Annotated in this window: 214 protein-coding genes and 4 tRNA genes (1 of these 218 only partly in view); 125 read left to right on the top strand and 93 right to left on the bottom strand. The window is 69.3% G+C overall.

Annotated elements, in window-relative coordinates:
• The 6 genes in view from ACFPOE_RS01095 to ACFPOE_RS01070 are tightly spaced (at most 40 nt apart) and all read right to left on the bottom strand, a layout consistent with a single transcriptional unit that may run on beyond the window.
• Nucleotides 1-858, bottom strand: partial view of a 2Fe-2S iron-sulfur cluster-binding protein gene (locus ACFPOE_RS01095; protein WP_376848148.1) — the 5' portion only. 615 nt of this gene lie to the left of the window's left edge; only the first 858 of its 1473 coding nucleotides appear in the window; the start codon lies at nt 856-858; the stop codon falls past the left edge of the window.
• Entirely contained in the window at nt 843-1751 is a 909-nt protein-coding gene (locus ACFPOE_RS01090) for a TauD/TfdA family dioxygenase (RefSeq protein ID WP_376848147.1), read from the bottom strand. Before ACFPOE_RS01090 ends, ACFPOE_RS01095 begins: the two co-directional genes overlap by 16 nt.
• Nucleotide 1752: 1 nt before the next feature.
• The gene (locus ACFPOE_RS01085) at nt 1753-2403 is read right to left on the bottom strand and encodes a hypothetical protein (protein WP_376848146.1); all 651 of its coding nucleotides are present in this window, start codon (nt 2401-2403) and stop codon (nt 1753-1755) included.
• A 10-nt stretch (nt 2404-2413) separates the two neighbouring features.
• Nucleotides 2414-2743: a TusE/DsrC/DsvC family sulfur relay protein gene (locus ACFPOE_RS01080; protein ID WP_376848145.1), complete on the bottom strand. Its 330-nt coding sequence runs from the start codon at nt 2741-2743 to the stop codon at nt 2414-2416.
• Between the two features lie 40 nt (nt 2744-2783).
• Nucleotides 2784-3395, bottom strand: coding sequence for a type I-MYXAN CRISPR-associated protein Cas6/Cmx6 (gene cas6 / locus ACFPOE_RS01075; RefSeq protein WP_376848144.1), 612 nt, complete (start codon nt 3393-3395; stop codon nt 2784-2786).
• 5 nt (nt 3396-3400) lie between these two features.
• Nucleotides 3401-3616, bottom strand: a complete 216-nt coding sequence (locus ACFPOE_RS01070; RefSeq protein WP_376848143.1) for a DUF6967 family protein — start codon at nt 3614-3616, stop codon at nt 3401-3403.
• Nucleotides 3617-3834: 218 nt separating this feature from the next.
• On the opposite strand from ACFPOE_RS01070, the gene dsrA reads away from it, so the two are divergent.
• From dsrA to ACFPOE_RS00985, 17 genes are all read left to right on the top strand, one after another.
• Nucleotides 3835-5127, top strand: a complete 1293-nt coding sequence (dsrA, locus tag ACFPOE_RS01065) for a dissimilatory-type sulfite reductase subunit alpha (RefSeq protein ID WP_376848142.1) — start codon at nt 3835-3837, stop codon at nt 5125-5127.
• Between the two features lies 1 nt (nt 5128).
• Nucleotides 5129-6202: a dissimilatory-type sulfite reductase subunit beta gene (gene dsrB, locus ACFPOE_RS01060; protein ID WP_376848141.1), complete on the top strand. Its 1074-nt coding sequence runs from the start codon at nt 5129-5131 to the stop codon at nt 6200-6202.
• 2 nt (nt 6203-6204) lie between these two features.
• Nucleotides 6205-6564 carry a sulfurtransferase complex subunit TusD gene (gene tusD, locus ACFPOE_RS01055; protein ID WP_376848140.1) on the top strand — a complete coding sequence of 120 codons (360 nt, stop codon included), beginning with the start codon at nt 6205-6207 and terminating at the stop codon, nt 6562-6564.
• 81 nt (nt 6565-6645) lie between these two features.
• A complete protein-coding gene (tusC, locus tag ACFPOE_RS01050) occupies nt 6646-7002 on the top strand; it encodes a sulfurtransferase complex subunit TusC (protein WP_376848139.1) in 357 nt (118 codons plus the stop codon).
• 7 nt (nt 7003-7009) lie between these two features.
• Nucleotides 7010-7312, top strand: a complete 303-nt coding sequence (gene tusB, locus ACFPOE_RS01045; protein ID WP_376848138.1) for a sulfurtransferase complex subunit TusB — start codon at nt 7010-7012, stop codon at nt 7310-7312.
• A 22-nt stretch (nt 7313-7334) separates the two neighbouring features.
• Nucleotides 7335-7667 carry a TusE/DsrC/DsvC family sulfur relay protein gene (locus tag ACFPOE_RS01040; protein WP_376848137.1) on the top strand — a complete coding sequence of 111 codons (333 nt, stop codon included), beginning with the start codon at nt 7335-7337 and terminating at the stop codon, nt 7665-7667.
• A gap of 31 nt (nt 7668-7698) precedes the next feature.
• Nucleotides 7699-8430, top strand: a complete 732-nt coding sequence (locus tag ACFPOE_RS01035) for a respiratory nitrate reductase subunit gamma (protein WP_376848136.1) — start codon at nt 7699-7701, stop codon at nt 8428-8430.
• 13 nt (nt 8431-8443) lie between these two features.
• On the top strand, nt 8444-9940 hold the full coding sequence (gene dsrK / locus ACFPOE_RS01030; RefSeq protein WP_376848135.1) for a sulfate reduction electron transfer complex DsrMKJOP subunit DsrK: 1497 nt from the start codon (nt 8444-8446) through the stop codon (nt 9938-9940).
• Between the two features lie 23 nt (nt 9941-9963).
• Nucleotides 9964-11922: an NAD(P)-binding protein gene (locus ACFPOE_RS01025; RefSeq protein ID WP_376848134.1), complete on the top strand. Its 1959-nt coding sequence runs from the start codon at nt 9964-9966 to the stop codon at nt 11920-11922.
• Between the two features lie 3 nt (nt 11923-11925).
• Nucleotides 11926-12387: a hypothetical protein gene (locus tag ACFPOE_RS01020; protein WP_376848133.1), complete on the top strand. Its 462-nt coding sequence runs from the start codon at nt 11926-11928 to the stop codon at nt 12385-12387.
• A complete protein-coding gene (dsrO, locus tag ACFPOE_RS01015; RefSeq protein ID WP_376848132.1) occupies nt 12384-13160 on the top strand; it encodes a sulfate reduction electron transfer complex DsrMKJOP subunit DsrO in 777 nt (258 codons plus the stop codon). The genes ACFPOE_RS01020 and dsrO overlap by 4 nt, the downstream gene beginning before the upstream one ends.
• A gap of 2 nt (nt 13161-13162) precedes the next feature.
• The gene (gene nrfD, locus ACFPOE_RS01010; RefSeq protein ID WP_376848131.1) at nt 13163-14350 is read left to right on the top strand and encodes an NrfD/PsrC family molybdoenzyme membrane anchor subunit; all 1188 of its coding nucleotides are present in this window, start codon (nt 13163-13165) and stop codon (nt 14348-14350) included.
• A complete protein-coding gene (locus ACFPOE_RS01005; protein ID WP_376848130.1) occupies nt 14350-15768 on the top strand; it encodes a cobyrinate a,c-diamide synthase in 1419 nt (472 codons plus the stop codon). Before nrfD ends, ACFPOE_RS01005 begins: the two co-directional genes overlap by 1 nt.
• A 10-nt stretch (nt 15769-15778) precedes the next feature.
• The gene (locus tag ACFPOE_RS01000) at nt 15779-16132 is read left to right on the top strand and encodes a TusE/DsrC/DsvC family sulfur relay protein (RefSeq protein ID WP_376848129.1); all 354 of its coding nucleotides are present in this window, start codon (nt 15779-15781) and stop codon (nt 16130-16132) included.
• 11 nt (nt 16133-16143) lie between these two features.
• Entirely contained in the window at nt 16144-16503 is a 360-nt protein-coding gene (locus tag ACFPOE_RS00995) for a hypothetical protein (protein WP_376848128.1), read from the top strand.
• A 27-nt stretch (nt 16504-16530) separates the two neighbouring features.
• A complete protein-coding gene (gene cobA / locus ACFPOE_RS00990) occupies nt 16531-17370 on the top strand; it encodes a uroporphyrinogen-III C-methyltransferase (RefSeq protein ID WP_376848127.1) in 840 nt (279 codons plus the stop codon).
• A 2-nt stretch (nt 17371-17372) separates the two neighbouring features.
• On the top strand, nt 17373-17885 hold the full coding sequence (locus ACFPOE_RS00985) for an SCP2 sterol-binding domain-containing protein (RefSeq protein ID WP_376848126.1): 513 nt from the start codon (nt 17373-17375) through the stop codon (nt 17883-17885).
• Between the two features lie 6 nt (nt 17886-17891).
• Here the strand turns inward: ACFPOE_RS00985 and ACFPOE_RS00980 are convergent, their stop codons facing one another.
• Nucleotides 17892-18551, bottom strand: a complete 660-nt coding sequence (locus ACFPOE_RS00980) for a response regulator (RefSeq protein ID WP_376848125.1) — start codon at nt 18549-18551, stop codon at nt 17892-17894.
• Entirely contained in the window at nt 18548-19702 is a 1155-nt protein-coding gene (locus tag ACFPOE_RS00975) for a GAF domain-containing sensor histidine kinase (protein WP_376848124.1), read from the bottom strand. The genes ACFPOE_RS00980 and ACFPOE_RS00975 overlap by 4 nt, the downstream gene beginning before the upstream one ends.
• A 250-nt stretch (nt 19703-19952) precedes the next feature.
• Between ACFPOE_RS00975 and ACFPOE_RS00970 the strand changes: the two genes are divergently transcribed.
• The 5 genes from ACFPOE_RS00970 to ACFPOE_RS00950 are packed head-to-tail and all read left to right on the top strand — an operon-like array spanning nt 19953 to nt 26450.
• On the top strand, nt 19953-20579 hold the full coding sequence (locus ACFPOE_RS00970; protein ID WP_376848123.1) for a Rieske 2Fe-2S domain-containing protein: 627 nt from the start codon (nt 19953-19955) through the stop codon (nt 20577-20579).
• Nucleotides 20580-20619: 40 nt separating this feature from the next.
• Complete coding sequence (locus ACFPOE_RS00965; RefSeq protein WP_376848122.1) at nt 20620-21915, top strand: OmpP1/FadL family transporter; 1296 nt, start codon at nt 20620-20622, stop codon at nt 21913-21915.
• Nucleotides 21916-21922: 7 nt separating this feature from the next.
• Nucleotides 21923-24832, top strand: a complete 2910-nt coding sequence (locus ACFPOE_RS00960) for a molybdopterin oxidoreductase family protein (protein ID WP_376848121.1) — start codon at nt 21923-21925, stop codon at nt 24830-24832.
• Nucleotides 24829-25515, top strand: coding sequence for a 4Fe-4S dicluster domain-containing protein (locus tag ACFPOE_RS00955; RefSeq protein ID WP_376848120.1), 687 nt, complete (start codon nt 24829-24831; stop codon nt 25513-25515). The genes ACFPOE_RS00960 and ACFPOE_RS00955 overlap by 4 nt, the downstream gene beginning before the upstream one ends.
• Complete coding sequence (locus ACFPOE_RS00950; protein ID WP_376848119.1) at nt 25512-26450, top strand: dimethyl sulfoxide reductase anchor subunit family protein; 939 nt, start codon at nt 25512-25514, stop codon at nt 26448-26450. The genes ACFPOE_RS00955 and ACFPOE_RS00950 overlap by 4 nt, the downstream gene beginning before the upstream one ends.
• Nucleotides 26451-26457: 7 nt before the next feature.
• On the opposite strand, the gene ACFPOE_RS00945 is transcribed toward ACFPOE_RS00950, so the two are convergent.
• Entirely contained in the window at nt 26458-26934 is a 477-nt protein-coding gene (locus tag ACFPOE_RS00945; protein ID WP_376848118.1) for a YqaA family protein, read from the bottom strand.
• Nucleotides 26935-27059: 125 nt separating this feature from the next.
• Here ACFPOE_RS00945 and dusB point away from each other — a divergent pair, with 125 nt between their 5' ends.
• The 3 genes from dusB to purH are packed head-to-tail and all read left to right on the top strand — an operon-like array spanning nt 27060 to nt 29960.
• On the top strand, nt 27060-28109 hold the full coding sequence (gene dusB / locus ACFPOE_RS00940) for a tRNA dihydrouridine synthase DusB (protein WP_376848117.1): 1050 nt from the start codon (nt 27060-27062) through the stop codon (nt 28107-28109).
• Nucleotides 28106-28345, top strand: coding sequence for a Fis family transcriptional regulator (locus ACFPOE_RS00935; RefSeq protein ID WP_376848116.1), 240 nt, complete (start codon nt 28106-28108; stop codon nt 28343-28345). The genes dusB and ACFPOE_RS00935 overlap by 4 nt, the downstream gene beginning before the upstream one ends.
• A gap of 43 nt (nt 28346-28388) precedes the next feature.
• Complete coding sequence (gene purH / locus ACFPOE_RS00930) at nt 28389-29960, top strand: bifunctional phosphoribosylaminoimidazolecarboxamide formyltransferase/IMP cyclohydrolase (RefSeq protein WP_376848115.1); 1572 nt, start codon at nt 28389-28391, stop codon at nt 29958-29960.
• On the opposite strand, the gene hemL is transcribed toward purH, so the two are convergent.
• Nucleotides 29957-31285 (bottom strand): glutamate-1-semialdehyde 2,1-aminomutase, encoded by a 1329-nt coding sequence (gene hemL, locus ACFPOE_RS00925; protein WP_376848114.1) that lies wholly within the window; start codon nt 31283-31285, stop codon nt 29957-29959. The genes purH and hemL overlap by 4 nt on opposite strands.
• The gene (gene thiD / locus ACFPOE_RS00920) at nt 31269-32207 is read right to left on the bottom strand and encodes a bifunctional hydroxymethylpyrimidine kinase/phosphomethylpyrimidine kinase (protein WP_376848113.1); all 939 of its coding nucleotides are present in this window, start codon (nt 32205-32207) and stop codon (nt 31269-31271) included. Before thiD ends, hemL begins: the two co-directional genes overlap by 17 nt.
• Before the next feature lie 95 nt (nt 32208-32302).
• Between thiD and ACFPOE_RS00915 the strand changes: the two genes are divergently transcribed.
• The 6 genes from ACFPOE_RS00915 to ACFPOE_RS00890 all read left to right on the top strand — a co-directional run bounded on the left by ACFPOE_RS00915 (nt 32303) and on the right by ACFPOE_RS00890 (nt 42159).
• Nucleotides 32303-32476 (top strand): rubredoxin, encoded by a 174-nt coding sequence (locus tag ACFPOE_RS00915; RefSeq protein ID WP_376848112.1) that lies wholly within the window; start codon nt 32303-32305, stop codon nt 32474-32476.
• Between the two features lie 75 nt (nt 32477-32551).
• Nucleotides 32552-32950, top strand: coding sequence for a response regulator (locus ACFPOE_RS00910; protein ID WP_376848111.1), 399 nt, complete (start codon nt 32552-32554; stop codon nt 32948-32950).
• The gene (locus tag ACFPOE_RS00905) at nt 32950-33315 is read left to right on the top strand and encodes a response regulator transcription factor (RefSeq protein ID WP_376848110.1); all 366 of its coding nucleotides are present in this window, start codon (nt 32950-32952) and stop codon (nt 33313-33315) included. The genes ACFPOE_RS00910 and ACFPOE_RS00905 overlap by 1 nt, the downstream gene beginning before the upstream one ends.
• A gap of 24 nt (nt 33316-33339) precedes the next feature.
• Entirely contained in the window at nt 33340-33870 is a 531-nt protein-coding gene (locus ACFPOE_RS00900) for a chemotaxis protein CheW (RefSeq protein ID WP_376848109.1), read from the top strand.
• A gap of 23 nt (nt 33871-33893) precedes the next feature.
• Nucleotides 33894-36167, top strand: a complete 2274-nt coding sequence (locus ACFPOE_RS00895; RefSeq protein ID WP_376848108.1) for a methyl-accepting chemotaxis protein — start codon at nt 33894-33896, stop codon at nt 36165-36167.
• A 52-nt stretch (nt 36168-36219) separates the two neighbouring features.
• Nucleotides 36220-42159 carry an Hpt domain-containing protein gene (locus ACFPOE_RS00890; protein ID WP_376848107.1) on the top strand — a complete coding sequence of 1980 codons (5940 nt, stop codon included), beginning with the start codon at nt 36220-36222 and terminating at the stop codon, nt 42157-42159.
• A 31-nt stretch (nt 42160-42190) separates the two neighbouring features.
• On the opposite strand, the gene ACFPOE_RS00885 is transcribed toward ACFPOE_RS00890, so the two are convergent.
• Entirely contained in the window at nt 42191-43678 is a 1488-nt protein-coding gene (locus ACFPOE_RS00885; protein ID WP_376848106.1) for a cryptochrome/photolyase family protein, read from the bottom strand.
• Nucleotides 43679-43699: 21 nt separating this feature from the next.
• Here ACFPOE_RS00885 and ACFPOE_RS00880 point away from each other — a divergent pair, with 21 nt between their 5' ends.
• From ACFPOE_RS00880 to ACFPOE_RS00855, 6 genes are read left to right on the top strand one after another with little or no spacing between them, the layout of a single operon-like run.
• Nucleotides 43700-44299 carry a YqgE/AlgH family protein gene (locus ACFPOE_RS00880; RefSeq protein ID WP_376848105.1) on the top strand — a complete coding sequence of 200 codons (600 nt, stop codon included), beginning with the start codon at nt 43700-43702 and terminating at the stop codon, nt 44297-44299.
• Nucleotides 44296-44712 (top strand): Holliday junction resolvase RuvX, encoded by a 417-nt coding sequence (gene ruvX, locus ACFPOE_RS00875; protein ID WP_376848104.1) that lies wholly within the window; start codon nt 44296-44298, stop codon nt 44710-44712. The genes ACFPOE_RS00880 and ruvX overlap by 4 nt, the downstream gene beginning before the upstream one ends.
• A gap of 32 nt (nt 44713-44744) precedes the next feature.
• Nucleotides 44745-45233 carry a bifunctional pyr operon transcriptional regulator/uracil phosphoribosyltransferase PyrR gene (gene pyrR / locus ACFPOE_RS00870; RefSeq protein ID WP_376848781.1) on the top strand — a complete coding sequence of 163 codons (489 nt, stop codon included), beginning with the start codon at nt 44745-44747 and terminating at the stop codon, nt 45231-45233.
• 2 nt (nt 45234-45235) lie between these two features.
• Nucleotides 45236-46198: an aspartate carbamoyltransferase catalytic subunit gene (locus tag ACFPOE_RS00865; RefSeq protein ID WP_376848103.1), complete on the top strand. Its 963-nt coding sequence runs from the start codon at nt 45236-45238 to the stop codon at nt 46196-46198.
• Nucleotides 46195-47499: a dihydroorotase gene (locus ACFPOE_RS00860; RefSeq protein WP_376848102.1), complete on the top strand. Its 1305-nt coding sequence runs from the start codon at nt 46195-46197 to the stop codon at nt 47497-47499. Before ACFPOE_RS00865 ends, ACFPOE_RS00860 begins: the two co-directional genes overlap by 4 nt.
• A 4-nt stretch (nt 47500-47503) precedes the next feature.
• Entirely contained in the window at nt 47504-48241 is a 738-nt protein-coding gene (locus tag ACFPOE_RS00855) for a lysophospholipid acyltransferase family protein (RefSeq protein ID WP_376848101.1), read from the top strand.
• A gap of 12 nt (nt 48242-48253) precedes the next feature.
• Here the strand turns inward: ACFPOE_RS00855 and ACFPOE_RS00850 are convergent, their stop codons facing one another.
• From ACFPOE_RS00850 to ACFPOE_RS00815, 8 genes are all read right to left on the bottom strand, one after another.
• Nucleotides 48254-48487, bottom strand: coding sequence for a hypothetical protein (locus ACFPOE_RS00850; protein ID WP_376848100.1), 234 nt, complete (start codon nt 48485-48487; stop codon nt 48254-48256).
• 138 nt (nt 48488-48625) lie between these two features.
• Nucleotides 48626-49384: an iron-containing redox enzyme family protein gene (locus ACFPOE_RS00845; protein WP_376848099.1), complete on the bottom strand. Its 759-nt coding sequence runs from the start codon at nt 49382-49384 to the stop codon at nt 48626-48628.
• Nucleotides 49385-49402: 18 nt separating this feature from the next.
• Nucleotides 49403-50173, bottom strand: coding sequence for an N-acyl amino acid synthase FeeM domain-containing protein (locus ACFPOE_RS00840; RefSeq protein ID WP_376848098.1), 771 nt, complete (start codon nt 50171-50173; stop codon nt 49403-49405).
• Nucleotides 50174-50364: 191 nt separating this feature from the next.
• Nucleotides 50365-50439: transfer RNA gene (locus tag ACFPOE_RS00835), tRNA-Arg, on the bottom strand.
• A 33-nt stretch (nt 50440-50472) separates the two neighbouring features.
• On the bottom strand, nt 50473-51666 hold the full coding sequence (locus ACFPOE_RS00830) for a vWA domain-containing protein (RefSeq protein WP_376848097.1): 1194 nt from the start codon (nt 51664-51666) through the stop codon (nt 50473-50475).
• 15 nt (nt 51667-51681) lie between these two features.
• On the bottom strand, nt 51682-52287 hold the full coding sequence (locus ACFPOE_RS00825; protein ID WP_376848096.1) for a GNAT family N-acetyltransferase: 606 nt from the start codon (nt 52285-52287) through the stop codon (nt 51682-51684).
• Nucleotides 52288-52289: 2 nt separating this feature from the next.
• Nucleotides 52290-52502, bottom strand: coding sequence for a hypothetical protein (locus ACFPOE_RS00820; protein ID WP_376848095.1), 213 nt, complete (start codon nt 52500-52502; stop codon nt 52290-52292).
• Nucleotides 52503-52524: 22 nt separating this feature from the next.
• Entirely contained in the window at nt 52525-53379 is an 855-nt protein-coding gene (locus ACFPOE_RS00815) for an AAA family ATPase (RefSeq protein WP_376848094.1), read from the bottom strand.
• 267 nt (nt 53380-53646) lie between these two features.
• Here ACFPOE_RS00815 and ACFPOE_RS00810 point away from each other — a divergent pair, with 267 nt between their 5' ends.
• Nucleotides 53647-54243: a c-type cytochrome gene (locus tag ACFPOE_RS00810; protein ID WP_376848780.1), complete on the top strand. Its 597-nt coding sequence runs from the start codon at nt 53647-53649 to the stop codon at nt 54241-54243.
• Between the two features lie 60 nt (nt 54244-54303).
• Here the strand turns inward: ACFPOE_RS00810 and ACFPOE_RS00805 are convergent, their stop codons facing one another.
• Nucleotides 54304-54735 carry a DUF1841 family protein gene (locus ACFPOE_RS00805; protein WP_376848093.1) on the bottom strand — a complete coding sequence of 144 codons (432 nt, stop codon included), beginning with the start codon at nt 54733-54735 and terminating at the stop codon, nt 54304-54306.
• A gap of 96 nt (nt 54736-54831) precedes the next feature.
• Between ACFPOE_RS00805 and ACFPOE_RS00800 the strand changes: the two genes are divergently transcribed.
• The 9 genes from ACFPOE_RS00800 to ACFPOE_RS00760 all read left to right on the top strand — a co-directional run bounded on the left by ACFPOE_RS00800 (nt 54832) and on the right by ACFPOE_RS00760 (nt 63091).
• Complete coding sequence (locus ACFPOE_RS00800) at nt 54832-55053, top strand: hypothetical protein (RefSeq protein ID WP_376848092.1); 222 nt, start codon at nt 54832-54834, stop codon at nt 55051-55053.
• A gap of 96 nt (nt 55054-55149) precedes the next feature.
• Nucleotides 55150-55845: a 3-oxoacid CoA-transferase subunit A gene (locus tag ACFPOE_RS00795; protein WP_376848091.1), complete on the top strand. Its 696-nt coding sequence runs from the start codon at nt 55150-55152 to the stop codon at nt 55843-55845.
• Nucleotides 55842-56501 (top strand): 3-oxoacid CoA-transferase subunit B, encoded by a 660-nt coding sequence (locus tag ACFPOE_RS00790; protein WP_376848090.1) that lies wholly within the window; start codon nt 55842-55844, stop codon nt 56499-56501. Before ACFPOE_RS00795 ends, ACFPOE_RS00790 begins: the two co-directional genes overlap by 4 nt.
• A complete protein-coding gene (gene pcaF, locus ACFPOE_RS00785; protein WP_376848089.1) occupies nt 56498-57703 on the top strand; it encodes a 3-oxoadipyl-CoA thiolase in 1206 nt (401 codons plus the stop codon). The genes ACFPOE_RS00790 and pcaF overlap by 4 nt, the downstream gene beginning before the upstream one ends.
• A 119-nt stretch (nt 57704-57822) precedes the next feature.
• Nucleotides 57823-58752, top strand: coding sequence for an NAD(P)-dependent oxidoreductase (locus ACFPOE_RS00780; RefSeq protein ID WP_376848088.1), 930 nt, complete (start codon nt 57823-57825; stop codon nt 58750-58752).
• Nucleotides 58753-58822: 70 nt separating this feature from the next.
• Nucleotides 58823-60187, top strand: a complete 1365-nt coding sequence (locus ACFPOE_RS00775; RefSeq protein ID WP_376848087.1) for an amidohydrolase family protein — start codon at nt 58823-58825, stop codon at nt 60185-60187.
• Nucleotides 60184-61152, top strand: a complete 969-nt coding sequence (locus tag ACFPOE_RS00770; protein ID WP_376848086.1) for a Bug family tripartite tricarboxylate transporter substrate binding protein — start codon at nt 60184-60186, stop codon at nt 61150-61152. The genes ACFPOE_RS00775 and ACFPOE_RS00770 overlap by 4 nt, the downstream gene beginning before the upstream one ends.
• On the top strand, nt 61149-62030 hold the full coding sequence (locus ACFPOE_RS00765) for an NAD(P)-dependent oxidoreductase (protein ID WP_376848085.1): 882 nt from the start codon (nt 61149-61151) through the stop codon (nt 62028-62030). Before ACFPOE_RS00770 ends, ACFPOE_RS00765 begins: the two co-directional genes overlap by 4 nt.
• Nucleotides 62027-63091 carry a maleylacetate reductase gene (locus tag ACFPOE_RS00760; protein WP_376848084.1) on the top strand — a complete coding sequence of 355 codons (1065 nt, stop codon included), beginning with the start codon at nt 62027-62029 and terminating at the stop codon, nt 63089-63091. Before ACFPOE_RS00765 ends, ACFPOE_RS00760 begins: the two co-directional genes overlap by 4 nt.
• A gap of 154 nt (nt 63092-63245) precedes the next feature.
• On the opposite strand, the gene ACFPOE_RS00755 is transcribed toward ACFPOE_RS00760, so the two are convergent.
• Genes ACFPOE_RS00755 through ACFPOE_RS00745 form a run of 3 tightly spaced genes read right to left on the bottom strand, consistent with a single transcriptional unit; the run spans nt 63246 to nt 67135 of the window.
• Nucleotides 63246-64208, bottom strand: a complete 963-nt coding sequence (locus ACFPOE_RS00755) for a tripartite tricarboxylate transporter substrate binding protein (protein ID WP_376848083.1) — start codon at nt 64206-64208, stop codon at nt 63246-63248.
• Nucleotides 64209-64220: 12 nt separating this feature from the next.
• Nucleotides 64221-65417 carry a M20 aminoacylase family protein gene (locus tag ACFPOE_RS00750; protein ID WP_376848082.1) on the bottom strand — a complete coding sequence of 399 codons (1197 nt, stop codon included), beginning with the start codon at nt 65415-65417 and terminating at the stop codon, nt 64221-64223.
• Nucleotides 65414-67135 carry a tannase/feruloyl esterase family alpha/beta hydrolase gene (locus ACFPOE_RS00745; RefSeq protein WP_376848081.1) on the bottom strand — a complete coding sequence of 574 codons (1722 nt, stop codon included), beginning with the start codon at nt 67133-67135 and terminating at the stop codon, nt 65414-65416. The genes ACFPOE_RS00750 and ACFPOE_RS00745 overlap by 4 nt, the downstream gene beginning before the upstream one ends.
• Before the next feature lie 86 nt (nt 67136-67221).
• Between ACFPOE_RS00745 and ACFPOE_RS00740 the strand changes: the two genes are divergently transcribed.
• Entirely contained in the window at nt 67222-68100 is an 879-nt protein-coding gene (locus ACFPOE_RS00740) for a fumarylacetoacetate hydrolase family protein (protein WP_376848080.1), read from the top strand.
• A 43-nt stretch (nt 68101-68143) separates the two neighbouring features.
• Here the strand turns inward: ACFPOE_RS00740 and cls are convergent, their stop codons facing one another.
• Nucleotides 68144-69427, bottom strand: a complete 1284-nt coding sequence (cls, locus tag ACFPOE_RS00735; protein WP_376848079.1) for a cardiolipin synthase — start codon at nt 69425-69427, stop codon at nt 68144-68146.
• Nucleotides 69428-69524: 97 nt separating this feature from the next.
• Complete coding sequence (locus ACFPOE_RS00730) at nt 69525-70454, bottom strand: LysR family transcriptional regulator (protein ID WP_376848078.1); 930 nt, start codon at nt 70452-70454, stop codon at nt 69525-69527.
• A 147-nt stretch (nt 70455-70601) separates the two neighbouring features.
• Here ACFPOE_RS00730 and ACFPOE_RS00725 point away from each other — a divergent pair, with 147 nt between their 5' ends.
• Genes ACFPOE_RS00725 through ACFPOE_RS00700 form a run of 6 tightly spaced genes read left to right on the top strand, consistent with a single transcriptional unit; the run spans nt 70602 to nt 74246 of the window.
• Nucleotides 70602-71444 (top strand): intradiol ring-cleavage dioxygenase, encoded by an 843-nt coding sequence (locus ACFPOE_RS00725; RefSeq protein ID WP_376848077.1) that lies wholly within the window; start codon nt 70602-70604, stop codon nt 71442-71444.
• Nucleotides 71441-71740 carry a YciI family protein gene (locus tag ACFPOE_RS00720; RefSeq protein WP_376848076.1) on the top strand — a complete coding sequence of 100 codons (300 nt, stop codon included), beginning with the start codon at nt 71441-71443 and terminating at the stop codon, nt 71738-71740. Before ACFPOE_RS00725 ends, ACFPOE_RS00720 begins: the two co-directional genes overlap by 4 nt.
• Complete coding sequence (locus ACFPOE_RS00715; RefSeq protein ID WP_376848075.1) at nt 71737-72051, top strand: Dabb family protein; 315 nt, start codon at nt 71737-71739, stop codon at nt 72049-72051. The genes ACFPOE_RS00720 and ACFPOE_RS00715 overlap by 4 nt, the downstream gene beginning before the upstream one ends.
• Nucleotides 72048-72653 carry a nuclear transport factor 2 family protein gene (locus ACFPOE_RS00710; RefSeq protein ID WP_376848074.1) on the top strand — a complete coding sequence of 202 codons (606 nt, stop codon included), beginning with the start codon at nt 72048-72050 and terminating at the stop codon, nt 72651-72653. The genes ACFPOE_RS00715 and ACFPOE_RS00710 overlap by 4 nt, the downstream gene beginning before the upstream one ends.
• A gap of 3 nt (nt 72654-72656) precedes the next feature.
• Complete coding sequence (locus tag ACFPOE_RS00705) at nt 72657-73631, top strand: Bug family tripartite tricarboxylate transporter substrate binding protein (protein WP_376848073.1); 975 nt, start codon at nt 72657-72659, stop codon at nt 73629-73631.
• A gap of 30 nt (nt 73632-73661) precedes the next feature.
• A complete protein-coding gene (locus ACFPOE_RS00700; protein WP_376848072.1) occupies nt 73662-74246 on the top strand; it encodes a malonic semialdehyde reductase in 585 nt (194 codons plus the stop codon).
• A 169-nt stretch (nt 74247-74415) separates the two neighbouring features.
• Here ACFPOE_RS00700 and ACFPOE_RS00695 read toward each other — a convergent pair whose 3' ends face one another.
• On the bottom strand, nt 74416-75300 hold the full coding sequence (locus tag ACFPOE_RS00695; protein ID WP_376848071.1) for a LysR substrate-binding domain-containing protein: 885 nt from the start codon (nt 75298-75300) through the stop codon (nt 74416-74418).
• Nucleotides 75301-75449: 149 nt separating this feature from the next.
• On the opposite strand from ACFPOE_RS00695, the gene ACFPOE_RS00690 reads away from it, so the two are divergent.
• Genes ACFPOE_RS00690 through ACFPOE_RS00655 form a run of 8 tightly spaced genes read left to right on the top strand, consistent with a single transcriptional unit; the run spans nt 75450 to nt 83776 of the window.
• Complete coding sequence (locus ACFPOE_RS00690) at nt 75450-76346, top strand: dioxygenase family protein (protein WP_376848070.1); 897 nt, start codon at nt 75450-75452, stop codon at nt 76344-76346.
• A 7-nt stretch (nt 76347-76353) separates the two neighbouring features.
• A complete protein-coding gene (locus tag ACFPOE_RS00685; RefSeq protein WP_376848069.1) occupies nt 76354-77514 on the top strand; it encodes a CaiB/BaiF CoA transferase family protein in 1161 nt (386 codons plus the stop codon).
• Nucleotides 77511-78467 carry a Bug family tripartite tricarboxylate transporter substrate binding protein gene (locus ACFPOE_RS00680; RefSeq protein WP_376848068.1) on the top strand — a complete coding sequence of 319 codons (957 nt, stop codon included), beginning with the start codon at nt 77511-77513 and terminating at the stop codon, nt 78465-78467. The genes ACFPOE_RS00685 and ACFPOE_RS00680 overlap by 4 nt, the downstream gene beginning before the upstream one ends.
• Nucleotides 78468-78519: 52 nt before the next feature.
• Nucleotides 78520-79728 carry an amino acid ABC transporter substrate-binding protein gene (locus ACFPOE_RS00675; RefSeq protein WP_376848067.1) on the top strand — a complete coding sequence of 403 codons (1209 nt, stop codon included), beginning with the start codon at nt 78520-78522 and terminating at the stop codon, nt 79726-79728.
• 3 nt (nt 79729-79731) lie between these two features.
• Nucleotides 79732-80589, top strand: a complete 858-nt coding sequence (locus ACFPOE_RS00670) for a branched-chain amino acid ABC transporter permease (protein ID WP_376848066.1) — start codon at nt 79732-79734, stop codon at nt 80587-80589.
• Nucleotides 80590-80593: 4 nt separating this feature from the next.
• Nucleotides 80594-82321 (top strand): branched-chain amino acid ABC transporter ATP-binding protein/permease, encoded by a 1728-nt coding sequence (locus ACFPOE_RS00665; protein WP_376848065.1) that lies wholly within the window; start codon nt 80594-80596, stop codon nt 82319-82321.
• Nucleotides 82314-83018, top strand: coding sequence for an ABC transporter ATP-binding protein (locus ACFPOE_RS00660; RefSeq protein WP_376848064.1), 705 nt, complete (start codon nt 82314-82316; stop codon nt 83016-83018). The genes ACFPOE_RS00665 and ACFPOE_RS00660 overlap by 8 nt, the downstream gene beginning before the upstream one ends.
• Complete coding sequence (locus tag ACFPOE_RS00655) at nt 83015-83776, top strand: sulfite exporter TauE/SafE family protein (protein WP_376848063.1); 762 nt, start codon at nt 83015-83017, stop codon at nt 83774-83776. The genes ACFPOE_RS00660 and ACFPOE_RS00655 overlap by 4 nt, the downstream gene beginning before the upstream one ends.
• A gap of 61 nt (nt 83777-83837) precedes the next feature.
• Here the strand turns inward: ACFPOE_RS00655 and kefC are convergent, their stop codons facing one another.
• Together kefC and kefF are read right to left on the bottom strand one after the other, a co-directional pair.
• Nucleotides 83838-85775: a glutathione-regulated potassium-efflux system protein KefC gene (kefC, locus tag ACFPOE_RS00650; RefSeq protein ID WP_376848062.1), complete on the bottom strand. Its 1938-nt coding sequence runs from the start codon at nt 85773-85775 to the stop codon at nt 83838-83840.
• A 2-nt stretch (nt 85776-85777) separates the two neighbouring features.
• Complete coding sequence (kefF, locus tag ACFPOE_RS00645) at nt 85778-86410, bottom strand: glutathione-regulated potassium-efflux system oxidoreductase KefF (protein WP_376848061.1); 633 nt, start codon at nt 86408-86410, stop codon at nt 85778-85780.
• A gap of 62 nt (nt 86411-86472) precedes the next feature.
• Here kefF and ACFPOE_RS00640 point away from each other — a divergent pair, with 62 nt between their 5' ends.
• Both ACFPOE_RS00640 and ACFPOE_RS00635 read left to right on the top strand, forming a co-directional pair.
• On the top strand, nt 86473-87090 hold the full coding sequence (locus ACFPOE_RS00640; RefSeq protein ID WP_376848060.1) for a nucleotide-binding protein: 618 nt from the start codon (nt 86473-86475) through the stop codon (nt 87088-87090).
• Between the two features lie 53 nt (nt 87091-87143).
• On the top strand, nt 87144-87599 hold the full coding sequence (locus ACFPOE_RS00635; protein WP_376848059.1) for a MaoC family dehydratase: 456 nt from the start codon (nt 87144-87146) through the stop codon (nt 87597-87599).
• 91 nt (nt 87600-87690) lie between these two features.
• Here ACFPOE_RS00635 and ACFPOE_RS00630 read toward each other — a convergent pair whose 3' ends face one another.
• Nucleotides 87691-87990 (bottom strand): DUF4148 domain-containing protein, encoded by a 300-nt coding sequence (locus tag ACFPOE_RS00630; protein WP_376848058.1) that lies wholly within the window; start codon nt 87988-87990, stop codon nt 87691-87693.
• Between the two features lie 208 nt (nt 87991-88198).
• Here ACFPOE_RS00630 and ACFPOE_RS00625 point away from each other — a divergent pair, with 208 nt between their 5' ends.
• Entirely contained in the window at nt 88199-89143 is a 945-nt protein-coding gene (locus ACFPOE_RS00625; protein ID WP_376848057.1) for a LysR family transcriptional regulator, read from the top strand.
• A 1-nt stretch (nt 89144) separates the two neighbouring features.
• Here the strand turns inward: ACFPOE_RS00625 and trmL are convergent, their stop codons facing one another.
• Together trmL and ACFPOE_RS00615 are read right to left on the bottom strand one after the other, a co-directional pair.
• Nucleotides 89145-89618 carry a tRNA (uridine(34)/cytosine(34)/5-carboxymethylaminomethyluridine(34)-2'-O)-methyltransferase TrmL gene (gene trmL / locus ACFPOE_RS00620; protein WP_376848056.1) on the bottom strand — a complete coding sequence of 158 codons (474 nt, stop codon included), beginning with the start codon at nt 89616-89618 and terminating at the stop codon, nt 89145-89147.
• 6 nt (nt 89619-89624) lie between these two features.
• Nucleotides 89625-90347 carry a ComF family protein gene (locus ACFPOE_RS00615; RefSeq protein WP_376848055.1) on the bottom strand — a complete coding sequence of 241 codons (723 nt, stop codon included), beginning with the start codon at nt 90345-90347 and terminating at the stop codon, nt 89625-89627.
• 63 nt (nt 90348-90410) lie between these two features.
• Between ACFPOE_RS00615 and ACFPOE_RS00610 the strand changes: the two genes are divergently transcribed.
• The 8 genes from ACFPOE_RS00610 (at nt 90411) to ACFPOE_RS00575 (ending at nt 96696) form a co-directional block, all read left to right on the top strand.
• Nucleotides 90411-91322, top strand: a complete 912-nt coding sequence (locus ACFPOE_RS00610) for a methyltransferase domain-containing protein (RefSeq protein ID WP_376848054.1) — start codon at nt 90411-90413, stop codon at nt 91320-91322.
• Nucleotides 91323-91374: 52 nt separating this feature from the next.
• Complete coding sequence (locus ACFPOE_RS00605; RefSeq protein WP_376848053.1) at nt 91375-91854, top strand: DUF2244 domain-containing protein; 480 nt, start codon at nt 91375-91377, stop codon at nt 91852-91854.
• A gap of 67 nt (nt 91855-91921) precedes the next feature.
• Nucleotides 91922-93094, top strand: a complete 1173-nt coding sequence (gene coxB / locus ACFPOE_RS00600; protein WP_376848052.1) for a cytochrome c oxidase subunit II — start codon at nt 91922-91924, stop codon at nt 93092-93094.
• Nucleotides 93095-93121: 27 nt separating this feature from the next.
• The gene (gene ctaD, locus ACFPOE_RS00595) at nt 93122-94834 is read left to right on the top strand and encodes a cytochrome c oxidase subunit I (protein ID WP_376848051.1); all 1713 of its coding nucleotides are present in this window, start codon (nt 93122-93124) and stop codon (nt 94832-94834) included.
• An 11-nt stretch (nt 94835-94845) separates the two neighbouring features.
• Nucleotides 94846-94959 (top strand): cytochrome oxidase small assembly protein, encoded by a 114-nt coding sequence (locus ACFPOE_RS00590; RefSeq protein WP_376848050.1) that lies wholly within the window; start codon nt 94846-94848, stop codon nt 94957-94959.
• Between the two features lie 10 nt (nt 94960-94969).
• Nucleotides 94970-95596 (top strand): cytochrome c oxidase assembly protein, encoded by a 627-nt coding sequence (locus ACFPOE_RS00585; RefSeq protein ID WP_376848049.1) that lies wholly within the window; start codon nt 94970-94972, stop codon nt 95594-95596.
• Complete coding sequence (locus ACFPOE_RS00580; protein ID WP_376848048.1) at nt 95593-95772, top strand: DUF2970 domain-containing protein; 180 nt, start codon at nt 95593-95595, stop codon at nt 95770-95772. The genes ACFPOE_RS00585 and ACFPOE_RS00580 overlap by 4 nt, the downstream gene beginning before the upstream one ends.
• 42 nt (nt 95773-95814) lie before the next feature.
• On the top strand, nt 95815-96696 hold the full coding sequence (locus ACFPOE_RS00575) for a cytochrome c oxidase subunit 3 (RefSeq protein ID WP_376848047.1): 882 nt from the start codon (nt 95815-95817) through the stop codon (nt 96694-96696).
• Between the two features lie 61 nt (nt 96697-96757).
• Here ACFPOE_RS00575 and ACFPOE_RS00570 read toward each other — a convergent pair whose 3' ends face one another.
• Nucleotides 96758-96979, bottom strand: coding sequence for a twin transmembrane helix small protein (locus ACFPOE_RS00570; protein ID WP_376848046.1), 222 nt, complete (start codon nt 96977-96979; stop codon nt 96758-96760).
• 15 nt (nt 96980-96994) lie between these two features.
• Here ACFPOE_RS00570 and ACFPOE_RS00565 point away from each other — a divergent pair, with 15 nt between their 5' ends.
• Genes ACFPOE_RS00565 through ACFPOE_RS00540 form a run of 6 tightly spaced genes read left to right on the top strand, consistent with a single transcriptional unit; the run spans nt 96995 to nt 101853 of the window.
• A complete protein-coding gene (locus ACFPOE_RS00565) occupies nt 96995-97726 on the top strand; it encodes an SURF1 family protein (protein ID WP_376848045.1) in 732 nt (243 codons plus the stop codon).
• The gene (locus ACFPOE_RS00560) at nt 97719-98405 is read left to right on the top strand and encodes a hypothetical protein (RefSeq protein ID WP_376848044.1); all 687 of its coding nucleotides are present in this window, start codon (nt 97719-97721) and stop codon (nt 98403-98405) included. Before ACFPOE_RS00565 ends, ACFPOE_RS00560 begins: the two co-directional genes overlap by 8 nt.
• Nucleotides 98402-99553, top strand: coding sequence for a COX15/CtaA family protein (locus ACFPOE_RS00555; RefSeq protein ID WP_376848043.1), 1152 nt, complete (start codon nt 98402-98404; stop codon nt 99551-99553). The genes ACFPOE_RS00560 and ACFPOE_RS00555 overlap by 4 nt, the downstream gene beginning before the upstream one ends.
• Nucleotides 99550-100434, top strand: coding sequence for a heme o synthase (gene cyoE / locus ACFPOE_RS00550; protein WP_376848042.1), 885 nt, complete (start codon nt 99550-99552; stop codon nt 100432-100434). Before ACFPOE_RS00555 ends, cyoE begins: the two co-directional genes overlap by 4 nt.
• Nucleotides 100435-100436: 2 nt before the next feature.
• Complete coding sequence (locus tag ACFPOE_RS00545) at nt 100437-101018, top strand: SCO family protein (protein ID WP_376848041.1); 582 nt, start codon at nt 100437-100439, stop codon at nt 101016-101018.
• Nucleotides 101019-101037: 19 nt separating this feature from the next.
• Nucleotides 101038-101853, top strand: a complete 816-nt coding sequence (locus ACFPOE_RS00540; RefSeq protein WP_376848040.1) for a DNA alkylation repair protein — start codon at nt 101038-101040, stop codon at nt 101851-101853.
• 138 nt (nt 101854-101991) lie between these two features.
• Here ACFPOE_RS00540 and ACFPOE_RS00535 read toward each other — a convergent pair whose 3' ends face one another.
• From ACFPOE_RS00535 to ACFPOE_RS00520, 4 genes are all read right to left on the bottom strand, one after another.
• Nucleotides 101992-103002: a Bug family tripartite tricarboxylate transporter substrate binding protein gene (locus ACFPOE_RS00535; protein ID WP_376848039.1), complete on the bottom strand. Its 1011-nt coding sequence runs from the start codon at nt 103000-103002 to the stop codon at nt 101992-101994.
• Nucleotides 103003-103068: 66 nt separating this feature from the next.
• Complete coding sequence (locus ACFPOE_RS00530) at nt 103069-104781, bottom strand: 7TM diverse intracellular signaling domain-containing protein (protein WP_376848038.1); 1713 nt, start codon at nt 104779-104781, stop codon at nt 103069-103071.
• 78 nt (nt 104782-104859) lie between these two features.
• The gene (gene rpoH / locus ACFPOE_RS00525) at nt 104860-105792 is read right to left on the bottom strand and encodes an RNA polymerase sigma factor RpoH (protein WP_376848037.1); all 933 of its coding nucleotides are present in this window, start codon (nt 105790-105792) and stop codon (nt 104860-104862) included.
• A gap of 196 nt (nt 105793-105988) precedes the next feature.
• Nucleotides 105989-106447, bottom strand: a complete 459-nt coding sequence (locus tag ACFPOE_RS00520) for an Mpo1 family 2-hydroxy fatty acid dioxygenase (RefSeq protein WP_376848036.1) — start codon at nt 106445-106447, stop codon at nt 105989-105991.
• 55 nt (nt 106448-106502) lie between these two features.
• Here ACFPOE_RS00520 and cutA point away from each other — a divergent pair, with 55 nt between their 5' ends.
• A complete protein-coding gene (gene cutA / locus ACFPOE_RS00515) occupies nt 106503-106838 on the top strand; it encodes a divalent-cation tolerance protein CutA (protein ID WP_376848035.1) in 336 nt (111 codons plus the stop codon).
• Here the strand turns inward: cutA and selD are convergent.
• On the bottom strand, nt 106824-107903 hold the full coding sequence (gene selD, locus ACFPOE_RS00510) for a selenide, water dikinase SelD (RefSeq protein ID WP_376848034.1): 1080 nt from the start codon (nt 107901-107903) through the stop codon (nt 106824-106826). The two genes, cutA and selD, sit on opposite strands and share 15 nt — an antisense overlap.
• Nucleotides 107900-108889 carry a selenoneine biosynthesis selenosugar synthase SenB gene (senB, locus tag ACFPOE_RS00505; RefSeq protein WP_376848033.1) on the bottom strand — a complete coding sequence of 330 codons (990 nt, stop codon included), beginning with the start codon at nt 108887-108889 and terminating at the stop codon, nt 107900-107902. The genes selD and senB overlap by 4 nt, the downstream gene beginning before the upstream one ends.
• On the opposite strand from senB, the gene ACFPOE_RS00500 reads away from it, so the two are divergent.
• Nucleotides 108877-110007: an SUMF1/EgtB/PvdO family nonheme iron enzyme gene (locus ACFPOE_RS00500; protein WP_376848032.1), complete on the top strand. Its 1131-nt coding sequence runs from the start codon at nt 108877-108879 to the stop codon at nt 110005-110007. The genes senB and ACFPOE_RS00500 overlap by 13 nt on opposite strands.
• Nucleotides 110008-110010: 3 nt before the next feature.
• Here ACFPOE_RS00500 and ftsY read toward each other — a convergent pair whose 3' ends face one another.
• A complete protein-coding gene (gene ftsY, locus ACFPOE_RS00495) occupies nt 110011-111078 on the bottom strand; it encodes a signal recognition particle-docking protein FtsY (protein WP_376848031.1) in 1068 nt (355 codons plus the stop codon).
• A gap of 29 nt (nt 111079-111107) precedes the next feature.
• On the opposite strand from ftsY, the gene ACFPOE_RS00490 reads away from it, so the two are divergent.
• From ACFPOE_RS00490 to coaD, 4 genes are all read left to right on the top strand, one after another.
• Complete coding sequence (locus ACFPOE_RS00490) at nt 111108-112529, top strand: M16 family metallopeptidase (RefSeq protein WP_376848030.1); 1422 nt, start codon at nt 111108-111110, stop codon at nt 112527-112529.
• Between the two features lie 3 nt (nt 112530-112532).
• Entirely contained in the window at nt 112533-113897 is a 1365-nt protein-coding gene (locus ACFPOE_RS00485) for a M16 family metallopeptidase (protein ID WP_376848029.1), read from the top strand.
• 237 nt (nt 113898-114134) lie between these two features.
• Nucleotides 114135-114722, top strand: a complete 588-nt coding sequence (gene rsmD, locus ACFPOE_RS00480) for a 16S rRNA (guanine(966)-N(2))-methyltransferase RsmD (protein ID WP_376848028.1) — start codon at nt 114135-114137, stop codon at nt 114720-114722.
• 52 nt (nt 114723-114774) lie between these two features.
• A complete protein-coding gene (gene coaD, locus ACFPOE_RS00475; protein WP_376848027.1) occupies nt 114775-115275 on the top strand; it encodes a pantetheine-phosphate adenylyltransferase in 501 nt (166 codons plus the stop codon).
• Between the two features lie 34 nt (nt 115276-115309).
• On the opposite strand, the gene ACFPOE_RS00470 is transcribed toward coaD, so the two are convergent.
• The 8 genes from ACFPOE_RS00470 to ACFPOE_RS00435 all read right to left on the bottom strand — a co-directional run bounded on the left by ACFPOE_RS00470 (nt 115310) and on the right by ACFPOE_RS00435 (nt 124034).
• Nucleotides 115310-116011, bottom strand: coding sequence for an alpha/beta fold hydrolase (locus ACFPOE_RS00470; protein WP_376848026.1), 702 nt, complete (start codon nt 116009-116011; stop codon nt 115310-115312).
• Complete coding sequence (locus ACFPOE_RS00465) at nt 116008-117345, bottom strand: tetratricopeptide repeat protein (protein WP_376848025.1); 1338 nt, start codon at nt 117343-117345, stop codon at nt 116008-116010. The genes ACFPOE_RS00470 and ACFPOE_RS00465 overlap by 4 nt, the downstream gene beginning before the upstream one ends.
• Nucleotides 117335-118789, bottom strand: coding sequence for an amidase (locus ACFPOE_RS00460; RefSeq protein ID WP_376848024.1), 1455 nt, complete (start codon nt 118787-118789; stop codon nt 117335-117337). Before ACFPOE_RS00460 ends, ACFPOE_RS00465 begins: the two co-directional genes overlap by 11 nt.
• A 12-nt stretch (nt 118790-118801) precedes the next feature.
• Nucleotides 118802-120295 carry an ABC transporter substrate-binding protein gene (locus ACFPOE_RS00455; RefSeq protein WP_376848023.1) on the bottom strand — a complete coding sequence of 498 codons (1494 nt, stop codon included), beginning with the start codon at nt 120293-120295 and terminating at the stop codon, nt 118802-118804.
• A 70-nt stretch (nt 120296-120365) separates the two neighbouring features.
• Complete coding sequence (locus tag ACFPOE_RS00450) at nt 120366-121220, bottom strand: ATP-binding cassette domain-containing protein (RefSeq protein ID WP_376848022.1); 855 nt, start codon at nt 121218-121220, stop codon at nt 120366-120368.
• Nucleotides 121217-122215, bottom strand: a complete 999-nt coding sequence (locus ACFPOE_RS00445) for an ABC transporter ATP-binding protein (RefSeq protein ID WP_376848021.1) — start codon at nt 122213-122215, stop codon at nt 121217-121219. Before ACFPOE_RS00445 ends, ACFPOE_RS00450 begins: the two co-directional genes overlap by 4 nt.
• Nucleotides 122212-123087 carry an ABC transporter permease gene (locus ACFPOE_RS00440; protein ID WP_376848020.1) on the bottom strand — a complete coding sequence of 292 codons (876 nt, stop codon included), beginning with the start codon at nt 123085-123087 and terminating at the stop codon, nt 122212-122214. The genes ACFPOE_RS00445 and ACFPOE_RS00440 overlap by 4 nt, the downstream gene beginning before the upstream one ends.
• A complete protein-coding gene (locus tag ACFPOE_RS00435) occupies nt 123084-124034 on the bottom strand; it encodes an ABC transporter permease (RefSeq protein ID WP_376848019.1) in 951 nt (316 codons plus the stop codon). Before ACFPOE_RS00435 ends, ACFPOE_RS00440 begins: the two co-directional genes overlap by 4 nt.
• A gap of 44 nt (nt 124035-124078) precedes the next feature.
• Here ACFPOE_RS00435 and ACFPOE_RS00430 point away from each other — a divergent pair, with 44 nt between their 5' ends.
• Nucleotides 124079-124357 carry a YfhL family 4Fe-4S dicluster ferredoxin gene (locus ACFPOE_RS00430; RefSeq protein WP_376848018.1) on the top strand — a complete coding sequence of 93 codons (279 nt, stop codon included), beginning with the start codon at nt 124079-124081 and terminating at the stop codon, nt 124355-124357.
• Here the strand turns inward: ACFPOE_RS00430 and ACFPOE_RS00425 are convergent.
• The 8 genes from ACFPOE_RS00425 to ACFPOE_RS00390 form a co-directional block, all read right to left on the bottom strand.
• Entirely contained in the window at nt 124354-124776 is a 423-nt protein-coding gene (locus ACFPOE_RS00425; RefSeq protein WP_376848017.1) for a hypothetical protein, read from the bottom strand. The two genes, ACFPOE_RS00430 and ACFPOE_RS00425, sit on opposite strands and share 4 nt — an antisense overlap.
• Complete coding sequence (gene pth, locus ACFPOE_RS00420; protein WP_376848016.1) at nt 124773-125393, bottom strand: aminoacyl-tRNA hydrolase; 621 nt, start codon at nt 125391-125393, stop codon at nt 124773-124775. The genes ACFPOE_RS00425 and pth overlap by 4 nt, the downstream gene beginning before the upstream one ends.
• Before the next feature lie 72 nt (nt 125394-125465).
• Nucleotides 125466-126209 carry a 50S ribosomal protein L25/general stress protein Ctc gene (locus tag ACFPOE_RS00415; protein ID WP_376848015.1) on the bottom strand — a complete coding sequence of 248 codons (744 nt, stop codon included), beginning with the start codon at nt 126207-126209 and terminating at the stop codon, nt 125466-125468.
• A gap of 95 nt (nt 126210-126304) precedes the next feature.
• Complete coding sequence (locus ACFPOE_RS00410; RefSeq protein ID WP_376848014.1) at nt 126305-127282, bottom strand: ribose-phosphate pyrophosphokinase; 978 nt, start codon at nt 127280-127282, stop codon at nt 126305-126307.
• 45 nt (nt 127283-127327) lie between these two features.
• Nucleotides 127328-127404, bottom strand: a tRNA-Gln gene (locus ACFPOE_RS00405).
• A 26-nt stretch (nt 127405-127430) separates the two neighbouring features.
• On the bottom strand, nt 127431-128312 hold the full coding sequence (ispE, locus tag ACFPOE_RS00400; RefSeq protein ID WP_376848013.1) for a 4-(cytidine 5'-diphospho)-2-C-methyl-D-erythritol kinase: 882 nt from the start codon (nt 128310-128312) through the stop codon (nt 127431-127433).
• Between the two features lie 5 nt (nt 128313-128317).
• Nucleotides 128318-128821: a lipoprotein insertase outer membrane protein LolB gene (locus ACFPOE_RS00395; protein ID WP_376848012.1), complete on the bottom strand. Its 504-nt coding sequence runs from the start codon at nt 128819-128821 to the stop codon at nt 128318-128320.
• Nucleotides 128818-130536 (bottom strand): tetratricopeptide repeat protein, encoded by a 1719-nt coding sequence (locus tag ACFPOE_RS00390; protein WP_376848011.1) that lies wholly within the window; start codon nt 130534-130536, stop codon nt 128818-128820. Before ACFPOE_RS00390 ends, ACFPOE_RS00395 begins: the two co-directional genes overlap by 4 nt.
• A gap of 31 nt (nt 130537-130567) precedes the next feature.
• On the opposite strand from ACFPOE_RS00390, the gene mutM reads away from it, so the two are divergent.
• The 3 genes from mutM to mutY are packed head-to-tail and all read left to right on the top strand — an operon-like array spanning nt 130568 to nt 134437.
• Complete coding sequence (mutM, locus tag ACFPOE_RS00385; protein WP_376848010.1) at nt 130568-131383, top strand: bifunctional DNA-formamidopyrimidine glycosylase/DNA-(apurinic or apyrimidinic site) lyase; 816 nt, start codon at nt 130568-130570, stop codon at nt 131381-131383.
• A gap of 49 nt (nt 131384-131432) precedes the next feature.
• On the top strand, nt 131433-133400 hold the full coding sequence (locus ACFPOE_RS00380; protein WP_376848009.1) for a dynamin family protein: 1968 nt from the start codon (nt 131433-131435) through the stop codon (nt 133398-133400).
• Nucleotides 133397-134437, top strand: a complete 1041-nt coding sequence (gene mutY, locus ACFPOE_RS00375) for an A/G-specific adenine glycosylase (protein WP_376848008.1) — start codon at nt 133397-133399, stop codon at nt 134435-134437. The genes ACFPOE_RS00380 and mutY overlap by 4 nt, the downstream gene beginning before the upstream one ends.
• A 40-nt stretch (nt 134438-134477) precedes the next feature.
• Here mutY and ACFPOE_RS00370 read toward each other — a convergent pair whose 3' ends face one another.
• The 4 genes from ACFPOE_RS00370 to ACFPOE_RS00355 form a co-directional block, all read right to left on the bottom strand.
• On the bottom strand, nt 134478-135071 hold the full coding sequence (locus ACFPOE_RS00370; protein WP_376848007.1) for a hypothetical protein: 594 nt from the start codon (nt 135069-135071) through the stop codon (nt 134478-134480).
• Nucleotides 135072-135200: 129 nt separating this feature from the next.
• Complete coding sequence (gene rapZ, locus ACFPOE_RS00365) at nt 135201-136088, bottom strand: RNase adapter RapZ (RefSeq protein WP_376848006.1); 888 nt, start codon at nt 136086-136088, stop codon at nt 135201-135203.
• On the bottom strand, nt 136085-137746 hold the full coding sequence (gene recN / locus ACFPOE_RS00360) for a DNA repair protein RecN (protein WP_376848005.1): 1662 nt from the start codon (nt 137744-137746) through the stop codon (nt 136085-136087). The genes rapZ and recN overlap by 4 nt, the downstream gene beginning before the upstream one ends.
• A gap of 3 nt (nt 137747-137749) precedes the next feature.
• A complete protein-coding gene (locus tag ACFPOE_RS00355; protein WP_376848004.1) occupies nt 137750-138643 on the bottom strand; it encodes an NAD kinase in 894 nt (297 codons plus the stop codon).
• Between the two features lie 41 nt (nt 138644-138684).
• Between ACFPOE_RS00355 and hrcA the strand changes: the two genes are divergently transcribed.
• The 14 genes from hrcA to ACFPOE_RS00285 all read left to right on the top strand — a co-directional run bounded on the left by hrcA (nt 138685) and on the right by ACFPOE_RS00285 (nt 158242).
• Nucleotides 138685-139686: a heat-inducible transcriptional repressor HrcA gene (gene hrcA / locus ACFPOE_RS00350; RefSeq protein ID WP_376848003.1), complete on the top strand. Its 1002-nt coding sequence runs from the start codon at nt 138685-138687 to the stop codon at nt 139684-139686.
• A 22-nt stretch (nt 139687-139708) separates the two neighbouring features.
• Nucleotides 139709-139785 (top strand) — tRNA-Ile (locus tag ACFPOE_RS00345).
• Between the two features lie 414 nt (nt 139786-140199).
• A complete protein-coding gene (locus tag ACFPOE_RS00340) occupies nt 140200-141000 on the top strand; it encodes a MipA/OmpV family protein (protein WP_376848002.1) in 801 nt (266 codons plus the stop codon).
• Nucleotides 141001-141058: 58 nt separating this feature from the next.
• Nucleotides 141059-141135, top strand: a tRNA-Arg gene (locus ACFPOE_RS00335).
• A gap of 98 nt (nt 141136-141233) precedes the next feature.
• Nucleotides 141234-142820, top strand: coding sequence for a tetratricopeptide repeat protein (locus tag ACFPOE_RS00330; protein ID WP_376848001.1), 1587 nt, complete (start codon nt 141234-141236; stop codon nt 142818-142820).
• 458 nt (nt 142821-143278) lie between these two features.
• Entirely contained in the window at nt 143279-144397 is a 1119-nt protein-coding gene (gene wecB, locus ACFPOE_RS00325; RefSeq protein WP_376848000.1) for a non-hydrolyzing UDP-N-acetylglucosamine 2-epimerase, read from the top strand.
• A 32-nt stretch (nt 144398-144429) separates the two neighbouring features.
• Nucleotides 144430-144717 (top strand): hypothetical protein, encoded by a 288-nt coding sequence (locus ACFPOE_RS00320; protein WP_376847999.1) that lies wholly within the window; start codon nt 144430-144432, stop codon nt 144715-144717.
• Nucleotides 144717-146357, top strand: a complete 1641-nt coding sequence (locus ACFPOE_RS00315) for a DUF2334 domain-containing protein (RefSeq protein WP_376847998.1) — start codon at nt 144717-144719, stop codon at nt 146355-146357. The genes ACFPOE_RS00320 and ACFPOE_RS00315 overlap by 1 nt, the downstream gene beginning before the upstream one ends.
• Before the next feature lie 146 nt (nt 146358-146503).
• Nucleotides 146504-148699 carry a cellulose synthase gene (locus ACFPOE_RS00310; RefSeq protein ID WP_376847997.1) on the top strand — a complete coding sequence of 732 codons (2196 nt, stop codon included), beginning with the start codon at nt 146504-146506 and terminating at the stop codon, nt 148697-148699.
• Nucleotides 148700-148724: 25 nt separating this feature from the next.
• The gene (locus ACFPOE_RS00305; RefSeq protein WP_376847996.1) at nt 148725-150839 is read left to right on the top strand and encodes a glycosyl transferase family protein; all 2115 of its coding nucleotides are present in this window, start codon (nt 148725-148727) and stop codon (nt 150837-150839) included.
• Nucleotides 150836-153406 (top strand): NfrA family protein, encoded by a 2571-nt coding sequence (locus ACFPOE_RS00300; protein WP_376847995.1) that lies wholly within the window; start codon nt 150836-150838, stop codon nt 153404-153406. Before ACFPOE_RS00305 ends, ACFPOE_RS00300 begins: the two co-directional genes overlap by 4 nt.
• Before the next feature lie 16 nt (nt 153407-153422).
• Complete coding sequence (locus tag ACFPOE_RS00295) at nt 153423-154262, top strand: alpha-amylase family protein (protein ID WP_376847994.1); 840 nt, start codon at nt 153423-153425, stop codon at nt 154260-154262.
• Nucleotides 154263-154407: 145 nt separating this feature from the next.
• Nucleotides 154408-156417 (top strand): hypothetical protein, encoded by a 2010-nt coding sequence (locus ACFPOE_RS00290; RefSeq protein ID WP_376847993.1) that lies wholly within the window; start codon nt 154408-154410, stop codon nt 156415-156417.
• A 49-nt stretch (nt 156418-156466) separates the two neighbouring features.
• On the top strand, nt 156467-158242 hold the full coding sequence (locus tag ACFPOE_RS00285; RefSeq protein WP_376847992.1) for a putative bifunctional diguanylate cyclase/phosphodiesterase: 1776 nt from the start codon (nt 156467-156469) through the stop codon (nt 158240-158242).
• Nucleotides 158243-158272: 30 nt separating this feature from the next.
• Here the strand turns inward: ACFPOE_RS00285 and ACFPOE_RS00280 are convergent, their stop codons facing one another.
• Nucleotides 158273-159553, bottom strand: a complete 1281-nt coding sequence (locus ACFPOE_RS00280) for a histidine kinase (RefSeq protein WP_376847991.1) — start codon at nt 159551-159553, stop codon at nt 158273-158275.
• Nucleotides 159550-159948 (bottom strand): response regulator, encoded by a 399-nt coding sequence (locus ACFPOE_RS00275; protein ID WP_376847990.1) that lies wholly within the window; start codon nt 159946-159948, stop codon nt 159550-159552. The genes ACFPOE_RS00280 and ACFPOE_RS00275 overlap by 4 nt, the downstream gene beginning before the upstream one ends.
• Before the next feature lie 185 nt (nt 159949-160133).
• Here ACFPOE_RS00275 and ACFPOE_RS00270 point away from each other — a divergent pair, with 185 nt between their 5' ends.
• Nucleotides 160134-162572 carry a sensor domain-containing protein gene (locus ACFPOE_RS00270; RefSeq protein ID WP_376847989.1) on the top strand — a complete coding sequence of 813 codons (2439 nt, stop codon included), beginning with the start codon at nt 160134-160136 and terminating at the stop codon, nt 162570-162572.
• A 55-nt stretch (nt 162573-162627) separates the two neighbouring features.
• Here the strand turns inward: ACFPOE_RS00270 and ACFPOE_RS00265 are convergent, their stop codons facing one another.
• On the bottom strand, nt 162628-163332 hold the full coding sequence (locus ACFPOE_RS00265) for a hypothetical protein (protein ID WP_376847988.1): 705 nt from the start codon (nt 163330-163332) through the stop codon (nt 162628-162630).
• Between the two features lie 332 nt (nt 163333-163664).
• On the opposite strand from ACFPOE_RS00265, the gene greB reads away from it, so the two are divergent.
• Nucleotides 163665-164219, top strand: a complete 555-nt coding sequence (gene greB / locus ACFPOE_RS00260) for a transcription elongation factor GreB (RefSeq protein WP_376847987.1) — start codon at nt 163665-163667, stop codon at nt 164217-164219.
• 134 nt (nt 164220-164353) lie between these two features.
• Here the strand turns inward: greB and ACFPOE_RS00255 are convergent, their stop codons facing one another.
• The 4 genes from ACFPOE_RS00255 to ACFPOE_RS00240 all read right to left on the bottom strand — a co-directional run bounded on the left by ACFPOE_RS00255 (nt 164354) and on the right by ACFPOE_RS00240 (nt 168543).
• On the bottom strand, nt 164354-166624 hold the full coding sequence (locus ACFPOE_RS00255; protein ID WP_376847986.1) for a RelA/SpoT family protein: 2271 nt from the start codon (nt 166622-166624) through the stop codon (nt 164354-164356).
• A 92-nt stretch (nt 166625-166716) separates the two neighbouring features.
• A complete protein-coding gene (gene rpoZ, locus ACFPOE_RS00250) occupies nt 166717-166920 on the bottom strand; it encodes a DNA-directed RNA polymerase subunit omega (RefSeq protein WP_077592946.1) in 204 nt (67 codons plus the stop codon).
• Between the two features lie 47 nt (nt 166921-166967).
• Nucleotides 166968-167588, bottom strand: a complete 621-nt coding sequence (gene gmk / locus ACFPOE_RS00245; protein ID WP_376847985.1) for a guanylate kinase — start codon at nt 167586-167588, stop codon at nt 166968-166970.
• 13 nt (nt 167589-167601) lie between these two features.
• A complete protein-coding gene (locus ACFPOE_RS00240; protein ID WP_376847984.1) occupies nt 167602-168543 on the bottom strand; it encodes a YicC/YloC family endoribonuclease in 942 nt (313 codons plus the stop codon).
• 78 nt (nt 168544-168621) lie between these two features.
• On the opposite strand from ACFPOE_RS00240, the gene ACFPOE_RS00235 reads away from it, so the two are divergent.
• The 9 genes from ACFPOE_RS00235 to ACFPOE_RS00195 all read left to right on the top strand — a co-directional run bounded on the left by ACFPOE_RS00235 (nt 168622) and on the right by ACFPOE_RS00195 (nt 180779).
• A complete protein-coding gene (locus ACFPOE_RS00235) occupies nt 168622-169632 on the top strand; it encodes a serine/threonine protein kinase (protein ID WP_376847983.1) in 1011 nt (336 codons plus the stop codon).
• 13 nt (nt 169633-169645) lie between these two features.
• Complete coding sequence (locus tag ACFPOE_RS00230) at nt 169646-170548, top strand: PP2C family protein-serine/threonine phosphatase (RefSeq protein WP_376847982.1); 903 nt, start codon at nt 169646-169648, stop codon at nt 170546-170548.
• 31 nt (nt 170549-170579) lie between these two features.
• Nucleotides 170580-171308: a ribonuclease PH gene (gene rph / locus ACFPOE_RS00225; RefSeq protein ID WP_376847981.1), complete on the top strand. Its 729-nt coding sequence runs from the start codon at nt 170580-170582 to the stop codon at nt 171306-171308.
• A gap of 1 nt (nt 171309) precedes the next feature.
• Nucleotides 171310-171912: an RdgB/HAM1 family non-canonical purine NTP pyrophosphatase gene (rdgB, locus tag ACFPOE_RS00220; protein ID WP_376847980.1), complete on the top strand. Its 603-nt coding sequence runs from the start codon at nt 171310-171312 to the stop codon at nt 171910-171912.
• Between the two features lie 56 nt (nt 171913-171968).
• Complete coding sequence (hemW, locus tag ACFPOE_RS00215; protein WP_376848779.1) at nt 171969-173132, top strand: radical SAM family heme chaperone HemW; 1164 nt, start codon at nt 171969-171971, stop codon at nt 173130-173132.
• Between the two features lie 23 nt (nt 173133-173155).
• Nucleotides 173156-175390 carry a hypothetical protein gene (locus tag ACFPOE_RS00210; protein WP_376847979.1) on the top strand — a complete coding sequence of 745 codons (2235 nt, stop codon included), beginning with the start codon at nt 173156-173158 and terminating at the stop codon, nt 175388-175390.
• A 293-nt stretch (nt 175391-175683) separates the two neighbouring features.
• Entirely contained in the window at nt 175684-176910 is a 1227-nt protein-coding gene (locus ACFPOE_RS00205) for a YncE family protein (RefSeq protein WP_376847978.1), read from the top strand.
• Nucleotides 176911-177181: 271 nt separating this feature from the next.
• Nucleotides 177182-179434 (top strand): hypothetical protein, encoded by a 2253-nt coding sequence (locus tag ACFPOE_RS00200; RefSeq protein ID WP_376847977.1) that lies wholly within the window; start codon nt 177182-177184, stop codon nt 179432-179434.
• A gap of 22 nt (nt 179435-179456) precedes the next feature.
• Nucleotides 179457-180779 carry a hypothetical protein gene (locus ACFPOE_RS00195; protein WP_376847976.1) on the top strand — a complete coding sequence of 441 codons (1323 nt, stop codon included), beginning with the start codon at nt 179457-179459 and terminating at the stop codon, nt 180777-180779.
• Here ACFPOE_RS00195 and ACFPOE_RS00190 read toward each other — a convergent pair.
• Genes ACFPOE_RS00190 through ACFPOE_RS00145 form a run of 10 tightly spaced genes read right to left on the bottom strand, consistent with a single transcriptional unit; the run spans nt 180760 to nt 191405 of the window.
• On the bottom strand, nt 180760-181635 hold the full coding sequence (locus ACFPOE_RS00190; protein WP_376847975.1) for a TauD/TfdA dioxygenase family protein: 876 nt from the start codon (nt 181633-181635) through the stop codon (nt 180760-180762). The genes ACFPOE_RS00195 and ACFPOE_RS00190 overlap by 20 nt on opposite strands.
• Before the next feature lie 25 nt (nt 181636-181660).
• Nucleotides 181661-182638: a tripartite tricarboxylate transporter substrate binding protein gene (locus tag ACFPOE_RS00185; RefSeq protein WP_376847974.1), complete on the bottom strand. Its 978-nt coding sequence runs from the start codon at nt 182636-182638 to the stop codon at nt 181661-181663.
• Nucleotides 182639-182671: 33 nt separating this feature from the next.
• Entirely contained in the window at nt 182672-183556 is an 885-nt protein-coding gene (locus ACFPOE_RS00180) for a TauD/TfdA dioxygenase family protein (protein WP_376847973.1), read from the bottom strand.
• 5 nt (nt 183557-183561) lie between these two features.
• Complete coding sequence (locus ACFPOE_RS00175) at nt 183562-184527, bottom strand: Bug family tripartite tricarboxylate transporter substrate binding protein (protein WP_376847972.1); 966 nt, start codon at nt 184525-184527, stop codon at nt 183562-183564.
• A gap of 11 nt (nt 184528-184538) precedes the next feature.
• Complete coding sequence (locus ACFPOE_RS00170) at nt 184539-185675, bottom strand: porin (protein WP_376847971.1); 1137 nt, start codon at nt 185673-185675, stop codon at nt 184539-184541.
• Between the two features lie 29 nt (nt 185676-185704).
• A complete protein-coding gene (gene ilvD / locus ACFPOE_RS00165; protein ID WP_376847970.1) occupies nt 185705-187390 on the bottom strand; it encodes a dihydroxy-acid dehydratase in 1686 nt (561 codons plus the stop codon).
• Nucleotides 187387-187830 carry an aconitase X swivel domain-containing protein gene (locus tag ACFPOE_RS00160; RefSeq protein WP_376847969.1) on the bottom strand — a complete coding sequence of 148 codons (444 nt, stop codon included), beginning with the start codon at nt 187828-187830 and terminating at the stop codon, nt 187387-187389. Before ACFPOE_RS00160 ends, ilvD begins: the two co-directional genes overlap by 4 nt.
• The gene (locus ACFPOE_RS00155; protein WP_376847968.1) at nt 187827-189119 is read right to left on the bottom strand and encodes an aconitase X; all 1293 of its coding nucleotides are present in this window, start codon (nt 189117-189119) and stop codon (nt 187827-187829) included. Before ACFPOE_RS00155 ends, ACFPOE_RS00160 begins: the two co-directional genes overlap by 4 nt.
• A 14-nt stretch (nt 189120-189133) precedes the next feature.
• On the bottom strand, nt 189134-189970 hold the full coding sequence (locus ACFPOE_RS00150; protein WP_376847967.1) for an IclR family transcriptional regulator: 837 nt from the start codon (nt 189968-189970) through the stop codon (nt 189134-189136).
• Nucleotides 189951-191405, bottom strand: a complete 1455-nt coding sequence (locus ACFPOE_RS00145; RefSeq protein ID WP_376847966.1) for an FAD-dependent oxidoreductase — start codon at nt 191403-191405, stop codon at nt 189951-189953. The genes ACFPOE_RS00150 and ACFPOE_RS00145 overlap by 20 nt, the downstream gene beginning before the upstream one ends.
• A gap of 148 nt (nt 191406-191553) precedes the next feature.
• On the opposite strand from ACFPOE_RS00145, the gene ACFPOE_RS00140 reads away from it, so the two are divergent.
• A complete protein-coding gene (locus tag ACFPOE_RS00140; RefSeq protein ID WP_376847965.1) occupies nt 191554-192555 on the top strand; it encodes a Bug family tripartite tricarboxylate transporter substrate binding protein in 1002 nt (333 codons plus the stop codon).
• On the opposite strand, the gene ACFPOE_RS00135 is transcribed toward ACFPOE_RS00140, so the two are convergent.
• The 5 genes from ACFPOE_RS00135 to ACFPOE_RS00115 all read right to left on the bottom strand — a co-directional run bounded on the left by ACFPOE_RS00135 (nt 192556) and on the right by ACFPOE_RS00115 (nt 198033).
• Nucleotides 192556-194523: a serine protease gene (locus ACFPOE_RS00135; protein WP_376847964.1), complete on the bottom strand. Its 1968-nt coding sequence runs from the start codon at nt 194521-194523 to the stop codon at nt 192556-192558.
• A 147-nt stretch (nt 194524-194670) separates the two neighbouring features.
• Nucleotides 194671-195090 carry a hypothetical protein gene (locus ACFPOE_RS00130; protein WP_376847963.1) on the bottom strand — a complete coding sequence of 140 codons (420 nt, stop codon included), beginning with the start codon at nt 195088-195090 and terminating at the stop codon, nt 194671-194673.
• A gap of 81 nt (nt 195091-195171) precedes the next feature.
• Nucleotides 195172-197049, bottom strand: a complete 1878-nt coding sequence (locus ACFPOE_RS00125) for a sensor histidine kinase (protein ID WP_376847962.1) — start codon at nt 197047-197049, stop codon at nt 195172-195174.
• Nucleotides 197046-197693 (bottom strand): response regulator, encoded by a 648-nt coding sequence (locus ACFPOE_RS00120; protein WP_376847961.1) that lies wholly within the window; start codon nt 197691-197693, stop codon nt 197046-197048. Before ACFPOE_RS00120 ends, ACFPOE_RS00125 begins: the two co-directional genes overlap by 4 nt.
• Nucleotides 197694-197727: 34 nt before the next feature.
• The gene (locus ACFPOE_RS00115) at nt 197728-198033 is read right to left on the bottom strand and encodes a hypothetical protein (protein WP_376847960.1); all 306 of its coding nucleotides are present in this window, start codon (nt 198031-198033) and stop codon (nt 197728-197730) included.
• Nucleotides 198034-198082: 49 nt separating this feature from the next.
• Here ACFPOE_RS00115 and ACFPOE_RS00110 point away from each other — a divergent pair, with 49 nt between their 5' ends.
• From ACFPOE_RS00110 to ACFPOE_RS00080, 7 genes are read left to right on the top strand one after another with little or no spacing between them, the layout of a single operon-like run.
• Entirely contained in the window at nt 198083-198520 is a 438-nt protein-coding gene (locus ACFPOE_RS00110) for a type IV pilin protein (RefSeq protein ID WP_376847959.1), read from the top strand.
• Nucleotides 198514-199032, top strand: a complete 519-nt coding sequence (locus ACFPOE_RS00105) for a GspH/FimT family pseudopilin (protein ID WP_376847958.1) — start codon at nt 198514-198516, stop codon at nt 199030-199032. The genes ACFPOE_RS00110 and ACFPOE_RS00105 overlap by 7 nt, the downstream gene beginning before the upstream one ends.
• Before the next feature lie 16 nt (nt 199033-199048).
• Nucleotides 199049-199504 carry a type IV pilus modification PilV family protein gene (locus ACFPOE_RS00100; protein ID WP_376847957.1) on the top strand — a complete coding sequence of 152 codons (456 nt, stop codon included), beginning with the start codon at nt 199049-199051 and terminating at the stop codon, nt 199502-199504.
• Between the two features lie 11 nt (nt 199505-199515).
• On the top strand, nt 199516-200649 hold the full coding sequence (locus tag ACFPOE_RS00095) for a PilW family protein (RefSeq protein WP_376847956.1): 1134 nt from the start codon (nt 199516-199518) through the stop codon (nt 200647-200649).
• A complete protein-coding gene (locus tag ACFPOE_RS00090) occupies nt 200646-201236 on the top strand; it encodes a pilus assembly PilX family protein (protein WP_376847955.1) in 591 nt (196 codons plus the stop codon). The genes ACFPOE_RS00095 and ACFPOE_RS00090 overlap by 4 nt, the downstream gene beginning before the upstream one ends.
• Nucleotides 201237-201257: 21 nt before the next feature.
• Nucleotides 201258-204638, top strand: a complete 3381-nt coding sequence (locus ACFPOE_RS00085; RefSeq protein ID WP_376847954.1) for a pilus assembly protein — start codon at nt 201258-201260, stop codon at nt 204636-204638.
• A gap of 34 nt (nt 204639-204672) precedes the next feature.
• The gene (locus ACFPOE_RS00080) at nt 204673-205047 is read left to right on the top strand and encodes a hypothetical protein (RefSeq protein ID WP_376847953.1); all 375 of its coding nucleotides are present in this window, start codon (nt 204673-204675) and stop codon (nt 205045-205047) included.
• A gap of 20 nt (nt 205048-205067) precedes the next feature.
• On the opposite strand, the gene ACFPOE_RS00075 is transcribed toward ACFPOE_RS00080, so the two are convergent.
• The 3 genes from ACFPOE_RS00075 to ACFPOE_RS00065 all read right to left on the bottom strand — a co-directional run bounded on the left by ACFPOE_RS00075 (nt 205068) and on the right by ACFPOE_RS00065 (nt 206357).
• On the bottom strand, nt 205068-205298 hold the full coding sequence (locus ACFPOE_RS00075) for a hypothetical protein (RefSeq protein ID WP_376847952.1): 231 nt from the start codon (nt 205296-205298) through the stop codon (nt 205068-205070).
• Between the two features lie 100 nt (nt 205299-205398).
• A complete protein-coding gene (locus ACFPOE_RS00070) occupies nt 205399-206163 on the bottom strand; it encodes an HAD family hydrolase (protein WP_376847951.1) in 765 nt (254 codons plus the stop codon).
• 17 nt (nt 206164-206180) lie between these two features.
• Nucleotides 206181-206357, bottom strand: a complete 177-nt coding sequence (locus ACFPOE_RS00065) for a hypothetical protein (RefSeq protein WP_376847950.1) — start codon at nt 206355-206357, stop codon at nt 206181-206183.
• Nucleotides 206358-206509: 152 nt separating this feature from the next.
• On the opposite strand from ACFPOE_RS00065, the gene ACFPOE_RS00060 reads away from it, so the two are divergent.
• On the top strand, nt 206510-206737 hold the full coding sequence (locus ACFPOE_RS00060; RefSeq protein ID WP_376847949.1) for a hypothetical protein: 228 nt from the start codon (nt 206510-206512) through the stop codon (nt 206735-206737).
• Nucleotides 206738-206762: 25 nt separating this feature from the next.
• On the opposite strand, the gene ACFPOE_RS00055 is transcribed toward ACFPOE_RS00060, so the two are convergent.
• From ACFPOE_RS00055 to dsbD, 5 genes are all read right to left on the bottom strand, one after another.
• Nucleotides 206763-207656 (bottom strand): c-type cytochrome, encoded by an 894-nt coding sequence (locus ACFPOE_RS00055; protein WP_376848778.1) that lies wholly within the window; start codon nt 207654-207656, stop codon nt 206763-206765.
• A gap of 137 nt (nt 207657-207793) precedes the next feature.
• Nucleotides 207794-208486, bottom strand: a complete 693-nt coding sequence (locus tag ACFPOE_RS00050) for a c-type cytochrome (RefSeq protein WP_376847948.1) — start codon at nt 208484-208486, stop codon at nt 207794-207796.
• Nucleotides 208487-208588: 102 nt separating this feature from the next.
• Nucleotides 208589-209410 (bottom strand): thiol:disulfide interchange protein DsbG, encoded by an 822-nt coding sequence (gene dsbG / locus ACFPOE_RS00045; protein ID WP_376847947.1) that lies wholly within the window; start codon nt 209408-209410, stop codon nt 208589-208591.
• Nucleotides 209411-209420: 10 nt separating this feature from the next.
• Nucleotides 209421-210245, bottom strand: coding sequence for a prolipoprotein diacylglyceryl transferase family protein (locus tag ACFPOE_RS00040; RefSeq protein ID WP_376847946.1), 825 nt, complete (start codon nt 210243-210245; stop codon nt 209421-209423).
• The gene (gene dsbD, locus ACFPOE_RS00035) at nt 210242-212023 is read right to left on the bottom strand and encodes a protein-disulfide reductase DsbD (RefSeq protein WP_376847945.1); all 1782 of its coding nucleotides are present in this window, start codon (nt 212021-212023) and stop codon (nt 210242-210244) included. The genes ACFPOE_RS00040 and dsbD overlap by 4 nt, the downstream gene beginning before the upstream one ends.
• 113 nt (nt 212024-212136) lie before the next feature.
• Between dsbD and ACFPOE_RS00030 the strand changes: the two genes are divergently transcribed.
• Together ACFPOE_RS00030 and ACFPOE_RS00025 are read left to right on the top strand one after the other, a co-directional pair.
• Nucleotides 212137-212799, top strand: coding sequence for a response regulator (locus ACFPOE_RS00030; RefSeq protein WP_376847944.1), 663 nt, complete (start codon nt 212137-212139; stop codon nt 212797-212799).
• Nucleotides 212796-214151 (top strand): ATP-binding protein, encoded by a 1356-nt coding sequence (locus ACFPOE_RS00025; RefSeq protein ID WP_376847943.1) that lies wholly within the window; start codon nt 212796-212798, stop codon nt 214149-214151. The genes ACFPOE_RS00030 and ACFPOE_RS00025 overlap by 4 nt, the downstream gene beginning before the upstream one ends.
• Nucleotides 214152-214260: 109 nt before the next feature.
• On the opposite strand, the gene ACFPOE_RS00020 is transcribed toward ACFPOE_RS00025, so the two are convergent.
• The 3 genes from ACFPOE_RS00020 to ACFPOE_RS00010 all read right to left on the bottom strand — a co-directional run bounded on the left by ACFPOE_RS00020 (nt 214261) and on the right by ACFPOE_RS00010 (nt 220470).
• A complete protein-coding gene (locus ACFPOE_RS00020) occupies nt 214261-215724 on the bottom strand; it encodes a TRAP transporter large permease subunit (protein ID WP_376847942.1) in 1464 nt (487 codons plus the stop codon).
• Nucleotides 215721-216167 carry a C4-dicarboxylate ABC transporter substrate-binding protein gene (locus ACFPOE_RS00015; RefSeq protein ID WP_376847941.1) on the bottom strand — a complete coding sequence of 149 codons (447 nt, stop codon included), beginning with the start codon at nt 216165-216167 and terminating at the stop codon, nt 215721-215723. The genes ACFPOE_RS00020 and ACFPOE_RS00015 overlap by 4 nt, the downstream gene beginning before the upstream one ends.
• Before the next feature lie 124 nt (nt 216168-216291).
• Entirely contained in the window at nt 216292-220470 is a 4179-nt protein-coding gene (locus tag ACFPOE_RS00010; protein ID WP_376847940.1) for a PAS domain S-box protein, read from the bottom strand.
• Nucleotides 220471-220566: the final 96 nt, after the last annotated feature.

Raw genomic sequence — 220566 nt, 5'->3', positions numbered from 1 at the left:
CGGCGTCTGCAGGTGCAGCTGCATCGTGTCAGGTGCCAGCAGCTGCAGCGCGCGCACCGTCGCCACCAGCTCCTGCTGCGGGATGTCGGCCGGCCCGCCGGCCTCCAGCGTCTCCAGCGTGAGCTCGCTGCTGGCCGGCGTGTGGGCGCAGGCCAGCACATAGCCCTGCGCCTTCTCCGCCTCCGACAGCGGGTAGTCGGCGTGCTGGGTGCGCAGCACCTCGCCCGAGATCACGCGCACCTTGCACATGCCGCAGCTGCCGTTGCCGCAGCCGTAATTGAGGTGCAGGCCGGCGCGCAAGCCGGCCTGCAGCAGCGTGTCGCGTCCCTCCACGGTGAAGCGGTGGCCGCTCGGCCGGAGCGTCACTTCGGCGGACACCACCTTGAGCATGTCGTCCATCACGTCGAGCACGTCCACCGGCGCGGTGGCCAGCACCCGCGCCAGCCCGCTGCCAAGCTGCCGCTCCAGGTCCTGCAGGCGCGCGTCACCGGGCGCCTCCTCGAGCAGCGCCCGCAGCCGGGTGCGCAAGTCGATCACCAGCGCGTGGTAGTGCTGCAGGTGGCGCTGCACGTCGGCCAGCTCCTGGCTCTGGTGGAACAGCCGCTGCGCCAGCACCTCCTGGCTGGGCAGCAGCCGTTCGCGCACCCGCCGCCCGAAGGCCTCGTCGCGGATCTGGCCGACCCGGTCGGCCATGCCGGCGGACTCGAACTGCGCCTGCGGATAGAGCGCCAGCAGGTCCTGGGTGGCGACCAGCCCGTCGCTCAGCCCGATCTCGCCGGCCCGCACCCGCTGCTGCAGCTGCGAACGCGGCACGCCGACCAGCTGCGCCGCCCGCCAGATCGTCACCCATTGCGCCACGCAGCCTCCGCCGGCAGCTCCACCCGGTCCCGGAAGCGCGCGCGCAGCAGCAGCCGCGGGCGCGCCGGATCGTCCTCGAACGCGCTGCGGTCGTGCAGCACGTTGTGGCCGATCATGCCCATGCCGGCCTGCAGCCGCACGCGCCGGATCCACGGCGAGCGCTCCAGCAGCCGGCGCAGCGCCTGCACCGCGGCCCCGGTCTGCGGATCGTCCCGCCATTCGATCGAACGGGTGCGGGCGGTGTAGCGCAGGTGCAGGCAGCCGTCCTCGTCGAGCGAGAACACCGGCCCGGCCTGCGCCGGCCGGGCCACGCCGCCGGCGTCGTCACGCGCCGGGATGGTCATCGCATCGGGCCGCATCAAGGCCTTCACATGGGCGGGCGATTCGTCGCGCAGCGCGATGTAGGCCAGCTCCGGATCGAGCAGCGCGTTCTCGCCGCCGGCCCGGGCCGGGCGCACGCAATGCAGCACCATGCCGCGGATGCGCCGCTGCTGCGGGTGGTAGTAGCCGTCGGTGTGCCAGCCGATCGCGCGGTCGGTGTAGGGGATGAAGCCGCCGGCGCCGTCTTGCGCCGACGACACCGCGATCCGCGAAATCCCGTCCTCCTCGGCCAGCCAGTTGGCGTCCAGCCGGCGCAGCCCGAGCTGCGCGCCCAGCAGCTTGGGCAGCGCCGGATCTTCCGGCAGCACCGGCGAGCGGTAGACGGCGACGCCGTCGCGGGCGATGCGCGCCAGCAGCGCCGCGCGCTCGGCCGGCGCCAGCGCGCGCGGGTCCTGCAGTTCCACCACCGATGGCGCGGGCTCGGGCGCGGCCAGCCGCGCGAGCTTCCAGGCGCGCCAGTGCCGGTAGGCCGCTTGCTGGTCCGGGTCGAACGGGTTGGCCACGTCCGCCATCTCAGTCTCCGCTCACGCCGGCGCGGCGCGCCGTGCGGGGCGCCGGGTCGAACAGGTCGCGCAGCGCCCGCTGCATCAGCGTGACGGCGTCCGGCGCCTCGGCCGCCATCACCTGCTCCAGCACCCAGCGGTGGTCCTTGGCCGGCAGCACCGGTTCCAGCCGGCAGCCCAGGTAGCGCACGAAGGCGAAGCCGGGATGGAAGCCGGCGTCGTCGGCCGCAACCGTGGGGTCGGGCCCGAAGTCGGCGTAATGCGCGCTCAGCTCGTTGACCAGGTCGATGAAGCTGTCGGCGTGCGACGGCTGGCCGGCGGGCGGCAGGCCCAGCAGGTCGTCCTCGCTGTCTTGCAGGATGCGCGCCAGGTGCCGCGCCATGGCCACGGTGAAGGCCTCGCGTTGCGCCGGCGCGAGGCGCGCATGGGCGATGCGGTCGGCCAGCACCACCAGGAAGCCCAGCACCTCGCGCAGGAAGGCGAAGTAGGGCGGCCCGATGTCGATGTCGAAGCCGGCATGCCGCATCCGGTCCAGCATGTGGCGCGCCAGCCGCCAGGCCGTGAAGGCGGCGGCGCTGGCCTGCTGCTGCGCGCTCTGGCCCTGGCCGGGCTTGAACCAGTGGCTCTTGATCCGGGGGGTGGGCGGACTGCGCACTGCCATCGCCGCGCCTTCAGTAGCCGCCCTTGCCCAGCGGCTGCGGCAGGCCGGCGACCTTGGCCCCCTGCTTGGCGGGGCCGGCCGGGTACAGGTCGTACAGCGACTTGCTGTCGCAGCCCGGAAGCAGCTGCGACAGTTCCTTGAGCATGGTGCGGAAGTTCGGCGTGTGGCCGTGCTCGCGGTACTGGTCGCGCAGGTAGCGCACCACCGTCCAGTGCGCGTCGGTCAGCGCGATGCCTTCGGCGGCGGCGATCGCCGTCACCGCGCCGTCGCGGTAATCCGGCTCCAGCAGGAAGCCCTGTTCATCGGTCTCGACGCTGTCGCCGTCGATCAGGTAGGCCATGGGTCCAGTCTCCTTCGATGTGTCTGCTCGGTCGCGGGCTTCAGGCGCCGCCCACCGGGGCGGCCGAGCGGTGCGGCACGAACAGGCCGCAACCGAGCCGGCGGTGCCCGCCCAGTCCGCGTTCCATCACCCGCAGCGCGTGCTCGGGGCTCAGGCCGTCGAGCATCAGGCTGCAGCCGGTCACGACCGGCGCCTGGGCCGGCCGCCAGCGGCCGCAGATCGGCCGGCAGCGCACCTCGAGCGCCGCCAGTTCGGCCCCCACCTGCTGCAGGAATGCCGCCTCGTCGGCCGCCCCGGTCGCGACCAGGTGCGCGTACAAGGTGCCGTGCGGCAGCAGCTCGCGCCGGCGCGCCGGCCCCAGGTGCAGCCGGTGGCCGCCGACGTCCAGGTCGGTGCCCGCGAGCATGCTGGCCGCCTCCGCGCGTTCGCGCGGCAGGCGCAGCCCCAGCCGGGTGCGCGGCGACACGATGTCCGTGTCGCCGTTGCCGGCGACCAGGTTGAGCCGGTGGATGCCCGCGCGCTCTTCGTCCTGCAGCCAGGGCAGCCGCGCCGCCAGCGCCGCGGCCAGCGCATTGCGGTGCTCGCGCGGCAGGGTGCCGCCCGCCAGCGTGAACGTGACGTCGACCATGCCGGCCCGCTGCTCACCTGCCATCGCCGTCATTCCTGCGGCTGGGAGTCGGCCCACTGCAGCAGCGCCTCGCCCCACTGGCGAGCGGTCAGGGGATCGATGTCGAACACGGTGAAGCGGCTGCGCTCGCGGATGCGCGTGCGCAGCAGGCTCATGCCGCCGCCCGGGAAATCGATCTGCTGCAGTTCCACCTCCTGGCCGCCCAGGGGCACGCGCAGCTTGGCGAGGGAAAGGAGGCTGGACATGAGGGCGGTTCCGAAGCCGCATTGAGCGCGAGCCGGCGCGGCCCGTCCATCCCCGGGAGGGAGGAGCCGCGGATACGCCATCCGGGTAGTGCCGTACTTCCCCTTGCGTCCTATCGTGAGTACTCAACGAGGGTGATAGCCGGCCGGCTGCAGCGCGGCCAATATCCGACCCCACAGCGACGCTTGCCTTCCGACACGGCGCACCAAGGAGACCACAGATGGCCAAGAAGATGCACGAGACCCCGATGCTCGACGAACTCGAGAGCGGACCGTGGCCCAGTTTTGTGACCGGCCTGAAACGGCTGGCCCAGGACAAGGACTACATGGTCGACCTGATGGGCCAGCTCGAGACCTCGTACCGCACCAAGAAGGGCTACTGGAAGGGCGGCACGGTCGGCGTGTTCGGCTACGGCGGCGGCGTGATCCCGCGCTTCACCGAGCTCAAGGACGAACACGAGAAGCCGGTGTTCCCGGACGCGGCGGAGTTCCACACGCTGCGGGTGCAGCCGCCGCCGGGCATGCACTACACCAGCGACGTGCTGCGCAAGATGTGCGACATCTGGGAGCGCCACGGCTCCGGCCTGATCGCCTTCCACGGCCAGTCGGGCGACATCATGTTCCAGGGCGCCAAGAGCGACAAGGTGCAGGACGCCTTCGACGAGCTGAACGAACTGGGCTTCGACCTGGGCGGCGCCGGGCCGGCGGTGCGCACGTCCATGAGCTGCGTCGGCGCCGCGCGCTGCGAGCAGAGCTGCTACGACGAGGCCAAGGCCCACCGCACCGTGATCAACACCTTCGTCGACGACATCCACCGGCCGGCGCTGCCCTACAAGTTCAAGTTCAAGTTCTCGGGCTGCCCCAACGACTGCATGAACTCGATCCAGCGCGCCGACATGGCCGTCATCGGCACCTGGCGCGACAACATGCGCACCGACGAGGCGCTGGCGCGCAAGTGGTTCGACAAGCACGGCATGAACGAACTGGTCAACGACGTCGTCACGCGCTGCCCGACCAAGGCGATCATGCTCAAGGAGATCAAGGACGTCCGCCAGGGCCCGAAGATCACCAGCGTCGCCGTCAACGACACGCACGCGCTGGAGATCGACAACGGCGACTGCGTGCGCTGCATGCACTGCATCAACGTCATGACCGGCGCGCTGGCGCGCGGCACCGACACCGGCGCCACCATCCTGATCGGCGGCAAGCGCACGCTCAAGATCGGCGACCTGATGGGGACCGTGGTCGTTCCCTTCCTGCCGCTCAAGACCGAAGAGGACTACGCCGCGCTGGTCGACCTGGGCCAGCGGGTGATCGACTTCTTCGCCGAGAACGCGCTGGAGCACGAGCGCACCGGCGAGATGATCGAGCGCATCGGGCTGGTCAATTTCCTGGAAGGCGTCGGCATCGACGTCGACCCCCACATGGTCTCGGCGCCGCGCACCAATCCCTATGTCCGCACCGACGGCTGGGACGACGAAGTGGCCCGCATCAACGCAAGGAAGGCGGCCTGACATGGCGCAAGCGCATCGCACCCCGATCGAAAGCGGCTGCCCGGACAACCGGCAGTACATGCACCCGGCGCTGCTGAAGAACTACGGCAACTGGCGCTACCACGACCGGCCGCGGCCCGGCGTGCTGCACCACGTCTCGCACAGCGGCGACGAGGTGTGGACGGTGCGGGCCGGCACCCAGCGCCAGATGGACGTCTACACCATCCGCAAGCTGTGCGACATCGCCGACACCTACGCCGACGGCCACGTGCGCTTCACCATCCGCTCCAACATCGAATACATGGTCAGCGACCCGGCCAAGGTCGCGCCGCTGGTGGAGGCGCTCAGCAGCAGCGGCTTCCCGGTCGGCGGCACCGGCAACTCGGTCTCGATGATCGCCCACACCCAGGGCTGGCTGCACTGCGACATCCCGGGCACCGACGCCTCGGGCGCGGTGAAGGCGCTGATGGACGACCTGTACAGCGAGTTCATCCGCGAGGACATGCCCAACCGGGTCCACCTGTCCACCTCCTGCTGCGAGATCAACTGCGGCGGCCAGGCCGACATCGCGATCATCGTACAGCACACCAAGCCGCCCAAGATCAACCACGACCTGGTGGCCAACGTCTGCGAGCGCCCGGCCGTGGTGGCCCGCTGCCCGGTGGCGGCGATCCGGCCGGCGCTGGTCAACGGCAAGCCCTCGCTGGAGATCGACGAGAAGAAATGCATGTGCTGCGGCGCCTGCTACCCGCCGTGCCCGCCGATGCAGATCAACGACCCGGAGCACACCAAGCTGGCCATCTGGGTCGGCGGCAAGAACTCCAATGCGCGCGGCAAGCCGACCTTCATGAAGATGGTGGCGTCGGGCCTGCCGAACAACCCGCCGCGCTGGCCCGAGGTGTCGGAGATCGTCAAGAAGATCCTCTACACCTACAAGGAAGACGCCCGCCCGTGGGAGCGGGTGGCCGACTGGGTTGAGCGCATCGGCTGGCCGCGCTTCTTCGAGAAGTGCGACCTGCCCTTCACCAAGTACCTGATCGACGACTGGCGCGGCTCGCGCGCCAACTTGAACGCTTCGGCGCACATCCGCTTCTAGCCATGAAGTTCGCATTGATGGTCAGCGAAGGACCGTACACCCACCAGGCCGCGGACACGGCCTGGCAGTTCGCCACCGCGGCGATCGCCCGGGGCCACGAGGTCTGGCGCGTGTTCTTCTATCACGACGGCGTCTACAACGCGAGCCGGCTGACGGAGCCGCCGCAGGACGACCGCCACATCGTCAACCGCTGGTCGGCGCTGGCGGCGCAGCACAAGGTGGACCTGGTGGTCTGCGTCGCGGCGGCGCTGCGGCGCGGCATCAAGGACGAGGTGCTGGCGCCGGGCTTTCGCATCTCGGGCCTGGGCCAGCTGGTGGACGCCGGCCTCAAGACCGACCGCCTCGTCACCTTCGGAGACTGAAATGAGGCCCCCACGTTCACTTCGTTCTCTGCCCCCCGAGGGGGCGCGTGCCTGCCTTGGGGCGGCCCGGCGGGAGGCCCGATGAAACGATTCATGTTCGTCAACCGCAAGGCGCCGTACGGAACCATCTACGCGCTGGAAAGCCTGGAGGTGGTGCTGATCGCGGCCACCTTCGACCAGGACTGCAGCCTGGTGTTCCTGGACGACGGCGTCTACCAGCTGGCTAAGGGCCAGGACAGCAAGGCCACCGGCATCAAGAATTTCTCGCCGACCTACCGGGCGCTGGACGACTACGACATCAACAAGCTGTACGTCGAGAGCGAGTCGATGCAGGCCCGCGGCCTGGGCGAGGACGACCTGATGGTTCCGGTGACCGTGCTGTCGCGCGCCGAGCTGGGCGAGCTGATGGCCAGCCAGGACGTGGTCCTTTCCTTCTGAGGCCGCCATGCTGCACATCGTCAACAAATCCCCGGCCGCGACCAGCGCGCTGCAAAGCTGCCTGCGCACCGCCCGCGATGGCCACTCAGTCCTGCTGATCGAGGACGCGGTCTACGCCGCGACCGCAGTCGCAGCCGCGGCGGACTGCGGACTGCAGCAGGCGCTCGGCCGGCTGAAGGTCTACGCGCTGCTGCCGGACCTGGAGGCGCGCGGGATGGCCCGGCGCTGCCTCCCCGGCATCGAAACGGTCGACTACGGCGGCTTCGTCGACCTGGTCGCCTCCCACCCCAATTGCCAGACCTGGCTTTGAACCGAATCACTGGAGAACTTCTATGGCAATCGAAATCAACGGCACCAGCTACGAGACCGACGAGGAGGGCTACCTCGTCAACCTGTCGGAATGGAACGAGGCGGTCGCCGATGCGATCGCGCAGCTCGAGAACGTGGCGATGAGCCCCAGCCACTGGGAGGTCGTGAACTTCCTGCGCGACTACTACAACGAGTACCAGATCGCGCCGGCCGTGCGCGTGCTGACCAAGGCGATCGGCAAGCAGCTCGGCCCGGACAAGGGCAACAGCAAGTACCTGTACGAGCTGTTCCCCTACGGCCCGGCCAAGCAGGCCTGCAAGATCGCCGGCCTGCCCAAGCCGACCGGCTGCGTCTGACGCGCGCGCGCCGAGTTCCGAGGCCCGACCCATGCCGGCACTGGCTGTCGCCTACGCGGTCCTGCTGTACGCCGCGGCGGCCGCGCTGGTGGTCGGCGTCGCGCTGCGCGTGCGCCTGTACCTGCGCACGCCGGCGCCGCTGAAGATCCCCACCACGCCGGCGCCGACCACGCAGCGCGGCGTGGCGCTGCTGCTGGCGCGCGAGGTGGTGTTCTTCGAAAGCCTGTTCCGCTCCAGCAAGTGGACCTGGATCTTCGGCTGGACCTTCCATGCCGCGCTGCTGCTGGTGCTGCTGCGCCACCTGCGCTACTTCCAGCAGCCGGTCTGGCAACCGGTGGTGCTGGTGCAGGCCGTCGGCGCCTACGCCGGCATCGCCATGGTCGCGGGCCTGGCCGGCCTGTGGGCCCGGCGCTGGCTGGTGGACCGGGTGCGCTACATCTCCACGCCGTCGGACCACCTGCACCTGGTGCTGCTGCTGGCGATCGGCCTGAGCGGGCTGGCGATGCGCTTCGTCCGCCACACCGACATCGTGGCGCTGAAGGCCTTCACGCTGGGCCTGCTGCGGCTGGACCTGCAGCCGCTGCCGGCCGACCCGCTGCTGCTGCTGCACCTGGCGCTGGTGGCGCTGCTGATGGCAATCTTCCCGATCAGCAAGCTGCTGCACGCGCCCGGCCTGTTCTTCAGCCCGACCCGCAACCAGGCCGACAACCCGCGCGAACAGCGGCACCTGACGCCCTGGGCGGCCGGGCCGGGCCGCAACTGACAGGAGCCGCAACTTGGCCACCGCCGCCTTCGAGACGCCCAAGCTCAAGCCCTACCCGGTGATCCCGCTGGTGGCGGTCGGCGCCATGGCGCACAGCAAGCCGTTCGTGGCCTCCCCCGCGATCCAGGGCGCGATCGGGTTCCCCAAGGAGCTGGAAGCCGGCTGGGAGCAGCGCGCGATCGCCAAGATGGGCGAGCTGCTGGGCAAGTACCGCTCGCTGCGGGTCTACATGGACACCTGCGTCCATTGCGGCGCCTGCTCCGACAAGTGCCACTACTTCCTGGGCACGGGCGATCCGAAGAACATGCCGGTGGCCCGGCAGGACCTGATGCGCGCGGTCTACCGCCGCTACTTCACCTTCGCCGGCAAGTATTTCCCCAGGCTGGTGGGCGCCGTCGACATGACCAGGGACGTGCTTGACCAGTGGTGGAGCTACTACAACCAGTGCTCGGAATGCCGGCGCTGCTCGGTGTTCTGCCCCTACGGCATCGACACGGCGGAAGTCACCATGGCGGCGCGCGAGATCATGGACTCGGTCGGCCTGGGCCAGAAGTACGCCAACGAGATCATCGGCAAGGTGCACCGCATCGGCAACAACCTGGGCATCCCCGAGCCGGCGCTGGCCGACACGCTGGCCGGGCTGGAGGAGGACACCAAGGAAGAGACCGGCCTGGACGTGCGCTTCCCGCTGGACGAGGCGGGCGCCGAGGTGCTGCTGGTCACGCCCTCGGCCGACTTCTTCTCCGAGCCGCACGTGGAAAGCCTGATCGGCTACGCCAAGGTGTTCCACGCCGCCGGCATCCGCTGGACGCTCAGCTCCAAGGCCAGCGAGGCGGGCAACTTCGGCCTGTTCATCGGCAACTACGAGCAGATGCGCACCATCTCGCTGCGGGTGAAGGAGGCGGCGCAGGAACTGGGCGTGCGGCGGATCGTGGTCGGCGAATGCGGCCACGCCTGGCGCGTCGCCTACAGCTTCTGGAACACGCTGATGGGCCCCTTCGACTGGCTGGACCAGCGCTATCCGGTGCCGCAGCACATCTGCGAGATGACCTACGACCTGATCCGGCGCGGCGCGCTGAAGTTCGACAAGGACAAGAACGACGACCGCATCATCACCTTCCACGACTCGTGCAACGTCGCGCGCGGCTCGCGGATGGGCGACATGCCGGGCGGCCAGTTCGTGATCCCGCGCGAGATCATCAAGGCGGTCGCCAACAACTTCCACGACATGGCGCCGGAAACCATCCACGCCTCCACCTTCTGCTGCGGCGGCGGCGGCGGCCTGCTGACCGACGACCTGCTGGAACTGCGGGTCAAGGGAGCGCTGCCGCGGATGGAAGCGCTCAAGCACGTGGTCGACGCCAACGGCGTGAACTTCATGGCCACCATCTGCGCCATCTGCAAGGCCCAGTTCAGCAAGGTGCTGCCGTACTACGGCTTCGACATGAGCATGGTCGGCGGCGTGCACCAGCTGGTGAGCCGCTCGATCCGCCTCGGCGAGCCGCACTGACAACCGTTTCCAGGAGACCCCCGATGTCACTTGCCAATCCCTCCGTGCCGGCCAAGCCGCTGACCTTCCGCCGCTTCAAGGACGGGGACAGCAAGCCGCTGGCCTGGCAGCAGGAAATTTTCGACGCCGACCACTCGCACAAGTGCCCGACCTACGTGCAGAGCACGCCGCCGTGCCAGGGCAGCTGCCCCTCGGGCGAGGACATCCGCGGCTACCTGAACATCGTGCGCGGCATCGAGAAGCCGCCGGCCGGCATGGCCTGGCAGGAATACGCCTGGCGCCGGCTGACCGATGCCAATCCGCTGCCGGCGGTGATGGGCCGGGTCTGCCCCGCGCCCTGCGAGTCGGGCTGCAACCGCAACGAGGTCGAGGATTTCGTCGGCATCAACTCGGTCGAGCACTTCCTGGGCGAGTGGGCGATCGAGCACAAGCTGGGATTCGCGGCGCCGGCCGAGCGCACCGGCAAGAAGGTGGCGGTGATCGGCGGCGGCCCGGCCGGCCTGTCGGCGGCCTACCAGCTGGCGCGCAAGGGCCACTGGGTCACCATCTTCGACGAGCGCGCCGAGCTGGGCGGGATGATGCGCTACGGCATTCCGGGCTTCCGCACGCCGCGCGCCGTGCTCGATGCCGAGATCCAGCGCATCCTCGACCTGGGGGTCGAGAAGCACATGAACTGCCGCATCGGCACGGACGTCACGCTGGAGCAGTTGCGCAGCGAGTTCGACGCGCTGTTCCTGGGGCTGGGCGCGCAGGCCGGGCGGCCGCTGCCGGTGGAGGGCGCCGAGGCCGCCAACTGCGTGACGGCCACGGCCTTCCTCAAGGCCTTCAACGACGGCCGCATGCGCCACGTCGGCAAGCGGGTGGTGGTGGTGGGCGGCGGCGACACCTCGATCGACGTCGCCACCGTCGCGCGCCGGCTCGGCCACATCGAGCACGTGCACGAGAGCGACCTGCCCGAGCGGGTGATCGCCGGCCACGCGGCGCACGACGCGGCCTCCATCTCGGCCCGCCAGGGCGCGGAGGTGACGCTGACCTCGGTGTTCGCCATCGACAAGATGCAGGCCAACAAGCACGAGATCGAGCAGGCGCAGGCCGAGGGCATCGCGATCCGCGGCGGGCTGGTGCCGGTGGCGGTGCTGCGCGACGGCAACGGCCGCGCCACGGCGCTGCGGGTGGCGCGCTGCGAGGCCAAGCTGGTGGCCGGCCGGCTGGAGGTCAAGCCGATCGAAGGCACCGAGGAAGACATCGAGGCCGACCTGATCGTCTCGGCCATCGGCCAGGCGGTGGACTTCTCCGGCCTGGAGAGCCTGGACAACGGCAAGGGCGGCATCAACGCCGACCGCAACTACCAGGTGCAGGGCCAGCCGGGCCTGTTCGTGGGCGGCGACGTGGTGCGCCCGCACCTGCTGACCACCGCCATCGGCCATGGCGCCATCGCCGCCGACGGCATCGACCGCCACCTGCGCAGCGAGCCGCTGGACAAGCGGCCGAAGATCGACGTGCACGCCTTCGACCTGATGCGCAAGATGGCGGAAAAGGGCTTGCCCAGCGGCAAGGTCGAGGCGCCGCTGCGCGGCACCGACCAGAGCCCGGGCGCCATCCACAACTACGAGAACCGCTCGGACCGCTACGTCATCCCGTCGACCGAGCTGTTCCTGGGCCACTTCCAGTACACGCCGCGCAACACGCGCCGGGTCATGACCCTGAGCAAGGAGCAGGCGCTGGACAACTTCGAGGAGCGCATGCTGCCGCTGCTGGAGTCGCAGGCGCAGGCCGAGGCCAAGCGCTGCATGAGTTGCGGCCAGTGCTTCGAGTGCGACAACTGCGTCGTCTACTGCCCGCAGACGGCGGTGTTCAAGGTGCCCAAGTCGAAGTCGACCACCGGCCGCTACGTGGACACCGACTACAGCAAGTGCATCGGCTGCCACATCTGCAAGGATGTCTGCCCCACGGGCTACATCCAGATGGGGCTGGGGGAATAGGCGATGCGCGCCGTGGCGGCGGTCCTGCTGGCGCTGGCGGCCACCCTGGCCGGCGGCGAGGTGGCCACGCGCACGCCGCGTCCGGTGATCGAGCCGGCGGCCAGGGGCGGCCAGTGCGTGGCGGACCCGGCGTTCATGCGGCGCAACCACATGGACCTGCTCCGGCACCAGCGCGACGACACCGTCCGCGCCGGCGTGCGCGGCGGCCAGTTCAGCCTCAACGCCTGCATCGGCTGCCATGCCAGCGTCCAGACCGGCAGCGTGGCCAAGGCCGAGACCAACTTCTGCGTCAGCTGCCACAGCTACGCCGCCGTCAAGATCGACTGCTTCGAATGCCACGCGTCGACGCCGGCGCCGGGGCGCACCGCGTTCCATCCGCTGGTGCCCGCCGGCCCCGCCGCCGCCGGGGCGCTGCAGCTGGCGGCGCAGGTGCGCGCGCAGGGCCGGCCGGGGGAATCCAGATGAACGCCGAGCCGCGCAGCGCTGCCGATGACGGCCAGGCCGGCCTGAGCCGGCGCGGCTGGCTGGGCGTGGCCGCGGCCGGCATGGCCGGGGTGCTGCTGGCGCCGGGCATCCGGCTGATGGAGATCGCCCAGGCCGCGCCGGCCGCAAGCCCGGCGGCCGGCGCCAGCCCCGCTGTGCGCTGGGGCATGCTGATCGACACCAACCGCTGCGCGCCCGGCTGCGACGACTGCGTCACCGCCTGCCGGACCGAGAACGGCGTGGCCGCGCCCAGCCGGCGCACCGACCCCCAGTGGATCCGCAAGATCGAGATCAAGGAAGTGCGCACCGGCCGCACGGCGTCGGCGCCGGTGATGTGCCAGCACTGCGCCGAGCCGCCCTGCGTCGACGTCTGCCCCACCGGCGCCTCGTTCAAGCGCGCCGACGGCATCGTGCTGGTGGACCGCCACGCCTGCATCGGCTGCCGCTACTGCGTGATGGCCTGCCCGTACAAGGCGCGCTCCTTCGTGCACGAGGAGCTGGCCGACCAGAAGCCGGAGGTGCCGCGCGGCAAGGGCTGCGTGGAAGGCTGCACCCTGTGCGTGCACCGGCTCGACCGCGGCCAGACAATCACGGCCTGCGCCGAGGCCTGCGCCAGGGCCGGCCACAACGCCATCCTGTTCGGCGACCTGAACGACCCGGACAGCGAGATCGCGCGCCGCGTGCGCGAAGTCAGCGCCACCCAGTTGCGGGCCGACCTGAAGCTCGACACCGGCGTGCGCTACCTGGGCCTCTAGCCATGCAAACGCCAGCTTCCACCCGCAACTTCTGGCTGCTGGCCGGCCTCGGCGCCATCGTCGCCGGCGCCGGCCTGGCCGCGGCCCACACGATGGAGCTGCACGGCCACGTCATCACCGGCATGGGCAACGAGGTGGTGTGGGGGCTGCCGCACGTGTTCGCGATCTTCATGATCGTCGCCGCCTCCGGCGTGCTGAACGTGGCCTCGGTCGGCTCGGTGTTCGGCCAGGCGGCCTACAAGCCGCGGGCCCGGCTGTCGGGGCTGCTGTGCCTGGCGCTGCTGGCCGGCGGCCTGATGGTGCTGATGCTGGACCTGGGCCGGCCGGACCGGATCGTGGTGGCGATGACCCACTACAACCTGCGCTCGGTGTTCGCCTGGAACGTGGTGCTGTATTCCGGCATGGCGGCCATCGTGCTGGTCTACCTGTGGACGCTGTTCGAACCGGCGCTGGCGCGCTGGACCCGCGCCGCCGGCATCGCCGCCCTGGTCTGGCGCTTCGTGCTGACCACCGGCACCGGCTCGATCTTCGGCTTCCTGGTGGCGCGCCAGGCCTACCAGTCGGCGCTGCTGGCGCCGCTGTTCATCCTGCTGTCGCTGGCCTGGGGGCTGGCGCTGTTCCTGCTGGCGCAGGCGGCACTGTTGCACGGCGCGGGGCGCCGGATGCCGGATGCGGTGCGCCAGCGGCTCGCGCGCCTGCTGGGCATCTTCGTCGCCGCCTCGCTCTACCTGGTGGCCGTGCAGCACATGACGGCGCTGTATGAGGCGCGGCGCGGCGCCTTCGAGGCCTTCATCCTGTTCGGGCAGGGCGGCGGCGGCCGCTATGCGCTGCTGTTCTGGGCCGGCTACGTGCTGGCCGGCTCGCTGCTGCCGCTGCTGCTGGTGTTCCTGCCGCGGCTGGCCGGTGAGCGCAGCCTGCTGGCCGCGGCGCTGCTGGTGATCCTGGGCGCCTTCGCCTGGCTGTACGTGTTCATCGTCGGCGGCCAGGCCTTCCCGCTGGAGATCTTCCCCGGCCACGCGGTGCGCAGCAGCTTCGGCGACGGCGCGGTGGCCTCGTACTTCCCGAGCCTGCCCGAACTGCTGCTGGGTGTCGGCGGGCTGGGCGCGGCCTTTCTCATCGCCCTGGTCGGGACGCGGCTGTTCGACATGCTGCCGCGCGACGAGCTGGCGGCCAAGGGGCAGGGCGCCTGATGGACCGCCTGCTGGTCTCCGCCCCCCACAAGTCGTCGGGCAAGACGACGGTCACGCTGGGCCTGTGCGCCGCCTTCGCCGCCGCCGGCGTGCGGGTGCAGCCGTTCAAGAAGGGGCCGGACTACATCGACCCGATGTGGCTGGCGCACGCGGCCGGCCGGCCCTGCCTCAACCTGGATTCCTACCTGATGGACGATGCAGCGCTGGTGCGCTGCTTCGCCGGCGGCCTGCGCAGCGCCGAGCTGGCGCTGGTGGAAGGCAACAAGGGGCTGCACGACGGCATGGCGCTGGACGGCCGCAACAGCAACGCCGCGCTGGCGCGCCGGCTCGACCTGCCGGTGCTGCTGGTGGTGGACAGCCGCGGCATGACGCGCGGCATCGCGCCGCTGCTGCTCGGCTTCCAGGCCTTCGAGCGCGACATCCGCATCGGCGGCGTGATCCTGAACCGGGTCGGTGGCGCCCGCCACGAGGGCAAGCTGCGCGCCGCCATCGAGCACTACACCGACATCCCGGTGCTGGGCGCGGTGGCCGAGGACGCCCGGCTGGCCATGACCGAGCGCCACCTCGGGCTGGTGACCTGCGGCGAAGTGGACGACGCGGGGATGCGGGTGCGGGCGATGGGCCGCATCATCGGCCAGCAGGTGGACCTGGACGCCGTCCGCGCCGTCGCCGCTGTGGCCGGACCCGGCATCGCTGCGGCCGCGCACGGCCCGGCCCGCCGGGCCGACGTGCGCATCGCTATCGCCCGCGACCGCGCCTTCGCCTTCTACTATCCGGACGACCTGGCGGCACTGGAGGCGGCGGGCGCGCAGCTGGTGCCCTTCGACAGCCTGCGCGACACGCGGCTGCCGCGTGCCGACGGCCTGTTCATCGGCGGCGGCTTTCCAGAGACCTGCATGGCCGAACTGGAGGCCAATGTCTCGCTGCGCTCGGCCGTGCGCGAGGCGATCGAGGCCGGGCTGCCGGCCTATGCCGAGTGCGGCGGGCTGATGTACATGGCGCGCAGCGTCCACTGGCGCGGCTACACCGCGCGCATGGCCGGCGTCATTCCGGGCGACGCCGTCATGCAGCAGCGGCCGGTCGGCCGTGGCTACGTCCACCTGCAGGAGACGGCGGCGATGCCCTGGCCGGCCGTGCCTGGAGCGGCGGCGACGCCGCGCGTGGTGATGGGGCACGAGTTCCACCATTCCAGCCTGGAGAACCTGGCGCCGGGCGTCGCGTTCGCCTACCGGGTGACGCGCGGCCACGGGGTCGACGGCCGCCACGACGGCGTGCGGGTGCACAACCTGCTGGCCTCTTACACCCACCTGCGGCAGGGCGCCGGCTCGCAGTGGGCCACGCGTTTCGTCGCGTACGTGCGGGCCTGCCGCGCCGCCCGCGCGCAACGGCCGCAGGCCGACCTGGTCCCCAGCGAATGAGGAGCCTCGCATGAACGCCGTCATCCAGCGCACCGTCACGGTCGGCAACGCGCAGATCCCCACCGATCCGGAGGGCTACCTGCGCAACCGGCAGGACTGGTCCGAGGACTTCGCGCGGGCGCTGGCGCGCGAGGAAGGCCTGGCGTTGACGCCGGCCCACTGGGAGGTGATCCGCTTCCTGCGCGATTACGAGCAGGAGCACGGCGTGCAGGCCCAGGTGCGCGTGATGATCCGCCACTTCTCGCAGGCCTGGGATCCGGAGCGCGGCAGCAACCACGCGTTGCACGAGATGTTTCCGGCCGGCGGCCCGCAAAAGCAGGGCAACCGGCTGGCCGGCCTGCTGCGGACCAAGGGCGAACACTGAAAGGACGACCAATGGCATTCCAGGTCACTTCTTCCGCCGCGCGCGAGATCGTCGCCGCCGCTGCGCGCAGCGACGCCGCCGGCATGGCGCTGCGGGTCGCGGCGCGGCCGACGCCGGACGGCCTGAGGTACGGCATGGGCTTCGATGCGCCGGCGCCGGACGACCAGGTGCTGGTGTTCGGCGAGCTCACGGTGCTGCTCGGCGCGGCCAGCCGGGAGTGGCTGGCGGGCACGGTGCTCGATTACGTCGAGATCGATCCCGGCCGCGCCGACTTCATCTTTGCCGAGCAGGAGCTTGCGCGGCCGGCCGCCGGCGGCTGCCCGCCCACCCCCTGCGGCGGCGGCGGCGGTTGCTCCCGCTGCGGCAGCTGACCCCCCAACCACGCTGGAAGGACAAGCATGAATTCCTTTGTCGACATGCCGGCGCTGCTGGCCGCGTACCGCTCCGCGCGCGGCACCGTCTACCTGGTGGGCGCCGGGCCGGGCGACCCCGAGCTGCTGACGCTGAAGGCGGCCCGCTTGCTGGCCGAGGCCGACGTGGTGGTGTACGACCACCTGGTCGGCCCGGAGGTGCTGGCGCTGGTGGGGCCGCAGGCGCGCCGCATCTATGTCGGCAAGGAGCGCAGCCGCCACACGCTGGCGCAGCCGGACATCAACGCGCTGCTGGTGCGGCTGGCGCGCGAGGCGCGCTGCGTGGTGCGGCTCAAGGGCGGCGATCCCTTCGTCTTCGGCCGCGGCGGCGAGGAGCTGCAGGTGCTGGCGGCGCAGGGTGTGCGCTTCGAGGTGGTGCCCGGCATCACGGCGGCCTGCGGCGTGGCGGCCTATGCGGGCATCCCGCTGACCCATCGCGACCACGCGCACAGCTGCACCTTCGTCACCGGCCACCTCAAGGACGGCAGCTGCGACCTCGACTGGCCGGCGCTGGCCCGGCCCGGCCAGACCGTCGTGATCTACATGGGCCTGGCCGGCCTGCCCGCGATCTGCGAGCGGCTGATCGCCCACGGCCTGCCGCCCGACTGGCCGGCCGCGGTGGTGGAACAGGGCACGCTGGCCGGCCAGCGGGTGGTCAGCGCCACCCTGGCGACGCTGGCCGATGCTGTCGCCGCCGCCGGGCTGGAATCGCCCTGCCTGACGATCGTCGGCGAAGTCGTGCGGCTGCGCGACGAGCTGGCCTGGTTCGAGCCGCGCACCGAGAGCGCAGGCATCGCCGCATCCCAACCCCTCACCGCCGGAGCCTGAGCATGCATCCTGTCCGAATTGCCGTGCTGCTGGCCGGCCTGCTGGCCGCGCTGCCATCCTGGAGCCAGCAGGCAGCCATGTCGCCGGCCTGGGCCGCGGCCATGTGCAGCGCCTGGAATGCCGACGCCACCCTGACCGGCAAGCTGGCCGAGTCGGGCTGGATCAGGAACGATGCCGGGCGCGGCTTCAAGCTGATGCAGATCCGCCGCTCCGACTGCGGCAGCAGCGTCCCGATCGAGATGCGGATCGCGCTGAAGGACGACAAGGCGCAATGCGTCTACGGCGGCGCCGCCTCCGGCACGCCGCTGGAGCGCGGCGCCGACTACCAGATGCTGGCCGAGACGGCGCGCTGGCGCGAGATGGGGGCCGGCGAGTACGGCCCGATGCGCGCCATGATGCTGGGCCGGCTGGGCTTCGACGGGCCGCGGCTGGAGGCGATGGGCAATATGGGCCCGTTCGGGAATTTCCTGCTGCTGGTCGGCAAGGTGCCGGGCGACTGGGCCGGCTGCCCGTGACGGCGTTCAGCGGGTGGCGGCGGCGCGGGCCTCGACGGCGAACACGGCCGCTTCGACCCGCGAGCTGAGATTGAGCTTGGCCAGGATATGGCGCACATGCAGCTTGACCGTGTCGTGGCTGATGTCGAGGGCGCGGGCGATGGTCTTGTTGCTCTCGCCGCGCGCCAGGTGCTGCAGGATCTCGCGCTCGCGCTCGGTCAGCGAGGCCAGCAGGTCGGGGCGCTCGGCCTCGGGGCGGCCGGTCTGCAGCATCTGCGCCAGCTTGAGCATCAGCGACGGCGCCACCACCAGCTCGCCGCGGGCGGCGCGGCCGATGGCGGCGATCACGTCCTCGGGGTCCATGTCCTTGAGCAGGTAGCCCTTCACCCCCAGCCGCAGCGCCGCCGCCAGGTCTTCCTGCGCATCGCTCATGGTCAGGATCAGCGCCGGCGTCTCGATGCCGGCGCCGCGCAGCCGCCGCAGCAGCGTCAGCCCGTCCACCGTCGGCATGCGCAGGTCCAGCACCACCAGGTCGGGCTGGTGTTCCTGCAGCAGCGCGGCGACCTTGTCCGGATCGCCGGTCGCCGCGGCCACCTGCATCCGGCCGCGCTGCTGCAGCAGGTCGGTCAGGCCGTTGCGGCACAGCGCGTGGTCCTCGACCAGCACGATCTTCAGCGGCGCGTTCATGCCGGCGCTCCCGCGCCCTGCGGCAATGGCAGCACGCAGCGCACCACGGTGCCGCCGCCGGCACGCGGCCCGATGCTCAGCTCGGCGCCCAGGCGCTGGGCCCGCTCGCGCATGATGGCCTGGCCGTGGTGGCCCGGCCCGCCGGCAGTGCCCCCGGCGCCGGCCGGGCCGACGCCGTCGTCCTCCACCCGGATCTCCAGCCCGGCGAGCGTCGGCTCCACGTTCAGCCAGCTGTGGCGGGCGCCCGAGTGCCGCTCGATGTTGGCCAGGGCCTCGTGCACGATCTGGAACAGCTCGGCCTCGGCCGCTTCCGGCAGCTCAAGGTGCGGCATGCGGTTGGCGACGTGCAGGTCGATCCCGGTGCGCACGCAGAACCGCGCCGTCAGCACGTCGAGCGCGCGGGCCAGCCCGCGCGGGTCGATGCGCGCGCGAAAATGGGTGACGATCTCGCGCAGGCTGCCATGGGCCTGGCCGAGGGTCTCCCGCACGTCTTCCAGATAGGCCAGGGCGGACTCCCGTTGGTTGCCTTCGATAGCGTCGCGCAGCAGCGGCAGCCGCATCTTGATGAATGTCAGGTCCTGCGCAACTGCGTCGTGGATTTCGGCGGCCATGGCCTGCCGTTCGTGCGCCAGGCCGGCGCGCAGGTTCTCCGCCTCCAGCCGCAGGTTGTCCAGCGCCAGTCCCAGCAGTTCGCCGATCGAGCGCAGCACGCCGAGCACGGCCGGCGAGGGCTCGCGGCCGTGCGCAAAGAACAGGTTGTAGATGCCCAGCACCCGGTCCCGGTGCTGCAGCGGCACGGCCAGCGCGCCCTGGCATTCGTGGCCGAAGAAGTCGCCGTGGGTGCGGGCTGCGCAGCCGTCGAGGTCGGTGGACCAGACGACCTGCTGCCGGCCGGCGCCCTGGCCGCACAAGCCGCAGTCGTGCCCGACATGGCGCTCGGCCTGCGCCACCGCCGGCGGCAGGCCGATGCTGCTGACCAGTTCCAGGTGCTCGCCGTCCAGCGAGAGCATCCGCACCGCGCCGGCCTGGGCGTCGGCCAGCCGCACGATCGGCTCCAGGAAACGGTCCAGCAGCTCGCGCAGGTCGCTGCCGGCGGCCAGGCTGGACGCGATCTCGCCAAGGATCGCTGGAGCGGCGGAAGGTGGCAACACTGCTTGGATCTCGTAGAAGGAATTGGGAATCGCCCCATTGAAGCGAGTTCTGGAGGCATCGCCATGCGGGCAATCCCGTAAGGTCATGGCCCATCCCCCAGAAGGGTTACGCGGACATCCCCCCATCCCGGTTATAGACGCCTTCGCGCTGCCTTGCGCCTAATGCCGTGATGAAGCGCGCCCGCCTGTTGTTGCTGTTGTGCCCGTTGCCGCCGGCGAGCGACCCCGGCCAGGCGCCGGGGTGGGCGCGATGAGCGACGCGCTGGCCTACCTGGCCAAGGCCCGGCCCGAGGCGATGGGCCACTATTTTTCCTTCCTCAAGGATTGCGGCAGCCGGCTGGACCCCAAGACCCGCAACCTGATCTCGGTGATCACCAAGGTCCACGCGCAGACCGAGCGCGGGCTGCGCCAGTACCTGCGGCGCGCCCTGCGCGAGGGCTGCAGCCGCGAGGAAGTGCTGGACGCGCTGCTGATGGCCTTTCCGGCGCTGGGCCTGGCCAAGATCGTCTGGGCCGTCGACGTGATGCTGGCGATGGACCCGCCGCCGGCCGAAGCGCCGGCCCAAGCGCCGGCCGCGCCGGCCTGGCACGACCTGATGGCGGCGGACCTGCCGCCGGGACAGACCCGGCGCATCGAGTGCGCCGGCCGCGCCGTCTTCGTGCACCGCGCGGCCGACGGCTGGCGGGTGTTCGACAGCCGCTGTCCGCACCAGGCCACCGACATCACGGAACTCGGGCTGGCCGGCGACACGCTGACCTGTCCGCGCCACGGCTGGCAGTTCGAGCTGGCCGGCGGCCGCTGCACCGCCGAAGGCGACCGCCCGCTGCGGCAGTGGGACAGCCGCGTCGTCGAAGGCCGGTTGCAGGCGCACTGGTAGCCTGCCCAGACATTTTTCAGAAACCAAAGGAGACAACCGCATGACCACCACCTTCCCGCTCAAGCGCCTGGCGCCCCTGGCATTGGCCGTCCTCGCCTGGCCGGCGCTGGCGACCAACGGCTATTTCCCCCATGGCTACGGCCTCAAGGCCAAGGGCATGGGCGGCACCGCCACCGCGCTGGCGCAGGACGCGATGGGCGGGGCCAACAACCCGGCCAGCATGGTCTGGGCCGGCTCGCGGCTGGACATCGGCGCCGACGTGTTCAGCCCGCGCCGCGACGCCGAGCGCAGCGGCGCCGGCTTCCCCACGCTCAACGGCGGCGTCGACAGCGGCCGGAACTACTTCCTGGTGCCGGAGGTGGGCTACAACCGCATGATCAGCAACGACCTGTCGCTGGGCGTCACCGTCTACGGCAACGGCGGCATGAACACCAGCTATCCCGCCGGCAACTTCAATTGCGGCGGCGGTGCGGCGAACATGCTGTGCGGCGCGGGCAGCCTGGGCATCGACATGATGCAGCTGATCGTGGCGCCGACGGTGGCGTGGAAGTTCCATCCCCGGCATTCGGTCGGCGCATCCCTGCTGCTCGGCTACCAGCGCTTCAAGGCCAACGGGTTGCAGGCCTTCGACAACGCGCCGGGCTTCCCGCCGTTCACCCAGGCGCCGGGCCACGTCACCAACAACGGCACCGACAGTTCGACCGGCGTCGGCGTGCGGGTGGGCTACTTCGGCCAGATCACCGACCAGGTCAGCATCGGCGCCTCCTATTCGCCCAAGATGAACATGGGCCGCTTCGACAAGTACAGCGGCCTGTTCGCCGGCGCCGGCGACTTCGACATTCCCGAGAACTACGGCGCCGGGATCGCGTTCCGGCCGCTGCCGGCCTGGCTGCTGGCGATGGACTACCAGCGCATCAACTATTCGGGCGTGCCGTCGGTCGGCAATTCGAGCGCGGCGCAGGCGCCGCTGGGCGCGGCCAACGGTCCGGGCTTCGGCTGGCGCGACACCAACGTCCTCAAGTTCGGCGTGGCCTGGGAGATGAACAGCAAGCTCACCCTGCGGGCCGGCATCAATCGCGGCGACAACCCGATCACGCCGGCCGACGTGACCTTCAACATCCTCGCGCCCGGGGTGATGCGGACCCACTACACGCTGGGCGCCACCTACGCGATGAGCAGCGACAGCGAGCTGACTGCCGCCTTCATGATGGCGCCGCGCACCAGCGTCACGGGCGCTTCGCTGTTCAACGGCGTCCTGGGCGCCGGCGCCGCCGGCAACGAGACGATCGGCATGCGCCAGTACTCGCTGGGCATCGCCTGGGCCCGCAAGTTCTGAAGCTGCGATGCCGCACCTGCACGATCCCCTGGCGCGCCCGGACCCGGACGCCGACACCGAGGTGCGGACCACCACCTGCTACATGTGCGCCTGCCGCTGCGGCATCCGGGTGCACCTGCGCGGCGGCGAAGTGCGCTACATCGACGGCAATCCGGCGCACCCGATCAACCAGGGTGTGATCTGCGCCAAGGGCTCGTCCGGGATCATGAAGCAGCGCTCGCCGGCGCGCCTGACGCAGCCGCTGCTGCGCAAGGCCGGCAGCGAGCGCGGCGCCGGCGAGTTCGAGCCGATCTCGTGGGAGCAGGCGTTCGCGCTGCTGGAGCAGCGGCTGTCGAAGATCCGGGCCACCGACCCGAAGAAGTTCGCGCTGTTCACCGGACGCGACCAGATGCAGGCCCTCACCGGGCTGTTCGCGCGCCAGTTCGGCACGCCCAACTACGCGGCGCACGGCGGCTTCTGCTCGGTCAACATGGCGGCCGGCATGATCTACACGATCGGGGGCAGCTTCTGGGAATTCGGCGGCCCCGACCTGGAGCACGCCAAGCTGTTCGTGATGCTGGGCACGGCCGAAGACCACCACAGCAACCCGATGAAGATCGCGCTGTCCCGCTTCAAGCGGGCCGGCGGCCGCTTCATTTCCATCAACCCGGTGCGCAGCGGCTATTCGGCGATCGCCGACGAATGGATCCCGATCAAGCCGGGCACCGACGGCGCGCTGCTGATGGCGCTGCTGCACGAACTGGTGCGCACCGGGCTGGTGGACCGGCCGTTCCTCAAGCGCTTCACCAATGCGCCGCAGCTGGTGGTGCTGGACGAGGGCGAACGCGAGGGCCTGTTCGCCTTCGATCCGGCGGCCGGCCCGCCCGGCGACGGTCGCAACCCGCACAACAAGCTGGTCTGGGACCTGGCCGGCCGCCGCGTGCTCGCCGCCTATCCGGAAGGCGTCGCGGACGGCGTCGATGCCGCGCTGGAAGGCACCTACACGCTGGCGGACGGCACGCGGGTCGCGCCGGCGTTCCAGCTGCTGGCCGACCGCGTGCAAAGCTGCACTCCCGAATGGGCCGCCGCCATCACGGGCATTCCCGCCGGCCGCATCCGCAAGCTGGCGCAGGAGATCGGCCAGACCGCGCTGTACCAGGCCTTCGAGCTGCCGATCGCCTGGACCGACGCCTGGGGCAAGCGCCACGAAAGCACCCAGGCCCGGCCGGTCGCCTTCCATGCGATGCGCGGGCTGGCCGCGCATTCCAACGGCTTCCAGACGGTGCGCTCGCTGGCCGTTCTCATGAGCCTGCTGGGCACGATCGACGCGCCCGGCGGCTTTCGCCACAAGGCGCCTTATCCGCGCCACATCGTGCCCAACTACCGCGCCTTCAACGCGCCGGAGCAGATCCGGCCGAACACGCCGCTGAACGCGGCGCCGCTGGGCTTTCCGGCCAGCCCGCAGGAACTGGCGATCCTGCCGGACGGCTCGCCGATGCGGATCGACCACGCCTTCTCCTGGGAGTACCCGCTGGCCGCGCACGGGATGATGCACAACGTGATCGCCAACGCCGCGCGCGGCGATCCCTACCGCATCGACACGCTGCTGCTGTTCATGGCCAACATGGCGTGGAACTCCAGCATGGACCCGCTGGCGACGCGCGCCATGCTGACGCGCAAGGACGACGCCGGCGAGTACATGATCCCGTTCCTGGCGGTGTGCGACACCTTCCAGAGCGAGACCGTGGCCTTCGCCGACCTGGTGCTGCCGGACACCACCTACCTCGAACGGCATGACGTGATGAGCATGCTGGACCGGCCGATCTCCGAGTTCGACGGCCCGGTGGATTCGGTGCGGGTGCCGGTGCTGGATCCGCCGCCCGGCTGCAAGCCGTTCCAGGAGGTGCTGGTGGAACTGGCGTCGCGGCTGAAGCTGCCGGCGTTCACCACGCCCGAGGGCGGGCGCAAGTTCAGCGGCTACCCCGACTTCGTCGTCAACTTCCAGCCGCAGCCCGGTGTGGGTTTCCTGATGGGATGGCGCGGCGCCGACGGCTCCGAGCACCTGCGCGGCGCGCCCAACCCGAAGCAGTGGGAGATGTACGCCGCCAACAACTGCGTGTTCCAGTACCACATGCCCGCGGACATGCAGTACATGCGCAACTGGAACCGCGGCTACCTGGACTTCGCGATGGCCAAGGGCTGGCGCCAGAAGAACGACCCGATCCAGCTGGCGATCTACTCGGACTGCCTGCAGAGTTTCCGGCTGGCGGCCCAGGGCAAGAGCGCAGGCCGGCAGCCGCCCGCGCACCTGCGCGAGCGCATCGCCACCTACTTCGACCCGCTGCCGTTCTGGTATCCGCCGCTGGAGGAAACCGCGACCGACCTGGCCGCCTTCCCGCTGAACGCCGTGACCCAGCGGCCGATGGCGATGTACCACTCGTGGGACTCGCAGAATGCCTGGCTGCGCCAGATCCACAGCCACAACTACCTGCACGTCAATCCGCTCACCGCACGCGCCGCCGCCATCGAGGACGGCGGCTGGTGCTGGGTCGAGAGCCAGTGGGGCAGGCTGCGCTGCATGCTGCGCTACAGCGAGGCGGTGGAGCCGGGCACGGTGTGGACCTGGAATGCGATCGGCAAGGGCAGCGGCGCCTGGCGGCTCGATCCCGGGGCCGACGAGGCGCGCAAGGGATTCCTGCTGAACCACCTGATCTCCAGCGAGCTGCCGGCGCCGGGCGCGCCGGGTTCGCGCATGAGCAACTCCGATCCGGTCACCGGCCAGGCCGGCTGGTACGACGTGCGGGTGCGGATCCGGCCGGCCGACGCCAACGAGGCAGCCGAAACCTTTCCGCAGGTCGCGGCCGTGCCGCCGGCGCCGGGCACCGGCAGCTGGCGGCAGGGCCTGAGCGCGTACTTCGCCGGCCGGAGCGCGCGATGAGCGTGGCCGACGCCCTGGAGCCGACGCTGGCGCGCCAGCTCGCGCTGGTCATCGACCTCGATGTCTGCGTCGGCTGCCACGCCTGCGTGACCTCGTGCAAGCAGTGGAACACCTCGGGCGCGGCCGGGCCGCTGGCCGACCAGTCCGCCTATGGGCCCGATCCCACCGGCACCTTCTTCAACCGGGTGCAGACCTACGAGGCCGGCACCTTCCCCGCCACCGACACGATCCACTTTCCCAAGAGCTGCGTGCACTGCCAGGACCCGCCCTGCGTGCCGGTGTGCCCGACCGGCGCCAGCTACAAGCGCAAGGAAGACGGCATCGTGCTGGTGGACTACGACAAGTGCATCGGCTGCAAGTACTGCTCCTGGGCCTGCCCCTACGGCGCGCGCGAGTTCGACGAGCAGCGCAAGGTGATGACCAAGTGCACGCTGTGCGTCGACCGCATCTACGACCAGGCCCTGCCGGAGGCGGACCGCAAGCCCGCCTGCGTCAAGGCCTGCCCGACCGGCGCGCGCCTGTTCGGCGACGTCAACGATCCCGCCTCCGCCGTGTCGGCGGCGATCCGCGAGCGCGGAGGCTACGAGCTGATGCCCGAGTGGCAGACCCGGCCGGCCAACCGCTACCTGCCGCGCCGATCCAGCAGCGCACCGGCCCTCGATGGTGAAGGCGACATCCGATGAACCCGGCACTGTCGGTCGTCTTCTTCACGGTGCTGGCCGGCCTGGGCCAGGGGCTGGCCGTCAGCCTGGCGCTGGGCGTGCTGGCCGGCCTGCTGGCGCCGTCCGGGGCCTTCCTGGGCTGGGGCCTGGCGGCGGCGATCGCGCTGCTGGTGGCGGGCCTGGTGGCCTCCTTCCTGCACCTGGGCCGGCCCGAGCGGGCCTGGCGCGCGGCGGCCATGTGGCGCACCTCCTGGCTGTCGCGCGAGGTGATCGTGCTGCCCGCGTTCATCGGCCTGCTGGTGCTGTGGTGGCTGGCGCGGCGGGCCGGCGACTGGCCGGCCGCGCTCAGTGCCTGGCTGGCCCTGGCCACGATCGCGCTGGCGCTGCTGCTGTGGCTGTGCACCGCGATGATCTACGCCTGCATCCGCTTCATCCAGGAGTGGGCCCATCCGCTGACGGTCTTCAACTACACGCTGATCGGCCTGGCGTCGGGCCTGGTGCTGGCGTGCAGCCTGGCCGCGGCGCTGGGCGAAGGCCGGCTGCTGGCCGCGCTGGGGCCGTTCGCGCTGGCGGCCACGCTGGCGGCCGGCGCGGTCCGCCTCGCCAGCTTCGAACGCAACGCCCGGTTGCGGCCGGCCTCCACGCTGCAGTCGGCCACCGGCATCCGGGCCCGCAAGCTCACGCAGCTGGCGATGGGCATGTCGGCCGGCAGCTTCAACACGCGCGAGTTCTTCCATGGGGTGGCGGCGGCGAGCGTGCGCCACATCCGGCTGACGGCAATGCTGTGCGCGTTCGTGCTGCCGGCGCTGCTGATGGCGTGGGGCCTGCTGGCAGCGTCGCCGCTGCCGTGGATCGCGGCGGTGGGGGTGCAGCTGCCGGGCCTGCTGACCGAGCGCTGGGTCTTCTTCGCCCAGGCCCGCCATCCGCAGAACCTCTATTACCAGCGCGTCGCCTGAGCGGGCGCTACAGCTTGCCGGGAAACACGTAGAGCAGCGCCGCCGTCATCGTGACATAGCGCAGGAACTTGCCGACCGCCATGTAGAGGACGCAGGGCCAGAACGACAGCTTGAGCCAGCCGGCCACCGCGCACAGCGGGTCGCCCACCACCGGCAGCCAGGACAACAGGCAGGCCTTGGGGCCGAGTCGCTCGAGCCACTCCAGCGCCTTCACGTGCGACTTCGAATGGCGGTACTTGTCGACCACCTGGTGGGCGCCGTATCCCATCCACCAATCGAGCATCCCGCCGAGCGTGTTGCCGGCGGTCGCCACGACCACGGCGCTCCAGAACAGGTCGGGGTTGAGCTTGAGCAGGCCGAACAGGACCGGTTCGGACCCCAGCGGCAGCAGGGTCGCGGAGATGAACGACACCAGGAACAGCGTACTCAGGCCGTACTGCGGCAGCGCCAAGAGCGCAAGGACGGAGTCGAGCCAGTGTTGCATGCGCTGCAGAGTATAGGCAGCGGCGCCGCCGGGCCCTGTAGGCGCATACGCACTTATTCTTTCTGCCCCCTTTGGCGTAAGCATACAATCGTGCCTCATTTTTCAGCAGCAGCGCAACCCGTCCCATGAACATCGGCCCCCACCTCCTGGCGAACAACCTGTTCGTGGCGCCGATGGCGGGGGTCACCGACCGGCCGTTCCGCCAGCTGTGCCGCCAGCTCGGGGCCGGCTACGCGGTCAGCGAGATGGTCACCTCGCGCCGCGAGCTGTGGAACACGCTCAAGACCTCGCGCCGCGCCAACCACGATGGCGAGCCGGGCCCGATCGCGGTGCAGATCGCCGGCACCGACGCGGCCATGATGTCCGAGGCCGCGGTCTACAACATCGAGCGCGGCGCGCAGATCATCGACATCAACATGGGCTGTCCGGCCAAGAAGGTCTGCAACAAGTGGGCCGGCTCGGCGCTGATGCAGGACGAAGCGCTGGCGGTCGAGATCGCGCGGGCCGTGGTGGACGCCTGCGCGCCGCACGGCGTGCCGGTGACGCTCAAGATGCGCACCGGCTGGTGCCAGCAGCACAAGAACGCCGTGGTGCTGGCCACGCGCTTCGAGGACGCCGGCGTGCAGATGCTTGCGGTGCACGGCCGCACGCGCGAACAGGGCTACGGCGGCCACGCCGAGTACGAGACGGTGGCGGCGGTGAAGGCGGCGGTGCGCATTCCGGTGGTCGCCAACGGCGACATCACGACGCCCGAACGGGCGCGCGAGGTGCTGGCCCTGACCGGCGCCGATGCCATCATGGTCGGCCGGGCGGCGCAGGGCCGGCCCTGGATCTTCCGCGAGATCGCGCATTTCCTGGCCACCGGCAGCCATCTGGCGCCGCCCCTGGTGGCGGAAGTGCGACGCCTGCTGCTGGATCACCTGCAGGACCACTACGCGCTGTACGGCGAATTCACCGGCGTGCGCAGCGCGCGCAAGCACATCGGCTGGTACGTGAAGGCGCTGGACGGCGGCGCCGCCTTCCGCGGGCGCATGAACCAGATCGACAGTTGCGAGGAGCAACTGGCCGCGGTGGCGGAATTCTTCGAGCAGCTGGCGGCACAATCGGACCGGATCGCGACGTCGATCGCGGACGGCGAAAACAACGAGAACCAGGCAGCAGAAGCAGGCGCATGAGCAAGAAACATATCGAGGAGTGCGTTCGCACCAGCCTGGAAGGCTACTTCCGCGACCTGCGGGGGATCGAGCCGGACGGCATGTACGAGATGCTGGTCAAGGCGGTGGAGAAGCCGCTGCTGGAGGTGGTCATGGCCAAGGCCGACCAGAACCAGTCCAAGGCGGCCGAGTGGCTGGGCCTGAACCGCAACACGCTGCGCAAGAAGCTGCTCGAGCACAAGCTCCTCAAATCCTAACCAGTCGGGGACCGGGCCGAAGGCCGGTCCCGCAAGCTCACCTATGAACGCACTCATCTCCGTCTCCGACAAGACCGGCATCGTCGAATTTGCCCGGGCCCTGCACGCGCTCGGCGTCAAGCTGATTTCCACCGGCGGCACGGCCAAGCTGCTGGCGGACCAGGGCCTGCCGGTGACCGAAGTGGCGGAGCTCACCGCCTTCCCCGAAATGCTGGACGGCCGCGTCAAGACCCTGCATCCCAAGGTGCACGGCGGGCTGCTGGCCAGGCGCGACCTGCCCGAGCACATGGCGGCCCTGCGGCGCCACAACATCGCGACCATCGACCTGCTGGTGGTCAACCTCTATCCGTTCGAGGCCACCGTCGCCAAGCCCGGCTGCACGCTGGAAGACGCGATCGAGAACATCGACATCGGCGGCCCGGCGATGGTGCGCAGCGGCGCCAAGAACTGGAAGGACGTCGGCGTGGTCACCGATGCATCGCAGTACCCGCTGGTGCTGTCGCAGCTCAAGGCCGGCGGCGCGCTGACCGACGAGACCAAGTTCGCGCTGGCCGTCGCGGCCTTCAACCGCATCAGCAACTACGACGCCGCGATCAGCGACCACCTCTCCGCCATCGGGCCGGACGGCGCCCGCAGCCTGTTTCCCGCCCAGGCCAACGGCCGTTTCGTCAAGCTGCAGGACCTGCGCTACGGCGAGAACCCGCACCAGCAGGCCGCGTTCTACCGCGACCTGCAACCGGCGCCGGGCTCGCTGGTGACCGCCAGGCAGCTGCAGGGCAAGGAGCTCTCGTACAACAACATCGCCGACGCCGACGCCGCCTGGGAATGCGTCAAGAGCTTCAGCGAGCCGGCCTGCGTGATCGTCAAGCACGCCAATCCCTGCGGCGTGGCGGTGGCCGCGGATCCGCTGCAGGCTTACGGCAAGGCCTTCCAGACCGATCCGACCTCGGCCTTCGGCGGCATCATCGCCTTCAACCGCACGCTGGACGCGGACGCCGCCAAGGAAGTGGCCAAGCAGTTCGTCGAGGTGCTGATGGCGCCTGACTTCACGCCCGAGGCGCTGGAAGTGTTCAAGGGCAAGGCCAACGTCCGCGTCCTGCAGATCGCGCTGCCGCCGGGCGGCGCCACCGACTGGGACAACGGCCGCAATGCGATGGACGTCAAGCGGGTCGGCTCCGGCCTGCTGATGCAGACGGCCGACAACCGCGCGCTGGCGCTGGCCGACCTGCGCGTGGTGAGCAAGGTGCAGCCGACGCCGCAGCAGCTGCAGGACATGCTGTTCGCCTGGAAGGTCGCCAAGTACGTCAAGTCCAACGCCATCGTGTTCTGCAAGGACGGCATGACGATGGGCGTCGGCGCCGGCCAGATGAGCCGGCTGGACTCGGCCCGCATCGCCGGCATCAAGGCGCAGCACGCCGGCCTGTCGCTGGCCGGCACGGTGGTGGCCAGCGACGCCTTCTTCCCGTTCCGCGACGGACTGGATGTGGTGGTCGATGCCGGCGCGACCGGCGTGATCCAGCCCGGTGGCAGCATGCGCGACCCCGAAGTGATCGCGGCGGCCGACGAACGCGGCGTCGCGATGGTCTTCACCGGCGTGCGGCACTTCCGGCACTAGCCGGCGCGGAACACCTCGCTGGCGGCGGCGACCGTGTCGGCGATGTCCTGGGCGCTGTGCGCGGAGCTGACGAAGCCCGCCTCGTACAGCGCCGGCGCGATGTAGACGCCGCGATCGAGCAGGCCGTGGAACAGCTTGTTGAAGCGCGGGCCGTCGGTCTTCATCACCTGGCCGTAGTTCTGCGGCAGCGCGTCCAGCAGGAAGAAGCCGAACATGCCGCCCTCGCTGTCGGCGCTGAACGCAACGCCGGCTTCGCGGGCCGCTCCGGCCAGGCCGTCGACCAGCGAGCGCGTGCGCGCCGCCAGCGCGTCGAAGAAACCCGGCTTGCCGATCTCGCGCAGGGTCGCCAGGCCGCAGGCGGTGGCCACCGGGTTGCCCGAGAGGGTGCCGGCCTGGTAGACCGGACCGAGCGGGGCGAGCTGCTCCATGATCGAACGCGGGCCGCCGAAGGCCGCCAGCGGCATGCCGCCGCCGATCACCTTGCCCAGCACCGAGATGTCCGGCGCGAAGCCGGGGATGGCCCTGGCATAGATGCTCTGGGCGCCACCGAGCGCGACGCGGAAGCCGCTCATGACCTCGTCGAACACCAGCAGCGCGCCGTGCCTGGTGCAAAGTTCACGACAGCGTTGCATGAACGGGACCGAGGCCCGGACGAAATTCATGTTGCCGGCGATCGGCTCGATCATCAGGCAGGCCAGCTCGTCGCCGTGCAGCGCGAACGCCTCTTCCAGCTGCTGGATGTTGTTGTATTCGAGCACCAGGGTGTGCTGCACCACCTCCGGCGGCACGCCGGCGCTGGTGGGGTTGCCGAAGGTGGCCAGGCCGGAGCCGGCCTTGACCAGCAGCGCGTCGGCGTGGCCGTGGTAGCAGCCCTCGAACTTGATCAGCTTGCTGCGGCCGGTGGCGCCGCGCGCCAGCCGGATGGCGCTCATCGCTGCCTCGGTGCCGGAACTCACCAGCCGCACCATCTGCATCGAGGGCACCAGCCGCAGGATTTCCTCGGCCAGCTCGATCTCGCGCTCGGTCGGCGCGCCGAAGGAGAAGCCCTCCAGCACCGCCTTCTGCACCGCTTCCACCACGGCCGGATGGCCGTGGCCCAGGATCATCGGGCCCCAGGAGCCGATGTAGTCGATGTGGCGCTTGCCGTTGGCGTCCCAGAAGTAGGCGCCCTGCGCGCGCTGCACGAAGCGGGGCGTGCCGCCGACGGCGCGGAAGGCGCGCACCGGCGAATTCACGCCGCCGGGGATCACCTGGCGGGCGCGGTCGAACAGCTGCTGGTTGCGGTCAACGGCGGCGGCGCCGCTCTTTTCAGTGTTTTGTGTCATGTGCTGGCATGTCGAAGACCTGCAGGGCCTGCGCTTCTTCTTCGGTGAGCGGTTCGGTTTCGCCTTCCGGCTGGGCCCAGAACAGCCGGTCCGGGATGACGTTGCCCATGCCGGGGCGAAAGCCGCCGTCCAGGCAGCGATCCAGGTAGCCCAGCGCCTCGGTGGCGGCCGCGGCCAGGTCGCTGCCGCTGGCCACCAGGGCGGCGAGGGCGGCCGACAGGGTGTCGCCGGCGCCGGAGAACACGGCTTCGAAGCGCTCGAACTTCTCGCTGCAAAGCACCGCCTGCGGCGTGGCGAGCACGTTGTCCAGGAACTGGTCCGGCAGCGGGATGCCGGTGACAAGCGTGTACGGCACGCCCATCTCGGCGGCCGCCTTGGCGATGTCGCGCGCGGTGGGGCTCTTGTCGTTGCTCCACTCCGGCAACAGCCAGCGCCACAGGGTGCTGTGGTTTCCTACCAACACGGTTGTCTGCGGTAACAATAATTCGCGGAAGGCATCCAGATACAGGTCGATCTGGCCTTCCTCCCACCACGATAGGTTCGGCATGTAAGCCACCAGTGGGACATCTGCGTAATCCGCTGCGATCTCCGCGATGGTGCTGAGGTTCTCCGGGCTGCCGACGAAACCGACCTTGATCACCTGCACCGGCACGTCTTCCAGGATGGCGCGGGCCTGTTCGGCGACCGTCTCCTCGTCGAACGCGAAATGGTCGAAGATCTCCGCGGTATCCCTCGCGTAGGCGCCGGTCACCACCGCCAGCGCATGCGCGCCGACCGAGGCGATGGCGGTGACGTCGGCGGCAATGCCGCCGGCGCCGCTCGGATCGTTTGCGTTGAAGACGATCACGCAGGCCGGACTCGCGTCGGCGTCCGTGTCGGCGTCCGCCGCTGCGACGGGAATGGGGGGGGAGGGGTTGGTCATGGGCCTGGATCCGGCCGGTTGCCGCTCGCTGCGCTCTCAGTGGGCAACACGGCCTCGATACAATCGTTGCATTCTATTCGAAGGCCCTTTAAGCTGTGACTGAAGCAAAAACCTGGATGTGTCTGATTTGCGGGTGGATCTACGACGAGGCCGCCGGTGCCCCCGAACACGGCATCGCCCCGGGCACCCCGTGGTCCGACGTTCCAATGAACTGGACCTGCCCCGAATGCGGCGCCCGCAAGGAAGATTTCGAGATGGTGCAGATATAAAAAAAGGGACGAGCAATTTTCCATTCTGGACGATGCCGCAGCCCAACGCAGTAACAGATTGAGGAGCAGCGTCAAGTGAGCACACCTGGATCCGGGTTCAAAGTCCTGGTGATCGATGACAGCAACACCATCCGGCGCAGCGCGGAGATCTTCCTGAAGCAGGGCGGCCACGAGGTCATGCTCGCCGAGGACGGTTTCGATGCCCTGGCCAAGGTCAACGACTACCAGCCCAACCTGATTTTCTGCGACATCCTGATGCCCCGTCTGGATGGCTACCAGACCTGCGCCATCATCAAGCGCAACGCGAAGTTCGCGTCTGTCCCCGTGGTCATGCTGTCGTCCAAGGACGGCGTCTTCGACAAAGCCCGCGGCCGGATGGTCGGCTCGCAGGACTATCTGACCAAGCCGTTTACAAAGGACCAGCTGCTGCAGACGGTCCAGCAGTTCGGCGCTGCAAAACAAGGAGTGATGTGATGTCGATCAAAAAAGTCCTCGTCGTGGACGATTCCAAGACCGAACTGATGTTCATGACGGACTTGCTGCAGAAGAACGGCTTCGCGGTGAAGACCGCCGAGAACGCCGAAGACGCCTTCCGCCGCCTGGCCGAGGAAAAGCCGGACCTGATCCTGATGGACGTGGTGATGCCGGGCCAGAACGGCTTCCAGCTGACGCGTGCGATCACGCGCGACCCGCTGTATGCCGACGTGCCGATCATCATGTGCACCAGCAAGAACCAGGAAACCGACCGGGTGTGGGGCATGCGCCAGGGCGCACGCGACTACATCACCAAGCCGGTCAACGCCGACGAGCTGATGGCCAAGATCAAGGCCCTGAGCTGATCGCGCGGCCCGATGCCCTGACCCATGGCTAACCGCGAAGCACTTCGAGAACTCCAGAGCCGGCTCGCAACCCGTCTGCAGGCAGCGCGCACCGAGGGCGTTTCGGCCTCGTGGCTGGCGGTGGAGTCGGCCGGCGCAAAGTACCTGTTCCCGCTGGCCCAGTCGGGCGAGATCTTTCCGTTCGCCAGCGCCCAGCACGTTCCCTACACCCACCCGTGGTTCCTCGGGGTCGCCAACCTGCGCGGCGGCCTCTACGGGGTGGTGGACCTGGCCAGTTTCGTGGTGGGCCGCGCACCGGGGGTGCGCTCCGACGCCACCCGCGCCGAGTCCCGCCTCGTGGCCCTCAATTCGGCGCTGGAAGTCAACTGCGCCCTGTTGATCGACCGGCTGGCCGGCTTGCGCAACATCGAGGCTTTCACTTCGTCGAGCGGGCCGGCCGAAGGCTCGCCCGGCTATTTCGGCAGCGGCTACACCGACGCCAACGGCGCGTTCTGGCAGGAAATCAACCTGCAGGCGCTGTCGCAGCAACCCCAGTTCCTGAGCATCAGTGCTTAAAAAAGTACCCGGAAGGCAGCACCATGTCCGTCGTTGACCAATTCAAGAACATCTTTTCGAAAAAATCGCACGAGGTCTCGGTCGGACCCAGCGGTGCGCTGAGCCTGGGAATGCCGGCCTCGCGCGATCCGCACCGGGACCAGCGGGCCTCGCTGGGGATGGGCATCGGCGAAACCGAAGACAGCGTGGACGGCGAGGACAGCATCGAGCCGGCGGTTGCGGACCGCGCCGAGCTGGTCACGCTGCCGCTGCTGGGCCGCCGCACCGCCGGCGCCCACCAGCGCATCCTGGTCGTGCTGCTGGCCATCTCGGTGGTGGTCGTCTTCACGGTGGCGGCCCTGGCCGTGAGCAAGTCGGACCGCGCCGCCCAGCAGGTGGCCGGAACCGGTCAGTCGCTGATGGAGTCGCAGCGGCTGGCCAAGTCGGTGTCGCAGGCGCTGGTGGGCAGTGCCCAGGCCTTCCCGGACGTGAAGGAAAGCGCCTCGGTGCTGGCGCGCACCGTGCGCGCCCTCAAGAACGGCGATTCCGGCCTGAACATCCCCGCCGTCGGCCCCGAGTACCAGCCCGAGGTGGAGAAGATCTCGCCGCTGATGGAGCGGGCCGAGAAGAACGCCGCCGTCGTGATGGGCCAGCAGAAGATCCTGACCCAGGTGGGCACCGCTCTGCGCACCATCAACCGCCAGTCCTCCGACCTGCTGGAAATCGCCGAGACGGTGTCCTCGCTCAAGCTGCAGCAGAACGCGCCGTCCGCGGAAATCTCCGCCGCCGGCCAGCTGGTGATGCTGACGCAGCGCATCGGCAAGTCGGCCAACGAATTCCTGACCATGGAAGGCGTCAGCCCGGAGGCAGTGTTCCTGCTGGGCAAGGACCTGAACTCGTTCAAGGAAATCGCCACCGGCCTGCTCGATGGCAGCGCCGAACTGCGGCTGGCCGGCTCCAAGGATCCGCAGACGCGCGAGCGCCTGGAGGCCCTGATGAAGCTGTACGAACAGACCCGCGCGCAGGCCGGGGCCATCCTGGGCAACCTGCAGGGCCTGGTCTCCGCGCGTGAGGCGCAGTCCGCCATCGTCGCGGACAGCGAGCCGCTGCGCCGCTCGCTGCAGGACCTGCAGGGCAAGCTGTCGTCGCAGACCGGCCTGGGCGCCGGTTCCTGGCTGGCGCTGGCGCTGTCCTCGATCTTCGCGGTCGCCTGCGCCTGGGGCCTGGCCTACGTGCAGCTGCAGGACAGCCGCAAGCGCCAGACGGTGGCCGAGCAGCAGCGGCTGGAAGCCGAGCAGCAGGAGCAGGAGGCCAAGCGCGTCAACGACGCCAACCAGGCCGCCATTTTGCGGCTGATGAACGAACTGCAGACGGTGGCCGAGGGCGACCTGACGCAGGAAGCAACCGTGACCGAGGACATCACCGGCGCCATCGCCGACTCGGTGAACTACACGGTGGAAGAACTGCGCCAGCTGGTGGGCAACGTGCAGAACACGGCCACCCGGGTTGCGCAGACCACCGCGCAGGTGGAAAGCACGTCGACCGAACTGCTCGCCGCCTCCACCGAGCAGCTGCGCGAGATCCGCGAAACCGGCCAGTCGGTGCTCGACATGGCCGGCCGAATCAACCAGGTGTCCGGCCAGGCGCAGGAATCGGCCCAGGTGGCGCGCCAGTCGCTGATGGCGGCGGAGTCCGGCCTGCAGGCCGTGCAGAACGCGATCGGCGGCATGAACTCGATCCGCGACCAGATCCAGGAAACGTCCAAGCGGATCAAGCGGCTGGGCGAATCGTCCCAGGAGATCGGCGAAATCACCGAGCTGATTTCCGACATCACCGAACAGACCAACGTGCTGGCGCTGAACGCCGCCATCCAGGCGGCCTCCGCCGGCGAGGCGGGCCGGGGCTTCTCGGTGGTGGCCGAAGAAGTGCAGCGGCTGGCCGAGCGGTCGGCCGACGCGACGCGCCAGATCTCGGCGCTGGTGAAGGCCATTCAGACCGACACCCAGGATGCCGTGGCCGCCATGGAACGCTCCACGCAGGGTGTGGTGGAGGGTGCCAAGCTGTCCGACAACGCCGGCACCGCACTGACCGAGATCGACCAGGTGTCGCGCCGGCTGGCCGACCTGATCGAACAGATCTCCGCCTCCGCCTCCAAGGAAGCCGAATCCGCCAACGTGGTGGCCGGCAACATCCAGCACATTTTTGCAGTGACGGAACAGACCGGCGAAGGCACGCGCTCCACCGCACAGCAGGTGCGCGAGCTGTCGCGCATGGCCGAGGAACTGCGGCAGTCGGTATCACGGTTCAAGATCGCCTGAGCGGCGGACCCGGCTTCCTGTTCACCCGGCACTCGTCACTTCCAGAGGCCCCATGCAAGTCAACGAAAACGACCTGGACCTGGCAGCGAACGACCTAGGGCCGCTGGCATGGGTGCTGGACGAACTGCGCAAGTCGCTGGACACCGCATCCGCCGCCCTGCGCCGCTTCGTGCGCGACGCCAACCTCGCGCGCGGCTCCGACATGGCATCGGTCGACGACGGCCAGCTGCGGATTGCGCGCCAGCAACTGCACCAGGCCGTCGGCGCGCTGGAGATGGTGGGGATGGGTGCGCCCGCCCACATGCTGCGCGGCATGGAAGCGGCGGTGCAGAAATTCGTCGAGCGTCCCGAGCTGTGCAGCGAGGCCGCATCCGCCAAGCTGGAGCGGGCCGGGTTCGCGCTGACCGAATACCTCGAGGGCCTGTTGCTGGGCAAGCCGATTTCGGCCGTGGCCCTGTTTCCGCAATACCGCGACGTGCAGGAGCTGGCCGGTTCGGACCGGATCCATCCGGCCGACCTGTGGTCGCTGGACTTCCGCTGGACCGAGCCGCAGACGCCGGCCGTCGAACAGACGCTGGTCTACGACCCGGCCGTGCGCAAACGCATGGACCACGGCGTGCTGTCGCTGGTCAAGACCGGCGACGGCAAGGCCGCGCGCGACCTCGTCACGCTCAGCCTCGGCCTGGCCGCATCGCAGACCGTGCGCCAGCCCAAGGTGTTCTGGAAGATCGCGGCCGGCTATTTCGAGGCGCTGGCCCAGGGCCTGCTGCCGATGGACATCTACGTGAAGCGGGCGGCGTCGCGCATCCTGATGCAGTACGCCACCCTGGCCAAGGGGGACACCACGGTCTCGGACCGGCTGGCGCAGGACCTGGTGTTCTTCTGCTCGCAGGCCGTGCCGGCCCGCGCCGCCGATGCGCCGGCGCTGACGGCGGTGCGGCTGGCGTGGTCGCTGGCGCGCTTCAAGCCGGTGGACTACCAGACCAGCCAGTTCGGCCGCTTCGATCCGATGCTGCTGGCGCAGGCGCGCAAGCGCATCGCCACCGCCAAGGAGACGTGGTCGGGCCTGTCCGGCGGCGACGTCAACAAGCTCAAGAACGTCGCCGAGCAGTTCCACCTGGTGACGGATTCGCTGGTCAAGCTGCATCCGCCGAGCGAACCGCTGGCCAAGGCGCTCAACGCCGCGGTCGATGGCGTCGCCCGAGCGGCGCGCCCGCCGGGCGCCGAACTGGCGATGGAAGTCGCCACCGCCATCCTCTATCTCGAGGCGGCTTTCGAAGACCTGGACCCGACCGACTCGCAGCTGGCCGCGCGCACCGCGCACCTGGCGATGCGCCTGGACGGCGTGCGCCAGGGCGGGCAGGCGCAGCCGCTCGAAGCCTGGATGGAGGAGCTGTACCGCCGGGTGAGCGACCGCCAGACCATGGGCAGCGTGGTCGGCGAATTGCGCACCACCCTTGGCGAGCTCGAGAAACTGCTGGACAACTTCTTCCGCAACCCGCAGGACAAGGCGGGGCTGCGCGACGCGCCCACCCACCTGTCGCAGATGCGCGGCGTGCTGTCGGTGCTGGGCCTGGACCAGGCCTCGCAGGCCGTGCTGCGCATGCGCGAAGCGGTGGAGCAGATCCTGGTGGACGAAGTCGACGAGGAAAAGACCCGCGCTGCCGGCACCTTCGACAAGCTGGGCAACAACCTGGGCGCGCTCGGTTTCCTGATCGACATGCTCAATTACCAGCCGGCCCTGGCCAAGAAGCTGTTCGTCTACGACGACAGCACCGGCGAGCTGCGGCCGCTGATGGGCCGCGCCGCCCACAGCCTGGGCGAGGCGGATGCCGGCGTGTCGGTGAGCGACGACCTGCTGTCGCAGGAAGTGGCAGCCGTGGTCGGCGAGGCCGCTCCCGCGACCCCGGCCGAACTCAGCGCCAAGCTGGACACGCTGGCCGGCCACGCCGCGCTGGCCGGCCACACCGGCATGGCCAGCAGCGCGCGCGAGGCGTCCGCGGCGGTCACGGCGCAGGATTCGGGTGCCGCCACCGCGGCGCTCAGCGAGCTGGCCAAGACCGTCACCATGCAGGCCATTGCAGCCCCCGCCCCGGCCACCGCGGATGACGACTTCGAGGAAGAAGACCTGCAGGACATCTTCCTGGAGGAAGCGCGCGAGGTGGTGCAGAACGGGCTGGCCGCGCTCAAGACGCTGGAGGCCGATCCCTCGGACCTCAACGAGCTGACCACGCTGCGCCGCGCGTTCCACACGCTCAAGGGCAGTTCGCGGATGGTCGGCCTGACCGAGTTCGGCGAGGCCGGCTGGTCGATGGAACAGGTGCTCAATGCCTGGCTGGCGGAACAGAAGCCCGCCACCGAAGACATGCGCACCCTGGCCGCCGAAGCGATGCGGGGCTTCGGGCTCTGGGTGGAAGACATTGCCAAGGGCACGGACAGCCTGTGGAAGGCCAGCCACTTCCGCGTGGCGGCGGATGCGATGCGCACCGAGCAGCGGCTGGTGCCGCTGGTATTCCCCGGCAGCGCGCCGGCTGCCGCACCGGTGCCGGCGGTCGAGGCCGTCGAGGCGATGGAGATCCCGGCCGAGACCGCCGCCGCAGCCCAAGCTGTGGAAGCGGAGCTGCCGACCATCGAGCTGCCGCCGCCCCCGGCCGCCATCCCGGAGCCGGCCCCGCCGCCGGCGGTGGAAATCGAATTGCCGGAATTCAGTTTCGACGTCGCCCCGGAGCCTGCGCCAGCCGAACCGGTGGAGCAGGAGATGTCGGCCGACCTCGCGGCCGAATTCGCCTTCGACCTGGGCGAGCCTGCGATCGAAGCGCAACCGGCGGCGCAGCCGCCCGCCGAGATCGAGGCCATCGACCTGTCCGACCTGGCCGAGGCCTGGGAGGGTGCGCAGCGCGCCGAGCCGCCCCGCGACCTGGACCTGCCGCGCAACGATTTCTCGCTGTCCGGCCTGATGCCGGAACTGAGCGCCCTGCCAGAGGCCGCCGTCCCGATGGAAGAGACCGAGGCTGGGCTGGAGGACGAGCAGGTCAAGGTGATCGGCACGCTGCGCATCGGCATCCCGCTGTACAACGTCTATCTCAACGAGGCCGACGAATGGTCGCGCCGGCTCGAGACCGAAGTGTCCGAATGGGCACTGGAGCTCAACTCGCGCGTGCCCGATTCGACCGTGGGCCTGGCCCATGCGCTGGCCGGCAGTTCCGCCACCGTCGGTTTCGATGCCCTGTCGGACGTGGCCCGCGCCCTCGAGGACGCGCTGGGCAAGACCCAGTTGCTGGCCTACGGGACGCCCCAGCACGGCAAGGCGTTCACCGCCGCCGCCGAGGAAATCCGCCGCCTGCTGCACCAGTTCGCCGCCGGGTTCCTCAAGGAGCCGGAAGCAGGCGTGACCGAAGCGCTGCGCCGGCTGGAAGACCTGGACATTCCCAAGCGCGCCGAGATGCCCGACGAGGAGATCGTCCTGAGCGGCTTCGGCGACGTCGAGCCGGAAGCCCCCGCACCGGCGGCGCAAGCCCCCGCGCCGACACCGGCGCCGGCTCCGGCCGTCCCGCAGGAGCCGATCGCGCCGGCCGCCACCATGGTGCTGCCGCAGGTGGCCGCCGGGCCGATGCGCAACCTGGAAGACGAACACGACGCGATCGACGTCGCCGACGCCATCGACCCGGACCTGTTCCCGATCTTCGACGAAGAGGCGGGGGAGTTGCTGCCGCAGCTGGGCGGCGCGTTGCGCCAGTGGGTGGCACGCCCGGACAACCGGGGTGCGCGCGACGAAGTGCTGCGCGCCCTGCACACGCTCAAGGGCAGCGCACGGCTGGCCGGGGCGCTGCGGCTGGGCGAAATGTCGCACCGCATGGAGTCCGAGATCGAGGAGTTCGGCCTCGAGGGCGTGCAGCCCTCGGACCTGGAATCGCTGCTGCAGCGGCTCGACGCCCTGCAGGCCAACCTCGACCACCTGCGCGCCACCGGCGGTGCGCCGGCCGAGGCGCCCGAGGCGGCGCCGCTGGAAAGCGCGCCGGCTGCTGCAGCCGCCATGCCGGCCCAGGCCGAAGCGGCGCAGCCGGCGCCGGCCGCGGCTGCCCGCAACGTGATCGCCCTGCCCGCCGTGTCCACGCTGGCGCCGATCCGGCAGGCGGCCAACCAGCAGGTGCGGGTGCGCTCGCAACTGCTGGACCGGCTGGTCAACCAGGCCGGCGAGGTGATGATCACCCGCTCGCGGCTGGAGGCTGAACTCAAGCAGCTGCGCTCCTCGCTCACCGACCTGTCGGGCAACCTGGATCGCCTGCGCGCCCAGCTGCGCGACATCGAACTGCAGGCGGAATCGCAGATGCAGTCGCGGCTGGCGCAGGCCAAGGATTCGGCCGGCTTCGACCCGCTCGAATTCGACCGCTTCACCCGGGTGCAGGAACTGACGCGGATGATGGCGGAGTCGGTCAACGACGTGGCCACCGTGCAGCGCAACCTGCAGCGCACGGTGGAAGCGACGGAAGACGACCTGATCGCCCAGGCCCGCCAGACCCGCGAGCTGCAGCGCGACCTGCTGCGCACCCGCATGGTGGAGTTCGAGGGCATTTCGGACCGCCTCTACCGGGTGGTGCGCCAGGCCTCCAAGGAAACGGGCAAGCAGGTCAAGCTGGACATCACCGGCGGCTCGATCGAGATGGACCGCGGCGTGCTCGATCGCATGACGCCCGCCTTCGAGCACTTGCTGCGCAACTGCGTGGCGCACGGCATCGAAGACCCCGAGGTGCGCACCAAGGCCGGCAAGGAAGCGGCGGGCACGATCGTGATCGGCCTGAGCCATGAAGGCAACGACGTGTCGGTGCAGTTCGACGACGACGGCGCCGGCCTGAACATCGCCCGCATCCGCGAGAAGGCGATGCAGCAGGGAATGATCGCCCCCGGCCAGGAGATCAGCGACCAGGACGCCGCCAACCTGATCTTCATGCCCGGCTTCTCGACCGCCGCGCAGGTGACGGAGCTGTCCGGCCGCGGCATCGGCATGGACGTGGTGCGGTCCGAGGTCAATGCGCTGGGCGGGCGGATCGAAACCCGCACCCAGGCCGGCAAGGGCACCAGCTTCAAGCTGGTGCTGCCGCTGACCACGGCGGTGACGCAGGTGGTGATGATCCGCAGCGGCACCCTGTCGATCGGCGTTCCGGCCAACCTGGTGGAGCTGGTCAAGCGCGGCCCGGCCAAGGAGGTCCAGCAGGCCTACAACAGCGGCAGCTACGAATTCAACGGCGAGATGCTGCCGTTCTACTGGTCCGGCGCGCTGCTGCAGGCATCGCAGCGCAGCAACGAGCCGCAGGGCAAGACGCTGCCGGTGGTGATCTTCCGCAGCGCCGCCCAGCGCATCGCCGTCCACGTGGACGAAGTGCTGGGCAACCAGGAAGTGGTGGTCAAGAACCTCGGCCCGCAACTGGCGCGCCTGCCCGGCCTGGCCGGCATGACGGTGCTGGCCTCGGGCGCGGTGGTCCTGATCTACAACCCGGTGGCACTGAGCACGGTGTACGGCGAGCTGGCCCGCCAGCTCAGCGCCGACAATGCGCAACCGGAAGTGCTGGAGCAGGCCGGCCTGAGGCTGCCGGCCATGGCGCAAGCCGCGCCGCAGATTCCGCTGGTGCTGGTGGTGGACGATTCGATCACGGTGCGGCGGGTCACGCAGCGGCTGCTGGCGCGCGAAGGCTACCGGGTGGCGCTGGCGGCCGACGGCATCCAGGCGCTGGCCAAGCTGGCGGAAGAACGGCCGGCGGTGGTCCTGTCCGACATCGAGATGCCGCGCATGGACGGCTTCGACCTGGCCCGCAACATCCGCGGCGACGCCCGGCTGGCCAAGCTGCCGATCATCATGATCACCTCGCGCATCGCCGAAAAGCACCGCGAACACGCGCGCGAGCTCGGCGTCGACCACTACCTGGGCAAGCCCTACTCCGAAGAGGAGCTGCTCAGCCTGGTCAAGCATTACTGCAGCACGGTGGTGCCGGCCTGAGGCCGGCAGCCTCCGCACCGAAAGCGCCGCGTCAAGCGGCGTTTTTTTTCACCACCGAATAGCGCTGCAGGGTGCGCTCCCGCGCTTCGTCGTGCGCGACGATGGGCGCCGGATAGGTCTGGTCGAGCGTCACGCCGGCCGCCGCCAGTTCCACCGGGTTGGCGGTCCAGGGCGCATGCAGCACGTCCACCGGCAGGCCGGCCAGCTGCGGCAGGTACTTCAGGATGAAGCGGCCTTCCGGGTCGAACTTGCGGCTCTGGCTGACCGGGTTGAAGATCCGGAACCAGGGCTGGGCGTCGCAGCCGGTGGAGCTGGCCCATTGCCAGCCGCCGTTGTTGGACGCCAGCTCGTAGTCGTTCAGGTGCTCGGCGAAATAGCGCTCGCCGCGGCGCCAGTCCAGTCCCAGGTCCTTGGTCAGGAAGCTGGCGACCACCATCCGCAGCCGGTTGTGCATGTAGCCGCTCTGGTTGATCTGCGCCATGGCGGCGTCCACCAGCGGATAGCCGGTGCGGCCCTCGCACCACGCGGCAAACAGGGCGTCGGCCTGCTTGCCGTGGTCCCACTTGATGGCGTCGTAATCGCGCTTGAAGCTGTGGCTGCGGCCCTGCTCGTCGGCCACGTGCGGAAAGTTCGCCAGTACCTGGAAATAGAAGTCGCGCCAGATCAGCTCGCTGAGCCAGACCGCCGCGCCCGCGCTGCCGGCGGCCGCAAGCCGGTGCGCCGTGCCCGCCAGTTCGCGGATCGAGGCGGTGCCGAAGCGAAGGTGCACGCCCAGATAGCTCGGCCCCTTGACGGCGGGGTAGTCGCGGGTGTCCGCGTAGCGGTCGATCCGCTCCAGGAATTCGGCCAGCAGCTCGCGGGCGCCGCTGGCGCCGGTGGGCAGCTTCAGTTCTGCGAGGTTGGTCGGCTCGAAGCCGAGCGCCGGCAGGGAAGGCACCTCGGCCCGCAGCGCCGGCGGCCGCGCCGCCAGCGCGTCGGCGTAGGCCGGCACGGGATAGGGCTTGAAGTAGAACGCGTCGGCCTTGGCCAGCCAGGCGTTCTTGTACGGCGTGAACACGGCGTAGGGCTTGCCGGACTGCGTCAGCAGCTCGTGCCGTTCGAAGATCGCCTGGTCCTTGAAGGTGTGGAAGGCGATGCCGGCGTCCGCGAGCTCGCCGCGCACGTGCGCGTCGCGCGCCATCGCCTGCGGCTCGTAGTCGTGGTTGGCAAAGACCGACTGCACCTGCAGCTCGCGCGCCAGCCGCGGAATGTCCTGCAGGGCGGCGGCGTGGGCCACGATCAGGCCGGCGCCGTCGGCCCGCGCCAGCTGCCGCAGCGCCGCGTCCAGCTCCACCAGCGATTCGCGGATGAACTCCACCCGCCGGTCCCGGCGCGGCAGGCCGTCCAGGATGGCGCGGTCGAACACGAACGCGCAATGCAGCTGGCGGCACGACTTGAGCGCGTGGAACAGGGCGGCGTTGTCGGTCGTGCGCAGGTCGCGCCGAAACCACATCAAGCCAGCGGGATAGGTCTTTTCCATGGGCTCTAGTAAAATCAGATCATGCCTGCCGATGAGACCACCATCAACCTGACTCATCACTTCCTGATCGCCATGCCGGGGCTGGAGGACGAGGCATTCGCCAAGAGCGTGGTCTACCTGTGCGAGCACAGCGCCCGCGGCGCCCTCGGCCTGGTGATCAACAAACCCAGCGACATCGACCTCAAGGGCCTGTTCGACAAGGTGGAACTGCCGCTGCGGCGCCAGGACCTGGTGGGCATTCCGGTGTTCCACGGCGGCCCGGTGCAGACCGAGCGCGGCTTCGTGCTGCACGAGGCGGTGTTCGCCGGCGACGCGGCTCCCAGCGAGCCGGTCTATGCATCCACCATGACGATTCCCGGCGGGCTGGAGATGACCACCTCCAAGGACGTGCTGGAGGCGATGTCCACCGGCTCGGGGCCGCGCAAGGTCCTGGTCTCGCTGGGCTACTCGGCCTGGGGCGAGGGCCAGCTCGAATCGGAACTGGCGGAGAACAGCTGGCTCACCGTCGGCGCGGACCTGGCGGTGATCTTCGACACGCCGGTCGAACAGCGCTACGCCAAGGCGCTGTCGCTGCTGGGCCTCGAGGCCTGGATGCTGTCGCCGGATGCGGGGCACGCATGAGCCTTGCGGCCATGCCCGACGTCCCCGACCATCTCCAATCCTTTCTCGCATTTGATTTCGGGCTGAAGCGCACCGGCGTTGCCGTGGGCAACCGGATGCTGCGCACGGCCACCCCGCAGCCCACCATCCGGGCCGACGGCGACGCCCGGCTGGCACAGGTGGAGGCGCGCGTGCGCGAATGGCAGCCCGACGCGCTGGTGGTCGGCGTGCCGTTCCATCCCGACGGCGCCAGCCACGACAATACGGCGCGGGCGCAGAAATTCGCCCGCCAGCTGCGCGGCCGCACCCGGCTGCCGGTGTACGAGGTGGACGAGCGCTACAGCACCACCGAAGCGCTGGCCGACGGCGCCGCCGACCCCGATGCCGGCGCCGCCTGCATCATCCTGGAGCAATTCTTGAGGAGCCTGCCGTGAGTCCCCCCAGCCAACAGTCCAGCGGCGCCCTGATGCTGGACGCCGAAGCGCTGTACCGCGAACTCAAGCGCGGCGTGCAGCAGTTGCAGACGCCGCAGACGCGGCTGGTCGGCATCACCTCCGGCGGCGCCTGGCTGGCCGAACGGCTGCACAAGGACATGGGCCTGGCCGGCGCGGCCGGCGTGATCTCGTCGGCGATGCACCGCGACGACTTCGCCAAGCGCGGCCTGGCGGGCGCCGGCCAGCAGACGCAGCTGGCGTTCGACGTCAACGACGCCCACATCGTGCTGCTGGACGACGTGCTCTACACCGGCCGCACCATCCGCGCCGTGCTCAACGAGCTGTTCGACTACGGCCGCCCGGCCCAGGTGCAGCTGGCCGTGCTGGTCGACCGGGGCGGGCGCGAGCTGCCGGTGCAGGCCGACTTCGCCGCCGCCCGCGTGACGCTGCCGGCCTCGCAATCGCTGGAGCTGGCGCGCGACGACGCCGGCAAGTTCAGCTTCAAGGTCCAGAGTCAGTAGCAATGCTCTACAAGCGCAATCCCCAACTGAACAAGAATGGCGAGCTGATCCACCTGCTGTCGGTGGAAGGGCTGCCGCGCGACATCGTCACCCACATCCTGGACACCGCCTCCAGCTTCGCCAGCGTCAGCGACCGCGAGGTGAAGAAGGTGCCGCTGCTGCGCGGCAAGAGCGTGTTCAACCTGTTCTTCGAGAACTCCACCCGCACCCGCACCACCTTCGAGATAGCGGCGACGCGGCTGTCGGCCGACGTCATCAACCTGGACATCGCGCGCTCCTCGGCGTCCAAGGGCGAATCGCTGCTGGACACCATCGCCAACCTGTCGGCGATGGCAGCCGACCTGTTCGTGGTGCGCCACAGCGAATCGGGCGCGCCCTACCTGATCGCCCAGCACGTGGCGCCCCACGTGCACGTGATCAACGCCGGCGACGGCCGCCATGCGCATCCGACGCAGGGGCTGCTGGACATGTACACGATCCGCCACTACAAGAAGGACTTCTCCAACCTGACGGTGGCGATCGTCGGCGACGTGCTGCATTCGCGCGTGGCCCGCTCCGACATCCACGCGCTCACCATCCTGGGCTGCGCCGAAGTGCGCGTGGTCGGGCCCAAGACGCTGGTGCCCGCCGACATGGCGCAGATGGGCGTGCGGGTGTGCCACACGCTGGAGGAGGGCATCAAGGGCTGCGACGTGGTGATCATGCTCAGGCTGCAGAACGAGCGCATGAGCGGCGCGCTGCTGCCGTCGTCCCAGGAGTTCTTCAAGAATTTCGGCCTGACCGAGGAAAAGCTGCGGCTGGCCAAGCCGGACGCGATCGTGATGCACCCGGGGCCGATCAACCGCGGCGTCGAGATCGACTCCGCCGTGGTCGACGGCAAGCAGAGCGTCATCCTGCCGCAGGTGACCTTCGGCATCGCGGTGCGGATGGCGGTGATGAGCATCGTGGCGGGCAACGAAGCATGAAAATCCTGATCAAGAACGGCCGGGTGATCGATCCGGCCTCGGGCCTGGACGAGGTGTGCGACGTGGCGATCGCCGCCGGCCGCATCATCTCCCTCAAGCACATCGCCCCCGGCTTTTCCGCCAACCGGACGCTCGACGCCAGCGGCTGCATCGTCGCGCCCGGCCTGGTGGACCTGGCGGCGCGGCTGCGCGAACCGGGCCACGAGCACGAGGGCATGCTGGAAAGCGAGATGGCCGCGGCCGTCGCCGGCGGCGTCACCGCGCTGGTCTGCCCGCCGGACACCGATCCCGTGCTGGACGAGCCGGGGCTGGTGGAGATGCTCAAGATGCGCGCCGAGAAGCTGCACCAGGCCCGCGTGTTTCCGCTCGGCGCGCTGACCCGCAGCCTGGAGGGCGAGGTGCTGACCGAGATGGCGGAACTGACGGAAGCCGGCTGCGTCGGCTTCAGCCAGGCCGAGGTCCCGCTGGCCAACACGCAGGTGATGCAGCGGGCGCTGCTCTACGCCGCCACCTACGGCTACACCGTCTGGCTGCGCCCGCAGGAGCTGTACCTGGGCAAGGGCGTGGCCGCCAGCGGGGCGCTGGCGACGCGCCTGGGCCTGGCGGGCGTGCCGGTGGCGGCCGAGACGATCGCGCTGCACACCATCTTCGAGCTGATGAAGGCCACCGGCGCGCGCGTGCACCTGTGCCGCATCAGCAGCGCCGCCGGCGTCGACCTGGTGCGCCAGGCAAAGGTGGCCGGCCTGCCGGTGACGTGCGACGTCAGCATCAACTCGCTGCTGCTGACCGACAACGACATCGGCTTCTTCGACAGCCGCATGCGCCTGAACCCGCCGCTGCGCCAGCAGCGCGACCGCGACGTGCTGCAGCAGGGGCTGGCCGACGGCGCCATCGACGCGCTGGTGTCCGACCACACGCCGGTGGACGAAGACGCCAAGACGCTGCCGTTCGCCGAAGCGGAGCCGGGCGCCACCGGCCTGGAGCTGCTGCTGTCGCTGGCGCTGAAGTGGGGCCACGACAGCGGCGCCGGCATCCGGCGCGCATTGTCGGTGGTCACCAGCGACCCGGCACGGGTGCTGGGAAGCGCCCTGGGCACGCTGCAGGCCAGCGCCGGCCGGCTGGCCGACGGCGGCGTCGCCGACCTGTGCGTGTTCGACCCGCAGGCGATGTGGACGGTCGCGCCGGCCACCTTGCGCAGCCAGGGCAAGCACACGCCGTTCTCCGGCTACGAGCTTCCCGGCCGCGTGCGCTTCACGATCGCCGCCGGCCAGCTGGCGTTCGAAGCCCGGGACCGGACTTGACGCAATGAATTCCCTGCGGGCCGGCTGGCGGCTCGTCCGCGCGTTGCTGCACGCACTGGCCGGGTGGTGCACGATCGTCCTGCGTTTTCCCCGCATGAACGAGCCGCAGCGCGAAGCGGCGGTGCAGGCCTGGGCCCAGCGCATGCTGCAGGTGCTGGGCGTCGGGCTGCAGGTGCGCGGCACGGCGCCGGCGCGCGGCCCGCTGATGCTGGTGGCCAACCACATTTCCTGGCTGGACATCCTGGTGATGCACGCGGCCCGCCATTGCCGCTTCGTCGCCAAGAGCGACGTGCGGCACTGGCCGCTGATCGGCCGGCTGGCCACCGGCGGTGGCACCGTCTACATCGAGCGTGGATCGCGGCGCGATGCGATGCGGGTGGTGCACCGCATGGCGGACAGCCTGCGGGCCGGCGAGATCCTGGCGGTGTTCCCGGAGGGCACCACCAGCGACGGCGTCGCGCTGCTGCCCTTCCATGCCAACCTGGTGCAGGCGGCCATTTCCGCCGACGCCCCGGTGCTGCCGGTGGGCCTGAGCTTCGTCGACGCAGCGACCGGCCGGACCAGCCTGACGCCGTGCTACATCGGCGACGACACGCTGGTCGGCTCGCTCTGGCGCACGCTCAGCGGGCCGCCGCTGGCCGCGGTGGTGAGCTACGGAACGCCGCAGCGCTCGCAGGGCCGCGACCGCAGGGCGTGGGCGCGCGACCTGCGCGCTGCCGTCGAGGAATTGCGCCAGGATTGAGCGCCGGCCGCCTCAGGGTTCTTCGCTGGCGGCGTCCATGCGGATGAAGGGCGCCTTGCGATAGACCACTTCTCCGGTGGGAACGTGCACCACGCGGATTTCCTCGCCGTCGGCGCGGTTGAAGCTCTTGGCCGCCAGGGCCACTGCCAGCGCGCGGTCCTTGACCAGGTATTGCTCGCTCGCCGCCGCCGGCAGGAATCGGCTTCTCAGGGGTTGGCTGCTCTCGATACGGTAGTCGGCGGACATGGTTCACCTCTGTGCTTCGGTCTCGGGGTCGAGAACAAATAGTAGGCGGCGCCTAAGTCAACTCGGTGACGCGATGTGGCTTCCGCCGGTCACAGCGGTAACAAGCTGCAATGGTGCGGTGCGCAGCGCGCCGCGCGCTCAATCCGGGGAGTCGAGTTGCCCCATGTCGAATTCGTCGATGTCGCGACATTGAGTCGACGACAGCTCCGGGGCGCCGAGGTCGGCGATTGCGGACAGGTCGCTCTCGTCCACCGCCCACCGGGCCATGCGCAGGTACAAAACGGTCCCTTGCCGCGCGCCGAGGAACAGGTCGCCCAGTTCGGCGTCGGTGAGGGTTTCGGCGCCGAGCGCCTGCAGGATCTGCTCGCCGTGCGGATTGGTCTCGTGCTGGTGCAGCACCAGGAACTTGGTGTTCTCCCGCGTCATGAACGGCGCCGACAGCGCCCGGCGGGCCGGTTCGCGCGCCACGCCGGCGGACAGGTTTTCCAGGATCGCAGCCGCGCCCAGCCGCAGGAACGGCCGGCTGCCGACCACGCCCCTGAAGTAGCTGTGCCACAGCGTGACGTCGAACGGTTCCGGCAGCGGGCGGCGGCCGAACGCCAGCAGGTCGTTGGCTGCAACCAGGTAGTGCAGTTCCTCCTCGTTGGCGAATTCCGACAGGAAGCGGCGCAGCTTGCGCCGCTTGGCCAGCGCCGAATTGGCGGCGGCGGCGAAGAAGTAGGCCTGCACGTCCTTGGTCAGGTGGTATTGCATCGAGAGGTACCTGACGTACTGCTCGATGCTCACCGGCCCGGCGCGCAGGGCGGATTCCAGCAGCTGCGCGAACAGCGCCTGCGCCGCTGCGATCTGGGTCCGCAGGGGAGCGAGCTGGCCGCCCGCTTCGTTCGGCGTGGTCATTGGTGCGCCCGCAAGCCGTCACGCAAGCGTGATGCCGCTCCTGGAGTTCTGGAAGCCCGGCACGGAGGCGTGGATCGCCTTGCGCAGGGTGGCCAGTGCCGGGACGGGGGCCGGGCGGTGGTCGCGGAACGCCCGCTTCAGCACGAAGTAGTCGTGGAAGCTGGCTGCCTCGAGGCCCTCATGCGCGGGCAGGGTCTGCGCGATCGCGGCGATCGGCGAGCCGCACTGGCTGAAGTGGTCGACGTCGCGGAAGATCGCCACCATCGGCGTCTGCTGGCCGACGTAGGCATCCATGAAGGGGGAGCCGAACGGCCTGAACCCCATCCTCGTGTACAGCGGCACCAGTTCCGACGAGCAATGGAAGACCGCGCCCTCGGCTTGCTCGAAGCGCTCGCACCCGTACTGGATCATGCTCATGATCAGCCGGACGGCGTTGGTGCGGCCGCGCAGCGACTTGTCCACCATCAGCTTGGAGATGAATCCCAGCACCTTGGGCGAATGGCGCACCAGGTCGCCCAGCTCGAGGTGGGCGATGGCGGAACTCGGGATCGCCTCCGCGTAATGCATCCTGGCGTAGCCGACCAGCTTCCTGGCGCTGTTGCGCATGCAGAAATGAAAGGCGGCGTGGTCGTCGGCGTCGGGCAGGCGCTTCGCTTCGTGGTCGGCTGCCGGCAGCGGCTTGTGCTGCTCCGCAACATAGATCGAATAGCGGAAGCGCTCGATTTCCTCGATCTGCGCCAGGCCGTGGACGACTTCGAGCGAGTCGGGCTGCCAGATCGGCAAGCGCATGGCCCGGTCCGTTGCGGGGCGGACAGGGAAACGGCGGGCCGGCGAAGGGTGATTTGGGGCCATGTGACAGTTTGTACAGCCTGTAACATAAGGTGTCAACTCTGCACACTTGTAACCGAATGACTCGAAGGGTCAAGCTGTGGCATATGCACGGCGGCGCGGCGAGGATACGGGTTTACCCGTAGACGGGGTGGTCCCCTCGACAGGAATCGAACCTGTATCTGGCGCTTAGGAGGCACCCGTTCTATCCATTGAACTACGAGGAGAGTCGGGGATTGTAGTTGCCGCCCCGCCGGCGGCTACTTGCTCAGCAGCCGCATCGCGTCTTCCAGCCCCTTGAGCGTCAGCGGATACATGCGGTGGTTCACCAGTTGCTGGATCACGCTGATGCTCTGGCGGTATTGCCAGACGCCCTGGGGCTCCGGGTTGATCCAGGCGAACTTGGGAAAGGCATTGGTCAGGCGCTGCAGCCATTCGGCGCCCGCTTCCTCGTTGTTGTATTCCACGCTGCCGCCCGGCTGCAGGATCTCATAGGGGCTCATCGTGGCGTCGCCGACGAAGATCAGCTTGTAGTCCTTGTTGTACTTCCTGATGATGTCCCAGGTGGCGAACTTCTCGGAGAAGCGGCGCCGGTTGTTCTTCCACATGAAGTCGTAGACGCAGTTGTGGAAGTAATAGAACTCCAGGTGCTTGAATTCCGCCTTGGCCGCCGAGAACATCTCTTCCACCCGGTGGATGTGCTCGTCCATGGTGCCGCCGACGTCCATCAGCAGCAGCACCTTCACCTTGTTGTGCCGCTCCGGCACCATCTTGATGTCCAGGTAGCCGGCATTGGCGGCGGTCGACCTGATCGTGTCGTCCAGGTCCAGCTCGTCGGCCGCGCCCTCGCGCGCGAAGCGGCGCAGCCGGCGCATCGCCACCTTGATGTTGCGCGTGCCCAGCTCCTGGGTGTCGTCGTAATCCTTGTAGGCGCGCTGGTCCCAGACCTTCACCGCGCTCTTGTTGCGGCTCTTGTCCTGGCCGATGCGGATGCCCTGCGGGTTGACGCCGTAGGCGCCGAACGGGCTGGTGCCGCCGGTGCCGATCATCTTGCTGCCGCCCTCGTGCCGCTCCTTCTGCTCCTCGAAGCGCTTCTTGAGCGTCTCCATCAGCTCGTCCCAGCCCATCTTCTCGATCTTGGCCTTCTCCTCGGGCGACAGCTCCAGCTCGAGGTTCTTGCGCAGCCACTCCAGCGGGATGTCCTTGGTGAAGTCGGCGATCGTCTCCACGCCCTTGAAATAGGCGGCGAAGGCGCGGTCGAACTTGTCGTAATGCTTCTCGTCCTTCACCAGCGCGGTGCGGCTGAGGTAATAGAAGTCGTCGACGCCCCAGCCGTCGTCGTCGCCCATCGGGCCGACCACCCCCTCCTTGAGCGCCTCGATCAGCGTCAGGTATTCCTTGACCGAAACCGGCAGCTTGGCGCTGCGCAGGGTGTAGAAAAAGTCGATCAGCATGGCGTGATCTCCCGTTCAGCGCGGATCCGGGCGCGGCTTGGCCAGCAGGTACTGCAACTGGGCACGGCTCTCCGGCCATTCGCCGGCGGCCAGGCTGTACATCACCGTGTCGCGCACCGTGCCGTCGCGGCGCGGCGCGTGGTGGCGCAGCACGCCGTCCTTGCGCGCGCCCAGCCGCTCGATCGCCTGCTGGCTGGCGAAGTTGAAATTGTCGGTGCGCCATCCCACCAGCCGGGCGCCCAGCGTCTCGAAGGCATGGGTCAGCAGCAGCAGCTTGCAGCAGGTGTTGACGTGGCTGCGCTGCCAGCTCTTGCCGTACCAGGTGTAGCCGATCTCCAGCCGCTCGATCGCCGGCACGATGTCGTGATACCGGGTGCTGCCGATGATGGCGCCGCTGGCGATGTCGCGCACCACGAAGGGCAGCATGTGGCCCTGCTCGTAGCCCTTGAGCGCGGCGGCAACGTAGGCTGGCGCTTCGCCCGGCGCGGGCACCGAGGTGATCCGCAGTTTCCACAACTCGCCGTCGCGCGCCGCCGCCTCCAGCGCGGGAGCATGGTCGGCCGCCATCGGCTCCAGCCGCACCAGCGGCATCTGCAGCGTCACGGGCTCGGGCTTGCGCATCGCTATTTCCCCTTGCGCGAAGCGCGCCAGCGGCGCGCCAGCTGCACGCCGGCGCCGCCGCCCAGGCCCGCCAGCACGATGCCGCCGATGGCGCTGTCGCCGTAGCCGGCGGCCAGCGGGTCGAAGCCGAGCAGGCGCCCGACCACCCAGGCCACCAGCACGCCGGCGACGAAGCCGGCGGCGTCGGTCAGTCCTTCGATCAACAGGGGGTTCACGGCTCGCTCCTGCCCGCGGGCGTCAGCGGTTATGGCGCTGCATGAACACGAGCTTCTCGAACAGGGTCACGTCCTGTTCGTTCTTCAGCAGGGCGCCCACCAGCGGCGGCACGGCGACCTTGTCGTCCTTGCTCTGCAGGGCTTCCAGCGGAATGTCCTCGGCCACCAGCAGTTTGAGCCAGTCCAGCAGCTCCGAGGTGGAGGGCTTCTTCTTCAACCCGGGCAGGTTGCGCACGTCGTAGAAGGTCTTCATCGCGGCCGTGAGCAGGTCCTTCTTCAGGCCGGGGAAGTGCACGTCGACGATCAGCTTCATCGTCTCCGCGTCCGGGAACTTGATGTAGTGGAAGAAGCAGCGGCGCAGGAACGCGTCCGGCAGTTCCTTCTCGTTGTTCGAGGTGATGAACACCAGCGGCCGGTGCCTGGCCTTGATCAGCTCGCGCGTCTCGTAGACATAGAACTCCATGCGGTCGATCTCGCGCAGCAGGTCGTTCGGGAATTCGATGTCGGCCTTGTCGATCTCGTCGATCAGCAGCGCCACCGGCTGGTCGGCCGTGAAGGCTTGCCACAGCACGCCCTTGACGATGTAGTTGTGGATGTCCTTGACCCGCTGGCCGCCGTCGACGTCGGCCAGCTGCGAGTCGCGCAGCCGGCTGACGGCGTCGTATTCGTACAGGCCCTGCTGCGCCTTGGTGGTCGACTTGATGTGCCATTGCAGCAACGGCATGTCCAGCGCCTGCGCCACTTCTTCGGCCAGCATCGTCTTGCCGGTGCCGGGTTCGCCCTTGACCAGCAGCGGGCGCTTGAGGGTGATGGCGGCATTGACCGCCAGCATCAGGTCCTGCGTGGCGACGTAGTTCTGGGAACCTTGGAACTTCATGGGAGGATTCGAGGAAATGAGTCGAATGAGGGTGGCGCCGGACGCGCTGGATATAATCGAAGGTTGATTTTGACTTCTGAACCTTCACTGGATTGTGCTCGCAAAATGAACAAGTTGTTGACCACGCTTTTCGCCCTGGGTGTCGCTTGCGGGACCGGGTTGGCGCAAGCCCAGGCGCCGGCCGCCGCGCCGGCATCGGCCCAGGCTTCGGCGCCCGCAGCCGCCTCGGCGCCGGCAGCAGCACCGGCCGCGCCGGCCGCTCCCGCCATGGCAACGCCGGCCGGCGCCAAGTCGGTGGAAGCCAAGGTCGCGATGTGCGTCGGCTGCCACGGCATCAAGGGCTACCAGGCCAGCTTCCCCGAGGTGTACCGGGTGCCGATGATCTCGGGCCAGAGCGCCAAGTACATCGTCTCCGCGCTCACGGCCTACAAGCAGGGGGATCGCAAGCATCCCACCATGCGGGCCATCGCCGGTTCGCTGACCGAGCAGGACATCAACGACGTCGCCAATTTCTACGCCGCCAACGGGGTGGAAGCCGGCCAGCAGCTGCCCGAGAAACTGAGCAAGGAGCCGGACGCCCAGGTCGCCGCACTGATGAACAAGGCCCAGTGCGTGTCCTGCCACGGCGCCAACTTCTCCAAGCCGATCGACGTCTATCCCAAGATCGCCGGCCAGCACAAGGACTACCTGTTCGCCGCCCTGCGTGCCTACAAGTCGGAGAACAACCCGATCATGGGCCGCAACAACGCGGTGATGGGCGCGGTGGCCAAGCAGTTCTCGAACGCCGAACTGAAGGAACTGGCCGCCTACGTCAGCTCGCTGGACAGCGAACTCAAGACGGTCCCCGAGCGCCGCTTCCGCTGAGGCGCCTGGCGCCCCGTTCCACCAAAGCCCCGCGTCGCGGGGCTTTTTCGTTGCGGCTTCCTATGTCGTCGCGCGCCGCTGCACGCATTCCACATAGGCCTGGCCGTCCGGCGGGCGGCCGGCGCGCTGGCTTTCCCACAGCATCTGGCCCAGGCACTCCATCGCCTCATGGTGGGCCTCGTGCAGGGAACTGCGCCGGGCCGCCAGCAGTTCCACCGCCTGCCGGATGCCGCGCGGCTGGTCGATCGAGCACTGCTCGCTGATCGACAGGTGCATCGACAGGTGCAGGAAGGGATTGGTCTTGCCGTCGTCGCCCTGGTAGACCTTCGCCACGGCGGCGTCGCTGTCGGCCAGGTCGGGGTGGTACTCCGGATGCTCCTGCAGCCACTGGCCGGCCAGCGTCTCCAGGGCGTCCATCGGCTGCCCGGCCGCATCCTTGGCGTGGACCGAGCAGAAGAAGCGCCGCACATCGGCCTGGGATGGATTGAACATGGGAATTTGAGCGTAGCACGCGATGCCCTACAGTCGACACGCTGGGGCGCGGCCGGGGCCCAGCGATTTCGGGCAGGCCCGGCCAAGGAGCTCACCATGAACGCCATGAAGATCAGCGGCATTGTCCTCATCGTCCTGGGCCTCGCGGGATTTTTCACCGGGGGCTTCAGCTTCATGCAGGAGACCACCAAGGCGCAGATCGGGCCGATCCAGCTCAATGTCAAGGAGAAGAAGGACGTCGGCATCCCCGAGTGGCTCAGCATCGGCGCGGTGGTGCTGGGCGGCGTGCTGCTGGTGATGGGCTTTCGCAAGGCCTGAGGACTTGGGGGACAGACCTTTGGCTCTGTCCCCAACTGGTTCAAGCTGCTGCGGCGGCCGCGCGATAATCGGCGCGACTTGGCAAGGACCTGATTCATGATCGACAAAATCGCCGCCTCGGTGGCCGACGCGCTCGCCGGCGTCCGGGACGGCTCCACGGTGCTGATCGGCGGCTTCGGCACCGCCGGCATTCCCAACGAACTGATCGAGGGCCTGATCGCGCAGGGCGCGAAGGACCTGACGGTGGTCAACAACAACGCCGGCAACGGCGACACCGGGCTGGCGGCGCTGCTCAAGACCGGGCGGGTGCGCAAGATCGTCTGCAGCTTTCCGCGCCAGGCCGACAGCCACGTGTTCGACGGCCTGTACCGCAGCGGGAAGATCGAGCTGGAGCTGGTGCCCCAGGGCAACCTGGCGGAGCGCATCCGCGCCGCCGGCGCCGGCATCGGCGCCTTCTTCACGCCCACCGGCTACGGCACCGAGCTGGCCAAGGGCAAGGAAACGCGCGAGATCAACGGCCGCCAGTACGTGCTGGAACACCCGATCCACGGCGACGTCGCCCTGATCAAGGCCGAGCGCGGCGACCGCTGGGGCAACCTGATGTTCCGCAAGGCGGCACGCAACTTCGGCCCGGTGATGGCGATGGGCGCGAAGATGACCATCGCCTCGGTCCACGAGATCGCCGACCTCGGCCAGCTGGAGCCGGAGGCGGTGGTCACGCCAGGCATCTTCGTCAGCAGGATCGTGAAGATCGAACGGGTTGCCACCCAAGGTGGAGGCTTCAAGGCATGACTTACACCAGACGCAGCAAAGAGCAGTTGGCCCAGCGCGTGGCCCGCGACATCCACGACGGCGCCTATGTGAACCTGGGGATCGGCATGCCCACCCTGGTGGCCAACCACCTGCCGCAGGGCATCGAGGTGGTGCTGCACAGCGAGAACGGCATCCTGGGCATGGGACCGGCGCCGGCCCAGGGCCAGGAAGACTACGACCTGATCAACGCCGGCAAGCAGCCGGTCACGCTGCTGCCGGGCGGCAGCTACTTCCACCACGCCGACAGCTTCGCCATGATGCGCGGCGGCCACCTGGACATCTGCGTGCTGGGCGCGTTCCAGGTCTCCGCCAGCGGCGACCTGGCCAACTGGCACACCGGAGAAAAGGACGCCATCCCCGCCGTCGGCGGCGCGATGGACCTGGCCATCGGCGCCAAGCAGACCTGGGTGATGATGGACCTGCTGACCAAGCAGGGCCAGAGCAAGGTGGTGGAACGCTGCACCTATCCGCTGACCGGCATCGCCTGCGTCAAGCGCATCTACTCGGACCTGGCCACCCTCGAATGCACGCCGCGCGGCCTGAAGCTGATCGACATGGTCGACGGCCTGGCCCACGCCGAACTGGAACAACTCGTCGGCCTGCCGATCGCGGCCGCAACCGGAGACAGGACATGACCCGCCAGGCCTTCATCTGCGACGCCATCCGCACCCCCTTCGGCCGCTACGGCGGCGCGCTGTCGTCGATCCGCACCGACGACCTGGGCGCGATCCCGATCGCCGCGCTGATGGCGCGCAATCCCAAGGTCGACTGGCAGGCCGTCACCGACGTCCTGTTCGGTTGCGCCAACCAGGCCGGCGAGGACAACCGCAACGTCGCCCACATGGCATCGCTGCTGGCCGGCCTGCCGATCGACGTGCCCGGTGCCACCATCAACCGGCTGTGCGGCTCGGGCCTGGACGCGGTGGGCAGCGCCGCGCGCGCCATCAAGGCCGGCGAGGCGACGCTGATGATCGCCGGCGGGGTGGAGAGCATGAGCCGCGCGCCCTTCGTGATGCCCAAGGCGGAGAGCGCCTTCTCGCGCGCCAACGCCGTCTACGACACCACCATCGGCTGGCGCTTCGTCAACAAGAAGATGAAGGAGCTGTACGGCGTGGACTCGATGCCGGAGACGGCCGAGAACGTCGCCGCCGAGCACAAGATCGGCCGCGAGGCGCAGGACAAGATGGCGCTGGCCTCGCAGCTCAAGGCGGTGGCGGCGCAGAAGGCGGGCTTCTTCGATGGCGAGATCACCCCGGTCACCATCGCGCAGAAGAAGGGCGATGCCATCGTCGTCGGCAAGGACGAGCATCCGCGCGAAACCACGATGGAGTCGCTGGCCAAGCTCAAGGGCGTGGTCAAGCCTGACGGCAGCGTGACCGCCGGCAATGCCAGCGGCGTCAACGACGGCGCCTGCGCCCTGCTGCTGGCCGACGAGGCGACGGCGGCGAAGAACGGCCTGACGCCGCGGGCCCGCATCGTCGGCATGGCCACGGCCGGCGTGGCGCCCCGCGTGATGGGCATCGGCCCGGCGCCGGCGACGCAGAAGGTGCTGGCGCTGACCGGCCTGACGCTGGCCCAGATGGACGTGATCGAGCTCAACGAAGCGTTCGCGGCCCAGGGCCTGGCGGTGCTGCGCCTGCTGGGGCTGCAGGACGACGACCCGCGGGTCAACCCGAACGGCGGCGCGATCGCGCTGGGCCACCCGCTGGGCGCCTCGGGCGCGCGGCTGGCGACCACGGCCGTCAACCAGCTGCACCGAAGCGGCGGCCGCTACGCGCTGTGCACCATGTGCATCGGCGTCGGCCAGGGCATCGCGGTGGTGCTCGAACGGGTCTGAGCGGCCGCTTGTTCCAGCCCACGGAAAACTGATTTTCTGGGGCGGCGCTTGCCAGCGCCGGGCGCGCGTTTCACACTGCGGCAACGTCGCAGAGATTTACCGCACAGGACCCGAACAAGATGGCAAACAGCATTGGATGGATCGGCCTCGGCCGCATGGGCGAGGCCATGGTCAAGCGCCTGACGAAGGCCGGCCATGGCGTCAGCGTCTGGAACCGCACCCGCAGCAAGGCCGAGCCGCTGGCCGAATACGGCGCCACCATCGCCGCCAGCAAGCAGGACCTGGCCGGACTGGACATGGTCTTCACCATGGTCTCGACCACCGACGACCTCAAGCAGGTGCTGTTCGACGAGGGCGGCCTGGTGGCCGGCAGCAGGAAGCCGAAAGTCGTCATCGACAGCTCGTCGATCTCGCAGGAAGGCTCCGCCGAGATCCGCCAGCGGCTGGAGGCGATGGGCGTGGGCTACCTGTGCACGCCGGTGTCGGGCAACGCCAAGGTGGCCAAGGCCGGCAAGCTGCTGATGGTGTCCTCCGGCCCGAAGGCGCTGTATGACCAGGCGCAGCCCTACCTGCAGGCGATGGCGCGCAAGGTGATGTGGGTGGGCGAGGGCGAGCTGGCCCGGGTCTGGAAGATCGCGCACAACACCATGTTCGGCGTGGTCATCCAGAACCTGTGCGAGATCACGGTGCTGGCCGAGAAGGCCGGCATCCCGCGCCACGTGTTTCTCGAGAGCATCAACGATTCGGTGCTCGGCTCGATGTACACCAGGTACAAGACGCCGATGCTGTCCAACCTCACTTTCGACCAGGTCACCTTCACGCCCAAGCTGCTGCTCAAGGACATGGACCTGGGGCTGGGCGCCGCCAAGGCGCACGGCGTGGCGATGCCGGTGGCGGCGGCGACCCGCGAATCGGTGGCGCGCATGGTGGGCCGCGGCTACGACGACATCGACTTCGCCGTGCTGCTGGTGGAGACGGCGAAGGACGCCGGGCTGGAGCTCAAGCCCGACAACGTGAAGATAAGCGACGGGTTGGAAGACAAGCAATGAAACCGTTCGCCCTGAGCTTGTCGAAGGGCTCGCGTGGCTTCGACAAGCTCAGCCCGAACGGCATACACATATGACCAGAACCCTGATCCGCGGCGCGACGGTCCTGACGATGGACGCGCAGGGCGACCTGCCGCGCGCCGACATCCTCGTCACCGACGACCGCATCACCGAGATCGCGCCGTCGCTGCAGGTGGACGGCGCGCAGGTGGTGGACGCCTCGGGCAGCATCGTCATCCCCGGCCTGGTCAACGCCCACATGCACACCTGGCAGACGGCGCTGCGCGGCGTCGCCGCCAACTGGACGCTGCTCGAATACTTCAAGAACATGCACGCGGGGCTGGCGACGGTGTTCCAGCCGCAGGATCTGCACATCGCGACGCTGATGGGGTCGCTCAACCAGCTCAATTGCGGCACCACGACGCTGGCCGACTGGTGCCACAACAACCCGACGCCGGAGCACAACGACGCGGCGATCCAGGGCCTGCTGGAGTCGGGCATCCGCGCCGCCTTCTTCCACGGCACGCCCAAGCCGGATCCCAAGCCGGGCCAGACCCCGTTCTGGGAAGTGCCGCATCCGCGCGCCGAGGTCGAGCGGCTGCTCAGGAAGCACCAGGGCAACCCGCTGCTCAGCGTGCAGGCGGCGGTGCTCGGCCCGCATTACTCCACGCTGGAGGTGGCGCTGGCCGACTTCCGGATGGCGCGCGAGCTGGGCCTGATCGCCTCGCTGCACCAGGGCGGCGGGGCGGCGCGCACGCCCGACGGCTGGGAACGGCTGGAGGCCGCCGGCCTGCTGGGCGACAACATCAACATCGTGCATGGCCACGCGCTGAGCGACGAGCAGCTGGAGCGCTTCTGCGGGCTGGGCATGAGCTTTTCCGCCGCGGCGGAAAGCGAGATGTCGCAGGGCCACGGCCACCCGATCACCGGCCGGCTGCGCCGCTTCGGCCGCGCGCCCTCGCTCGGCGTGGACCTGGAAAGCGTGCTGAGCGGCGACATGCTGACGCAGGCACGGATCGCGCTGGGCATCCAGCGCAGCCTGGACAACGTCGCCTACCGGGAAGCCCACGGGACCATCCCGTCGACCTCCACCATCACCACGCGCGAAGCGCTGGCGTGGGTGACGATCGAGGGCGCGCGCATGCTCAAGCAGGAACACCGCATCGGCTCGCTGGCCGCCGGCAAGCAGGCCGACCTGGTGGTGATCCGCGCCAGCGACCTCAACATGCAGCCGGTGCACGACCCGGTGAGCACGGTGGTGATGCAGACCTCGCTGGCCAACATCGACAGCGTGATGGTCGCCGGCCGCTGGAAGAAGCGCGACGGCCGACTGGTCGGCGTGGACCTGGCACCGGGCCTGGAGGCATTGCGCGCCTCCGGCCGCAAGATCACCGAGGCGCTCGGACTTTCCAAACCAACAATGCAGGAGACAGCATGAACAGACTGATGTCGACAATCGCCCTGGTCGCCACGCTGGTGGCATCGTCCGCCGCGTTCGGGCAGGGGACCTATCCCAACAAGCCGATCCGTTTCATCGTGCCCTTCACCGCCGGCAGCGGGACGGACACCATCGCCCGGGTGGTCGCCGACGTCATGAGCAAGGGCCTGGGACAGCCCATCGTGATCGAGAACAAGCCCGGCGCCGGCGGCACCATCGCTGCGGCACAGGTCGCCAAGGGCGATGCCGACGGCTACACGGTGCTGATTCATTCGTCCGGCCATGCGCTGAACCCGGCGATCTATCCCAACCTCAGCTACGACACGCTGCGCGACCTGACCGGGGTGACACCGCTGGCCTCGCTGCCCAACGTGATGGTGGTCTCGCCGGCGCGCGGCTGGAAGACGGTGGCCGACGTGGTCGCCGCCGCCAAGGCCCGGCCCGGCGCGCTCAACTATGCATCGGCCGGCGTCGGCAGCGCCACCCACATGAACGCCGAGAAGTTCAAGCTCCAGGCCGGCATCGACGCCGTCCACGTGCCGTTCAAGGGCACGCCGGAAGCGCTGACCGACGTGATCGGCGGGCGCGACGACTGGTTCTTCGCGCCGCTCACCGCCGCATTGCCGCTGGTGAAGGACGGCAAGCTGCTGGCGCTGGCCGTCAGCACGCCGCAGCGCTCGCCGGCGCTGCCGCAGGTGCCCACGACGGTGGAGGCCGGCGTGCCGGACTCGGATTACACCTTCTGGGTCGGCATGATCGTCGCCAGCGCCACGCCGGCGCCGGTGGTCAAGCGCTTGCACGACGAAGCGGTCAAGGCGCTGGCCAGCCCCGAGGTGAAGGAGCGCATGAAGATGCTGGGCGCCGATCCGATGCCGATGGAACAGGCGCAGTTCAATGCCTTCATCAAGACCGAGATGGAGACGGCCGCGCGCATCGCCAAGGCCGCCAACCTGAAGGCGCAGTGAGGATCCATTTCATTGGCGTCGGCAAGATGGGCCTGCCCATGGCGGCCCATCTGCGCGCGGCCGGCCACCGGCTGACGGTGCAGGACGTCGATGGGCAGCGCGTCGCGCTGGCGCAGGCGCAGGGACTGCAAGCGGCGGGCGAAGCCGGCATCGGCGATGCGCAGGCCGTGTTCTCCTCGCTGCCGCATGACGGCGCACTGCTTGCCGTGGCGCGCCTGGTCGCTGCACAGGGCCGGCGCGAAATGACGTACGTCGATACCAGCACCGTGTCGCCGCAGGCTTCGGCCGAAGCGGCGGCGCTGCTGGAGGCGGCCGGCGTGCAGCACCTGCGCTGCACCGTGTCGGGCAACAACAAGATGGCGGAGGCGGCGCAGCTGACGATGATGGCGTCCGGGCCGCGCGCCGCGTACGACCGGATGCTGCCGCTGCTGTCCACGTTCGGTCCGAACCGTTTCTACCTGGGCGAGGGCGAGCAGGCGCGGCTGATGAAGCTGGTGGTCAACCTGATGATCGCGCAGACCAGCGCCATGCTGTCGGAGGCGCTGACGCTGGGCCGCAAGGGCGGGCTGGACTGGCAGGACATGTGGCAGGTGCTGGGCGCCAGCGCGGTGGCCTCGCCCATCCTCAAGGCCAAGGGCGTGCAGCTGGCGCAGCGCGATTTCACGCCCACCTTCACCGTGGAGCAGATGCTCAAGGACATCGGCCTGATCCTGGAGGCCGGCGCGGCCAGCGCGGTGCCGCTGCCGCAGACCGCCCTGACGCAGCAGCTCATGCGCTCCGCGGTGGCGCAGGGCGACGGCCTGCAGGACTACGCCGCCATCATCAAGACGGCCGAACGCAGCGCCGGCCTGGCGCCGCTGCCGCAGGGCAAGCCATGAACAGCTTCGTCTACATCGGGCGGCCGGCCCGCGTGATCTTCGGCGCCGGCAGCCTGGCGCAACTGGGCGCCGAGATCGAGGCGCTGGGCGCACGCAAGGCACTGATCCTGTCGACGCCGGAGCAGCGGGCCTCGGCCGAACGGGTGGCGGACCTGCTGGGCGCGCGCGCGGCCGGCGTGTTCGACCGCGCCGTGATGCACGTGCCGATCGAGACCGCACGCGAGGCGCGCGAGCTCGCCGCCAGGCTGGGCGCTGACTGCGCCGTCGCCATCGGCGGCGGTTCCACCGTCGGCCTGGGCAAGGCGATCGCACTGGACTCGGGGCTGCCGATCGTGGCGATCCCGACCACTTACGCCGGCTCGGAGATGACCACCATCTTCGGCATCACCGAAGGCGGCATGAAGAAGACCGGCCGCGACGAGCGGGTGCTGCCGCGCACCGTGATCTACGACCCGGAACTGACGCTGACGCTGCCGGTGAAGATGAGCGTCACCAGCGGCATGAACGCCATCGCCCACGCGGCCGAGGGTTTCTATTCGGTCAACGTCAATCCGATCGTCGCGCTGATGGCGCAGGAAGGCATTGCCGCCCTGGGCCGCGCGCTGCCGGCGATCCGCAGGTCGCCGCAGGACGCGCAGGGCCGCAGCGACGCGCTCTACGGCGCATGGCTGTGCGGCACGGTGCTGGCCAGCGTCGACATGGCGCTGCACCACAAGCTGTGCCACACGCTGGGCGGCAGCTTCAACCTGCCGCACGCGGAGACGCACACCATTGTGCTGCCGCACGCGCTGGCCTACAACGCAGCGGCGGCGCCCGAGGCGGTGCAGCGCGTGGCCACCGCGCTGGGGCAGCGCAGCAGCGGCGCGCAGGCGGTGTACGACCTGGCGAAGGATAACGGCGCCCCGGTGGCGCTGCGCGAGATCGGCATGCAGGAGGCGGATCTGGACAAGGCCTGCGAGATCGCGATGAGCAACCAGTATCCCAACCCGCGGCCGCTGGAGCGCACTGCGCTGCGGCAGTTGCTGCAGGATGCTTTCGAGGGCGTCCGGCCGGTAAGCTGATTTGTCGTCCGGGGCCCGACCCGGGACCCAGACGCTGGAATGCCAACAGCCGTCGATCAGGAAGAAGGCCAGCCGTTCTTGTTGAACAGCAAGAAGCCGGGCCAGCCGTTCTCCCTGATCGACCGGAATTCCTTGTTCAGGGCCGGGGCGCCAATCACTCCACCTTCGCGCCGGACTCCCGCACAATGACGCCTGCCGCATCCCAGTCGGCGCGCAGCAGCTTCTGGAACTCGCCGGGGCTCATGGCGCCGGGCTCGACGCCGAGGTTGGCGAAGCGCTGCTGCACGGCCGGGTCGGCCATCACCTTCTGCATCGCCGCGTTCAGGCGCTCCACTTCGGCCCTGGGCGTCGCAGCCGGGGCCAGCAGGCCGATCCAGGAATCGAACTTGTAGCCGGGCACGCCGGCCTCCGCCACCGTCGGCAGCTCGGGCAGGAAGCGCGAGCGGGTGGCGCCGGTGTAGGCCAGCAGCTTGATGCGCGGGTCCTGCTTGAAGCCGACCACGCCGATCACCGCCGGCACCACGCCCTGCACCCGGCCGGCCAGCGTCTCGTTGACCGCATCGCCGGTGGACTTCATCGGGATGTGCTGCATCTGTGCGCCGGCCTTTACCAGGAACGAGGCCATGCCCAGGTGGGTGGCGCTGCCGTTGCCTGCCGATGCGTAGTTGAACTGGCCCGGCTTGGACTTGATCAGCTTGACGTACTCCGCCAGGTTGCTGACCGGCAGGTTGCCGGGCACGGCGATCACGTAGCCGATGTTGCCCAGGTAGGTGACGCCGACGAAATCCTTGATCGGGTCATAGGGCAGCTTGCTGTACATGTGGCCGGCCAGCGTGTGGCTGGCCGCAGCCAGCACCAGCGTGTTGCCGTCGGGCGCGGCCTTCGCGACCGCAGCGGTGCCGATGGTGCCGCCGGCGCCGGCGCGGTTTTCCACCAGCACGGTGGCGTTCAGTTGTTGGCCCAGCTCGTTGCTGAAGGTGCGCGCGATCGTGTCCTGCACCGCGCCCGGGCCGAAGGGCACGACGATGTGGATCACCCGCTGGGCCAGCGCCGGGCCGCTCGCCAGCAGGGCCAGTGCAAGCGCCAGGCCGAGGCTGCGCCACTGTTTCGATGTCATCAGGGATCTCCTTCAGGGTTGGTCCAGCCAGCGCTGGGCGAGGCGGACGAAATAGCTCGCACCGACGGGGATGATTTCGTCGTTGAAATCGAACGAGGTGTTGTGGATGATGCAAGGACCGGGCCCGTGGTCGGGCAGGCGGTGGCCGCCGTCGCCGTTGCCGATGAAGCCGTAGCAGCCGGGCTTGACGCGCAGCATGTGGGCGAAGTCTTCCGCCGCCATCACGGCCGTGAAGTTCTCGTCGACGCGACCGGCGCCCACCACTTCGCGCATCACGTCGGCCGCGAAGCGCGCTTCCTGCTCGTGGTTGACCACCGGCGGCGAGGCGCGCCGGAAGCTCACCTGCGCGCTGCAGCCATGGGCCTGCGCGGTGTGCGCCGCCAGCTGGCGCAGGCCGGCCTCGATGCGGTCCAGCGCGTCCACCGAGAAGGTGCGCACCGTGCCGCCGACCCAGGCCTTGTCGGGAATCACGTTGGGCGCGTCCGAGCCCTGGATCTGCGTGACGGCCAGCAGCGCGCGTTCGCGCGAATCGACCACCCGCGCCACCAGCGACTGCAGCTGCTGGCCCAGGTTGATGGTGGCAGCGACCGGATCGATGCCGGTGTGCGGCATCGACGCGTGGGTGCCGCGGCCGCTGATCTCCACCCGCCAGGTATTGCTGGAGGCCATCATCGCGCCGTGGTTCAGCGCGAAGCTGCCCACCGCCTCGATCGCGAAGTTGTGCAGCGCGAACACCGCGTCGCACGGAAAGCGCTCGAACAGCCCGTCCTGGATCATCTTGAGGGCGCCGGCCTTGCCCATCTCCTCGGCCGGCTGGAAGATGAAGTTCACCGTGCCGGCGAAGTCGCGGTGCTGTGCCAGGTGCCAGGCTGCGGCCAGCAGCATCGTCGTGTGGCCGTCGTGGCCGCAGGCGTGCATCCGGCCGTCGTGCTGCGAGCGGTGCTCGAAGCGGTTTTGCTCCTGCAGCGGCAGCGCGTCCAGGTCGGCGCGCAGGCCGATCGCGCGCGGACCCGGCCGGTTGCCGCGCAGCACGCCGACCACGCCGGTGCCGGCGACGCCGGTGTGCACCTCCACTCCCCATTCGCGCAGCAGGTCGGCCACGATCTTGGAGGTGCGATGCTCCTCGAAGCCCAGTTCCGGGTGGGCGTGGATGTCGCGCCGCAGGCGCACGAAGCGGGAAATGTCGGCAAAGCCGTCGACCAGGTTCATCGCGGGGCGCTCCTGACGCATTGGTAGCTGCTGGCGCGCTGCGGCTCGCCGTGGCCGCGGTAGCGCAGGGTGGCCGGCCAGCGGCACATCGGCCGCGACTGCAGCACGGGGAAGGGCGGCACCGGGTCCAGGCTCACCTGCACCAGGTCCAGCGGCGCCCGGCCCGACTCGACCCAGGTCACCAGCGTGTCCAGCATGTCGACGCCCACCGGCGCGCCGGTTCCCACGTGGTCGGCGCCGGGCGTGGTGTACAGGCGCATGAACTCGTCGACCGGGTCCTGGCCCATCTTCTCCACCACCGAGCGGTAGTACGCGATGCCGGCATACGGGCTCTGCGCGTAGTCGGCCATGTGCTCGCTGATCACCAGCTTGCCGCCGTGCGCCCGGAAGGCCGACAGGTCGGGATCGGTCGCATCCATCAGGCGCGAGATCTCGCCGACCCGCTGCGCATGGTCCTCGGGCTTGTAGTTGCTCAGGTCCGCCGTGCCGTCGCGCAGCACGAAGTACTGGATCGCTCCGCTGCCGTAGAGCCAGCCGCGGCTGCTGGTGCTGCTCACCGGATGGGCCGCGGGCGCGGTGCCGGTCTGCCAGCTGACATAGCCGCCGACCGGGCCGGTGCCGCCGGCGCCTTCGCCGCCCCAGGCCCAGCCCGGATAGCTGCGTACGCCATTGGCCAGCGGGAAGCTGAATTCGTACGGCGCGTGCAGCGTGCGCAGCGTCTCCACCTGGGCAGCGTTCAGGCAGGCCGGGGTCTTGCCTTCGCGGCACAGCAGGCTGGCCGGATCGAACTGGGCGCCGCACAGCTGCGGGTTGCCGACGATGCCGTCCACCCGCCAGTCGAGCGCGTCGCAGGCGCTGAGCACCGCCTTGTGCACCAGCATCACGTCGGCCGGCGACAGCCAGCCCTCGCCCCGCTGGGCCAGGCCCAGGCGGACGTCGGCCGTGTGCAGCCCGACCCAGTTGATCACCGGCGCCCGCGCGAAGATGCCGTCGAAGTCCTGCGGATAGCGCTGCGCCATCGCCAGGCCCTCGCGCCCGCCTTCGGAGCTGCCCATGAAGTACATCCGCTCCGGCCCCTGGCCGTAGCGCCGCTTCATCAGCTCCACCGACAGGTCGCGCACCTTCTTGTAGGCGGCGTGGGCAAAGTTTTCCAGCGCCTCGTCGTTGAGCGCGAAGGCCTGCAGCGGCTCGACCCGCAGGTCCTGGTGGCCCGAGTCGGTGCCCACGGTGACGAAGCCGCGCGCCAGCGGCGAGGGCTGGTCGATGCGCGCGGACGGCGGCAGGCCGGTGGCCGTCACCAGCACGCCGTTGAAGCCGCCGCCGCCCAGTTGCAGCGAGCGCCCGTTCCAGCGGCTGGGCAGGTTGACCTGGAAGCGGATCGAAGGCGCCTTCGGGTCGACCGGCTGGATCGCCCCGACCACCTTGCAGTAGGGCGGCGTCGCCGGCTGCACCACCGCTTCCGGCGGCGGCGGGATGAAGGGCAGCGGATTGGTCAGGGTGAGCGCGTTGCCTGGCAGCAGCGTCGCCGACTCGATCACGGCGCCGCCGCTGGGCAGGCCGATCGCCGAGGCCGGCACCGGTGCCATCAGCGCGCTGCAGGCGGCCTCGGCATCGACGCCGCCGCGCTGCCAGGGCGTGGCGGAGCAGCCGCCCAGCAGCGCCAGTGCGGCCAGTGACAACAGTGCGGCGCGGGGCGCCGCGGCGAGGGAGGCTTTCATGGGGAGACTTTCCAGGACGCGCGGGCCGGCGCGGGAGCCAGATCATATCGGCCGGGCCCGACGATAATCGAACAAAAGGAGACGCGATGAGGTTAGCAACTTTCAACCACAAGGGCCGGCGCCAGGTCGGCCTGGTCGCCGCCGACGGCCGCACCGTCACGGCGCTCGACCTGAAGTCGGCCGATCCGGCGCGCGGCATGCTGGCGGTGATCCACCAGCTGGCCGGCGGCGGCGCGATGCCCGCCACCACCGGGGCGCCGATCCCGCTGGCCGAGGTCAAGCTGGAGGCGCCGATCCCGGTGCCGCGGCGCAACGTCTGGTGCGTGGGCCGCAATTACCACGCCCATGCCAAGGAACTGCAGGCGTCGGTGTTCAAGAACAATGCCGCCGACCCGACGTCCTGGCCGATCTTCTTCACCAAGGCCCCGGAAACGGTGGTCGGCCCCGGCGATCCGGTGGTGATGCCGGGCGACCGGGTCTCCAGCCAGATCGACTACGAAGCCGAACTGACCATCGTGATCGGCAAGGGCGGCAAGAACATTCCGCGCGACAAGGCGATGGAGCACGTGTTCGGCTACACCATCGTCAACGACGTGACGGCGCGCGACGTCCAGATTCGCCACCAGCAGTGGGATCTGGGCAAGTCGTTCGACACCTTCTGCCCGATGGGGCCGTGGATCGTCACCGCCGACGAACTGGACGGCAGCAACACCCGCGTGCGCCTGTGGGTCAACGGCGAGCTGCGGCAGGACGCGCAGACCACCGACCTGATCTTCGACCTGCCCAGCCTGATCGAGACCTGCTCGCGCGGCATCACGCTGTACCCGGGCGACCTGATCGCCACCGGCACGCCCTCGGGCGTCGGCATGGGCATGTCGCCGCCGAGCTGGCTCAAGGCCGGCGACAGCGTGAAGATCGCGATCGACGGGCTCGGCGAACTCGAGAACCGCTTCGTGGCGGGTTGAAGAAGACGGGGGCAGGACGCAGACGCGTCCGGCTGTCCGATCTTCAGAGCTGCGGCGCCAGCAGGTTGGCCGCGCGCTCCTTCAGTCGCTCCCACGCCGGCCGCGCATGCCAGTCGGCGGCGGTGAATTCGCGGCTCTTGGCCAAGTCGTCCTCGAAGGTGCGGGTCTGCTCGCGGGCGAAGGCTTCGTCATAGACGTTCAGGTTGGCCTCGTCGTTGAGGCTGAACGAGCGCTGGTCGAAGTTGGTCGACCCCACCGAGGTCATGCGGCCGTCCAGGATCAGCACCTTGCAGTGGTACATGGTGGGCTGGTACTCGTAGATCTTCGCGCCCGCGTCCAGCAGTTCGTCCCAGTTGGCCTTGGATGCGTCGCTCACCGTGTCGGCGTCGGTGAAGGGGCCCGGCACGATCACGCGGATCTTCACGCCGCGCTTGAGCGCCCGCACCATCGCGTTGCGGGTCAGCTGGTTGGGCACGAAGTAGGCGCTGGCCAGGTCGATGCTGTGGTCGGCCGCGGTGATCGCCATCAGGTACATCAGCTGCATGCTCTCGGCGCCGCCCGAGGGCGAGCTGGAGAACATGTGGGCCCGCTGGTCGCCGATCCGGGACAGCGGCGGATAGTAGGCCGATCCGTGCAGCACCGCGCCCGACGCCTTGGTCCAGTTGTCGGCGAACACCGACTGCATCTGCGCCACCACCGGGCCCTCGATGCGGAAGTGGGTGTCGCGCCAGTGCTCGCTGTCCTGGCCGTGGCCCTCCCACTGGGGCGCGATGCCGACGCCGCCGGTGAAGCCGAGCCGGCCGTCGATCACCAGCAGCTTGCGGTGGGTGCGGTTGTTGATCCGCCCCAGCGCAAACCACCTGGGCTCGTGGAAGCGCTGCAGCTGCACGCCGGCGACCTTCATCTCGTCGAGCAGGGCGGGATCGACCTTCTGGCTGCCGGCCCAGTCCAGCAGCACGTGGACCTTCACGCCGTTGCGGGCGCGCTCGCTCAGGGCGTCGGCGAACTTCTTGCCGATGTCGCCGGCCCAGTAGATGTAGCTCTCGAAGGTGATGGTGCGGCGCGCCGAGCCGATCGCCTGCAGCATCGACGGGAAGATCTGGTCGCCGTTGAGCAGCGGCTGCGTGCGGTTGCCGTCGATGATGGGCGGCCCCAGCAGCGTGCCCATCTCGTACTGGAACTGGGAGTCGGACGAGCCGAACAGGCGGGCCAGCTGGCGCTCGATCTTCTTCTCGCCCAGCGAGAGGTTCAGGACGATGAGGGTGAGCACCAGGGCCGTTGCGAGGCCGGCGATGAACCAGAGGACCACTTTTTTCGTGACTTTCATGCGGTGGGGCGGAATGGAAGCCCATCGTATGAAGCGGGCCCGCCCCGCCCTGTAGGACGGTCGCCCGACAGCGCCGCGGCGCCGCGCGCGACGTCAACTAGTACACGCCGAAGCGGCCGGTCCACTTGCGCTGGTAGTCCATCCGGGCGAAGTGTTCGGCGATGAAGTCGATGAAGGTCCGCACCTTGGCCGACAGGTGCTTGCGGCTCGGGTAGGCCAGGTTGATCATCAGCCGCGGCAGGTCCCACTCGTCCAGCACCGGCACCAGCCGGCCGGCGACGATGTCGTCGTAGACGATGTAGGTGGGCTGCACCAGGATGCCCATGCCGTCGAGCGCTGCCGCCCGCAGCACCTGGCCGTCGTTGGATTCGAGCAGGCCGTGCACCGCCACCGTGGTCGCCTGGCCGTCGCGCGTGAAGCGCAGCTCGTTGGGGTTGTTGGCGTGCACGTAGACCAGCAGCTTGTGGCGCTGCAGGTCGTCCAGGCTGGCCGGCCGGCCGTACTGCGCCAGGTAGCGCGGCGCGGCCACCAGGATCCGGCGGGTCTCGGCCAGCCGGCGGATCGTGATGTTGGAATCGGGCTCGTACTCGCGGGTGCGGATGGCGACGTCGATGTTGTTGTCGATGATGTCCAGGTAGCGGTTGGCCGCCTCGATGTGGACCTGGACGTTGGGGTAGCGCTGCGTGTAGTCGCGCAGCAGCGGCGCCACGTGGTGCATCGAGAACGACAGCGAGGCCGTGATGCGCAGCATGCCGGTTGGGTTGAGCGCCGTGGCATTGACGGCCGACTCGGCGTCCTTGAGGTCGGCCAGGATGGCGCGGGCGCGCGCATAGAACTCGGTGCCGGTGTCCGTCAGGTACAGGCGCCGGGTGTTGCGCTCCACCAGCCGGGCGCCCAGGCGGTCCTCCAGCGCCGACAGGTGCCGGCTGGCGGCGGCGTTCGACAGCTCCAGCGCTTCCGCAGCGCGGCTCAGGCTGCCGGTTTCGGCCACCTGCACGAACAGCTCGATCTCGGTCCAGCGATCCAAAAGTGTCTCCTCGTTGCCGGGATTGTGACCGGGGCGGCGGCCAGTGTTCCGCTGCGCGAAAAAGTCATTTGCGCCCCGCCCCTTTCCCCCGCGGGCCGGCTCTCCTAAATTCGACCCGTGCCGGTCCCACGCCGCGCCGGAGGCATTTTGCGCAATCTCACCCAGGACAACATCACGCAGGCGGTCATCGCCCGGCTGGCCCGCACGCCGGACCCGCGGCTGCGCGAGGTGATGACCAGCCTGGTGCAGCACCTGCATGCCTTCGCCCGCGACGTCAAGCTGACCGAGCAGGAGTGGTTCGAGGGCATCCAGTTCCTGACCGAGGTCGGCCACAAGTGCGACGACCAGCGGCAGGAGTTCATCCTGCTGTCGGACACGCTGGGCCTGTCGATGCTGACGGTGGCGATGAACAACGACAAGCCGCCGGGCGCCACCGAGGCCACCGTGTTCGGCCCCTTCCACGTGGAGAACGCGCCGCACTACGAGAACGGCGCCGACATCGCCAATGGCGCCAAGGGCGAGCCCTGCCTGGTGCGCGGCCGGGTGCTCGGCCTCGGCGGCGAGCCGGTGGCCGGCGCCACCATCGACGTCTGGCAGGCGGACGCCGAGGGCAAGTACGACGTGCAGCACGAGGGGATCGACCACCACCAGGCGCGCGGCGTGCTGCGCTCCGGGCCGGACGGCCGCTTCGAGTTCCGCAGCGTGCTGGCCGAGTCCTATCCGATTCCCGACGACGGCCCGGTCGGCCGCCTGCTGCGCGCCACCGGGCGCCACCCCTGGCGGCCGGCGCACCTGCACTTCATGGTGGTTGCCGACGGCTACGAGCGGCTGGTGACGCACGTGTTCCGCAGCGGCGACCAGTACCTGGACTCGGACGCGGTGTTCGGCGTGCGCCAGTCGCTGGTGGCGGACTGGCCGCGCCAGGACGACGGCAGCTACCTGCTGGAATACGACTTCGTGCTCAATCCCCTCGCCAGGCAGGCTCCATGATCTACACCTTCATCCTGATGGACAAACCGGGCGGCGCCGAGCTGCGCCAGCGCGTGCGGCCCGAGCACAAGGCCTACCTGGCGGCGGTGGCGGACCGGATCGCCTTTGCCGGCCCCTTCACCACCGACGACGGCCAGCAGATGCTGGGCAGCCTGCTGGCGATCGACTTCCCGTCGCGCGAGGCGGCGCAGGCCTGGCTGGCGGCCGAGCCCTTCACCCGCGCCGGGCTGTATGCCAGCAGCAGCGTCCACGCCTTCAGCAACCTGTGGCCGCAGAAGGCGGGCTTTCCGCCGTGATCAAGCACATCGTGATGTGGAACCTGCGCGGCGACACGCCGGCCGCCAAGGCCCGCGCCATCGCGCAGCTGCAATGCAGCTTCGCCAGCCTGCGCGGGCGCATCCCGGGCCTGCTGCACCTGGAGGTGGGCGTGGACAGCAGCGGCGCCGACTACGCCTGCGACGTCGTGCTGTATTCCGAATTCGAGAGCCAGGCCGCGCTCGACGCCTACGCCACCCACCCCGAGCACCTGCGGGTCAAGCAGGAACTGGGCGACCTGCGCATCGCGCGCTACCAGGTGGATTTCGAACCGACCAGGAGAACCGCGTGAACGACACACTGACCGAAGAATTGCTGGTCCGCCGGATGGTGGAGCGCTGGGCCGTGTGGCGCGACGCCGGCGACTGGGAGCGCTTCGCCAGCGTCTGGCATCCCGACGGCGTGATGATGGCCACCTGGTTCCAGGGCCCGTTCGCGGACTTCATCCGCGTCACGCAGGAGGGCTGGGCCAAGGGCGTGAGCATCCTGCACTTCCTGGGCGGCTCGGCCGTGGAGGTGGCGGGCGAGCGCGCCGTCGCCCAGACCAAGATGACGATCTCGCAGCGCGGCCTGGTCGAAGGCGTGCTGTGCGACGTGGTCTGCACCGGCCGCTTCTACGACTTCGTGGTCAAGCACGAGGGCGAATGGAAGCTGCTGCACCGCCAGCCGATCTACGAGAAGGACCGGATCGACCCGGTCGACCCCGGCGCGACGCTGGAGCTGGACGCGCAGGCGCTGGCGAAATTCCCCGAGGGCTACCGCCACCTGGCCTACATCCAGACCCGGATCGGCTACACGGTGAAGATGGACATGCCGATGCTCAAGGGCCCGGTGGTGCAGGAGCTGTACCAGCGCGGCGCCCGCTGGCTGGCCGGCGGCCCGCTGGAGCGCTGAACCATGCACAAGCTCCTTCTTGCAGTGGTGCTGCTGGCCGCAGCGGTTTTCGGTGCGGTGCCCGCGGGCGCCCAGGGCACCTATCCCTCGCATCCGGTCAAGGTGGTGGTGCCGCAGCCGCCCGGCGGCGGCTTCGACTTCGTCGCCCGGCTGCTGGCCGACCGCATGGGCCGGCAGATGGGCCAGAGCTTCGTGGTGGAGAACAAGCCGGGCTCGGGCACGCTGGTCGGCACGGACTTCGTGGCCAAGGCGGCGCCGGACGGCTACACCCTGCTCACCGGCTCGGTCTCCAACCTCGCGCTCAACCCGGGGCTGTACCGCAACCTGCCCTACGACAGCCTGCGCGACTTCGAGCCGCTGGGCATCGCCGTGAGCTACAGCTACACGCTGATGGCCCGCAAGGACCTGCCGCTGAATTCGCTCAAGGAGGTGGTGGCCTATGCCAAGGCCAACCCGCGCAAGCTCACCTATGCCTCGGCCGGCGCCGGCTCCGGCCAGCACGTGCTGGCGGCGGCGCTGTGGCACCTGGCGGGTGTGGAGCTGGTGCACGTGCCGTACCGCGGCGCGCAGGCGGCCTACCAGGACCTGATCGGCGGCCGGGTGGACCTGTTCTTCGACCTGGCGCCGACCGCGCGCGGCCAGATCGATGCCGGCACCGTCAAGGCGCTGGCCGTCTCCGGCAGCGCGCGCAACCCCATGCATCCGGACCTGCCCACCATCACCGAGAGCGGCGTCGCCCAGCTCGACCTCGAGTCCTGGTTCGGCTGGTTCGCGCCGGCCAAGACGCCGCCCGAGGTGCTGGAGAAGCTGCGCGCCGGGCTGGCCAAGGTGATGGCCGCGCCGGACGTGGCGGAGGCCTTCCGCAAGGCCGGCGGCAAGCCGGTCGCGCTGGGCGCCGCCGAGACCCGGGCGCTGGTGCAGGGCGACGTGCAGCGCTGGACCCGGCTGATCCGGGAAGCCGACATCCGCGCCGACTGATTTCTTCTTCCGACCGACAAAGAGAGTTCCATGAAAGTTTCCGACGAGTGCATCGACCGGCTGTTCCGCCAGGCCCGCACGGCCAACGGCTTCCTCGACAAGCCGGTGCCGCTGGAGCTGCTGCAGCAGGCCTACGACATCGCCAAGATGGGTGCCACCTCGATGAACACCCAGCCCACCCGCTATGTGTTCCTGCAGTCGAAGCAGGCGCGGGCCCGTCTGCTGCCGGCGCTCAGCCCGGGCAACCTCGACAAGACGCGCGACGCGCCGGTGACGGTGATCGTGGCCAACGACACCAAGTTCTACGAGCACATGCCGCAGGTCTGGCACAAGCCGGGCGCCAAGGAGAACTTCGAGGGCAATGCGGCGCTGGCGCAGGCCACGGCGGTGCGCAACGGCACGCTGGGCGGCGCCTATTTCATGATCGCCTGCCGCGCCGTCGGCCTGGACTGCGGGCCCATGAGCGGCGTCGACCTGGCCCGGGTGAATGCGGAGTTCTTCCCGGACGGCCGGCTGCAGGCGAACTTCCTGATCAACATCGGCTACGGCGACGACAGCAAGCTGTTCGACCGCAATCCGCGGCTGTCGTTCGAGCAGGCCTGCTCCATTCTTTGACATGAACAAGACTGTCATCCCGGGCCCGACCCGGGATCCAGACGCAGCGACCACCAAGACCGTCGGTCAAGGAGACGCGGCGCTTCCCTTGGAGACGTCGTATCCGGATGGCGTGCGTGCGCCTGGCTGCCGGATCAGGTCCGGCATGACCGCCGCGGAACGCCGGGTTTCAGGTCGACTGCCCGGCGGCGCGCCGGATGATGTCGGCGAAGTGCTTGATCGAGGGCGAGCGGGTCGCGCCCTTGTGCCAGAGCATGCCCGGCGTGCGGATCGGCGTCGGGTCTTCCAGCGGGATGACGCGCAGGTCCGCGGCCGGCGTGACGGCGGTCTCGGCGATGATCGCCGCCAGTTCGGTCTGGCGCACCAGTTCGATCATCGGCGCGATCGAATTGAGCTGCGCCGCCACCAGCGGCTCGGCGCCCGCGGCCTCGAAGCAGTCGTCCAGCAGCTTGCGGGTCTGGAACTGCGCCGGCAGCAGCACCATCCGCACATGGTGCAGTTCCACCATCCGCACCCGGCGGCGCCTGGCCAGCGGATGCGAGGCCGCCACCACCAGCTTGAGCTCCTCGTTGTACAGCGGCTCGAACCACAGGTCGCCGCCGTCCGTGGGGCGATAGGAGACGGCCAGGTCCAGGTGGCCCGCCGCCAGCCGCCGGGCGATCATGCCGGCCGCCAGTTCTTCCACCGTCACCTGGATGCCGGGGTAGTGGTGCATGTAGGTCGCCACGCAGGAGGGCACCATGCGGGTGTTGAAGCTGGGCGTCGTGCCCAGCCGCAGCCTTCCGGTGAGCGGCTCGCCCTCGCCGCGCAGCGCCTGGACGCCGCGGTCGATCTGCTCCAGCGCCGGCGTCATGTAGCTGCGCAGGATCTCGCCGGCCTCGGTCATGCGCACCTTCTTGCCGCTGCGGTCGAACAGCACCGAACCCAGCTCGTCCTCCATCTGCCGGATCTGGTGCGACAGGGTGGACTGCGTCACGTGCAGGCGCTCGGCGGCGCGGGTGAAGTTGAGCGTCTCGGCAACGGCGTCGAAGTAGCGCAGATGGCGCAATTCCATTGGTGATTTCCCTTGCATGGTCATCGATGGTGTCGATCATATCGGTGGAAAATAATCACTTCCCGGTCCGCGGGGCCGGCCCTAGACTGATCCTGAAACCCAGGGGACAGACCTTCAGCTCCGTCCCCGACTGATTGAGAGGACTAGACATGGCACAGCTCGAAGCGCAAGACATGGCGCAAGCCGTCATCGACCGGATGGCCGATTGCAAGGACCCGCGGTTCAAGGAAGTGATGAGCGCGCTGGTGCGGCACGCACATGCCTTCGCGCGCGAGGTGCAGCTCACGCCCGATGAATGGATGGCGGGGATCCAGTTCCTCACCGCCACCGGCAAGATGTGCGACGAGAAGCGGCAGGAGTTCATCCTGTTGTCGGACACGCTCGGCATCTCGATGCTGGTGGTGGCGATCGATCAGGCCAGGGGCGCGGCCGCGCTCAAGGACGCGCCGCCGGACCAGCGCCCCACCGAGGCGACGGTGCAGGGGCCGTTCTTCTGGCCCGGCGCGCCGCAGCTGGAGCTGGGCGCCGACATCGGCGCAGGCAATCCGGGCGAGCCGGCCTACTACTACGGCCGCGTGACCGACACTGCCGGCAGGCCGATCGGCAACGCCGTGATGGACGTCTGGTCGGGCGATGGCGAGGGCCTGTACGACATGCAGAAGGGCCCGGACGCCGGCATGGCGCTGCGCGCGCAGTTCCGCACCGACAAGGACGGCAACTACCGCTTCTGGTCGATCAAGCCGTCGTATTACCCGGTGCCGGACGACGGCCCGGTGGGCGGCATGCTGCACCGCATGGGCCGGCATCCGAACCGGCCCGGCCACATGCACATGATGCTCAACGCTCCTGGGCACGAGCGGCTGATCACCCACATCTTCGTCTCCGACAGCCCGTACCTCGATTCCGACGCCGTGTTCGGCGTGCGCGACAGCCTGGTGGTGCAGTTCGCCGACCATCCGCCGGGCAAGGCGCCGGACGGCCGCGTGATGAGCAAGCCCTTCTCCACCGCCAAGTACGATTTCAAGCTCGTGCCTTCGGCCGCCTGAGCCCCGCATGGCCCAGGTCCTCAACGGCGTGCGCGTGGTCGAACACGGCACCTTCATCACCGGTCCGGCGGCGTCGATGCTGCTGGCCGACCTGGGCGCGGACGTGGTCAAGGTGGAGTTGCCCGGCAGCGGCGACCCGTTCCGCTCCTTCAAGGGCGGGCTGTACAGCCCGCACTACCAGACCTACAACCGCAACAAGCGCAGCGTCACGCTGGACACCCGGCAGGCGGCGGACCTGGAGCAGTTCGACGAGATGATCAGCGAGGCGGACGTCTACATCCAGAACTTCCGCCCCGGCTTCGCCGAGCAGATCGGCACCGGCGAGGAGCGGCTGCGCAAGCTCAATCCGCGGCTGGTCTATTGCGCCATCAGCGGCTTCGGCCCCACCGGCCCGGCGGCCGCCCGCCCGGCCTACGACACGGTGGCGCAGGCGGCCAGCGGCTTCCTGGGGCTGCTGATCAACCCGGCCAATCCGCGGGTGCTCGGTCCGGCGCTGGCCGATTCGCTCACCGGCTTCTACGCGGCCTACGGCATCCTCGGCGCGCTGTACGAGCGCCATGCCACCGGCACCGGCCGCAAGGTGGAGGTGTCGATGTTCGAGGCGATGACGCACTTCAACCTGGACGCCTTCCAGCACCTGTTCTCGGCCAACGAGGTGATGGGCCCGTTCAGCCGGCCCAGCGTCTCGCAGTCCTACGTGCTCAAGTGCGCGGACGGCAAGTGGGTCGCGCTGCACATGTCCTCGCCGGAAAAGTTCTGGCAGGGGCTGGCGGCGGCGATGGAGCGGCCGGACATCTTCGATGACGCCCGCTTCGCCACCCGCGAGGCGCGGATCGCCAACCAGGAAGCGATGATCGACACGCTGGGACCGATCTTCGCCGGCCGCGACCGCGCCGAATGGTGCCGCCGGCTGGAGGCCCGCGACGTGCCGCACGCGCCGATGTACACCACGGCGGAAGTGCCGGACGACCCGCAGGCCCGGCACCTGCAGCTGTTCGTGGAGACCGAGCACCCGGAAACGGGCCGGTTCCGCAGCGTCCGTTCGCCGGTCTCGTTCGACGGCGAGCGCGCGCTGCAGATCACCGCGCCGCCGCTGCTGGGCGAACACAACGCCGACCTCGGCAAGGGCTGGCCGCAGCGGCAGCCCGCCGTCGGAAAAGCCGCATGAAGGCCCGCCTGCTGGCCGCCGCGCTGGCCTTCGCATCGCTCGCTGCCCTCGGGCAGGACTTCCCGTCGCGGCCGGTGAAGCTGGTGGTGCCCTTCGGTCCCGGCACCACCACCGACATCATCGGCCGGGTGATCGCCGACGGCCTGGCCAGGACGCTGGGGCAGGCGGTGGTGGTGGAAAACCGCGCCGGCGCCGGCGGCAACATCGGCTCTGACCTGGTGGCGAAGGCCGCGCCCGACGGCTACACCATCCTGATGGGCACGGTGGGCACCCACGCCATCAATCCCGGCCTGTACCGCAAGATGCCCTACGACGCGGCCAAGGACTTCGCGCCGCTGGCCTTTGCCGGCTCGACGCCGACACTGCTGGTGGTGGCCGCCAATTCGCCGCTGCGCAACCTCAAGGACCTGCAGGCGCAGGCGGCCCGGCCCGGCGGCCTGAGCTTCGCCTCTGCCGGCAACGGCACCTCCGGCCACCTGGCCGGCGAGCTGCTGAAGGCCCGGCTGGGCGGCGAGATGGTGCACGTCCCGTACAAGGAGGGCGGCCTGGCGATGTCGGACGTGATCTCCGGCAATGCGCAGTTCATGTTCTATCACCCGGCGGCGGTGATGCCGCACATCCGCGCCGGCAAGCTGCGGGCGCTGGGCGTCTCCAGCAGCAGGCGCACGCCGGCGGCGCCGGACGTGCCCACCATCACCGAGCAGGGCTACGGCGAGTTCGACCTGGTGCCCTGGTTCATGCTGTACGCGCCGGCCGCCACCCCGGCGCCGGTGCTGGCGCGCCTGCGCGAGGCAGCCGCCCAGGCCATCGCCAGCCCGGAGACCGCCGCCAGGCTGACGGCGCAGGGCCTGGAGCTGCGCAGCCTGCGGGCCGACGAACTGGCCGCCTTCGGCCGCGCCGAAATGATCAAGTGGTCCGAACTGGTGCGGCGCTCCGGCGCGCAGATCGATTGACCCGCCCCGTGTTGCCCCGCGATTCCGTCCAACTATTCCAAGGAGACAAGCCATGAAGATCCAACGTCGACGCATCCTCTCCGCCGCGGCTGCCGCCGGCGCCACGGCCCTGTTTTCCTCGGGGGCGTCGGCCCAGGGCGGACCGCCGCTGCGCATCGGCAGCACGCTGGCCCTGACCGGCCCGCTGTCGACCACCGCCATGACCCACAAGCTGGTGGGCGAGATCTACGTGGAGCAGCTCAACCAGCGCGGCGGCCTGCTCGGGCGCAAGGTGGAGTGGATCGTCAAGGACGACCAGTCCAAGCCGGAACTGGCCCGCACGCTGTACGAACAGCTGATCACGTCCGACAAGGTGGACCTGCTGATGGGCCCGTACGCCACCGGCGCCATCCTGTCGGCGATGGGCGTCGCCCAGCGCTACAACAAGGTGCTGGTGCACCACACCTTCGGCATCCCGTCGCTGGCCAAGTACGACATGCAGTTCCCGGCCTGGTCGCTCGGCGCCGAGCCGCAGACCACGGTGCCGAACACGCTGTTCGACATGCTGGCCGCCTCGCCCAAGCCGCCCAAGACCATCGCCATCGTCACCAGCAAGTTCCCGTCGGTCCACTTCATGTCGCTGGGCGGGCGCGAGGTGGCGAAGAAGCGCGGGCTGCAGGAGGTTCTCTTTCTCGAATGGGACTTCGGCAACCGAGACTTCGGCCCGATCGCCGCCCGCGTCAAGGATGCCAAACCGGACCTGCTGTGGATCGGCGACATCGGGCTGGAAGGCAACATGCTGCTGGAGGCGATGAAGAAGATCGACTACGTGCCGCCGCTGCATTTCCACCTGTACCCGGCGCCCGGCCCGATGACCAAGAGCCCGGATGGCGCCAACGCCCTGGCCGTCACCATCTTCGAGGAGCACCCGCCCTTCACCAACAACCCGGTGGCCGCCACCTTCGTCAAGCTGTTCAACGAGCGCGCCGCCAAGGCCGGCCTGCCCGATACCTCGGTTGAAGTGCAGGCAGCGGCCTCCTATTCGGCCTGGCAGATCCTGGAAGCCGGGGTGCGCGGCGCCAACAGCTTCGACGACAAGGCGATCGCCGCCTACCTGCGCAAGAACAAGGTGGACACCATCCAGGGCAAGCTGCGCTTCGACGGCCCCGGCAACTACGGCGACGACCTGATGAAGATCAAGCAGGTGCAGGACGGCCACTGGAAGGTCATCTACCCGCCGCAATTCGCTGCGCCTGGCGCGACCCTGCGGCTGGCGAAGTAGGGGATGGCGCTGCCGAGCTTCAACCTGCTGGCGCAGTCCATCCTGTCGGGCATCTTCATCGGCGCGCTGTACGGGATGATCGGCCTGGGGCTGGGGCTGACCTGGGGCCTGCTGCGCCAGATCAACCTGTCGCACTTCGGGCTGGTGTTCCTGGGCGGCTACCTGAGCTACCACATGGCCACCGTGTGGCAGGTGGACCCGCTGCTGACGCTGGCCATCATCCCGCCGCTGTTCTTCTGCATCGGCGTGGCGATGCAGTGGGTGCTGGCCAAGTTCGAGATCTCGCCCTTCAACTCGCTGCTGGTCACCTTCGGCATCACGGTGATGATCGAAAGCGGCATCCAGGGCGTCTGGAGCGCGGACTACCGGCGGCTGGAGACGCACTACGGCAGCATGAAGTTCATGGTCGGCTCGCTCTACGTGCCGGTGCCGGAACTGCTGACGCTGGTGCTGTCGGTGTCGCTGTCGATGGCCATCTGGGCGGCGATGCGCTACACCGACCTGGGCAAGGCGCTGCGCGCGATGGAGCAGGACGGGCCGATCGCGGCCGCCTTCGGCATCAACCAGAAGGGCATGTCGCTGATGCTGGCCGGCATCTGCGCCGCGCTGGCCGGCGTGGCCGGCATCTGCCTGGCCCTGACCTTCACGCTGACCCCTTCGCAGATCTTCGCGTGGGTCGGCGTGGTGTTCGCCGCCGTCATGCTGGGCGGACTGGGCAGCGCGCTCGGCCCGCTGGTGGCCGGCATCATCATCGGCGTCAGCGAGGCGATCACGATGGCGGTGGCCGCGCCGTCGTGGGCGCCGATCGTCTCCTTCTCGCTGCTGATCGCGATGCTGCTGTTTCGCCCCGGAAAAGCATAGAACAATGAACAAAACGGTGATCGGCATCGTCGCCGCCGGCGCGATGCTTGCAAGCATTCCCTGGCTGGGCCTGCCTTCCTTCTACGAATCCTTCCTGTACCTGGTGTGCCACTGGATGATCCTGGCGCTGTCCTGGAACATCCTGTCGGGCTACTCCGGCTATTTCTCGTTCGGCCACGGCGCCTTCTTCGGCATCGGCATGTACACCACGGCCGGCCTCGCGGCCAACCTGGACGTGCCGTTCCTGTGGACGCTGCCGGCGGCCGCGGCGATGGCGGCGCTGCTGGGCGTGGCGCTGGGCGCGGTGGTGTTTCGCGTCAAGGCGGTGCGCGGCGAACTGTTCGCGCTGCTGACGCTGGCCGTCACCTTCGTGGTCGGCACCGTGGTGCTGAACACCCGCATCGACGGCGGACCGGGCGTCTACCTCAACTCGGTGGCGATCCCGATGATCGGCCCGACCGCGTCGTCGTCGATCTACCTGATGGCGCTGGCCGGGGCGGTCGCCACGCTGATCATTTCCTACAAGGTGCAGCGCTCCAAGCTCGGCATCGGGCTGTTCGCCATCCACGACGACGAGGACGTGGCGGAAGTGATGGGCGTGCCGACCTTCCGCTACAAGCTGGCTGCCTTCGCGCTGTCGTGCGCGCTGGCGGGGCTGGCCGGCGGCATCCACGCGCTGTTCGTGTCGTACGTGACGGCTGGGGAAACCTTCAATATCACGGTGCCGCTGACGGTGGTGCTGATGAGCGTGCTCGGGGGCACGCGCCACTGGGCCGGGCCGGCCGTGGGCGCGGCGGCGATCACCGGGCTGATCTATCTCTTCACCGCCGGCGACCACGCGGTGGCCGGCAAGGCGGCGGTCGGCGCCATCCTGGTGGTGGTGATCCTGTTCCTGCCCAATGGCATCCTGGGCGCCTTGCTCAAGCGCCGTGCCGGGCGAAAATCGGTGCCGCCGGCGCCCGCCACCGAACCCGAGGCGCCGATCGTCCGCGCCCCGGCCGGCGGCCGTCCGCTGCTGGAAGTGCGCGACCTGTCCAAGGCCTTCAAGGGCGTGCAGGCGCTGGACGGCGTCAGCCTGGAGGTGCGCGAAGGCGAGATCCTGGGCCTGCTGGGGCCCAACGGCTCGGGCAAGTCCACCTTCATCAACGTCGTCAGCGGCCACTATCCGGTCAGCGGCGGGGAGATCATCTTCGGGGGCCGGCCGCTGCAGGGCCTGCCGGCGCACCGGATCGCGCAGGCCGGCATCGCGCGCACCTACCAGATCCCGCGGCCGTTCGGCCACATGAGCGTGCTGCAGAACGTCTCGATGGTCGCGATGTTCGGCAGCGCGGCGCTGGGACCGGAGCAGGCGACGCGTGAAGCGTGGAAGTGGCTGGAGTTCACCGGCCTGCAGGACCGCGCCGACGCGCTGCCCGACGACCTCAACCTGCACCAGCGCAAGTTCCTGGAGCTGGCGCGGGCGCTGGCGGCGCGGCCGCGGCTGGTGCTGCTGGACGAAGTGCTGTCCGGCCTGACGCCGGGCGAGATCAACGACGCCATCGACCTGATCCGCAAGATCCGCGAGCGCGGCTCCACCATCGTTTTCGTCGAGCACGTGATGCGCGCCGTGATGGCGCTGACCGACCGCATCGCGGTGCTCAATCACGGCAAGCTGATCGCGCAGGGCCCGGCGGCCGAGGTGATGGCCAACGCCGACGTGGTCAGCGCCTACCTGGGGACCGGCCATGCTTGAAGTGGCCGACATCAAGGTGAATTACGGCGCGGCGCCGGCGCTGTGGGGCGTGTCGCTCAAGGTCGAGCCCGGCGAGCTGGTCTGCGTGGTCGGCCCCAACGGCGCCGGCAAGACCACGCTGATCAACGCCATCGCGGGCATCCACCGGGTGCGCGAAGGCCAGCTGCGCTTCAACGGCCGCGACATCACGCAACTCGCCAGCCACAAGTTCTGCCAGGCCGGGATCGCGATCGTCCCGGAGGGGCGGCGGCTGTTCACCGGCATGAGCGTGGCCGACAACCTGGAGCTGGGCAGCTTCATCGCCAGCGCCAAGGCCCATCGCAAGGAAACGCTGGCAACGGTGCTGGAGCTGTTCCCGGCGCTCAAGGCCAAGCTGCAGAGCCCGGCCGGCTCGCTGTCGGGCGGGCAGCAGCAGATGGTGGCGATCGGCCGCGCGCTGATGGCGCGCCCGCAACTGCTGCTGCTGGACGAACCGTCGCTGGGGCTGGCGCCGCTGATCGTGGTGGACATGTTCCGCGCCATCCGCAAGATCAATGCGCAGGGCACCTCGGTGCTGCTGGTGGAGCAGAATGTGGCGATGGCCATGCAGATCGCCCACCGCGCTTACGTCGTCGAGGAAGGGCGCATCGTCGCCGACGGCCTCGCGTCCGAACTGCTGGACCGCCCCGAGATCCGCCAGGCCTATCTCGGGCTGTGAGCCTCCCGCTCCTCACCGACCCCTTCTTCTATGCCGTCGCGATCCCGGCGGTGCTGCTGCTGGGGATCAGCAAGAGCGGCTTCGGCGCCGGCTTCGGCTCGCTGGCGGTGCCGCTGATGGCGCTGGCCGTCACCGTGCCGCAAGCCGCGGCGATGCTGATGCCGGTGCTGTTCGTGACCGACATGCTGGGGCTGGCGGCGTTCCGCAAGCACTTCGATCGCAAGCTGCTCCGCTTCCTGGTGCCCTGGGGCCTGGTCGGAACGCTGGCCGGCACCTTCTCGTTCAAGCTGCTGGATCCCCGGCTGGTGTCGGGCGTGGTCGGCATCTTCACGCTGGTGTTCCTGGCGCAGCGCCTGCTGTTCCCGCCCAAGCCGGACAGCCCGCATCCGCCGACCTGGCTGGGCGCGATCCTCACCACCATGTCGGGCTTCACCAGCTTCATCGCCCATGCCGGCGGCCCGCCGGTCAGCGCCTATGTGATCCCGATGCGGCTGCCGCCGCTGGTGTTCGCGGCGACGATGTCGGTGTACTTCACCGTGATGAACCTGAGCAAGTGGGTCCCCTACGCCTGGCTCGGCCTGCTGGACGTGCGCAACATGGCGACCTCGCTGGCGCTGCTGCCGTTCGCCTTCATCGGCGTGTGGACCGGCGTGCGGATGGCGCACCGCATCAAGCCGGTGTTGTTCTACCGGCTGGTCTACTGCGGCATGCTGCTCACGGGCCTGAAGCTGGTGTGGGACGGATTCGCGCCGCGGTGAACAGCGGCTGTCATGCCGGACGCGATCCGGCATCCAGACTTCCGCTGACCGATACCGTCGATCAAGAAGAAGAGGCCTGGCTTCTTTCTTGATCGACAGGCGCCGCTTTCGCCATGTCCGGATCCCGGCTCGCGGCCGGGATGGCAGGGGCGGGCGCATCGCCTGGCTCCCAGCCGGGCGGCCGGCGGCTGGCGCGCAGCTGCTCCTCGTGCTCGGCGCGTTCGCGCGCCATTTGTTCCTCCAGCTGCGCCCGGCCCTGCTTGACCACCGCGATGATCTTGGCGCGGTCCTTGTGGTGCGGGTACATCTTCTCGAACAGCGCGACGTTGTGGCGCCGGAAACGCATCGCCTGGCGCCGCGCCTCGTGCGGCGGATAGCCCAGCACCTCCAGCACGGTGCGGCCGCTGCGCAGGCTGGACTCGAACAGCTCGCGCTCCACCCGCAGCACGCCCAGGTCGCGCAGTTCGTTCCAGTGCGTCACGTCGCGCGCCCGCGCCACGATCTCCAGCTGCGGAAAGTGCTCCTGCGCCAGCCGGACGATGGCCAGCGATTGCCGGATGTCGTCCACCGCCACCACCAGGATGCGCGCCGTCGCCGCGCCGGCGGTGCGCAGCAGGTCCAGCCGGCTGGCGTCGCCGTAGAACACCTGGTAGCCGAACGAGCGCGCCGCCTCGATCATGTCGGCGTCGTGGTCCAGCACGGTGGAGGCCAGGCCCTGCGCGCTGAGCAGCCGGCCGATGATCTGGCCGTAACGGCCGAAGCCGGCGATGATGATCGGCGCATCCTGCGGTTCCGACAGTTCCTCCAGCACCCGGGCATGGCCGGCCATGAAGTGCGGCATCAGCAGCCGGTCGATCGCCACCAGCAGCAGCGGGCTGACCAGCATCGAGATCGCCACCGCGCCGATCAGCAGCGATGCCGTCTCCGGCGTCAGCACCCGCGAACCGGCGGCGGCCTGGAACACCACGAAGGCGAATTCGCCGCCCTGCGCCAGCAGCAGCGTGAACACCGGCCGGTCCTGCACCGGCAGCCCCATCAGCCGCGCCACGGCGTAGATCACGATGGCCTTGAGCACCAGCAGCGCCACCACGATGGCCGCCATCAGGCCGGGCGATTTGAGGATCACTCCGAAGTCGATGCTCATTCCGACGGCGATGAAGAACAGGCCCAGCAGCAGGCCCTTGAACGGCTCGATGTCGGTTTCCAGTTCCCGCCGGTATTCGCTCTCGGCCAGCAGCACGCCGGCCAGGAAGGCGCCCAGCGCCATCGACAGGCCCACCAGCTGCATCAGCGCCGCGATGGCGACCACCAGCAGCAGCGAGGCGGCGGTGAAGATCTCCGGCGTCTTGCTCTTGGCGATCCAGCGCAGCAGCGGCCGCAGCACCAGACGGCCGCCCAGCACGATGCCGGCAATCACGCCGACGATCCGGGCCCCGTCCATCAGCCAGTTGGCGTCGCCGGCGCCGTTGGTCTCGGGCGCGCCGGCCAGCAGCGGCAGCAGCGCCAGGATCGGGATCGCCGCCACGTCCTGGAACAGCAGGATCGAAAAGCCGGCCTGGCCGGCCGACGTGGGCAGCAGGTTGCGCTCGCCCATCACCTGCAGCGCGATCGCGGTCGACGACAGCGCCAGGCCCAGTGCGGCGACCAGGCCGACCCGCCAGGAGGCGCCGGCCAGCAGCGCCGCGGCGAACAGCAGCGCGGCGCAGCCCAGCACCTGGGCCGAGCCCCAGCCGAAGATCGGCCGGCGCAGGCTCCACAGGCGGCGCGGCTCCAGCTCGAGCCCGACCAGGAACAGCATCAGCACCACGCCGAACTCGGCGAAGTGCAGGATGTCTTCCACGTTGGTCACCAGGCCCAGGCCCCAGGGCCCGATCGCGATGCCGGCGGCCAGGTAGCCGATGATCGATCCCAGCCCCAGCGCGCGCGACAGCGGCACCACGATCACCGCGGCGCTCAGGTAGATCAGGCTGTTGGTCAGCCAGGCCGGGGCGTGTTCCATGGTCAGGCGCCGCGCCCCAGCGGCCGGTCGAAGGCCGGCACCTCGCAGGTCGGGCAATCGGCCAGTTCGTCCATCTCCGGCCAGTGCGGATAGCTGGCCAGCCGCTCGCGGAACACCGCCACGTGGCCGGCGATGTCCTGCTCGCTGGCGCGGTGGGCCCCGAACAGCACCATCGGCGGCAGGAAGCGCAGGCCGCACAGGGCCGCGGTCTGCTCGTAGGGCGGCAGGAAGGCGTCGAAGAAATAGCGGTTGTAGTCCTGCGGGTGGTACGACGCTTCCGAGCCGCCGGTGCTGGCCACCAGCCACAGGTCCTTGCCGCGCAGCGCCGTGCCGCTGCCATAGGCCCAGCCGAAGGTCAGCACCTCGTCGAACCACAGCTTCATCAGCGCCGGCATCGAATACCACTGGATGGGGTGCAGCAGCACCAGCAGCTGCGCCGCCTCGCAGCGGGCCTGTTCGCGCGGGACGTCGAACTCGTAGTCGGCGCTGCTGGTGTACAGGTCGTTGAGGTCGACCCCGGGCAGGCTGCGCGCCGCCTCCTGCAGCCGGCGGTTGACCCGCGACTCGCGCAGGTTGGGGTGCGCGGCCAGCACGTAGACCGGGGTGGGCGGCGTGGGTTGGGAGGGCTCATCCATACCGGTAACATAGCGCAACTGCGCCGCTCGCCGCAGCCCGTCCCAGAACCAAGGAGTTGCTCATGCCGGTCGTGGTTGTAGCCAATCCAAAAGGCGGTGTCGGAAAGTCCACCATGGCGACCAACATCGCCGGCTATTTTGCCAGCCAGGGGCATGCCGTGATGCTCGGCGATGCGGACCGGCAGCAGTCGTCGCGGCTGTGGCTGGGGCTGCGGCCGCCGGGCGCGCGCCCGATCGCAACCTGGGAGGTGGGGCAGGAACACGTCGCCAAGCCGCCCAAGGGCACCACCCACGTGGTGCTGGACACGCCGGCGGGCATGCACGGGGCGCTGGCGCGCGAGGTGCTGCGGCTGGCCGACAAGGTCGTCGTGCCGCTGCAGCCCAGCGTGTTCGACATCTTCGCCACCCGCAGCTTCCTGGACGAGATGGCCGAGCACGCCAAGGCCTCGAAGCTGCAGGTGGGCATCGTCGGCATGCGGGTCGACGAGCGCACCATCGCCGCCGACAAGCTGCACGAGTTCGTCGACAGCCTGGGCCTGCCGGTGCTGGGCTACCTGCGCCAGACCCAGAACTACATCCAGCTGGCCGCCCGCGGCCTGACGCTGTTCGACGTCGCGCCCGGCCGGGTCGAGCGCGACCTGGAGCAGTGGAAGAACATCTGCAAGTGGCTGGACCGCTAGCGCTGTCCCGCACCGGTCAGCGCGCGCCCGCACCCGGGCGCTAAAGTGCGGGCATGAAAACCTTCGAACATCTGTCCGAGCTGGCGGCCCTGGTCGGCCAGGAAGTCGCCGTCAGCGACTGGATCGCGGTCACGCAGGAACAGGTCAACCTGTTCGCCGAGGCCACCGGCGACCACCAGTGGATCCACGTCGACGTCGAGCGCGCCACCGCCGGGCCGTTCGGCGCGCCGATCGCCCACGGCTTCCTCACGCTGTCGATGCTGCCGAAATTCTTCGAGAACGCGATGGAGATCCGCAACACCCGCATGGGCGTGAACTACGGCCTGAACAAGGTGCGCTTCACCTCGCCGGTGCCGGTGGGCAGCCGGCTGCGCGGCCGCCTGAAGCTGCTGGCCTGCGAGCCGGTCGACAACAACGGCATGCAGCTGACCTGGCAGGTGACCGTCGAGCGCGAAGGCTCGGACAAGCCGGCCTGCGTCGCCGAATCGGTGGCGCGCCGCTACGTCTAGCGCCACGGCGCGCCTGCGGCGACGAAAAAACCCGCCGGGATCGCTCCCGGCGGGTTTTTTTCTGCGCGTCCGGTTGCGGGACGCGGGGGCCTTACATGGCGCCGGCTTCGCCAGAGGAGATCTGGCCCAGGCGCAGGGCCTTGGCGGCTTGGGCGCGCACTTCGGCGCGGGTGGTCGTCGAGTGCACGGCCACGTTGCCCAGGGCGGCCAGGTCCTGGCTGCGGTCGCCGGTGGCGGCAACCGCCTCGGCCTTCACTTCGGCGCGGGTGCGCTGGCCGGTGGCCTGGCCGGCGTACTGCGAGCCGTCTGCCTCGTCGGCATGGGCTGCCACGTTGGCGAAGGCGGCCAGCAGGGCGAAGGTGGAGACGGCGGCGAATTTCGATGCGTTCATGATGGTTCCTGTCGATTGGAGAGTGGATGAATTTCCGGGCATGGGGGGCTCATTGGGGTCCCTCTTGTCCAGCTCGGTGAGTCGTCTTGCTTGACATCGGCTCATCGATGCAGTGAATGTATTCTTATCATTCGCATCAAAAAACAGCACTGGCGGCAATTGGCTGTTGCTGGATCGGCAATAATCGCGTCACTTCAAGGGGGCTTCGATGGACCGGTTGCAGTCGATGCGGGTGTTCCAGGCGGTGGTGGACGAGGGCGGCTTCGCGGCGGCGGCGCGCAAGCTGGACCTGGCGCCGGCGGTGGTGACCCGGCTGGTGACGGACCTGGAGCAGCACCTGGGCGTGCGGCTGCTGCAGCGCACGACACGGCGGTTGTCGCTGACCGACGCCGGCCAGGCCTACCTGGCGCGGCTGCGGTCGATCCTGGGCGACATCGACGAGGCGCACGGCGCGGCCCAGTCCCACACCCACCAGATGGCCGGGACGCTGCGCATCCTGGCGCCGCCGGTGGCCGCGGCCCACATGGTGGCGCCGCTGGTGGCGGGGTTCCGGCGGCTGCACCCGGGCGTGACCTTCGACATCGACGTCGACGACAGCCCGCACCCGGCGGTGCACGAGTACGACCTGGCGGTGCTCAGCGGCGCGGTGCAGGTGGACGCCGACGTGATCGTGCGCACCATCATCCTGAGCCAGGCGGTGTTCTGCGCATCGCCCGCCTACCTGCGCCGCAACGGCACGCCCAAGCAGCCGCAGGACCTGCTGCAGCACCAGTGCCTGCGGCTGCGCACGCGCGGGGCGCGGCTGCGGCCGATGACGCTGATCGACCCCAGCCGCGACGACCTGGCCATCGAGCTGGACCTGCCGGCGGTGATGACGGCCAACCACACGGACACGCTGCTGCGCGCCGCGCTGGACGGCGCCGGCATCAGCAGCCAGCCGGTGGATCTGCTGGCGCCCCTGCTCAAGACCGGGCAGCTGCGGCGGGTGCTGGCGCCGTGGATCACCAACCGGCTGAGCATGGTGGCGGCGCTTCCCAGCCGCAAGTTCATGCCGCTGCGCACCCGCGCCTTCGTCGACTACCTGGTGGAGCAGACCCGGCTGGCGGTGGCGGGGCTGGGCCGCAATGCGCCGCCGGCGCCGGGCGGCGAGTGAGCTAGGGCTGCGGCGTGGCGAAGCCGTGCTGCCGCCAGGCCTCGAACACGGTGACCGCCACGGCGTTGGAAAGGTTCAGGCTGCGCTGGCCGGCGCGCATCGGCAGCCGCAGCCGCTGCTGCGGCGCGAACGATTCGCGCAGCGCCGGCGCCAGTCCGCGCGTCTCCGAGCCGAACACCAGCCAGTCGCCGGCGGCGAACGCCACGTCGTGCACGGCGCGCGTGCCATGCGTCGTCAGCGCGAACATCCGCTCGCGCGCGGGCCGGCAGCCGGCGACGAAGGCGTCCCAGCCGGCGTGGCGCAGCACGTCGGCGTACTCGTGGTAGTCGAGCCCGGCCCGGCGCATGTAGCGGTCCTCCATCGAGAATCCCAGCGGCTCCACCAGGTGCAGCGTGCAGCCGGTGTTGGCCGCCAGCCGGATCACGTTGCCGGTGTTGGGCGGGATCTCGGGCTCGACCAGGACGATGTTGAACATGGGCGGCTATTGTGGCGCCGCCGGGTCTGCCGGTTCGTCGGTGCGCGCCAGCACGATCGCGGTGATGTGCGCGGCGCCGGCCTGGCGCAACGCGCCGGCCGCCGCGAACAGCGAGGCGCCGCTGGTCATCACGTCGTCCACCAGCACGACACGGCGGCCTTCGACCTGGGCGACGGCCAGCGGCTCGACCGCAAAGGCACCCTTGACGTTGCGCAGCCGCTCCCCGAGCCCCAGTTCGGCCTGCGACGCCGTGTTGCGCACGCGCAGCAGCAGGTCGGCGCGGGTCTTGGCCGGCGCCAGCGCGCGCGCCAGTTCCAGCGCCTGGTTGAAGCCGCGCTCGGCCAGGCGCTCGCGCGCCAGCGGCAGCGGCAGCACCAGGTCGGCCTCCTCCAGCGCAGGCTCGATCCATGGGGCGCTGCGCAGCAGGCTCGCCAGCGGCCGGGCCCAGCCGGGCTGGCCATGGAACTTGAATTGCGCGATCAGCCCCGACCACGGGTAGCCGTAGCTCACGGCCGCCAGGCAGCGGTCCAGCGGCGGCGGCTCGCGCAGGCAGCGGCCGCAGCGCTCGATACCGGCCGGCACCGGCAGGGCGCATCCCAGGCAGCGCGGTTGCGGCTGGCCGAAGCGCACGACGCAGGCCTCGCAGACCGGCTGGGCCGGCCAGGAGCGGCACACGGCGCACTGGCCCGGCGTGGCCGCTTTCAGCCCTTCGATCCAGTCGCGCAGCATCGGCTCAATATACTCGTCGCATCCGCCCGTCTGCCGCTGGCCTGATCCGAAGAAGTTCGCCGCATGGCCACCGACCGCCCACCCACCATCGACCCCGTCGCCGCCGCCCACTGGGAGCAGGTGGCGCCCCGCCGCTCGCCATGGCTGCACGAGGAAGTGGGGCGCCGCATGGAAGACCGGCTGCAGTGGATCAAGCTGCAGCCGGCGGCCTGGGCCGACTGGGAGCCGGTGCGTGGCGGGCTGCAGGCGCACGCGCTGGTGGCGGCGCGCTACCGCGACGCCGAGTGCTTCGTCGCCGCGGCCCGGCCGGAGGTGGCGGCCGCGGCGCTCAAGGCGATCGCGCTGCCCTGGTGGCGCCGGATCGGCGTGCCGGCGCCGCGCATCGGGCCCTTGCCCGACGGCCAGGCCCGGATGCTGTGGGCCAACATGGCGCTGCACCTGTCGGCCGATCCGCAGGCGCTGATCGCGCAGTGGCAGCGCGCGCTTGCGGTCGACGGCTTCCTGATGTTCTCCTGCCTGGGGCCCGACAGCCTGCGCGAGCTGCGCAAGGTCTATGTCGCCATGGGCTGGCCGCCGCCGGCGCACGAGTTCACCGACATGCACGACTGGGGCGACATGCTGGTGGCGGCGGGTTTTGCTGAGCCTGTGATGGACATGGAGCGCATCACGCTGACCTGGGATTCGCCGGTCAAGCTGCTGGCGGAACTGGCCGACCTGGGCAGCAACCTGCATCCGCAGCGCTTTGCGGCGCTGCGCGGGCGGCGCTGGCGGGCCGAACTGGAGCAGGCGCTGGTGGCGGAGCTGGGCGGCGTCGACGGCCGGCTGGCGCTGACCTTCGAAATCATCTACGGCCATGCCCTGAAGCCGGCGCCGCGGGTGCGGCTCAGCGGCGAGAGCGCGGTCTCCCTCCAAGACATGCGCACGCTGCTGCAGGCGGACAAAGGCCGGCGCGGCCAGCCGCCGGGGCCCGGCTGAGGCCGGGGTAACCCGAGCTACAATCCGCGGTTGATTCTTAGAGCGTTCACCTGTGTCGAACCCGGTTTTTCGCTTCGCCACTGTCCAGGGCCAGAACATCCACTGGTTTTTGCAGCGCAACTGCTCGGTCACGCCGGCTCAACTGGCGTGGCTGTACGTGTCGCTGTGCGCGGTGTCGCTCGGGATCGGGGTTGTTTTCTGGTGGCATGGGGCGACGCTGGTGCTTCCTTTCGCCTGGATCGAGCTGGTCGCCGTCGGCGCCGCGTTCGTCGTGTACGCGCGGCACGCGGCGGACGGCGAGCGGATCTCCCTGCAGGGCCGCCAGCTGGTGGTGGAGCTGGAGAACGCCGGGCGGCTGGAGCGGGCCGAGTTCGACCGCGAATGGGTCCGCGTGGAGCCCAGCGCGGCTGACCGCTCGCTGATCGAGGTATCGGGCCGGGGCCGCTCGGTGAACGTGGGGCGCTACGTGCGGCCGGAGTTGCGGCCGGCGCTGGCGCAGGAAATTCGAAGGGCCCTGCGCGATGGCGCGTGAGGGCGTCCGGCGTGCCGCGAGGCCGACGGGGATTGGTTCATTAGAGGCTTAAGGCACAGTCAAGACTATGAAGAGCATTTCCAACAAGCTGGCTTCGCTGACGCTCCTGGCGGGCACGTTCAACGCAGCCGCCTGGGCGACGGGAGACCTGCCGGGAGGCCCGGCAGTGCGCCAGCTGAATCTGCACCCGCCGGTCACCCGGATCGCCGTGGAGCAGCAGTGGCTGCACTGGTTCATGATGATCACCTGCCTGGTGATCTTCCTGGCGGTGTTCAGCGTGATGTTCTATTCGATCTGGAAGCACCGCAAGTCCAAGGGCCACAAGCCGGCCAACTTCCACGAGTCGGTGACGGTGGAAGTGATCTGGACCATCATCCCCTTCATCATCGTGATCCTGATGGCGCTGCCCGCCACCAAGGTGCTGGTCGCCTCCAAGGACACCACCAATTCCGACCTGACCATCAAGGCCACCGGCTACCAGTGGAAATGGGGCTACGACTACATCACCGGCGAAGGCCAGGGCGTGTCGTTCCTGTCCACGCTGGACCCGACCCATCGCGAGATGTCCAACGAAGGCGCCAAGGGCGACATCCCGGACAACTACCTGCTCAAGGTCGACAACCCGCTGGTGGTGCCGGTCAACAAGAAGGTCCGCATCATCACCACCGCCAACGACGTGATCCACTCGTGGGGCGTGCCGGCCTTCGGCGTCAAGCAGGACGCCATCCCCGGCTTCGTGCGCGACACCTGGTTCCGCGCCGAGACGCCGGGCGACTATTACGGCCAGTGCTACGAGCTGTGCGGCAAGGAGCACGCCTACATGCCGATCCACGTGAAGGTGCTGTCGGCGCAGGACTATACGGCCTGGGTCGGCGGCGAGATGAAGAAGATGGCAGCCAAGCTGGACGACCCGGCAAAGGTCTGGGACCTGCCGTCCATCATCGCGCGCGGCGAGAAGGTCTATGCGGCCAACTGCGCCGCCTGCCACCAGCCCAACGGCAAGGGCGCCGGCCCGATCCTGCCGCTGGACGGCTCGCCGATCGTCAACGATCCCGACAAGACCAAGCAGATCCACGTGGTGCTGAACGGCCGCATCTCGGCGACCGGCCAGATGCCGTCGTGGAAGCAGCTGTCTGACACCGACATCGCCGCCGTGATCAGCTATACCAAGAACAACTGGTCCAACAAGACCGGGCAGCTGGTGCAGCCGGCCGAAGTCCTGGCCCAGCGTGGCAAGTAAGCCGCAAAGTATCGACAAGGAAATCCGATGAGCGCAGTCCTCGACCACCACGACCACGACGCCCACGACGAGCACCATGCCCACCCGCACGGCTGGCGGCGCTGGGTGTTCGCCACCAACCACAAGGACATCGGGACGCTGTACCTGCTGTTCTCGTTCACCATGCTGATGATCGGCGGGGCCCTGGCCATGCTGATCCGCGCCGAGCTGTTCCAGCCCGGGCTGCAGTTCGTCAATCCGGAGCTGTTCAACCAGCTGACCACGATGCACGGCCTGATCATGGTGTTCGGCGCGATCATGCCGGCCTTCGTCGGCTTCGCCAACTGGATGGTGCCGCTGCAGATCGGCGCCGCCGACATGGCCTTCGCGCGGATGAACAACTTCAGCTTCTGGCTGCTGATCCCGGCGGCGCTGATGCTGGTGGGCTCGTTCTTCATGCCCGGCGGCGCGCCGGCGGCCGGCTGGACGCTCTATGCGCCGCTGACGCTGCAGATGGGCCCGTCGATGGACGCCGGCATCTTCGCGATGCACATCATGGGCGCCTCCTCGATCATGGGCTCGATCAACATCATCGTCACCATCCTGAACATGCGCGCCCCCGGCATGACGCTGATGAAGATGCCGATGTTCTGCTGGACCTGGCTGATCACCGCCTACCTGCTGATCGCCGTGATGCCGGTGCTGGCCGGTGCCATCACGATGACGCTGACGGACCGCCACTTCGGCACCACCTTCTTCAACCCCGGCGGCGGCGGCGACCCGGTGATGTACCAGCACATCTTCTGGTTCTTCGGCCACCCCGAGGTGTACATCATGATCCTGCCGGCCTTCGGCATCATCAGCCAGGTGGTCCCGGCCTTCGCCCGCAAGCGCCTGTTCGGCTACGCCTCGATGGTGTACGCCACCTCGTCGATCGCCATCCTGTCGTTCATCGTCTGGGCGCACCACATGTTCACCACCGGCATGCCGGTGACCGGGCAGCTGTTCTTCATGTACACCACGATGCTGATCGCGGTGCCGACGGCGGTGAAGATCTTCAACTGGATCGCGACGATGTGGCAGGGCTCGATGACCTTCGAGTCGCCGATGCTGTTCGCGGTCGGCTTCATCTTCGTGTTCACCATCGGCGGCTTCACCGGCCTGATCCTGGCGATGGCGCCGATCGACCTGCAGCTGCAGGACACCTATTACGTGGTGGCCCACTTCCATTACGTGCTGGTGGCGGGCTCGCTGTTCGCGATGTTCGCCGGCTTCTACTACTGGTCGCCCAAGTGGACCGGCGTCATGTACAACGAGACGCGCGGCAAGATCCACTTCTGGGCTTCGCTGATCACGTTCAACGTCACCTTCTTCCCGATGCACTTCCTGGGGCTGGCCGGCATGCCGCGCCGCTATGCGGACTACCCGATGCAGTTCGCGGACTTCAACGCGATCGCCTCGATCGGCGCCTTCGGCTTCGGCCTGTCGCAGGTGTATTTCTTCGTGTTCGTCGTGCTGCCGGTCATGCGCGGCCAGGGCGCCAAGGCGCCGCAGCGGCCGTGGAACGACCCGGACGGCAAGGGCGCCGAGGGCCTGGAATGGGAAGTGCCGTCGCCGGCGCCGTTCCACACCTTCGAGACGCCGCCGCGGCTGGATGCCACCGCAACCCGCGTGCTGGATGCGCGCGTGCAGCCCGAGCGGCTCGCGCCCGCCGTCCACATGCCGCCCCCGCAGGTCCAGCCTGACGGCGGCCGCGCCTGAGGACGACCGCGATGCCGACCCCCGAGCAGAAGAAGCGCAACCTGCGCATGGCGCTGGTGCTGGCGTCGATCGCCGTGGTGTTCTTCCTCGGCTTCTTCGCCAAGATGACCCTGCTGTCGCACTGAACCCCGGCGTATGTCGATCCGCGCGGAAAACATCAAGATGGTGGGCAAGCTGGCCGTGGTCGCGGCCGGCATGTTCGGCTTCGGCTATGCGCTGATCCCGATCTACAAGCACATCTGCGAGCTGACCGGCATCAACATCCTGTCGCGCACCGAGCTGGACCTGCCAGGCGGCGCTGCCGGCGGCAGCGGCGTGCGGGTGCCGGCCAATTCGCAGATCGACCTCACGCGCACCATCACCGTGGAGTTCGACGCCAATTCGCGCGGGCCCTGGATCTTCAAGCCCGCCCTGGCCAGCCTCAAGGTCCATCCGGGCCAGCTGGCCACGGTGATGTACGAATTCCAGAACGTGCAGAACCGCCGCATGTCGGCGCAGGCCATCCCCAGCTATGCGCCGGCCCAGGCCGCGGCCCACTTCAACAAGGTGGAATGTTTCTGCTTCCAGCAGTACACGCTGGAGCCGGGCGAGAAGAAGCAGTGGCCGGTGGCCTTCGTGATCGATCCGAAGCTGTCCAAGGACGTCGGGACGATCACGCTGTCTTACACATTCTTCGAGGTCGGCGGCAAGACGCCGGCGGCGCCGGAAAGCAGCGTCCGGGCCGAGCCGGTCGAAGCCGTGAAGCTGAAGGCCGGCACATGAACCTGCTGCACACCGCCAAGGCCGTGGCCTGGTCGTTCATCGGCATCCGCAAGAACAGCGCCTACCAGGACGACCTGGCCCGGCTCAACCCGCTGCATGTCGTGCTGGTCGCGCTGGTGGCCGTGGTGCTGCTGGTGGTCGGGATGGTCGCGCTGGTGCACTGGGTGGTGCGCTGAGCGCAACGAGACAACACAAGATATCGGGAATCAGGAGTCGAAATGAGTTCAAGCACCACGGGCGCCACGCCTTATTACTTCGTGCCCCAGCCCTCGCGCCACCCCGCGATGGCCGCTTTCGGGCTGTTATGCATCATCTTCGGCGCCGCCCAGTGGATCAACGGCGTGCACTGGGGCATGTACCTGAACTTCTTCGGCCTGCTGTGGCTGTTCGTCGTGCTGTTCCAGTGGTTCCGCCAGGCGATCGGCGAGAGCGAAGGCGGCATGTACAGCCACAAGATCGACATCTCGTTCCGCTGGAGCATGAGCTGGTTCATCTTCTCGGAGGTGATGTTCTTCGGCGCCTTCTTCACCGCCCTGTGGTGGATGCGGGCCCACTCGGTGCCGGCGCTGGGCGGCATCGACAACGCGCTGCTGTGGCCCGACTTCAAGGCCGTGTGGCCGTCGGTTGCGCCGGGCACCACCGCCTCGCCGGCCGGCATCATCGAGCCGTTCCAGACCATGACGCCGTTCTGGCTGCCGACGATCAACACCGCGCTGCTGCTGTCCTCCGGCGTCACGCTGACCATCGCCCACCACGCGCTGCGCGAAAACCACCGCGGCCGCACGTTGGCCTTCATGTGGGTCACGGTGCTGCTGGGCGCCACCTTCGTCGGCGTGCAGGCCTACGAGTATTTCCATGCCTATACCGAGCTGAACCTCACGCTGCGCTCGGGCGCCTATGGCTCCACCTTCTTCATGCTGACCGGCTTCCACGGCTTCCACGTGATCGTCGGCATGCTGATGCTGTTCTTCATCACGCTGCGGCTGCACAAGGGCCACTTCACGCCCGACCATCACTTCGGCTTCGAAGGCGCCGCCTGGTACTGGCACTTCGTGGACGTGGTCTGGCTGGGCCTTTACACCCTGGTCTACTGGCTGTAACGGCGCCAGCGCCAGTGAAAATCGACAAGGGCCGCTCCAGCGGCCCTTGTCCTTGCTGGAATCAGTTGGACAGCGGAATTCCGGTCGGCTGGATGTATCCCAGTTTCCATGCCGCCAGGATGCAGACGAACAACAGGACCGACAGGCCCACGCGCACGGCCAGGGCGCGCACCATGTTGCTGGACTTGGGCTTGCCGTCGCGGCCGTCCTTCATCATGAAGAACAGGGCCGAGGCCAGGCTGCCGATGATGGCCACGAAAGCGAGCAGGACGAGGTACTTCATGCGGGGAATTATCCTTTGACGCCGCAGCCGCCGGGCCGCTTCTGGCGCGTGGCCATCGCCGCCGTCCTGGGGATCGCGGCCGGACTGGCCCTGGGCGGCTGGCAGCTGTCGCGCGCCGCGCAGAAGAACGCCATGCACGCGGCGATGGAGCAGCACAGGAACCTGCCGGCGCTGGACGGCCGCGAGCTGGCCGGCGCCGCCGATCCGCAGGCCGTGGTGTGGCGCCCGGTGCGCCTGCAGGGCCGCTGGCTGCCCGAGCACACGGTGTACCTGGACAACCGGCAGATGCAGGCCAAGCCGGGTTTCGACGTGCTGACGCCGCTGCGCATCGACGGCACCGACAAGGTGGTGGTGGTGCAGCGCGGCTGGGTGCAGCGCAATTTCCTGGACCGGACGCGGCTGCCGGCGATCGAGACGCCGGCCGGCGTGGTGGAGGTCAGCGGCCTGATTGCCCCGCCGCCGCCCAAGCTCTATGCCTTCAGCACCGCCGAGTCCGGCCCGATCCGGCAGAATCTGGACCTGGGAGAACTGCGTGCCCGCACCGGGCTGCCGCTGCTGACGACGCTTTCGGTGCAGCAGGTGGGCCCCGCGTCGGGCGGCCTGCTGCGCGAGTGGACCCCGCCGGGCAGCGGCGTCGAAAAACATTATGGCTACGCATTCCAGTGGTTCGCCCTCAGCGCCCTTATCGCCGTCCTCTATGTCTGGTTCCAGTTCATCGCCCCCCGCCGCAAGGCCCCGCATGCTTGACGAGCCGCTCGGCCTGACCGTGCATTCCCTGCCCTCGCCGGCGCAGGCCGAGGACGACGTCCAGCGCCGCACCGTGCGCGGCCGCTGGCGGCTGCTGGCCCTGATGGCCGTGTGCGCCGCGCCGGTGGTCGCCTCCTATTTCACCTACTACGTGGTGCGTCCCGAAACCCGCCGCAGCTACGGCCAGCTGATCGAGCCGCAGCGGCCGCTGCCGCAGTTCGCAGCGACCGGGCTGGACGGCAAGTCGCAGCCGCTGGCGGCGCTCAAGGGCCAGTGGCTGCTGATCAGCGTGGCCGGCGGCAGCTGCGATCCCGCCTGCGAACGGCACCTGTACCTGCAGCGGCAGTTGCGCGAGGGCCTGGGCAAGGACAAGGACCGGATGGACTGGGTCTGGCTGGTGCCGGACGCCGCGCCGGTGCGCCCGGCGCTGCTGCCGGCGCTGTCGCAGGCCACGGTGCTGCGCGTGCCCGGCGAGCAGCTGGCGCAGTGGCTGCCGGCGGCTGCAGGGCACGGCATGCAGGAGCACCTGTTCCTGGTCGACCCGCTGGGCAACCTGATGATGCGTTTCCCGGCGGCGCTCGACCCGGGCTCCGCGCCGCAGGCCAAGCGCGACCTGGACCGGCTGATGCGCGCATCGGCGGGCTGGGACCGGCCGGGGCGGGAGACTCCCGCGCAATGACCGCGCCGCTGTACGACCTCGGTCCCGCGTTGCGCGTGATGCTGCTGGGCGTGGTGGTCGCGCTCGGCCCGCTCGCCTGGGTGTGGGTGCGCAACAAGCATGCGTCGCCGGCGCGGCGGCTGGGGGCGCTGGCTTTGCTCACGCTGTTCCTCACTTTCGACCTGGTGCTGTTCGGCGCCTTCACCCGCCTGACCGATTCCGGACTGGGCTGCCCCGACTGGCCCGGTTGCTACGGCACGGCCGGCCCGATCGCCGCCCATGCGCAGATCAGCCAGGCGCAGGCCGCGATGCCCACCGGCCCGGTGACGCACGACAAGGCCTGGGTCGAGATGATCCACCGCTACCTCGCCACCGGCGTCGGCGTGCTGATCACGACGCTGGCGCTGTCCACCTGGCTGCTGCGCCGGCGCGGCGCCGTCACGCAGGCGCCGTGGCTGCCGTGGGTGACGCTGGCCTGGGTCTGCCTGCAGGGCGCCTTCGGCGCGCTGACCGTCACCATGAAGCTGTTCCCGGCGATCGTGACCATGCACCTGCTGGGCGGCCTGGTGCTGCTGGCGCTGCTGACGGTGCAGGCGGCTGCCAGCGGGCGCGCTACCGGCCGCGCGCCCGTGGCCGTGGACGGCGCGACGCGCGGGCTGCTGCTGGGGGCATTCGCGCTGGTCGCGCTGCAGGTGGCCCTCGGCGGCTGGGTCAGCACCAACTACGCGGTGCTGGCCTGCAACAGCTTCCCGGCCTGCCAGGGCAGCTGGTGGCCGCCGATGGACTTCCGCCAGGGCTTCGAGCTGTGGCGCGGCCTGGGGCTGACCGCTGGCGGCGAGCAGATCGGCTTCGCCGCGCTCACCGCCATCCACTACACGCACCGGCTAGGCGCGTACCTGGTGTTCGCGGTGCTGGCGGTGCTGGCGCTGCGCCTGCAACGTGTGCCGGCGCTGCATTCGCAGCGCAACTGGCTGCTGGGCCTGATGCTGTGGCAGTTCGCCACCGGCGTCACCAACGTGGTGCTGGACTGGCCGCTGGCGGCAGCGGTCGCCCACACCGGCGGCGCCGCCGCCCTGGTCGTCCTGTTGACCTGGACGCTGTGCCAGGCCCGTCCCATGCGCGAGACCAGCGCGGCGTCGCAACTGCATCCATCGAGGGCTTCCGCATGACCACAGCGATCGAGGTGGGCCGCCAGTTTTACGCGCTCACCAAGCCGCGGGTGGTGCAGCTGATCGTCTTCTGCGCGCTGATCGGCATGGTGCTGGCGGTGCCCGGCGTGCCGGCCTGGGACGACGTGCGGCTGGCGCTGATCGCCTGCGCCGGCATCTGGCTGGTGGCCGGTGCCGCCGCCGCCTTCAACTGCCTGGTGGAAAAGGGCATCGACGCCAAGATGAAGCGCACGGCCTGGCGGCCCACGGCCAAGGGCCAACTGAGCGACCTGCAGGCGCTGCTGTTCGCCGTCGTGCTGTGCAGCGCCGGCTCCTGGATCCTGTACGAGTGGGTGAATCCGCTGACGATGTGGCTGACGTTCGCCACCTTCGTGGGCTACGCGGTGGTCTACACCGTGATCCTCAAGCCGCTGACGCCGCAGAACATCGTGATCGGCGGCGCCTCCGGCGCGATGCCGCCGGTGCTGGGCTGGGCCGCGATGCGCGGCGACGTCAGCCCCGAGGCGCTGATCCTGTTCCTGATCATCTTCCTGTGGACGCCGCCGCACTTCTGGGCGCTGGCGCTGTACCGGGTGGAGGACTACCGCAAGTCCGGCCTGCCGATGCTGCCGGTGACGCACGGCAACGAGTTCACGCGGCTGCAGGTGTTCCTCTACACGCTGGTGCTGTTCGCGGCCTGCCTGCTGCCCTTCGCCTACGGCATGAGCTCGTGGCTGTACCTGGTGGCGGCCGTCGGGCTGAGCCTGGGCTTTTGCTGGTACGGCTTCCGCCTGTGGCGCAACTATTCCGACGCGCTGGCGCGCAAGACCTTCCGCTTCTCCCTGATCCACCTGAGCGTGCTGTTCGCTGCCCTGCTGGTGGACCACTACCTGATCGCCTGACCATGCTGCGACGCTCCCTCATCCTCGTTTCCCTGGCCGGATTGCTCGCTGCGTGCGGGCAGAACAAGCCCCAGTTCAGCTCGGTCGACCTGACCGGCGCCGACTATGCCAAGGACTTCAGCCTGCCCGACCAGGACGGCAAGCTGCGCAGCCTGAAGGATTTCCAGGGCAAGATCGTCGTGCTGTTCTTCGGCTACACCCAGTGCCCCGACGTCTGTCCGGCGACGATGACCGAGCTGGCGCAGGTCAAGAAGCAGCTCGGCGCCGACGGCGACAAGCTGCAGGTGCTGTTCGTCACGGTGGACCCGGAGCGCGACACGCCGCAGGTGCTCAAGGGCTACATGGCCAATTTCGACCCGAGCTTCATCGCCCTGCGCGGCTCGCCCGAGCAGCTCGCCGCGATGGCCAAGGATTTCAAGGTGTTCTACAAGAAGAACGAGGGCAAGACGCCGACCAGCTACAGCATGGACCACTCGGCGGCCAGCTACGTGTACGACACCAAGGGCCAGCTGCGCCTGTACACCCGCTATGGCAGCGGCCCGCAGGCGCTGGCATCCGACATCCAGTTGCTGCTCAAGGGCTGAGCGCAACGGCCGGCAGGCGATGGCAGGGTCCGAAGCTCCACGCAAGGGTGCGGCGCGGATCGCGCTGATTCCGCCGGCGGTGCTGGCGGCGCTCAACCGCGGCGAGCTGGCCACCGCCAACCTCAACGAATTCCTCGCGCTCGACCTGGCGGTGCTGGCATCCAGCGTGGCGCAGCGCATCGGCCTCGATCCGCGCAGCGAGCGCATCGCCGACACGCTGGCCATGCTGCCGGCGTTCAGGCCGGTTGCGCGCCACCTGCACGTGGCGCGCGCGCTCTACGACCTGGCGTCGGGCCATGCCGACCGCGACCGTGTCGCCTACGCGCTTGCCACCCATCCGAGCGACGTCGCCCGCACCTGGGCCGCGCAATGGGTCGGCTTTTCGGGCCTGCCGCTGCCGGACAAGCTGGCCTCGGTGCGCCGCTTCGCCGCCGATCCGCATTTCGGCGTGCGGGAAACCGCCTGGATGGCAGTGCGCGACGAGGTGGTGCGCGACAGCGCGCGGGCGATCGAGCTGCTGCTGCCGTGGGTGGCCGATGCCGACCCGAACATCCGGCGCTTCGCCAGCGAACTGACGCGGCCGCGCGGCGTCTGGTGCGCGCCGGTGCCGGCGCTCAGGACCGGGCCCTGGCTGGCCATCGACCTGCTGGAACCCTTACGGGCCGACCCGAGCCGCTATGTGCAGAACTCGGTGGCGAACTGGCTCAACGACGCCAGCAAGTCGCAGCCGCAGTGGGTGCAGCGGACCTGCGACCGCTGGAGCGCCGCCTCATCGTCGCCGGCAACGGCGTATATCGTGCGCCGCGCGCTGCGTACTTTGCGTGGCATGCCTTGATGTCAAACAGGCGTTGACAAGGCAGGCGCAAGGCCCGGCGTGCCGGATGCGCCATCGGGCGCCAACCGGCCGGCCTGCCTTGCTTGATGACGGCTGTTGGTTTTCTTCGCGGCCAGCGCGGGAGCCAGGCCGTGCGGATTACTCCGCCTTGATGCCCCGCATCTGGATCACGCCGCCGAGCAGCGCCGTGTCCGACTTGATGCGGTTCGCCAGGCCTTCGGAGCTGCTGCCCACGGTCTGCCAGCCTTGCTGGAACAGCTTGGCACGCACGTCGGGCGTGCGCGCGATGTCGCTGATCAGGGTGGATAGCCGGGCGACGATCGGCTTGGGCATGGAGGCCGGCGCGGCGGCGGCGGTCCAGATCTCCAGCTGGAAGCCGCGGATGCCGCCTTCCTGCAGGCTGGGGTATTCGGGCACCAGCGGGCTGCGGTTGGCCGAGGTGACGCCGATTGCCTTGAGCTTGCCGGCGCGGATCTGCTGCGCCGCCAGCGCGGGCGGCAGCAGCGCCAGCTGGATCTGGCCGCCCATCATGGCCGTGATCACCTGCGGGTTGCCGGGGTAGGGCACGTGCACCGGGTCGATGTTGGTCTTGGTCTTGAGCAGCTCCATGCCGATGTGGGCGACGGTGCCGACGCCCGGCGTGCCGTAGCTCCACTTGTTGCCGGCGTTGCGCGCCGCCAGGAAGAACTCCTGCGCGTCCTTGCCAGGCGCATTGGCCGGCGCGGTGAGCAGCAGCGGCGCGGTGCCGATCAGGCTGATCGGCGCGAGGTCCTTCAGCGGATCGAACGGCACGTGCGGATTGAGCAGCTTGGCGATCGTCATGTTGCCGTTGATCATCACGCCGATGGTGTGGTTGTCGGTGGACTTGGCCACGATGTCGGCGGCGATGTTGCCGCCCGCACCCACCTTGTTCTCGACGATGACCGTCTGGCCCAGCGCCTTGGACAGCGGCTCGGCGATGGTGCGCGCCACCAGGTCGGGCGTGGAGCCGGGCGGGAAGCCGACGATGATCCTGACCATCTTGGTCGGCCAGGGCGCGGCGGCCGGCGCGGGCTGCACCCGGGCGGATTTGGGCTGCGCCAGGCTGGCGGTTGCGACGGCGGCGAGGGCGAGGGCCAGCACGGTCCGGCGAAGTGCGGGGCGGGTCATGGGTGATGCTTCCTTGATTGCGGAGCCCTGAATGCTACAGGCTCGACCTTAGGGTTTTGACCTAACTCAGAAGTTCAGCGGACGGATGGCGCGGCGTTCCTCGGTGCGCATGCCGGCCAGTGCTTCGTGCAGCCACGCCATGCTGCCGGCGCTGTCGAACTGCCGGTCCGGCAGCATCGCCAGCGCGACCTGGAACTTCAGCACCACCGTCGGCGGCAGCGCCTGCGACTGATGCAGGCCGCGCGCGACGATCTGCTGCGCGCACTCGGTCGCCGCCGCCGTCGACGTCGGCCCTTCGAGCAGCACCGCGAACTCGCTGCCCTCGATGCGCGCTGCGAGGTCGACGTCGTTGATCGCGCCGCGTAGCACCGCGGCCGTGACCACCAGCGCCTTGTCGCCGGCGTCGCGGCCGAACTCGCGCACGATGTCGTCGTGGTTCGCCAGCTTCACGGCCAGCAGCGCGCAGGCCTGCTTCTGGCGCAGGCAGCGGGCCAGTGCGCTGTCCAGCCGGTGCTGCAGCGAGCCCTTGTGCGCCAGGCCGGTCAGCGGATCGGTGCGCGCCAGGGCGGCCGAGCGCACGTCGGCTTCGCGCCGGCGGTTGCCGCGCAGGCTGAGCGCATAGAACAGGATCGGCATCTCCAGCGCCGCGCCGATGGTCAGGCCGTAGCGGGTGAGCACGCTGGCGGGGATCAGGTTCAAGCCGCGCGCCACCGGGAACATCGCCATCACCAGCACCGGCAGGAAGCCCAGCGCGATCAGCCGGATGTAGGGGTCTTCGCCTTCGGCCCATACCGTCCCCACCAGCAGCAGCACGACCACCAGCCCCAGCGCCGTGAGCGCCATCACCGCAGAGAAGGTGGCGCGCGACTCGGCGACGGTGTCGATGGCGACCGCCGCCAGCACCGCCAGGATCAGCGCCCGGACGGCGTGGTCGAGCGCGCGCGAGAAGCGTGCCGGCTCGGTGACGGTGCGCGTGAACCAGAGCGCGGCGGCAGTCGAGATTCCTGGCAGCACGAAGGTGGCCATTGCGTTCCAGCGCAACGCGTCGTTCCACAGGTGCTGCGCACCGACGCCCAGGTACGCCGCCTGGCCGAGCGACAGGGCAATGACGTAGGTCGCATAGGCGGCGAAGTTGCGGTCCCGGTTCACCGCCGCATTGGCCAGGCTGACGATGGCGATCAATGCCGCCAGGCCGAAGTAGCCGCCCAGCAGGAACTGCTCGCGCTCGCGCGCCGCCAGCAGCGCTCCCTGGCTGTAGATGGCGATCGGCGAGGCGAAGTTGACGCGGGCGTGCTCGATCCGCAGGAAATAGCGCACCGGCCGGCCGGACGGACGGGCCAGCTCGAAGGTCGGCACGCGGCCCGGCAGCGGCCAGTCCGACACCGCCTTCGTGTCGCCGGCCTCCTGCACCTGCCAGCCGCCGCCGGCCTGGCGATAGAACAGCTGCGCCCGGTCGATCCCGGACGAACCCAGCTCCAGGTACCAGCGGCCGTCGTCGCGCGCCGCCGCGTCGAAGCGCAGCCACAGCGCCTTGCCATCGATGTCGTATTGCCGGTTGCGTTCGCGCAACGCCCAGCCGATGGTGTCGCCGGCCGCCTCGACCTGCCCGGGCGTGGCCCGGCCGCCGGAGTCGATCCAGTAGAGGCTGCGCCCGTCCAGCGGCACCATGGGCCGGCCGGAGTCCAGTTCGATCGGCGGCGGCACGGGCGGCGGCTGCGCCTGCGCGGATGCGATGCCTGACAGCCAGAAGAGGGCCGCGAAGCAGGAAATGAATGCCATCCGCACCGCACGATTGTCCACAAACAGAAAAGCCCGGGACCCCGGGCTTGTCTGGATTGGCGCGCAGGCGCCGAGGCGTCAGGCGTAGGCGGCCAGAGCCTTCTTCATCTTCTTCATCGCGGCCGACTCGATCTGGCGGATCCGCTCGGCCGACACGCCGTATTCGGACGCCAGGTCGTGCAGCGTGAGCCCGCCCGAACCGTCATCGTTCACCTTCAGCCAGCGCTCTTCGACGATGCGCCGGCTGCGCGGGTCCAGCGTTTCCAGCGCGGCGGCGATGCCCTGGGTGGCCATGACGTCGCGCTGCTTCGATTCCATCATCGCCGTCGGCTCGTGCGCCGCGTCCGCCAGGTACGCGATCGGGCCGAAGGCCTGTTCGCCGTCATCGCTGGGCGCCGGGTCCAGCAGCACGTCGCCCCCCGACATGCGGGTTTCCATCTCGATCACTTCCTCGCGCTTGACGTTCAGCTGGCGCGCCATGGTCTCGATCTGGGCGTCGGTCAAGGTGTCCCGGTGGGTCTGCGTATCGGCGTCGTCCTTGAAGCCCTGCTTCATCGAGCGCAGGTTGAAGAACAGCTTGCGCTGGGCCTTGGTCGTGGCGACCTTGACCATCCGCCAGTTCTTCAGGATGTACTCGTGGATTTCGGCCCTGATCCAGTGCAGCGCATAGCTCACCAGCCGCACGCCCTGGTCCGGGTCGAAACGCTTCACCGCCTTCATCAGGCCGATGTTGCCTTCCTGGATCAGGTCGCCGTGCGGCAGGCCGTAGCCCAGGTACTTGCGGGAAACGGAAACCACCAGGCGCAGGTGCGACAGCACCAGCTTGCCGGCCGCTTCCAGGTCGTTGTTGTCCTTCAGCTCACGGCCGAACTGCTGCTCTTCTTCCAGGGTCAGCATCGGCAGGCGATTCACGGCGGAGATGTATGCGTCCAGATTGCCCAGGGAGGGCACCACGGCCCACGGATTGGCCACGGCCATGGCCGTGGCGGGAGATCCATTGGAGAGGGACATTCGACGAGCTCCTTTCAGGTTCAACACTCATGTTAGCACTCGATTAGAGAGAGTGCTAAGCGCGAAGTTCTATGCAAACGATAGCAATTTCAGGGTTTTCCCGGGTATCAGAACGTCAGGATCGCCACCGAGTGAACAGAGTGTGAGCCGGCAACATTAGGCCAGCATTAGGGCGCCGAAAAGGCGAAGCGAACGCTTACCAGCGCCAGCCGAGCCGGCGAAAGAGATGGCTCAGGACGAACAGGGGGCCGACCCAGAGGTACTGCAGGTCCTCGAAGAAGGAAGGCTTCCTGCCCTCGATCCGGTGCCCGACGAACTGCGCGATCCAGGCCAGGACGAAGATCGCGGCCGAAATCACCAGCACCCGGTCGCCCATGGCGTAGACCAGCAGCAGGCCGATGGCCGACAGCAGCGCCATCGCCAGCAGGAAGGCCGCCGACAGGCGCGCGTAATAGGCCATGCTGGCGCCGACGAAGGCATAGGCCACCCAGGGATGGAGCGAGGACAGCAGCCCGAGCAGGCTGAGCATGATCAGCGGGATGGCCACGAAGTGGATCACCTCGTTGCGGGGATTGCGGTGGCTTTCGCCGTAATGCGCCAGCAACAGGTCCACCTTGCGCGCTTCGCTGGCCGCGGATTGCGTCAGTGTGTTCATTGCCGGCTCCGGTTGGGACAAGATCGCTGCAATTCTGCAACGAAAGGCGGCACCCATGGAAGGCGAACAACCCCCTCGTGTCCTGAGCCTCGTCACCACCGTCGGCTCGCAGGCGGACGCGCAGCAGCTGGCCGGGCTGCTGCTGGAACGGCGGCTGGCCGCCTGCGTGCAGGTGGAGCCGGGCCTGGTGTCGCATTACGTGTGGCAGGGCCGCCGCTGCGAGGAGCCGGAGCTGCGCCTGACCATCAAGAGCCTGCCGGACCGGGCTGCGGCCCTGAAGGCGCTGTTCGACCAGCACCATCCCTACGAGCTGCCGCAGTTCCTCAGCACCGAACTGGACGCCAGCAGCGAATACGCCGCCTGGGTCGCCGAAAGCTTAGCGCAGCTCTAGGCGCGGACCCGCCCCCGGCGCAGTCACCTCGCCGATGACGGCGGCGGCATCGAAGCCATGGCGCTTGAAGACGGCAAGCACCTCGTCCACCGCTGCGGGAGCGCACGAGACCAGCAGGCCGCCGCTGGTCTGCGGATCGGTCAGCAGCGCCTTGGCGGTGGGGTCGAAGCCGGCTGGCAATCCCACTTCGGCGCCGTAGCCCGCCCAGTTGCGGCCGGAGGCGCCGGTGACGTGGCCGGCCGCGGCCAGTTCGGCCACGCCCGCCAGCAGGGGCACCCGGGCCCAGTCGATCCGCACGGCCAGCTTGGCGCCGCGCGCCAGCTCCAGCGCGTGGCCGGCCAGGCCGAAGCCGGTGACGTCGGTCAACGCATGCACGCCGTCCAGCGCCGCCAGCTCGGGGCCGGGCGTATTGAGCTTGGTGGTGGTGGCGATCATCTGGCGATAGCCCTCGGCATCGAGCAGCTCCTTCTTCAGCGCTGCCGACAGCACGCCCACGCCCAGCGGCTTGCCCAGGATCAGCACGTCGCCGGCCTTCGCGTCGGCGTTGCGCTTGACCCGCTTCGGATGCACCAGCCCCAATGCGACCAGGCCGTAGATCGGCTCCACCGAATCGATGGTGTGGCCGCCGGCGATCGGGATGCCGGCCTCGCGGCAGACCGATTCGCCGCCGGCCAGGATGCGGCCGATGGTGGCGGTCGACAACACGTTGATCGGCATTCCCACCAGCGCCAGCGCCAGGATCGGCTTGCCGCCCATGGCATAGACGTCGGAGATGGCGTTGGTGGCGGCGATGCGGCCGAAGTCGTACGGGTCGTCGACGATCGGCATGAAGAAGTCGGTGGTCGCGATCAGCGCCTGCTCGTCGTTCAGCTGGTAGACGGCGGCGTCGTCGGCGGTCTCGATGCCGACCAGCAGCTCCTTGGGAATCGGCATCTGCGCCGTGCCCTTGAGGATCTCGGACAGCACGCCGGGCGCGATCTTGCAGCCGCAGCCGCCGCCGTGGGACAGCGTACTCAGGCGCGGTTCGCCGGCCGGGATCGGGAAGTTTTCATGCGGAGCGTTCATGGCGTGCTTTCCATCAGTTCGGCGACGAGCCGGAGCAGGGCGGCGCGTTCGGCCTCGGGAGCGAACAGCGGCGCGCGAAGGGCGCATTGTGCGCCGAGCCGCGGCAGCAGCGCTGCGCCAGGGGCTTGCTGGCCCTGGCGGCAGCGTCGCAGCAGGTCGGCCAGGCCGGCGGCGTCGCCGTGGGCGAAATAGCCGTCATAGGCCGCGCCGAGCATGCCCACATTGCCCGGGACGCGCGAGGCCAGCACCGGCGTCCCGCTGCACACCGCTTCCATGATCACGTTGGCGCCGCCTTCCATTGCGCTGGGATGCACCAGCAGGTGGGCGCGGCGGATCCGCTCGCGCGTCTCCCCGTGCGGGAGGCCGCCCAGCCAGCGGTAGTTCGGGCAATCCCGCTGCGTCGCCAGCGCCTCTTCACCCAGCGCCGGCTCCAGCGCCTCGCCGATGTGGTCGATCCGGATGTCGTCGCGCCCGGCCAGCAGGCGCGCCGCCTCGAACAGCGTGCGCGGGCTCTTGACCTCGCGCAGATGGCCCACCATCACGGCCTGCAGCAGCGTGTCGGCCTTCGGCGCCGGCTCCTGCGCTGGGGTGGACTGGTAGATGACCCGCGCCTTGCCGCGCAGCCGCGGCGGCAGCGCCTCGATCCCGAGTTCCTGCAGCACCACCAGCCGGGCCGCCAGTTCCAGCGAGCGCTGCGCCTGGGGGTCGAAGGCGATGTCGCGGTACAGGTCGGTGCCGGTGAGCACCACCGCCAGTCCGCGCTGGCCGTGGCTGCCGGCCCAGGCCTGGATCGAATCGGCCGACCGCCTGGCATGCAGCGCCAGCAGCACGTCGTCCCCCTTCGCCTGTGCATCCGGCCAATGGCTGGCGATGCGCACATCCAACGCCGGCGCCAGCAATTCCTGCCAGCGGCTGGCCGTTTGCCAGTTGCCGTTGTTGGACGCCGCCACGGCGGGGCTTACGATGGCAACCGATGGACGCGACATTCCACGTTTATAGCAAGGCGCAGGCGCTGCGCACCGCCGGCACGGGGCCGGTGCGTGAGGCATTGCTCGAGGTGCGGCGGCGCACCCTGGCGCTGGCGGACGCCTATTTCCTGGCCCTGGCCGACGCCGGCATGCAGGTGCCTTACGCGTCGCAGCTGAACCCGCCGCTGTGGGAGATGGGCCATGTCGCCTGGTTCCAGGAGTACTGGATCGAGCGCAACCGGCAGCGGCCGCTGGGCGTGAAGTGCAACCCGGACCACCGGCGCTTTCCCTCGTCGCTGCAGGAGGCCGATGCCTTGTACGACTCGGGCAAGGTGGAGCATCGCAGCCGCTGGAGCCTGCCGCTGCCGGATTTCGCCGCCACCCGGCGCTATCTGGACTCGACGCTGCAGCAGACGCTGGTGCTGCTCGACCAGCTGCCCGAGGACGCCAGCGAGGACGAGCTGTATTTCTTCCGGCTGGTGGCCCTGCACGAGGCCATGCACGGCGAAGCTGCCGCCTACATGGGCGAGGCACTGGGCATCGGGCTGCCGCCGCATGGCGCGCCGCCGGCGCAGCGCCCGGCGCTGACGCGCATCGCGCTGCCGCAGCAGCATTTCAAGGTCGGCAGTCCGCTGGAAGGCTTCGCTTTCGACAATGAACTGCTCGACCACCATGTGCCGCTGGCGGCGTTCCAGATCGACTCGCAGCCGGTGAGCTGGGCCCGCTTCATGCCGTTCGTGAAGGCCGGCGGCTGCAAGCCGCGCCCGGGATGGGCCGAGGCGGCGGCGAGGGATCCGTCGGCGCCGGCGGTGCACTTGAGCGCCGCCGAGGCGGAAGGCTGGTGCCGCTGGGCCGGACGCCGGTTGCCGACCGAGGCCGAATGGGAATGCGCCGCCATCCAGGCGCCGGGCTTTTCCTGGGGCGAGGTCTGGGAGTGGACCGCCAGCACCTTCGAGCCCTATCCGGAGTTCGCGCCGCATCCGTACCGGGACTATTCGCAGCCCTGGTTCGGCAGCCGCCGGGTGCTGCGCGGCGCCGCCGCCGCCACTTCGCCCTGGCTGGCCCATCCGCGCTACCGCAACTTCTTCGAGCCGCAGCGCAGCGATATCTTCGCGGGCTTTCGCTCCTGCGCCTGAGCGCTAGGCCAGCAGCGCCAGCGCGAACTCGCGCGCGCTGAAGGTTTCCAGGTCCTCCAGCTTTTCGCCGACGCCGATGAAGTAGACCGGCACCGGCTTTTCCTGCGCGATCGCCGCCAGCACCCCGCCCTTGGCCGTGCCATCGAGCTTGGTGACGATCAGCCCGGTGAGCTGCAGCGCGTCGTCGAAGGCCCTGACCTGGGTCAGCGCGTTCTGGCCGGTGTTGCCGTCGATCACCAGGATCACTTCGTGCGGCGCGCTGGCGTCCGCCTTCTGCACCACGCGCTTGATCTTCCTGAGCTCCTCCATCAGGTGCAGTTGCGTCGGCAGGCGCCCGGCCGTGTCCACCAGCACCACGTCCTTGCCGCGCGCCCGGCCGGCCGAGACGGCATCGAAGCTGACGGCGGCGGGATCGCCGCCTTCCTGGCTGACGATCTCCACCGTGTTGCGGTCGGCCCAGACCGCCAGCTGCTCCCGCGCGGCGGCGCGAAAGGTGTCGGCGGCGGCCAGCAGCACGGAGGCGCCCTCGTCGGCCAGATGCTTGGTGAGCTTGCCGATCGAGGTGGTCTTGCCGGCGCCGTTGACGCCTGCCACCATGATCACCGTCGGCTTGTATTGGCCGATCACCAGCGGCTTTTCCAGCGGCTTGAGCAATTCGGTCAGCGACGCGATCAGGATGTTCTTCACCTGTACCGGCCGGGTGGCCCCGCTCGCAGCCACCCGCCGCTTGACGTCGGCCAGCAGGAACCCGGTGGCCTTGACGCCGGCATCGGCCAGCAGCAGGGCGCTTTCCAGCTCCTCGTAGAGGTGGTCGTCGATCTGCGCGCCGGTGAAGACCTGCGAGATGTTGGTGCTGGTCTTGCGCAGGCCCGAGCTGAGCTTGTCCATCCAGCTCTGGCGCTCCGGGGCCACCGGCGCCGGCACCGGGATCTCCATCGGCGCGACCAGCGCCGTCCCGATCAGGCCGCCGCCGGACGCCGGGGCAGGGCGCGCCGGCGCGGCGGGCGCGGGCGGCGGTGCGATTGCCGGGGCTGGGGTGGCTGGGGGCTTTTTCCGGAAGAAACTGAACATTGGCGGGCTTTTTAGAATCACACGATTCTATGAAACACCCCCCGCCGGGCTGGCTCGCCCTTTTCTTCTCCCTTCTCCTGTCCCTCGGCTTCATGCCGGCCGCCCTGGCCCAGGGGCAGAACGCGCCCAAGGCACAGCAGTTCACCCTGGCCAACGGCATGACCCTGATCGTCAAGCCGGACCGGCGCGCTCCCACCGCGGTGCACATGCTCTGGGTGCGGGTGGGCGCAATGGACGAGGTCGACGGCACCACCGGCGTCGCCCACATCCTGGAGCACATGATGTTCAAGGGCACGCCCACCGTGCCGCCGGGCGAGTTCTCGCGCCGCGTCGCCGCGCTGGGCGGCCAGGAGAACGCGTTCACCGGCAAGGATTACACCGGCTTCTACCAGCAGATCCCGTCGAACCGGCTGGAAGACGTGATGAAGCTGGAGTCGGACCGCTTCGCCAACAACCAGTGGCCGGACGAGGAATTCAGGCACGAGCTGGAGGTGGTCAAGGAGGAGCGGCGCATGCGCACCGAAGACTCGCCGCGCTCGCTGTTCTGGGAGACGCTGAACGCGGAAACCTTCGTCGCCTCGTCCTACCGGCGGCCCGTGGTCGGCTGGATGAGCGACCTGGAGGCGATGACGCCGCAGGACGCGCGCGAGTTCTTCCGGCGCTGGTACGTGCCGGCCAATGCTGCCGTGGTGGTGGCCGGTGACGTCGACGTCGCCGAGGTCAAGCGCCTGGCCGACAAGTATTACGGCAGCATCCAGCCGCGGCCCCTGCCGCCGCGCAAGCCGCGCACCGAACCGCAGCAGGTCGGCCTGCGGCGGCTGGACTTCAAGGCGCCCGCCGACCAGGCGTATGTCGCGCTGGCCTTCAAGGTGCCGCAGCTCAGTTCCTTCGAGTCCACGCCGGCCAACGACGACGCCCTGGCCCTGACGGTGCTGTCCGCGGTGCTGGATGGCTACAGCGGCGCGCGGCTGGACCGCGCCCTGACGCAGGGCGAGAACCGCGTCGCCGACAGCGCCGGCGCCAGCAACGGCCTGTCGGGCCGCGGGCCGCAGCTTTTCACGCTGGACGGGGTGCCGGCCAAGGGCAAGACCCCGGAGCAGGTGGAAGCGGCGCTGCGGGCCGAGGTCGCCAAGGTCGCACGCGAAGGCGTCACCGAAGCGGAACTGAACCGGGTCAAGACCCAGTGGGTGGCAGGCCAGGTCTACAAGCGCGATTCGCTGATGAACCAGGCCCGCGAACTTGGCAGCAACTGGATCGAAGGCTTCGCACTGGACGCGGACGAGCGCCTGATCGAGCGCCTGCGCGCCGTCACCGCGGCGCAGGTGCAGGCGGCCGCGGCCCGGTACTTCGGCGACGACCAGCTCACCGTCGGCATGCTGCGCCCGCAGCCGGTCGACCGGACCCGCAAACCCCGCACGCCCCCGCCGGGTGCCCGCCACAGCCCGGACTGAGAAATGATTGCCATGACATCGAACGTGCGACACCTGCTGGCCGGACTGGCCCTGGCGCTGGCTGCATCGCAGGGCGCGCTGGCGGCGATCCCGATCCAGCACTGGAGCCTGGCCAACGGCGCCAAGGTCTACCTGGTGGAAAGCCATGCCATCCCGATGGTGGACGTGGAGGTGGACTTCGACGGCGGCGCGCGCCGCGACCCGCCCGGCAAGGCCGGACTGGCGGCCGTGTCCGCCCGCATGACCTCCAAGGGCATCGCCGCCGGCGACGGCCCCGCCATGGACGAGAACCAGCTGAGCGAGGCGTGGGCCGACCTGGGCGGCAGCTTCGGCGGCGGCGCCGGCGCCGACCGCATGAGTTTCTCGATGCGCTCGCTCACCTATCCGGACCTGCTGCCCAAGGCGGTGCAGCTGGCGGCGCGCCAGCTCGGCGAGCCTTCGTTTCCCGAGCCGGTGTGGCTGCGCGACCGCGAGCGGCTGTCGGCTTCCATCCGCGAGGCCAACACCCGGCCGGCGACGGTCGCCGGCCACGCCTTCGCTTCCGCGGTGTACGGCAACCATCCCTACGGCGCCGAAGTGACGGAGGCGTCGCTGGCCCAGATCGGCGTCGCCGACATGCGGGACTACTACCGGGCCCACGTCGAGCCGTGCCGCGCCAAGATCAGCGTGGTGGGGGATGTCACGCGCAGCCAGGCCGAGGCGCTGGTGGACAGGCTGCTGGCCCGGCTGCCACAGCGCGCGGCCGCGGCCTGCCAGCCGCTGCCGGCGGTGCCTGACGTGGCGCCGCTCACGCAGGCGCGGGTGGAGGCGATCCCGTTCCACTCGGCGCAGGCCCATGTCCTGATCGGCCAGCCGGGCTACAAGCGCGACGACCCGGACTTCTTCCCGCTCACGGTCGGCAACTACATCCTGGGCGGCGGCGGCTTCGTCTCGCGGCTGACCAGCGAAGTGCGGGAAAAGCGCGGGCTGTCCTATAGCGTGTACAGCTACTTTTCGCCCGGGTTGCATGCCGGCGCCTTCACCGTCGGCATGCAGACCCGCCCGGACCAGACCGCCCAGGCGGTGACGGTGTCGCGCGAGGTGCTGGAGCGCTTCGTCAGGGAGGGCCCGACCGAGGCCGAACTCAAGGCGGCCAAGGACAACCTGATCGGCGGCTTCGCCCTGCGGATCGACAGCAACCGCAAGCTGCTGGACAACGTCGCCAACATCGCCTGGAACAACCTGCCGCTGGACTACCTGGACACCTGGACCCGGCAGGTGGAGCGCGTGACGGTGGCCGACATCAAGGCCGCCTTCCATCGCAAGCTGCAGCCGGACCGGATGGTGGTTGTGACCGTCGGCGCCACCGATCCGGCGGTCCGCCAGTAAGAAAAGCGCGAAAAACCGGCCGCACCCCTGTCAGTTCTGACAGGGGTGGCGCTTGCGCCCGGTTCTTTCCGGTCAAGAATGGGCTTCACCGGCTGTCACGCAACCGGGGAGGAAGAGAAAGAAAAGAGTTCAGAAGCGCGGTCCCTGCCCCGGGACTGCGCTTTTTTTCTGCCCTCGCGATTCCTTGCAGGACCGGCCGGGGCGCGCCGGCGCCGTGCAACCGATTAGAGTCGGGCCATGCCAGCACCCAAAGCACTCCCCAAGGAAGTCCGCATCATCGGCGGCATGTGGAAACGGACAAAGCTGCCGGTGGCCGACAAGCCGGGCCTGCGGCCGACCCCGGACCGGGTGCGCGAGACGCTGTTCAACTGGCTGGGCCAGGACCTCAGCGGCTGGCGCTGCGTCGATGCCTTCGCCGGAACCGGGGCGCTGGGGCTGGAGGCCGCTTCCCGCGGCGCCGCCCAGGTGCTGCTGGTGGAACAGGACGGCGACCTGGTGGCCAAGCTGCGCGCCATGGGGCTCAAGCTCGGGGCGCACGCGGTGTCGGTGCAGCGCGCCAACGGGCTGTCGGTGCTCAAGCAACTGGCGCCGGACAGCACGGACCTGGTGTTCCTGGACCCGCCCTTCGACGCCAAGATCCACGAAACGGCCCTCAAGGCCGCCGCGCAGGCGATTTCGCCGCAGGGCTGGATCTACCTGGAAGCGCCCGAACCGTGGGACGACGTCCGGCTGGAAGCTTTCGGCCTGGCCCTGCACAAGCACCTGCGGGCGGGAGCCGTCCACGCCCACCTGATCGGCCGCCGCCCGGCCGGGCCGGGCTCATAATCCGGCTCATCCAGCGGCAAGCCGCGCCGGGGACCGTTGAGGAGAAAGAACCATGGCCCAGAGCGTAATCGCCGTCTACCCCGGCACCTTCGACCCGATGACCCTGGGTCATGAAGACGTGATTCGCCGCGCCACCCAGCTGTTCGACCGGGTGATCGTCGCGGTGGCGGCCGGCCACCACAAGAAGGCGATGTTCACGCTGCAGGAGCGCATCGAGATGGCCAAGGACGTGGTCGCCGGCTACAAGCAGGTGAGCGTGGAGAGCTTTTCGGGCCTGTTGCGGGATTTCGTGGTTGCCCGCGGCGGCAAGGCGATGGTGCGCGGCCTGCGCGCCGTGACCGACTTCGACTACGAATTCCAGCTGGCGGGCATGAACCGCAGCCTGATGCCGGACGTCGAGACCGTCTTCCTCACGCCCAGCGACAAGTACCAGTTCATCAGCAGCACCTTCGTGCGCGAGATCGCCGTGCTGGGCGGCGAGGTCGACAAGTTCGTCTCGACCACGGTGCAGCAGCGCCTGATGGAGAAGGTGCGCAGCCTGGGCCGCGAATAAGCGCCGCCATGCCGGCCTTGAGCCGGCACCCGGATCAAGGCCGGGACGGCAAGGTCTCGAGCCACGCCAGCAGCGCCCCGTTCACGAGGCGCGGCTGCTCCATCGTCAGCATGTGGCCGCAGCGCGGCACCATCACCAGCGTGGCCCCGGGCACCAGGGCGGCGATCTCGCGCGAACATTGCGGCGGCGTCAGCTGGTCGGCGTCGCCGCACAGCACCAGCGTCGGGCAGCGCACTTCCCGCAGGTGGAGCCGCGCATCGGGGCGCGCCATCACGGCGCGGTTCTGGCGGATCAGCTGCGTTGCCCCCGCTTCCAGCACGAAATCCAGATAGGCCGGCGCCAGCGCCGCGGCGTTGTCCGGATGGAAGGCGAAGGCCACGTTCGGTGCGATCACTTCGGCCACCCGGTCCTGTTGGAACAGCACGATCGCCGCTTCGCGCAGCGCGCGCATGTCCTCGCTCTCCGCTTGCGCGTTGGTGCCCAGCAGCGCGAGGCCGCGCACGCGCTCCGGCGCCTGGCGCACCGCTTCCATGGCAATCATTCCGCCCATCGACGCGCCGCACAGCTGCAACGGTCCTTCATGCTCCGCCAGCAGCGCCTGCGCCATCGCCGGGATGCTGTCGTGGCGCATGTGCACGTCGGTGACCACCGGGTTCCAGCGGGCCAGCGCTGCGAGCTGCGCCTGCCACATGGTGGCGTCGGCTGCGAGGCCGGGGATCAGAACCAGCTGCGTCACGCGAGGCTCGCTGCGATCTCGCCCAGTCCCAGGCCGCGGTAGACGCGGGCCGCCTGGTGCCTCAGGCGCAGCGATTCCGGTTGGCCGCGCAGCTGCTGCTGCAGCAGATGCTGGGCAGCGGCGAGATGGCCGTCGCGGACCAGCGCATCGAGATGGACCTGGGCGAACAGGTCGCGCTGGGCGTGGCTGCCGCCGATCTCGGTGAGCCGCGGCAGCGCCTGGCCCAGCTGGTCGACGGCGCGCGCCCAGTCGCCGCGCGCGTGCGCGAGCAGGCCGCGGCTGGCGGGCACGCAGACGCGCTGCCATGCGTGCCGCAAGGGCGGCGCCACCTGCGCGGCATGGGTCTCGATGTTGTGCAGCAGCCGGTCGGCCTGCGGCCGGCCGGCGCGCGCCAGCCCGTACAGATATTGCATGTCCAGGAAGGGCAGCACCTGGTCGTCGAGATGCAGCAGCAGGTGGTCCGCCAGGTCCTGCCAGCGCTGGCCGACGTCGGCGCCCGCCAGTTCCAGCCGCGCCAGCAGCGACACCGCGTTCACTTCGTCCTGGCTGTAATCCTTGGCGACGCCCCACACCTGGCTGTCATACAGCGCCAGCGCTTCCTCGTGCCGTTCCAGCTCCAGCGCGAACAGCGCCTGGTGCCACCAGTTGTGCGTCACCATGAAGGAGTTCAGCCCGACCCAGCTGTCGCTCACGCTGGCCAGGAAGTCATGGCCTTCGCGGATGCGGCCCTGCGTCAACATCACGTGGGCGAGCGCATGGTGGGCCCACGGTTCGTTGCGCTCCATCGCGATCGCGCGGCGGGCCGATGCCTCCGCCTGTTCCAGCAGGTGGCACTGCTCCCAGGCGAAGGCCAGCATGCCGTGCAGGTAGGGCACGTCCGCCGCGTGGGGCAGGCAGGCCAGCGCCAGCCGCAGCATGCCGGGCGAATCGCCGAGGTTGAACAGATGGTAGTGGGCGAGCTTGAGCGCCACCAGGTCGCGCGGCCAGTTGCGCAGGTGCTGCTCCAGCACGCGGACGCTGCGCAGCACGTCGCCATCGACCCAGGCCCGCACTGCTTCGATGAAGCTGCTTTCGCGGGCCGTCGGCTGCAGCGGCGATGCGAGCGCCTTGTCCAGGAACGGCCGGGCGTTGCCGCCGGCCGACCGCGTTTCGGCGAACATGTGCAGCGCCGCCGCGTAGGCCTGCACCAACGGCGCCTCGTCCGCCGCCGCGGTCTCCAGGATGTTGCCCACCCGGGACTGGCTGGCCATGAAGCCTTCGACGAAGTCGTTGGTTCCGGCCAGGCTGGCCGCGTGCTGGAGCCCGAGCGGATTTCCCAGTCCGTCAGTCCACATGCTGCAGCGCTTCCGAGGGCGGCTGCGGCCACGGACGCTGCGCCTCGCGGATCAGCTCGAACGCGCGCGAAACCTGCAGCACGCCGAGGTCGTCGAAGCGCTGGCCGGCGATCTGCAGCCCGATCGGCAGGCCGCCGCTGGTGTAGCCGCAATTGATGGAGGCCGCCGGCTGCTCGGACATGTTGAACGGCACGGTGAAGCCGATGTGCTCCAGCGGCCGCAGCGGGTCGTTGGTCGGCGAGGCCCATTCGGCCGGCGGCGCCGGCACCGGCGAGGTCGGCGAGATCACGTAGTCGAAGTGGCGGCAGCCGCTCACCGCCGCCAGCCGCGTCGCATGGAACTGGCTGAAGGCCTTGAACACCGCCTCCCCGCTCATGCCGGCGGCGCTGTCGGCCCAGTGCTGGATGTAGGGCAGCACGCGCGCCTTCTTTGCCGGCGGCAAGCCCTTCATGTCGATGTGCGAGCGCATGCGCCAGAAGTGGTCCATGCCGTCCAGCATGGTCTGCGTCATGAACGGCTGCATCGGCGCGACCACCGCGCCGGCGCGCTCGAACAGCCGCGCCGCATGCTCCACCGCCGCGCGCACTTCCGGCTCCACCGCCAGGCCGCAGCCGGCTTCCAGCAGCAGCCCGATGCGCAGCCCGCGCAGCCGTTCCACGCCCCGGTCGAACTGCTCCCACGCGATCTCCTGGTAGGGCAGGTTCATGCTGTCGCGCGAATCCGGCAGCGACAGCACCTGCATCAGCAGCGCCGAGTCGCCGACGCTGCGCGTCATCGGCCCGGCGGCCCGCCCCATGTAGGGCGGATCGATCGGCACCCGCCCCAGGCTGGGCTTGAGCGTGAAGATGCCGCACCAGCCGGCCGGCAGCCGCAGCGACCCGCCGATGTCGGTGCCCAGGTGCAGCGGGCCGTAGCCGGCCGCCGCGGCCGCGCCGGCGCCGGCGCTGGAGCCGCCCGGCGTCTTGCTGCGGTCCCAGGGATTGCGGGCCAGCTTGTGGAAACTCGACAGGCCCGACGACAGCATGCCGTAGTCCGGCATGGTGGTCTTGGCGACGAGGACGGCGCCGCTCTCCTTCAGGCGCGCGGCGGGCGGCGCGTCCGCGGCGGCCGGCGTGAGGTCGACCGCGGCGGTGCCCAGCGGCGTGGGGTCGCCCCTGGTGGCGATGTTGTCCTTGATGGTCACGGGCACGCCGTCCAGCGGCCCCAGCGGCTCGCCTTTGCGCCAGCGCGCCTCGGACTCGCGGGCCTGCTGCAGCGCCAGTTCCGGCCGCAGCAGGTACAAGGCCCTCAGGTGGTGTTCCCAGCGCTCGATGTGGCCCAGCACCGACTGCGTCACTTCCACCGGCGACAGTTCGCGCCGGCGGAACGCCTCGATCAGGGCGGCGGCCGGGAGTTCATGCAAAGCCTGCGGCGTCCGCAAGGCATTCGGGTCCTGCTCAGTCATGCACTGCCGGCCTCAACTCCAGGACAGCGCGGCGACGTCGTTGACGAAGATCGGCATGTCCTTCCACAGGCCCTTGACGTTCTTGTTGGCCACCGTGATCCACTGCGGCTGGTACAGGAAGGCATGGACGCTGTCCTCGGCGATCAGGCGCTGGATGTCGCCGACCAGCTTGATGCGGTCCGCCGCCCGCGGCGACGTCTTGTACCTGTTGTACAGGTCGTTGAACTTGGGCGACGTGTAATTCCAGTAGTAATCGGGCTTGGCGAAGTTGCCCAGGTCGAAGGGCTCGACGTGGGAGATGATCGTCAGGTCGTAGTTCTTGTTGCCGTAGGTGCCCGAGAGCCACTGCGCCCATTCCACGTTCTGCAGCTTGGCGTTGATGCCGATCTTGGCCAGTTCCGCCGCGATCACCTCGCCGCCCTGGCGCGCATAGGGCGGCGGCGGCAGCGTCATGGTCAGCTCCAGCGGCGTCGTGATGCCCGCCTCCTTGAGCAGGGCCTTGGCCTTTTCCGGGTTGTAGGCGTTGACGCCGGTCAGGTCCACATAGCCCGGCGCGCCCGGCACGTAGTGGCTGCCGATCGGCGCACCGTAGCCGTCGCCGGCGCCCTGGATCACGGCCTTGCGGTCGATCGCCATCGCGATGGCGCGCCGAACCCGCACGTCGTCCAGCGGCTTTTTCTTGTTGTTGATCGCCAGGATGGTCTTGGCCCGCGAGCCGCTCACCACCACCTGGAACCTGGGATTGCCCTTGAACTGCGCCACGCTGCGCGGCGTGACGCGCGGGAAGGCGTCCACGTCGCCGGCCAGCAGCGCGGCGACCTGGGCGGCGGGGTCGGAGATGAAGCGGAAGGTCACCTTCCTGATCTTCACGCTCGCCGCGTTGCGGTAGCCGTCCCACTTGGTGAGCGTGACCGACGAGCCCTTGCTCCAGCTCTCCAGCTTGTACGGCCCGGTGCCGACCGGCTTGGTGGCATTGGTGTCCGCGCTCTTGGGCTCGACGATGATGGCCGTGGCCTGGCCCATCAGGAACAGGAAGTCGGGATCGAGTTCCTTGTTGACGATCACCAGCGTGTGGTCGTCCTGCGCCGAGATGCTCTCCATGCTGGCGAAGGTGCGCTTGTCCTTGTTGGTGCTCTTCTCGGCGCCGGCGCGCTCGAAGGAGAACTTGACGGCGCCGGCGTTGAACGGCTCGCCGTTCTGGAACTTCACGCCCTTGCGCAGCCTGAAGGTGTAGGTGCGCAGGTCGGGCGACACTTCCCAGCCTTCGGCCAGCAGCGGCGTCACCGAACCGTCGGAGTTGATCTTGGTCAGCGTCTCGAAGATGTTGTACTGGGTGACTTCGGCAATCGACGAGGCCGCCGCCGCCGTCGGGTCCAGGCCGACCGGCTCCAGCGCCATGGCCAGCACGATCGAATCCTTCTTGCCCTGGGCCAGGGCGGCTTGCGGCAAGGCCAGGGGCACCGCGGCCAGGGCGGCAGTGGTCAGGACGGTTCGTCTTTTCAACATGTTCCGGGACTCCAGGGAAAGAAAGGCATTGAGGAAAACGGCCAGCCCCTCTGTGGGAGCGCGAATTGCATCATCCCTGAGATTGACTTGGCGTGGCAAGGGGGGTTTGCCGGGCAGATGGTTCGGCCTTGGGCACGGCGGCAACCAGGGCCTGCGTGTACGGATGTTCGGCGGCGCGGAACAGCTTCTCCGGTGGGCCCTGTTCGACGATGCGGCCCTGCCACAGCACCGCGACGTCCTCGCACAGGTGCTGCACCACGGCCAGGTCGTGGCTGATCAACATGTAGGTGATGCCGAACTCGGCCTGCAGGTCCTGCATGAGGTTCAGCACCTGGGCCTGCACCGACACGTCGAGCGCGCTGACCGGTTCGTCGGCCACGATCAGCCGCGGCCGCGTGATCAGGGCCCGTGCGATCGCGATGCGCTGGCGCTGGCCGCCGGAAAATTCGTGCGGATACTTGTCCATGTCGCCGGCGCGCAGGCCGACCGACTCGAGCACCGCGCCGGCCTGCCGGTGCTGCTCGGCGCGCGTCGTGTTGCGCTGCGCCGCCAGCGGCTCGCCGACGATCCGCTCCACGGTCTGGCGCGGATCGAGCGAGCCGTAGGGGTCCTGGAACACCATCTGGAAGTCGCGCCGTGCCCGGCGCAATTCCTCGCGCGGCAGGGCGTGCAGGTCGCGTCCCATGAGCTTCACGGTGCCCGAGGTCGGCTGGTCCAGCGCCATCACCAGCCGCGCCAGCGTCGACTTGCCCGAGCCCGATTCGCCCACGATGCCCAGGCTGCGGCCGGATCGCACGCTGAAGCTGACGCCGTTGAGCGCATGCACCTTGGGCACCGGGCCGAACAGCTTTTCCCGCGGCAGCGCGTACTCGCGCACCAGATTCTCCACCTGCAGCAGCGGTTCGCCCGGTGCCGGCTGCGTCATGCGTAGACTCCCTGCGCCGCGGCTTCGGCCACCGCGTCCAGGCGGATGCAGCGGGCCACGTGGCCGGGATCGACCTCGTACGGCGGCGGCACGACGCGCAGGCATTCGTCGATGGTGAAGCGGCAGCGGCCGGCGAACGGACAGCCCGGCGGCAGGTCCGCCAGTTCCGGCACCGTGCCGGCAATGGTCGCCAGCCGCTGGCCCCGGACGGCATCGAGCCTGGGGCGGGCCGCGAACAGGCCGCGGGTGTAGGGATGCATCATGTGCGCGAACACGGAGGCGGTCGGGCCGCTTTCCACCACGCTGCCGCCGTACATCACCAGCATGCGCTCCACGTTTTGCGCGATCACGCCCAGGTCGTGCGAGATCAGCATCAGCGCCATGCCGCGCTCGGCGACCAACTCGCGGATCAGGTCGAGGATCTGCTGCTGGACCGTCACGTCCAGCGCGGTGGTGGGCTCGTCGGCGATCAGCAGGTCGGGCGCGCAGGCCAGCGCCATGGCGATGGTGATGCGCTGGCGCTGGCCGCCGGAGAACTGGTGCGGATAGGCGTCGATGCGGCGGGCCGCGTCGGGGATGCCGACCCGGTCCAGCAGCGCAATCGCCTGCTTGCGGGCGGCCGCGGCGTTCATCCCGCGATGCAGCCGCAGCGGCTCTGCCACCTGGCGGCCGATGCTGTGCACCGGATTGAGCGCGGTCATCGGCTCCTGGAAGATCATGCCGATGCGGTCGCCGCGGATGCGGCGCATCTGCGCGTCCTTCCGGCCGACCAGCTCCTCGCCCTCGAAGCGGATGCTGCCGGTGACCTGGGCGCTTTCCGGCAGCAGGCCCATCAGCGACATCACGGTGATCGACTTGCCGCAGCCGGATTCGCCGATCAGGCCCAGCGTCCCGCCGCGTTCCAGCGAGAAGCTGACGTTGCGCACGGCGTAGGCCGGCCCGCGCTGGGTCTGCAGGCGGACGCTGAGGTCCTGGACTTCCAGCAAGGCCGTCATCGCTTTCTCGCCAGCCGCGGATCGAGCACGTCGCGCAGGCCGTCGCCCAGCAGGTTCAGGCCCATCACCGCCAGCGCGATGGCGACGCCGGGGAAGACCGCCAGCTGCGGCGCCTGGAACAGCAGCGTCTGGGCCTCGCTCAGCATCCGGCCCCAGGAGGGCTGTGGCGGCTGGGTGCCCAGGCCCAGGTAGGACAGGGCGGCTTCGGCCAGGATGGCGATCGCGAAGCGGATCGTGGCCTGCACGATCAGCACCGACAGGATGTTGGGCAGCACGTGCTCGATCGTGATGCTGAAGGTGCCCTTGCCGCAGGCGCGGGCCGCCAGCACGAATTCGCGCGACCAGACGCCGTTGGCGGAGGCGCGGGTGATGCGGGCGAAGGTCGGGATGTTGTAGAGGCCGATGGCGATGATCGCGTTGACCATGCCGGCGCCGAACACCGCCGTCAGCATGATGGCCGACAGGATGGCGGGGAAGGCGAAGCCGAAGTCGGCCAGCCGCATGATCGCTTCCTCCACCCAGCCGCGCCGGGCCGCCGCCAGCAGGCCGAAAGCGGTACCGACGATCAGGCCGATCCCGACGGCGATGATGCCGACCATGATCGAGGCGCGGGCGCCCATCAGCAGCAGCGAAGCGACGTCGCGCCCGAAGGGGTCGGTGCCCAGCCAGTGGGCTGCGCTAGGCGGCTGCAGCTTGCCGGGGATGTCCATCTCGTAAGGCGAGTAGGGCGTCCACACCAGCGACAGCAACGCCGCCCCGACCAGCAGCAGCGACAGCACGGCACCGATCATGAAGCTGCGGTTGGCCCGTGCACGGCGCCAGAAGCCGGGTGGCCGCGCCGGGGCGGCGCCGACGATCGGGATGGAACTCATATGTCGCTGGCCTTCACGCGCGGGTCGATCACCGAATACAGCACGTCGACCACGAAGTTGACCACCACCACCATCGCGGCCAGCAGCATCACGCAGTTGCGCACCACGATCAGGTCGCGGTTGGAGATCGACTGGAAGATCAGCCGGCCCAGCCCCGGCAGGTAGAACACGCTCTCCACCACGATGGTTCCGGCCAGCAGTTCGGCGAACTGCAGGCCCATCACCGTGATCACCGGAATCAGCGCGTTGCGCAGCACGTGGCCCCACAGCGTGCGCCGCTGCGAGGCGCCCTTGGCGCGGGCGGTGCGCACGAAGTCCTCGCGCAGCACGTCGAGCACCGCGGAGCGCGTGATCCGCGCCAGGATGGCCGCCTGCACGAAGGCCAGCGAGATCGCCGGCAGCAGCAGCGCCTTGACGCCCTGCAGGAATCCTTCGCTCCAGCCTTCGAAGCCGCCCGCCGAGAACCAGCCCAGCTTCACCGAGAACAGCAGGATCAGCAGGATGGCGAACCAGAAATTCGGGATCGCGATGCCGACCTGGGTCAGCGCCATCAGGCCGACGTCACCCGGCTTGTTGTGGTTTGAGGCGGCGTAGATGCCGGCGACCAGCGCCAGCACGGTGGTGATGGCCATCGCCATCAGGGCCAGCGGCACGGTGAGCGCCAGCCGCTCCAGCACCAGTTCGCTGACGGGGGTGCTGTAGGCATAGCTCAGGCCGAGGTCGCCGGTGAGCATGCCGCTGACCCAGTGCCAGTAGCGCTCCAGCGGCGGCCGGTCGATGCCCAGCTTGATGGCCAGCGCCTGCACCGCGTCGGGCGCGGCGTCCGGGCCCATCATGATCTGGGCCGCGTTGCCCGGCAGGATTTCGAGCACCAGGAAGATGACGATCGAAGCGCCAATCAGCGTCGCGACCAGGGTGATCAGGCGCTTGAACAGGAAAACACTCATCTGGGCGCCGATAATGCCAGAACTGGTTGCGGGAGAACTTCGGCATGGCATTGATGATCACGGACGAATGCATCAATTGCGATGTGTGCGAACCGGAATGCCCGAACCAGGCGATCTACCTGGGCGTCGAGATCTACGAGATCGATCCCTCGCGCTGCACCGAATGCGTCGGCCACTTCGAGGAGCCGCAATGCGTGCAGGTCTGCCCGGTCGCCTGCATCCCGATCCATCCCGAGCACGTGGAGAGCCGCGAGACGCTGTGGCAGAAGTACCAGCGGCTGACGGCGCAGGCGCGCGACGACGCGCCGGCCGCGGGCGGCTAGGCCGCGGGGGCCTGCTTCTTCTTCTTTTTCTTCGGCGGCGCGTCGCCCGGCTTCCTGGGCGCCACCGCGGTGAAGAATTCCGGCTTGCCCTTGCCCTTCGGTTTGGCCAGGGGCTTGTCGACCGGCCGGGGCGCATGCGCCTGGGGCTGCTCGAAGATGACGGCGGATGCCGGCTTTCCCTCGGCCTTGAGCCGCTCGTTCTCCAGCACCTGGGCCAACCTGGCGTCGCGCTTCGTGGCCGCGTCGGTCTGCGCCTTCTGCGCCGCACTGCGCGGGTCGTCCGTCGGCACGACGGTGGCGCCGGCGCAGGGCGAATTGCTGTAGCTCTCGCCGCAGCGATAGACGTTCTGCGCCTGCGCCGTCAGGCAGAGCGCGGACAGGGCGAACAGCAGCAACGCGGGGCCGGCTGGCTTGGTCATGGCTTTTCTTCTCCTTCGGTGGGCCTGGGTGGTTTCGGACGCGGCGGCTTGCTCGTGTGCACGATCAGGGTCGCCTTGTCCATTTCGCCGGCCAGCATCGCAGGCACTGCCTTGAGGGTGCGCGCGATGCATTCCTCCATCGCAGTGCGCTGTTCGGGCGCCGGTTTCTTCAGCACCCAGTTGACCACTTCCGACTTCACGCCGGGGTGACCTATTCCCAGCCGCAAACGCCAATAATCACCTGTCCCCAGCTGGGCATGGATGTCGCGCAGGCCGTTGTGGCCGGCGTGGCTGCCGCCGAATTTCAGCTTGGCCTGGCCGGGCACCACGTCCAGCTCGTCGTGCGCCACCAGGATCTCCTGCGGCTCGATCTTGTAGAAGCGGGCCAGCGCCGCCACCGACTTGCCCGACAGGTTCATGAAGGTCTGCGGCTCCAGCAGCCACAGGGTCTGCCCGTGCAGCGCCGTGCGCGCCACCAGCCCGTGGTAGCTGCGCTCGGGCGCCAGCGACACCTTCAGCTCGCGCGCCAGGGCGTCGACCCACCAGAAGCCCGCGTTGTGCCGGGTCGCCTCGTATTCAGCGCCGGGGTTGCCCAGGCCGACGAACAGTTTGATCATGATGCTGGCGATTATCGAGGCCGAAACGAAAACGGCCCACCGAGGTGGGCCGCCGTCTGCAAGGCAGGAAGACTACTTCTTCTTGGCTGCCGGGGCCTTGGCTGCCGGGGCCTTGGCGGCCGGTGCGGCTGCCTTGCCTGCTGCGGCCTTGCCGGCCGGAGCGGCCTTGGCATCACCCTTGGCTTCGCCCTTGCCTTCAGGCTTGGCGGCGCCTTCGGCGGCGGGAGCGGCGCCCTCGGCGGCCGGCTCTTCAGACTCGGCCACGGTCACGACGGACACGATCACCGGGTTCGGCTTGCCGCGGGTGACAGCGGTCACGCCCTTGGGCAGCGTGATTTCGTTCAGGTGCAGCGACATGCCCTTCTTCAGGCCCGACAGGTCGACCTCGACGAACTCCGGCAGGTCGGCCGGCAGGCAGGTGATGTCGATTTCGGACATGACGTGGTTGACGACGCAATGCTCGAACTTCACGGCCTGCGATTCCTCGGCCTTGACGTAGTGCAGCGGCACCTTCATGTGCAGCTTGGTCTTGGCGTCGACGCGCTGGAAGTCGATGTGCTGGACCATCGGCTTGTACGGGTGCATCTGCACGTCGCGCAGCAGCACCTTGGCAGCCTTGCCGCCCAGCTCCATGTCCAGGATGGAGGCGTGGAAGGCTTCCTTCTTCAGGGCGTGCCACAGCGCGTTGTGATCGAGTTCGATCAGCAGCGGCTCGCCTTCGCCACCATAGACGATGCCGGGCGTCTTGCCGGTATTGCGGAGACGGCGGCTCGCACCCGTGCCCTGCTTTGCGCGCTCAAAAGCGACGAATTTCATAACTCTCTCCATGAAGAGCCCACCGCGACCAGTGTGGCTCCGTTTCTACAAAGGACCGTTGCCGGTCCCGCTTGATCCCCTTGCGGGGCGTTGTTTCAGAACAGGTTTTCCTGGTCCGAGAACAGACTCATCACCGACTCTCCCTTGGCGATGCGCTGGATCGTTTCGGCGATCAGCGGCGCCACGGAGAGCTGGCGGATTTTCTTGCAGGCGTGGCCCGCTTCGGACAGGGGGATGGTGTTCGTCACCACCACCTCGTCCAGGGCCGTGCCCTGCTCGATGCGCCCGATCGCCGGACCCGAGAAGATCGGGTGCGTGCAGTAGGCGTAGACCTTCTTGGCGCCTCGTTCCTTCAGCACCTCGGCCGCCTTCACCAGCGTGCCGGCGGTGTCGATCATGTCGTCCATGATCACGCAGTTGCGGCCGTCGATGTCGCCGATCACGTGCATCACTTCGCTCACGTTGGCCCGCGGCCGGCGCTTGTCGATGATCGCCAGGTCCGTGTTCAGCTGCTTGGCCAGGGCCCGGGCCCGGACCACGCCGCCGACGTCGGGCGAGACCACGATCAGGTCGTCATACTTCTTCGAGCGCACATCGCTCAGCAGCACCGGCGACGCGTAGATGTTGTCCACCGGGATGTCGAAGAAGCCCTGGATCTGGTCCGCGTGCAGGTCCATCGTCAACACCCGCGAGACGCCCACCGTCTGCAGCAGGTTGGCCACCACCTTGGCCGAGATCGGCACCCGCGACGAGCGCGGCCGGCGATCCTGGCGGGCGTAGCCGAAATACGGGATCACGGCGCTGATCCGCTCGGCCGACGCGCGCTTGAGCGCATCCACCATGATCAGCAATTCCATCAAATTCTCGTTGGTCGGGGCGCAGGTGGACTGCACCACGAACACGTCACGGGCCCGCACGTTCTGGTTGATCTCGACGGTGACTTCACCATCCGAGAACCGGCCGACGTGCGCGGCGCCCAGGCTGATCCCGAGGTTGCCGGCAATCTCCGCCGCCAGTGCCGGATTGGCGTTGCCGGTGAACACCATGAAGTCGGGCGATTGAGCTGCTTGCATTGGCGTTCCAGGATCTACGTTAATGCCTGTACGTCTGAACGTATTTGGCAGGGGAGGAAGGACTCGAACCCTCGCATGCTGGAATCAAAATCCAGTGCCTTTACCAACTTGGCGACTCCCCTACACGGGTCGAAGGCTTGCGTCCCTTTCAGGACATCGGCCTTCCACCGAAATCGTCGCTGGCTGCCCATCCCGAAAGGGGGTGGACCGCCATATTGCCGCATTGTCGGACCTGCCATCCCGCCGGAGCAGGGAGCAGGGCCTTTTCCTGCGGCAACTGCGCAAACACCGCACTTCCCGAGCCGGTCATCCGGGCCCCGAGCCCCTGGTTGTCCAGCCACTCCAGGGCCTGGGTAACCGCGGGGCAAAGCCTCTGCGCGACCGGCTGCAAGTCGTTGTGGCCGAATCCGAATGGATAAGAGCCTTCGTGGTTTGCAGCAAAGCCTGAAATTATAGCAGGAGCGGTGTCCCTCTTCAGGCCGGCGTCGCGGAAGATGAGCGAAGTGTCCAGGCCCTGCTGCGGTTTCACCACGACGAAGCGGGCGGCCGGAATCTCCAGCGGCCGGATCTGCTCGCCGATCCCCTCCACCCAGGCATTGCGTCCGCGCAGGAAGAACGGCACGTCCGATCCCAGCGCCAGGCCGATCTTCTCCAGCGCAGCCAGCGGCAGCTGCAGCTTCCACAGGCGATTCAGGGCCAGCAGGCAGGAGGCTGCGTCCGAGGAGCCGCCGCCCATGCCGGCCTGCACCGGGATGCGCTTTTCCAGCCGCACGTGGACGCCCAGGGCGCAAGCGCCGGCCAGCTGCAGGGCGCGGGCGGCCCGCACCACCAGGTCGTCCGCCGGCAGGCTGATGGCGCTGTCCTCGCGGCTGATCAGGCCGTCGGGGCGCAGCTCGAAATGGAGCGTGTCGCACCAGTCCACCAGCATGAACACCGACTGCAGCAGGTGGTAGCCGTCGGGCCGCCGGCCGGTGATGTGCAGGAACAGGTTGAGCTTGGCCGGCGCCGGGACGTCGTACAGGGCCTTCATGCCCGCTACTTGTCCAGCGCGACCCGCAGGTCGGCCGCCGGCGGGGGCGCCACGCGGCGCGCCCGCAGCCGCCCCTGCGGCAGTTGCGACAGGTCCGCTTCCCAGCCGGTGACCGGCGTGTTGCTGCCGGCCAGCCAGTCGAACAGGCTGGCCACCGGGATCGCGGTGCCCGTGGCGCCTGCCACCAGCGCGTCGATCGAGTCGAACTGCTTCACCTCGTTGCCCGAACGCAGCGTGGCGGAGCCGGGCGCCCATTGAAGCGCGGCCAGCGTGCCGCCCAGCGGGTTGTAAAGGGTCAGCTCGCCCTGCTCGGCGCGGCCGCGCAGTTCGAAGCCGGCGGAGAAAGATTGCGACGGCTGGTCTTCCACCTGCAGCGCCATCCGGCCATGCCAGACGGAAGCCGAGACTTCTTCCTTCTGCGGGGCGAGTTGCGGCGACGCGCAGCCGGCAAGGAGCAGGGCGGCGCCCGCCAGCAGGCCGAGCGCGGCCCTGCGCAGGAGGCCGCTCATGGCTTGACGTGCAGTCGCTTGAGGGTTTCCTGCAGCGTCTCGTTCTCGCTGTTCAGGAGCAGGCCTTCCTTCCACACCGCCTGGGCCCGGTCGCGCTGGCCGCTGGTCCACAGCACTTCGCCCAGGTGGGCGGCGATCTCGGCGTCGGGACGGGCCTTGTAGGCGGTGTCCAGGATGCGCAGCGCCTCGGAGCGGTTGCCCATCCGGAACTCGACCCAGCCCAGGCTGTCGCTGATGAAGGGATCGCCGGGCGCGAAATCCAGGGCTTTCTGGATCAACTGGCGGGCTTCCGGCAAGCGGATATTGCGGTCGGCCAGCGAATAGCCGAGCGCGTTGTACGCCGGGTGGTAGTCCGGCTTGGCGGCGATCACCTGGCGCAGCAGGCGCTCCATGTCGGCGTTGTTCCCGAGCTTCTCCGCCAGCATCGCCTGTTCGTAGAGCAGCTCGCTGTCGTTCGGTTGCTTGAGCACCGCCTGGGCCAGCAGGTCATATGCGGCGCGGTACTGCTTGTTGTCCCGCAGCAGCCCCACCTCGGCGAGCAGCTTGTTGCGCGCATCGGCCGGGTTGCGCTCGGGGATGGAGCGCAGCAGCTGGCGCGCTTCCGCCATCTTGCCCTGGCGCGCCAGCAGCGAAGCGCGCCGGTTCTGGGCCGCGACCAGGTCCTGCGAGTTCTCGATCCGGTCCAGCCAGGCGCTGGCGCCGGCGTAGTCCTTGCGTTTCTCGGCGATCTGGGACAGCAGCAGGTAAGCCTGCGCCAGCCCCCGGTTGCGTTCATCGCCGGCAGCATGGCTCTGTGCCAGCTCCACGTAGCGCTTGAGCGACGACTCGGCCGCCTCCAGCTGGTTGTCCTGCAGCTGCAGCGTGCCCTGGACCAGCCACGCCTCGGCGAACTCCGGCCGCTCCGCGGTGATCTTCTTGAGCTGCATGGTGGCTTCGGCGTAGCGCTGCGCGTCCAGCAAGGCCCGGGCGTAGCCCATCCTGAGCTCGGTCAGCGGCTTGCCTTCCATGTAGCGGCGCACGATCGGCTCGGCCAGCGGCTGCTTGGGATCCATCATCTCCAGTGCCAGCAGGGCCGGCCCTTCCGCCGCCGGGTTGAGCTCCTGCGCCTTGCGGGCGGCATCCAGCGCGCCCGAGGTGTCGGCTGCGGCCAGGCGCATCCGGCCAATGGAGGTCCAGGCGGCAGGCGCAAGGGCAGGGATCGCCAGGCTGTCGGCCAGCGCCTGTTCGACCACCGACGCCGCCAGCTTCTTGTCGCTGACGCGGGCGAACAGCCGCGGGATGCCGGCGATGACGGCCGGCCGGTCGCCGGGACTGGCCAGCGCGATGTCGTTCTTCAGGATGCTGGCGGTGTCCGCGACCCGGTTCAGCGCCACCAGGATCTGCAATACATAGCGGTTGGCTTCCCGCGATTGCGGCTGGGCCTGCTTCCAGGCCTGGGCGGCCTGCAGCGCCGCATCGCCCGAGCGCGCCTGGAAGGCGATGTCCACCGCCCGCTGGTAAAGTGCCGGGTCGTTGGTCTTGCGCGCGGCATCCAGGATCAGGGAGTAGCCGGCTCCCGGCTCCGCGCCAACGACGTCGATCTCGCCGAGCAGCAGCTGGTAGAACAGCTCCGCGTTCAGGGCAGTCGGCGTGGTGTCGGTGGTCTGCGCGTGGGTCCCCTGGGCCAGGCCCAGCAGGAGCAGCGCCAGGGGCGCAAGGCGATGTAGGCACTTCATCGAACCATAATAATCCAAGCCCCACGCCCCTATGCCTGAACTGCCAGAAGTCGAGGTCACCCGCCTGGGTTTTGCCGACCGCATCGCCGGCGCCCGGATCGAATCGGTGCGAATGGGCAAGCCGCTGCGCTGGCCGCTGGGGCTGGACCCCGCGCAGTTGGCCGGGCGAACGGTCACCGGAGTGCGCCGGCGCGGCAAGTACCTGCTGGTCGACCTGGACCGCGGCCTGCTGCTGCTGCACCTGGGAATGTCGGGGAGCCTGCGCTTCGTGCGCAGCCTGCCGCAGCCGGGCGGGCACGACCATTTCGACCTCGTCACCACGCAGGGTTCGTTGCGCCTGAACGATCCGCGCCGCTTCGGCGCCGTGGTTTACGCGGACAGCGAGTCGTCGCCGGCGGCGAGCAAGCTGCTGGGCGGCCTGGGCGTGGAGCCGCTCGGCCATGAATTCCTGCTGGAGGCCTTCCACGCCGGCCTCAAGCGCCGCAAGGCGCCGGTCAAGCAGGTGCTGCTGGCCGGCGACCTGGTGGTCGGCGTCGGCAACATCTACGCGTCCGAGGCGCTCTTCATGGCCGGGATCCGTCCGACGCTGTCGTCTGCGCGCATCAGCCGCCCGCGGGCCGCGCGTTTGCTGCAGGCCGTGCGCGAGGTGCTGGCCAAGGCGGTGAAGAAGGGCGGAAGCACCTTGCGGGATTTTTCCAACACCGATGGCCAGTCCGGCTACTTCCAGCTGGAAGCGATGGTGTACGACCGCAAGGGCCAGCCGTGCCGCGTCTGCGGCACCCCGATCCGGCAGATCCGTCAGGGCCAGAGAGCAACGTACTTCTGCCCGACCTGTCAGAAAGCATGAGGACGCCCGCAGGGGTGGATGCTATATTGGACGCCACACTGGGGGCTTAGTGGGCACTTCCTTCAACGACCAATTCGACCAGTACGGCATCTGGCGCCGCGAGTTCGCCTTGCGGCTGAAACTGCTGTCGGAATGGCTCAAGGACCACGAGCTGCTCGACGCGGCGGTGGAAGAGCGGCTGCGCCGCCTCGAGACCCAGATGCGCTCGGACAAGGTCATGGTGGCCTTCGTCGCCGAGTTTTCCCGCGGCAAGTCGGAGCTGATCAACGCGATCTTCTTTGCCGGCTACAAGCGCCGCATCATGCCCGCCAGCGCCGGCCGCACCACCATGTGCCCCACCGAGCTGGGCTACGACGGCGGCGTGCCGCCCTGCCTGCGGCTGCTCCCAATCGAGACGCGGCTGCAGCCGCAGCCCCTGATGGAATGGCGGATGGTGCCGGAAAAGTGGATCCGGGTGGACCTGGACGTCAACGATCCGGCGCAGCTGGCGCAGGCGTTCGAGAAGGTCTCGGAAGTGCGCCACGTCACCGTCGACGACGCCAAGGCGCTGGGCTTCTGGCACGACGACTCGCCCGAAGACAATCCGATGCTGGCCTCCAACGGGCTGGTGGAAGTGCCGCGCTGGCGCCACGCGCTGATCAACATCGCGCATCCGCTGCTCAAGCAGGGGCTGGTGATCCTGGACACGCCCGGCCTGAACGCGATCGGCGCCGAGCCGGAACTGACGGTCAACCTGATCCCGCAAGCGCATGCCGTGGTGTTCATCCTGGGGGCGGACACCGGCGTGACCAAGTCCGACCTGGCGATCTGGCGCGAACACCTGATCAGCGACTCCGAGGAGGCGGGTTCGGATTCCCGCCTGGTGGTGCTCAACAAGATCGACACGATGTGGGATTCGCTCAGCACCCAGGCCCAGGTGCAGGCGCAGATCGACCGCCAGCGCGCCACCTCGGCCGAGATCCTGGGCCTGCGGCTGGACCAGGTGATCCCGGTGTCGGCGCAAAAGGGCCTGGTGGCCAAGGTCAACAACGACGCGGCGCTGCTGCAGGCCAGCAACCTGCCGGCGCTGGAGCGGGCGCTGAGCGACGGCGTGCTGGGCCAGCGCCAGAGGATCCTGCGCCACAGCGTCACCACGGGCATCGGCGAGCTGCGGGTGGAGGCGATGCGCGCCATCAACATCCGCCGCCGCGACCTGGCCGAGCAGATGATCGAGCTCAAGGGCCTGCGCGGCAAGAACACCTCCGTGATCCGGCACATGCGCGCGCGCATCGAGCAGGAGCAGGGCGAGTTCGACATCAGCGGCGCCAAGATCCACGCGGTGCGCTCGGTGCACCTCAAGCTGCTGCGCGAAGTGTTCACCCTGCTGGGCACCAGCACGCTGAAGGCCGAGATGGCGGAGCTGACCAAGGCCCTGCGCACGCCGGGCCTCAAGCTGGGCGTCAAGCGCGCCTACACGCTCACCTTCGACCGCCTGCGCGCCGGCCTGCAGCGGGCCCAGTCCACCAGCGGCGACATCCAGTCGATGCTGACCGGAACGTTCCGCCAGCTCAACACCGAATACGGCTTCTCGCTGCAGGCGCCCAAGGAGCCGGACCTGGCGCGCTACGCCCGCGACCTGGAGCTGGTGGAGCGCAGCCACAACCAGTATCTGGGCGTCGCCAACGCGCTGCGGCTGGCGCAGCCTGAGTTCGCGGACCGCCTGGTGCGCGCGCTGGGCACGCGGCTGCGCATGGTCTACGAATCGGCGCTGGCCGAAGTGGAGCTGTGGAACAAGTCGGCCGCCGCCCAGCTCGACGCCCAGCTGCGCGAACGCCGGCGCAACTTCGGCCGCCGGCTGGAAGCGATCGAGCGCATCCAGCAGGCCGCCAGCGGCCTGGACGACCGCATCGCGGAGATCACGGCGCAGGAAGCGGCGCTGGACGAACTGGACGCCAAGCTGGCGGAGCTGACCAGCCATCTGACCGAAGCTCCCGCCGCCAACGCCGCGGCGATGGAGCCGCAGCGCCAGACCGCATGACATCGCAGGCCGGGGAGTTTGCCGGCCGCGTGGTCCGGTGGCAGCAAAGCCATGGCCGCAGCGGATTGCCCTGGCAGGCCACCAGGGACCCGTACCGGGTCTGGCTGTCGGAGATCATGCTGCAGCAGACGCAGGTCTCGGTGGTGCTGGACTACTACGCACGCTTTCTGGACCGCTTTCCGGACGTCGCCGCGCTGGCCGCCGCCGGCGACGACGAGGTGATGTCGCTCTGGAGCGGCCTGGGCTATTACAGCCGCGCGCGCAACCTGCACCGTTGCGCGCAGCAGGTGGTCGCCGAGCATGGGGGGGAATTTCCTTCCACTGCCGCAGTGCTCGCCACCCTGCCCGGCATCGGCCGCTCCACCGCCGCCGCGATCGCTTCCTTCTGCTTCGGCGAGCGCGTCGCCATCCTGGACGGCAACGTCAAGCGGGTGCTCACGCGGGTGCTGGGTTTCGACAAGGACCTGGCCGTGGCCGCCAGCGAGCGGGAACTGTGGGGACACGCCGAGACGCTGCTGCCCGCCCATGGCTGCGAGGAACAGATGCCCGCCTATACCCAGGGCTTGATGGACCTGGGCGCCACCGTCTGCCTGCAGCGCAACCCGCAGTGCCTGTTGTGCCCGGTCAGCGATCCGTGCAGCGCGCGCCGCCAGGGACGGGCGCAGGACTATCCGGTCAAGACCCGCAAGCTCAAGCGCAGCGCGCAGTCGCTGTGGCTGCTGCACGCGCGTTCGCCCGAGGGCGCGGTGTGGCTGGAAAAGCGGCCGGCCAGCGGCATCTGGGCGGGCCTGTATTGCCTGCCGGTGTTCGCCAGCCGCGACGAGCTCGAGGCGGCGCTGCCGGCAGGAGCACGCTCCGCACTCACGGACGATCCTGCCTTCCTGCACGTGCTCACGCACAAGGACTTGTACCTGCATCCGGTCGGCGCGCAGTTGCAGGAGCCGGCCCTGGATCCGAAGTCCGGTGGCTGGTTCGACGCCGCGCAGTGGACTGCGCTCGGCTTGCCGGCGCCGATCCGCAAGCTGCTGTCGGCCTGACCCGGCGCGATGTCGGTACGGCGGCAACCGGCCAGTGCGCTTATTCCGATTGCGCGCTGGCGTCGCTGCCCTCGGCTGCATGCGCCGAGCCGCGCGCGGCCTGCACCGGCTGAGCCGTCGCTTCGGCCGGTTCGCGGCGAGGCGCCGGCGCCGGTGCCGCGCCCATCACCGATGTAGCGGAGCGCGGCCTGGCGAGCGGTTCGGACTGCTGCGCAAGCGTCGTCGGAGCGATTGCGATCGGCGCTTCGGCGGCCGGCGAGGCCGCGATGACGGGCTCTTGCGCTTCCTTGACGATCCGGCGGACCCTGGGTTTCGGGGGCGTGGCGACTGCGACTGCGAACGGCGCCGACAGCGCAGCCTGCGCCTCCTGCTGCCGGAACGCTTCGCCCGCCGCACGCATCTGCTCGTCGGCGCGCTCGGCGCTGCCGGCGTCCGGCGTCGCCTGCGCAATGGGAGCGGCTGGTGCGGAGGCGGCAGCCACCGGAGTTGCGGCTGGCCTGGCGGCGGTCACCGGGGGCGCAGCTGCCGCCAGTTCCGCCTGGGTCGGATGGTGCAGGCCCAGCGACATCGTGCCCGCGGCCCCCAGCAGCAGGCCGGTCACGAAGATCGGCCATTGGCGCAGTGAAACGTCCATCGTCGGCTCCTTGGTGCGGGCGGTGCTCCGGCTTTGGGCGCCAATTTACGAAGCGCCGCGGCGGCCCAGCCTCAGCCAATGCCCGGTGCCGCTGTAGGCCAAGAACGACTCTTGCCGGTGCCGCCGGCCCTAGCCCACGTCCAGCTCGCGATGCCGCTTGAGCGTGATCCAGCTTTCGCCGAAATGGGCGGCGAGCCTTTCCACCAGGTACACCGAGCGGTGCTGGCCGCCGGTGCAGCCGATCGCCACGGTGACGTAGCTGCGGTGGTCGCGCGCCAGCGGGCCCAGCCAGTGGGACAGGAACTGCTCGATCTGCTTGTACATCGTCTCCACGTCCGGCTGCTTCTCCAGGAAGGCGATCACGTCCTGGTCGCGGCCGGTCAGGTCGCGCAGCGCGGCCTCGTAATGCGGATTGGGCAGCATGCGCACGTCGAACACGTAGTCCGCGTCCACCGGGATGCCGCGCTTGAAGGCGAACGATTCGAACACCAGCGTGAGCTGGCTGGCGGGCGCGGACAGCAGCGACTTGACGTGCGCCTGCAGCTGCGAGGGCCGGATGACGCTGGTGTCGATCACGTGCGCCTGCTCGCGCAGGTCCGAGAGCAGTTCGCGCTCCAGCTCGATCGCGTCCACCAGCGCGTGCTGGCGGTCCGTGCCCGGCTCGTCGCCGTCGCTGGCGGCGCGGCTGCTCGATAGCGGATGGCGGCGCCTGGTCTCGGAGAAGCGCCGCACCAGCGTGTCCGTGGTGGCGTCCAGGAACAGCGGCCGCACGATCACGCCCTGGCTGCGCAGTTCCTTGAGCTGCGCGGGCACCAGCGGCAGCGACGTGGCGCTGCGCACGTCCATCGCGATCGCAACCCGCTGCGCGTTGTTCTGCAATTCGAGCGCGACGAAGGACAGCAGCAGCTCCGGCGGCAGGTTGTCGACGCAGTAATAGCCGGCGTCCTCCAGCGCGCGCAGGGCCACCGATTTGCCGGAGCCCGACATGCCGGTGATGAGGACGGCCTCCAGCGTCATGGCCGGGAATTCGCGCTGGCTTCGCCCAGCATTTCCTTTGCGTGGGCCAGGGTGGTGCCGGACAGCCGCTCGCCGCCGAGCATCCGCGCAACCTCGGCCACCCGCTGCTCGCCGTGGACGGCGGCCACCGAACTGACCACGGTGGCACCGGCGCTTTGCTTGGCCACGACCAGATGATGGTCGGCGCAGGCTGCCACCTGCGGCAGGTGGGTGACGGCAAGCACCTGCCGGTCCCGGCCCAGCTGCTTCATCAGGCGGCCCACCGTCTCCGCCACCGCGCCGCCGACGCCTGCATCCACTTCGTCGAAGATCAGGGTCTGCGCCGTGCCCAGCTGGCTGGTGGTCACCGCGATGGCCAGCGCGATGCGAGACAGCTCGCCGCCGGACGCGACCTTGCCGACCGGGCGCGGCGTCGAACCCGCATGGCCGGCCACCAGGAAGGAAACCTCTTCCAGTCCGCTGGCGGTGGGATGCTGCGCCTTCTCCAGCGCCACCTCGAAGCGCCCACCCTGCATGCCCAGGCCCTGCATCGCCAGCGTGATCGCCTTGGCCAGCTGCGGCGCGGCCTTGGCGCGCGCCTTGGACAGGCCACGCGCCTCGGCCATGTAGGCATCGGCCGCCTTCTTCTCCGCGGCCTCGATCGCGGCCAGGTCGGCAGCGGCATCGAGGCGTGCCAGTTCTTCCTTCCAGCCCGCCAGCAGGCCGGGCAGTTCGGCCGGCGTGCGCTTGTAGCGGCGCGCCAGCGACATCCACAGCGCCATCCGTTCGTCCAGCTCCGCCAGCCGCGCCGGATCCAGGTCGGTCTTGCGCAGGTAGGCGCCCAGCGAATGCGCCGCGTCTTCCGCCTGCGCCAGGCTGGACGCCAGCACGGCGGCCAGCGCGGCGAATTCGGGCTCCACGTGCTCGTGCGCCTGCAGTGCCCAGTGCGCCTGCGACAGCCGCGAGGCGGCTGCGCCTTCCTCGCCGGCCAGCGCGTCCAGCGCCAGCTGCGCCGCCTGCAGCAGGCCCTGCGCGTTGGCCAGCCGGGTGTGGTCGGTGTTGAGTTCGTCCCACTCGTTGTCGCCGGGCGCAAGCTTCTCCACCTCGCCGATCTGCCAGGCCAGCCGCTCGCGCTCGCGCTGCAGCGAATCCTGCGCCGAGCGGGCGTCCTGCAGGTCCTTCTGCGCCGCGCGCCAGGCCTGCCAGAACTGCTGCAGGCGCTGGGTGCCGACACCCGAATAGGCGTCCAGCAGGTCGCGCACCGCGTCGGGCCGGGTCAGGCTCTGCCAGGCGTGCTGGCCGTGGATGTCCACCAGCTGCTCGCCGAGCTCGCGCAGCTGCGTGGCGGTGGCCGGACCGCCGTTGATCCAGGCGCGGCTCTTGCCCTGGCAGTCGATGCTGCGGCGCAGCAGCAATTCCTGCGATTCGAAGCCGGCTTCTTCCAGCCAGGGGACCAGCGAGGAGGGCAGGTCGAATTCGGCGCTGATGTCGGCCCGGGCCGCGCCTTCGCGCACCACGCCGGCGTCCGCGCGCGCACCCAGCGCCAGCTGCAGGGCGTCCACCAGGATCGACTTGCCGGCGCCGGTTTCTCCGGTCAGCACGCTGAAGCCGGACGACAGCTCCAGCTCCAGCTCGCGCACGATGACGAAGTCGCGCAGGGCGATGCGTTTGAGGCCCATGGGCTAGCCGCCTTCGTTCCAGTGAAGCTTGCCGCGCAGGGTGTCGAAGTAGCTCCAGCCCCTGGGATGCAGGAAGCGCACCCGGTGCTCGGAGCGCCGCACCATGATGCGGTCCCCGTGCAGCAGCGAGGCCAACGACTGCATGTCGAAATTGGCGCTGGCGTCGCGGCCGGAGACCACCTCGATGGCGATCTGCGCCGAGTCCGACAGCACGATCGGGCGGTTGGACAGCGTGTGCGGCGCGATCGGCACCAGCACGAAGCCGTGGATCGAAGGATGCAGCAGCGGACCGCCGGCCGACAGCGAATAGGCGGTGGAGCCGGTGGGCGAGGCGACGATCAGGCCGTCGGCGCGCTGGTTGGAGACGAAGTGCCCGTCCACCTCGACGCGCAGCTCCACCATGCCCGAGGTCGCGCCGCGGTTGACGACCACGTCGTTCATCGCCAGCGCGTCGAACACGCATTCGCCGTCGCGCATGACCTGTGCCTGGATCAGGCTGCGCTGGTCTTCCTCGTATTCTCCGCGTAGCATCGGGGTGAGCGTGGCGCGGTAATTTTCAAGGGGAATGTCGGTGATGAAGCCCAGGCGGCCCTGGTTGATGCCGATCAGCGGCACGTCGAATTTCGCCAGCTGCCTGCCGATGCCCAGCATCGTGCCGTCGCCGCCGACCACCAGGCCCAGGTCGCACTGCTTGCCGATGCCCGCCACGTCCAGCGTCCGGTATCCGCTGATGGCGTTGTTGGCGGCGGTTGCTTCCTCCAGCACCACCTCGCAGCCGCTGGACGCGAGAAATTGAGCGATGTCTTCCAGCGCGGCGCGCGCGGCGCCGGCCATCGTTCCCGATACCGCGGTGGGGTACTTGCCGATCAGAGCGACCTGGCGGAATTGGGATTTCATTGGCAAATTACATCATTAAAATCCCAGAAAGCCCTTAAATCATGCTCGATGATCGTGCCAAGCTGTTGTTGAAAGCGCTGGTCGAGCGATACATCGCCGACGGCACGCCCGTGGGTTCGCGAACCCTCTCGCGCGCGTCCGGGCTGGACCTGTCGCCGGCCACCATCCGCAACGTGATGTCGGACCTGGAGGAGATGGGCCTGATCGCCAGCCCCCACACCTCCGCCGGCCGCGTGCCGACGGCGCGCGGCTACCGCCTGTTCGTGGACACCATGCTCACCGCGGAGCGCGGCGAGCTGGCCACGCCCAGCCTGGCGGCCGACCAGCCGCAGAAGGTGATCAACAACGCCGCGCAGCTGCTGTCGAACCTGTCGCAGTTCGTCGGCGTGGTGATGGCGCCGCGCCGCACCTCGGTGTTCCGCCACATCGAGTTCCTGCGGCTGTCGGAGAAGCGTTTCCTGGTGATCATCGTGTCGCCGGAGGGCGACGTGCAGAACCGCGTGGTGTTCACCGCCACCGATTACACCCAGAGCCAGCTGATCGAGGCGTCCAACTTCCTGAACGCGAACTACGCCGGCATGGAGATCGAGCAGGTGCGCGAGCGCCTGAAGACCGAGGTGGAAAGCCTGCGCAGCGAGATCGGCCAGTTGATGCAGACGGCGGTGCAGGCGAGCTCCGAGGCGCTCAGCGAGCAGGACGAGGTGGTGATCTCGGGCGAGCGCAACCTGCTGTCGGTCAGCGATTTTTCCGGCGACATGAGCCACCTGCGGCGCGCCTTCGACCTGTTCGAGCAGAAGACGCAGCTGATGCGGCTGCTGGAGGTGTCCAGCCAGGCGGCCGGCGTGCGCATCTACATCGGCGGCGAAAGCCAGGTCGTGCCGTTCGAGGAGCTGTCGATCGTCAGTTCGCCCTACCAGGTGGACGGCCAGGTGGTGGGCACGCTGGGCGTGATCGGCCCCACGCGCATGCCGTACGACCGCATGATCCAGATCGTGGACATCACCGCGCGCCTGGTGAGCAACGCCCTGAGCCACCAGAAGTAGCACTCATACAATCGCCGTTGGCGGGACGTTAGCTCAGCTGGTTAGAGCAGAGGACTCATAATCCTTTGGTCGTTGGTTCAAGTCCAACACGTCCTACCAACACCTGCTTGTCGGACCAGGAGCGGCGGACGGATCCGCAGCTTGCGAGTGCCGCTGCCAAGCGCCCGTCTTCCCCGCCTCGCGGCCGTCCGCACAACCCCAATATATTCTGCCCCGGCAAGGCCATGGGGTCCGTCCAGAGGTTTTCACTTCGACCGGCTGCCTTTCCGGCCGGACGATATCAGTGTTCGCTAATGCATCGTCCAACCCAGAGGAGATTTCCATGACCAATTCCAGCACCACATCTTCCTTGAGGCGTTCCTTCGAGAAGCAGCAGCAGGGCTGGGCCTAGGTGCGCCCCTGATCGCTTGCCGGCGATTGGGGTGCTCGGTCCCCATCCGGCGCGGGGACTCGCTAAGATCCGTCGACTTGCCATTCCTTGCGCGGCGCGCGGGCCCATCTCGAAAGCAAACCATGACGTTTTCAGCAAGATCGCGGGTCCATCGCGCAGTGCGGACGGCCGGCCTGGCCTGTGCGGTCCTGGTGCCGCTGGCCGCGTCGGCGGAACTGACCAACGAGGCGCTGATCGGTCCGGGCTTGCGGTCGCGGCCCGCCTACGACGGCTCCGGGTCGCAGCGCACCGAACTGGTCCCGGTGGTGCGCTACTTCGGCCAGCCGCTGTTCGTGCGCTCGACCCAGGGCGTGCTGGAAGCGGGTGCGCGGATCGCGCTGACCTCGGGCCTGTATGCCGGGGCACAGCTGGCCTACGAGCCGGGCCGCCAGGCCGGCGAGTCGGGATTCCTCCAGAACCACAACGTCGCCGACATCAGCCGCGGCGGCTCGATCGGCCTGCAGATGGAGTGGGACGACAAGGTCGGGCCGGCGCCGTTCACGCTGCTGGGGCGCGTGCGAAAGAACCTCAAGTCGGAGCTGGGCACGCAACTGGACCTGCGCCTGAGCGTCGGGGTGTTCCACGGCGGCCGCTTCTCCGCCGGCGTGTTCGGCCAGGCAGTGTGGGCCGACGCCAAGGCGACCGATGCCTACTATGGCGTGACGGCGCAGCAGTCTTCCAGCACCGGCCTGCCCGGGTTCGCGCCGGGCAGCGGCTTGCTCAATACGAGTGCAGGCCTCTTGTGGTCCGTGGACCTGGCGCCGAAGTGGGTGGTGGTGGGCAGCATCGAGCACCGGCGCCTGAACGGCGATGCCGTGCACAGCCCGCTGGCGCAGCGCCGCTCCAACAACTACGTCAGCGCGGGCCTGGCGTACCGGCTTTGATTCGCGCAGGGACGGCCTGCAGAACCTGGCCGGAGAACTGCTATAATTTCGGGCTTACGCGGCTGTAGCTCAGTTGGATAGAGTACTTGGCTACGAACCAAGGGGTCGTGGGTTCAATTCCTGCCAGCCGCACCAGAATTTCGGTTCTAGAAGATCAGCTTAGAGGCGCAAGCCCCTAGGCTGTTTTTCTTTGGGCGCGGCCTTGCGCAGGCGGGCCCCATAATCCACCGCGAATGGGATGGCTGCAAGACAAGCTCGCGGGACTGCGCAAGCCCGCACACGCGGCGCCGGCGCCGCCGGCGGCTGCGCGCATCGACTGGCGCGCGCGCGGCAACGCCGCGCTGGCCGCGGGCCAGATCGACGAGGCGGCGCGGTGCTACCAGCAGGCCGTGGACGCCGAGCCGGGCGATCCGCTGGCACGCCTGAACCACGGCTTCGCGCTGATGGAGCAAGCCAGGTTCGGCGAGGCGGCCACGCGGATGCGCGAGGCGCTGGCCCTGGAGCGGCGGGGCGACGGCTTTGCCCATGATGCCCAGTACCTGCTGGGCCGCGCGCTGCTGGAGCTGGGCCAGCCCGAGCAGGCCGTGGCCGCATTCGAAGCCGCGGCGGGCCGCAAGCCCGGATTCCTCGAGCCGCTGGCGGACGCGATCCTGACGCTGCACCGGCTGGGTCGCCATGACGAAGCGGCGCAGTGGGCACGGCAGCGGTCGGCTCAGGTGGACGACCAGCTCGCGCAGCTCGATGCAGTGCTGCGGGCCAACCCGGCTTCGGCCGATGCGGCCATGCGCCGGGTCAGCCTGTTGATCGAAGGCCTGCGGCTGCCGGAGGCGGTGGTTGCGGGCCGTGAAGCGTTGCGCCATTGTCCCGACGACCCCGAGCTGCACTGGGCGCTTTCGATGGCGTGCCTGCTGCTGGGCGACTTCGCCGCCGGCTGGTCGGAACACGAGTGGCGCCTGCGCCACCCGGTGTACTCGCGCAAGGTGGTGCAGCTGCCGCAGCCACGCTGGCAGGGCGAAACGCTGCAAGGCCGAACCATCTTCCTGCATGCCGAGCAAGGTTTCGGCGACAGCCTGCAGTTCATCCGCTTCCTGCCCGATGTCGCGGGGCGGGCCGGCACGGTTTTGCTGCACCTGCCGCCGCAACTGATCCCGCTGGTGGCGGACAGCCTTGCGCCCAACTGCACGCTGGTGGACGAAGACGCGCCGCTCCCCGCCATGGACTTCCAGCTTCCCCTCATGAGCCTGCCGCTGGTGCTGGGCACCACGCCGGCGACCGTTCCCGCCGCCGTGCCTTATGTCCACGCCGACCCGGGCGCCGTCGCCCGCTGGCGCGAACGGCTCGGCCCGGGCGGCCTGCGCGTGGGCATCACCTGGTCGGGCAACGCCGCGCACGTGAACGACCGCAACCGGTCCATCGCACTGGAAGCGTTCCGCGACATCGCTGTCGACGGCTGCCGCTTCTACGCCTTGCAGCCCGAGGTGCGCGCCAGCGATCGCGCCGCGTTCAGCCGGTGGCCGGGATTGGTGGACCTGGGGCCGGAGCTGCGCGACTTCGCGGACACGGCCGCGGTGATGGAGGCGCTCGACCTGATCGTCACCGTCGACACCAGCGTCGCGCATCTGGCCGGCGCGCTCGGCCGGCCGGTGTGGATCCTGCTGCCCCACCTGCCGGACTGGCGCTGGATGCTGCAGCGAAGCGATTCGCCGTGGTACCCGACGGCGCGGCTCTTTCGCCAGGAAAGGGCGGGGGATTGGAGCACGGCGCTCGCCCGCGTGCGGGCGGACCTCGGTGCGATGGCGAGGGCGGCGACTCAGTCTTAGGTATTCACGGCGCCGGCTTCGAGCACATCGGACGGCGCGGACGAACAAGGGCTCTTGGGTTCGAATCCTGCCAGCCCCATCCTCACCGAAAGGGGCCTGCGCCCACCAGCGCCGGCCCTTGTTTTCTTGTGCATCGAATCGCGGCGCCGGCCGGGTCCCCGGTCGATTCCCCCTTCTGAAAACGGTAGGCATGGTCCTACGACTGAATGCGGGCGAGGCTGTCGAACCCAACTCGTTACCAAACCTACATTGGTGACCAGTTTGATACATACACCCTGACACACACCATGGCCCACCTCGCCGCTTCAGACGCCTTCGCCAACAGCGAAAGCCAGCGTGCCGGCGGCTCAGCGGCGAATGCGGGGAATGTGTCCAAAGGTCAGAGGACCGCCGCGGCCGGGCACGTCACGCGTGTCCCCGTAACGATTTACCCGGCGCAAGAGCCGACGGAGGAACTTGTGCGCAAACCCATCATCGCCGTCGTCAGCGGCACCCGCCCCGAGATCATCAAGCTGGCCCCGGTCTATCACGAGCTGGTTGCGCAGGGCTGGGCCGACACGCGCTGGATCCACACCGGGCAGCATGCCGACATGGCGGAGCAGATCCTGCGCTGCTTCGACGTCGAACCCGACATCCGCCTCAAGCGGGAAGGCTCGTCGCTGCAGCAGTTCAGCGCCGACTGCCGCTCGCAGCTCGATGCCGTGATGGCGGCGCAGCCCTTCGACATGTGCATCGTGCAGGGCGACACGGAAAGCGCCTTCCTCGGCGCGCTGGCAGCCTTCTACAAGCAGGTTCCCATCGCCCACGTGGAAGCGGGGCTGCGCACCTACAACCTGTCGCGGCCGTTTCCGGAAGAAGGCCTGCGCCAGATGATCAGCCGGCTGGCCCGCTTTCACTTCGCGCCCACGCGCCGCGCGTGCGACGCGCTGCTCAGCGAAGGCATCGCCCAGGACAAGGTCCAGCTCACCGGCAACACGGTGGTCGACGCCCAGCACTGGGCCGTCAACCACCGCGGCATCAAGCGCGACGCGCAGGGCCGCGGCCACATCCTGGTCACGGTGCACCGGCGCGAACACTGGGGCTCCGACATGGAGGAAATCTTCCACGCGGTCGCGGACATCGCGCGCGAGCACCCGACGGCGGAAATCGTGTTCCCGGTCCACCTCAACCCGGTGGTCCAGACCGCCGCGCAGGCCATCCTGTCGGGCATCACCAACGTGAAGCTGGTCGCGCCGATGAATTACCTCGAGATGCAGCAGGCCCTCGTGAACGCCTCGCTGGTGCTGACGGATTCCGGCGGGCTGCAGGAAGAGGCGCCGACCTTCGGGGTTCCGGTGCTGGTGCTGCGCGAGGAGACCGAGCGCCCCGAAGCAGTGGAAGCCGGATGCGCGCTGGTGGTGGGCCCCGGCCGCGCCGCGATCGTTCGCGAGGTCCGCAGGTTGATGCATGACGAGCTGGCCTACCGGCGCATGCAGCAGCCCGCGAACCCCTATGGCGACGGCCAGGCCTCGCGCCGGATCGTCGAAACGCTTGCGGCACACCTGCTCGGGACCGTTCCCGAGGCGGCGGTCGCGTGACCATGTCTACGTCGTTCAGGGAGATCCAAATCATGAAGAGCGCTACCGAATCCATCCGGGCTGGTCATCTCCGACCGGCGTTGTCAGCAGGCCTGGCCTGCGTCCTGCTGGTCGCTTCGGCTTGCGCACAGGCCGGCAAGGTGACGCCGCCGCCGTTGCCTCCAGGCTCCGCGCTGGTCAAGGTGCAACCGGGCATGGACAAGCAGGAGCAGATGCGGGAAGACCGCGCCCACCACAACAAGAACGTCAAGAAGGACCCGACCAAGGACGACTCGGTGTCGGGCAACAACGGCAACGGCAACGGCAAGGGGAACAAGTGATGAAAAACCTGCTCCGCTCCCTCGCGTTCGCCATCGCGGCGCTGCTGGCCTTCGGCTTCGCGCCGGCCCAGGCGCAGACCGTCCAGCCCAAGACGCTGGTCCTGTATGACGCTCCCGCCGGCACCCAGTTCGAGAAGCTCGGCATGGGTTACGCCATCATGCTCAGGAACCTGCTGGGTCACTTCGACGCCCAGGTGGACCTGGTGCCGGTGCAGAACTACACGGCAGGCAAGCTCAACGCGTACGACGCCACCTTCTACCTCGGCGCGTATTACGGCAACTCGCTGCCCACGGCCTTCCTGTCCGACGCCGCAGCGACGCAGAAGACGATGGTCTGGTTCAAGTACAACATCTGGAACCTGGCCTGGGACTCTTCCTACAACTTCCAGGCGACCCGCGGCTTCGGCTTCTCCGGCCTGCGCGGCATGAACGCGGTGCCCGACTCGGGCAACCCGACGCCCGGCTTCTTCGACACGGTGGGCTACAAGAACAAGTCCTTCGTCAAGTATTACCAGTACGACAGCGCCTCCAACACCATCAACGCCGACCCCGACATCGGCGTCACGGCGATCACCGACACGAGCAAGGCCAGCGCCGTCGTCAACGTGACCAATCCCAAGACCGGCGAAGTGGCGCCCTACGTGGTGCGCTCGGGCAAGTTCTGGTACTTCGCCGACATGCCCTTCAGCTACATCGGCCCGCGCGACCGCTACCTGGTGCTGGCCGACCTGCTGCACGACATCCTGGGCATCAACCATCCCGAGAGCCACCAGGCGCTGGTGCGGCTGGAAGACGTGGGCGCCCTGGTGTCCGTGCAGTCGATGAAGACGCTGTCCGATTACCTGTACGGCAAGAACATTCCGTTCTCCGTCGCCACCATCCCCTACTACGCCGATCCGCTGGGCGCCTACAACAACGGCACGCCGATGTACGTCCCGCTGGCGCAGGCCACCAACCTGAAGAAGTCGCTGGACTACGCCAAGGCCAGGGGCGCCGAAATCGTGATGCACGGCTACACCCACCAGTACGGTTCGATGAAGAACCCGCACACCGGCGTCAGCGGCGACGACTACGAGTTCTGGAACATCGTGGCCAACACGCCGGTGGCCGAGGATTCGACCAGCTGGGTGCTGGGCCGGCTCAACTCGGGGGTCAAGGACCTGGTCAACAACGGCTACTCGCCGGTGGCCTGGGAAGCACCGCACTACCAGGGGTCGGCGATCAGCTCCAGGGCGGCAGCGTCGGTGTTCAGCACCACCTACCAGCGCGTCGTGTACTACACGGCCGACCAGCCCAACTTCAACGCATCGGTCAGCAAGGACTTCGCGGTCGGCCAGATCTATCCCTACGTGATCAAGAAGGATTACTACGGCCAGCGCGTGATCCCCGAGAGCCTGGGCAACATCGAATACGACATCCACACGATCGACCCGACCTCCAACTACAACTACACGTGGCAGGACATCGTCACCAATGCGCAGTACGGCCTGGCGGTGCGCGACGGCTACGCGTCGTTCTTCTTCCATCCGTTCTGGCTGGAGCCGGACGTGGGCACGCCGGGCTTCGCGGACTTCCAGAGCCTGATCAACGGAATCACGGCGCTGGGCTACACCTGGATCGCGCCGAGCAAAGCGCAGTAATGAGTCAGTGAGTGCGGGCGCCTGCCTTGGGTGGCAGGCGCCTGTGGTACGGCCGACGACTAGTCCCACCCAAGAAATTCACGCAACAAAGCAATAAAGGTAGAACTGCCATGAACACATTGCTCCAGTGCCAACCGGCGCCAACCATGCGGCGCCTGCTTCTCGCAGCCGCGGTCGCGATCGTTCCGATGCTGGCAGCGGCGCAGCCTGCGCCGGCAGCACAGGGCAGCTCCCCGGCGGACGTGTTCCGCCGCATGAGCGCCGACAACTGGATCCCGCGCACGGTGACGTTCGCCGATCTCGGGTTCACCGGGCCTGTGGTGCTGGGCTACCCGGACACGCTCAGGGAAATCTACCTGCCGGTGCCCACCAACGTGCCGCTGGCCAACGCCGCACTGCAGATGGACGCCAACTACGTGCGCGCCGACGGCGGCCGCACCACCATGATCCTGTCGGTGGACGGCTACCCGGTGTCGGCGCGGCCGTTCACCGCCGAGCGCGGCGACGCCAGCCTGGCGCTGCCGATCGACGGCAACCCGCGCCCCAGCGGCTTCGTGCGCTTCAACATCGACTGGCGCACCGCGGTGGGCCGCGAGAACACCTGTGCCGATGCGCGCACGCCGGGCAACCTGCTGCGCGTCGAGCCGACCACCAAATTCACCTACCGCTATGACGGATCGGCCGTGCGCGACCTGAGCACCGCATGGTCCTCGCTGCCGTCCAACCCGGTCATCCTGGTTGCCTCCAACAAGCTGCCGACCGATGCCTACGACACGGCCTGGCGGGTCGGCGTCGCGCTCGAGCGGGCCGGCAAGCATCCCATCGTCCGGGCCCTGCCGGCCGTCGGCGACACCGTCGACATGCGCGGCATCACCATTCCGCCGGCGCTGCGCAGCGTGCCGGCCTTCGCCGGAATCACCGAGAACGGCATGCACAAGATCAAGGACGCCGCCGAGATCGGCGCCCTGATGTCGCTCGGCGCCGCCGGCCCGTTCCAGGCCGACATCGTGATCGCCGACCCCAGCTTCGCCGGCGCCATGGGCGCCAGCTTCGACGCCATGAAGGGCCAGCTGCCGGCCGATGCCAGCGCTCCCTACACCGAGTTCCGCACCAAGTCGCTGGACCCGTGGGCCACGCCCCTGGCCTCCAAGGAAGTGCGCCTGAGCAACGTGTTCGGCCGCCCGACCATCGTGATCGCCCCTGATGCCGGCGCCAAGGCCGCCGGCCTGTTCGGCCAGCTCTGGACGCAGCTTGCCGCCTCCTCGTCGGTCGTGATCAACGCCGCCGACGAGCCGCGCTCCGACCTGACCGCCGTCTCGCTCAAGTACCTCGGCGCCAAGCCGGGCAGCTTCGACGTGCTGGCCCATGCCGACTGGAACGCCACCTTCGACATCGGCGCCGTGGCCGCCGACGGCCGCGGTCCGGGCACGCTGGTGATCGACGTCGCCGCCGCCCCCAGCGCCGCGCGCACGCCGCCGATCGTCTCGGTCTTCATGAATGAAGTGCTGCTGGGCGCCAAGGAAATGGAAGCCACCGGCCGCCGCGAACGCATCGTCGCGCCGATCCCGCGCTATGCGCTGGCCGCCCGCAACGTCATCCGCGTCTCCTTCACCCGCCAGCTGGCGAGCGACCGCTGCCGCGAGACGCCCGAGCCCTATCCGGTGTCCGTGCTGGCCAGCAGCCACATGCTGCTGGAGAAGATCGAGGCGGGCAGCGACTTCGCCGGCCTGATGTCGCGTTTCGCCAGCGGCGGCACGCTGCTGGTCCCGGCCAGCTACCTGAACAACGCGCAGGCCACGCTGCCGCGGGTGATCCGCCTGGCCGCCACCACCGGCGTGTCGCCGGTGAACGCCAAGTTCAGCGCGGTTGCCGACAACACGCAGCCCAAGATCGACGGCCCGTTCCTGGCCATCGACGTGCCGGTTGCCGACGCCAAGAAGAGCGACGTCAAGGTCGACGGCGGCCGCATCTACCTGCCGGGCAGCGGCGACAAGCCGCTGATCGACGTCACCGGCCTGAACCGCGTCGGCCTGCTGGAGATCACCAAGTCCGGCAGCGACACCGGTGCGGTCTACCGCACGGTGGGAACCGAGGCGCCGGCGATGGACAAGCCGATGCAGCTGTCGGACGGCAACGTCGCGGTGATCGGGCCGACCGGCCTGCGCACCGAAGTCAATACCGTGGATCCGACCGGCCAGGGCCGGCTGCGCGAAGCCAGGCCGTCGTTCTTCGAGCGCACCTACTGGTGGCTGCTGCCGATCCTGGTGGTCGCGTTCTTCATCGCACTGCTGGTCTACGCAAGCCGGGTCCGCCGCCGCAAGAGCGCGAATGCGCAACTGTGATCAAGGCCGCGGATAAGGATGTGCCATGACCTGGGACTTGCTCATCGCCGACTATTACGCCGGCCTGGAGATCCTTGCGGCCATCGTCGCCATCGTCATCTTCATCTCGTCGCTCGATGACCTGTTCATCGACGTCTGGTACTGGGGGCGCCGCATCTACCGGCACTTCACGCTCCAGCGGCGAAATTATTCGAAGCTGACGGCGGAGCAGCTGCTCGAGCGCGGCGAGCAGCCGCTGGCGATCATGGTGCCGGCCTGGCAGGAGCACGACGTGATCGCCGCCATGGTGCAGAACATGGTGGAGGTGCTGAACTATTCGAACTACGTCGTGTTCGTCGGCACCTACGTCAACGACCCGGCCACCATCGAGGAAGTGGAGCGCATGAAGAAGCGCTACCGCCAGGTCGTGCGGGTGGAGGTGCCCCATCCGGGGCCCACCTCCAAGGCCGACTGCCTGAACTTCGTGGTGGCTGAGATCTTCAACCACGAGCGCGAAACCGGCATCGAGTTTGCCGGCGTCGTGCTGCACGACAGCGAGGACGTGCTCCATCCGATGGAGCTGAAGTTCTTCAACTACCTGCTGCCGCGCAAGGACATGATCCAGCTGCCCGTCGCGTCGCTGGAGCGCGAGTGGTACGAGCTGGTCGCCGGCACCTACATGGACGAATTCGCCGAGAGCCACGCCAAGGAGATGGTGGTGCGCGAGAGCGTCTCCGGCATGGTGCCTTCGGCCGGCGTCGGCACCTGCTTCTCGCGCAAGGCGCTGGCCAGCCTGATCGGCTCCACCCACAACAAGCCGTTCAACATCAACAGCCTGACCGAGGACTACGACGTCGGCATGCGGCTGGCCGGCCTGGGGATGGAATCGATCTTCGGCGTGTTCCCGGTCACCTTCCGGGTGCGGCGCACCGCCTGGGGCTCCAAGGGCAAGGCGCGCGAACTGCTGGTCAACATGCCGCTGTGCGTGCGCGAATACTTCCCGGACAACTTCCGCCTGGCCTACCGGCAGAAGTCGCGCTGGGTGCTGGGCATCGGCCTGCAAAGCTGGGAGCAGATCAAGTTCCAGGGCTCGCTGGCCGCCAAGTACCTGCTGCTGCACGACCGCAAGGGCGTGGTCACCTCCTTCATCAGCATCCTGGCCTACATCCTGGTGGTGCAGTTCATCATCTTCCACGTGGGCCTGTCCACCGGCTGGTGGGACTCGTACTACCCCTCGATGTTCGGCGAGTACTCGATCTGGCGCACGCTGATCTACGTGAACGCCTTCTTCCTGGCGATCCGCGCCGCGCACCGGGTGTACTTCACCACCGTGCTGTACGGATGGGAGCACGGGCTGATGGCGCTGCCGCGGATGGTGATCGGCAACTTCGTCAACTGCATGGCAGTGGCGCGGGCCTGGCGCCTGTACCTGTCCTACCTGTTTCGCGGCAAGAAGCTGGTCTGGGACAAGACCATGCACGAATTCCCCACCGGCGCCCAGCTGGCGCGCAAGCGCCAGCGCCTGGGCGAGCTGCTGCAATCGTGGCAGGCGGTGGACGAAGGCAGGCTGGCGCAGGCGCTGGAGCAGCAGGCCAGCACCCAGACGCCGCTGGGCCGCGTGCTGGTGTCCAACGGCTGGCTGGACGAGGAGACGCTGGCCGAGGCCATCGCCTACCAGGCCGACCTGCCGCGCGTGAACCTCACAGCCGACCTGGTGCGTGGCCACGCCGGCATGCTGCCGGTGGACCTGGCGATCCGCCACCGCGTCATTCCGCTGGGCCTGAACAAGGCGGGCGGCCCGGTGGTTGCCGTTGCCAGTCCGCTGTCGCCGGAGGCGGTGGACCAGCTCACGAGCGTGCTGAAGGTGGCGCCGCTGCAGCGGATCGCGCGCGAAGGCGAGATCGCCGTGGCCCTGCGCATGCTGCGCGAGGGCAGCGGTACGGCGCCCAAGGCGGTGCCGACCGGTCCGCTGCTGGGCGACATGCTGATCGAACGCGGCCTGCTGCGAAAAGACGTGTTCGACAGCGCAATGCGGGATTACCGGCCGGACCAGCACGGGCGGATCGGGGACTACCTGGTGGACCGCCGCGTGATCCCGCGCGATGTGGTGGAACAGGTGGTCCAGGACCAGCGCAAGTTCTTTGCCGAGGCACAGTCATGAACGACAACATGAAGAACAACAAGGTGACGCCTTCCCTGCTGCTGGCCGCAGTGCTGGCGCTCGGCGCCGGCGGGGCGCTGGCCCAGGCCAAGGAGCCGCTGCCGCTGAGCGGCCCGGCCTTCGAGAACGCCGACCAGGCCTACAAGGCCTACCAGCAGGGCGACTATGACCGCGCCATCGCGCTGTCGCGCGAAGCCATCCGGCTGCGGCCGGACGTGCCGCGCCTGCGCAAGCTGCTGGCGGATGCGCAGCGCGCCAAGCGCGGCGGGCGCGCGCCGGCGGCGCGGGTTGCGCGGCAGCAAGGGCCGACCAAGGTGCTGCGCCCGGTGGCGCCGGCCGGCAAGCCGCACGACCCCGCCTTTCTTGCCGCCGACGCGGCGTACAAGGCCTACGACCGCAAGGACTACGGCGCCGCCGTCACGCAGGCGCAGGAGGCGACGCGGCTGGCTCCGACCAACCGCGCCTACTGGCTGCTGTTGGTGAATTCGCTGATCGCGGCCGACCGGCTGCAGGAAGCCGACCAGGCGCTCAACCAGGGCCTGCAGGCGGCCGGCGACGACGCCTCGCTGCGCACGCAGCGCGAATCGATCCGCCGCGCGATGGCGCAGGCGGCCGGCACCGCGATGTACCGCGCGCTGGAAGCCGGCAACCTGCCCGCGGCCACCAGTTCGGCACGGGCGGCGGTGCAGCTGGCGCCGGAAAACCCGGCGTACCGGCTGATCCTGATCGAGGTGCTGCTGCGCAGCGAACAGTTCGCCGAGGCCGAGCGGCTGGCGAGCGAGTCGGTGGCGCTGCTGCCGGACAGCGTGGTGCCGCTGGCGATGCGCGGCTACGCGCGCCAGCGCCAGGGCCGCTGGCCGGAAGCGAAGGCGGACTTCGACCGCGCGCTGCAGCAACGCGGGCTCAGCGCCGCGCAGCAGCGCAACCTGCGGCTGGTCGCCGCCGATTCGGCGCTGGCAGCGCGCGAACCGCAGCGCGCGATCGAACTGCTGCAGGGACTGCCTGACAGCGATGCGGCCGTCGCCCAGCGGCGCGCGGCCGCGGCCCGGCTGACGGTGCGCGTGTCGGCGCAGGTTCCGCCGTTGACCAGCAGCAGCTTCCCGCCGCCGGGGCTGGACTGCGGCGCCGCCGAGTCGGCCCTGACCTGCGCCCTGTTGCCGGGCCAGGCCGGACGCGATCCGGCCTTCGAGGTGGCATCCCAGGCCTATCGCGCGCTGGAAGCGAAGGACTATCCGCTGGCTGCCGACAAGGCGGCGCAGGCGGTCGCGATCTCGCCGGGCAACCGCGATTACCAGCTGCTGCTGCTCGATGCGCAGCTGGGCGCCGGCCGGCTGGCCGATGCGCAGCAGGCCGCCACCGCGGCCCTGGCGCTCGAACCGGGCGACGCGGCGCTGCTGGCGCAACGCGGTTCGATCCGCAAGCGCCTGGGCGACGAGGCCGGCGCAGCCGAGGACTTCAACGCGGCGCTGGCCACCGGCCGGCTCGCGCCGGCGGCCGAAGTCGGCGCCCTGGCCGACCTGGGACGCAAGAGCGAGGCGCGCAACCGCTTCGCGCAGTACCAGGCCGACGGGCAGTTGCGCGGCACCAGCGACCTGGACCTGGCCTACCTGGCCGCGCGGGTGGGCGACGACGAATCGGCGCGTGCGCTGTTCGCCAGCGCCGACGCCGCCGGCAAGCTGCCGGACAGCGCACTGCAGGACTCGGCCTATTCGTCGCTGCGCGCCGGCAAGGACGGCGAGGCCGTCAACTACTTCAAGCGCACCATCGACGCCGCCGATTCGCTCAAGCTGAAGCTGGAGCCGCAGATGCTGTTCGACACCCGGCGCGCCGTGGCCGACATCACGCGCGAGGGCGGCATCATCGCCTCGCTCATGTACCGCGGCGGCGGCACGGTGGTCTCGGGTTTCGGCGCCACCCGCAACGAGGTCGGCAACCGCTCGGCGCAGGTCGGCGTGGAGGCGTACTGGCGGCCCTTCGGCTACCAGAACGGCCGCTACGTGGAACTGTTCGCCCGCGGCTTCGAGACGCTGTACAGCCAGGCCGGTGGCGCGACCGGCGGCGACAGCCTGCAGACGGCGCTGGGCGTGCGCTGGAAGCCCCTGAGCACGCAGAACCTGGTGCTGTCCCTGAGCCGGGTGTTCTCCAAGGGCGCCGACGACGACTGGCTGGCGCAGGCCGGCTATTCGCTGGACCTAGGCACCGACCTGCGGGTGGACGTCGACAACTGGTGGACCACCCGGGTGGCTGCCGAGGCCGGCCACTACTTCCAGGCCAAGCAGGACTACGGCCTGGCCAGCGTGATGGTCGGCAAGAGCTACCGGCTCTCGGGCGACGGCAAGACGGTGGCCTATCCGCACGCCGTGGTCGCGGCCGAATACAACTCGCTGTTGCCCAGCGACAAGCTCTCGGTGGCCGCCGGGCCGGGCGTCAGCCTGCGCCGCTGGTTCCGCGAGGACAAGTACGCCGCGCCGCGCTCGTACATCGATTTCTCGCTGGACTACCGCTTCCGGCTTGCCGGCGACGAGCGTGCCAAGGGCCTGTTCTTCACCTCGCTGGTGTCGTACTGACGCTGGAGCTGAACGCATGATCCGACCCAGGGTCCTGGCGGCCACGCTGCTGCTTGCCATGCTGGCGGCCTGCACCTCGGTGCAGGTGCCGCCGATCGAGGGCACGGTCTGGCAGGTCTACAACGAGAACAACGCGCCCAAGGGCGACTGGGAGCGGCTGGGCGCGCACCGCCTGCTGATCCAGTGGACCGTGGTGGACGGCATCGCCTTTCGCGACGGCACCGGCCTGCCCACCGGCAATGCCCCGGACTGGAAGCGCATCGCCGGCGAGCCCTGGGCGCGCGAGGTGATCCTGGGCCTGGCCGGGCGCTTCGACGAGAAGAGCGCGCGCGCCGACATCGCCAGCCTGGCCGAGACCTCGGCCGCGCTGGCGCGGCTGCCGACGCCGCTGAACGTGGTGGGCTACTACTTCCCGGTGGAGATCGACCCGACCTGGAGCGAGGCGCCGCAGCTCACCGCATTGCTCAACAAACTGCCAAGGCCGCTGTGGATCAGCGTCTACGACAGCGCCAACGTCGGTCCGCAGGAGCTGGCCGACGGCCTGCTCAAATGGCTGCCCCCGGACGTCGGCGTGTTCTTCCAGGACGGTGTCGGCGTCCACGCGCGCGAGGCCTGGGTGGCGCGCCACTATGTGACGATCCTGGAGCGCAGCCTGGGCAAGGGCCGGGTGCGGGTGATCGCGGAAGCCTTCCGGCCCAAGGTGGGCGGCGGCTTCCGGCCGGCCACCATCGAGGAACTGGCGCCCCAGCTGGCCGCGTACGCCGGCCTGCCGATCTACCTGTTCGAGGCCCCGCTGTACGTGACGCCCGCCCTGGTGGACCAGTTGGTCAAGGCCGGCGCCGGCAAGCAAAGGTAGTTCCAGTCCTACATGAGCTAGACGCCGTCACCGACAGGAATCGGACGCAAGCTTCCTAAAGTCGGATTGCGCCATGAATACAACTCTTACGACTCGTTCCATTTGCGTTTTTGCGCTCTGTGCGACGGCGACATTGGCCAGTGCCTTGTCGCTGGGACCGGTCACCGGGACATCGGTGGTGGGCCGGCCGCTGGAACTGGTGGCGCCGATCCAGTTCGACGAGCAGGCGCAGGGCAACGGCTCGGGCTGCGTGACGGCGCAGGTGCGTTACGGGGACAAGCTGATCGACCGCGCGCAGGTGGACGTCAAGCTCGGCGCCGACGCTGCCCACCAGCTGTCCTACGCGAGGATCTCTTCTCCGGTCCTGGTCGACGAACCGTTCGTGACCGTGGTGCTCAACGCGGGCTGCGGGCGCTCTTATACGCGGCGCTATGTGCTGCTGGCCGAGGCGCCGACGCAGGCGCCGATGCAGCTGGCGGCCGCGCCGGTGCTGCTGCCGGCGGCCAAACCGGCAACCGTCGCCGCGGCCGCGGCCGCCACGGCGCAAGTGCAGGCAGTGCCTGCGGTCGCTGCGCGCTCCCCGCGCGTCGCCTCTGCGCGCTCCGAGCGCGCGGTCCTCTCTGCGCGCTCCGAGCGCGCGGTCCTCTCTGCGCGCTCCGAGCGCGCGGTCCCGACCAAGCGGCTGGCGGCGGCGCCGCGCGAGGCCGTGCCGCGTTCCCGTGGCGCGCTGCAGCTCGCGGTCTGGGACCCGAACAGCGAACGCCTGCCCTGGCTGCGCACCTCCACCGAACTGAAGTCATCGCCGACCACCGACCTGGCGCGGCGGGCGGCAGCGCTGTCGCTGTGGCGGGCGCTCAACGCGCAGCCGCAGGACCTGCTGCGGACGGCGGACCGCCTGCGCGGGCTGGAAGGCGAGGTGAATTCCCTGCGCGGGCTGTCGGCGCGGCATCGCGCCGAGATCGCCTCGGCCCGCGAGTCGCTGCAAAGCGCGCAGGCCCGGCGCCACACCGGCCTGCTGCTGGTCACGCTGGCCGCCCTGGTGGCGGGCAGCGCCGCCGCGGTGTTGTGGCACCGCGCGCGCCGCCGGGAACCGACCGTCGCCGACAGCTGGTACGGCCCGCTGGAACCGGTGGCGGACGCCGCCGTCGTGCAGGCGCCGCCGGCACAGCCTGCCCCCATGGTGGAACCGGGGCTTGCATTCGTTCCGGTCGCCGAGCCCAGGGCCGCACCGAACCCGCCGCCCCCGGAAGCGGCGAAAGAGGCCGCCGCGGTCGATCGCGTCCCCTCGCAGCAGCGCCATGGCGCCGCCGAATCGGCGCCGCTGCCCTTCTTGCTGTCCGATGCCGCGCCGCTGGCCGCCCCGGTGGCGCAGCTGCCCGACCGCCCGGCCCTGAAGGTGGACGCCCTGCAGGGCGCGCAGCAGCAGGCCGAGTTCTTCGCCTCGCTCGGCCAGGTGGACGAGGCGGTGGCGGTGCTCACCTCCTACCTGGAGGAAAGCAGCGAGCGGCCGGTGCTGGTCTATCTAGAACTGTTCCACATCTACCACGGCACCGGGATGCGGGTGGAGTACGAGGAGCTGCAGTCCACGTTCCGCCAGACCTTCGGCATGGACGTGGCGAGCTTCGGCGAATACAAGGACGAGCCGCGCGAGCTGGACATGTTCCTGCTGCCCGTCACCCGCATCGCCTCGGCCTGGCCGTCCGAGCGCAGCCTGGAGATCATCGAGGAGCTGCTGTTCAAGCGACCGCCGACGCCGCGCGACCTGCTGTCGCTGGAGGCCTACCGCGAACTGCTGTGGCTCTATGGGCTGGGGCAGGAAGTGGTCCACAACACCGGCTCGCCGGCCGGCCTGCAGCTGCTGGGCGACCGCGGCATGCCGAACAACCATTTCATCCTGCCCTGGGCCGTCAGCGGCCAGGACGAGCCGACCGAGCTGTCGCTGGACCGGCTCGATGCGATCGACGTGGCGCGCGGGAACACCTCGTTCGGCGTGGACATCGACCTGACGGCGATGCGCGGCGACGGCCCGCAGCCCGCCGACGTGCCGACCCTGCCGCCGCAAGCGCCGGCAACCGAGCCGGCCGTGCCGGCGCTGCCGGATGTCGAAGCCTTCGACGCCGTCATGGAGGCGCAGAGCCGCCGCCACTCGCTGTAGCATGTCCCACGGCAGCTGCAGCGCGGAATGAATCTGCGATGATGAAGCCATGCCATTGACAGCGCCCCTGATCCCGCTCGACGAGCGGCAGCGCCTGCTGGAGTTGCGCGACTTCGGCATCCTGGACACCGAGCCCGACGAGGACTACGACCGGCTGGTGCAGCTGGCCACGGTCCTGTGCGGCACGCCCATGGGCACGCTCACCTTCGTGGACGCCGGCCGCCAGTGGTACAAGTCCCGCGTCGGCGTGACGGTGACGCAGACGCCGCGGGACAAGGCCTTCTGCGCGCACACCATCCTCGATTCGGACCGGCTGCTGGAGGTGCAGGACGTCGCCCTGGTGCCGTGGTTCGACCCGCAGCTTTACGGCCAGGACGGGCCGGCGGTGCGCTTCTACGCCGGCGTCCCGCTCAAGACCCGCGAAGGCAGCTCCATCGGCACGCTGTGCGTGATGGACGAGGTGCCGCGCTCGCTCAGCGAAGGGCAGCGCGACGCCTTGAACAAGCTGGCCAAGGCGGTCTCCACCCAGCTGAACCTGCGGCGCCAGCTGCGGATCGCCACCCAGACCGACCGGCTGACCGGGCTGCCGAACTGGTTCCATTTCGAGGCGCAGTTCGACGCCTCCCGGCCCAGCAAGGGCATCGTGGCCTTCGTGCGGCTCAAGACCGTCAGCCAGATCAATTCGGCGCACGGCTTTCGCGTCGCCGACGCCCTGATCAAGCAGACCGCCGACCGGCTGCGTGCCTTCACCGACGGCGGCGCCTTCATCGGCCGCATCAAGCGCGGCCTGTTCATCCTGTTCTTCCCCGACGCCGACCCCGAGGAGTTTTCCTCGGCCACGGCGCCGGAGCTCACCGCGGTGCTGCAGGCGCCCTACAGCGTCAACAACCTGGGGCTGGTGTGCCCGATCAACCTCGGGTTCGCGGCCTTTCCCCGCGACGGCAATTCGCTGGACGAAGTGGTGAACGCCGCCGACGCGGCGCTGCAGATGGCGATCGAGCGCGACGAGCCGGTGGCCTTCTTCGACAAGTCGGTGGACAACGTCCTGAGCATGCATTACCGGCTGGAGCCGCAGCTGCGCGAGGCGCTGCACGCGGGCCAGTTCGTCAACTACTACCAGCCCAAGATCGACCTGGCCACCGGCCGCATCGCCGGCGTCGAGGCGCTGATCCGCTGGATGCATCCGCAGCGCGGCCTGGTGCCGCCGATGGAATTCGTGCCGGCGCTGGAGGCCACCGGCCTGATCAGCGAGGTCGGCAAGCAGATCATCCGCCGGGCGCTGGCCGACTGGACGGCCTGGAAGGACGCCGGCCTGCCGGCGCCGCGCATCGCGGTCAACGTCGCGGCCGCCCAGCTGCGCAGCGACGCCTTCGTGCAGGATCTGCGCGGCGCGCTCGAGGCCAGCGGCGCGGACGGTTCGGCCCTCGGCGTGGAGGTGACCGAAAGCGTGCTGATCGGCAACATGGAGCGCGCCATCGAGGTGCTGACCGAAGTGCGCAAGCTCGGGGTGCCGGTGGCGATCGACGACTTCGGCACCGGCTATTCGTCGCTGGCCTACATCGTGACGCTGCCGATCGACGAGGTGAAGATCGACCGCGCCTTCGTCAAGAAGATCACCGCCGACCCGGCCTACAAGGGCATCGTCGCCACCTGCATCTCGCTGGCCCACAACCTGAACCTGAAGGTGGTGGCCGAAGGCGTGGAGATCGAGGGCCAGGCCGCGATCCTGCGGCAACTGGGCTGCGACCAGGCACAGGGCTTCCTGTACAGCCCGCCGGTGCCGGCCGAGCAACTGGCCCGGATGCTGCGCAACCTGCCTTTCTGACCCGTCCCTGACTGACCGGGTTCCGGCCGGCTAGTAGACGGCCTTGGCCAGCTCGAACAGGACGGTGGGGCCCAGGTCCTTCTTGATCTGCTCGCGGCCCACCTTGGCCACCTCGAAGCCCTGGAAACCCGAATTGTGGAAGGAGGGCGGCCGGTCGGTGATCTCCACCACCGGGCAGCTGCCGCCCTGGCCCATCACCTCGGTCTTGAAGCTGTTGAAGTCCGTGCCCATGGCGTCGGTGGCCACCACCAGCGCGTTGGGCTTGCCGCCGGCCACCAGGGCCCGCGCCTCGGCCAGCGAGCCGACGCTCTTGACGCCGATGCCGGCGTGCCTGAGCGTGTCCATCGCCGCTGCCCGCAGCTTGTCGTCGGCCGCGATCACCAGCACCCAGGCGTTGAGCAGCGAGGTTTCGCCGCCCGAGTCGTCCTCGAACAGCTCCACGCTCGACAGGCCGTCGGAGCTCAGGAAGGTCTTGGGGAATTCGATCGTGAGGATGGCCGCGCCCTCGGCGCCGGAGCGGTTGACGGTGAGGTTGGCCGAGGCCGCCATCTGGCGCAGCAGCATCCAGTGCAGGCCGTCGTTCAGGCGGCGGCCGCGCTCCTTGGTGCCCCAGGTGCCGGTGTGCTGGCCGGGCGCAGGCTGCGCCGTACGCGGCGGCGTCGCCACCCGCACCAGCAGCCGTGCCGGCGCCGGCCACACCGGCGTCTCCAGCGTCAGCGTGACCTGCTTGCTGAAGCTCAGGCCCCAGTCCACCACGTTGTTGACCAGGCTGACGGCCACCGGCGGGTCCAGCAGCACGTCCACCGGGCTGAGCACGCTCTGCACGTCGGCGTTCAGGGCGACGAATTCGTCGCGCCGGCTTTCCAGCTGGTCGCGGATCAGTTCGGCCAGATCCACCCGGTCGCGCGCCTGGCGGATCCGTCCGCTGGCCAGCCGGGTGATCTGCTGGGCCCGCAGGCTGGTGTCGCGCATCCGGTAGAGGGCATCGCTCAGCGCCTTGGCCTCGGCCCGGCGCATGCGGCCGGCACCGACCAGGAAGTCCAGCGCGCGCAGGATCAGGTTGCTGCTTTCCACCGCCTGCTCCGACAGCGTGGCGACCAGCGTCGGCCAGTGCTGCGCCATCGACCAGGCAGCGGAGGCATCGGTTCCCTGGGGCGCCGGCGTCACGCCGTCGGACCAGCGCCGCTGCAGGTTGCCCTTGCCAGGCTCGGCGTCGGCTCGCGCCGCGATGTTGTCGGTGTCCGTGGTGCTCATTTGTGCCTCGCTCTGGATGATGGTTTTGTCGGGTTGCGGATGGAGGGAAGCGGTCACATGCCGGCTTCCTGCGTGACCTGGGCACACTGGCGCGCGCAGTAATCCACCAGGAAGTCGATCTCGGTGGACTTGTCGAACACGGCGTCCACGCCCAGCTGGGCGCAGCGCTTGCGCACGCTGGCGTTGACGTAGTTGCTGAAGACGATGATCTTCTGGCTGGCGCTATGGCGTCGCACGCGCTGCACCAGCCGGATGCCGCTGCCCCGCTGCAGGAACAGGTCCACGATCACCATGTGCCAGTCCTGCGCGTTCTGCTCGAGCCATTGCAGGCCTTCGTCCTCCGTCGCACTGTTGCCGACCACGCGCACGCACGTCAACTCTTCCAGCGCGCCGATCAGGTTTTCGCGGATGGTGGCGTTGTCTTCGACGACATAGGCTTTCAGCTCTTGCACGGTGGTCCCTGTTGCTGGTGCGCGGCCTGGCCCGTTACTGCGGGTATCAAGGCGTTACTCACTCTAATGTTGGCACTGCAAGTGGATCTCGGACGTGGGCCCTTTCGACTGTAGGACGGTGCCTACTGGTGCCCTGCGGCGGGCGGGTGCGCTTACCATCGACGTTTCGCCGTCCCTCCCCACCCATGGATTCCGCCCAGCTTCAGCACGCCAATGCCTTCCTGAAACTCGTCGAGCGGACTGCCTTCGTCGGCGTCTGGATGATCGACCTCGTCAACGAGAAGCTGGTCTGGTCGGACCAGCTGGCCGCGCTGCACGGCGCCGAGCCCGGCTTCTCGCCGTCCCTGGAAAAAGCCTTCAGCTTCTACGCGCCGGAATGGCGCGAGAAGGTGGAGGCGCTGGTGCAGGCCTGCGCCACCGAGGGCGTGGCCTTCGACGAGGAGATGCAGATCGTCACGCTGCAGGGGCGCCGCGCGTGGGTGCGCACGCTGGGGCATCCGGTGCGCGACGACAGCGGGCGGATCGTGCGGGTGGAAGGCGCGCTGCAGGAGATCGCGCCGCACGGCTATCCGCGCGGAACGCTGCTGCGCCACACCGTGAGCATGGGCGGCGCGATGGGCAGCGGCGAGGCCTTCGTCACCGTCGACCGCGAGGGCCAGTTCAACTACATCAACGAGGAAGCCGAGCGCCTGCTGGGGCGCAGCGCCGACGAACTGCTCGGCAAGAAATTCTGGAGCTCGTTCCAGAAGACCGTGCGCTTCCGACTCGAGGAGCGCTTCCACGCCGCGGTGGCGCGCAACGAGGGCATCGAATTCGAGGAGCTCGATGCAAGGGTGAGCACCTGGCTGGAGGTCCGCGGCTTCCCCTTCGGCGGCGGCTTCGCGGCGCATTTCCGCGACGTCACTGCCCGCCACAAGTCGGAAGAACAGCTGCGGCTGCTGGAAAGCAGCATCGCCAGGCTCAACGACATCGTCATCATCACCGAGGCCGGCCCGTTCAGCGCGCCGGGGCCGCGCATCGTGTTCGTCAACGAGGCGTTCGAGCGGCGCACCGGCTACACGCGCGACGAAGTGCTGGGCCGCACGCCGCGCCTGCTGCAGGGGCCGGACACCCAGCGCAGCGAGCTCGATCACATCCGCGCGGCCCTGGAGCAGTGGGAGCCGGTGCGGGTGGACCTGATCAACTACAAGAAGAGCGGCGAGCCGTTCTGGGTGGACCTGGACGTGTCGCCGGTGTGGGACAGCTCGCGCAAGCTCACGCACTGGGTGGCGGTGGGGCGCGACATCAGCGAGCGCAAGAGCGCCGAGGAAAAGATCCAGTACCTGGCGTTCTACGACCCGCTCACCAAGCTGCCCAACCGCCAGCTGCTGCTGGACCGGCTGCACGTCGCGCTGTCGGACCAGGAGCGGCCGCGCGAAGGCGCGCTGATGTTCATCGACCTGGACAACTTCAAGATCCTCAACGACACGCTGGGCCACCAGAAGGGCGACATGCTGCTGCAGCAGGTGGCCGAGCGGCTGCGCTCCTGCGTGGCCAAGGGCGACACGGTGGCGCGGCTGGGCGGCGACGAGTTCGTGATCCTGATCGAGAACTCCAGCGCCAAGCCGCTGGAGCCGGCGGCGGCCGCGCGCATCGTCAGCGACCGCATCCTGAGCACGCTGGGCGAGCCCTACGTGCTGCCCGGCTACCTGCACCACAGCACCTGCAGCATCGGCGTCACGCTGTTCGGCAAGGCGCCGTGCAGCGTCAGCGAGCTGCTCAAGCAGGCCGACCTGGCGATGTACCAGGCCAAGAGCGCGGGCCGCAACGCGGTCTGCTTCTTCGATCCCGAGATGCAGGCGCTGGTCACGGCCAACGCGGCGCTGGCGGCCGACCTGCGCCAGGCCTGGCGCGAGAACCAGTTCCTGATCGACTACCAGCCGCAGGTGGGGCCGGACGGCCGCATGACCGGCGTGGAGGCGCTGCTGCGCTGGGACCACCCCGAGCGCGGCCGGGTCGGTCCGGACCACTTCATTCCCACCGCCGAAGAGACCTCGCTGATCATCCCGATCGGCCGCTGGGTGCTGGAGTCGGCCTGCGCGCAGCTGGCGCAATGGGCCAAGCGGCCGGAGCGGCGCCATCTGAGCATCGCGGTGAACGTGAGCGTGCGGCAGTTCCGCCACCCCGATTTCGTCGACGAGGTGATGCATGCCATCGCGCATGCCGGCATCGAGCCGCAAAAGCTCAAGCTCGAACTGACCGAGAGCCTGCTGGCCGACGGCATCGAGGTGACGGTCGCCAAGATGGGGAGCCTCAAGGAAATGGGCGTGACGCTGTCGCTGGACGACTTCGGCATGGGCTACTCCTCGCTGTCCTACCTCAAGCGGCTGCCGCTGGACCAGCTCAAGATCGACCGCGAGTTCGTCAAGGAAGTGCTGACCGACGCCAACGACGCGGCCATTGCCAGGACCATCATCGGGCTGGCGCAGAGCCTGGGCCTGGGCGTGATCGCCGAAGGGGTGGAGACCGAGGAGCAGCGCGCCTTCCTGGCTGCGCAAGGCTGCCCGGCCTACCAGGGCTACCTGTTCTGCAAGCCGCTGCCGATCGCCGAACTGGAGAAGTTCATGGCGGCGATGGAGCGCTGAAGCTGAATGCCGGCATGACCGGCATGACCGGCATTGCCGGGCCGGACCGCCGTCGCTAGACCGGAACGATCTGCAGCGGCGTGGTGGCGACCGAGCGCGGGATGCGCATCACGATCTGGTCCGCGGTGCGGAACAGCTCCACCGATTCGGCGACCGCCAGCGCCTGCACGTCCGACCAGTCGAGCTCGCGGTAGCTGACGGCGAACGGCATTGCATCCGCATCGCTGGCACGCGCTTCGCAGCGCACCGTCAGCACCACGAAACCGGCCGCGACCTCCGCCGTCACGGTCACGTCCGCCGGCGCCGCTGCCGCATCCGTCAGCGTGATCAGCGAAGCGCTGAGCAGGTTGCGCAGCGCTTCCCGCGACACCTCGAAATCGACGTCAGGCACCTCGGTGGTGATGCTGAAGCCGCGGAAATTGAAATTGCCGGCCAGCAGCGCGACGCATTCGTCCACGCCCTCGCGCAGCCGGATGCCTTCGTCCTCGCTGGGTTCGATCCATGCCGCCACGTCCAGGCAGGTCATCACCGCCTCGCGGGCCAGCCGGTTGATCTTGGTGACGCTCTTCTGGAACTCGTTGGGGTTCGACAGGCCGCGCTCGAGCCGCGCGGTGAGCACCTCGGCCATCATCGCCACCGCCTGCAGGTTGACCACCATGTCGTGCTTGAGCGCGGGCGCCAGCCGGCGCAGCACGCTGTAGCGCGCCGCTTCCGCCCCCGACCGCGGGCGCTTGCTGGCGGCGGCCGTGTTGTTCGCCATCTGCGCGGCTACCGGCATTGCGGGCCTGCCTGGGGATATGTTTTTGCCATTGTCAAAATGTATCCAGCGTGCGGCGCAGCGCCGTCAGGTACCGGCCGAGCTATCTGTAGGACGGGGACTGCAGGTCCGCCAGTCAGGAATGCTGCCAAAGCGCCAGGCGTCCCCGCCGGCGCGGATTGCCAGCGGAAGAGGCGTGGTCGACGGTCGCGCTGCCGGGCTGGCGGCGCGGATCTTCCGGTCGGCACCGCGCCTGAGCCATAGGACGCTGCTGAAGCGGCTGTAGGAGAAGCCCGCGATCGCCCGAGCGGGCGCGCGCTCGCTATGCTGCGTCCATGAACAAGGCCTTCACGAAGGAAAGCGACAGCGACGAGGACGACGAGCTCGCCCTGCCGGAAGTGCCCGCCGGCGGCAAGAACTACATCACGCCGGCCGGCTACGCGCGGCTGCGCGGGGAACTGCTGCAGCTGATGGACGACGAGCGGCCCAAGGTGGTGGAGGCCGTGCACTGGGCGGCGCGCAACGGCGACCGCTCCGAGAACGGCGACTACATCTACGGCAAGAAGCGGCTGCGCGAGATCGACCGCCGCATCCGCTTCCTGACCAAGCGGCTGGAGATCGCGGAGATCTCCGATCCGTCGCTGCACCACGGCAGCGACCAGGTCTTCTTCGGCGCTACGGTGCGCTACGCGGACCCGGCCGGGCAGGAGCGCACGGTCACGATCCTGGGCATCGACGAGGCCGACAGTGCGCAGGGCCAGGTGAGCTGGATCTCGCCGGTGGCGCGGGCGCTGCTCAAGGCCCGCGAGGGCGACGAGGTGAAGCTGGTGACGCCGCTGGGCGTGCAGGAGATCGAGGTGATCGAGGTCACGTATCCCGCGCCGGACTGACGGCGCCTGTCATCCATCAGGAAGTGGGAGCTTCTTCCCTTGTTCGACTGTATTTGCGCCGGCTGCCTGTGGATGCCGGTTCGGCCACGGCATGACACCAGCCGGGCGGGCAGTGACCCGGCTGGCGAGGGCGGCTAGTTCGAGCCGCTGCCGGGCCGCACCCGCTGGGCCCGCATCACCGAGGTCGTGCGTTTGAGCTTGGCCAGCACCGCATCGAGGTGCGCCTTGTCGCGCACCGCGATCACGAAGCGCAGGTCGGCGGCGTCCTGGGCCTCTTCGTCGCCCATGTCCACATGGGTGATGTCGGCCTCCGCCGCGGCCAGCGCCGCCGCCACCCGTGCCAGCACGCCCTTGCCGTTGACCACCGTCACCAGCACGCCGGTCTCGAACGGCCGCACCGGCTCGTCGGACCACTCCACGCTGATGAAGCGCTCGCTGTCCTTGTGCTGCAGCCGCTTGGCGACGCCGCACTCCTCGGTGTGCACCACCAGCCCTTCGCCGCGCCCCAGGTAGCCGACGATGGCGTCGCCCGGCACCGGCCGGCAGCAGCTGGCGAACTTCACCGAGGCGTTCTCGCTGCCGTCCAGGACCACCTCGCCCTGCGACACGTTCTCGTGCGCGGTGAAGCGCTCGCGCGTGAGCAGCAGCGCATCGGGCTTCTCGCCGCGCTCGGCCAGCAGCGTCATCAGGCGCTTGCCGACGATGCTGGCGATGCGCTTGCCCAGGCCGATGTCGGTGAGCAGTTCGGCCCGGCTGCGGCTGCCGGTGAAGCGCAGCAGCTTCTCCCAGATCGGCTGGTGCGCCTCGTCGTCGGCGGGCAGCTTCTCCATGCCTTCGGCGCGCAGCGCCTGCGTCAGCAGTTTCTCGCCCAGTGCCTGCGACTCGACCTGCGCCAGCGTCTTGAGGTGATGGCGGATCTTCGAGCGCGCGCGGCCGGTGCGCACGAAGCCCAGCCAGGCGGGGTTGGGGGTCGACACGGCGGCCGTCACCACTTCAACCACGTCGCCGTTCTTCAGCTCGGTGCGCAGCGGCACCTGCACGCCGTTGATGCGCGCCGCCACCGTGCGGTCGCCGATGTTGCTGTGGATCGAGTAGGCGAAGTCCACCACCGTGGCGCCGCGCGGCAGCGCCATGATCTGGCTCTTGGGGGTGAACACGTAGACGGCGTCGGGGAACAGGTCGATCTTGACGTGGTCCCAGAACTCGGCGGCGTCGCGCGTTTCGTGCTGGATGTCCAGCAGCGACTGCAGCCATTTGGTGCCGAGCCGGTCGGCGGCGTCGCCGTCGGGTTCGGCCGCCTTGTACAGCCAGTGGGCCGCCACGCCCGACTCCGCCACCACGTGCATCGCCTCGGTCCGCATCTGGAATTCGACGTTCACGCCCGAGGGACCGACCAGGGTGGTGTGCAGCGACTGGTAGCCGTTGACCTTCGGGATCGCGATGTGGTCCTTGAAGCGGCCCGGCACCGGCTTGTAGATCTGGTGCAGCAGGCCGAGCGCGGTGTAGCAGTCGATCACGCTGGGGACGATCACGCGGAAGCCGTAGATGTCGGTGACCTGGGCGAAGCTCAGGTGCTTCTCGTCCATCTTCTTGTAGACCGAGAACAGCGTCTTCTCGCGGCCGGCGATCCGCACCTGCATGCCGGCGCCGGCAAAGGCCGCCTCCACTTCGCGCTGCACCTTCTGGATCAGGTCGCGCCGGCGGCTGCGCGCCTTGGCCACCGCCTTGTTCAGGATCTGGTAGCGCCACGGCCGCAGGTGCCTGAAGGACAGCTCCTGCAGCTCGCGGTAGGTCTGGTTCAGGCCCAGGCGGTGGGCGATGGGCGCGTAGATCTCCAGCGTCTCGGAGGAGATGCGGGTCCATTTCTCGCGCGGCACGTCGTCCAGCGTGCGCATGTTGTGGGTGCGGTCGGCCAGCTTGATCAGGATCACGCGCACGTCGCGCGCCATCGCCAGCAGCATCTTGCGGAACGACTCCGCCTGGTTCTCTTCCCGGGTGTTGAACTGCAGCTTGTCCAGCTTGGTCAGGCCGTCGACCAGGTCCGCCACCGGCGCGCCGAAGCGCTCGATCAGTTCCGGCTTGGTGACGCCGCAGTCCTCGATCGCGTCGTGCAGCAGGGCGGCCATCAGGGCCTGGGCATCCAGCTTCCATTCGGCGCACTGGGCGGCAACTGCAATCGGGTGGGTGATGTAGGGCTCGCCGCTGGAGCGCATCTGCCCCAGGTGGGCCTCGTCGGCGAACCGGTACGCTTTTCGCACCTGCTCGATTTCCGCCGGTTCCAGGTAATCGAGCCGGGCCGTCAGGGCCGCGAAACTGGCCGCCGCCGCGTTGGCCGCGGCAGGGCTGGGCAGGACCACTGCGGGCCTGCCCTTCTTGCCGGGAGGAGATTGGACGACCGCACTCATGCCCTAACTGTAGCGCGAGGCCCCGCGAGGCGTGCACGCCAGCAAAAAAGCACCGCGGCGCGGTGCTTTTTTCGGGAGCGCGGGCGGTCCGTTCAGCCGGGCACCTTCTTGAGCATCTCCAGGCCGATCTTGCCTTCGGCGATCTCGCGCAGGGCGGTGACGCCGGGCTTGTTCTTGCTCTCGATCTTGGGCGCGTGGCCCTGGCTCAGCATCCGCGCGCGGTAGGTGGCGGCCAGCACGAGCTGGAAGCGGTTGGGAATCTTTTCCAGGCAGTCTTCGACGGTGATGCGGGCCATGTATTTCTCCGGTGAAATGAATGGTTGACGACCCCGGTGGGGATCTGTCAGCTGATGTTGAGGGCCTTGAAGGTGTCGGCACGGGCGCGGCGCTGGGCCGAGAACTTCAGACGCTGTGCGTGAACGATGGCCTTGAGGTCGAACAGGGCCCGTTCAAATAACTCGTTGATTATAACGAAGTCGAATTCCCTTGCCTGCGTCATCTCCACGGCGGCGTTCTTCAAGCGCACTTCGATCACTTCGGGGGAATCCTCCCCGCGCCGCTCCAGCCGCGAGCGCAGCTCCTCCCAGCTCGGGGGCAGGATGAAGATCAGCACCGCGTTGGCGAAGATGCGCTTGATCTGCAGCGCGCCCTGGAAGTCGATCTCCAGGATGACGTCCGCGCCCTGGGCGATCCGCTCCTCGATCGCCTTGCGCGAGGTGCCGTAACGCTGGCCGTGCACATGGGCCCACTCGACGAAGGCGCCGGCCAGCACCATCTGGTCGAATTCGTCGGCGGACACGAAAAAGTACTCGCGGCCGTGCTTTTCCTGGCCGCGCGGCGGCCGGGTGGTGTGGGAGACGGAGGGCTGGACCCGCGAATCCAGCTCCAGCAGGGCCTTGACCAGGCTGGATTTGCCGGCCCCGCTGGGGGCGGCGACGACGAAGAGGTTGCCGGGGTAGTCCATCAGAGAATTGCCGTCATTCGATGTTCTGGACCTGTTCGCGCATCTGCTCGATCAGCACCTTCATGTCCACCGAAATCCGCGTCAGCTCCAGCGCCGCCGATTTCGACCCCATGGTGTTCGCTTCCCGGTGCAGCTCCTGGATCAGGAAGTCCAGCCGCTTGCCGACCTCGCCGCCCTTCTTGATCAGGCGCTCGATCTCGTCGATGTGGGAGCCCAGCCGGGTCAGTTCCTCCGCCACGTCGATGCGGATCGCGAACGAGGTTGCTTCCGTCAGCGCGCGGTCCTGCGCCGCTTCGGTGGGGACGCTGCCCGCCGCGGCCGCTGCCGCCGCTCCTGTCCCCAATGCCATCGCCTCCTTCCACCGTTCCAGGAAGCGGGCGCGCTGCTGCTCCACCAGTTGCGGCACCAGCGGCAGCGCCTGCTGCGCCAGCGCGCGCAGCTGCTGCAGGTGGCCCAGCAGCATCGTGGCCAGCCGGGCGCCTTCGCGCTCGCGCGCCGCCAGCAGCTCTTTCAGGGTCCTGGCCGCCAGCGCATTGACCGTTTCGGTCCAGTCGGTCTCGCTGGCCTGCTCGCCGGAACCGAGCCTGATCACGTCGGCCACGCTCAGCGACGCCGCCTCCGGCAGCCACGACCTGACCGTGTCCTGCAGGGCGTTGAGCCGCTGCAGGGTGCGGGGATTGGGCTCGCGCAGGGTGTCCGAGCCGGGCGTCTCGATCCCCGCCCGCACTTCCACCTTGCCGCGTTTGAGCTTCGCAGTGAGCATTTCGCGCAACACCGGCTCGTGCTGGCGCAGGTCTTCGGACAGGCGGAAACTGAGGTCCAGGAAGCGGCTGTTGACAGAGCGGATCTCAAGCCCCAGGCGGCTCGCGGCGCCGGCCTTGGCCTCGCTGCCGGTCGCTCCAGCCCCCGGACTTTGCTGGGCGCTGGCATAACCGGTCATGCTGTAAACTGGCATCGAGACGTTTCTATTCAGTAAGTGACGGGATTGCCCAGAGAATAACCGGGTCAGCTCCAGACCCCGAATTCTTAAATTATGTCAAAGGTCAAACCAGCGCCGCTTCCCCCCGATACCGTGATTGGTGGCTATCGCGTGGTGCGCAAGCTGTCGGCAGGCGGGTTTGGCGTGGTCTACCTGGCGGTCGACAACGAGGGCCAGCAGGTCGCGGTCAAGGAATACCTGCCGTCCTCGCTGGCCAGCCGCGCGCCGGGCGAGCTGCTGCCGCAGGTGCAGGCCGAAAAGCTCTCGCTGTACCGCCTGGGCCTCAAGAGCTTCTTCGAGGAAGGGCGCTCGCTGGCGCAGATCTCGCACGCGTCGGTCGTGAGCGTGCTGAACTTCTTCCGCGAGAACGAAACCGTCTACATGGTGATGAACTACCTGGAGGGCGCGACCCTGCAGGATTTCATCATCACAGCGCGCGAGCTCAAGAAGCAGAAGGTGTTCCGCGAGTCGACCATCCGGTCCCTGTTCGACGAGATCCTGCGCGGCCTGCGCATCGTGCACCAGCACAAGATGTTGCACCTGGACATCAAGCCCGCCAACATCTTCATCACCGACGACAACAAGGCGGTGATGATCGATTTCGGCGCCGCCCGCGAGGTGCTGTCCAAGGAAGGCAACTTCATCCGGCCGATGTACACGCCGGGCTTCGCGGCGCCGGAGATGTACCGGCGCGATTCGTCGATGGGCCCGTGGACCGACATCTACGCCATCGGCGCCTGCATCTACGCCTGCATGCAGGGCTACCCGCCCAACGATGCGCCGCAGCGGCTGGAGAAAGACCGGCTGGCGCTGGCGCTGTCGCGGCTGCGCGGCGTCTACTCCGACAACCTGATCGAGGTGGTGGAGTGGTGCATGTCGCTGGACCCGCTGTCGCGGCCGCAGTCCGTGTTCGCGCTGCAGAAGGAATTGAGCCGCGAAGGCGAGCGCCGCTACACCAAGCTATCGGTCGGCGAGAAGATGCGGCTGCAGTTCGACAACATGGTGTCGGACAGCAAGAGGAGCGTGCGCAAGGCCACCGGCTTTGGCAGCGCCAAGGCAAAGTGAAGCGGGGCACGTCATGAAATTCTCCGTCTTCCAGATCAGCCGCAAGGGCGGGCGCGAAAAGAACGAAGACCGCATGGGCTATTGCTACACGCGCGAATCGGGGCTGTTCGTGCTGGCCGACGGCATGGGCGGCCATCCGGAAGGCGAGGTCGCCGCCCAGCTCGCGCTGCAGACCATCTCGGCGCTGTACCAGAAGGAGGCGCGGCCGATCGTCGGCGACGTCACCGAATTCCTGGCCACGTCGCTCACCGCCGCGCACCACCAGATCATCCGCTACGCCAGCGAAAAGGGCATGCTGGACACGCCCCGCACCACGCTGGTGGCGGCGGTGGTCCAGGCCGGCTCGGCCACCTGGGTGCACTGCGGCGATTCGCGCCTGTACGTCGTGCGCGACGGCGAGCTGCTCACCCGCACCCGCGACCACTCCTATCTGGAGCAGCAGAGCGCCGGCGTGATCCGGATGGACCGCATCAACCGCAACATCCTGTTCACCTGCCTGGGCTCGCCGACCAAGCCGGTGTTCGACGTCACCGGCCCGATCGTGCTGCAGCAGGGCGACAAGATCCTGCTGTGCTCGGACGGCCTGTGGGGCAGCATCAACGACGTGGACATCGTGCGTCACCTGAGCACGCAGTCGGTTTCCGATGCGGTGCCGGACCTGGTGGAGCTGGCGCTGCGCAACGGCGGCGACCACTCGGACAACGTCACGGTGATCGCCTTCGAATGGGAGACGCCGGACAGCTTCGAATCGACGCGCGGCATCTCCACCGACAGCATTTCGGACGGCGTGTTCGCCTCCACCATCCAGGCCGGCGTGCTCGACACGTCGATGGAAGACCTCGACGACGAAGCCATCGAGCGCTCGATCGCCGAGATCAACGAGGCGATCCGTCGCTCCGCCGCGCGCAAGACCTGAGCCGCGTCGCCTTCTTTTTTTCGAGACTGCAATGACTGAATTCGCACGTAGCGGCGGCCGTGCCGCCGACCAGCTGCGCCCGGTGCGCATCACCCGCGGCTACACCATCCATGCCGAGGGCTCGGTGCTGATCGAGTTCGGCGACACGCGCGTGCTGTGCACCGCTTCGGTCGAGGACAAGGTGCCGCCGCACAAGCGCGGCAGCGGCGAGGGCTGGGTCACGGCGGAATACGGCATGCTGCCGCGCGCCACCCACACCCGCAGCGACCGGGAGGCGGCGCGCGGCAAGCAGAGCGGCCGCACCCAGGAGATCCAGCGCCTGATCGGCCGCTCGATGCGCGGCGTGTTCGACCTCAAGGCGCTGGGCGAGCGCACCATCCAGATCGACTGCGACGTGCTGCAGGCCGACGGCGGCACCCGCACCGCGGCGATCACCGGCGCCTTCGTGGCGGCGATGGACGCGGTGGCCAAGCTGATGGCGCAAGGCAAGCTCGCCAAGTCGCCGATCGTCGGCGCGGTGGCGGCCGTGTCGGTGGGCATCGTCGAGGGCACGCCGCTGCTGGACCTGGAATACATCGAGGACGTCGCCTGCGACACCGACATGAACGTGGTGATGACCGGCCTGGGCCACTATGTGGAAGTGCAAGGCACGGCCGAAGGCGCGGCGTTTACCCGCAAGGAGATGGACGAGCTGCTGCGGCTGGCCGAAAAGGGCATCGCCGAACTGGTCGAACTGCAGCGGATGGCGCTGCTGGCCTGACATGAAACTGGTGCTGGCCTCGAACAACCGGGGCAAGCTGGCCGAGCTGCAGGCCATGCTCGCGCCGCTGGGGGTGGAACTGGTGCGCCAGTCGGACCTCGGCGTTCCCGAGGCGCAGGAACCGCACCTCACCTTCGTGGAAAACGCGCTGGAAAAGGCGCGCAACGCCGCCAGGCACACCGGCCTGCCGGCGATCGCCGACGACGCCGGCCTGTGCGTCGATGCCTTCGGCGGGCTGCCCGGCGTGGACACCGCCTTCTACGCGACGCAGTTCGGCTACGCCAAGGGCGACGACAACAACGTGCGCGCGCTGCTGGAGCAGATGAAGGACATCGACAACCGCAAGGCGGCGCTGGTCAGCACGCTGGTGGCGGTGCGCTCGCCGCAGGACCCGGAACCGCTGATCGCGGTCGGCCGGGTCGCCGGCGAGATCGCGCGCGAGCCCGTGGGCAGCAACGGCTTCGGCTTCGACCCGGTGATGTTCATCCCGCGCTTCGGCCAGACCTTTGCCCAGCTGCCGGTGGAAGTGAAGAACGCCAGCAGCCACCGCGGCATGGCGGCGCGGCAGATGCTGGAGTTGATGCGCGAGAGGTGGTCGCTGTGATTCCGATCGTGCCGGCCGGTGCGGACGCGGCGGCGCCGCGCGACCTGCAGCAGTCGATGCGGCCCGGCACCCTGCAGCTGTCCTCGCTGCCGCCGCTGTCGCTCTACGTCCACCTGCCGTGGTGCATCCGCAAGTGCCCGTATTGCGACTTCAACTCGCATGAAGCCAGGGGCGAGATCCCGGAGCAGCGCTACATCGACGCGGTGATCGCGGACCTGGAGCAGGCGCTGCCGCTGGTGTGGGGCCGCACCGTCCACAGCATCTTCATCGGCGGCGGCACGCCCAGCCTGTTCTCGCCGCAAGCCATCGACCGGCTGCTGGGCGACATCCGCGCCCGGCTGAAGCTGGAGCCCGACTGCGAGGTCACGCTGGAGGCCAACCCCGGCACCTTCGAAAGGGACCGGTTCCGCGCCTTCCGCGGCGCCGGTGTCACGCGGCTGTCGATCGGCGTGCAGAGCTTCAACGACGAGCACCTCAAGGCGCTGGGCCGGGTGCACGACCGGCGGCAGGCCATTGCCGCGGTGGAAGAAGCGGCCCAGTCCTTCGACACCTTCAACCTCGACATCATGTACGCGCTGCCGGGGCAGCAGCTGTTCCAGGTGGAGGAGGACATCGGCATGGCGCTGTCCATGATGCCGCCGCATATCTCGATCTACCACCTGACGATCGAGCCCAACACGGTGTTCGCCAAGTTCCCGCCCAAGGTTCCGGAGGACGACGCGGCCTACGCGATGCTGGACCGCATCACCGAGATGACCGCCGGCGCCGGCATGGAGCGCTACGAAGTCTCGGCCTACGCGCTGCCCGGCCACCGCTGCTGGCACAACGTCAATTACTGGCAGTTCGGCGATTACCTGGGCATCGGCGCCGGCGCCCACAGCAAGCTCAGTTTCGCCCACCGCATCGTGCGGCAGGTGCGTTTTCGCGAGCCCAGGCTGTACATGGACAAGGCGCTTGCGGGCAACGCGGTGACGCAGGACGTGGAGGTGGCGCGGGCGGAACTGCCCTTCGAGTTCATGCTCAATGCGCTGCGGCTGCGCGACGGTTTTGCGCTGCAGGATTTTTCCGCGCGCACCGGGCTGCCGCTGACGGCGATCGCGCAAGCGCTGGACGAGGCGCAGGCCAAGGGCCTGATCGAGCGCGACCTGCAGCGCGTGCGGCCGAGCGAACGCGGCTTCGATTTCCTGTCGGACTTGCAGGCTATATTCCTGCCATCCTGAGTTGTTGTTCCAGGGGGGGATCGATGCACGTGACATTCCAGTCCGGCTGGGGCCGCGCCGCCTTTGCCTTGTTCCTCGGCGCGTCCGTGCTGCTGGCCGCTTGCGGCGGTGGCGGTGGCGGCGGGAGTGAAGCCGTCACGCCGCCCAAGCCGGTGCCTCCCGCGGTCACCGCCCAGCCCGCCAGCCTGAGCGTGCCGGCCGGCAGCAGCGCCACCTTTGCGGTCACAGCCACCGGCGACGCGCCACTGGCCTACCAGTGGTTGCGCAACGGCGCGGAGATCGCGGGCTCGACCCAGGCCAGCTACACCGTCGGGGCGGTGGCGATGGCCGACACGGGCAGCCGGTTTTCGGTGCGGGTCAGCAACGCGGCCGGCAGCGTGTCCAGTGCCGAGGCGGCGCTGACCGTGACGCCCGCACCCATCCCCAACGGCATCAGCCTCGCCGCCGGCATCATGGACCGCAAGGGCGCCCTGGACGGCGTCGGGAGCGCCGCCCTGTTCAACAATCCGAACGCGCTGGCGTTCGATGCGAGCGGCGTGCTCTACGTCAACGACGATGGCAACCGCACCATCCGCAGGGTGACCCGGGACGGAACGGTTTCCACCATCGCCGGCACCGCCGGTCTCGCCTCCTCGACCGAGGCGAACGAGGCCCTGGCGACGATCAAGACCGTGCCCGGGTCCGATGGCGGGCTCTACTTGGGGGTCTTTGGCCGGTTTGTCAGCGCCGCTGGCGTGGTGACGCAAATTGCCTTGCCGACGACCCCGTACCTGTCGCATTTCTCAGCCGCGCCCGACGGAACGTTTTACGGTGCGTCATCCACGGCGGTGTATCGAATCGACCTGTCGACCCAGCCAAGCACGGCGGTGCTGATCGCGGGGCTGCCGGGCAACATGGGCACGACCGACGGCCGGGGTGCGGACGTGCGCTTCTTCGACATCGGCCGCATCCTCGCCGATGGCGCCGGCAACATCTACGTGTCCGAGCCACGCATGCACATGATCCGCAAGATCGCCCCCGATGGGACGGTCACCACCCTGGCCGGCCAGGCGAACGTGCAAGGAATCGTCGACGGCAAGGGCGCCGCGGCGCGCCTGAGCTACCCGGTGAACATGGCGCTGGATGCTGCCGGCACGCTGTGGGTGGCCGACACCGGCTCCGGGCGCTTCCGCAGGATCTCGCCGGCCGGCGATGTCACGACGCCGTTCGGCATCGACCGCTCGCTGTTTCCCGCGTACGAGGTGCCCATGGCCTTCGGTCCGGAGGGTGACCTGTACTTCAGCGCCGGCTACGGGGTGCAGCGCGTCAACGCCGCGGGCGTCGTTTCCACTTTCGTGGGCCAGGACGGTCCGGCGCCGGCCGCGAACGCCATCACCAACATCGGCGGCCTCGCCGTCGACCCGGCCGGCAACATCGTGGTCGCGCGCGTCGACAGCCAGGCTGCTTTCCAGCTGGGCAAGTACAGCCCCAACGGCGAGCGGCTTGCATTCCAGGTCTCGGTGCCGACGCCGTCATTCAACATCATCACGCCGCTGGACGTTTTCTACGCCACGGTCGGTGCCGATGCGCAGGGCAACCTGTGGGTCGCCAATCCCACCACCGTCGGGCTCGGGTCGATCAACACCGTCGCCGCCGTCGGCGGTACGGTCAATCGCGTGGCACCCGACGGCACGGTGACCTCGCTGCTGTCGTGGGGCGTGGGCAGCGCAGGCGCGATCGCACCGGCTTTCCCGGCCATCGGGCGGGACAACATGCTGTATTTCGTCGACCTGATGACGAACAACCTGATGCGGTGGAATCCCGTCACCGGCCTCGCGGTGCTCGCGAACCTGGGGCCGAGCGAGCCGACGTTCTTCCTGACGCCCTGGTTCATCGCCGCCGACGCGGCCGGCCAGGTGTATGTGATCAAGAACGCGGTGTTGCAGCGGGTCGACAAGGGCGCGCTGGTGACGGTCGCGGGCATGAACGTCCCCGGTGATCAGCGCAGCGTGGACGGCACCGGGACGCAGGCGCGATTCTCCCGCGCCTCCGCGATGGTCGCCGACACCGCCGGCAACCTGTACGTTGCCGATTACCACCTCATCCGCAAGGTCACGCCGGCCGGCGTGGTCACCACGGTGGCCGGCCAGCGCGGCAGCGTCGGACTGCGGCTGGGCGCATTGCCCGGCTCGCTCGGCGAACTCGGCGCGATGTCCATCGGACCCGATGGGGTGCTGCACGTGATGTCGGGTTCGGCGCTCGTCAACATCCGGTTCTGAGGCGCCATCGTCAGGCCGCGCCAAGGGCCTGATCGAGCGCGACCTGCAGCGCGTGCGGCCGACGGATCGGGGCTTCGATTTCCTCAGCGACCTGCAGCAATTGTTTCTGCCGTCCTGACCCCGTCAGCCTGCAGTCGGGCCGCAAGCTTCCGGTCAGTTGTGGGTCAGTGCTCCGTCAGACCCGCATCGGGACTTTCCCTCGGTCAGTGCCGATCCCCCTGCCGGGCGAGGCCCACTGCCCTAGGATGATTTGCGCCGAATGTCTCGGCGCATCCATCTTCGGGGAAACAACAATGCGATCGCTCATCGTTCCTTTCATCGGCGTGGCCTTGCTGGCCACGGCTTGCGGAGGTGGAGGCGCTTCCGGCCCCACCCAACTCGGCGGCGTGACGCCGGTCACCGGCGTGGGGGTGGGAACCAACTTCGGCTTTGACCTGGGTCTGGTCTCCGGCAACCGCTATTACTTCACCGACCGCAACAACGCCTCGGTCGACGTGTTCGACACCGCGACCAGCGCGCAGGTGGGGCAGATCAAGGGCACCGGCGCCAACGCATTCGCCGGGGTCGCGCTGACGAGCACCGGCTCGGTCGACAATTCCAGGTCGGGCCCGGACGGCGTGAACGTCGTCGGCAACATGCTGTACGCGGGCGACGTGAATTCGGTCAAGGTGATCGATCCTGCGACCATGCAGGTGGTCAAGACGATCACGGTCGGCACCGGCGGTACGCGCGCCGACGAAGGATGCGTCGACGCCGTGCACGGCATGTACATGATTTCCACGCCGGAGGCGGCCACGCCGTTCGCCACCTTCATCAACACCGCCACGCAGCAGGTCGTTGCGCAGGTCACCTTCACCGATCCGGCCGGCAATCCCGGCGGCGGGCTGGAGCAGTGCCGGTACGACCCGGGCAGCGACACCTTCTACGTGAACAATGACGGCACCACCGCCAACCCGCACGGCGAACTGAACGCGCTGCCGGGGGCCGCGATCCGCGCCATCCCCGCCGGCGGAACCGTCAATTACACGCAGCTGGCCGGCATGCGCGCCTATCCCGAAGGCAACTGCGACCCGACCGGCCTGGCCCTGGGCCCGGGCAATGACATCGCCGTCAACTGCCGGGAAGGCACCACCGGAGCGCCGCTGCTGGTCCAGATCATGGACCGCACCAACGGCAACATCCTGGCCTCGCCGAACGCCGGCGGCGGCGACCAGCTGGAATACGACAGCGCGACCAACCGCTACTACAGCGCCGCCAGCCGCTGGACGGCCTCCGGCATGGCGTCCACCGGCGGCGGCTGCAGCGCCGCATCGCCTTGCACGCCGGTGCTGCAGATCATCGACGCGGCAACCCGCACGGTGGCGCTGCGGCTGCCCTCGGGCAACAACGCGCACTCGGTCGCGGTCGACGGCGCCACCTTCAAGGCGTTCATGCCCGTGTCCTCCGGATCATCGCCGGGCGGCTGCTCCACCTGCACTGCCTCGGACCCGGCCGGCCTGCTGACCTTCTCCACCAAGTAGCGCCCACCGCGGCGGTACGCCTCTTCGCCCACAGCGCAGGTCATGCTCGCTGTGGGCGTTGTCGCATCTGCTGCAGCGCGGACCCGGCCGTGTGATGGCAATTCGCAATGCATCGCAGCGATAGGCGAACTTTGGTAGACACCCCCGGGCATGGGGGTGGTTTTTTTACAATGTTTTGCTCAGGTCGAGCTCAGGAACTGCGAGGCCCGGCTAGCCTTGGGTCCGGATTCGCGGATCGCTGTCGGTCTGCGACCGGAACAAGGGAGTCGCCATGAAGAACTGGTTTCGCTGGCAGTTTGCCGTGCGGGCGGCGTGTTGCGCCGCGCTATCGGCCCTGGTCGCGTGCGGCGGTGGCGGGGGCGGCGATTCGCCGCCGCCGGCGCCCGTTCCCGTGGCGCCATCGCCGCCGGCGCCAGTTGCCGTGGCACCATCGATCACGCAACAGCCTGCCAGCCAGTCGGTGCTTGCAGGGGGCACTGCCACGTTCACCGTCGTGGCCGCCGGCGACACGCCGCTGAGTTACCAGTGGTTGCGTGACGGCGTGGCGGTGAGCGGGGCGACGCAGCCGACCCAGGTCGCCGGTGCGGTGAGCGTTGCCCAGGACTCCGGCTCGCGCTGGTCCGTGCGTGTCGCGAATGCGGCCGGCACGGTGACCAGCGCTGAAGCGGTGTTGACGGTCACGCCCGAGTCGATTCCGCTCGGTGTCAGCTTCACGGCGGGTGCCACCCCCAGCACCGGCAATCTCGACGGCAAGGGCCGCGACGCGTATTTCGACGAACCCGCCGGGATTGTGTTCGACGCCGCCGGGACCGCCTACGTCTCGGACTTGAACAACGCCACGATCCGCCGTGTCGCTCCCGACGGCGGCGTGACGACGCTGGCCGGCCTCCCCGGCGTCGTCGCCGGGACCCGGGTCAGGCAAGACGGCACCGGCAGCGGGGCCACGTTCGTGGCACCGGAGGACATGGCGATGGGGCCCGATGGCGCGCTCTACGTCGTCGACAGCGGCAGCCTGCGCCGGGTCACGACCGATGGCGTGGTCACTACGGTGGCGGCGCCGGCACGGCTCGCTGCTGTCTCGTCCGCCTTCGACGGCGCCCTGTACATGGCGACCCCGACGGCGATCTACCGGATGGTGCCCGGGTCCGCCGCAACCCTGGTGGCCGGACAGGAGGGCGTGAGCGGCTCGGCCGACGGCGTCGGCGCAAACGCCACTTTCTACCAGATCGCCGACATCGCCGTCGATGCCGCGCGCACCATCTACGTCTCGCAGCCGCAGACGGCGACCATCCGCAAGGTCGCGCCCGATGGCACGGTGAGCAGCCTCGCGGGCACCTACGGCCAGTTCGGGTCGGTCGATGGCGTTGGGGGAGCTGCGATGTTCAGCATGCAGACCACCCTGACGCTCGACCCCGCGGGCAACCTGTGGGTGGCGGAGATCGGCTCCGGGCGCTTCCGCAAGGTGACGCCGTCCGGCGAAGTCACCACGCCGTTCGGGCCTCGCGCCTTCTGGGCCTCGCGCAACGGGCCGCGCCTGCATGTGCCGCTGCTGTTCGGACCCGACGGCAAGCTGTACTTCGGGGTTGGCGCCGGCATCTCGCAGATCGACGCCGCCGGGACGATCACACCCATCGCCGGACAGGACTTCCCGGTAGAGGCGGGCATCGGCCCGGTCAGGGCGCTTGCCGTGGACGCGCAGAGCAACGTGGCAGTCGCGTCGCTCGGCTCCGGGGCGCTGCATCTGATCAAGTACACCAGCGCTGGGGAGAAGCTGCCGTTCCAGCAGGCGCTGGCGGTCGAGGATTTCATTCCATTCGCAGCCCTGGCCGGCGACGGGCCGGGCAACCTGTACGTCTCGTCGGCCACGACCCGCCAGCCCAACATCAATGTCATCATCCCAACCGGCGGCTGGATCGACAAGATCGCCCCCGACGGAACGCGGACCCCGCTGGCGTCCTGGCCCGCCGGCAGCGCGGGCGCGCTGGCCCCCGGCTTCATGACGATGGGCCGCGATGGCGCGTTCTACTTCATGAACCTGTTCAACGCCGACATCGTGAAGTGGACGGCCGCCGCGGGCCCCGTCGTGCTGGCCAATGACGGGCCGCCCATGCAGCTCTTCAGCCTGCAGTGGCGGATCATCGCCGTGGATCCAGCGGGCAAGGTCTACCTGATGAAGAGAGGCGTGATCCAGCGGATCGAGAACGGCGCGCTGGTCACGGTGGCCGGTGTCGCCGGCGAAGTGGGCACGGCCGACGGCGCCGGCACGCAGGCCCGCTTCACCATGGTGCCGTCAGCGATGGTGACGGACTCCGCCGGCAACCTGTTCGTCGCGGACGGTGAAGTGGTGCGCAAGGTCACGCCGGACGGCATGGTGAGCACCGTGGCCGGAGTGCGTGGCCGCTTCGGTTTGCGCCCCGGCGCGCTGCCGGCGAGCCTCGCCACGCTGGGCGCGATGGCGATCGGGCCGGACGACGTGCTGCATGTGGTGTCGGGCAATGCGCTGGTGAAGATCCGGCTGCACTGAAACGACGGGATAGAACATGCGGATGGCAAGAATCTGTTCGTATGCTGCACGCGCAGTGCTGGCGGCCGGTGTGGCGGCGTTGGTCGCCTGTGGTGGCGGTGGCAGCTCGGCCCCGCCGCCGCCCGCGCCGCTCGCTCCCTCGATCGCCCAGCAGCCTGCCAGCCAGTCGGTCGCGGCCGGCGGCAGCGCCACCTTCAGCGTGAGCGCGAGCGGCGACGCACCGCTGTCCTACCAGTGGCAGCGCAACGGCGTCGACGTCGCCGGTGCCGGCAGTTCCACCTATACGCTTGGCAGTGCGCTGCTGCCGGACCAGGGCGCCGGCTTTGCCGCCAAGGTGAGCAACGGCGTGGGCACGGTTATCAGCAGCACGGCGACGCTGTCGGTGCAGCCTGCGGGAACGCTGACGCTGGTCGCGGGCACGGTGACCTTGGCCCTGCCCACGCCGGCATTCCTGGACGGACCCGCTGCGTCCGCCCGTTTCGCGGGCGTCACCGGGCTGGCGGTGGACGGGGCCGGCAACATCTTCGCCACCGACAGCTACAACCAGGTGGTGCGCCGGATCTCCACCGACGGCATGGTGAGCACCTTCGCCGGGACGCCAGGTGTCAGCGATCCCACCGGCGCCGCCGGATTCAACCTGCCGGCGGGGCTGGCGATCGACGGCGCCGGCACGCTGTACGTGGCCAATGGTTTTCCGCCGGTCTTCGGACTGCAATGGCAGGAAGTGCGCGCGATTTCGGCCCAGGGCGTGGTGACTCCATTCGTGCAGCGCAGGGTCTTTGTGGCCAGCCTGGCGGTCGACACGGCAGGCAACGTGTACGTCGACGGCGCGCGGATCACGCCGGCCGGTCAGGCCAGCGGGATCGACACGTCCGCGGCAGGACAGGCCTGGTTCTACGGCCATGCCGTCGGCGCCGACGGCAGCTACTATTTCGCGTCCAACAACAGCATCTGGAAGAACCCGGCTGGCTCCGGCTCCGTGCTGCTGGCGGGCGCCTCGACCGCCGGGACGGCCGACGGACCGGCGCAGCAGGCACGCTTCACATTCTCGGGAACCGGCATTCCCATTCCGCAGTTCCAGTTGCCGATGGTGGCCGACAGCGCGGGCAACCTCTACCTGTGCGACGACAACAATCTGCGGCGGGTGGCCAGGGACGGCACCGTCACCACGCTCACCGGCCGCCCGGGCATGCTGGCGGGCGTGGGGGTCAACGGCCTGGAAAACCAACCCTTTACGGGCGCCGTGCTGGCGGACCGGCCGAGCTGCACCGCGCTGGCGTTGCGCGGCGACAAGACGCTCTACATCGGGCGCGGCGGCGCGGTGCTCAAGCTGCAGTTGCCGTAGCCGTCACTTCCTCGGTGGTGGCGCGCCGCAGCTCGCGCCGCTCGCCGAAGTCGAACCAGCGGCCGCGGTGCACGGTGGCCGTGTTGTCCCACATCACCAGGTCGCCGACCTGCCACTGGTGGCGGTAGACGAATTCGCGCTGGGTCGCGTGTTCCAGCAGGTCCATGATCAGCATCCGGCCTTCGGCGGTGGTCATGCCCTCCACCTCGCAGGCGTGGATGCCGACGAACAGGATCTTGCGGCCGCTGCGCGGGTCGGTCTGCACCAGCGGCCACAGCGCCGGCGCGATCGCCTGCTTCTGTTCCTCGGTGTAGTTGGTGTCGCCCAGCATGAAGCGCGAGTGCAGCGCGTAGTGCACCGCCTTCAGGCCGGCGATCTGGTCCTTCAGCCACTGCGGCAGCGCGTCGTAGGCCATGCGCAGGTCGGCGAACTCGGTGTCGCCGCCGAATTGCGGCACCACCACGGCCGACAGCATCGAGTACTTGGCGCGCGGGTGCTGGAACGAGCTGTCGCTGTGCCACAGCTGGTTGGCGACGTTGCCGACGATCTTGGCGTGGGTGCGGTCCGCCACTTCGCCGTCGGCCTTGACGTTGGAGATGTCGGCGAGCTCGGCGTACTGGAAGCGGTGCGGGCCGCCCTTGAGCTTGCGCAGCCCCAGGTCCAGCGGCCCCAGCGATCGGGCGAAGGCAATCTGCTGGTCCTGCGTCAGCGGCATGTTGCGGAACACCAGCACCGCGTGCTGGTCCATCGCATCTTCGATCGCCTTGACGCCGGCGGCGTCCAGCGGCTTGGAGATGTCCAGCCCGCTGGCTTCGGCCGCGAACGGGTGCAGGGGCTTGAGGGTGAGTGCAGTCATGGCTGTGCCTTCTCGGGTGCGTTGGTCATTCGAGCTTGATGCCCGAGGTCTTGATGACGCGGGCCCACTTGTCGATCTCGGTGCGGATCGACGCGTTGTACTGTTCCGAGGTCGAGCCCACCGGCTCCATGCCGAGCGCCGCCATGCGGGTGCTCACCTCGTGCGAGCGCACTGCGGCGGCGATGTCGGCGCTGATCTTGCGCAGCAGCGCCGGCGGCAGGCCGGCCGGCGCGACCACGCCGATGAAGCTCATCGCGCTGAAGCCGGGCACCGTGTCCTGGATCAGCGGGATCTCGGGATTGGCGGCGGCGCGCGCCGGGCTGGACAGCGCGATCACCTTCATGCGGCCGTCCTTGACGAAAGGCATGGAAGAAAACAGCACGTCGAACAGCAGCGGCACCCGCCCGCCCACCACGTCCAGCTGCGCCGGTGCGCTGCCCTTGTAGGGCACGTGGACCATCTTGATGCCGGCCATGTGGCTGAGCATCTCGCCGGCCAGGTGGGTGCCGGTGCCGGCGCCGGGCGTGGCGTAACTGAGCTTGCCGGGATTGGCCTTGGCGTAGGCGATCAGCTCCGGCATGGTGTTGAAGGGCGCCGCCGGATAGGCAAACAGCCCGAAGTGGGCCTGCGCCACCTGCGACACGCCGACCAGGTCCTTGAGCGTGTCGTAGGGCATGTTGGGCATCAGGCTGGGATTGATGGTGAAGGCGCTGATCGCCATTCCCAGCGTGTAGCCGTCGGCCGGCGCCTTCGCCACCGCGTTCATGCCCACCGTGGTGCCCGCGCCGGCCTTGTAGTCGACCAGCACCGTCTGCTTCCAGGTCTCCTGCAGTTGCTGCGCCAGCAGGCGGGCGATGGTGTCGGTCGGGCCGCCGGCCGTGAACGGCACGATGATCTTCACCGGCCGGGTCGGCCAGGCCTCGGTGGGCGCCTGCGCCGAGGCCAGCAGCGGAAGCGAGGCGAGGGCGGCCAGTGCGAGGCGGCGGGTCGGTGCGTTCGTCATGGTGATTGTCATTCCGTCATTTGTCGTTCGTCATCACGCGGGGCGGGGCCCGGCGATGGTGGTGCGCGTCATGTAGCGGGCCCGGCCGACGTAGTCGGGGATGGCCTTGTGCATCGCGGCGCGGTTGTCCCAGACCAGCACCTGGTCCCTGGCCCAGCGCACCCGGCAGCTCAGTTCGAAGCGCGAGCAATGGTCGTACAGGAACTGCAGCAGCGGCCTGCTCTCCGCTTCCGTCATGCCGTCGACGCGCTGCACATAGACCTGGTTCAGGTACAGGAAGCGGCGGCCGGACACGGGATGGGTGCAGACCAGCGGATGGACCATCTCGCGGTCGCCCGCGGCGATGTCCAGGTCGGTCCTGGCGCTGGCCGAGGAAAACTTGCGGTTCTGCGCGTGATAGGCCGACCCGTAGATGCGGGTGGCGCTGTGCACGGCGGACAGGCCGTCGAGCACCGAGCGCAGCTTGGGCGACAGCGCCTCGTAGGCGGCGACCATGTTCAGGAAGCCGGTGTCGCCGCCGAACTCCGGCACCGTCACCGCGCGCATGACGACCGCCAGCGGCGGGCACTCGTAGTAGGTGCTGTCGGCATGCCAGTTCTCGCCGACCACGCGGCCGGTGTCGTCGGCGTCGCGCCGGATGATCTGCAGCTCGTCGAAACCTTCCACGCTGTGCAGCTGCGGCAGGCGCATCAGCGCGCCGAAGCGGCGGCTGAAGGCCATGTGCTGCTCGTGCGTGATCGGCTGGCCGGGGAAGTAGACCACCAGGTAGTCGGCGAAGGCCTGCCGCACCTCGTCCCAGGTCTCATCGGGCAGGGGCTGCGACAGGTCGACGCCGCGGATCTCGGCGCCGATGGTCCCGTTGAGCGGCCGCACCTCGATGCGGCGGAACTTGCCCGGGTTGTCGAACTGCGCCAGCATGGTCCTCAGTCCGCGGTTGCGCCGGAGGCCTTCACGACCTTGGCCCACTTCGGGATCTCGGCGCGGATGAAGGCGTCGAACTGTTCCGGCGTGTCGCCCACCGGCGTCAGGCCGATGTCGGCCATCCGCTTGCGGGTCTCTTCGGAATGGATCACCTTGTTCATGTCGGCGCTGATCCGGTTGATCACGTCGCGCGGCGTGGCGCTGGCGACCACCGCGCCGAACACGCTCTCCACGCTGAAGCCCGGCAGGGTCTCGGCGAAGGTCGGCACGTTCGGTGCGATCGGCGAGCGCTTCGGGCTCATGATCGCGATCGGCTTGAGCAGGCCCGCCTTGATGTGCGGCAGCGAGGAGAACAGCGGGTCGACCAGCAGGTCGACCCGGCCCGAGATCACGTCCGGATAGGCGCCGCCCGAGCCCTTGTAGGGCGCGTGCAGCATGTCGATGTCGGCCGTGGTCTTGAGCAGTTCGGCGCCCAGGTGCATCGAGCTGCCGCTGCCGGGCGAGGCATAGGTCAGCTTGCCCGGCCGCTCCTTGGCCAGCGCGATCAGTTCCTTGAGGTTGTTGGCCGGCACCTTGTTGGAGGCGGTCAGCACGATCGGCGAGGTCGCCAGCAGCGAGACGCCCGCCAGGTCCTTGAGCGTGTCGAACGGCATGTTCTTGCGCAGGCTGGGATTGATCACGTGCGAGGTGACGACCAGGCCGATGGTGTGGCCGTCCGGCGCCGCCTTGGCCACGAAGTCGGTGCCGATCACGGTGCCGGCACCGGCCTTGTAGACCACCAGCACCGGCTGCTTCCACAGCTCCGACAGCTGCCTTTCGAGCAGCCGCGCCAGGATGTCGACGGCGCCTCCCGGCGCGTTCGGCACGATGATGGTGACAGGCTTGGAGGGGAACGGCGCCTGCGCATGTGCAGCCAGCGGCAGCACCGCGCACGCGGCGATCGCAAGCAGGCGTTTGAGGTACTTCATGGTCTCTCTCCTCAGAAGCTGTGGCGGATGCCGACCTCGAGGCCGGTGGTCTTCTCGCCGGGCAGGGGCGCGCGGCCGCCGCTGAGCGCGTAGGCCGCCTGGCCCCGGTTGCTCATGCTGGCATAGGTGCCGTACAGAGCGGTGCGCTTGGACAGGTCGTGGACGTAGCCGATGCCCCACTGGCGCACGTCGTTGCTGCTGCGGGCGCTGCCGTTGGCGTTGGTCAGGGCGGCGGCGCTGCGGTCGTCCAGCACGGCGTAGCTCAGGCGGATGCGGCCGGCCGGGCCGACCGGAATGTGGGCGCCGACCTCCATCGTGTCCTTGCGCAGGTCGCCGGTGGACAGCTTGACCTTCACCGTGTTGTACAGGGCGAAGAATTTCGCAAAGCCCGCGTTGTAGGTGCCGCCGACGTTGGCGTGGGTGTAGTCGCCGATGGTCGCCGAAGCCGTGTTCCTGGTGCGCGTCATGGCGACGGCGACGTCGAACGGGCCGGCGGCGTAACCCAGGCGGAAGCCCGCGAGGTTGCCGTCGTGCGCATTGGCGGCGTTGCTGCTGTTCTCGCCGGCCGCGACCATCACCAGGCCGTAGACACCGCCCAGGTTGGCCGGCAGCCAGTAGCTGACCGAGTTGCTGGCGGTGATGGCGCTGGGCAGGGGAGCCGTGGTGACGCCGGCGAAGGTGAGGTTGCCGGCGCGCGCGACGCCGTTGGCGTTGAACGGGTCGAAGTAGATGCTGTTCCAGTGGGTCGGGATGAAGTCGTGGCCCATCCGCAGTTCGCCCAGCGACTTGGTGCCCAGGCTGACGTAGGACTGGCGGTCGAACTTGAAGCCGACCGTGCCGGCCGTTCCGGCGACGGCGCCGCTGGGCTGGTTGTTCAGGTTCGAGTTGCGGCCTTCACCGGTGTCCGGGTTGATGCTGCCTTCCAGCCAGAAGCCGGCGTAGAGGCCGCCGCCGAGGTCCTCGGTCCCGCGAAAGACCAGCCGGCTGGTGGACAGGCCACCGTTGCCGACCATGGTCGCCTTGCCGACGCTGCCGGAGTCGAAGCGCTGGACGTTGACATCGACGATGCCGGACAGCGTGACGCTGGATTGGGCCATGGCACCGCCACATGCCAGCGCGATGGCCGACAACACGAACACATTCTTCATTGACTCTGTCTCCTCGGGTTGATAAAGCTTTACTGGCCGGTGCGAACGAGCACCGCGCCTTCGGACAAGGGGCCGACATTGCGGCGGTACTGCTGCAGCCAGCCGACGTTATGGGCCGGCGCCGGCGGCTGCCAGGCGGCGCGCCGCTGCTGCCACTGGTCGTCGGTCAGCGCCGCGTCGATGCGGCGGGTGTCCAGGTCGATGGTGATCGAGTCGCCGTCCTGCACCAGGGCCAGCGGACCGCCGGTGGCGGCTTCGGGCGACAGTTCGGCCACCACCAGGCCCTTGCAGACCAGGCCGGAGAGATGGCCGTCGGTCAGGATCGCGATCTTGTCGCCCAGGCCGGCGCCGTCCACGGCGAACACCACGCGCGAGGCGCCGCCGCCCATCGCCGGTCCGCCGCGCACGCCGGCGCCGCGCATCACCAGCACGTGGCCGGGCTTGATCGTGCCGTTCTTGAGCGCCGCGATGGCGTCTTCGCTGGTCCAGAAGCAGATCGCCGGGCCGGTGAAGCTGCGCTGCTTGCGCTCCACGATGCCGGTCTTGGTCAGGCCCGACTCGGGCGCCAGGTTGCCGCGCAGCAGCACGATGGCGGGATTCGGCGCGACCGGGCGCGAGATCGGCCGGATCACGTCGGCGTTGGCGACCGCCACGCCGCGCAGGTTGTCGGCGACGGTCTTGCCGGTGACGGTGAGCATGCCGGTGTCCAGCAGCGATTCCAGCTGCTTCATCAGGGCGCGCGCCGCGCCGGCTGCCTCGAAGGCTTCGATGGTGTGCTCGCCGATCGGCCGGATGCCGGCCAGCACCGGCGTCGCCGGGCCCAGCGTCTCGAACAGGCCGTAGACGTCGACGTCGACCTCGCCCTCGGTGGCGACGGCCTGCAGGTGCTTGACGCAGTTGAGCGACCCGCCGACCGCCAGGATGCAGCGCACCGCGTTGGCGAAGGCGCCGGGCTTGAGGATCTCGCGCGGCTTGAGGTCGTCCCACACCATCTGCACGATGCGCGCGCCGGCGGCACGCACGTCGTCCATCATCTTGGGGCTCAGCGCCGCCACCGGCGCGCTGCCCGGCAGGGCCATGCCCAGCGCTTCGCAGACGATGTGCATCGAATTGGCCGTGCCCAGGCCCGAGCAGACGCCCGGGCTGCGGATCGCCTCGCGGCTCATGCCGACCAGTTCCTCCACCGGCATGTTGCCGGTGACGGCGTGCATGGCGCTGACGAACACGTCCTCGATGTCCACGTGCTTGCCGCGGAACTCGCCGCTGGCCTGGTAGCCGCAGGGCACCATCAGCGTCGGGATGTTCAGGCGGGCGGCCGCCATCAGCTGGCCGGGCACGGTCTTGTCGCAGGAGGTCAGGCAGATCATGCCGTCCAGCTGCGCGCCTTCCACGGCCACTTCGATGTCGTTGGTCACCAGGTCGCGCGCGCCCAGCATGTAGGCGCCGCGGGCGCCGGCGCCGGTGATGAAGTCGCTGGGGGCCGCGGTGCGGATCTCGAACGGCACCGCTCCTGCCGCGCGGATCGCTTCCTTCAAGACCTTGGCCACGCCGTCCAGGTGGCTGAAGCAGGCCGCCAGCTCCGACGAGCTGTTGACAATGGCGATCTTGGGCTTCTCGCAGTCCGCTTCCGGAATGCCCAGCGCCTGCCAGTGCGCGTTGCGCACCGACCAGAGATAGGAGCCGCGGGGGAAATTGCTGCGCAGTTGCCGCTTCATGACGGGGCCCGGTCTTTCTTCTTGGTGATTTCGACGATGCCGCGGTCGGCGTCCACCTTGACCCAGTCGCCGGTCTCGATGCAGGTCAGCGGGTCGCGGTCGAATTCGGTCATCGACGGCGCATGGGTCACCACGGCGCCGAGCGCCATCTTGGTGGTCATCTCGTTGAACAGGAAGGCCGCCGGCGCCGCGCCCGACAGGCGCGCCATGTGGAAGGTGGCGGACCAGCCCGAGGAGCCCTTGGCGCCCGGGAACACCAGCACCTTGCCGGCGAAGCTCTGGCCGCGCAGCTCGTGCCGGGTCTCGATGATGGTGCCGGTGCGCGGGTCCACGCCGCCCCAGCCGGAGATGCGGTCGTTGGTCACCATGGCCTCGCCCTCGGCCACTCCCGGCACGACCTTGCGTCCGTGCAGCGTGATCACTTGTTCTCTTGCATTCATGCGTAGCCTCCGTTCCAGCGGCCGGTGCAGGCGGCATCGATGCATTGCGCGGTGCTGCCGAACCAGGCGTCCACGCCCAGGATGGCGGGCAGGTAGTGGGCCTGCTTGGCGGAGTCCAGCGCCACGGTCTTCGTCCCCTTGGGCACGGCGCGGCTCATCGCGGAACAGCTGTCCGACATGATGATGCCGCCGGCCTTCTCGATGATCTCGGTGTAGCCGTTGCGGTCGGCCAGCGACTTGATGGCGCGCGGCGTGAAGATCCACAGCTCGCAGTTCGGGTGCACCTTGCGGCCCTCGATCAGCTGCGCCGCCTCCCAGATCTGCTCGATGGTGTAGTGCGGACAGCCCAGCATCACGTACTGGATCTCGGCGTCCTTGCCGGTGGCGTTGATCTTCTCGTAGGTGGCGCGGCGCTCGGCCTCGCCGTAGCGGAACACTTCGACGGGCTTGTTGCCCCCGAGCGCCTGCTCCAGCGTCAGCGCCTCCGGCGTGACGCCGACGATGTGGTACATCTCCACGCCGCCCGACGACGACGCGGCGGCGCCGAAATGCTTCAGCCGCGGCAGGTTGGGCACCTTCCTGATGCCGTGCCGGCTGTTGACGACGGGCACGCGCTCCTGCACCAGGTCGCCCATGAAGTAGCCGAGCAGGCCCCAGTCCTGCACCGACTCCACCTCGATGTCCAGCTCGATGATGTGGCTGGCGCGGCGCGGCTCGTCGCGGTGGTAGCCCCAGTCCGGGATGCGGCCGGTCAGCATCGCGGCGCCGCAGCTCTCGCGGCCCTCGGTGTTGGTGCGGCCGCCCAGCACCGAGTTGCAATAGACGACGGCCGACGATTCCATCCACGCGCAGTGCTCGCCGCGGGTCGGGATGTTGCCCACCTGGTAGGGCGTGCAGGTGTTCATGATCTGCGCGCCCAGGCCGGCGGCATGCTTCTCGCTCTTGTTGTAGAACGTGACCGTCTCTTCCGACAGCCCGAATTTCTCCGGCTGGTTCGGATCGAACCCGAGCTGAAGGTGGCTGGTGAAGGTCTTGAACTTCGGGATCTTCACCACCTGCTGGCTGTCCAGGCTGAACTCGGAGAACACCGCGTCCATGCCGCCGCCCTTGAGCGCGATGTCGCGCTGGAAGGGAGTGGTCGCCGTGATGGTGGCGCAGACGTTGTGCGTCTCCACCAGGCGTTCGGCGCCCAGCGCCTCGCCGTAGCGCACCAGCAGGTCCATCGCCTTGGCGGTGGCCTCGCCTTCGTCGCCGTCGCGCATTGCTTTTTCGTGGTCGGTCAGTTGCATCTCGGGTCCTTGTCTCAGGCGGTGGCCTGCTGCGCGCGCGTGGCCGGCACGTGGCCGCCGATGTCGTGCGCGATGTCGCGTGCGATCGCCATCAGCCGCGGCGCGAACTCCTCGCGCAGCCGCTGCTCGGTGAACATGAAGGCGGCGCCGCCGCAGTTCAGCGCCATGATCTCGTCGCCGGGGCCGACCAGCGGCACCGACACCGAGTTGATCTCGTGGTGGAACTCGCCCAGCGACAGGCAGTAGCCCAGGCGCTGCGCCTCGTCGATGGCGCGCTGCATGCCGGGGCCGACCCGGTCCCATTCCGGCCCGCGCATCAGCCGCAGCGAGTCGACCAGCTGGGCGCGCTTGCCGTCGTCGAGCGCCGCCAGGTAGGCGCGCCCCAGCGCCGACGTGGGCAGCGGCGCGCGCGAGCCGACGTCCAGCCGCGGCGACAGGATCGAGGAGTTGGGGCGGCAGGCCTCGATCAGCACCATCTCCATGCCGTCGCGCACCGCCAGGTAGACCGAGCAGCCCAGGTCCTCGGCCATCGCCATCATCTTGGGCCGGGCCACGGCGCGCACGTCCAGGCTGACCAGGAACACCCGCGCCAGCGAGATCACGGCCGGGCCGAGCGTGAAGCGGTCCGACGATGCCGCCGGCTTGAGCATGCCGGTGGCGGCGAGCGTCGCCACCAGGCGGTTGACCGTGGGGCGCGGGATGCCGGTCATCTTGGCGATGTCGGCGTAGCCCAGCACCGGCTTGTCCTGGCTGAAGCAGCGCAGCACCGAGATGCCGCGCTCCAGCGCGCTCACCGTGTCCGAGCGCGCCTCGGCCGCTTCGGCCGCGGGTTCAGGCTGCGACGCTTGCATGGACTGCTTGCGTGGCGGCGGCCGCCGGTGCGCCCGGCCGCAGGTAGACGCCCTGCGCCAGCAAGGCTGCCTGCAGTTGCGCGATGTCAACGTCGCGTGCATCGATGCCGCCCTGCGCCGCCAGGGCCGCCGCGACGCCGGCGGCCTGGCCGGTGATCCAGCATTGCGGGATCTCGCGCATGAAGCCGTGCGAGTTGCGGTCGCAGGAGATGTGGCGCCCGCAGGCCAGCAGGCCGTCGAGCTGCTCCGGCACCAGCGCGCCGTAGGGAATGGAGATGTTGGGGAACTTGGGCGACACGGCCGGCGACACGCCGATCTCGTCCGGCAGCGGCAGGCCGACCGGCCACTGGCTGCGCAGCACCGCGCCGACGCCGGTCAGGCGCCGCGCATGGCGCACGCCGATCTGCGGCGCGCTCAGCATCAGGAAGGCGTCCTCGAAGCCGGGCGCATGCGCCTTGAAGAAATCCAGGTGGGCGGCCATCGCGCGGTGCGAGCGCACTTCCACCGCGGTGAGGTCGTCGACGTCCAGCGCCGAATAGCCCGATTGCCGCGGCCCCATGAACAGCGCCACGTCGTTGCGCCAGGAGACGAAAGGCCGCTCGAACAGGCCGCATTCCTCGCGGCCCCTGGCCATGAAGGCGCTGAACTGCTCGGGCTGGCCGGCCTTGAAGGCGATCCACCTGGTCATGTCGACGCCGCCGAACAGCCAGGAGGTGTTCATGCAATGGTGCACGTCCGCCTCCTCGATGTCGTTGACGAAGGCGGCGCCGGCGCGGGCGAACAGGTCGCCGTCGCCGGTGGCATCCACCACCACGTCGGCCATGATGGCCATGCGGCCTTCCTTGCTCTCGAACACCACGCCCTTGACCTTGCCGCCTTCGACGATCGGGACCGCGGCCCAGGAGTGGTAGATCAGCTTGACCTTGCGCTCCAGCACGATTTCCTGCGACAGCAGCTTGAGGCGTTCCGGATCGATGGTGGGCGACCAGGTGACGACGCCGTGGTAAGCGGCGGTGCGCTGCGACCAGTGCGCCGCCTTGGCCGGATCCTGCGAGCCCCAGTCTTCGCGCACCGGGCCGGCGATCGCGTCCTGCGGCAGGCGGTCGAACAGTTCTTCGGCGAAGCCGCGGATCACCAGCTTGCCTTCCCAGTCGGTCATGCGGTCGATCCAGATCACCAGCCCGCCCGTCGATAGACCGCCCAGGTGGTTGTAGCGCTCCAGCAGCGCGACGTCGGCGCCCTGCTTCGCGGCGGCGGCAGCGGCGGCGGTGCCCGAAGGACCGCCGCCCACCACCAGCACCTGGCAGCGGTGGTAGATGGGGATCTCGCGGCCGGGCTCGGCCCACTGGCCGTGGTCGGGCCGCTGCACCTTGTTGTCGCGGTCGAAGATGTCGGACGACAGGATGCGCTCGTCGGTACGCTGGACGGTTTTCATGCTCGGCTTCTTGGTGGCTGGCGAGGGTCGTATTTTGGACGAGTTGTCCATAAAGTCAATAAATAGCCCTGAAACTAGGGTAAACCCGATCTCAGAAGGAGTAATTCTGATCCGATAGTCCACGATTCATTCAATTTGGAGACTAGCCATGGGTGCATCCCACATGTCCCGGCGGGCTTTCGCCGCCCTGGCAGGCAGCGCCGCGCTGCTGGCCGCCGCGCCGCAGGCGTTCGCGCAACAGGAGTTCCCGGTCAAGGGCGGCAAGCCGATCCGCATCGTGGTGCCCTTTCCGGCCGGTGGCGGCACCGACGCGCAGGCGCGGATCGTCTCGCAGAAACTCGGCGAGCTGCTGGGCACCACGGTGATCGTGGACAACCGCGGCGGCGCCAGCACCATGCTGGGCGCCAGCGAGGTCGCGCGCTCGGCGCCGGACGGCTACACCGTGCTGTACGCGCCGTCGTCGACCATGGCGCAGAACCCGCACACGCTGGCCAACGTGCCGTACGACCCGTTCAAGGACTTCACGCCGATCACGCTGGGCGGGCGCGGTCCGCTGGTGCTGATGGTCAGCGGCGAGGTGCCGGCCAGCAACGTCAAGGAACTGGTGGCGTACATGAAGGCCAATGCCGGCAAGGTGAGCTACGCCACCTTCGGCGCCGGCACCTCGTCGCACATCTACGGCGAGATGTTCCTGAAGAAGACCGGGACCGAGGCAGTGCACGTGCCGTACAAGGGCGGCTCGGACGCCGCCAAGGACCTGATCGGCGGGCGGGTGCAGCTGTTCTTCGACTCGGCCGCGTCGGCCATCATCACCGCCAGCGGCGGCAAGGCCAGGATCATCGCCATCGCCTCGGATTCGCGCATCGCGGCGATGCCCGAGGTGCCCACCCTGGCCGAACAGGGCGTGACCGGGCTGGATCTGCCCAGCTGGCTGGGCTTCTACGGCCCGGCGAAGATGCCGCCGGCGGTGGTCAAGACGCTGCACGACGGCATTGCCAAGGTGCTGGCGATGCCCGACGTCAAGGAGTTCTACCGCAAGGGCGGCTACGAGGCCGGCGCCATGAGCCCGGAGGACTTCGCCAAGCTCACCCGCGTCACCTACGACCGCTGGGGCACGGTGATCCAGCAGCTGGGAATGGCCAAGCAGTAGTTACTGCGTGGTCCACGCGTAGTAGGCGACGCCTTCGTAGGTGAAGACCGGGTAGGTCTTGATCACGAAGTCGCGCTCGCCCTGGCTGATGGTGTAGAAATGCGCGGCCGTGGTGGCGTTGTTGAAGCGGAAGACCGCGCTGGCAGTGCCGCCGCTGCCCGACTGCGCGTACCAGGCGATGCCCTCGTCGTTCCACGACGGGTCCTTCACCACGATGTCGTGCTCCGCCACGGACATCGTGAAGAAGTGGATCCCGGTGACCCGGTTGTACAGGCGGAACACCGGCTGCGATCCCACGACCTGCTGTTGATAGGCATAGAAGCCCACGCCCTCGTACCTGAACTGCGGATAGGTCGCGATCACGTAGTCGCGCTCGCCCGCGGACGGCGTGAAGAAGTGGGCGCCCGTCACCGTGTTGAAGAAGCGATGGATCGGGATCCGCGGCGTCGACGCCGCCAGGATGCCCGACTGCTGCTGGCCGGAGACGCTCTGGCCCGGACTGAGCCAGCGGTTCAGCCCCGCGGTGTAGGCGATGTCGAAGCGGCCGTAGGCGTTCAGCCCGGTCGGATCCTGGCAGCTGGCGCTGCCGCCCTTGAGCTGGCCCACCAGATAGCGGCTGCCGTTGATGGTGGTGAACAGGCCCGAGCCGCTGCTGCCCGATTCGACGGTGCCCTGCGACCATTGCGCATCGAGGTAGTTGGAGTTGCTGGCCGAGGCCTCGGCGCAGTTGAACGTGTCGTTGACGCCGACCGAGCAGCTGAGGAACGCGGCCAGGGAGCCCCGGGCGACCTTCTGCAGGTCGCCGCGCGGATGGTGGACGCCGATCAGCTCCTGCCCGAACTGCGGCGGCGACGACGACCAGCCGGCGAACACCGCATTGGCCGGCGGCGGCTGGTTCAGGCGCATGAACGAGGTGTCCGTGGCCGTGCTGGCATACAGCAGCGTGGCGCCGCCATTGAGCTGCGTCGCCGACGGGTCCAGCGCCAGCACATTGCACGACGCCGAGCGGTAGAACCAGTAGGTGTTGAGCGTGGAGGCAGCCGTCTGCGTCGAGATGCAGTGGTTGGCCGACAGGAAGTAGGGCGTGCCGCTGAACTGCGAGTCGTTGAGCAGCGTGCCGGTGCAGGCGAAGCTGTAGCCGCTGTCGACGAACACCATCCGGGCGGTCGCCGCGCTCTGCGGTGCGACGTCGCTGGCGCAGTTGACGTCGATCTCGCAGCTGCCCGACTGGCCGATCAGCAGGTTGGCCAGTTCGGTGCTCTTGACGCTGACGTGGGACAGCATGGGCACGAACACCCGCACGGAGTCGGGCGACGTGCCCGGGGGCAGGGCGATCTCCAGCGTCACTTCCTCGCTGTCGATCGCCGGCGTCCAGAACGTCCGGCCGCTGTCGCTGACGTCGCCGGCATCGCGGTTGCGCGCGATCACGGCCAGGATGTCGCTGCCCGCCAGGTCGAAGGCGGTGGCGCCGCCCTGCGCATAACCGCGCACCCGCGCCGCCGCCGGCAGGTCGATCACCCGCAGGCCCAGCCGCAGGGCGGCCGCGCCGGCGGACGTGAAGCTCACCGCGGCGGTCGGGCCGGCGCCGCCGACGCCGGGCTTGAACTGCAGCGCGGTGCGCATCCGCTGCAGGTCGGCCGTCGCCGCCACCTCGCGGCCGGCGCCGATCTGCAGCGGCCGGCCGGCCAGCAGCTTGCCCGGTGCCGCCAGCGCCGGATCCAGCCGCGAAAGCCGCACGAGCGTGGGGGCCGGACGGTTGGCCGCCACCACGCCGACTGCCCGCTGCAGGCTGAGCGACGCGGCGGGAGGCTGGTAGGCCGGGACCTGCGCCAGCTGCGCCGGCAGTTCCACCACGCTGGCGGCGGCCGTGCCGGATGAGGGTGCCGTGGAATCGCCGCCACCGCCGCAGGCGGCGACAAGGGCGGTGACGAATGCAAGCGTTGCCGCCTTGAAAAACCGGTATTTCACTGCGGCTCCTGGAGCTTTTGGGGGTCCGCTGCTGAGCGGTGGGGCCAGTGTAGACGGAGCGCCTGACGCGAAGTTCCGGCCGGCGCGGTAAAACAACGCTGTTCCGTGACCAGTTTCCGCAGTCGGGCGCCGGCGCCGGCCGCCATCTCAGAGCGCGAAGCGTTCCCGGTACCAGTTCCTGACAGCAGGCTGCTGCAGGTACGCGCACAGGCCGGCGCCGCTGCTGCCGTGGGACTGCAGGTCGACCTCGGCGGCATGCCTGACGGCCGGATGCGGCACCACTTCATAGTCCTTGCCGGCCACCAGCAGCGGCAGGCCGCGGGTCGGGCCGACGTTGGCGAAGCCGGCGCAGCGCAAGGCATCTTCGGCCTGGGCATAACGCATGGTCCGGTACACGGCCTCCGCGTGCGCCAGCGCGTCGCTGCCGTAGACGGCGGCCGGCGGGCGTTGTGCGGGCGGCTCCGGCGGCGGCACGTGGTCTCCCCGGGCGGACGAGGCCAGCGTGATGATGAAGGCCGCCGCCGCGAGGGCACCGTGCAGCAGGATGGCGGGGCGATAAAGGGTCATGGCGGGAGATGCGTCAGGCGCGCCCAAGGGTATGGGCCCGCTCCCGGGCTGCCCATACTCTGTTGAGAGTATTCGCGGTGCTCATGGGTGCTGGGACGGCATCGGCACGCGCAGGGTCAGCACGGTGCCGGCGGCGGTGCTGTCGATCCGCAGCGTCCCGCCGAGCTGCGCGGCGCGGTTGCGCATGTTGTGCAGGCCGCGGCCGGCGCGCGCTGCGCCGGCGTCGGTGGGCGCCGCGGGCCCGATGCCGCGGCCGTCGTCCTTCACTTCCAGCACCAGTTCGCCGGCCTCGGCGCGGGCGCGCACGTGCAGCCGCGAGGCGCCGGCGTGGCGCAGCACGTTGGTCACTGCCTCCTGCACGATCCGCAGCACCTGCAGCACGCTGCCCGGCGCCGGCAGACCGATCTCGCGCTGGGCCTGCCAGTCCAGCGCGATGCCGGCGGCGGCCAGCCGCGGCTCCAGCCGGTAGCGCAGGTTGGCCAGCGCCACCAGCAGCGACTCGTCGTCCGGCTCCAGCGAATCGATCATCAGCCGCAGGTCGTCGATGCAGTCGCGCAGCATCGCTGCCACCTGGTCGCCGCCGGCGCCGCCGTGCTCCACCGCGTCCAGGGTGGTCATCAGCTGGGAGCCGATGCCGTCGTGCATGTCGCGCATCAGCCGCTCGCGCTCGCCGGCCAGCGTGGTGACACGCTCCAGCGAACGCACGCGCTGGTGGGTGCGCTGCAGCTCCAGCGCGCGCTCGCCGACCCGCCGCTCGAGGTCGGCGTTGAGCGAGCGCACCTGGTCGTAGGTGCGGAAGTAGCTTTCCGCCAGCGCAAAGACCAGGGCGCACAGCAGCACCGGGGCGCCGTAGGCCATGCGCGCGGCCGGACCGAAAGGCAGCAGCTGGGCCGACACCGCCAGGTCCGACAGGCCCAGCGCCAGCGTGACCAGCGCGGCGCCCAGGATCGCCCAGACCCCGATGCGATCGCGGTTGGCGCTGCGGCGCAGGAAGTCCACCAGGATGGCGATGGTCCAGGCGCCGAGCGCGGCGCACAGCAGGTACCAGGGGATGCGGATCGCGCTGGCGGCCTGTGGAGCGAGCAGCGCCAGGGCGCCGGCCACGGCGATGGCCGCCATGCAGCCGCGCACCACCCAGCGCTCGAGCCGCGGATGCCGGCGGCCGGTCAGGCGCAGGACGAACAGCCACAGCAGCAGCATCACCACCGCCAGGCTGTCCAGGACGTACGCTTCCCACAGGCCGGAGGGCACCCAGCTGGGCGACACCGTGTAGTGGAAATTGCGGATCGACCAGACGATGGCCAGCGCCGCGAAGCAGCCGTGGATCGTTTCGGCCGGCCGCCGCAGCCACAGCAGCAGCACCAGCAGGCCGGCGAAGATCAGCGCGATGTTGAGCGAGCGCGGCAGCGTCACGCGCCAGAAATAGTCGGCGTCGTACAGCGGCTCGACCAGGCTGCGCGGCCCCAGCGTCAGCGGACCCAACCCGCCGCGCAGGTTGGGCGCCACCCGCAGCCGCAGCTCGAGGCGGTTCTCGCCGGCGTGCAGCAGGTGCGCCTCGATCGGGTCCAGCCGCGGCACGCCCATGTTGCGGACGACGGTGCCGCTCATGCCGCCGCCGTTGCCGACCTCCACGCCGTTGACCAGCAGCTGGTAGGTGGTGCCGACGATCGGCAGGTAGGCGGCCCACGGCGTGGCGGGCGCCTGCGGCAGCAGGAACGAGCTGCGGTACCAGCCGTATCCCGACAGCCCGGGATTGCTGGTGCGCCAGTTGTCCGGCAGCGACCGCGGCACCCATGGCGCACCGTCGGCCGGTGGCGTGGCTTCATCGGACTTGAGGAACACGGCGCTGCCGACCACCAGCGTGCCGGGCTCCGGCTGCTGATGCGGATGCGGCCGCACCAGGGCGAGGACCAGCGCGACCCCCAGCAGCAGGACCAGGAACTGTGCGGCCCGCTTCACGGGCTCAGCAGGCCCCGGCTGCGCGCCAGGTACACCGCATGCTGGCGCGAGCGGGCTTCCAGCTTGCGGTAGATGTTCTGCACGTGGGTCTTCACGGTGAGCGGCGAGATGTGCAGCAGCGCGCCGATTTCGACGACGCTGCTGCCCTGGGCGATGGCGTCCAGGATGGCCGTCTCGCGCCTGGACAGCGGGGACACCGCAGGCGCCTTGGGCACCGGCGTCTGCAGCCGGCGCAGCAGGTGCCTGGCCAGCGAGGGGCTGATCGGCGATCCGCCGGCGCGCAGCGCATGGATGTTCTGGTTGAAGTCGCTGGCGCCGGTGTCCTTGAGCAGGTAGCCGGTGGCGCCGGCCTCGATCGCCGCCAGCAGGCTGGGCTCGTCGCCGAAGATCGACACCACCATCACTGCCGCCTGCGGCAGGTGCGTGCGCACGTGGCGCACCACATCCAGGCCGTTGCCGTCCGGCAGGCCCAGGTCCACCAGCACGACATCGGGGGCCAGCGCCTCGATGCCGGCGATGGCATCGGCGGCCAGCGCGAACTCGCCGACCAGGCCCAGGAGGGGATCGAGGGCGAGGTTGTCCCGATAGCGCTGCGCGTGCAGCGGGTTGTCCTCCACCAGGACCACTGAGATATTGCCGGTCATGGATGGGGAAAGAAAAGGTCCGTACTGCTCAGCCTCAAGGCAAGCGAGTGTAAAGGCCGCCAACAGCGGCCGTCTCGTTCAACGTGATGAGATGCGGCATCGCCGCCACAGCAGCGCCGAAGTTGAAAAAGATGGCGCGGCTGCCAAACAGAAGTATTGCCTCGCGATGCCAACGCGCTCGGCTCACGCCGGACCGCGAGCGGCAAACGACTAATCCAAAAAGAGTAAAGGCAAAAGTATTCATTGAACAACAAAGTCGCAAAAGAGATACATCGTTCGCAGCCAGGCGTTGTGCTTGCACGGTGCGACCCGTCAGAATCCGATCAGAAAACAGGTTCACCCAACGCGTAAACCGACGTTTTACGCGCAAACAAAGTAGAAAAAGAAAAATGAAACACGTTGAGGGATTCACGCTGATCGAGCTGATGGTCACCGTCGCGGTGGTCGGCATCCTTGCCGCCGTCGCGCTGCCGGCCTACACCAGCTATTCGAACCGCGGCAAGATCACCGATGCGCTGGCGGCGCTGGGCGACTACCGCGTCAAGATGGAGCAGTATTTCCAGGACAACCGCAACTACGGCACCGCCAGCACGGCCTGTCCGGTCAGCGTGGCGGCCAGCTCCTACTTCACTTACTCCTGCACCGTGGGTTCGACCACGCCGACGGTGAGCTTCACGGCCACCGCCACCAGCATCGCCGGCGCGGTCGGTCGCACCGCCGGCGACTACGTCTACACGATCAACGAAGCCAATGCCAAGGCAACCACCAGCTTCAAGGGCGCCGCGGTCACCAAGACCTGCTGGGTGATCCGGGGCAGCGAATGCTGATCCAGCGTGGCTTCACGCTGATCGAGCTGCTGATCACGATCGCGATCGTCGCGATCCTGGCGGCGCTGGCCGCGCCGTCGTTCAAGGTGATGCTGGCCAACGCCCAGATCCGGACCGCGGCGCAGGCGAGCTTCGACGGCCTGCAGCTGGCCCGGGTGGAGGCGATCCGCCGCAACCAGCGGGTCATGTTCATCAAGGGCGCCAACAGCAGCTGGGACGTCACGGTGGAGAGCGGCAGCGTGGCGGTCCAGTCGCGGACCTCCGCGGACGGCTCGCCTTCCGTCACCATGGTGGCGACGCCCACCGATGCGACCAAGGTCACCTTCGACGGGCTGGGCCGGGTCAAGCCCAATACGGACGCGAGCAGCACCATCAGCCAGATCGATGCCGACGTGCCGGTCTCGCTGATCCCGGCGGCGTCGTCCAGGGAACTTCGCATCACCATCTCCAGCGGCGGGGCGATCCGGCTTTGCGATCCGGGCGCCCCCAGCGGCTCGTCGACGGGATGCTGACGGTATGGCGGCTGCAATGAAACGATCCCAGGGCGGCTCGGTGCTGCTGGAAGCGCTGTTCGCCATCCTGCTGTTCTCGATCGGCGTGCTGGCCCTGGTGGCGCTGCAGGCGGTGTCGATCAAGAACAGCATCGACGCCAAGTACCGCTCCGACGCCTCGTATCTGGCCAACCAGATCGTGGCCCAGATGTGGACCGACCGCTCCAACCTCGACCGCTACAGCCACTATGCCGGCGGCCCGCTGTGCGCGTTCACCGGGTCGGCCTCGGCCGACGCCTCGCCCTGGGTGACGCCGGTGACCGCATGGGTGACGCAGGTCACCGACCTGCTGCCCGGCTCGGCCGCCAACAAGACCCAGATCGTGGTCAGCAACGTCGGCAGCACCAAGCAGGTGAAGGTCACGGTGTGCTGGAAGAGCCCGACGGAAACCGGCAGCCACAACTTCGCGGTGACGGCGCAGATCAACCCATGAGAGAGCGTTCCATGCAATTGCATCCGCGCCGGGCGCGGCTCCAGCGCGGGGTCAGCCTGATCGAGACCATGGTGGGCCTGGCCCTGGGGCTGATGATCACGCTGGTCGTCACCCAGGTGTGGGGCGCCTTCGAGGGCCAGAAGCAGCGCACCATCAGCAGCTCGTCGGCGCAGGTCAACGGCCTGCTGGCGCTGACGGAGCTGGAACAGGACCTGCGCAACGCCGGCGCCGGGCTGACCGACTCGGCGGCCTTCGACTGCACCACCGTGTACAGCTACTACGAATCGGGCGGCACCGTGGTGTCGCCGATCCCCGCCTACGTCGGCGGCGGCATGTCGATGATCCCGGTGCAGATCATCGACGGCGGCACCGGCTCCGACCAGCTGACGGTCAAGCGCTCGGCCGACCTGCTGGGCGCCATCCCGGCCTCCATCACCCAGCCGATGCCGTCCTCCTCCTCCGAGCTCAACATCAGCGCCACCACCGGCTTCGCCGACGGCGACACGGTGCTGGCGATCGACAGCGCCACCGGCAAGTGCACCGTGATGCTGGTCACCCAGGTACAGGGCGCCGCGATGAAGCTGCAGCACAACCCCGGCGCCACCGTCACCAACAACCCGTCGACCTCCTACCAGACGACCAACGGCTGGCCGGCGTATTCCTCAGGCGCCAAGGTGATGAAGATCGGCCAGCTCATTTCCCACACCTATGCGGTCAATTCGGTGTCGCAGCTCACGCTGACCGACAACTCCACCCCGCTGGCATCCACCACTTCGACGCTGGCCGCGGACATCGTGAACCTGCAGGCGCAATACGGCATCGCGAACGCCGGCAGCCAGAATGTCAACGCGTGGGTCAACGCCACTGCCGCCACCGGCTGGGACACGCTCAATTCGGCCAAGGTCAAGCGGATCAAGGCGGTGCGGCTGGTGATCGTGGCGCGCAGCTCCAAGCGCGAGGCCAGCGACGTGACGCTGCCGTGCAAGGACAGCACCGGCACGGTGGTCAACGCCAACGGCCCGTGCGTCTGGTCCGACGCCGAGCCGGTGCTCAACCTGAGCGCCGACGCCAACTGGAAGAGATACCGCTACCGGATCTACAAGACCATCATCCCGCTGCGCAACGTGATCTGGGCGGGCGTATGAACAGGTCCCCGAGCTTTGGCCTGCGCGGCCGCGGCCAGCGCGGCGTCTCCCTGATCATCGCGCTGATCGCCCTGGTGGCCATGACGCTGGCCGGCCTGGCGCTGATGCGCTCGGCCGACACCAGCAACGTCATCTCGGGCAATCTGGCATTTCGCGAGGCCTCGCTGCACGCCACCGACGTCGGCGTCGAGACTGCGCTGACCACGCTGGCCACGGTCGCCACCAGCTCGCCGGACGCCGCCTATCCGGCCGGTTGCGCCTCCGGCGCCTGCAACTACTACCCGACCATCCAGACGGCGGTGACGGCGGCCGGGGTGCCCACCGTGATCGACTGGGCCACCGTCCCCAGCGACACGGTCGACTCCAGCTACGCCGTGCAGTACGTGGTGGACCGGCTGTGCGACGGCCCGACCCCGGTCACCGATGTCGCCAACAAGTGCATGAACCTCACCGGCACCTCGGTCGGCAGCAAGAAGGCCGGCGCAGTCTCCTTCAGCTCCGCCAGCCAGGTCTATTACCGCGTCACCGTCCGCGTGGTCGGGCCACGCAATTCCCAGAGCATCGTGCAGACGACCTATGCGCGCTGACCACTCCACAGGAGCCACGGCATGAAAGCCAGCAGATCGCAATTCCGCCGAACCGTCGTCGCCGCCGGCCTGCTGTCCGTCAACGGCGCCTTCGCGGGCTCGACCGACATCGCAAACGTGCCGATGGCGGTGTCGAACATGGTCACGCCCAACGTGCTGGTGATCTACGACAACTCGGAGTCGATGGACGCCTACATGAACGGCGTCATGGTCTCCGGCAACAACCCGAACACCCGCGGCAACATCGGCCGCTCGGTGATGCGCAATGCGATTTCCGGCTACCGCATGGCCTTCAACTGGGGCTTGATGAGCTATGAGATGTCCAAGGATCCGCCGGACCTCAGGAGCACCTATGCGTACTACCTGGGCAGCGACACCGGCATGGTCTTCACCGGCAATTGCACCGGCTACGTTGCAGGCACCTTCAATGGGGCGCCGGCAGTCGCCGGCACGTCGACGGCCGGCGGCCGCCGCTGCATCGCCAACCCGCAGCCGTGGCCTGGCGCCGAATACGTCACGTTCAACTACAGCTCGGACGACTCCAACATCGTCGACGTGCTTTATTACGGCAGCTATTCGTCCAGCGGAGTCCCGAACTACAACCAGATGTGGGCGCCCGCCGCGAATACCGGTTCCAATACCCGTTACGACTGGTTCGGTTCGCATGACCTGAATGTCACGACGTGGAGCGATCCGGCCGACTTCTCCTCGTCGATCTTCAGCAGCACGCTGACACCGACCGATGCCGGGTTCCTGCCGAACAACTCCGGCACCAGCTTGCCCAACAACATCTCACGCTCGCTCTACCTGCCGCGGGGCTGGGGCTACATCTCCGATGTCACCGGCTACGGCAAGCTCAACGAAGCGGTGCTTGCCGATTCGACGGCGCACTACAACAACCTCCAGAACCTGCTCGCCAGCGAGTCGACCGGGACCGGCGAACTCAAGAACGGCGCCGTCTTCACCACGCTCAAGGGCACGCTCGGCACGGCAAGGTCCTATTTCTCGGGCAGCCTGTCGGGCAAGGCCACCCCCATCGCCCAGACCTGCCAGCAGAATTTCGTCATGCTCGTCACCGACGGCCTGCCCACCGGCGACACCAGCGGGAACCTGTATTCGGCGACGGACCGGGCCAACAGCTGCGCCTGGAGCACAGCCAGCAATTCCTGCACCAGCGGCTCGTTCGGCGTCGCGGCCACCGACACCATTTCGGCCATTTCCTCGCTGCGCACGACGCCGGTCAGCGGCGTGAGCTCGATCAACAAGGACGGCACCGGCGCCGTGACTGGCAAGTTCGACGTCCAGACCTACGTCGTGGCCCTGGGCGACACCGTCGCCAACGCGCAGGCGCTGTCGGTGATGAATGCCATGGCCTACAACGGCGGGACCGACGGTGCGCTGCAGGCATCGGATGCCACCGCGTTCCAGAATGCCATCGTCCGGATCTCCGACGACATCACCGCAAAGGTCGGCGCCGCGGCGGCCGTCGCCGTCGCCAACGCGCACGTCACTTCCACCGACAACGCGTCGTATGCCTCCAGCTACAACTCCGGTACCTGGAGCGGCGACATCAATGCGTCGGCGATCGATGTGAATACCGGCGTGCCCTCGACGGCGTCCCTGTGGACCGCCGGCTCGGCCGCCATCCAGCTCGACGCCAAGACCGCGGCGTCGCGCTTCATCGTCACCTCCACCGCTGCCGCCGGCGCCTGCGGCACGGCCTGCGGCCTGCAGTTCCAGCCGACCACGGCCAGCACCTCGACGACGCTCAGCGTGTCGCAGCAGACCCTGCTCAACTCCCCGTCCGGGACCGATGGCGCGGCGGTGGTGGCCTACCTGCGCGGCGACCGCTCTGGCGAAACCGCCGGCACCTACCGCGCACGCGCCCACCTGCTGGGCGACATCATCAACAGCGAGCCGGTGCTGGTGCGGGCACCCAATGCGAGCTATGCCGACCAGGGCTACAGCGCCTTCAAGACCGCCAATGCCGGCCGCACGCGGATGCTGTTCCAGGGCTCCAACGACGGCATGCTGCACGCCTTCGTCGCCACCACCGGCGCCGAGTCCTGGGCCTACGTGCCCAACCTGGTGATGGGCAACCTGAACAACCTCAGCCAGAAGCCGGGCTTCACCCACCAGTACTACGTGGACGGGACGCCGGTGCCGGGCGACGTCGACTTCGGCAACGACGGCAGCAACAACTACACATCGGACTGGCACACCATCCTGGTTGGCGGCCTGGGCAAGGGCGGCCGCGGCTACTACGCGCTGGACGTCACCACGCCCAATGCCAGCAGCGAGGTCGACGCCAAGAACAAGGTGCTGTGGGAGTTCCCGAACAGCGTCGTCAGCAGCACGGCCCGCACGGCCGCCAAGTTGAACATGGGCTATTCGTTCGGCAAGCCCATCATCGTCAAGACCGCGGCGGCCGGCTGGGTGGTGCTGGTCACGTCGGGCTACAACAACGGTACCAACACCGGCGACAGCGGAGGCGACGGCCTGGGCCACATGTTCGTGCTCAACCCGAAGACCGGCGACCTGATCAAGGACATCTCGACCGCCAGTTGCGCCACCACACCGGTGTCCAACCCGTGCGGCCTCGCGCAAATCAGCGGCTATGTCGCCAACGGCGACATCGACAACACCGTCGACTATGTCTATGGCGGCGACCTCAAGGGCAACCTGTGGCGCTTCGACCTGACCGGCAACAACACCAACGGCTGGGGCGTGGCGAAATTCGCGACGCTCAAGGATGGCTCCAGCCGGGTCCAGCCGGTGACGACCGCGCCGGAACTGACGCTGGTCAACAACATGCGGATGGTGTTCGTCGGCACCGGCGAATACCTGGGCGGAACCGACATCCCCGGGGCCACCAATGCCAACGTGGCGTCCAGCCAGACCCAGACGATGTACGGCCTGCACGACACGCAGACGGCGCTGCCCGATCCGCTGCGCGCCAGCCTGCAGCAGCAGACCATCACCACCAGCGGGTCCACCCGCACGATGTCGAGCAACACGGTGGACTACGCCACCAAGAACGGCTGGTACATCGATCTGCCCAGCACCGGCGAGCGGCTGACCACCGATCCGGCAGTGGCGCTGAGCGCACTGGTGTTCACCACCAACATTCCCAGCTCCACGGTCTGCCAGCCGGGCGGCAGCAGCTGGGAATACTTCATCAACGTCAAGACCGGCGGGGTCGTGGACAACACGACGGTGGCCTGGTCCGGAACCTTCCTGGCCAACGCGCTGGGCAGCCGCCCGGTGCTGATCCAGCTGCCCAGCGGCAAGGTGGTGTCGCTGGTGCGCACCTCCGACGCCCAGACCGTGAAGCAGGACGTGCCGGTCAACGCGCCCGGCTCGACCCCGCGCCGCATCTCGTGGCGCGAGTTGATCAACTGATGCCCGCGATGGGCAACCCCCGGAGGACTCCAGGATGAATGACATGATCGGCCGGCTTGCGGTGTGCGCGTTGCTGGCGACCGCCGCGCCGCTGGCGCTGGCGGTGCGGCCCACCGAGGCAACCGCTTCGGGCCGCTCCACCGCATCGGCATCCCTCGCGGTGGAGCGCGGCGGCACCATCGAAGCGGTCGACCGGGCCGGCAAGGCCATCGTGATCGAAGGTGTGCACTATGCAGTGCCGACCGGTTCCATGCAGATCCACTGGCAGGCCAGCAAGGTCTCCGGCCAGTGGACCAGCCTCGAGCCCGGCATGCAGGTCCGCTTCAGGACGGTCAGGGACGACGGGCGCAAGCAGGACCAGCTGCGCGAGATCTGGGTCACCGGCCCGGCGCGCCGGCCGGCGCGCTGACCGGCCGGCTGAGCCGCGTTTCAGGTCAGCGCATCGGCCGACTGGTTGGCGCTGTCGCCGCGCCGCGCCGTCAGGGCCCAGGCCGCGACGAAGACGACCAGCCCGGCCAGCTTGAGGGCGAGCGCCAGCCAGGCGTCCGGGCCCGGCTCGGCGCCCGGCGCCAGCCAGCGCAATGCGCCGACCAGCCCGACGAACAGCCAGATCGCGAAGCACCAGGCGACGAATTCGCCGAGGACCACGAGTGCACGCATGGGGAACACCTCCTTGCTCCGCCAGCATCGGTCAGGCCGCCGCGCCTGGGTGTGACACGAGGCAACAAACGCGACGGTCCGTCGGTGCGCCGGCGGCGGCTCAGCTTGCCGTGCCCGGTTGCGGGCTGGCGGTCTTGCCCAGCGCATCGGCAGCCGGGTGCAGCACCGCCAGCAGGTCGGAGGTGGTGCGCAGGATCATGCCGGCGTTGGCGCGCACCAGTTCGTCCTCGGTGCCGAAGCCGCACAGCACGCCCACCGTCTGCGCGCCGGCGGCGATGCCGGTGCGGATGTCCACCGTGGTGTCGCCGATCATCAGGCAGGCGGCCGGCTCCACGCCCATCGCGGCAGCGGCGTAGAGCAGCGGATCGGGGGAGGGCTTCATGCGCACCGTGGTCTGCGAGCCGACCACCGCGGCGAACAGCTTGCGCACGCCATAGTGCTCGAGGAAGCGCTCCACCCGCGGCGCGCTGCCGGTGGAAATGGTGCTCATCGGATAGAACGTTGCCAGCGCCACCAGCATCTCCTTGACGCCGGCCATCATGTCGTGCGGCACCTGGTCGGCGGCCTGGATGTTGCGCGTGCCTGCGGGGTCGGCAGCGCGGGCGCGCGAGGCGCTGATGCGCTCGCGCAGGCGCGACAGCTGCGTGTCCAGGCCGAAGCGATCGAGCAGGCCGTAGGCCGCGTTGACGGGCGTCGCAGCCGCCATCACGCCCTGGCGCGCCAGCCGCTCGGCACGGCGGCCGCTGACCAGGGGCAGCCGGGCGATGCAGGCAGCCAGTTGCGCGACGATGTGGTCGTCGGTGTCGGCGATGGTGCCGTCGACGTCGAAGCAGAGCGCGCGCACCCGCGGCAGGTCCAGCGCCATGGCGACGGCGGGCCGGCTCAGTGGTTGGCGCGGGCCGCCGGCTCGGCGTCGAAGCCGGAAATGTCGAAATCCAGGCCGGTCAGCGGCTGTTCCAGCGCGCCGGCGCGGAAGTCGACCAGGGCCTGCAGGTCGCGGGCCAGTTCCATCAGGTCCTTGGCGGCTGAACTTTGAAGCAGGAAGCTGGGATCAGACATGGAAATCCTTTGGTTGAGCTCCAAAGGTACGGCCGGCAAGGGATGCGCTTCGTAGGAAGAAGCCGATGGAGGGACTGCGAAATTCGGCCATCCGGCGAGCCACTGCCGCGTGATTAGGCGCTGGCAAAGACCGGTGTTAGCATGCACCCGCCGTGACATCCTCCACACACACGCAAGAGATCCTCGACCAGGCCCAGAAGCTGATCGACCAGGGATGGGACACCAATCTGGTGACCGGATCGGTCACGCGCCGGCGCGACCAGCGCACCGGCCTGGTCGACGACAACGTGTGGAATGCGATGAAGTACCTGCAGGCCCAGAAGGGCTGGGTCCGCACGGCGCCGCAGCCGATCAGCCCCAGCGACAGCTGGGAGGCCTAGGTCCGGCGCCGGGGCGCGGCGGCTGTCAGCGGCCGCCGCCCAGCACGTGGCCGTTGACCGTCAGGCCGTACATCGAGTCGTCGCTGTCGTGGTACTTCTTGCGGGTCGCCGCGACCGAGCCGGCGAAGCGCGGGTCCTGCGGCCGCTCGTGGCTGTTCATGAACATCGCCACGTCCCACGCGTCCTGCTCGCTCAGCGTGCCGCCCTTGCCCAGCGGCATGTTGGCCTGGATGAACCCGGCCGCGTTGCCCAGCTGGTGCATGCCGGCGCCCCAGTTGAACGAGCGCGCGCCCCAGAGCGGCGGGAACACCTGGCGGTCGCCGCTGCGCTGGCCCTGGCCGTCGGCGCCGTGGCACAGCGCGCAGTTCTGCGCATACACCTGCTCGCCGCGCGCGTAGTCCGGCGCTTGCGCCGCCTTCTTCAGCTTGGGGTAGCCGCTGCCGGCCACCGGCGTGCCGACCGGCGCACCGGTCGCCAGCCAGAAGGCATAAGTCTGCAGCGCAGTGATGACCTCGTCGTCCTGGGGCGGCGCCTTGCCGTTCATGCTGTACTGGAAACAGCCCTGGATGCGCGAGGCCAGCGTGTCCACCTGCCCGGTCTTGCTGCGGTAGGCCGGGTAGTGGATGAACGATGCCCACAGCGGCGCCGAGCCCGCCTTGCGGCCGGCGTCGAGGTGGCAGTTGGCGCAGCTGAGGTCGTTGCCGACGTAGCGGGCGGCGAACTTGCCGGTGTCGGTGAAGACCTGCTCGCCGAGCCGGACCACCTTGCCGTACTCGCCCTGCGGAAAGCGGCTCTCCGGCGGCGGCTGGAAGACGCCTGGCCCGCTGCGCGCCGGCGCCGGCGCCGATCCGGCCGTTGCCGGCACCGCGGCGGCCGCAGTCGGGGCGGACGCCGCGGCGACGGTGGCAGCGGGCTTCACCACGGCGGCCGTGCGCAGCGACCGTTCGAACAGGATGTTCCCGCCGATCACCACGCCCAGCACGAGGGCCGACATCAGGCCCAGGAAGACGGCCAGCCCGCTGACGCGCGATGGCCCGGAGTTGGTGGATGCTGAACTCATGGCGTGGCCTTGCCTTTCTCGCCGGGCGGGGCGGTGCCGGCCGCCGCCGCGCCCAGGCCCGCGTAATAGGAACTGACGGCGCCGACATCCGCCGGCCCGAGCTTGCTGGCGACCGCCTGCATCAGTCCCAGCGGACCGGGCGGGCGCGTGCCGTCCTTCCAGGCCTGCAGCTGCGCCGCGATGTAGGCGGCGGGCAATCCGGCCAGCGGAGGGAAATGGGCGCCGACGCCGTTGCCGCCGGGTCCGTGGCACTGCGCGCAGGCCGGCACCTGGTCGGCCCAGCGCCCGCGGGTGGCCAGCCAGGCGCCGGCGTCGGCAGGGGTCGGCCGGGCCGCGTCGACGGCCTGCAGCGGCGGCGGCAGCTGGCTGTAGTAGAGAGTGACCGACTTCCGCTGCGCCGGCGTCAGGCCCTGGGCGATCGGCTGCATCAACGGGTTCTTGCGCGCGCCGCTGGCGAAGGCCTCGAGCTGGGCCTGCAGGTAAGCCTGCCCGGTTCCGGCCAGCCGCGGAAAGGCGGCGCCGCCCTCGCCGCGCGCGCCGTGGCAACCGGCGCAGGCGGCGACCGCAGCACCCGCGCCCTGGGCGGCGAGCTGGCGGCCCTGCTCGATGCTGCCGTCCTGGGCCCAGGCCGGCGTCGCCAGTCCGGCACAGGCCAGCAGCAGGATCAGCAGTTGCTTGTCGTCGCTCATCCGGGGTCCTTCGGCAGAGTGCGCATCGCTTCGACGCTGGAATCTTAGTCCGGCGGGGCGCTGCGTGCGGCCGCAGCTTCCCCTTGGCACGGTCTTGGAAGCTCAGCGCGGCCCGAAGATCGCGGCCAGTGCGCCTTCGGGCGCGCCGCTGCGCATCTGCACCAGGCCGGCGGCGTCGCGCCAGATCACGGCCGGCGTTGCGTGCAGGCCCCATTGCGCCATCAGCTTTTCGTTGGCGTCCAGCTTGGCCTGCACTGCCGCCGGAATGCTGGCCAGCGGCTTGACGCCCGAGTCGCCCAGCGGCCTGGGCCGCCCGGCAGCGAGGATCTTCGCGTTTTCCGCCGCGTGCCCGCGTTCGTGGGCCGCGAGCGCGGCCGACGGATCCTTGTCGGCCAGCAGGGCCGCTGCCTTGGCGCTGCTGGTGGGCGTCAGGATGCCCACCATGACGTGGCGCAACACCACCTTGCCGCTGTCGACCCAGGGCCTGGCATCGGACCAGAACTTGTTGCAGTAGGGGCAGTTCGGGTCGGTGAAGACATAGACCGTGCGCGGCGCCTTGGCCTGGCCGTCGGCGATCCAGTTGCTGGCTTCCAGCTGCTTCCACATGCCGGCGGCCATCGGCGCGCGCACCGCCTTGTCGAGGGCTTCGTGCGTGATGTTCCTGCCGTCGGCGTCGAGCATCGAGCCGGCGATCACGTGCTTGCCGTCCGGCGTCGCGTAGAGAGCCACCGGCTGCGTGCCGGCGTAGGCGGCCCAGGCGGTCAGCCCGCCGGGCGCCGGGAAGGTGCCGACGATGGTGACGCCCTGGCTTTCCAGGGCCCGCAGCGGCGCCGGGCGTTCCTGCGCGAGCGCGGGGCCGGCGCCGGCGGCCAGCAGCAGTGCGCCGGTGATGGTTCGGGAAATCAGGATGGTGCGGAAGGTCATGCAGGCTCGGTCACTTGGTTGGGGAAGAAGGGGATGCGGCTGCCAGCCGCTGGTCCAGCGTGGCCGGCGACAGCTCGCCGACCCGGGTGTCGACCAGCCGGCCCTGCGCGTCGAAGAACAGCGTGGTCGGCAGGGCGCGGTGGCCCAGCTGGATGCCGGCCTCGCCGCGCGCGTCCAGCAGCACGTTGCGCAGCGGCAGCCCTTGCGCCGCCAGGAAGGCCTGCACGGTGGGGCCGGACTCGCCCTGGTTGAGGAACACGAAATTCACCTCGGGCCGCTGCCCCTGGGCCTGCAGCAGCACCGGCATCTCGCGCCGGCAGGGCGGGCACCAGGTGGCCCACAGGTTCAGCACCGTGGGCTTGCCCTGGAAGTCGGCGAGGGCGACGGTCCGGCCGTCCAGCGCCTGCAGCCGCAGCGCCGGCAGGCGCCCGACTTCGCCGGACAACGCGCCCAGCACCAGCGTGCCCACCGCCCACACGATGGTGACGGTGCCCAGCGCCGCGGCCAGGGGCGAGCGCAGCGGCGCACGCCGCAGCCCGCAGGCGATCGCATAGATGGCCGCCGCGGCGAAACCCGCCAGCGGGGTCCAGCCGCCGTCGCGGACGTCGAGGATCTGCAGCGGTGCCTTGAGATAGGCGTCGTGGAATTGCAGGACGAAGGCCAGCCGCGCAGCGATCGCGCCGACCGCCAGCAGGCGCCACAGCAGCGGCTCGGGATCGACGCCTGTCCGCCGGCCCAGCGCGCGGCCGGCGAACAGGCCCAGGGCCAGGGCCGCCATGGCCAGCAGCAGGGCGAAGGGGAAGGCCAGGGGGCCGAGCTGGAGCGTCTGGTTCATGAGGGCTTTCCGGGGGCGGGCTGGCGCTGCAGCAGGTCGGCCGCGCTGAACTCGCCGACCAGGCGCGAATCGCGCCGCTCCAGTCCCTGGCGGTCGAACAGCAGCACGGTGGGTGGGCCCATCACCTGGTGGCGCTGCATCAGCGCGCGCTGGGGCGCATCGCTGGCGGTGACGTCGGCCCGCAGCAGCACCACGCCCTGGAGCGCCTGCAGCACCTGCGGGTCGGCGAAGACCTGCTGCTCCAGGGTCTTGCAGGAGGTACACCAGTCGGCGTAGTAGTCCACCAGCGCCGGCTTTCCGGCGGCCCTGGCGGCGCCCAGCCGCAGCTGCAGCACCTGCGGATCGGTGATCGTTTCGAAGGCCGGTCGGGCCGCCGGCAGCGCGCCGGCCCGGGCGGCGGCCACCGGCGCCAGCGGACGCATCGGATCGGTCGCGCCCGCCGCCGCGCCCAGCACCAGCGCGCCACCCCAGAGCCCGGCCAGCACCGCGCCGGACCGCAGCAGCACGCGCGCACCGGTTGCCGCGGCGGCATGCGGCGCAAGGGCGATGTGCCATAGCGCCAGTGCCAGTCCCACCAGCAGGCCGCCCCAGAGCAGCAGCACCACCGGTTCGGGCACGACCCGCGCGGCCATCCACGCAGCGGTGGCCAGCAACACGAAGCCGAAGCCGGCCTTGACCCGGTCCATCCACGGACCGGGACGCGGCAGGTAGCGCGCGCCGACGGTGCCCAGCACCAGCAGCGGCACGCCCATGCCCAGGCCCAGTGCCAGCAGCAACAGCGCGCCCTGCACCAGGTTGCCGCTCTGGGCGATGTACAGCAGCGTGCCGGCCAGCGGCGCCGTCATGCAGGGCCCCACCAGCAGCGCCGACAACACGCCCATGCCGGCAGCGCCGCCGATGCTGCCGCCGCGGCGCGGCCCGGCCGTGGCCAGCCGGTCGCGCAGCAACGCCGGCAGCTGCAGCTCGAACAGGCCGAACATCGGCAGCGCCAGCAGCACGAACACGGCGGCGAAGGCGAGCACCGTCCACGGGTTCTGCAGCAGCGCCTGCAGCCCCGCGCCGGCCATCGCGGCGGCCAGGCCGAGCGAGGCATAGACCGCGGCCATCGCCAGCACGAAGGCCAGCGACAGCGCGAAGGCGCGGCGCGGCGTCGCCTGGCTGCCGACCACGATGCCCGAGACGATCGGCGCCATCGGCAGCACGCAGGGCGTGAAGGCCAGCGCGATCCCCGTCAGGAAGAACAGCGGCAGCGTCCACAGCAGGCTGCGTTGCGCCAGCATGCGGGTGATGCCGCTGTCGCCTGCGCCGGCGGTGCCGGCGGTCGCGGCGGGCGGCGCCGCGCCGGCGCCCGGCTGCAGCGCCACGGTCCGGTGTTGCGGCGGATAGCACAGGCCCGCTTCGGCGCAGCCCTGCCAGCTCACCTGCACCGAAGTGGCCCGGCCCGTGTCCACCTGCAGGCTGACGCGGTCGTGGTAGACTTCGACCTGGCCGAAGTTGGGGTCGGCCTTGGACTGGCCGGCCGGCCGCACGATCGGCCCCAAGGCTTCGCCGGGCCCGGCCGTGACCGTCAGCCGGTCGCGGTACAGGTAGTAGCCCGGCGCGATGGTCCAGTTCAGGGCCAGCCCGGCGCCGCCGGCCGGCTGGTCGGCCGCCAGCTGGAAGGCCTGCTCCGGCTCCATGAAGCCTTCTTCGGCCTGCGATGCGGCGGCCGCGGCCGCCAGCAGCACACCGAGCGCGAGGCGCGCCAGTTGGCGCCGGAATGGGGAAAGGGTTGTCATGGCTTGCGGTCGGGTGGCAGCCGGCAGTATCGGGGCCGCCGATTAAGCCCGCGTTAACAGCGTGCGCCGCTCCCGTGCCATGCTGCGGGTGCGACAGCCCTGGAGAAATTCGCTTGCATATCCTGTTGATCGAAGACGACGCGCTGGTGGCCAGCGGCATCGTCGCCGGCCTGGGCCTGCACGGCTTCACCGTGGACCACATGGACAGCGCGCGGCGGGCGGAAGCGGCGCTGGCCGCGTCGCAGTTCGATGCCTGCGTGCTGGACCTGGGCCTGCCTGACGAGGACGGCATGCGCCTGCTGGTGCGCTGGCGCGAGCGCGGCGAGACGCTGCCGGTGCTGGTGCTGACGGCGCGCGATGCGGTGGCGCACCGGGTCAAGGGCCTGCAGGCCGGCGCCGACGACTACCTGCTCAAGCCCTTCGACCTGGACGAACTGGTGGCGCGCCTGCACGCGCTGTTGCGGCGCAGCGCAGGCCGCAGCGCCGACCGCATCGAGCATGGGCCGCTGACCTTCGAGCCGGCCACCGGCGAGGTGTGGCTGCGCGGCCGCCCGGTGGAGCTGGCCCGGCGCGAGCTGGCCCTGCTGCGCACGCTGCTGCAGCACCCGCGCCAGATCCTCAGCGCCGACCAGCTGCGCGACAGCCTGTACGGCTTCGCGCAGGAGGTGGAGAGCAACGCCGTCAACGTCCACATCCATCACCTGCGCCGCAAGCTCGGTGCCGACATCGTGCAGACGGTGCGCGGCCAGGGCTATCGGCTGGGAAGCGCCGGATGACCAGCCTGCGCGTCAGGCTGCTGGGAATCATCGGCGCCTCGCTGCTGGTGTTGTGGACGCTGGTGGCGGTGTGGATGTTCATCGACCTGCGCAGCCAGATGCGGGCCGCGCTGGACCAGCGGCTGGCCGCTTCGGCCCGCATGGTCGCCGCGCTGGTCGGCCAGTTGCCGGCCACGCCGGGGCCGGCACGGCCGCCGGCCGGGCCGCTGCTGGACGTGGTGGCGCGCGACGGGCTGGCCTGCGAGGTGAGCCTGCTGCGCGGCGAGGTGATGCCCGAGACGGTGGCCAGGACGGCTTCCAGCCCGCGCATGGCGGAGGTCGCGCCGGGCTACAGCACGCAGACCTTCGGCGGCAAGCAGTGGCGCACCTACGTGCTGCAGCAGGGCGGCATCCGCGTCGCCACCGCGGACCGGCTCGACGTCCGCGAAGGCCTGATGCGCGACATCGGGCTGGCGGCGGCCGTGCCGTTCGCGGTGGCGCTGGCCGGCAGCCTGCTGCTGCTGTGGTTCGCCATCGGCCGCGGGCTGGCCCCGATCGAAGCGATCCGCCGCCAGCTGGCGCGGCGCCGCCCCGACGACGACGCGGCACTGGCGCCGACCGCGGTGCCGGCCGAACTGAGCCCGCTGGTGGGCACCATCGGCCACCTGCTGGAGCGGGTGCGCGGCGTGATCGCGCGCGAGCGCCGCTTCACCGACGACGCGGCGCACGAACTGCGCACCCCGCTCACCGCGGTGAAGACCCACCTGCAGGTGCTGGGCCTGGCCCTGGAGCGCGATCCTGTCGGCCCGGCCGTGGCGCAGTCGCTGGCCCACGCCAGCGAAGGCGTGCTGCGGATGCAGCGCACGCTGGAACAGCTGCTGCTGCTGGCCCGCCTGGACGGCGACCTGGACAGCCAGGACGGCGAGCAGGCGGACGCGTACGAGGCGGCCGGCCAGGCGGTGCGCGATGCCGAGGCCGGCAGCGGCAACCCCGGCCGGGTGCGGTTGGCCGCAGCAGCAGGGCCGCTGGCCGTGGCGGTGCCGCCGATGCTGCTGGTGTCCGCGCTGCGCAATCTCCTGGACAACGCGCTGCGCTACGCGCCGGATGGCAGCCCGGTGCTGCTGGAAATCGACGCAGCGGACGGCAACCGGATCCGCTTCACGGTGCTCGATCGCGGCCCCGGAATGACGCCGGCCGAATGCGCCCAGGCGGTGGAGCGCTTCTGGCGCCGCAGCAGGACGCCGCTGGGCAGCGGCCTGGGCCTGTCGATCGCCAGCACGATCGCCATGCGCTACCAGGGCGAGGTCCGGCTGGCGCCGCGGCCCGGAGGCGGGCTGCGGGCCGAACTGATCCTGCCGGCCGCAGCGGAGTGAGCAAGTCCCCTTGAGCTGAATCGCCATGTTGATGGATCGGCCGGCACCCTGCATGGCCAGACAGTGGAACAGCTGACCCGCGACGGCGACCGACATTGCGCTCGCGCCGCTATTTCTCCTGTGGCCCATCCTGCGCCGGCGGCTCGGTGGCCATCTCCTTCATCCGCCGCACGATCTCCTCCTCCGACGGTGCGGCGCCCGGCGTGCCTGGCGCGCCCGCGGCCGGCGCTTGCGGGTCGAGCCAGTGCACCACGGCCGGCGCGGCGAACACGGTGGCCGCGACCAGGACGATGGCGCCCAGGAACGGGGCCAGCGCCGCCAGCAGCGGGCGCAGCGCCACCTGGGGCAGCCCGGAGCGGGCCTGCGTCATCAGGATCGCGTAGCCCATCGGCGGCATCAGAAAACTCAGTTGCAGCACCAGCAGCAACAGCACCGCCACCTGTTGCGCGTCGTGCAGCTGCACGATCAGCAACGGCGCGACGATCGGGATGATCACGAAGATCATCTCGAACGCGTCCAGCACCCAGGCGCACAGCGCCACCAGCAGCAGCACCAGCACGCTGGTCACGTGCGGCGGCAGCGGCGACTGCAGCACCTGATCGGCCAGCCAGCGGTCGGTGCCGAACAGCCGGAACACCAGGCTGAAGGTGGTGGCACCGACCAGCAGGGCGAACAGGGCGCCGCTCAGGGCCAGTGTTTCCAGCAGCACGGAGCGCCATTGCGGCCGGTCCAGGCAACGGCTGGCCAGCGTTGCAACCACCAGCGCGCAGCCGCCCGCGGCCGCCGCCTCGACCGCGAACAGCCGCCCGGTGAAAACGCCCGCCAGCAGCCCAAGGATGGCGAGCACGGCCACCGCGGCCAGCCCGACCCGCCCCGCGGCGACCGGCACGGTCGCAGCCGAGGCCCCGGGCTGGCGGCCCTGGCGCCAGGACAGGACAGCCCACAACAGCAGCACGCCAGCCGCCGGCACCAAAGCTGCGTGCAGCACGTCCTGGGTGCTGACGACGCTCTGCCCGCCCAGCGAGAAGCCGGGCGTGTTGCTGGCTTCGGTGTGGGCGCGCAGCATGGCGTCGCCCAGCAGGATCAGCACCAGCGAGGGCGGCACCACCACGCCGATGGTCGCGGCGGCGCTCACCAGGACCACGGCTCGCGCTGGCGCGAGCCCGCGCAGCCGCGGCGCGACCAGCCGCGACAGCAGGGACGAGCTGGAGGCCACCGAGCCGTTCATCGGTGCCACCAGGGCGCCGACCGCCAGCGCCGCCAGCGAGGGACCGGCGCCGGTGCGCCCGAACAGGCGCGCCGCCGACGAGTAGAGCGCGTCGGCCAGCGGCAGCCGTTGCAGCAGCACGCCGATCAGGACATACAGCGGCATCGCCTGCAGCAGGTCGTGTTCGAGCAGGTTGACCACCCGCGGCGCCAGCGCCTGCAGGATCGCCGCGTCGAAGGCAGCGGTGGCCACGCCGGCGACGGCGAAGGCGCTGGCCACGCCGGTGAGCAAGGCCCACACCGGCAGTCCGGTCGCCACCACCAGCACGCCCAGCGTGAGCAGCATCCACAGGCCGCCCGTGCTCATGGCGCGGCGCGGCGCCGGTGTTGGCGCAACAGGCTCGCTGCAGCGTCGACCAGCACCAGCAGCGCAAGCAGCCAGAGCGCCCAGCGGATCAGGAAGTAGCCGGGCGTCAGCGTCTCGCCGAATCGTTCGGCCTGGCGCAGCGAGGCGATCGCCGGGCCGGTGCCGGCCCAGAGCATGAACAGCGCCCAGGGCGCGGTGCACAGGAACAGCAGCCAGGCCCGCAGCCGCGGCGCCAGCGCCCGGGGCCGGTGTGCGCACAGGTGGGTGCCGGCCCGGCTGGCCGCTGTGACGGCAACTGCCATGTAGAGCGCGAACAGGATCTGGGCGATGTCGTTCGCCTGGCGCGAGAACGCCTGCACCAGGTCGCGCAGCGGCCACTGGGCCAGCAGCAGGGCCGCCAGCGGCAGCACCAGAAGCGCGGCCCCCAGGGTCAGCCGGCGCATCATGCAGCGCCCGGGGGGCAGGGTGGAGCGGGGATGAGTTGCATGCGCGTGGGCTCTTGGCAGCCGTCATTGTCGCGGCGCCGGCCTGCCCTCAACCTGACGGGTGTCCGCACCGCGCGTGGCTTCATGTTTCGAGGAGCCTGGGCGGCAGGCGCGAAACCGTTTCGAGATACGCGTTCAGGCGCTGCAGTTCGGCGTCGAAGCTGGCCATCGCCACGCCCAGGTCGGCTGCCTGACCCGCCGCGGCTGCCTTCTCGATGCGGCAACCGGCCTCGCCCAGCGAGGTCGCACCCAGCATCAGGCAGGAACCCCGGATGCGGTGCGCGAACTGGACGACCACGGCGTAGTCCTGCGCTGCGAAGCCCTCTCGCAACGCCGCCGCATCGGCATCGTTGGCCTGCCGCAGGTCCAGCAGCATGTCGGCCTGGGCCGCCGGGTCGCCACCGGAGATTTCCGCCAGCAGCGCGAGGTCGAGCAATCCCCGGCGCTTCGGCAGAGCCGGTGGAAGCGGCGCGGCTGCCGCAGCCCGCTCCGTCGGCCCGGCCTCCCCACCCAACGGAACCCAGCGCGCCAGGATGGCGCTGAGGTCGGCCAGGCTCGCCGGCTTCACCAGGCAGGCATCCATGCCCACGCTGAAACAGAACTCGGCCGCCGACGGCAGCGCATTGGCAGTGCAGGCGACGATCGGAACGCGCTCGCCCGTGCCGTGCGACTCCGCCGCGCGGATGGCGCGCGCCAGCTGGTAGCCATCCATGACGGGCATGCTGCAGTCGGTGATGACCGCGGCAAAGCGGCCGCTGCGCCACGCGGCCAGCGCCTGCGCGCCGTCTTCCGCGATCTCGGCCGCGTAGCCCAGCGCCGCGGCCTGCCGCAGCAGCACGGTGCGGTTGGTGGGGTGGTCGTCGACGATCAGCAGCAGGCTGCCGTCTGCCTGCGCCGCTTCCACCGACGGTGCGATCCGGCGCCCGGCCACCAGCCTCCTGAGCGCCTCGTGGTCCGAGTGCTCCGGCCGCAGGGCCCCGGTCGCCTTGCAGACCTCGAACGGCAGCCGCAGCACCATGCTGGTTCCCACGCCGAGCTCGCTCTCGACTTCCACCGCTCCCCCCATCAGCTCGGCCAGCCGCCTGCAGATGACCAGCCCGAGTCCGGTGCCGCCGAACTTGGCACTGGTTTCGGCCGCCGCCTGCACGAACGGCTGGAACAGGCGGTCCACCTGCGCCGGCGTCATGCCGATCCCGGTGTCCCGCACGACGAAGCGCAGTTCCTCCATCTCGTCGCGCCAGCCCATCAGCTCCACCGAGACGTCGATCGAGCCGGCGGCGGTGAACTTGATGGCGTTGTTCAGGAAGTTGTTCAGGATCTGCCCGAGCCGCAGCGGATCGAACGACAGCAAGGGACTGATGTGCGCCGAGATGTCCGTGCGCAACACCAGCTTCTTGCTGGAGATCACCTGGGCGTGCAGGCGGCAGGCATTGGTGACGACCGACGCGACCGAGCCGGCCACCAGGTTCAGCTCCAGGCTGTTGGCCTCGATCTTGGAGAAGTCCAGGATGTCGTCGATGATGCGCATCAGGGACGTGCCCGAGTCGCGCGCCACGGTGAGGGTCGATTTCTGGCCGTCGTCCAGGTCGCCCAGTTCCAGCAGCTCGAGCAAGCCCAGCATGCCGCTCATGGGCGTGCGGATCTCGTGGCTCATGGCGGCCAGGAAATCGGACTTGGCCCCGCTGGCCAGTTCGGCCTCCGAACGCGCCAGGGTCAGTTCCGCGGTGCGCTGGCGCACGCGCGACTCGAGGTCGGTATTGAGTACGCGCAGCGCATCCTGGTCGCGCTTTCGGTCGGAGACGTCCTGGGCCATGATGACGATGCCGATGATCTGGCCCGTGTCGTCCCGGTACGGCACGCGGTCTGTCTGCATCCAGACCTCCGGCCCGGGCCGGGAGCGCATCTGCCGGATGAAACCCAGTTGGGGTTCGCCGCTGCGAATGACCTCCTGGTCCGCGAGCAGCGACGCGGCCGCGTCTTCGGGGAAGATCTCGGACGCCGACCGGCCTTCGACCTCGGCCACCTCGAAGCCTCCAAGCTGCGCTCCCCGCCGGTTGATCCGCAGGATGCGGTTCTCCGTGTCCTTGAACAGGATGGCGGCCGGCGTCAGGTCGAACAGCACCTGCAGTTCCATCTTCTGCTGCCGCAGCTCGCGGTTGGCGCGCAACACCTCCAGCTCGGCGAGCTTGATGTCGTGGATGTCGGTGCAGGTGCCGACCCACTTGAGCACCTGTCCGGCGGCACCGCGCTGCGCAATCCCCCGCAGCAGCCACCAGCGGTAGGCCCCGTCGGCGCGGCGCAGCCGGCATTCGAGCATGTAGGTGCTGACCGTCGTCGTGGCCAGCTGCCACGCGTCCCAGGCGCGCTGCTGGTCCTCCGGATGGAAGGGCTTGTTCCAGCCATGCCCGCTGCTCTCGGCCACAGTGAGGCCGGTGTAGTCGCTCCAGCGCTGGTTGAAGTAGATGTTCCAGCCGTCGGGCCGCGTCATCCAGACGATCTGTGGCATCGACTCGGCCAGGGCGCGGAACTCGGACTCGCTTTCGCGCAGCGCCGTTTCGGCCCGCTTGCGCTCGGTGATGACGTTGGCCGAGGGGATCAGGAAGATCACCTTGCCGGCCTCGTCGCGCAGGGGCTGCAGCGAGAAGTCGATGTCGATCAGCTCCTCGCCGATGCCCTGCACGCGCACCTCGTACTGCGAGGCCTCGCCCTGGGCCGCGCGTTCGATCGCGGCGCGCAACTGCTGCTGGACTTGCGGCGAAACGCACCACCAGGGCGTCTCGGCGAAATGCTTGCCCAGCACGTCCCGCGCCTCGATCCCGACCGCCCGCAGCGGCGAGCGGTTGATCTCGACCAGCACGCCGTCGGGCGTCAGCAAGCCCACGAACATGGCGGGCCCGAGCCCATCCATCAGCAGGCGCAACTGGCGCTGGCTGCGCTGCACGGCCTGCGCCGCCAGCTTGCGCTCCGTGATGTCGAGCACCGTGCCGCGCACGCCGCTGATGCGGCCGACGCGGTCCCGCACGGCCTCGCCTCGGGCCAGGATCCAGCAGGGCCTGTGGTCGGGGCGGACCGCCTCGACCTCGATTTCGAAGGGCTCCCCCTGCTCCAGCACCCTGCGGCTCGAGCTCAGTAGCAGGGCCAGGCTGTCCGGGGTCATGATGCCCGCGCGTCCATCCAGGCTCGGCACGCCGAGGGCGGGGTCGCGGCCGAACAGCTCGAAGGTTTCTTCCGACCATTCGAGCGCGCCGCTTTTCGTGTCCCGGAACCACGTGCCAAGCCGGGCGAGCCGCCTGGCGTTGCGCAGTTCCAGTTCGTGCGGCCGCAGCACCAGGGGCCGGGTGGCAAGCACCGCCACCGCCGCGACGGCCAGCGCCAGCAGCAGCACGACGATCACGTCGCGCCACACGGCGGCTTGCGCCCCGGCCGCGAGAGCCTGGACGTCCGCGCCGCTGATCGCCCACAGGACCGTCTGGCCCCGGAAATGGACCGCGCGGGCGCGGTACACGCGCGGCACGCCATCCAGCCCTGGCAGTTCCGCTTCCGCGCGCGTCAGCGCTTGCCTGCGGACAAAGATTTCGCTGGCGGCGAAGTTCTGGCCAGGCTGCAGTTCGGGGCTGTCCGAGCTGCTGCTCACGAGCACACCGCTGCGGTCGAACAGCTCCAGCGGCAGCGGCAGCTCGGGCTGCCGCGGCAAGCCGGCGACCACCGTGGCGGCGGTCAGCCCCACGACCGCCACCGCCGTGACGCGCCCATCGGCTCCCAGCACGGGGACGGCCAGTTGCAGGCCGGCCTTCCCGCTCATCCGGCCGATCGTGAACCCGCTCAGAACCGGTTGCCTGGTCTGCAGCGCCTGCTGGAAGTACGGACGATCCGCCAGGTTGTTCGCCCGTGCGGGATACACCGCGCTGCACAGCATCTGCCCGGCCGGCGAGACGATCGCGAGGTTCGAGATCCGGGGGCCCGCGACCGCCAACGCACGGCGCAGGGCGGCGTCGCAGCCGTGTTGATCGAGTTCCAGCGCGCCCATGGCCTGTGCCACCGTTTCCGCGCTGACGAAATCCTGCTCCAGCCGCCGTTCCAGCGTGTCGGAGAGCTGATCGACCTGCGCCAGGCCAGCGGCGCGGCTGCGCTGCGATTCGCGCTGGAAGTCCAGGCCCATGAGGAGGAAGACCGGCAAGGTGCAGAGCAGGGCGAAGCAGACCAGCCTGGCGTACACGGACCCCCATGGTTTCGCCGGGTCGAGGAAGCCCGGGCGCTTCATGAACCTTGCGCCTCGATGGCCGGGAACACGTCCGGCTAGCTGTGAAGCTTCAATAGGTTGTATCCGGTGTTCATCCGGATTGGGTTTGAGAGACTG

It is taken from the genome of Caenimonas terrae (assembly GCF_042655405.1).
In the GTDB taxonomy this organism is placed as follows: Bacteria; Pseudomonadota; Gammaproteobacteria; order Burkholderiales; family Burkholderiaceae_C; genus Ramlibacter; species Ramlibacter terrae_A.
This window is presented reverse-complemented; position numbering and strand designations above follow the sequence as displayed.

What these genes read in the sequence shown, in the direction of transcription:
- tusC (WP_376848139.1), top strand. Translation starts at nt 6,646, where the DNA reads ATGAAACGATTCATGTTCGTCAACCGCAAGGCGCCGTACGGAACCATC.
- ACFPOE_RS00750 (WP_376848082.1), bottom strand. Translation starts at nt 65,417, where the DNA reads ATGAACCTGGTCGACGGCTTTGCCGACATTTCCCGCTTCGTGCGCCTG.
- coxB (WP_376848052.1), top strand. Translation starts at nt 91,922, where the DNA reads ATGAAGAGCATTTCCAACAAGCTGGCTTCGCTGACGCTCCTGGCGGGC.
- ACFPOE_RS00695 (WP_376848071.1), bottom strand. Translation starts at nt 75,300, where the DNA reads ATGGAATTGCGCCATCTGCGCTACTTCGACGCCGTTGCCGAGACGCTC.
- ACFPOE_RS00500 (WP_376848032.1), top strand. Translation starts at nt 108,877, where the DNA reads ATGGACGCGACATTCCACGTTTATAGCAAGGCGCAGGCGCTGCGCACC.
- ftsY (WP_376848031.1), bottom strand. Translation starts at nt 111,078, where the DNA reads ATGTTCAGTTTCTTCCGGAAAAAGCCCCCAGCCACCCCAGCCCCGGCA.
- ACFPOE_RS00490 (WP_376848030.1), top strand. Translation starts at nt 111,108, where the DNA reads ATGAAACACCCCCCGCCGGGCTGGCTCGCCCTTTTCTTCTCCCTTCTC.
- ACFPOE_RS00185 (WP_376847974.1), bottom strand. Translation starts at nt 182,638, where the DNA reads ATGACGAACGCACCGACCCGCCGCCTCGCACTGGCCGCCCTCGCCTCG.
- ACFPOE_RS00485 (WP_376848029.1), top strand. Translation starts at nt 112,533, where the DNA reads ATGATTGCCATGACATCGAACGTGCGACACCTGCTGGCCGGACTGGCC.
- ACFPOE_RS00570 (WP_376848046.1), bottom strand. Translation starts at nt 96,979, where the DNA reads ATGAAGTACCTCGTCCTGCTCGCTTTCGTGGCCATCATCGGCAGCCTG.
- ACFPOE_RS00410 (WP_376848014.1), bottom strand. Translation starts at nt 127,282, where the DNA reads ATGCAAGCAGCTCAATCGCCCGACTTCATGGTGTTCACCGGCAACGCC.
- ACFPOE_RS00230 (WP_376847982.1), top strand. Translation starts at nt 169,646, where the DNA reads ATGAAATTCTCCGTCTTCCAGATCAGCCGCAAGGGCGGGCGCGAAAAG.
- mutM (WP_376848010.1), top strand. Translation starts at nt 130,568, where the DNA reads ATGCCTGAACTGCCAGAAGTCGAGGTCACCCGCCTGGGTTTTGCCGAC.
- ACFPOE_RS00575 (WP_376848047.1), top strand. Translation starts at nt 95,815, where the DNA reads ATGAGTTCAAGCACCACGGGCGCCACGCCTTATTACTTCGTGCCCCAG.
- hemW (WP_376848779.1), top strand. Translation starts at nt 171,969, where the DNA reads ATGCGGCCCGGCACCCTGCAGCTGTCCTCGCTGCCGCCGCTGTCGCTC.
- ACFPOE_RS00810 (WP_376848780.1), top strand. Translation starts at nt 53,647, where the DNA reads ATGGCAACGCCGGCCGGCGCCAAGTCGGTGGAAGCCAAGGTCGCGATG.
- kefC (WP_376848062.1), bottom strand. Translation starts at nt 85,775, where the DNA reads ATGGAACACGCCCCGGCCTGGCTGACCAACAGCCTGATCTACCTGAGC.
- ACFPOE_RS00320 (WP_376847999.1), top strand. Translation starts at nt 144,430, where the DNA reads ATGAAGAGCGCTACCGAATCCATCCGGGCTGGTCATCTCCGACCGGCG.
- ACFPOE_RS00780 (WP_376848088.1), top strand. Translation starts at nt 57,823, where the DNA reads ATGGCAAACAGCATTGGATGGATCGGCCTCGGCCGCATGGGCGAGGCC.
- ACFPOE_RS00465 (WP_376848025.1), bottom strand. Translation starts at nt 117,345, where the DNA reads ATGTGGACTGACGGACTGGGAAATCCGCTCGGGCTCCAGCACGCGGCC.
- cls (WP_376848079.1), bottom strand. Translation starts at nt 69,427, where the DNA reads ATGAAAGTCACGAAAAAAGTGGTCCTCTGGTTCATCGCCGGCCTCGCA.
- ACFPOE_RS00140 (WP_376847965.1), top strand. Translation starts at nt 191,554, where the DNA reads ATGGGTGCATCCCACATGTCCCGGCGGGCTTTCGCCGCCCTGGCAGGC.
- ACFPOE_RS00850 (WP_376848100.1), bottom strand. Translation starts at nt 48,487, where the DNA reads ATGTCCGCCGACTACCGTATCGAGAGCAGCCAACCCCTGAGAAGCCGA.
- ACFPOE_RS00895 (WP_376848108.1), top strand. Translation starts at nt 33,894, where the DNA reads ATGTCCGTCGTTGACCAATTCAAGAACATCTTTTCGAAAAAATCGCAC.
- tusB (WP_376848138.1), top strand. Translation starts at nt 7,010, where the DNA reads ATGCTGCACATCGTCAACAAATCCCCGGCCGCGACCAGCGCGCTGCAA.
- ACFPOE_RS00885 (WP_376848106.1), bottom strand. Translation starts at nt 43,678, where the DNA reads ATGGAAAAGACCTATCCCGCTGGCTTGATGTGGTTTCGGCGCGACCTG.
- ACFPOE_RS00985 (WP_376848126.1), top strand. Translation starts at nt 17,373, where the DNA reads ATGCATCCTGTCCGAATTGCCGTGCTGCTGGCCGGCCTGCTGGCCGCG.
- ACFPOE_RS00795 (WP_376848091.1), top strand. Translation starts at nt 55,150, where the DNA reads ATGATCGACAAAATCGCCGCCTCGGTGGCCGACGCGCTCGCCGGCGTC.
- mutY (WP_376848008.1), top strand. Translation starts at nt 133,397, where the DNA reads ATGACATCGCAGGCCGGGGAGTTTGCCGGCCGCGTGGTCCGGTGGCAG.
- ACFPOE_RS00100 (WP_376847957.1), top strand. Translation starts at nt 199,049, where the DNA reads ATGAAACGATCCCAGGGCGGCTCGGTGCTGCTGGAAGCGCTGTTCGCC.
- ACFPOE_RS00865 (WP_376848103.1), top strand. Translation starts at nt 45,236, where the DNA reads ATGCTCTACAAGCGCAATCCCCAACTGAACAAGAATGGCGAGCTGATC.
- ACFPOE_RS00560 (WP_376848044.1), top strand. Translation starts at nt 97,719, where the DNA reads ATGCTTGACGAGCCGCTCGGCCTGACCGTGCATTCCCTGCCCTCGCCG.
- ctaD (WP_376848051.1), top strand. Translation starts at nt 93,122, where the DNA reads ATGAGCGCAGTCCTCGACCACCACGACCACGACGCCCACGACGAGCAC.
- ACFPOE_RS00665 (WP_376848065.1), top strand. Translation starts at nt 80,594, where the DNA reads ATGAACAAAACGGTGATCGGCATCGTCGCCGCCGGCGCGATGCTTGCA.
- purH (WP_376848115.1), top strand. Translation starts at nt 28,389, where the DNA reads ATGAACGCACTCATCTCCGTCTCCGACAAGACCGGCATCGTCGAATTT.
- ACFPOE_RS00805 (WP_376848093.1), bottom strand. Translation starts at nt 54,735, where the DNA reads ATGTTCAATCCATCCCAGGCCGATGTGCGGCGCTTCTTCTGCTCGGTC.
- rpoH (WP_376848037.1), bottom strand. Translation starts at nt 105,792, where the DNA reads ATGTCCCTCTCCAATGGATCTCCCGCCACGGCCATGGCCGTGGCCAAT.
- ACFPOE_RS00425 (WP_376848017.1), bottom strand. Translation starts at nt 124,776, where the DNA reads ATGACCAAGCCAGCCGGCCCCGCGTTGCTGCTGTTCGCCCTGTCCGCG.
- ACFPOE_RS00545 (WP_376848041.1), top strand. Translation starts at nt 100,437, where the DNA reads ATGCTGCGACGCTCCCTCATCCTCGTTTCCCTGGCCGGATTGCTCGCT.
- ACFPOE_RS00630 (WP_376848058.1), bottom strand. Translation starts at nt 87,990, where the DNA reads ATGAACGCATCGAAATTCGCCGCCGTCTCCACCTTCGCCCTGCTGGCC.
- ACFPOE_RS00340 (WP_376848002.1), top strand. Translation starts at nt 140,200, where the DNA reads ATGACGTTTTCAGCAAGATCGCGGGTCCATCGCGCAGTGCGGACGGCC.
- ACFPOE_RS00015 (WP_376847941.1), bottom strand. Translation starts at nt 216,167, where the DNA reads ATGCGCCGGCTGACCCTGGGGGCCGCGCTTCTGGTGCTGCCGCTGGCG.
- ACFPOE_RS00300 (WP_376847995.1), top strand. Translation starts at nt 150,836, where the DNA reads ATGAACGACAACATGAAGAACAACAAGGTGACGCCTTCCCTGCTGCTG.
- selD (WP_376848034.1), bottom strand. Translation starts at nt 107,903, where the DNA reads ATGAACGCTCCGCATGAAAACTTCCCGATCCCGGCCGGCGAACCGCGC.
- ACFPOE_RS00690 (WP_376848070.1), top strand. Translation starts at nt 75,450, where the DNA reads ATGGCACAGCTCGAAGCGCAAGACATGGCGCAAGCCGTCATCGACCGG.
- ACFPOE_RS00935 (WP_376848116.1), top strand. Translation starts at nt 28,106, where the DNA reads ATGAGCAAGAAACATATCGAGGAGTGCGTTCGCACCAGCCTGGAAGGC.
- ACFPOE_RS00845 (WP_376848099.1), bottom strand. Translation starts at nt 49,384, where the DNA reads ATGACCACGCCGAACGAAGCGGGCGGCCAGCTCGCTCCCCTGCGGACC.
- ACFPOE_RS00530 (WP_376848038.1), bottom strand. Translation starts at nt 104,781, where the DNA reads ATGGCATTCATTTCCTGCTTCGCGGCCCTCTTCTGGCTGTCAGGCATC.
- ACFPOE_RS00555 (WP_376848043.1), top strand. Translation starts at nt 98,402, where the DNA reads ATGACCGCGCCGCTGTACGACCTCGGTCCCGCGTTGCGCGTGATGCTG.
- rph (WP_376847981.1), top strand. Translation starts at nt 170,580, where the DNA reads ATGACTGAATTCGCACGTAGCGGCGGCCGTGCCGCCGACCAGCTGCGC.
- ACFPOE_RS00625 (WP_376848057.1), top strand. Translation starts at nt 88,199, where the DNA reads ATGGACCGGTTGCAGTCGATGCGGGTGTTCCAGGCGGTGGTGGACGAG.
- ACFPOE_RS00535 (WP_376848039.1), bottom strand. Translation starts at nt 103,002, where the DNA reads ATGACCCGCCCCGCACTTCGCCGGACCGTGCTGGCCCTCGCCCTCGCC.
- ACFPOE_RS00040 (WP_376847946.1), bottom strand. Translation starts at nt 210,245, where the DNA reads ATGAACCAGACGCTCCAGCTCGGCCCCCTGGCCTTCCCCTTCGCCCTG.
- ACFPOE_RS00415 (WP_376848015.1), bottom strand. Translation starts at nt 126,209, where the DNA reads ATGAAATTCGTCGCTTTTGAGCGCGCAAAGCAGGGCACGGGTGCGAGC.
- ACFPOE_RS00760 (WP_376848084.1), top strand. Translation starts at nt 62,027, where the DNA reads ATGAACAGCTTCGTCTACATCGGGCGGCCGGCCCGCGTGATCTTCGGC.
- ACFPOE_RS00970 (WP_376848123.1), top strand. Translation starts at nt 19,953, where the DNA reads ATGAGCGACGCGCTGGCCTACCTGGCCAAGGCCCGGCCCGAGGCGATG.
- ACFPOE_RS00195 (WP_376847976.1), top strand. Translation starts at nt 179,457, where the DNA reads ATGGCAAGAATCTGTTCGTATGCTGCACGCGCAGTGCTGGCGGCCGGT.
- cutA (WP_376848035.1), top strand. Translation starts at nt 106,503, where the DNA reads ATGGAAGGCGAACAACCCCCTCGTGTCCTGAGCCTCGTCACCACCGTC.
- ACFPOE_RS00635 (WP_376848059.1), top strand. Translation starts at nt 87,144, where the DNA reads ATGAAAACCTTCGAACATCTGTCCGAGCTGGCGGCCCTGGTCGGCCAG.
- ACFPOE_RS00670 (WP_376848066.1), top strand. Translation starts at nt 79,732, where the DNA reads ATGGCGCTGCCGAGCTTCAACCTGCTGGCGCAGTCCATCCTGTCGGGC.
- ACFPOE_RS01020 (WP_376848133.1), top strand. Translation starts at nt 11,926, where the DNA reads ATGCGCGCCGTGGCGGCGGTCCTGCTGGCGCTGGCGGCCACCCTGGCC.
- ACFPOE_RS00440 (WP_376848020.1), bottom strand. Translation starts at nt 123,087, where the DNA reads ATGAGTTCCATCCCGATCGTCGGCGCCGCCCCGGCGCGGCCACCCGGC.
- ACFPOE_RS00255 (WP_376847986.1), bottom strand. Translation starts at nt 166,624, where the DNA reads ATGAGTGCGGTCGTCCAATCTCCTCCCGGCAAGAAGGGCAGGCCCGCA.
- ACFPOE_RS00950 (WP_376848119.1), top strand. Translation starts at nt 25,512, where the DNA reads ATGAACCCGGCACTGTCGGTCGTCTTCTTCACGGTGCTGGCCGGCCTG.
- ACFPOE_RS00315 (WP_376847998.1), top strand. Translation starts at nt 144,717, where the DNA reads ATGAAAAACCTGCTCCGCTCCCTCGCGTTCGCCATCGCGGCGCTGCTG.
- ACFPOE_RS01035 (WP_376848136.1), top strand. Translation starts at nt 7,699, where the DNA reads ATGCCGGCACTGGCTGTCGCCTACGCGGTCCTGCTGTACGCCGCGGCG.
- rapZ (WP_376848006.1), bottom strand. Translation starts at nt 136,088, where the DNA reads ATGACGCTGGAGGCCGTCCTCATCACCGGCATGTCGGGCTCCGGCAAA.
- ACFPOE_RS00520 (WP_376848036.1), bottom strand. Translation starts at nt 106,447, where the DNA reads ATGAACACACTGACGCAATCCGCGGCCAGCGAAGCGCGCAAGGTGGAC.
- ACFPOE_RS00685 (WP_376848069.1), top strand. Translation starts at nt 76,354, where the DNA reads ATGGCCCAGGTCCTCAACGGCGTGCGCGTGGTCGAACACGGCACCTTC.
- ACFPOE_RS00905 (WP_376848110.1), top strand. Translation starts at nt 32,950, where the DNA reads ATGTCGATCAAAAAAGTCCTCGTCGTGGACGATTCCAAGACCGAACTG.
- ACFPOE_RS00050 (WP_376847948.1), bottom strand. Translation starts at nt 208,486, where the DNA reads ATGAGCGACGACAAGCAACTGCTGATCCTGCTGCTGGCCTGTGCCGGA.
- ACFPOE_RS00450 (WP_376848022.1), bottom strand. Translation starts at nt 121,220, where the DNA reads ATGACGCAGCCGGCACCGGGCGAACCGCTGCTGCAGGTGGAGAATCTG.
- coaD (WP_376848027.1), top strand. Translation starts at nt 114,775, where the DNA reads ATGGCCCAGAGCGTAATCGCCGTCTACCCCGGCACCTTCGACCCGATG.
- dusB (WP_376848117.1), top strand. Translation starts at nt 27,060, where the DNA reads ATGAACATCGGCCCCCACCTCCTGGCGAACAACCTGTTCGTGGCGCCG.
- pyrR (WP_376848781.1), top strand. Translation starts at nt 44,745, where the DNA reads ATGCTGGACGCCGAAGCGCTGTACCGCGAACTCAAGCGCGGCGTGCAG.
- ACFPOE_RS00580 (WP_376848048.1), top strand. Translation starts at nt 95,593, where the DNA reads ATGAACCTGCTGCACACCGCCAAGGCCGTGGCCTGGTCGTTCATCGGC.
- ACFPOE_RS00705 (WP_376848073.1), top strand. Translation starts at nt 72,657, where the DNA reads ATGCACAAGCTCCTTCTTGCAGTGGTGCTGCTGGCCGCAGCGGTTTTC.
- ACFPOE_RS00460 (WP_376848024.1), bottom strand. Translation starts at nt 118,789, where the DNA reads ATGACTGAGCAGGACCCGAATGCCTTGCGGACGCCGCAGGCTTTGCAT.
- ACFPOE_RS00890 (WP_376848107.1), top strand. Translation starts at nt 36,220, where the DNA reads ATGCAAGTCAACGAAAACGACCTGGACCTGGCAGCGAACGACCTAGGG.
- ACFPOE_RS00590 (WP_376848050.1), top strand. Translation starts at nt 94,846, where the DNA reads ATGCCGACCCCCGAGCAGAAGAAGCGCAACCTGCGCATGGCGCTGGTG.
- ACFPOE_RS00955 (WP_376848120.1), top strand. Translation starts at nt 24,829, where the DNA reads ATGAGCGTGGCCGACGCCCTGGAGCCGACGCTGGCGCGCCAGCTCGCG.
- ACFPOE_RS01005 (WP_376848130.1), top strand. Translation starts at nt 14,350, where the DNA reads ATGGACCGCCTGCTGGTCTCCGCCCCCCACAAGTCGTCGGGCAAGACG.
- ACFPOE_RS00855 (WP_376848101.1), top strand. Translation starts at nt 47,504, where the DNA reads ATGAATTCCCTGCGGGCCGGCTGGCGGCTCGTCCGCGCGTTGCTGCAC.
- ACFPOE_RS00675 (WP_376848067.1), top strand. Translation starts at nt 78,520, where the DNA reads ATGAAGATCCAACGTCGACGCATCCTCTCCGCCGCGGCTGCCGCCGGC.
- ACFPOE_RS00075 (WP_376847952.1), bottom strand. Translation starts at nt 205,298, where the DNA reads ATGCGTGCACTCGTGGTCCTCGGCGAATTCGTCGCCTGGTGCTTCGCG.
- ACFPOE_RS00330 (WP_376848001.1), top strand. Translation starts at nt 141,234, where the DNA reads ATGGGATGGCTGCAAGACAAGCTCGCGGGACTGCGCAAGCCCGCACAC.
- ACFPOE_RS00770 (WP_376848086.1), top strand. Translation starts at nt 60,184, where the DNA reads ATGAACAGACTGATGTCGACAATCGCCCTGGTCGCCACGCTGGTGGCA.
- ACFPOE_RS00085 (WP_376847954.1), top strand. Translation starts at nt 201,258, where the DNA reads ATGAAAGCCAGCAGATCGCAATTCCGCCGAACCGTCGTCGCCGCCGGC.
- ACFPOE_RS00190 (WP_376847975.1), bottom strand. Translation starts at nt 181,635, where the DNA reads ATGACTGCACTCACCCTCAAGCCCCTGCACCCGTTCGCGGCCGAAGCC.
- ACFPOE_RS01085 (WP_376848146.1), bottom strand. Translation starts at nt 2,403, where the DNA reads ATGGCAGTGCGCAGTCCGCCCACCCCCCGGATCAAGAGCCACTGGTTC.
- ACFPOE_RS00790 (WP_376848090.1), top strand. Translation starts at nt 55,842, where the DNA reads ATGACTTACACCAGACGCAGCAAAGAGCAGTTGGCCCAGCGCGTGGCC.
- ruvX (WP_376848104.1), top strand. Translation starts at nt 44,296, where the DNA reads ATGAGCCTTGCGGCCATGCCCGACGTCCCCGACCATCTCCAATCCTTT.
- ACFPOE_RS01025 (WP_376848134.1), top strand. Translation starts at nt 9,964, where the DNA reads ATGTCACTTGCCAATCCCTCCGTGCCGGCCAAGCCGCTGACCTTCCGC.
- ACFPOE_RS00110 (WP_376847959.1), top strand. Translation starts at nt 198,083, where the DNA reads ATGAAACACGTTGAGGGATTCACGCTGATCGAGCTGATGGTCACCGTC.
- tusD (WP_376848140.1), top strand. Translation starts at nt 6,205, where the DNA reads ATGAAGTTCGCATTGATGGTCAGCGAAGGACCGTACACCCACCAGGCC.
- ACFPOE_RS00960 (WP_376848121.1), top strand. Translation starts at nt 21,923, where the DNA reads ATGCCGCACCTGCACGATCCCCTGGCGCGCCCGGACCCGGACGCCGAC.
- ACFPOE_RS00305 (WP_376847996.1), top strand. Translation starts at nt 148,725, where the DNA reads ATGACCTGGGACTTGCTCATCGCCGACTATTACGCCGGCCTGGAGATC.
- dsrA (WP_376848142.1), top strand. Translation starts at nt 3,835, where the DNA reads ATGGCCAAGAAGATGCACGAGACCCCGATGCTCGACGAACTCGAGAGC.
- ACFPOE_RS00965 (WP_376848122.1), top strand. Translation starts at nt 20,620, where the DNA reads ATGACCACCACCTTCCCGCTCAAGCGCCTGGCGCCCCTGGCATTGGCC.
- ACFPOE_RS00745 (WP_376848081.1), bottom strand. Translation starts at nt 67,135, where the DNA reads ATGAAAGCCTCCCTCGCCGCGGCGCCCCGCGCCGCACTGTTGTCACTG.
- ACFPOE_RS00585 (WP_376848049.1), top strand. Translation starts at nt 94,970, where the DNA reads ATGTCGATCCGCGCGGAAAACATCAAGATGGTGGGCAAGCTGGCCGTG.
- ACFPOE_RS00355 (WP_376848004.1), bottom strand. Translation starts at nt 138,643, where the DNA reads ATGAAATCCCAATTCCGCCAGGTCGCTCTGATCGGCAAGTACCCCACC.
- dsbD (WP_376847945.1), bottom strand. Translation starts at nt 212,023, where the DNA reads ATGACAACCCTTTCCCCATTCCGGCGCCAACTGGCGCGCCTCGCGCTC.
- ispE (WP_376848013.1), bottom strand. Translation starts at nt 128,312, where the DNA reads ATGAAGGCCCTGTACGACGTCCCGGCGCCGGCCAAGCTCAACCTGTTC.
- ACFPOE_RS00285 (WP_376847992.1), top strand. Translation starts at nt 156,467, where the DNA reads ATGCCATTGACAGCGCCCCTGATCCCGCTCGACGAGCGGCAGCGCCTG.
- ACFPOE_RS01040 (WP_376848137.1), top strand. Translation starts at nt 7,335, where the DNA reads ATGGCAATCGAAATCAACGGCACCAGCTACGAGACCGACGAGGAGGGC.
- ACFPOE_RS00700 (WP_376848072.1), top strand. Translation starts at nt 73,662, where the DNA reads ATGAAAGTTTCCGACGAGTGCATCGACCGGCTGTTCCGCCAGGCCCGC.
- ilvD (WP_376847970.1), bottom strand. Translation starts at nt 187,390, where the DNA reads ATGAAGCGGCAACTGCGCAGCAATTTCCCCCGCGGCTCCTATCTCTGG.
- ACFPOE_RS01000 (WP_376848129.1), top strand. Translation starts at nt 15,779, where the DNA reads ATGAACGCCGTCATCCAGCGCACCGTCACGGTCGGCAACGCGCAGATC.
- ACFPOE_RS00880 (WP_376848105.1), top strand. Translation starts at nt 43,700, where the DNA reads ATGCCTGCCGATGAGACCACCATCAACCTGACTCATCACTTCCTGATC.
- gmk (WP_376847985.1), bottom strand. Translation starts at nt 167,588, where the DNA reads ATGGACTACCCCGGCAACCTCTTCGTCGTCGCCGCCCCCAGCGGGGCC.
- ACFPOE_RS00240 (WP_376847984.1), bottom strand. Translation starts at nt 168,543, where the DNA reads ATGCCAGTTTACAGCATGACCGGTTATGCCAGCGCCCAGCAAAGTCCG.
- hrcA (WP_376848003.1), top strand. Translation starts at nt 138,685, where the DNA reads ATGCTCGATGATCGTGCCAAGCTGTTGTTGAAAGCGCTGGTCGAGCGA.
- ACFPOE_RS00445 (WP_376848021.1), bottom strand. Translation starts at nt 122,215, where the DNA reads ATGACGGCCTTGCTGGAAGTCCAGGACCTCAGCGTCCGCCTGCAGACC.
- ACFPOE_RS00130 (WP_376847963.1), bottom strand. Translation starts at nt 195,090, where the DNA reads ATGACCCTTTATCGCCCCGCCATCCTGCTGCACGGTGCCCTCGCGGCG.
- ACFPOE_RS00860 (WP_376848102.1), top strand. Translation starts at nt 46,195, where the DNA reads ATGAAAATCCTGATCAAGAACGGCCGGGTGATCGATCCGGCCTCGGGC.
- ACFPOE_RS00995 (WP_376848128.1), top strand. Translation starts at nt 16,144, where the DNA reads ATGGCATTCCAGGTCACTTCTTCCGCCGCGCGCGAGATCGTCGCCGCC.
- ACFPOE_RS00020 (WP_376847942.1), bottom strand. Translation starts at nt 215,724, where the DNA reads ATGAGCACGGGCGGCCTGTGGATGCTGCTCACGCTGGGCGTGCTGGTG.
- hemL (WP_376848114.1), bottom strand. Translation starts at nt 31,285, where the DNA reads ATGACACAAAACACTGAAAAGAGCGGCGCCGCCGCCGTTGACCGCAAC.
- ACFPOE_RS00270 (WP_376847989.1), top strand. Translation starts at nt 160,134, where the DNA reads ATGGATTCCGCCCAGCTTCAGCACGCCAATGCCTTCCTGAAACTCGTC.
- ACFPOE_RS00235 (WP_376847983.1), top strand. Translation starts at nt 168,622, where the DNA reads ATGTCAAAGGTCAAACCAGCGCCGCTTCCCCCCGATACCGTGATTGGT.
- ACFPOE_RS00025 (WP_376847943.1), top strand. Translation starts at nt 212,796, where the DNA reads ATGACCAGCCTGCGCGTCAGGCTGCTGGGAATCATCGGCGCCTCGCTG.
- ACFPOE_RS00065 (WP_376847950.1), bottom strand. Translation starts at nt 206,357, where the DNA reads ATGTCTGATCCCAGCTTCCTGCTTCAAAGTTCAGCCGCCAAGGACCTG.
- ACFPOE_RS00155 (WP_376847968.1), bottom strand. Translation starts at nt 189,119, where the DNA reads ATGCAACTGACCGACCACGAAAAAGCAATGCGCGACGGCGACGAAGGC.
- ACFPOE_RS00390 (WP_376848011.1), bottom strand. Translation starts at nt 130,536, where the DNA reads ATGAAGTGCCTACATCGCCTTGCGCCCCTGGCGCTGCTCCTGCTGGGC.
- ACFPOE_RS00175 (WP_376847972.1), bottom strand. Translation starts at nt 184,527, where the DNA reads ATGAAGTACCTCAAACGCCTGCTTGCGATCGCCGCGTGCGCGGTGCTG.
- ACFPOE_RS01070 (WP_376848143.1), bottom strand. Translation starts at nt 3,616, where the DNA reads ATGTCCAGCCTCCTTTCCCTCGCCAAGCTGCGCGTGCCCCTGGGCGGC.
- ACFPOE_RS00090 (WP_376847955.1), top strand. Translation starts at nt 200,646, where the DNA reads ATGAACAGGTCCCCGAGCTTTGGCCTGCGCGGCCGCGGCCAGCGCGGC.
- ACFPOE_RS00900 (WP_376848109.1), top strand. Translation starts at nt 33,340, where the DNA reads ATGGCTAACCGCGAAGCACTTCGAGAACTCCAGAGCCGGCTCGCAACC.
- rsmD (WP_376848028.1), top strand. Translation starts at nt 114,135, where the DNA reads ATGCCAGCACCCAAAGCACTCCCCAAGGAAGTCCGCATCATCGGCGGC.
- ACFPOE_RS00205 (WP_376847978.1), top strand. Translation starts at nt 175,684, where the DNA reads ATGCGATCGCTCATCGTTCCTTTCATCGGCGTGGCCTTGCTGGCCACG.
- dsrO (WP_376848132.1), top strand. Translation starts at nt 12,384, where the DNA reads ATGAACGCCGAGCCGCGCAGCGCTGCCGATGACGGCCAGGCCGGCCTG.
- ACFPOE_RS01080 (WP_376848145.1), bottom strand. Translation starts at nt 2,743, where the DNA reads ATGGCCTACCTGATCGACGGCGACAGCGTCGAGACCGATGAACAGGGC.
- ACFPOE_RS00265 (WP_376847988.1), bottom strand. Translation starts at nt 163,332, where the DNA reads ATGGCGAACAACACGGCCGCCGCCAGCAAGCGCCCGCGGTCGGGGGCG.
- ACFPOE_RS00800 (WP_376848092.1), top strand. Translation starts at nt 54,832, where the DNA reads ATGAACGCCATGAAGATCAGCGGCATTGTCCTCATCGTCCTGGGCCTC.
- cas6 (WP_376848144.1), bottom strand. Translation starts at nt 3,395, where the DNA reads ATGGCAGGTGAGCAGCGGGCCGGCATGGTCGACGTCACGTTCACGCTG.
- ACFPOE_RS00840 (WP_376848098.1), bottom strand. Translation starts at nt 50,173, where the DNA reads ATGCGCTTGCCGATCTGGCAGCCCGACTCGCTCGAAGTCGTCCACGGC.
- ACFPOE_RS00615 (WP_376848055.1), bottom strand. Translation starts at nt 90,347, where the DNA reads ATGCTGCGCGACTGGATCGAAGGGCTGAAAGCGGCCACGCCGGGCCAG.
- ACFPOE_RS00435 (WP_376848019.1), bottom strand. Translation starts at nt 124,034, where the DNA reads ATGAGTGTTTTCCTGTTCAAGCGCCTGATCACCCTGGTCGCGACGCTG.
- ACFPOE_RS00680 (WP_376848068.1), top strand. Translation starts at nt 77,511, where the DNA reads ATGAAGGCCCGCCTGCTGGCCGCCGCGCTGGCCTTCGCATCGCTCGCT.
- ACFPOE_RS00610 (WP_376848054.1), top strand. Translation starts at nt 90,411, where the DNA reads ATGGCCACCGACCGCCCACCCACCATCGACCCCGTCGCCGCCGCCCAC.
- ACFPOE_RS00295 (WP_376847994.1), top strand. Translation starts at nt 153,423, where the DNA reads ATGATCCGACCCAGGGTCCTGGCGGCCACGCTGCTGCTTGCCATGCTG.
- ACFPOE_RS01090 (WP_376848147.1), bottom strand. Translation starts at nt 1,751, where the DNA reads ATGGCGGACGTGGCCAACCCGTTCGACCCGGACCAGCAAGCGGCCTAC.
- rdgB (WP_376847980.1), top strand. Translation starts at nt 171,310, where the DNA reads ATGAAACTGGTGCTGGCCTCGAACAACCGGGGCAAGCTGGCCGAGCTG.
- dsrB (WP_376848141.1), top strand. Translation starts at nt 5,129, where the DNA reads ATGGCGCAAGCGCATCGCACCCCGATCGAAAGCGGCTGCCCGGACAAC.
- greB (WP_376847987.1), top strand. Translation starts at nt 163,665, where the DNA reads ATGAACAAGGCCTTCACGAAGGAAAGCGACAGCGACGAGGACGACGAG.
- recN (WP_376848005.1), bottom strand. Translation starts at nt 137,746, where the DNA reads ATGGGCCTCAAACGCATCGCCCTGCGCGACTTCGTCATCGTGCGCGAG.
- ACFPOE_RS00740 (WP_376848080.1), top strand. Translation starts at nt 67,222, where the DNA reads ATGAGGTTAGCAACTTTCAACCACAAGGGCCGGCGCCAGGTCGGCCTG.
- ACFPOE_RS00150 (WP_376847967.1), bottom strand. Translation starts at nt 189,970, where the DNA reads ATGCAAGCGTCGCAGCCTGAACCCGCGGCCGAAGCGGCCGAGGCGCGC.
- senB (WP_376848033.1), bottom strand. Translation starts at nt 108,889, where the DNA reads ATGTCGCGTCCATCGGTTGCCATCGTAAGCCCCGCCGTGGCGGCGTCC.
- ACFPOE_RS00720 (WP_376848076.1), top strand. Translation starts at nt 71,441, where the DNA reads ATGATCTACACCTTCATCCTGATGGACAAACCGGGCGGCGCCGAGCTG.
- pth (WP_376848016.1), bottom strand. Translation starts at nt 125,393, where the DNA reads ATGATCAAACTGTTCGTCGGCCTGGGCAACCCCGGCGCTGAATACGAG.
- ACFPOE_RS00080 (WP_376847953.1), top strand. Translation starts at nt 204,673, where the DNA reads ATGAATGACATGATCGGCCGGCTTGCGGTGTGCGCGTTGCTGGCGACC.
- ACFPOE_RS00310 (WP_376847997.1), top strand. Translation starts at nt 146,504, where the DNA reads ATGCGGCGCCTGCTTCTCGCAGCCGCGGTCGCGATCGTTCCGATGCTG.
- ACFPOE_RS00775 (WP_376848087.1), top strand. Translation starts at nt 58,823, where the DNA reads ATGACCAGAACCCTGATCCGCGGCGCGACGGTCCTGACGATGGACGCG.
- rpoZ (WP_077592946.1), bottom strand. Translation starts at nt 166,920, where the DNA reads ATGGCCCGCATCACCGTCGAAGACTGCCTGGAAAAGATTCCCAACCGC.
- kefF (WP_376848061.1), bottom strand. Translation starts at nt 86,410, where the DNA reads ATGGATGAGCCCTCCCAACCCACGCCGCCCACCCCGGTCTACGTGCTG.
- ACFPOE_RS00815 (WP_376848094.1), bottom strand. Translation starts at nt 53,379, where the DNA reads ATGAAGTTCCAAGGTTCCCAGAACTACGTCGCCACGCAGGACCTGATG.
- ACFPOE_RS00160 (WP_376847969.1), bottom strand. Translation starts at nt 187,830, where the DNA reads ATGAATGCAAGAGAACAAGTGATCACGCTGCACGGACGCAAGGTCGTG.
- thiD (WP_376848113.1), bottom strand. Translation starts at nt 32,207, where the DNA reads ATGACCAACCCCTCCCCCCCCATTCCCGTCGCAGCGGCGGACGCCGAC.
- ACFPOE_RS00755 (WP_376848083.1), bottom strand. Translation starts at nt 64,208, where the DNA reads ATGACATCGAAACAGTGGCGCAGCCTCGGCCTGGCGCTTGCACTGGCC.
- ACFPOE_RS00120 (WP_376847961.1), bottom strand. Translation starts at nt 197,693, where the DNA reads ATGACCGGCAATATCTCAGTGGTCCTGGTGGAGGACAACCCGCTGCAC.
- ACFPOE_RS00200 (WP_376847977.1), top strand. Translation starts at nt 177,182, where the DNA reads ATGAAGAACTGGTTTCGCTGGCAGTTTGCCGTGCGGGCGGCGTGTTGC.
- ACFPOE_RS00095 (WP_376847956.1), top strand. Translation starts at nt 199,516, where the DNA reads ATGCAATTGCATCCGCGCCGGGCGCGGCTCCAGCGCGGGGTCAGCCTG.
- ACFPOE_RS00430 (WP_376848018.1), top strand. Translation starts at nt 124,079, where the DNA reads ATGGCATTGATGATCACGGACGAATGCATCAATTGCGATGTGTGCGAA.
- cobA (WP_376848127.1), top strand. Translation starts at nt 16,531, where the DNA reads ATGAATTCCTTTGTCGACATGCCGGCGCTGCTGGCCGCGTACCGCTCC.
- ACFPOE_RS00980 (WP_376848125.1), bottom strand. Translation starts at nt 18,551, where the DNA reads ATGAACGCGCCGCTGAAGATCGTGCTGGTCGAGGACCACGCGCTGTGC.
- ACFPOE_RS00370 (WP_376848007.1), bottom strand. Translation starts at nt 135,071, where the DNA reads ATGGACGTTTCACTGCGCCAATGGCCGATCTTCGTGACCGGCCTGCTG.
- ACFPOE_RS00010 (WP_376847940.1), bottom strand. Translation starts at nt 220,470, where the DNA reads ATGAAGCGCCCGGGCTTCCTCGACCCGGCGAAACCATGGGGGTCCGTG.
- ACFPOE_RS00070 (WP_376847951.1), bottom strand. Translation starts at nt 206,163, where the DNA reads ATGGCGCTGGACCTGCCGCGGGTGCGCGCGCTCTGCTTCGACGTCGAC.
- ACFPOE_RS00825 (WP_376848096.1), bottom strand. Translation starts at nt 52,287, where the DNA reads ATGCGCAAGCCCGAGCCCGTGACGCTGCAGATGCCGCTGGTGCGGCTG.
- ACFPOE_RS00830 (WP_376848097.1), bottom strand. Translation starts at nt 51,666, where the DNA reads ATGCTGATCGACTTTTTCTACACCCTGCGCAGCGCCAAGCTGCCGGTT.
- ACFPOE_RS00455 (WP_376848023.1), bottom strand. Translation starts at nt 120,295, where the DNA reads ATGTTGAAAAGACGAACCGTCCTGACCACTGCCGCCCTGGCCGCGGTG.
- nrfD (WP_376848131.1), top strand. Translation starts at nt 13,163, where the DNA reads ATGCAAACGCCAGCTTCCACCCGCAACTTCTGGCTGCTGGCCGGCCTC.
- ACFPOE_RS00395 (WP_376848012.1), bottom strand. Translation starts at nt 128,821, where the DNA reads ATGAGCGGCCTCCTGCGCAGGGCCGCGCTCGGCCTGCTGGCGGGCGCC.
- pcaF (WP_376848089.1), top strand. Translation starts at nt 56,498, where the DNA reads ATGACCCGCCAGGCCTTCATCTGCGACGCCATCCGCACCCCCTTCGGC.
- ACFPOE_RS00105 (WP_376847958.1), top strand. Translation starts at nt 198,514, where the DNA reads ATGCTGATCCAGCGTGGCTTCACGCTGATCGAGCTGCTGATCACGATC.
- trmL (WP_376848056.1), bottom strand. Translation starts at nt 89,618, where the DNA reads ATGTTCAACATCGTCCTGGTCGAGCCCGAGATCCCGCCCAACACCGGC.
- cyoE (WP_376848042.1), top strand. Translation starts at nt 99,550, where the DNA reads ATGACCACAGCGATCGAGGTGGGCCGCCAGTTTTACGCGCTCACCAAG.
- ACFPOE_RS00945 (WP_376848118.1), bottom strand. Translation starts at nt 26,934, where the DNA reads ATGCAACACTGGCTCGACTCCGTCCTTGCGCTCTTGGCGCTGCCGCAG.
- ACFPOE_RS00540 (WP_376848040.1), top strand. Translation starts at nt 101,038, where the DNA reads ATGGCAGGGTCCGAAGCTCCACGCAAGGGTGCGGCGCGGATCGCGCTG.
- ACFPOE_RS00210 (WP_376847979.1), top strand. Translation starts at nt 173,156, where the DNA reads ATGCACGTGACATTCCAGTCCGGCTGGGGCCGCGCCGCCTTTGCCTTG.
- ACFPOE_RS00180 (WP_376847973.1), bottom strand. Translation starts at nt 183,556, where the DNA reads ATGCTGGCGCAGTTCGACAACCCGGGCAAGTTCCGCCGCATCGAGGTG.
- dsbG (WP_376847947.1), bottom strand. Translation starts at nt 209,410, where the DNA reads ATGACCTTCCGCACCATCCTGATTTCCCGAACCATCACCGGCGCACTG.
- ACFPOE_RS00170 (WP_376847971.1), bottom strand. Translation starts at nt 185,675, where the DNA reads ATGAAGAATGTGTTCGTGTTGTCGGCCATCGCGCTGGCATGTGGCGGT.
- ACFPOE_RS00640 (WP_376848060.1), top strand. Translation starts at nt 86,473, where the DNA reads ATGCCGGTCGTGGTTGTAGCCAATCCAAAAGGCGGTGTCGGAAAGTCC.
- ACFPOE_RS00660 (WP_376848064.1), top strand. Translation starts at nt 82,314, where the DNA reads ATGCTTGAAGTGGCCGACATCAAGGTGAATTACGGCGCGGCGCCGGCG.
- ACFPOE_RS00145 (WP_376847966.1), bottom strand. Translation starts at nt 191,405, where the DNA reads ATGAAAACCGTCCAGCGTACCGACGAGCGCATCCTGTCGTCCGACATC.